Origin of the sequence: Planotetraspora phitsanulokensis (assembly GCF_016863295.1) — a bacterium.
Classification (GTDB): domain Bacteria; phylum Actinomycetota; class Actinomycetes; order Streptosporangiales; family Streptosporangiaceae; genus Planotetraspora; species Planotetraspora phitsanulokensis.
Map to the genome: position 1 here is coordinate 283,982 of NZ_BOOP01000001.1, position 230,686 is coordinate 514,667.

Sequence of the window (230,686 nt, forward strand, 5' to 3'; positions counted from 1 at the left end):
CTGACGTCACCTGTCGCGGTGACGTCGTGCCGGCCGGAGGTCCCGGCACGAGACCACGCCGTACGTGGCTCGCCGCACCTTGCGGATCAAGGGTAACGGGCCGGGCCGGTGTTCCGTACCCGCCGGGGTTCTGAGGCTCGGGCAATACCATGCTCGGCATGCGTGCTCTCGCACGGCCGAGGGCGGCACCCGTGCTGGCGGCCGTCCTGGTGGCGTTCGCCGTCGCCGGGCCGTCCTCCGCCGCTCCGCCCGACACCCTGCTGCCGGCGGCGCGTGCGATCGCGCGGGAGCATCCCGGCATGTGGACGCAGGCGGCCGTGGCCAGGGGCGAGCGGACCATCGTCATCGGCCGCTCCACGCGGCAGGTCGCGGAGATCGCCGCTGTCGCCGACCGGGCCGGCCGTACGGTGGCACGGGTCTGGGGGCCGGTCGACGCGGTCGTGCTGGTGCCCGGCACTGAGGCGCAGGCCGCGGAGCTGGCGGCGCCCGCGCACGTCGAGGGATTTGCGGCCTTCGCGGGAGTGGGGCGCGTCATCGTCGACCCGTCCGGCTTCGGGCGGCTCAGCGAGACCGGTCGGCAGGTGGTGCTCACCCATGAGCTGACCCACGTCGCCACCGGTGCCGCGCTCACGGGAGACATGCCTGCGTGGCTGGTTGAGGGGTTCGCCGACTACGTCGGGTACCTGGACGCCCCGCTGAGCGTGCGCGCCGTCGCGGCCGAGCTCGCCGAGGAGGTGCGCGCCGGGTCGCCGCCGCGTGAGCTGCCCGGGCGCGCGCGGTTCCAGGCCGGATCGGCACGGCTCGCGCAGGCGTACGAGGAGGCGTGGCTGGCGTGCCGGTACATCGCCGAGCGGTTCGGTGAGCACGCGCTCGTGAACTTGTATCGTGCCGCCCTGCGGTCCGGTGTAACGGCCGCGCTCGAGGACACGCTGGGCATGACGCTTCCCGCCCTGACCGAGGCGTGGCGGGGTTATGTGGTGCGCCAGCTCGGTCCTGCGGCCGCCTCGTGAGCGCGCGATCGCGGCACGACCGGTCCGGACACGGCGCGATCACGTGAGGGGTTCGCCCTGATGGGCGGGGGAGTTGCCGAAGGTGTGCATGATCACGCGAGATGAAGGGGCCGGTCAGAGGTGGTAATCCCGAATGTGCGCATGATCACGGGGAAGAGGGGGTGGTGATGGGGAGGACGCTGATCGTCACCAATGACTTCCCCCCGCGGGCCGGGGGGATCCAGGCGTTCGTCCATGGGCTCGCCTCGCGGCGGCCGGCGGACTCCGTGGTCGTCTACGCGCCCCGTTGGAGGGGATCGGACTCCTTCGACCGGGGGCAGCCGTACGAGGTGGTCAGGCACCCCGGGACCCTCATGCTTCCCACACGCGGCGTCGCGCGCAGGGCGGCCGAACTGGCCGGCGGCTGCGACACCGTGGTCTTCGGCGCCGCCGCCCCCTTGGGCGTGCTCGCGCCCGGCCTGCGCGCGGCCGGCGTGGGCCGGGTCGTGATGCTCACCCACGGGCACGAGGCGTCGTGGGCCCGGCTTCCCGTCGCCCGGGACGTGCTCCGCCGCATCGGCCGGGGCGCCGACGTGGTGACCTATCTCGGCGACTACACGCGGCGCAGGCTCGCGACGGTGATCCCGGAGTCCACGCTGGTGAGGCTGGCGCCCGGAGTGGACACGACGGCCTTCCACCCGGGCGGCGGCGGCGCCGGCGTCCGCAAGTCGCTGGGCCTGGGGGACCGGCCGGTGGTCGTGTGCGTCTCCCGGCTGGTGCCGCGCAAGGGCCAGGACATGCTGATCAGGGCCTGGCCGCGGGTGCTGCGCGCGGTCCCCGACGCCGTGCTGCTGCTCGTCGGCGGCGGCCCGTCCCGCAAGGCGCTCGAACGGTCGGCGGCCCGTGTCGCGAAGGGATCGGTCGTGTTCACCGGGTCGGTTCCGTGGGCGCGGCTCCCGGCCCACTATGACGCGGGCGACGTGTTCGCCATGCCGTGCCGCACCCGCCTGGCCGGGCTGGACATCGAAGGCCTCGGCATCGTCTACCTGGAGGCGTCGGCCACCGGGCTTCCCGTGGTCGCCGGCGCGTCGGGCGGCGCCCCCGACGCCGTACGGCACGGCGAGACCGGCCTGGTCGTCGACGGGACCTCGGAGGCGGAGATCGCCGAGGCGCTGACCGGGCTGCTGGCCGACCCGGACCGGGCCCGCGCGATGGGGGAGCGGGGCCGGGCCTGGGTCGAGGAGGAGTGGGGCTGGGACCGGGTCGCCGCCCGTTTCGCCGCCATCCTCACCCCGACCGAGACCTCGACCGAGACGTCGGCCGAGACGTCGGCCGAGACGGCGACCGCGACGGCGACGGCGACCGCGACGGGGACGAAGCCCGCCGCGGATCGCCGATGACGTAGCCGGTAACGGAGCCGGTGACGCCCTCGTGGACGGAGGGGGTCAGCCGTAGAGCTCGTCGATCTGCTTGGCGAAGTCGCGCATCACGAGCGCGCGCTTGACCTTCAGGGACGGCGTGAGGTGGCCGGTCTCCTCAGTCAGGTCGTTCTCCAGGATGACGAACTTCTTGATCTGCTCGGGCTTGGAGACCATGCGGTTGGCCACGTCGACGGCGCCCTGCACCTCGGCCAGCAGGGCGGGGTCGTCCGTCGAGTACCCGGTCCTGCCGTTGGCCTGCTTCCACTGCTCCATCGCCTCGGGATCGAGCGTGACGAGCGCGGCGATGAACGGCCGGTCGTCGCCGACCACCATGACCTGGCTGATCAGCCGGTGCGCGCGGATGGCGTCCTCGAGCGGGGCGGGCGCCACGTTCTTGCCGCCCGCGGTCACGAGGATCTCCTTCTTGCGGCCGGTGATCTTCAGATAGCCGTCCTCGTCGAGCTCGCCCACGTCGCCCGTGTGGAACCAGCCCTCGGCGTCGACGGCCTCCTTGGTGGCGCGCTCGTTGTTCCAGTAGCCGTCGAAGACGTGGCGCCCCTTGACCAGGATCTCGCGGTCGTCCGCGATCTTGATGCTCACGCCGGGGAACGGCTTGCCGACCGTCCCGATCTTGTTGGCGCCCGGGATGTTGACCGTCGAGGGCGCGCTCGTCTCGGTGAGGCCCCACCCCTCGAGCACCTCGATGCCGACGCCGCGGAAGAAGTGGCCGAGCCGCTCGCCGAGGGCCGAACCGCCGGAGACCGCCGTGTTCAGGGCGCCGCCGGTCGCCGCGCGCAGCTTGCCGTACACGAGCTTGTCGAACAGCGCGTGCTTGAGCCGGACGCCGAGCCCCGCGCCGCCCGAGCTCTCCGCGCGGCTCCAGTCGATCGCGGTGCGGACGGCGGCGTGGAAGATCTTGCCCTTGCCCTCGGACACCGCCTTCTGCTCGGCGGCGTTGTAGACCTTCTCGAACACGCGCGGCACGCCCAGCAGGAACGTGGGCTTGAACCCCTGCAGGTCGGGGGCGACGTTCTTCATGTTGGGGGTGTGCGCGAGGACCGTGCCCGTCTCGATCAGCACCACCTCGATGATCCGGGCGAAGCTGTGGGCGAGGGGCAGGAACAGCAGCGCCGCCCGGGCGTCCACGTCGAACATCGACTCGAGCGGACCGCGCGAGACGTTGCGCGCCGTGAAGAGCAGGTTGTCGTGGGTGAGCCGGCAGCCCTTCGGCATGCCCGTGGTGCCGGACGTGTAAATGATCGTGGCGAGGTCGCGGCCGCCCCTGCTCGCGCGGCGTTCGGCGAGGGTGTCGTCGGATACGCCGGACCCGAGGGTCTTCAGCTCGTCGAGCCCGCCGTCGTCGATCCGCCAGATCAGGGGGAAGTCCGGCAGGGCCTCCCGCACCGCCTCCTCGTGGGACGCCAGTTCGACGACGACGGCCTTGGCGCCGCTGTCGGACAGGATCCACTTCACCTGGTCGGGGGAGGAGGTCTCGTAGATCGGCACGCCCACGGCGCCGGCCGCCCAGATGGCGTAGTCGGTGACGGTCCACTCATAGCGGGTCCGGGACATCAGGCCCACCCGGTCGCCGGCCTCGACGCCGGCGGCGATCAGCCCCTTGGCGACGGCGGCGACGTCGGCGCGGAAGCCCGCGGCGGTGATGGGGGTCCAGGGGGCGTCCGCGGCGGTGCCGTCCTTGCGGCGGATCACGACGGTGTCCGGTTCGTCCACCGCGCGCTGGAACACCACGTCGGTGCAGTTGGCAGACGGGGGCACATCCACCAGCACGGGAACACTGAACTCGCGCACGGTCACTCCTCTGTCACGCTCCGCCGGTTCCGCGAGGCCGGAACGGCGGTCGCGGACGTCATCCCTGAGATCTCCCCGGACGTTACCGCGCAAAGTTACGGACCGGTAGATCCGTCATATAGGCGTTATCCCGGGTCAAGCGCACGCTATCAGTGTCGCTCGGACCGGGTGGGGACAAACGTCTGACCTGTGATCAAGCGCTTGGTTGGTCAGATCGGGGCGGTACTACGATGTCGACCATGCGGGTACATGTCGTCAGCGACGTCCACGGCCGGGTCGACGCCCTGGCCCGTGCGGGAGACGGCGCCGACGCGCTCGTCTGCCTGGGCGACCTGATCCTCTTCGTCGACTACCAGGATCACTCCCAGGGCATATTCGCCGACCTCTTCGGCCCGGAGAAGGCCACCGAGTTCATCGGCCTGCGCACGGCCGGCCGGTTCGACGACGCAAGGGCGATGTCGACGGCTCTGTGGTCCGAGCTCGGCGGCGACCCGCGCGGGCACATCGAGTCGGCGGTGCGTAAACAGTACGAGCAGATCTTCGCCGCCATGCCCGAGCCCGCGTACCTGACCTACGGCAACGTCGACCTGCCGCTTCTCTGGAAGGACTATCTGCGGGCGGGCCACCAGGTGCTCGACGGCACGAAGGTCGAGATCGGCGGGCTGACCTTCGGCTTCGTGGGCGGCGGCCTGCGCACCCGGTACCGCACGCCGTACGAGATCGACGACGAGGACTACGCGCGGAAGGTGGAGGCGGTCGGCCAGGTCGACGTCCTGTGCTGCCACATCCCGCCGGCCGTCCCGGAGTTGTTGTACGACGTCGTGGCCCGCCGCTTCGAGCGGGGCAGCGAGGCGACGCTGGAGGCGATCAAGGCCACCCAGCCCAGGTACGCCCTTTTCGGGCACGTGCACCAGCCCCTGGTCAGCAGGACGCGGATCGGCCGGACGGAGTGCGTGAACGTCGGCCATTTCCGCGGCCGCGGCACGCCTTTCGCCCTGGAATGGTGAAGTACGGTTAGCCCATGGCTGATCGCACCACCTCCAGTGTCACCATCCGCGCCGACCGACCGGCGATCATGGCCGTGATCGCGGACTTCCCCTCCTATCCCGAATGGGCAGGCCAGGTGAAGACCGCGGACGTCCTGGAGGTCGGGCAGGACGCCAAGCCCGCCAAGGTCCGGTTCGTCATCGACGCCGGCGTGATCAGCGACCAGTACGTCCTCGCCTACGACTGGGTCGACGACACGGTGGTCAGCTGGGAGATCGCCGAGGCGGGCCGGATGTTGTCCCGCCTGAGCGGCAGCTACCGCCTCGCCGACGGAGGCGACGGCACCGACGTGACGTACGAGCTCGCCGTGGAGCTCAAGGTCCCCATGATCGGCATGATCAAGCGCAAGGCGGAGAAGGTCCTCGTCGACACCGCGCTGAACGGGCTCAAGAAGCGCGTCGAGAGCCTATGAGGATCCTCCTCTTCACGGGGAAGGGGGGCGTCGGCAAGACCACCGTGGCCGCCGCCACCGCGACCCTCGCCGCGGCGCGCGGGCTGAAGACGCTGGTCGTGTCGACCGACACGGCCCACTCCCTGGCCGACGCCCTCGCCGTCCCCGCGTCGGAGGAGCCCGTCGAGGCCGCCCCCGGCCTCTTTCTCCAGCAGGTCGACACCCAGAAGTCGCTCGAACGGCACTGGGGCGAACTGCGGGACTACATCAGGAACCTGTTCGGTGAGCTGGGCCTCGACGAGATCACCTCCGAGGAGATCACCGTCCTCCCCGGGGCAGAGGAGATCATCGCCCTGCTCGAGCTGCGCGAGCAGGCCCGCACGGGCACCTGGGACGTCATCGTGGTCGACTGCGCGCCGACCGCGGAGACGTTGCGGCTGCTGGCCCTGCCCGAGGCGTTCGACTGGCACGTCAACCGCCTCCTCCCGGTCGGCCGGCGCGTGCTCAGGGCGGTCTCCCCGATGTTGCGGCACGTCGCGAAGGTGAGCGCCCCGCAGGGAGAGGTCATCTCGGCGGGGGAGCGGCTGCACCGCGCCCTGCTGGACATCCGCGAGCTGCTGACCGGCGGGGACGCCTCCGTCCGGCTGGTGCTCACGCCCGAGGCGGTCGTGGTCGCCGAGGCCCGCCGCACGCTGACGTCCCTCAGCCTGTACGGCTACCGCGTCGACGCCGTGATCGCCAACCGGGTCTTCCCCGCCGACGGCGCCGACGAGTGGCGCAGGGGCTGGGTCGAGGCGCAGGCCAGGCAGCTCACCGAGGTCCACGAGTCGTTCGCGCCGCTGTCCGTCAGGACCGTGCCGTACCTCGCCGCCGAACCGGTCGGCCCCGCCGCCCTCGCCGGCGTCGCGGAGGAGCTGTACGGCTCCGCCGACCCGTTCGCCCGGCCGCAGGCCGAGCCGCCGCTGCGCCTGACGGCCGACGAACTGGTGCTGGACCTGCCGCTCGCGGACAAGGCCGACGTCGACCTGGCCCGAAAGGGCGACGAGCTGATCGTCACGGCCGGTCCCTACCGGCGGGTGATCGCCCTGCCTTTGGCCCTCGCCCGGCGGGGTATCTCCTCCGCGACGCTCTCCGAGGGCCGCCTCCGGGTACGGTTCGAGGCAGGAGGGGCGAAATGACAGACGACAAGGACACCAGCGGAGCCGGCGCGAGTGGCGCGGGCCGGCGGCAGGACCCGCTCGGATCGGCCGCCGAAGAGGCGATGAAGCTGCTCGACGCGCTCCAGCAGCGAATGGGCCGCGAGTTCGGCAAGGGCGTCGTGAAGGGAAGCGCCAACGGGTTCGGGATCAACTTCGGCGGCGGCGACCGGCGGAACCGCGACCACGACGTGTGGGGCGAGGCGGTGTCGGAGCCGCACGGCGACGAGTACATCTGCCGCGCGTGCCCGGTGTGCCGGGTCATCGCCGCCCGCAAGGAGTCGGGCGGAGACGTCGCCGACCATCTGATCGCGGCGGGAGGAGAGCTGTTCGCCGCGGTGAGGCAGGCGTTCGACGCCCTGCAGCGGCCGTCGTCCGGGTCGCCGGGGTCGTCTTCGGGATCATCTGCGGGGTCGTCGGGCCCACGGCAGGGGGAACCCCGAGTGGAACACATCGATCTCGGCTGATTGGATCGGCTCGATCAGATTTGACCGGGCCTGGCTTCGGTCGGTTCCGGCGACGCGGTCTCCTGGCGAGGGCACTCCTCGTGCGGCCGTACGGTGTCTCGAAGACCTGTGCCGGTCCGTGCCGTGAGCCGGACGCCTGAGGGCGAGAGGAAGACACCATGGCGCTGACCATCGGCGTGGACGTAGGCGGCACCAAGATCGCATCTGGGGTCGTGGACGACGACGGGCGGATTCTCGAGCGGTGCCTCAGGCAGACTCCGGCGGACAACCCGGAGAAGGTGGCCGTGACGATCGCCGACGTGGTGTCGGAGCTGGCCGGACGGCATGAGGTCGAGGCCGTCGGCGTGGGCGCCGCCGGGTTCGTGGACGAGACGCGGTCGTTCGTCAGGTTCGCGCCGAACCTCGCCTGGCGCGAGGAGCCGCTGCAGGAGAAGGTCAGCGAGCTCGTCGGCCTGCCCGTGGTGGTCGAGAACGACGCCAACGCCATGGCGTGGGGCGAGTACCGCTTCGGCGCCGGCCGCGGCGAGACCCACGTGGTCTGCGTGACGGTCGGCACCGGCATCGGTGGCGGCGCCGTGTTCGGCGGCGAGCTCTACCGGGGGCGCTGGGGAATGGGCGCCGAGTGGGGTCACATGCAGGTGATCCCGGATGGCCGGCCCTGCGGCTGCGGCCACCGCGGTTGCTGGGAGAAGTACGCCAGCGGGAGTTCCCTGCTGATCGACGCCCGGGCGAGCGCCGAGGCCGACCCCTCGTCGGCCGTCCATCTGCTCGAGCTGGCCGGCTCCGTCGACGTCCTGCGGGGCGAGCACGTGACGGAGGCGGCGCGGAGGGGCGACCGGGCCGCCCTCGACGCGTTCGACTCCCTCGCGCAATGGCTGGCGCAGGGGCTGGCCGACCTGGCCGTGATCCTCGATCCCGGGCGGTACATCATCGGCGGGGGCGTCTCCGCCGCCGCGGACCTGTTCATGGACAAGGTTCGCGAGGCCTACGCGGAACGGCTGATCGGCCGGGGCCACCGTCCCCTCGCCGAGATCCGGGTGGCCGAGCTCGGCCCCTCGGCGGGCCTGGTCGGCGCGGCGGACCTGGCCCGGCAGCGCTGACGTGGACCTGGTCCCCTCGTGTCCGACGTGCTGACCGTCGTCTCCTACAACGTCCGGTCGCTGCGTGACGACCGCGACGCGCTGGTCCGCGTCATCCGGGCGGTGCGGCCCGACGTGTTGTGTCTGCAGGAGGTGCCACGCGGTCCCTCCTGGAGGCGTCGGCGGGAGGCGCTGGCCCACGACGCCGGGATGAGCGTCGCCGCGGGGGGCAGGGTCGGAGGGGTGTCCGTCCTCGCCGGCCCCGGCGTGCGGGTCGTCCGCGGGCAGGGGGACAGGCTGCGCTGGATCCCCGGCCTGGAGTGGCGGGCGCTGGCTCTCGCGGTCGTCGAGAAGGAGGGCGCCCGGTTCGCCGTCGGCTCGGCCCACCTCGACCTCGTCCCGCGGGCCAGGTTCCGGCACGCCGCGCAGATCGTCCAGATCCTGGACGACGCGGCGCGGACGTCGGGTGCGAGAGCCGTACTGGCCGTGGACGTGAACGAGCGGCCGGGAGAGCCGGTGTGGACGTACCTCGCGGAGCGTTTCACCGACGGCCACGCCCGGGCGCCGCGCGGGGAGGGCCGCACGTTCCCGGCGCGCGACCCCGCCATGCGCATCGACGCGATCTTCGTGGATCCCGCGCTGGCCGTCCTCGCCTGCGGCGGCGCGGAGGCCGCCCGTCAGGATCTGCGTGACGCGAGTGACCATCTGCCCGTGGTCGCCGACATCGCGCCTGCTTAGAGGGGTTCCGGGGTACTCCGAGCGGGTCGCGGACAGGCATCGCTTCGGGTGCGGAATCGTGACCTCTTGACCGATGCGCTCTCCGTTCCCCGTACGATCAATTCATGACCTGCCGCCCGGTACGGCGTGCGGTGCCGATGTGTGTGCTGTTCGTCGGACTTCTGGCCGGCTCCCTCCTGCGCGCCACATCGGTGGCCCACGCGCATGCAGACCCGGGCCGCCAGAAGGCGGACCGGAAGACGGCTCAGCAGGAGGTCGCCCAGGGCGCCTCGTCAGCCAGGTTGCAGCCCGACGGATCGTTGTCCGACGTGGCGGGATCGTCCGCGCACGACATCTGGGCCGTGGGCCAGCAGAGCGTCTGGGACATCTGGATGAACCGCGGTGTGATCACACACTGGAACGGCACCTCGTGGACCGAGGTGGGGATCCGGGGGGACACCACGGGAGCGGGCCACCTGCGCTCGGTGGCCGTGTCGTCCGCCAACGAGGTCTGGGCGGTCGGCGAAGGCCACGACGGCCTGCCGTACGTCGCGAAGGGGTCGCGTGACGGGTTCGACCGCGTCACCGTGCCGCAGTTCCGCACGGGAGACTGGCTGGGCGGCGTGGCGGCCTCGACCGGCAGGGTCGTCGCGGTGGGCAGCAGGGGCGACCGGGTGCTCATGGCCGCGTCCAGCGGCCCGGCCAAGGGCGGCACGTGGACGACGGCGCTGGGCCCCGAAGGCGTCCTGTACGGCGTGGCGGTCACCGGCAAGTCCGATGGATGGGCGGTGGGCGACACCGGCGATCAGCCGCTGATCATGCGGTTGTCCGGCACCGGGTGGAAGAGCGTGCACCTGCCCTCCATCGAGGGCGGCTACCTCCGCGACATCTACGTGGCGGACCGCAAGCACGCGATCGCCGTCGGCGGCGTCTACCGGAGCAGCGGCAAGATCGTCCCACTGGTCCTCCGATGGGACGGCAGGCGCTGGATCCGGAGCGACCCCCCGGCGAAACAGGCCGAGCTGTACGGCGTGACCGGCGACGGCGACGGCACCTACTGGGTGTCGGGATACGATGCGGGCCACGCGGCCGAGGGTTTCCTGCTCCGATACGACGGAACCAAGTGGACGACGGTACGCGGCAACGCGGCGTCGTCGGACCGGACGGTGCGGCTCCAGGCCGTCACCCACGTCGCGGGTCTCACCCTGGCGGTCGGTCACGCGCTCGGCGCAGACGACCACTACACCGATCTCGTCGAGCGGTTCGGACCCCCGGGCGGCCAGCGCGGGAACGCCGCCGAATGACCCACGCGCCCGCTGTCGCCGGGCGGGGCGTCGCCCTCGGATGACGGAGCCGTGCCCACGATGAGGGGTTCGCCTCAGGTGACGGCGCCGTGCTCAGGTCGAAGGGCCGGCATCGGGTGACGGCGCCGTGCTAACGGCGAAGTGCGTGTTTCAGATGACGGCGCCGTGCTAACGGCGAAGCGCGTGCTTCAGATGACGGCGCCGTCGTCCCAGCCGGAGTCGGGAGGCGGGCCGTCGCCCATGCGGACCACCAGCGTCACGAACCCGCCGATGAACGCGGCGACGGCGGTGAACACGATCCAGCCCTCCATGGGCCAGTCCAGCAGGGCGGCGAGTAAGAGGTAGGCCGGGCCACCGAACAGCGCCACCCAGGAAAGCCGGCTGAGGGCGTCACCGCGGGGAAGAGGCGGCGGGGGCGGGGGGACGTAGTGACCCTCGTCGTCGGCCTGCTCCGCGGAGCCGTCCGTCTCGTCGTCGGCCTCGTCGCGAGGTTCGTCTTCGCGCTCGGGCGCTTCGCCGTCCTCGTGGACGGTCTCGACGGCGACGTTCTCGCGGTCAGGCCATGGCTGATCGGCCGAGGCGTCCTCGGCCTTCTCATTGAATGAGGCGACGATCTGACGCCAGACCTCGTCCTCGTCACTTTGCGGCGTCACTTCGATCCCGGGTCACAAGTCCTTCGTCAAGGGTACAGAGGCGTGAGAGCGGATGAAGTCGAGGCTACCCTCGAAGATCGCGGTTGCGTCGTTGTCGAGGGTGGCGACGTGGTAGCTGTCCAGAAGTTCCCTGATTTCAAGGTTGTCCCCCATCCTGGCTCTGAGGAACGCCGTACTCGCGGGTTTGACCACATGGTCATCCTTGCTGTGGAAGACCAGGACCGGCTGAGTGATCTTGTCGAGGTCGGTCTGCACCAGCTTCCACAGGCGCGGCAGCGTGGCGGCCGCCCGCACGGGGGTCCTGGCGTAGCCGAGCTCGGTCACACCGTCCATCTTGATGTCCCCCGCGACGCCGGGGACCGACGGCAACACCCACTTCAGCGCCGGAGCGAGCCGCAGGATGGGCGTGTCGTTCACGACCGACGGGTTCACCGCCACCACGCCCTGGACGGCGGCGCCGTGGATCTCGGCGAGGCGAAGCGCCATGCACCCGCCGAGCGACAGGCCCATGACGAACGTCTCGGAGCAGCGGCCGCGCAGGTCCGCGAAGGCCTTGTCCAGCGCGGCGTACCAGTCCTCCCACCGGGTCCTGCTCATCTCCTCCCACGTGGTGCCGTGACCGGGCAGTCGGGGGAGCGAGACGGTGAGTCCGGCCTGAGCGAGATGCTCCGCCCATGGGCGCAACGCCTGAGGTGAACCGGTGAATCCGTGACACAGCAGGACGCCCACCGCCCCGCCGTCGTGGTGGTACGGCTCCGCGCCCGGCAGCACTGGCATGGACACCTCCGCGTGGCAGAGCCGAAAACCCCGGCTGTTTCGCCCGATAGTCGCATGTAAGTCGTCGTTAGTGCGAGGGGGTGAGCCATGCGAAGATGACTTCACGTCCGACCTTGGAGGTGCCTGAGTGTTCTACTGGGTGTTGAAGGCCGTCCTTTGGCCGATCCTCCACTTCGTGTTCCGCCCGTGGGCGGAGGGTGTGGACAACGTGCCCAAGGAGGGGCCGGTCATTCTTGCGGGCAACCACCTGTCGTTCGCCGACCATTTCTTCGGCGCGCTGCCGTTGCCTCGCAAGGTCATCTCCCTGGGGAAGGCCGAGTACTTCACCGGCCGGGGCATCAAGGGCATGTTCAGCCGGCTGTTCTTCTCCGGCGTCGGCACCGTCCCGATCGACCGGTCGGGCGGCAAGGCCAGCGAGGCCGCCCTGCGGACGGGCCTGCGCATCCTGAAGGACCAGCAGGTGCTCGGCATCTACCCCGAGGGCACCCGCTCGCCGGACGGCCGGCTGTACAAGGGCAAGACCGGCGTGGCGCGTCTCGCGCTGGAGTCCCGCGCACCCGTGATCCCCTGGGCGATGATCAACACGTTCGAGATGATGCCGCCGGGCCGTCCCCTGCCCAAGCTCGGCATCCGCCCCGGCGTGCGGTACGGCAAGCCCCTCGACTTCTCCCGTTACTACGGCATGGAGAACGACCGCCTCGTCCTCCGGGCGGTCACCGACGAGATCATGTACGCCCTCATGGAACTGGCCGAGCAGGAGTACGTCGACAAGTACGCCACGAGCGCCAAGGTCGAGATGTTGCGCGCGGCCCGGGAGAATTCCTAGCGGAAACCGTCGGGGTTGGGGAGTAGCGTGGCCACGTCGCCCCCCGTTACCCAGAACGGAAAGCCGCATGAGCGTTCGCGAGGAACAGGAAACGGTCTCCGGATACCTTCCCCATCGGCAGATCATGATCGTGCTCACGGGTGTGGCAGCCGGAATGCTGCTCGCCGCGCTCGACCAGAGCATCGTCGGCACGGCTCTGCCGCGCATCGTCTCCGAGCTCGGGGGGCTGGACAAGCTCTCCTGGGTCGTCACGGCCTACCTGCTCACCTCGACCGCCGCGACTCCGCTCTGGGGCAAGATCTCCGACCTGTACGGCAGGCGCGTCATCTTCCAGGCGGCCATCGGCATCTTCCTCGTCGGCTCGGCGCTCGCCGGGCTGAGCCAGAACATCGGCCAGCTCATCACGTTCCGGGCGATCCAGGGGCTGGGCGGCGGCGGGCTCATGGCCCTGGCGTTCAGCATCATCGGTGACGTCATCCCGCCCAGAGAGCGCGGCCGCTACCAGGGATACTTCGGCGCGGTGTTCGGCACGTCGAGCGTCGCGGGGCCGCTGCTCGGCGGCTTCTTCACCGACGGTCCCGGCTGGCGGTGGATCTTCTGGATCAACCTGCCGGTCGGCGTGATCTCGCTGATCGTGACCTCGGTCGCCCTGAAGATCCCGCTGGTGCGCCGCCCTCACAAGATCGACTACCTGGGCGCCCTGATGATCGTCGCGGGGGTCTCCTGCCTGCTGCTCTACCTCGACTGGGCGGGCAACGAGTTCGGCTGGACGGCGCCGGGGTCGCTCGCGCTCATCGCGGGCTTCGTGGCGCTCGCGGCGCTGTTCGTGCTCGTCGAGTTGCGGGCGGCCGAGCCGATCATCCCCATGCGCCTGTTCCGCAACGCGATCTACAGCGTGGGCAACGCCTACACCTTCCTCGCCGGCCTCGCGATGTTCGGCGGGCTGATCTTCCTGCCGGTCTACCTGCAGGCCGTCCAGGGCATGTCGCCCACCAGGTCCGGCCTGGCGCTGCTGCCGGCCGTTTTCGGCATCTTCTCCACGGCGATGACCTCGGGGCAGCTGATGTCGCGGACGGGCCGTTACAAGATCTTCCCGATCATCGGGGCGATCGTGCTCATCGTGGCGCTGGGGTTGTTGGCCACCATCCGCGTGGACTCGCCGTACTGGCAGGTCGCGATCTACGCGTATCTGTTCGGCGCGGGCCTCGGCTTCACCATGCAGACGATCGTGACCGCGGTCCAGAACGCGGTCGACCGGGCGGACATGGGCACCGCCACCAGTTCGACCACGTTCTTCCGCATGATGGGTGCGGCCATCGGCACCGCGATCATGGGTGCGGTCCTCACGAACCGGCTCACACACCACCTCGCCGCGGAGTTCGGCGGCCGGGCTCCCGCGGGAGGGATGGACGCCAACAACGTCCAGGCCATCCAGCAGCTGCCGCCTCCTATCAAGGAGCATGTGCTGGTGGCGTTCACGAGCGCGATCGACGACGTCTTCCTGGCCAGCATTCCGTTCGTGGTCTTCGCTTTGGTCGTCGGCTTCTTCCTCAAGGAGATTCCGCTGGCGAGCCGCGCGGACCAGCCCGCCGTGATGGGCGGCTGACGGAATCCTCGCCGGTCGCCGCGGCGGTTCTCGGCCGCGGGAGCCGGTCCCCGGCCGTCGCGGCCGTTCTCAGCTGGGGGAGTCCCGCCCGGCCGCCGCGGCGGTTCCTCAGCTGAGGTGTGACCTGATCTCGCTGATGTGCGCCGGGGTGGTCCGGCAGCAGCCGCCGATGTGCGTGGCACCCAGCGCGCGCCATTCGGCGGCGGCTTCGCCGTACTCGACGGGGTCGGTGAGACCCGTCCAGCGCTGCGCCGCGGCATCCCATGTCTCGCCGGAGTTGGGGTAGACGACCGTCGCCCCCTGCTCGATGAGGCTGGAGATGAACCGCGGGGCGGTGCAGTTCGCGCCGACGGCGATCACATTGGTGAGATCTTCGAACAGCGCGGCGGACTCCTTGAAGGGTGTTCCGTCGCTGATGTGCTCGCCGTCGCGGCAGGAGAAGCTCACCCACGCCTGTACCGAGGGCGTCTCGCGCAACAACGTCGCGAGGGCCCGGGCCTCGTCGAACGACGGAATCGTCTCGCAGGCCAGCACGTCGGCGCCCGACTCGGCGAGGATCTCGAACCGATCCCGATGCCACTCGAGCAGGCCGCCTTCGTCCAGGTCGTAGTCCCCGGTGTATTCGGCGCCGTTGGCCAGGTACGCGCCGTACGGTCCCACGCTGGCGGCGACCAGGCCATGGCCGACGGCGTCCCGGGCCTGTACGGCGAGCGTCACCGACAGCCTGATCAGGTCACGGGCCTGGCCGGTCGTCAGCCCTCGGCGGACGAACCCCGGGATGCTGGCCTGATAACTGGCGGTGGTCGCCACGTCGGCGCCCGCCAGGAAGTAGTCGAGATGTGCCCGGCGGATCACGCCGGGATCCTCCATCAGCAACTTCGCCGACCACAATGCGTCGCTCAGGTCGCAGCCGAGCGCTTCCAGATGGGTGGCAAGACCGCCGTCGAGAACCAGGGAACTCACTCAACAACACTATGCGTTCTTCGCACATGGGGCTTAAAGGGCTCATTGATCGTGTGCTGCGCCGTCGTTCGCGCGTCCCCGCCGGTGGACGTGATGATCGACCCGACACGGGAGGGGTGCGGGAGCCCAGGCGACCCGTTCCCACCCCGCCATCCGATGTCATCCGCCTACCTGACCCGAACTGATCCCTCTGTTCCTCCAGTGATCGGTCTCCCCGAGTCGACGTGACCCGGCTTGCCGGATCCCCAGTGATCCCCAGTGATCGCCGATGGTCCCCGGCGGGTCCCGGCTGACCGACGGGTGCCGGGCGCCGGTTAGCCCGGCGCCCGGTCGGGCAGCGGTCAGCCGCGCTTCCAGAAGGCTCCGCGGCGCGTTCCCCGCGAGTCGGGGCCCGGCGATCCAGAGGGCGTCCCTCCGGGCTCGGGCGAGCCCGGATCCCGCTCGGGCTCCGGCCGGCTCGGCTCGGGTGAGCCGAGCTCAGGGGCGGACGCCGAGCCGGTGCCCATCGTGATCGCGGTCAGGACGTCGACGGCCCGTCGCCAGAGTGCGTCGAGGCTCGCCGTCGCCCTCTCGGCGGTTTCGAGCTCGGCGGCCAGGGCGGCCAGCTCGGAGTGACCGCCGATCATCAGGTCGATCACCTTGAGGCGGCTGGCCAGGTCCGCGAGGTAGCGCCGTCTGTCCTGCTCCGGCAGGGCCTGTGCCGAGCGAAGCCGGACGAGCTCCTCTGACAGCAGCGGGCGCACCCCGTCGAGGTCGGTCTCCGGGGCTCTCCCGTGCGGAAGCGGCGGACGCGCGCCCACGGAGAAGCCACGTCCGCCTGATGCCGGGCCGACGGGCGGGACGGTTCCGCCAGGCGCACCGGCCATGCCCGGGCCGGTGTACGCGCCGGGAGCCGGCGGGACCGCGCCGCTCTCAGGGAGGTGAAGAGCCTCGTCGGCCGTCCACGCGATGGACTCGGTCCTGGAGAAGGAGGCCAGCTTCACCATCGGCGCACCGGTCGCCATCAACGGCGCGGCGACGGGCTCCTCCCAGCCGCTCGGCATCTCGACGGGCTGGATCACGCGGTGTTCCGGCCCGCCATCGGCGACCACACGCGTGTCCACGGCGACGAAGGCCGTGAACCTGCAGAGCACGCCGTATGTGAGCGACGCCTCGATGATCTGCTGCTCCAGCGAACGGTCGCCGGCCAGATACCGGTCCTCGAGGCGCCTCACATGGGCCCGGGCCCACAGCGGGCGCGCGGCGGAGTCGTGCGCGGTGTGGCCGTTCAGACTGGTCTCCCAGGGACTGCCGCCCGACGCGAGGCCGCGCACGGTCATGGCTCCGGATGGCGCCCCCCGATAGCGCCCGGAGACGGACAGCGGCACCCCGGGGTAGAGGCTGCCGACGTGGGTGACGGTCTCCGCGACGATGTCGAGGCCTTCCGGCTTCAACACGATGTCGGTCACGAGCGGCGAGCCGATCCTGCGGTGGATGTGCTCCATCGCCGCGTCGAGGCGATCCTCCGACTCGACCAGCTCGCACCGGCCGGACCCGAGCAGGGCCAGCCTGCCGAGGAATCCGGCGTTCACCGCCCGGTCGATGCCGACCGTGTGGACCCGGATGCCGCCGAGCCGCGCCGCGGTCCGTTCGATGATCTGGTCCTCGTTGCCCACCTGCCCGTCGGTGACGAGCACGAGCACACGGTCCCGGCCGCCTCCGGACCGAGCTTCGCCGTGGCCGGTCGGTCCCGCGCTCTGCCCGGCCGGGGACGGAGCACGATCGACCGTGCCGTCCTCGGCGAACTCGCCGGAGAGCAGCCGCAGCGCCTCCTCCATGGGGGCGAGGATCTCGGTGCCGCCGCGTGCGTCCAGCCTCGCGAGATGCTCCACCGCCCGGTACCGGTTGCGGTCGGTGGCCTCGACGAGCCCGTCCGGGAAGGGGCGCTCGACCACCGAGTCGAAGGACAGGACGGCGAATCTGTCGTGGGAGGTGAGCGTGTCGACGATCCGGGCGGCCGCACGCCGGGCGGCGACCATCTTCCATCCGCTCATGCTGCCCGACCGGTCGAGAAGGAGCACCACGTCGCGTGCCGTCGCCGTGGCCACGGTGTCCGGCGGCGGGATGACGGTGAGCGTGAAGGTCCCCTCCTCGCCGGGGTCGGCGGGGTGCTCGTCCGGCGCCAGGGCGAGTGACGCCGAGGCCTCGAACGGCAGCCGGAGGATGAAGTCGCGGTCGAGCCGCTCGCCGGGCCGGAGGCTGATCGTGTCTCCCTCCAGGGCGACCTCGTGGAGGCTGGAGCGGATCTCCCGCAGCTCGAGACCCGCCGCGTCGATGGTCGCCGCCAGCGACAGCCGTACGGGATCGGGGAAGCCGGGAAGGAGCACGGGAGGGGTGATCCGCGACGCGTCGGGCACGGCGTCGGTGTCCGGCACGACCCCGGCACCTGTCGGCGGACCTTCCAAGGGCGCACCGGGGATGTAACGGGGCGCAACCACGAGCGGGAATCGGAATTCGGCCGCGCCGTCCTCGTAGGGGAGCGGCTGGCTGAGGCTCAGCCGTACCTTGACGTGCTCTCCGGGCACGATGTTGCCCACCCGGATGGTGAACACGTCGGGACGGTCCTCCTCCGCGATGGCGGCGCGTCTGCCCTCCGCCATGGCGCGGTCGTAGTCCGCGCGCGCCTGGCCGCGCTCCTTGAGCACTCCCTCGATCACCCGGTCGTCGGCCTCCATCCGGAAGGAGGTGACGGCGGCTCTGGGCGGCAGCGGGAAGACGTACGTCGCCTCGAGCGACACGTCGAACGGGTTGCGGAAGCCCTGGACCACGTCGACCCCGGCCACGAGGCCGGTGATGTGCGCCGCGACGTCGAGGCTCTCGAGCGGCAGGTTGCCCCTTCCGGTCTCCAGCGTTCCCAGCCCGGCGTCCGGAGCAGGATGGCATTCCTCTGGCCTCAGCGGCGTGATGGGAACGGTCATGGCGTCATCCCTTCAGGGTGGTCGGACCGGTCCGTGAGCCCGAGCCGGGCCAGCATGGACAGAAGTGGTTCGGCGGCCTGGCGCAGCGCCAGAGCCTCGGCGGAGGTGACCGGCCGGCCCGCGGAGTCGAGCGTCACGGTCACGCCGGGGGCGAGCCGCAGGCCGTAGACGACGTCGGCGGGCGCCGATCCGGCCGAGGCCGGGTGGCCCGACGCGCGGCGGATCACGTCCGGCCCGGTCAGCAGTGGTTCGGCCGCGACGGTCGCGTCGCGGCCGGCTGTGAGGTCCTGCCGCGACGGCGCGAACGGCGCGGGAGGCGGCATGACGGGAGACCCGGAGACGGGTGCGGGCGGCGCCGTGGCCGCGGTCGCGGGAGCAGGCGGTGGAGTCCGGACGGCGAGCGGCGGGGTATCGGGTGGCTGCCGCGTCCAGAACCGCTCGCGTGTGGCCTCGACCGGATCGCCCCCGACCGTGCCCTCGGCTCCGGTGTGGTCCGTGAAACCGTCTCCCGCCGCGCCGGCGACCGGAAGGCCCGGAGCGGCCGGCAGGTCGGAGCTGCCGGGCAGGTCCGGGTAGTCCGGGGTCGGGAGGCGGGCCGCCCGCAGGAGCATGGCCTCGGTCGCGCCGGCCAGCTCCGCCTGGATGGCGGCGATGGACAGGCCGTCCGCTTGGCGGCGCTTGACGGCGACGAGCTGGAGCAGGTGACGCCGCCCGTACAGGGCGATCCTGCCCCGGCGGGCGAGGGGCGGGTCGAGCAGGCCGATCGTCGTGTACCACCGGATGAGGCGCTCGTTGGGCACCTCGCGGACCCGGCCGTTGACAGGGCCGGCCGAGTCGAGCAGGCTCGCCGCCCGCTCGGCCAACTCGCTGATGGTCCAGGGCTCTCGCATGTATTCAGAATGACACTGTCACGATGACACTGTCAACGTCGTTCACCGCTCCAACCGCCATGGTTAGCGCAAAGTTTGGCCTCCGGAAGGACGTGGCTTCCCGCCGCGTTCACCGCCTTCGGGTCCACTGGACCGTGGTCGTGGCCGCTTGACCTGCTGGAAGGCGCGATAGTGGACGAAGAGCCGGCGCGCCGCGCGCCGACACTCGGGACGGGGCCTCGCGCTTGCGGGCCTCACGCCCGCGGCCGCAGGCATCGGTTCACACCACGACGTCACATCACGGCGTCGCACAACGAGGGCGCGAGCACATCGGCGCATCGGCAGGCCGGACGCACAACGTCGCACCAGGACGTCACACCACGACGTCGGACCACGCGCCGTGCCGAGCCCTCCCACCGCGGACGGCGCGACCGCGCGGAACGGCCCGCAGGCGCGCACGTGGCACGGCGGAACCGCGGGCACGCGGATCACAGACGCATACGCAGTGGAAACGCGCAGATGGAGGAGGGATCACGGTGAGCCGTACGTTCGTCCGGTCCAGAGCGCTGGCCGTCCTGTCGGGTTCGCTCTGGCGTTCGGCGTGCACCGCGACGTCCCCCCGGGCGGCGCGCCCGGGAACGGGCGGCGCGGAGTCCGAGTCCGTTCCCGTCGAGACGCCGGCGCCGTACGGCGGCCTCCGGGCGCCGGACGGCAACGGCCTCGCGCTCGCCGAGGGTTTCACCAGCAGGGTCATCGGCCGATCCGGCCATCGCGTCGGCGGGGTGACGTGGCACGCCGCGCCGGACGGCGGCGCCTGTTTCCTCGACGGCGAAGGATGGATCTACGTCTCCAACTCGGCCGTGCCGCTGCTCGGCGGGGTCTCGGCCGTGCGGTTCGAGCCGGACGGGACGATCGGCGGCGCCTGCCGGATCCTGTCGGGAACCGATCTGAACGGCGCGGGCGCGGCGACGCCCTGGCAGACGTGGTTGTCGGGGGAGAAGACCTCACAGGGGCGGGTCTTCGAGTGCGACCCGTACGGCCAGCGCGCCGCGATGCCGCGCCTGGCCATGGGGCAGTTCAGGCATGACGGGCTCACCTGTGATCCCGACCGCGGAGTCGTCTATCTCACCGAGGACGAGCCCGACGGCTGTTTCTACCGCTTCCGTCCCGGCGACTGGGGGGATCTCACCACCGGCACGCTCGAGGTGATGGCCGGGTCGCCGGACTGCGAGGCGGTGACCTGGCAGCGGGTGCCCAACCCCGCGGCGATGTTCGAGCCCGTTCGCGAGCAGGTCGCCGGGGCGAGACGTTTCAACGGCGGTGAAGGCTGTCACTATTCAGAGGGTTTCTGCTACTTCACCACCAGAGGCGACGATCGCATGTGGGCCTACGACGCCACCGGCGACCGGATCACCGTCCTCTACGACGGGCGCGCGGAGTCGTACGGGACGGAGAGCCGGACCGGCGGCGCCCAGAGCGACGCCGAGCGCGACACGGTCGTGAGGTCGGGTGACGCCTACGTCGCCGAGGACGAGGGCATCACGGAGATCACGGTCATCAGCCCCGGGGGCATGGTCGAGCCCTTCGTCCGCGTGGTCGGTCACGAGAGGTCGCGGATCACGGGACTGGCCTTCTCGCCTGACGGGCACAGGCTCTACTTCTCGGCCCAGTGGGGTGGGACGGGCGCGGGGGCGGGTGGGATCACCTACGAGGTGGCAGGCCCCTTCCGCGGCTGACGGCGGCCGGCCCAAGGTGACCGCCTGCCGGCCCCGGTGAACGGTCCCGACGGCGGCACCTAGAGGGCGCGAGTCCAGATCTCGTCGACGACGGCCTGGCCGGACTCCTCGCCCTCGTGCCGCTCGGTGAGCTCGAATCCCGCGCCTGCGTAGATGCGGCGCGCACTCGTCAGGTTCTCCCTGGTCCAGAGCATGATCTCCCGGTATCCGGCGTGGCGGGCGAACGCCAGGCACTCCTCGACGAGCCGCCTGCCGATCCCCATCCCGCGCGCGGACGGTTCCACCAGCAGAAGTCGGAGCTGGGCCGTCTCGTCGTCCTTGCGCATGCAGAACACGCAGCCGGCGGGCTCGCCCTCCACCTCCGCGATCCAGCCTGACTCGCGCCGCGGGTCGTGGCCGTCCACGTAGTCGGCGAGGATCCGGGCCACGAGGGCCTCGAAGCCCGTGCCCCAGCTGTACTCCTGGCTGTAGAGGACGCCGTGCCGGTGCACCACCCAGCCGAGGTCTCCCGGCCGCAGCGGTCTGATGACGTACGGCCCCCGCGGGTCGTGCCGGTCGAGGAGGGCGCGGATCGCCGTCATGTGCGAGACCAGCTTGCGGCGCTCCTCCGGGGTCAGCGCGGCGAGCATGCTCCTCACCTCGGCGGACGAGCGGTCGTCGAGGAGGCCGTACGCCCTCGCGCCGGAGTCTGTGATCCGCACGATCTGGCGGCGGCCGTCCTCGGCCGACCGTTCCCGGGCGATCAGCCCGTCGGCCTCGAACCTCGTGAGGATCCTGCTGAGGTAGCCCGGGTCGAGATCGAGCAGGTTGCGAAGGACGGTGACCTCCGCCGCGTCCCGGGTGCCCAGCTCGAAGAGCACTCTGGCCTCGGTCAGGGAGTAGTCGGTGTCCAGGAGGCCCACCTGGAGGACCCCGATGACCTCCGTATAGAAGCGGTTGAACGCTCTGACCTCGGACACCATATCCATTGCCCACCTCAACGAACTAATTGACTCCGTCAAACATATCGGAACGCAAGTCGTACGTGAAGTACGCCGAGGAGTGGGAGACTGTGAATCCCGCAGGCCGCCGGGCCCGGCTGACCAATGGTGTTCACCTGGGCGTGCCCTGCGTTGTTGTGACCGGTTCCGTCGCGTAGCCTCACTGATGGTCTAGACCATTGTTGGCGGCTGGGGCAGAATGCGTTCCGGCGACGAGGTGACGTTCACACCAGTCTGGCCGCCTATCTCATATGCGCGTAACTCATGTGGAGGATCCCGTCATGCGTATCGGAGTGCTCACCGGAGGCGGCGACTGCCCCGGGCTCAACGCCGTGATCCGCGCCGTCGTCCGCAAGGGCGTGGGCGTTTACGGGCACGAGTTCGTCGGTTTCCGCGACGGCTGGCGCGGCCCCCTCGAGGGCGAGACCATGCCGCTGGACATCCAGGCCGTCCGGGGCATCCTCCCGCGCGGCGGCACCATCCTCGGCTCCTCCCGCACCAACCCGATCAAGATCGAGGGCGGCGTGGAGCGGATCAAGGAGAACCTGGTCACGCACGGCGTCGACGCGTTGATCGCCATCGGCGGCGAGGACACCCTGGGTGTGGCCAAGCAGCTCTACGACCGGGGCGTGAACGTCGTCGGCGTGCCCAAGACGATCGACAACGACCTCAACGCGACCGACTACACGTTCGGCTTCGACACCGCGGTCAACATTGCGATGGAGGCCATCGACCGGCTTCACACCACGGCGGAGTCCCACCACCGCGCGCTCATCTGCGAGGTCATGGGCCGCCACGCGGGCTGGATCGCGCTGCACGCAGGCATGGCCGCGGGAGCCAACGTCATCCTGATCCCGGAGAAGCCGTTCGACATCGACAAGGTCTGCTCCTACGTCGAGTCGCGCTTCAAGACCCGCTACGCGCCGATCATCGTCGTCGCCGAGGGCGCCCACCCGATCGAGGGCCAGATGGCCCTGCAGGCCGGCGAGCTCGACGCCTTCGGCCACGTACGGCTCGGCGGCATCGGCGAGCTGCTCGCCCAGGAGATCGAGAAGCGCACGGGCAAGGAGGCCCGCACGACCGTCCTCGGCCACATCCAGCGGGGCGGCACCCCGACGGCCTACGACCGCGTGCTGGCCACCCGGTTCGGCCTCGGCGCGATCGACGCCGTCCACGAGGGCGACTTCGGCAAGATGGTCGGCCTGAAGGGCACGGACATCGTCCGGGTCGGCCTCGGCGACGCCACGGCCGAGCTGAAGACCGTCCCCGCCTCCCGCTACGAGGAGGCCGAGGTCTTCTTCGGCTGATCGAGCGGATCCCTCTCCGTACGGGCCTGCCCGGACACGACGTCCGGGCGGGCCCGTCCCGTCGTACGGCACGGCTGCGACCCGGCCGCGACGGCGTTCAGGAGTCACCATTCTTCTCCCTTTCGACCTCATTGACCCTCTATTCGTCTTGTGGGCGAATCGGATATGTCTTGTGTCGCACGTGCGGGGCGCGTTCCGGGATATACCGCTGAGAGAAACGAAATCGGTGACGGCCGCCGTGCCGTACGAAATCGCCGTGCGCCGATGGTGGGGAGGGACATTTGGGGATCGAGGGACCGTTCTGGCGCGCTATCGCGGTCTTCAGGATCGCCTCCGTCGTGTACGCGGCCATCCTGCTGGCACGCGCCGGCGGTTACGGACATCCCGTCGCCGGATGGCTCGTCATCGTGGTCATGGCCACCTGGACCGCCTTCACGGCCGCGGCCTATCCCTCCGCCCGGGCGTCGTGGCCGCTGCTCCTCGCCGACCTGGCCGTGACCGCCGGGTGCCTGCTCTCGGCGCCGCTCGTGCAGGACCGGGCCGCCATCTCCGGCGGAGTGATGCCGATCACCGCGACGTGGGTCGCCGGTCCCGCACTGGCGTGGGGCGTCGCCCGGGGCCGCCGGGCCGGGGCGGCCTCCGCCGCGATCCTGTCGGCCGCCGACCTGTGGTTGCGCGGGTCACAGGGCATGAACTTCGCCTCCCTCCCGGTGAACGGCGCGGTGCTGCTCTTCCTCGCCGGGGTCGTCGTCGGCCATGTCGCCCAGCTCGCGAGGGAGGCGGAGGAGCTCATGCGGCGGGCCGTTCAGCTCGAGGCCGCCGGCCGGGAGCGCGAGCGGTTGGCCCGCGGGATCCACGACTCCGTGCTCCAGGTCCTCGCTCTCGTGCAGAGGAGGGGCGCCGAGATCGGCGGCGAAGCGGCGGAGCTCGGCAGGCTGGCCGGGGAACAGGAGTCCGCCCTGCGGGCTCTCGTCCAGGTCCCGGCGCCCACGGACGATCTCGCCGAAGACGGCCTCACAGGTCAGCGAGGACCCAGGCAGCGTGCTCTCCGGGTTCCCGGGAAGGGCGGGCCCGCCGACCGGGTCGACCTGCGCGACCTCCTCAGACCGTACGGCAGCGCGCGGGTGACGGTCTCCGCCCCCGCCACTCCGCTGTTCCTGTCGGCGGGGACGGCGCACGAGGTGGGCGCGGCCGTCGGCGCAGCGCTCGACAACGTCTCGAAGCACTGCGCGGAGGGCACCCGCGCGTGGGTGTTCGCGGAGCAGGACGGGGAGGCGGTGACGGTGTCCGTACGGGACGAGGGGCCCGGCATTCCCGACGGACGGCTGGAGCAGGCCGCGGCCGACGGCCGGATGGGCGTCGCCCGGTCGATCCGGGGCCGCATCGCGGACATCGGGGGAACGGTGGAGATCACCTCCTCGCACGCGGGCACCGAGATCGAGCTGTCGGTCCCCGCGGACGCCGGCCGTTGGTGGCGTGTATGAATGTCCGAGATCCTGGGGAGGCGGGGCCGGTCATGCGGGTCATGGTGGTGGACGATCATCCGATGTGGCGGGACGCCGTCGCCCGCGACCTGGGCGAGGCCGGCTACGAGGTGGTGGCCAGCACGGGGGAGGGGCGGCAGGCGCTCCGCGTCGCGGCGGCCGTACGGCCCGACGTGGTGGTGCTGGACCTTCAGCTGCCGGATCTGCCGGGAGTGGAGGTCGCCAGGGGGCTCGGCGCCTCCGACGATCCGCCCCGTGTCCTCGTCCTGTCGGCGAGTGCCGAGCCTGAGGACGTCCTCGAAGCCGTCAAGGCGGGCGCATCCGGATATCTCGTGAAATCGGCGAGCAAGGAGGACTTCCTGGACGCGGTGCGGCGTACCGCGGAGGGCGACGCCGTCTTCACGCCGGGGCTGGCCGGCCTGGTGCTGGGGGAGTACCGGCGGCTGGCCGCGCAACCCGCGGCACCGGAGGGTCCGGTTCTGACCGAGCGGGAGACCGAGGTGCTGCGGCTGGTGGCCAAGGGTCTGTCCTACAGGCAGATCGCGGCCAGGCTCGTGCTGTCCCACCGTACGGTCCAGAACCACGTGCAGAACACGCTCAGCAAGCTCCAGCTCCACAACCGGGTCGAGTTGGTGCGCTACGCCATCGAGAAGGGCCTGACGGAACGGGACTGACACCAGCGGGGGCGGACGAGCCCATGTCGTACGGCACTACAGTGGGGAAGTTCCCGCTGGGCCGGCGCGTTGTCGCCCGTGGCATGAAATGTCCGTCCGGAGGTTCCCACCTATGTCGATGACCACACTCGGAGAGCCCTGCGTCCTGCTCAAGTTAGGCGAAGTCGTCCTCAAGGGCAGGAACCGCGAGCTGTTCGAGATGCGGCTGCGGGCGAACATCAAGGCGGCGCTCAAGGACTTCCCGGTGGAGATCCGTCAGCGGCACGGCGTCATCGCGTTGTTCCTCCCCGCCGGAACGGGCGTCGAGGTGGCCGAGGCGGTCGCCAAGCGGGTGTCCGACGTGCCCGGCCTGGTCCTGATCCACCTCGCGTGGCGGGTCGCCAAGGACCCCGAGGTCGTCACCAAGGCGGCCATCGAGCTCGTCAAGGACAGCGACGAGGTGGCACGCAAGGCGCACTTCGCCGTGCGGTCGCGGCGGCGGGACAAGCGGTTCCCGCTGCGCTCCAACGAGCTGGACCGCCTCGTCGGCGGCGCGATCAACGACACCTACGGCCTGCCGGTGAGCCTGAAGAACCCCGAGCTGACCGTGCACATCGAGGTCGACAGGGACGAGGTGTTCCTGTTCACCGGCGGCATCGCCGGCCAGGGAGGCCTGCCGGTCGGCTCCAGCGGCCGTGGCCTGGTGCTCATGTCGGGCGGCATCGACTCCCCGGTCGCCGCGTACCGCATGATGCGCCGCGGGCTCCGGGTGGACTTCCTGCACTTCTCCGGCATTCCGTTCACGACGTCGGAGTCGATCTACAAGGCGTACGCGCTGGTCAGGAACCTCGACAAGTTCCAGGGCAAGTCCCGCCTGTGGGTCGTGCCGTTCGGCAAGGCCCAGCAGTCGATCAGGGCGTCGGGCCAGGACCGGCTCGCCATGATCGCCCAGCGGCGGCTGATGCTGAAGACGGCCGAGGAGGTGGCCCACCGGATCCACGCCGAGGCGCTCGTCACGGGCGACTCGCTCGGTCAGGTCTCCTCCCAGACGCTGACGAACATCACCGCGCAGGACAACGCCGTCGACCTGCCGATCCTCCGGCCCCTCATCGGGCTGGACAAGACCGAGATCATCGCGGAGGCGCGGCGGATCGGCACCCTGGAGATCTCCGAGCTTCCCGATGAGGACTGCTGCACGCTGCTGGCTCCCCGTTCCGCCGAGACCCGGGCCAAGATCGAGGACCTGAAGCTGATCGAGAAGCGCCTGGACGCCGAAGACCTGGCATCCCAGCTGGCCGACTCCATCCGCCCCTACCGCCTGGACGCCGACACCTGATTCGTTGTGATCACGCCACCTCGATTTGGTTGTGATCATGCACAGGTTCGGCGATGTGCGCAGGTCAATCCACGCATTACCGAGCCTGTGCATGATCACCCGAGAGAGGGGGGTGGATCAGGCGCCTTGGGCGAGGGTTCGGGACATGAGCTTGGGGAACTCCTGCATGATCATGGCGAGCTCGTCCAGGTCGCCGTTCACCAGAGCCTGCGGGCCGTCGCACAGGGCCTGCTCGGGATGCGGGTGGACGTCGATGATCACTCCGTCCGCCCCGACGGCGATGGCAGCCCGGGTGAGGGGCAGCACGAGGTCCCGGCGGCCGCCCGAGTGGGACGGGTCGATGATGACCGGAAGGTGCGACAACCGCTGCACCACCGGCACCGCCGAGATGTCCAGGGTGTTGCGGGTCGCCGTCTCGTAGGTCCTGATGCCCCGCTCGCACAGCACGATGTCGAGGTTGCCCCGCTGCGCGATGTACTCGGCCGCCATCAGCCATTCCTCGATCGTGGCGGTCATGCCCCGCTTGAGCATGACCGGCTTGCCCGCGGCGCCCACGGCCTGGAGCAGCGCGAAGTTCTGGGCGTTGCGGGTCCCCACCTGCAGCATGTCCGCGTAGGAGGCGACCAGCGCCACGTCGTGGGCGTCGACCACCTCGGTGACGATCGGCAGGCCGGTCTGCTCCCGGACGTCCGCGAGGATGCGCAGGCCCTTCTCGCCGAGCCCCTGGAAGGCGTACGGCGAGGTCCTCGGCTTGAACGCCCCGCCGCGCAGCAGGGTCGCGCCCGCCGCCTTCGCCATCTTGGCGGCCTCGAGGGTCTGTGCCGGGGTCTCGACCGCGCACGGGCCGGCGATGAGGGTGACGGTGTCCGGGCCGATCGGGACCCCGCGCACGGTCACGGTGGACCGTTCGGGATGGTTGTCCCTGCTGACCAGCTTGTACGGCGTGGAGACGCGCACCACGTCGGCCACGCCGGCCAGTCCCCGGAGGTTCAGCGCCGCGAACCGCTCCACGTCGCCGATCAGTCCGATGATCGTGCGGCTCACTCCGCGGCTGACGAAGGCCTCGCCCCCGGCGGAGGCGACGACGGCGACGACCGACTCGATGTCGTCCTGTGTGGCCCCGGGGGCCATGACGATGACCATGTGACGCTCCTTCTGACTCCGCGCCGCGGACTGACTCCGTGCGACGGAAACCCGGTGGGACTCGGTGGAACCCGTGATCTGTGGAACCCGTGAAAACGCAGAAGGCCCCGGATCCTTTCGGACCCGGGGCCTTCGTTCGCCTTGGCTGTCAGCGCAGCACGTGGAGGCGATCGGTCCTCACGGGTCCGTCGCCATACCAAAACGAGAAACTGCGCATGTCCCGCAATATATCCCATACATGGAAGCCCGCGTCCCCAGGCCATGGGGCCGTGGTGAGTGATCTACCCCTAGGTGACAGTATTGGTGCGTGCCGGAGATGTCTGAGGAGGAGAACCGCCTGCCCCCAGGGCAGCACATCGCACGAGGACGTCCCGTCATCCACTACGGCAGAGTGCCGACGTTCCGCCCGCTGACCTGGCGTTTCCAGGTGTTCGGGGCGACGGAGACCGGCCGGGTCCACGAGTTCACCTGGGACCAGTTCTCGGCTCTGCCCAGGACCTCGGTGATCGCCGACTTCCACTGTGTGACCAAGTTCTCGATCATGGGTTACGAGTGGGAGGGCGTTTCGGCCGCGGAGCTTCTGGCGCAGGTCCCTCCCGCGCCGGGCGTGCGTCACGTGATGATCTGGGCCGAGTACGGCTACAGCGCCAACGTCCGCATGGACGACTTCGCCCGGGAGACGACGCTGTTCGCCACCGACCTCGAGGGCAAGCAGCTGCCGCCGGAACGGGGGTTCCCTCTCCGGGCCGTGGTTCCCCACCTTTATGCATGGAAAAGCGTGAAATGGGCGCGCGGGATCGAGTACCTGACGGAGGACAGGCGCGGTTTCTGGGAGGAACGCGGCTATCACAACGTCGGCGACCCCTGGTCGGAGCAGCGCTACTCATATCAGGAGGAGCCGGGCGACGGCCCTCTCTGAGGCCCATGAGCCGTTACGGTGACCGGCGTGTCTGTTCTCGCCTGTCTGGGGCTGTGCGCCGTCACCGGAGCGCTCGGGTTCACCTTCGCGCGCGGGAGACCGGGCCGCGGTGAGCTCGCGGGGGAGCCGACCTATCTCGCCCTCCACATCGCCGGCCTGGCCGCGCCCTCACTCCGCGGCGGCCTGAACGGGAACTCCGCCCGCAAGGCCGTACGGCATCTGCGCACGTTGCTGGGGACCTCGGCCCTGGCCATCACCTCGGCCGAACGGGTGCTCGCCCGTGACGGGGACGGCGTGCCCGACGACGACCGGGTGCTCACGGAGGTACGGGTCGTCATGATGGGCGGCCGCCCGCACGTGGTCGCGGGGGAGCCGAGCGCCGTGCTCGTGCCGCTGACGGTCGAGGGACGGATGATCGGCACGCTGGCGGTCTACGACGCCGAGGTCAGCGCCGTCCTGGTGCGCACGGCGACGGAGGTCGGCCGCTGGGTCTCCGGGCAGCTGGAGCTGGCCGAGCTGGACACCTCGCGCAGGCGCATGCTGGAGGCCGAGATGCGTGCGCTGCGGGCGCAGATCTCGCCCCACTTCGTCTACAACTCGCTGACGACGATCGCCTCGTTCGTCCGCACCGATCCGGAGCGGGCCCGCGAACTGCTGCTGGACTTCGCCGACTTCACCCGCTACGCCCTGCGCCGGGTGCGCGACTTCACGACGCTGGCCGACGAGCTGAGCTGCGTGGACCGCTACCTCCTGCTGGAGCGCGCGAGGTTCGGTGACCGCATGCGTTTCACCGTCCAGGTGGCCCCGGAGGTGCTGCGGGTGCCGGTGCCGTTCCTCTGCCTGCAGCCTCTGGTCGAGAACGCCATCAAGCACGGCATGCCCGGAGAGGTCCGCGTGGTGATCAAGGACGCGGGCCCCGAGGCGCACATCCTGGTCGAGGACGACGGGATCGGGATGGATCCCGAGCACGTCAGAGCCGTCCTCGGAGAGGACGGGACGGCGGGGATCGGGCTGAGCAACGTCGACCTGCGCATGCGCCACATCTACGGCCACGATTACGGCCTGGTGGTTGACTCGGCTCCCGGCGAGGGGACGCGAATCCGGCTGAGAGTGCCCAAATGCCACTCCGCCCACAACGCGTCGTAGTCGCGATATCACGGATTGTCGACAGACGGCTTGCGCGGAGGGCGGGCCTCGGGGCACGGTGTGGCCATGCTGCGCGTTCTCGCTGTCGACGACGAGGTCCCCGCCCTGTCCGAGCTCGCCTATCTCCTGCGCCAGGATGCCCGCGTGGAGCACGTCGCCATGGCGTCCGACGGGGGCGCCGCGCTCCAGGACATGGTCCAGATGATCGCCGCCGGGGAACGCCTCGACGGGGTCTTCCTCGACGTGCGCATGCCGGGCCTCGACGGCCTGGACCTCGCGCGGCTGATCGGCGGCTTCCCCTCTCCGCCGCGTCTCATCTTCGTCAGCGCCCATGACTGCGCCGTCCAGGCCTTCGAGCTGGAGGCCGTCGACTACCTGCTGAAGCCGGTACGCCCCGAGCGGCTGGCGGAGGCCGTACGGCGTCTGTGGGCCGCCGTGGCCCCCTCCACGGGCGAGGAGGCCGCCGACGTCATCCCGGTCGAGCTGGGCGGCCGGACGAAGTTCCTGGCCCAGCAGGACGTGTCCCACGCCGAGGCGCACGGCGACTACGTCCGCCTCCACACGGCCGACTCCACCTACCTGGTCCGGATGTCGCTGGCGGCGCTCGAGCGGCGCTGGGGCGGTTCCGGCTTCATCCGGGCCCATCGCAGCACGCTGGTGAACGCCAGGCACGTCAGCGAGCTGCGCTTCGACGCCGGCCGTGTGGTCCTCCAGGTCGGCTCCAAGGTGCTCCCGGTGAGCAGGCGGCACACCCGGCAGGTCCGTGAACAGCTGGTCCGTCAGTTCAGGACCGGTCCCGTGCCCGCCGGCGACCTCCGCTGAACCCTGCGACGGCCTCCCAGGAGGCGTCGGGAGGCCGATGTGCAACAGGAGCGACCGTTCGTCGCATCCTGGACCCCGCTCATCGCGATTCGGCTCACCGCATGGCGCGAACTAGAGACCGCTCGTCCGAAGCCCCATCCGGCCGTGTGATTACGGCTCGTAGTCTTTCCCGCGTCGCAAGACACGCGGGGTAGTCATCAAAGTGAGCAGGTTGTCACCTTGGGGCTACCGGGCGGGCCCTACCGGGGGGGAGGGCCCGGCTCCGCGTAACGGGGGTCCGCGGTAGCGGTCCGGCCATACGGGGGCGCCGGATCGCAGCGGGGAACACGGCGTCCGGGGGCGCCGTGATCAAAGGGATGCGGCGTCCGGGGGGCGCCGCGATCACAGGGTGGCGGTCCTGGGGCGCCGTCACCGGAGGTGGCGGTCCGGGGGGACGCCATCGTGTGAAGGCGGTCGCCGGGGGTGCCGCCATCACGAAGGGGCGGTGGTCCGGGGGGACACCGCGAGGAGGAAGGGCGACGGGACGGCGTCTGGGGGACGCCGTCCCCATACGCGGGACGGCCGGACGACACGCGGGACCGTCAACGACACGCGGGACCATCAGACGACACGCGAGGCCGTCAGACGTACACACGAGGCCGTCAGACGTACACGCGAGATGGGCCGGACGACCTGCGGGACGGTCAGGCGCTCCGGAGCTTCTTGAGGAGCTCGATGTCCTCCCGGTGCTTTTCGCCCTTGCCCGGCGTCTCGATGCAGAGCGAGACCCCGGCGGCGACCGGATGACGCATGAGCTCGGCGAACGCCTGCGCGCCGATGTGCCCGGCCCCGATGTTCTCGTGCCGGTCCTTCTTCGAGCCGCACACGTCCTTGGAGTCGTTGGCGTGGATCAGCCGGAGACGGCCCGGGGCGACCTGGTGCAGCGCGTCGAGGGTGGCCGCCACCCCGTCGGGGGCGGCGAGGTCGTGACCGGCGGCGAACGCGTGGCAGGTGTCCAGGCAGATGCCGACCTTGGGGTGATGATCGAGGGCCTCCAGGTAGGGGCCGAGATCCTGCACCGTGGCGCAGAGCATCCGGCCCTGCCCGGCCATGGGCTCGAGCAGCAGGTCGGGCCCGTCCTCGTCCACCTCGTCGAGGAGGGGCAGCAGGTGCTCGCGCACCTGGCGCATGGCGTCCTCGCGCGACTGGCTGACGGCCGACCCGGTGTGGACGACCACGCCGCGAGCGCCGACCTGCGCCGCGCGGCGCAGCGTGTGGCGGGTCACCGCGACCGAGTTCTCGAGCGTCGCCGCAGTGGGCGAGCCGAAGTTGATCAGGTAGTTGGCGTGGACGAAGGTCTGCACGCTCGACGCGGCCAGCTTTTCGTCCTCGGCCGGGGTGCCCACGCTGAGCGCCCAGCCCCGCGGGTTGGTGACGAAGACCTGAATCATCTCCGCACCGATCTCGGCGGCGTATTTCAGCCCTCCGGTCGCCAGGCCCCCCGTGACGAACACGTGCCCGCCGATGAGATTCGTTGAAGTCATGATGCGTCCAGCGTAATGTCGGCCCCTTTGTGGCCGCTCCCTTTGTGTCAACGTACAAACCGGCGCGGGTGCGGGGGCCGCCACTTGGGAGTTCCCGCTGCTGGACCAGGCCCGCGCAGGGTTGTCTACTTGCTGCCATGCGTGAACTCAGCCGGCAGGAACTGCGCTCCTGCTGCGCGTCCGCCGCCTGGGTGTCGGCGGTCGCGCGGCGGGGGCCGTACCGGGACCTCGCCGGGCTCGTCGACGCGGGGGAGGCGGCGATCGCCGGCCTGACCTGGGCCGATGTCGAGGAGGCGCTCGCGGCGCACCCCCGGATCGGTGAACGCCCGGCCGGGGACGGCAGGGAGGCGGCCTGGTCGAGGAGCGAGCAGTCAGGGACCGCGGCGGCCGACCAGGCGGTTCTCGACGCCATCCGGGAGGGCAACGCCGCCTACGAGGAGCGGTTCGGGCACGTCTACCTGGTCTGCGCGACCGGCCGAAGTGCCGGGGACATGCTGGCCTTCCTGCGCGAACGGCTGGCGGGCGACGAGGAGTCCGAACGGAAGATCGTCCGTGAGGAGCTGAACGCGATCGTGAAGCTGAGGCTGGCGAAGCTGTGGGAGGGCCGATGAGCCTGTCCACCCACGTGCTCGACACCGCCACGGGACGGCCCGCCCCCGGCCTGTTCGTACGGCTCTCGCGCCGCGCGCCGCACGGGTTCGTGCCGGTCGCCGAGGGGCGGACCGACGGCGACGGCCGCATCCGCGAGTGGTCGCCCCTGGGCCGCGAGTGGATCGCCGACGGCGACCCCCGTCCCGGGACCTACCGGCTGGTGTTCGACACGGCCGCCTATCTCGGGCAGGACGCCTTCTTCCCCGAGGTCAGCATCGTCTTCACCATTCGCGACGCCGGGGAGCACCACCACGTTCCGCTGCTGCTCAGCCCGTTCGCGTACTCGACCTATCGGGGGAGCTAGCGTGATCATCTTGGGTCCCAACAGGTACGGCAAGGCCGAGACGAGGGTGGTGCGGGTCACCAGGCACGGCGACGCCCACCACATCAAGGACGTCAACGTCAGCACCTCGCTGTCGGGCGACATGGCCGAGGTGCATCTCAGCGGGGACAACTCGGCGGTGCTGGCCACCGACACGCAGAAGAACACGGTCCACGCGTTCGCCAAGAAGCACGGCGTCGGCGCGATCGAGGACTTCGCCCTGCTCCTGGCCCGCCATTTCGTGGACTCCCAGCCGACCGTGCACCACGCGCGGGTCGCGATCGAGGAGTACTCCTGGGAGCGCAACGGCGACTCCGGGCACTCCTTCGTCCGGTCGGGCAGGGAGACCCGCACCTGCGTGGCCCACTACGACGGCTCCCAGGCGTGGGTCGTCTCGGGGCTGACCGGCCTGGTCGTCCTCAACACCACGAACTCGGAGTTCTGGGGCTACATCAAGGACGAGTACACGACGCTGCCGGAGACCCGCGACCGGATCCTCGCCACCGCCGTCGACGCCGCCTGGCGGCACGCCGCCCCGGACGGCGACGCCTTCGACAAGTCGTACGAGAACGCCCGGCAGGCGCTGCTCGCGGCCTTCGGCGGAACCTACAGCCTCTCCCTGCAGCAGACGCTCTACGCCATGGGGTCCCGCGTGCTGAACGACTGCCCCGAGATCTGCGAGGTACGGCTCTCGCTGCCCAACAGGCACCACTTCCTCGTCGACCTGTCGCCGTTCGGCCTGGACAACGAGGACGAGGTCTACTTCGCCGCCGACCGGCCGTACGGGCTCATCGAGGGGGCGGTCCTGCGGGACGACGCCCCCGCCGCCGGACCGGCCTGGGAGTAGCGCCATGGACTTCCTGCGCCCTCTCACCTGGGAACAAGCCCTGGCGTACAAGGCCGAGCGGCCGGAGGCGACGCCGATTCAGGGCGGCACCGACGTCATGGTGGAGATCAACCTCGACAAGGGGCGGCCTGCCGCCCTCATCGACCTGAATCCCGTGGCCGAACTGACCCGATGGTCGACGGCGGGGCCGGAGATCCGCGTGGGATCCGGGGTGACCTACACCCGGCTGATCGCCGAACTGGGCCCGCTCCTGCCCGGGCTCGCCCAGGCGTCGCGGACGGTCGGGTCGCCGCAGATCCGCAACAGGGGCACCGTCGCGGGCAACCTCGGCGCCGCGTCACCGGCGGGGGACGCGCATCCGCCGCTCCTGGCGTCCGGCGCGATCGTGGAGGCGGAGTCGGTGCGCGGCACGCGGATGATCCCGATCACCGAGTTCTACACCGGCGTGAAACGCCACGCACTGGAGCCGGACGAGCTGATCCGCGCGGTGCGGATCCCCGCGGCGACCGGCCCGCAGTACTTCTCCAAGATCGGGACCAGGAACGCCATGGTGATCGCGGTCTGCTCCTTCGCCGTCGCCCTGCATCCCGGGGAGCGGCGGGTGGGGACGGGCATCGGGTCCGCGGCGCCCACCCCCCGGCGCGCCGCCGAGGCGGAGGAGTTCGTGGCCGCCGAGCTCGACTGGGAGGGGCGCTCGCCGCTGGACCCCGACGTCGCCAGGAGGTTCGGCGAACTCGTCGCCGGAGCGGCCGCGCCCATCGACGACGTGCGCGGGCGGGCGGACTACCGGCTGCATTCGCTCGCCGTGATGGCTCGCCGCACGCTGGGGTGGGCATGGAACGACTACACGGGGAGGGGGCCGGCATGAGGGTGAACATCAGTGTCAACGGCGAGTCGATGGCCGCCGACGACGTCTGGGAAGGCGAGAGCCTGCTCTACGTCCTCAGGGAGCGGCTCGGCCTGCCGGGGGCCAAGAACGCCTGCGAGCAGGGCGAGTGCGGTTCGTGCACGGTCTACCTGGACGGGACCCCGGTCTGCGCCTGCCTGGTCGCGGCCGGCCAGGCGGAGGGCCGGGACGTGATCACGGTGGAGGGACTGGCCGCGGGCGGCGAACTGGACGAGGTCCAGCGGTCGTTCGTGGAGACGGGAGCCGTACAGTGCGGATTCTGCACTCCCGGGCTGATCGTCCAGGCGCATTCGCTGATCGAGAGCACGCCCGGGGTCCCGGAGGACGCCGAAATCCGCGAGGCCCTGGCCGGCAACCTCTGCCGGTGCACGGGATACGAGAAGATCCTCGACGCCGTCCGTCTGGCCGCCACCCGCAAACACCAGCCGTGATCATGCGCGCTTTCGCTGCCGCCCACTCTGACCTGCGAGTTTCCTGTGCGTGATCATGCAACGCGACACGTCGTCATCGAGAATGCCCACATCGTCCCGATCGTCGGCGCGGAGATCCCCTCCGGCCACATCGTCGTCGAGGACGACCGGATCACCGCCGTCGGCCCGGGCGCGGCGCCGGCCGTACCCGACGGCGCGCAGCGCGTCGACGGATCCGGCTGCCTGGCGACCCCCGGGCTCGTCAACACCCATCACCACCTCTACCAGTGGGCCTCGCAGGGGGTCACACCCGACGGGACGCTGTTCGAGTGGCTGGTCGCCAGCTACCGGCTGTGGGGCCGGATGGACGCCGAGGTGGTGTCGGGGGCGGCGACAGCCGGGCTGGCCTGGCTGGCCAGGTCGGGTTGCACGACGTCGACCGACCACCACTACGTCTTCCCCAAAGGCCGCGGCGACCTGTTCGACGCCGAGATCGAGGCCGCCCGGCAGGTGGGCGTGCGGTTCCACCCGTGCCGCGGCTCGATGGACCGCGGTGAGTCCCGGGGCGGGCTGCCGCCGGACGACCTTGTCGAGGAGGCGGACGAGGTCCTCCAGGCCACCGAGGACGCCATCCGCAAATATCATGATCCGTCGTTCGGCTCGATGCTCCGCGTCGCCGTCGCGCCCTGCTCGCCGTTCTCGGTGACCGGAGACCTGATGCTCAGGTCCGCCGAGCTCGCCCGCTCGTACGGCGTGCGCCTGCACACCCACATCGCGGAGACCTCGGACGAGGACGACCACTGCCGCGAGCAGTTCGGCATGCTCCCGGTCGAGTACCTCGAGCAGCTCAACTGGCTCGGCCCCGACGTCTGGCTCGCCCACTGCGTCCATCTGACCGACGCCGACGTACGCCGCTTCGCCCTGACCGGCACGGGCACGGCCCACTGCCCGTCGTCCAACGGGCGTCTCGGCGCGGGCATCGCCAGGATCTCGGACCTGCTGCGCGAGGGCGCCCCCGTCGGCCTCGGCGTCGACGGTGCGGCCTCCAGCGAGATGACCCCGCTCGCGGGGGAGGTGCGGATGGCGATGCTCATGCAGCGCGCCCGGTACGGCCCGCGTGCCCTGACCGCCCGCCAGGCGCTCGAGCTGGCCACCTTGGGCGGGGCCAGATGCCTCGGACGCGACAAGGAGATCGGCTCTCTGGAGGTCGGCAAGCTGGCCGACATCGCGCTGTGGCGGCTCGGCGGCTACCACGCGGCGATCGACGACCCCGTCGTGGCGTTCGCGTACGGCCGGACCCCGCCCCTGGCCAGGCTCCTGGTGGGCGGCCGGACGGTGGTCGAGGACGGCGAGCTGCGCACGGTCTCCGACGCCGAGGCCGCGGAGGCGGGAGTCCGTGCCCACCGCCGGCTGCTGGCGGTCGCCGAATGAGCGCCGGCGAGCCGTACGACCTGGTCGTCCGGTCACGCCGGACGGTCACCCCCGAAGGCGAGCGCCCACTGGCCGTCGCCGTACGGGCGGGCAGGATCGAGGCCCTGCGCCCCCATGACGAGCCGCCGCCCGCGCGGGAGACCGTCGACCTCGGAGACCTCGCGTTGCTGCCCGGCCTGGTGGACACGCACGTCCACGTCAACGAGCCCGGGCGCACCCACTGGGAGGGGTTCGACTCGGCCACCCGGGCGGCCGCAGCCGGAGGCGTGACGACGATCATCGACATGCCGCTCAACTCGCTGCCGCCCACGGTCGACGTGGCCGCGCTGGAGGTCAAGCGGAAGGCCGCCCGGGGCCGGTGCCACGTCGACGTCGGCTTCTGGGGCGGCGCCGTGCCCGGCAACGTGGGGGACCTGCGGCCGCTGCACGAGGCCGGCGTCTTCGGCGTCAAGTGTTTCCTGTCGCCTTCGGGCGTCGATGAGTTCCCCGCGCTCGACCGCGACGGCCTGCGCGAGGCCCTCACCGAGCTCGCGACGTTCGACGGGCTGCTCATCGCGCACGCGGAGGACCCCGCCTCGCTCACCGAACCGACCGGCCCGACATATCAGGACTTCTTGCGCTCGCGAACTCCCGACGCCGAGCGGAGAGCCGTCGAGCAGGTGATCGAGCTCGCCGAGGAGACGGGAGCGCGTGCCCACATCGTGCACGTCTCGGCGGCCGCCTGCGTCGAACCGCTACGCCGGGCCCAGCGCGCCGGCGTCCGGATCACCGCGGAGACGTGCCCCCACTACCTCTGCCTGACCGCCGAGGAGGTCACCGGACCGGCGTTCAAGTGTTGCCCGCCCGTCAGGGAGGCCGCCAACCGCGACGCCCTCTGGCAGGCCCTCGCCGACGGCGTGCTGATGGGGATCGTCTCCGACCATTCGCCGTCGACGCCCGATCTCAAAGTGCCCGATTTCGCCGCGGCGTGGGGCGGGATCTCCTCGCTCCAGCTCGGCCTGCCCGTCGTGTGGACCGCCGCCCTCGCACGGGGGTACGGCCTGCCCGACGTCGTCAGATGGATGGCCCAGGGGCCGGCGGCGCTGGCCGGCCTGCCGTACAAGGGGGGGATCCGGCCCGGTACGGACGCCGACCTGGTGGCGTTCGACCCGGAGGCCGAGTTCACGGTCGACGTGGCGGCTCTGCACCACCGCAACCCGGTCTCGCCCTATCACGGCAGGACGCTGACGGGCGTGGTGCGGACCACGTGGTCACGCGGCCTGCCCGTCGACCACGTCACGCCGAACGGACGGTTCCTGACCCCAGGGGGATGAGATGACGGACTTCACCCGTTTGCCTGATCTTGCTCTCCGGACGTACGGCGGGGCCGTCGTCGCCGCCAACGACGAGTCGTTCGCGGAGCGGGAGGCGCTCATCAGGCCGGGCCCGCCGGCGTTCCAGCCGCACACGTTCGGCGCGAAGGGCCAGCTCTACGACGGCTGGGAGACCAGGCGGCGCAGGGAGCCGGGCCATGACTGGGCGATCGTGCGGCTCGGCCTTCCCGGTGTGATCAGGGGGATCGTGATCGACACCGCCTGGTTCAAGGGCAACTACCCGCCGCACGCGTCGGTCGAGGCGTGCGCCGCGGACGGCTGGCCGGCGCCGGGAGACCTCGCCGAGCGGACGGACTGGGTGGAGATCGTGCCGCCGGGCGCCCTCAAGGGCGACGCCGCCCACCAGTTCGAGGTCGCCGACCCGCGCCGCTTCACCCACGTGCGGTTGAACATCTTCCCCGACGGAGGCGTGGCCAGGCTGCGCGTGCACGGGGAGGTCGTGCCCGACCCCGTGTTCCTCACGGGGCTCACCGTCGACCTCGCGGCGCTGGAGAACGGGGGACTGGTGATCGCCTGCTCCGACGAGTTCTACTCCTCGCCCAACAACGTCATCGCGCCGGGACGGCCAAGGAACCAGGCCGAGGGATGGGAGACCGCCCGGCGCAGGGACGGCGGCAACGACTGGCTGATCGTGGCCCTCGCGGGCGCGGGCACCGTGGCGGTGGCCGAGCTCGACACGGCGAACCTCGTGTTCAACGCGCCGGGGTGGGCCTCGGTCAGCGGGATCGACGCGGGGCAGGCGGCGCTGGACGACCCGGGGGCGTGGTTCCCGCTGCTTCCCCGGACGCGGCTCCAGCCGGACACCCGGCATCGTTTCCGCCTCGACAGCGACCGGAGGATGACGCACGCCCGGCTCGACATCTACCCCGACGGCGGTCTCGGACGGCTGCGCCTGCTCGGCACGCTCGCCCCCTGACCAGGCCGCGGTCCGCCCGGGTGTTCCCACCCGGAAACCGGACCGCGGTACGGTCGCGTCAGTGCCAGATCATGATCTGGGTGCCGGCCGGTTGCTGGCCGAGAGGCTGCTCGCCCACCACGCGCTGGGTGCCGACGAGGTTGCGGGTCTTGACCTTGAAGCCCGCCGCCTTCAGTTCGTTCTGGGCGTCCTCCACGGACTTGAACCGGACGTCGGGCACCTGGACCAGGGCGGCCTGGTCGCCTTCGTTCTCCCACGGCCAGTGCCAGCCCTGGTCGGGGCCCCGCGAGACGGTCAGGCGGACGTTCGCTCCGGCCACGGTCTCCGAGCCGCCCGCCGGATCCTGGGCGATGACCGTTCCCGGCGGGGTGTCGTCGGTCGTCTCGTCGATCTGGACGTTGAAGCCCTTCTCGCGGAGGAACTGCTCGGCCTGGTCGCGCATCATCTGCGTGACGTCCGGCATGAGCAGGCCCGCGCTGATCACGAGGTTGACGCTCGAGTTCTTCCTGACGCGCCGGCCCACGTCGGGGCTCGTCTTGACAATGAGGCCGCGGGCCACGGTGTCGCTCGCGGCCTTGCTCACGCGTCCGACGCTCAGCCCGGCCTTGCCGATCGCCTCGCGGGCGTCCGCCTCGGACATGCCCTGGACCTTCGGCACCGTCACGGTCTCCGGACCGGCCGAGGGGATGAGCGTGATCAGCGCACCCTTGGCCACCTCGGTCCCGACCTCGGGGTCGGAGTCGAGGACCATGTCCTTGCCCACGTGCTCGTCGAAGCGCGCCTGGCCGATCTTGACGACGAAGCCCTGCTGCTCGGCCGTCTGCTTGGCGACCGTGATGTTCTGGTTGAGCAGGTCGGGCACCTTCGTGTAGCGCCCCCCCGAGAACCACCAGCCGGTCAGCGCGACGCCCGCGACCATCAGCAGGGCGAGTCCGGCGACGAACCAGGTCGACCGCCTCTTGATGACGCTGCGAGAGTGGCCCTCCTGCGGCGTGGTGAGCAGGTCGCCCCGCGGCTGGACCATCGTGCGGTTGACCGGCTTCGGGGTGTGGGCCCCGACGGCGAGCATCTGCCCCGTGCTGTACGGCTCGGCGGGGGAGGCCAGCGGGGTGACCGGGCCGGGAGCGGCGTGCTGGCCGTTCTTGGCGGGGGTCTTGGGCAGCGTGCGGTGCACCTCGACGGCTGCGACCAGCATCGCCGTGGCGTCAGAAGGGCGTTTGGCCGGGTCGCGGTCGGTGGCCGCCGCGAGCAGGGCGTCGAGCGAGGGCGAGATGTCGCCGACGACGGTGGAGGGGGCCGGGACGCTGTCGTGGACGTGCCGGTAGGCGACCGACATCGGAGTGTCGCCCTCGTACGGCTGCCGCCCGGTCAGCAGCTCGAACAGCATGATGCCGACGGAGTAGACGTCGCTGCGGGAGTCCGCGACCCCGGAGGTGACCTGCTCGGGCGACATGTAGCCGATCGTGCCGATCATCATGCCGGTCTTGGTCTGGTTGGTCGCCTCGACGGCGCGGGCGAGGCCGAAGTCCACGACCTTCACGCGGCCGTCGTCGGTGAGCAGGACGTTCTCCGGCTTGACGTCCCTGTGGATGAGCCCCGCCTGGTGGGCGGCGCCGAGCGCGGCCAGCACGGGGATGACGATCTCCAGCGCCTCGCGGGCGGGCAGGCGGCCCCGGCTGCGCAGGACGTCGCGCAGCGTGCGGCCGGGCACGTACTCCATCGAGAGATACACGTGCTTGCCGTCGGTGCCCTGGTCGAAGACCTGGACGATGTTGGGATGCGAGAGGCTGGCCACAGACCTGGCCTCTCCGATGAACCGCCGCACGAACTGCGGGTCCTCGGCGAGCGTGTGGTGCATCACCTTGACGGCGACCGTACGATCGAGCCGGACGTCCAGAGCCAGGTAGACGGAGGCCATGCCACCCCGGGCGATCCGGGACTCGACGCGGTAGCGCCCGTCGAGCACATGCCCGACGATCGGGTCCGTTAGCGTCGTGTCCACGCGCCCGAGTTTAAGGGTGATTTGCCACCCGCCGGGCTCGGGAATCCCAAACTGAGACCTTTTCCGCCGTCAATTCGACGCTAAGTGGAGGGGCACTCTCTGCGATAACCGGCATTTACCGCAGCCTTGACGTGGGGTTAGTGGCCGTACCCCCCGCCCGCCCGGCCGTGGCCGTCCGGGCGGGCGAGTCGCGGGCGGTCCGAGCGGGGGAGCTCGGCCGTCCGAGCGGGCGGGTTCAGGCCGTCAGGGGCGGGTGGCTCAGGCCGTCAGGGCGGGTGAGGAGGCCTCCGCGTATCGCCGCATCGGGATGCGTCCCGCGATCCGGGCCGCCCGGCCTGCCGTGACGGCGTGGCGCATCGCGGCGGCCATCAGTCCGGGCCGCTGCGCCCTGGTCACGGCGCTCGCGAGCAGCACGGCGTCGCAGCCGAGCTCCATCGCCAGCGCGGCGTCGCTCGCCGTGCCGATGCCCGCGTCGAGGATCACCGGGACGCCGGCGGACTCGACGATCAGCTCGATGTTGTGGGGGTTGCGGATGCCGAGCCCCGAGCCGATGGGGGCGCCGAGCGGCATCACCGCGGCGCACCCGGCCTGCTCGAGCCGCCGCGCCAGCGCCGGGTCGTCACCGATGTAGGGGAGCACGACGAACCCGTCTGCGACCAGCCGTTCCGCCGCGTCGAAGGTCTCGATGGGGTCGGGCAGCAGGGTCCGCTCGTCGGAGATGACCTCGAGCTTGACCCAGTTGGTCTCCAGCGCCTCCCTGGCCAGCCGCGCGGTGAGGACGGCCTCCCCGGCGGTGAAGCATCCCGCCGTGTTGGGCAGCACCTTGATGCCCTTACGGCGCAGCACGTCGAGGACCGACCCGCGCGACGCCGGGTCGAGCCGGCGCATCGCCACCGTGGTGATCTCGGTGCCCGACTCCTCCAGCGCCTGCTCGAGCACGTCGAGCGAGGGGGCGCCGCCGGTTCCCATGATCAGCCGGGAGGTGAACTTCTCCCCGCCGAGGGAGAGCACGTCTTCCATGCCCGCTTCCACTTCCACGCCGTCCACGTTCATCCTCCCTGAACCGCCGTGAGCACCTCGACCAGGTCGCTCTCCGACAGCCGGGTCGACTCCCACGCGCTCCTGCTCACCACCTCGCCGTTCACCGCCACCGCGACGCCGGACGTCATCGCGGTGAGGGTCCGCACGGCCTCGCCCACGGTCGCCTCGCCGGGCAGCTCGACGGCGCCGCCGTTGATAGTCACCTTCATCGGCCGAATCTCCCTGGATCGCACGACTGCACCGCCTCCGGGACCGGCTCCCCGGTGAGGAACGCCGCGACGGCGTCGGCGGTGATGGGGGCGAGCAGGACGCCCGCCCGGTGGTGCCCGGTCGCGGCCAGCAGGTCCGGCGGCCGCGCCCCCCGCCCCTGTTCCGGCGGTACGGCAGGCTCTCCCGGCCTGGGCGTCGCGGCCGGCGGGCGGCCCGCTTCCGGCGTCGCGGGCCCGTCCGGCTGAACTCCCATCAGCGGGCCGATGAGCGGCAGGTTGTCGGGGGTCCCCGGGCGGAAGCCGACGGTCGTCTCGGACAGTTCGAGCTCCGTGACGCCCGGCACCAGTTCACGGGCGTCTCGGAGCAGCTCGTAGACGCCGCCCGCGGTGACCCGCCCGTCGAAGCCCATCTCCTCCATCGTCGCGCCGACCGTGATCTCTCCGTCGCCTCGGGGGACGAGATAGGCCGGGGCGCCGTGGACCAGCCCTCGCACACAGCGGGTGAGGAAGCCCTCGGGGCCGCGCAGCCGCAGGATCTGGCCCTTGACCGGGCGGACCGGCAGCCCGGGAACGAACGACGGCGACCACGGGCCCGCCGCGACGACGACGCTCGTGGCGCCGACGACCTGCCCGGACGCCAGCCGTACACCGACGACTCGGCCGCCGTCGAAGGCGAGGCCGTCCGCCCGTTCCGCGACGACGGTGCCCCCCGCCTTGGCCAGCGCGGTCAGCAGCGCGGAGATCACCCGGCGCGGGTTGACCCAGGCGTCGTCCCTGGCGAGCAGCCCCCCTCGGACCGATGGCGAGAGCATCGGCTCCAGGGCGCGGCACTGCCGCCCGGTCAGGCGCTCGACCCGGAGGCCGAGAGACTCCTCGAACGACCCGAGGTCGTCCAGGTAGGCCATGTCGTCGGTGCCGTAGGCGACGTCGAGCGTGCCGTCGGTGCGGTAGTCGAGGTCCTCGCCGCTCTCGCCCTCGAGGTCGTCCCGGAACGCCGGCCACATGGCGAGGGACGCCAGGCCCAGGCGCAGCAGCGGCTGTTCGGTGTAGGTCACCTCGCTGACGGGCGCGAGCATCCCGGCGGAGGCGTGGGTCGCGCCGCTTCCCGGGCTCGGGTCGACGACCACGACGGACAACCCCCGCCGTGCCGTACGCCAGGCGACGGACAGGCCCGCCACGCCGCCGCCGATCACGGCGACGTCATGATCAGGGAAACCGCCGGGAGAGCCTTCCGACAGGGTGGAGCCGGGGTCGGCGGCGGTTCGTAGCAGATCGGGCACTGCGCTCCCTTCGCCGGCATTACCCGGATCAGGTTCATTGCGGTCGAGAGCCTCACGCTCTCCTCTCAGCCCGGCCTGCCGGGCTCCCGCGCGTCTTACGTCCCTAGCCTAGCCCTGATCGGGAGGGTTGCGCACAAGGCCGTCATTACGCATTGTGCGCAGTAGTTAGTCAATTCGTTATCGACTCTCCATTGGCGGGTGCCCGTGTCGGCAATCTATGGTCAGGTCGTGGATCACGTCGTGGTTGTGGGGGCCGGCCTGGCCGGCGTGCGAAGTGTCGAGGCGCTGCGTGCCCACGGGTTCGCCGGGCGGATCACGCTGATCGGCGAGGAACCGCATCGCCCCTACGACCGGCCGCCGCTGTCGAAGGCGGTGCTGCTCGGCCAGACCGACTCCACGGTCGTCGACTCCGACCTCGAGGCCCTCGACGTACGGCTGCGTCTGGGCGTCGCCGCCAAGGGCCTGCGCGACGGCGTGGTGGAGACCACCGAGGGCGAGCTCGACTACGACGGCCTCGTCATCGCCACGGGCGCCTCGCCCGTACGGCTGCGGGGCGAGGGGCCCCAGCATGTCCTGCGCACCATCGACGACGCGCTGGCCCTGCGCGCGCGCCTCGTCCCCGGCGCCAGGATCGTGGTGATCGGCGCGGGCTGGATCGGCGCCGAGGTCGCGACCGCCGCCGCCAAGGCCGGCTGCGAGGTCATCGTGATCGAGGCCGCCGAGGCGCCGCTGGCCGTCGCGCTCGGCGCGGCCGCCGGCGGTCACACCGTCCCCTGGTACGAGCGGGCGGGCGTCGACCTGCGGCTGGGCACGATGGTCGGCAGCGTGGACCTGGGCGGGGTCTCCCTGATGTCGGGCGGCCGGATCGACGCGGACGTGATCTTGACCTGCGTGGGCGTGCGTCCCGCCGTCGACTGGCTGAAGGGCTCCGCCGTGGCCGTCGAGGACGGCGTCGTCGTCGACGAGCACCTGCGGACGTCGCTCGCCAACGTGGTCGCCGTCGGTGACTGCGCCAACTGGTGGTCGCGCAGATTCGGACGCCGGATGCGGGTCGAGCACTGGGACACCGCTCTGGGCGCCCCCGACACCGCCGCGGCGACGCTGCTCGGCGAGGTCGCGGTCTACGACCCGGTTCCCTACTTCTGGTCGGAGCAGTTCGGCCACATGGTGCAGTTCGCCGGGCACAGGGGGACGGCGGAGCGGATGCTGCTGCGGGGGGACCCCCACGCGGACGAGAAGTGGGCGGTGTGCTGGCTCACCGCCGACGACCGGCTGGCGGCCATCCTCACCGTCGACCGGCCGCGTGACCTCGTCCAGGGGCGCCGCGTCGTGGAGGGGGGACAGCGGCTCGATGTCACCCGGCTGACCGATCCGACCGTGACTCTCCGCGACTGTATTATGGCGTGAACGAGGTGTTTCCTGGAAGGTCGGCTGTGGTAATGGTGGTTTCGTGACGCTTACTGTTGCGCAGATCGACGCGGAGACCGACCGGCTGGTGGGGGAGTGGCTCCCGCTTACCAGGGTCGCGGACAGGCTGGGACTGTCCATCGGGCGGGCCAAGCAACTCCTCAAGGACAAGAAGCTCGTCGGCGCCCGCAGAGGTGGCGGTGAACCGCACATCCCGGCCGTGTTCCTGACGGACGGGGATGTCCTGAAGGGGCTCCCCGGCACGCTGACCGTGTTGTCCGACGCGGGCTACAGCGATGTCGAGGCGATCCGGTGGCTGTTCACCCCGGACCCGTCGCTCCCCGGCTCGCCGATCGACGCGGTCCTCGCGGGACGGCACACCGAGGTCAAGCGGAGGGCGCAGGCACTGGGATTCTGATCCCGGCGGCCCGTGGCATTGTGGTCGGGTGACCGACACCCGGCGAGAGCGACTCGCGAATGCCAGGCTCTACCTCTGCACCGACGCCAGGAAGGACCGCGGCGACCTCGAGGACTTCCTCGACGCGGCCCTGGCGGGCGGAGTGGACATCGTCCAGTTGCGGGACAAGGGCCTGGAGGCGCGTGAGGAGCTCGAACTGCTCGACGTCTTCCGTGCGGCCTGCGACAGGCACGGAGTGCTCCTGGCGGTGAACGACCGGGCGGACATCGCCCACGCGGCCCGCCCGGACATCCTCCACCTGGGCCAGGACGACCTGCCGGTCGAACTCGCACGGGACATCCTCGGGCCCGACATCCTGATCGGCCGGTCCACGCACTCGGCTGAGGAGGCCGCGGCCGCGGCGGTGCAGCCTGGCGTCGACTACTTCTGCTGCGGCCCCATCTGGCCAACGCCGACCAAGCCGGGCCGCCCCGCGCCCGGTCCCGCCCTGCTCAAGCATGCCGCCGATCTCGGCGTCAGCCGGCCCTGGTTCGGCATCGGCGGGATCGGGCTGGACACCATCGACGAGGTCATTTCGTACGGCGTGCGCCGCGCCGTCGTGGTGCGGGCGATCACCGAGGCCGACGACCCCCGGGCGGCTGCGGCCGAACTGCGGGCCCGGCTCACCGCCGTTCCGCTCTGACCGGGCGGAGCCTCCGCGAAGCCCCGGGCATGATCGGCCGCCGAGCCGAGCCGGCGGGCCGGGCCGCCGGCGCCGGGTCGCGCGGCAGTGACGGTGGCTCGGCGGGCTCAGGTCCGCCGGGACGTGGCCGCCACCGCGAGGGCCGCGAGAGCCGTACGGGCGCTCTCGTCGATGGGGGCCTGGTCGAGCGCGTGGAGGGCGTCGTCGAGGAACCGCTTGATCATCTCCTCGCACGCCGACAGGGCGCCGGTGTCCAGGATCACCGAGCGGAGCCGCTCGACCCCGTCCGCGTCGAGCAGTGGATCCCCGAGCAGGGCGCGCACGGTCTCCGCCTGGGCGGGCGTGGCCACCGACAGGGCCCGCGCGATCAGGATGGTCCGCTTGCCCTCGCGCAGGTCGTCCCCCGCGGGCTTGCCCGTCTCCGTGGGGTCGCCGAAGACGCCGAGGATGTCGTCGCGGAGCTGGAACGCGATGCCGACCTGCTGGCCGTACTGGACGCAGAGCCTGTCGATCCACGGGTGTTGTGCCTGGGCGGCGAGCACGAGGCCCAGCCGGAGCGGCTGTTCGACGGAGTACTTGCCGCTCTTGTAGAGGGCGACGCGCAGCGCGCCGTCGAGCGTGCTCTCTCCCTGGGCCTGTTCCAGCAGGTCGAGGTACTGCCCGGACATGAGCTCGGTCAGCATCTGCTCGTGGACCGGCTGGGCCGCCGCGAGCGCCTCGGGTCCCATGCCGCTGTTGCGCCACATCTCCCCGGCCCAGATGAGGAGCAGGTTGCCGAGCAGGACGGCGGCGCCCTCCCCGAACTGCTCCGCGGATCCGTGCCAGCCCGCCTGCCTGTGCATCTGCTCGAACTTGCGGTGGACGGCCGGCATGCCGCGGCGCACGTCGCTGGAGTCCATCACGTCGTCGTGGATGAGCGCGCTCGCCTGCAGGAGCTCGAGTGAGGCGGCGGCGGCGTGCAGCGCGGGGTCGTCCCCGCCGCCGGCGGCACGCCAGCCCCAGTAACAGAAGGCCGGCCGCAGCCGCTTCCCGCTCGCGAGGAAGTCCTCCGCCGTGCTCAGCAGGACGGCCAGCTGCGGGTCGGCGAACAGGGGACGCTGCCTTTCGACGAACATGCGCAGAGAACGGTCCACCTCCGGGCGAATGAGGTCGAGCGGGGCGGCGGAAGCGGTCATGCTTCGAGGGTAACCGTGGTTGATCCAACGTCCTATCTGGAGATGCCCCTGGTGCCATTGTTGTGTGATGGTTATCGCACCGTCCGTGCCCGCCGGACGGGGCCTGGAGCTTCGGCCCGGGTTGACGCGACCTGTAACGTTGGGGCCATGGCTCTTGGTCTTCCGTCACGGCTTCCCGAACGAGTTCCGACGGTCCGCGAGCTGCTGGCCGCGGGTGAGCGGTCGTTTTCGTTCGAGTTCTTGCCACCGAAGACCGACGAGGGCGAGCGCCAGCTGTGGCGGGCGATCCGTGAGCTGGAGGCGCTGCGCCCCACGTTCGTCTCGGTGACCTACGGCGCCGGTGGTTCCACCCGTGATCGCACGGTGGACATCGTCGAGCGGCTCGCGCACGAGACGACGCTCACACCGGTCGCCCACTTCACGGCGGTCGACCACTCCATCCGCGAGCTGCGCCACCTGATCGGCAGGTTCGCCGACGCCGGAGTCCGCAACATCCTCGCCGTACGCGGGGACCCGCGCGGGGCGGACCCCCTGAGCGAGTGGATCAAGCACCCCGAGGGCGTCCAGTACGCCGAGGACCTGGTCCGGCTGATCCGCCAGGCGGGCGACTTCTGCGTCGGTGTGGCGGCCTTCCCCTACAAGCATCCGCGGTCGGCGACGATCGAGTCCGACACCGAGTACTTCGTCCAGAAGTGCCGGGCCGGCGCCGACTACGCGATCACGCAGATGTTCTTCAGAGCTGAGGACTACCTGCGCCTGCGCGACCGGGTCGCGGCCTCGGGTTGCGACACGCCGATCATCCCCGGCATCATGCCGGTCACCCAGATGAGCACCATCGCGCGGTCGGAGCAGCTGTCCGGCGCGCCGTTCCCGCCCGAGGTGGCCGCGCGCTTCGAGGCGGTCGCCGACGACCCCGTGGCCGTACGCCGCCTGGGCATCGAGCACGCAGCCGAGATGTGCCGGACCCTGCTCGACGAAGGGGCGCCGGGCATCCACTTCATCACCTTCAACCGGTCGAGCGCCACGCGCGAGGTGTTCGAGGCGCTGGCCCCGGCAGGCTCGGCCGTACACCGCTGACCGGCGGGTCTCACCCGACCGGCGGCGGCAGGGGCAGACGGGCGCCGGCGATGGCGTAATCCTCGTAGCCGCCGGGGAAGACGAACTCCGTCATGAGGTCGACGAAGCCGATGTCGCGGTAGAGGTGGCGGGCGGCCGTGGGCGCATCGTGGGTGGACAGCACGGCCGTGCGCTCGCTGCGGCCCTCGCAGAGCCCGTGGATCATCCGCCGGCCGATCCCCTTGCCCTGATGGTCGGGGTGGACGTGGACCTCCGCGATCTCCAGGGCGTCCCCGAACCACTGCTCGGCGACCGGGGCGCCCGCCCGGTCCCGCAGGGCGCGGCGGACGACGTCGTGCCACCACTGTCCCTCAGTGCCGTGAAAGCCGTAGGCGAACGCGACGATCTCCGGCGCCTCCGCGAGCATGCACACGAACTCGGGGTAGGTCGCGTGGTTGCGCATGATGGCGAGGCGGCCGGGGAGCTGATCCGGCGGGGGACGCATGGCCGCCGCGTAGATCGTCAGCACCGTGTCGAGTGCCGCGATGAACCGGTCGGGCCCGACGCGTCGCAGTTGGATCACTTTCCGGACCCTAGCAAAGACGGAGTGCCCGGCCGCCGGTGACAAGACGCCGGCGGAACTTCCGGGGTTCCCGGGAGCCGTCCGCGCCGATCCGCGGCCCGCGCCGTTTGCGGGGCCGTCCGTTGATGCCGGTTGCGGACGCCGTCCGCGTGCGGCTCACCCGACCTCGGCCGCCGTGCCTCCGGTGATCTTGAGGAGCTCGCCGTACGTCGTGGCGAAGACCGTGTGCGGGTGCCCGGCGGCGGCCCAGACGGTCTCGTGCTCGTCGAGCCAGGTGTCGACCAGCGTGCGGACCGGAGCGGGATGCCCGATCGGGGCGACGCCGCCGATCGGCTGGCCGGTGTGCTCCCTGACGAACTCCGGAGTGGCCCGCCGCACCTTCCGCGCCCCCACGAGGGCGGCGACCAGGTCGGTGTTCACGCGGTGGGCCCCGCTGGTGAGCACGAGTAGAGGGGCGTCGTCCGCGTTGAAGATCAGGCTGTTCGCGATCGCCCCGATCTCGCAGCCGAGCTGGGCGGCCGCCGTCGCGGCCGTGGGCGCGCTGTCCGCCAGGACCACGATCTCGCTCTCGATTCCGTGCGAGCGGAGCACGTCGGCGACATGGGCGGCGTTGGGATGCAACTTTTCTGGCACGCGGTCACTCTAAACACAGTGAGTGGGCATAAGCGATCCGTTGTCGTCACTTGATCCCGCGATGGGACGCGCCCACCATACCCAGAGGATCCCTTGATCCAATTTGGTCCGAACGAGAGGTTGGTCCCTATGAGGGGACGACGGAAGCTGGCCGCCGCCGCACTGGTCACGGTGGGGGCCGTGACGCTGATGGCGGGCGGTCTGTCCGGGGCCGCGCAGGCGCGGACGGACACGACGCGGATCACCGCCGTGCAGGCGGGGACGACCGCCTCGCAGCTGGGAACCGCGCTCCAGGGGAGCGCGCTGACGGCGGCACCGGCCTTCACGGCGCCGTCGAAGACGCTCAAGTACGGCGCCAAGGGCGCGGCCGTGAAGACGCTGCAGACGAGGTTGAAGCAGCTCGGCTATGTGCCGGGGAAGGTCGACGGCGTCTACGGCTCGGGCACCCGCGCCGCCGTCTGGGCCTTCCAGAAGGTCCAGGGCATCACGCCCACCAGCACGGTGGCGTCGAAGACGTGGAACGCGCTGGAGAAGCCGAAGGCGCCCAAGGTCCTGGTGCCCAAGGGCAAGCCGACCAGGGTCGAGATCAACCTCACCAAGCAGATCATGGTGTTGTACCGCAGCGGCAAGCCGAGGCTGATCTCACACATCTCATCCGGCAGCGGGATCCCGTACACCGAGTGGGTCGTGTGGAACGGGAAGCGGCAGAAGTTCTCCGGAAGCGCCAGGACGCCCACGGGCAACTACAAGACGACGTGGCGCGTGAAGGGCTGGCACACGTCCTACCTGGGGTCCCTGTACAACCCGATCTTCTTCAACGGCGGGATCGCGCTGCACGGCGCGCTGTCGGTTCCGCTGTACCCCGCGTCCCACGGTTGTGTGCGGCTCCCCATGCCCGTCGCGCAGGTCCTGCCCGGTCTGCTCGGCAAGGGCGTGCCCGTCCACGTCCGCGGCAAGTTCGTCCGCTGAGGCCGTCCCGGCTGCGCTAGGGCCGGCGGTCGCTGACAGGAGATCAGGGCTCCGCGTGAACATCACGCGGGGCCCTTCGCCGTCTGCGGGCGGGGTGCGATCGACGGACGGGAATCGAATACATGTTCGCTCTCATCCTTGACATGCACCGGTGTCGAATCTATGTTCGATGCAGTGGGCGTGAGACTCGCGGCTCGCGCCCACACCGTCGGACCCGTGCCTTCGTCGTCGGCGGAGACGAACGCGGCACGGCCCGCGGCGTGGGCCGGACGGGGAGAGGGGAAGCTCCTCGTCCGGCCGGCCTCGGGAGTGCCTGCGGAGTTCGGGAATTCCATGTCGTCGTCGGAGATTGCTGACCTCGGCGGGAATTGTCAGTGGGATCTGTAACTGTGATCTCACCGGCGATCACCGCCGGCTGCCACGACTCGAGGAGGCGGGCATGACTGGACAGATCGAAGAGCGGAGCGGGCCCAGGGTCTCGCAGACCGTCCTGACGCATCTCGGCGATGCCAGGACGTGTCTGGCGGAGGCGACCGTGGGGCGCACACCCGCCGACAGGTACGTCTCGGCCCACCTCGCGGCACTCCGGGCGGCCGCGGCCATCCTCGCGGCGCGGCCCCGGCCGATGGACGGCCGGAAGCGGCGCCTGCGCAGCGCCTGGGAGCTGCTGCCGGAGGCGGAGCCCAAGCTCGCGGACTGGGCGGCCTACTTCGCGGTCAGTGCGACCAAGCGGGCGGCGGCCGAGGCCGGCATGGTCCGGGTCGTGACGCCCCGGGACGCCGAGGAGCTCATCGCCGAGGCCGACAGGTTCGTCAGCGAAGTCGAGGCCATCCTCGGAGTCCCCGGCCAGTCGGCCCTGCCGATGGCGGGTTAGGGGCCACCGCACGGCCCCAACTCCCGGATCGCCCGCTTTCCGGGGCGCGGCTGCCTCAGGCGCGACGGGCTCAGGCGCGACGGGCTCAGACGGCGGGTCCGGGCGCGACAACTCACATGGCGGCGTCCGAGATGCCGCAGCTCAGAGATGACGGCTCAGCGGCGGGCCCGGACGTGACGGCGCAGGCTCCAGCTCAGACGGCGTCGCGTTCGAGTGGACAGCTCATGCAGCGCGGGCCGCCCCTTCCGCGGCCGAGTTCGCTGCCCCGGATCGTGATGACCTCGATTCCGTTCCTGCGCAGATAGTCGTTGGTCGTGGTGTTGCGCTCGTAGGCCATGACGACACCCGGTTCCAGCGCCAGCACATTGCACCCGTCGTCCCATTGCTCACGCTCGGCGGAGCGCACATCCTGCGCCGGGGTCAGGATCTTGATGTCGTCCAGGTCGAGCGCCTGTGCGATGGCCTGGTGCATCTCCTCCGGGGCATGGTCGGTGACCTTCAGCTCCTTCTCGTTGTCTCCCGGCTCGATCGTGTACGACGGGAGCATGCCGAGCCCGGCGTACTTGGTGAACACGCCCACGTCCACGTTGGTCATCACCGTGTCGAGATGCATGAAGGCCCTGGCCTTCGGCATGTCCAGCGCCACGATCCTGGTGGCCGAGCCGGCCGCGAACAGGCTCGTGGCCAGCATCTCGACCGCCTGAGGCTGCGTGCGCTCGCTCATCCCCACCAGCACGACGCCGCGGCCGAGCACCAGCACGTCGCCGCCCTCGATGGTCGCAGGAGCGGTCCGGGTGCCGTGGCACCAGACATGGAAGCCGCCCTGCTCCGGCCGGTCGTAGCCGGAGGCGAACGCGGGGTGCCACCGGTAGACGGCCTCGTAGTTCACCGTCTCCCGCCTGCGCGCCTTCTTGCGCATGGCGTTGATGGACACCCCGTCGTAGACCCAGCACGAGGTGTCGCGCGTGAACATGTGGTTGGGCAGCGGCGGCAGGACGAAGTCGTCGGCCTTCAGGGTGTGGAAGGCGATCGACTTCGGGTCGCAGCCGAGCTCCATGATCTCGCGCTTGGTGATCCCGCCGGTCAGGAAGGGCGCGAGCGTCGCCGCGTCGAGTGCCTCGAGCGAGTTCCTGATCGCGTCGGCGGCGAGGGGGCCGAACCAGCGCTCGTCGACGGTGCCGTCGAGGACGTGCTTCCTGGCCTCGGGGACGGCGACGGTCTCCTCGATGAGATCGCCGAGCAGGCGGACCTGGACGCCGCGCGCCGCGAGGGCCTCGCGCCACTCGCGGTGCTCCTCCAGCGCGCGCTCCACCCAGAGCACGTCGTCGAAGAGCAGATCGTCCTTGTTGGAGGGGGTCAGCCGCCGCAGCGCCAGTTCGGGGATGTGCACGAGGACCTGGCGGAGCCGCCCGACCTCAGAGCCGACATGAAAGGCCATATCCCGTCATATCTTCGTTTATCGGGTCAATCTCCGCAACGGAAGACGTCGTTGATCCGCCGGTCATCCGGGGGGCCTGATGCGTCGCCAGCGACGCCTCACCTGCGACTACGCCAAGCGCAGGATCGGCCGCCGTCCCGGGCCGAGACGGCCCGGACGATCGACTCAACGGCAGACTCGAGGTCCGTCTCTCCGGAGCACCCGTTGGTCCGCCTCCCCGGAGCAGAGGCGGACGTGCGCGGATCAGAAGGACTCGACGGCGCGGCGAGCCTCCGCGTCGAGCACGCCCCAGCTGATGAACTCCTCGGTCAGCTCGACCGGCGACTTGTCATAGATGACGGCGAGCGAGCGCAGGTCCTCCTGGCGGATCGACAGCACCTTGCCGTTGTAGTCACCGCGCTGGCTCTGGATGGTCGCGGCGTAACGGGCCAGCGGCCCGGCCTTCTCCTTCGGCAGCTGCGAGAGCCGCTCCAGGTCGATGACAAGCTTCGGCGCCGGCGCAAGCGGGCTGGGCGCTGCACCTCCAGGGAGCAACTCGGAAACCGGCACTCCGTAGAAGTCGGCGAGCTCGGCGAGCTTCTGCACCGTCACCGCACGGTCGCCACGCTCGTAGGAGCCGACGACGACGGCCTTCCACCGGCCACGTGACTTCTCCTCGACCCCGTGCAGGGACAGCCCCTGCTGGGTGCGGATGGCGCGGAGTCGTGCGCCCAGGGACTTGGCGTAGTCAGACGGCATTGGATGGCCCCCGGCTTTCTATGTCTGTTCTCACTTGATTCTGCTTCCTCGGCCCGAGCGTTCCGAACACCGGGGGGTTGCACCTGAGCCAGGCACCATCGGTGACCATTGCGTCGGGTTTTACCCAGGAAGGTCGCGAGTTGTGGTTACGGACAGTGACGGTAAAGCCGTCACTGTCAAAGGTCAAGCCGATTGGAAAAAAGAGCGCCAAACAGTGCTCTGGCCGAAATCCCCGACACGTGCCGCAGCCTGGGAGTTTCGGACCACTCCACCGTAGGCGACGAGGTGGTGGGTTCCGTACATCGTCCCTGGCGAGGGGGCGTCTGAAGCCGTCCTGGTACCCTGAACCCGCTGAACACCCTTTTAAGACCCGTCCAGTGAGGCGGGAAAGGTGGTGACTTTTCGATGTCCGACGTCCAAAACCAGGCGCACGCCGTGCTGGAGGGCCCCGACATCCATCGGGCTCTCACCCGCATCGCGCACGAGATCCTCGAGCGCACCAAGGGCGCGGAAAGCGTCGTCCTCCTGGGAATCCCCACACGCGGAGCGACGCTGGCGCGCCGGCTCGCCGAGCGGATCGCCCAGTTCGAAGGGCTCAAGGTCCCCGTCGGTTCCCTCGACATCACGATGTACCGCGACGACCTCCGCCTCCGGCCCGCGCGCCCGCTGGGCCGCACCGAGCTGCCGCCCGACGGGATCGACGGCATGACCGTCGTGCTCGTCGACGACGTCCTCTACTCCGGCCGGACGGTGCGCGCCGCGCTCGACGCGCTCAACGACGTGGGCCGCCCCCGGGCCGTCCAGCTCGCGACCCTCGTCGACCGCGGTCACCGCGAACTGCCCATCCGCGCCGACTACGTGGGCAAGAACCTGCCGACCTCCAAGGCGGAGAAGGTCAAGGTCTATCTGGAGGAGATCGACGGCCGCGACGCCGTCCTGCTCATCAAGGAGGAGGCCCGATGAGGCACCTGATCTCGGCGGGCGAGCTCTCCCGCGACGACGCGCTGCTGATCCTCGACACCGCGGAGGAGCTGGCGAGGGTCTCCGACCGGTCGATCAAGAAGCTGCCGACGCTGCGCGGCCGCACGGTGGTCAACCTCTTCTTCGAGGACTCCACCCGCACCCGGATCTCGTTCGAGGCGGCGGCCAAGCGCCTGTCCGCCGACGTGATCAACTTCTCGGCCAAGGGGTCGAGCGTGTCCAAGGGCGAGTCGCTCAAGGACACCGCGCTCACCCTCGAGGCCATGGGCGCCGACGCCGTCGTCATCAGGCACGGCGCGTCGGGCGCGCCCCACCGGCTCGCCACGTGGGTCCACGGCAGTGTGGTCAACGCCGGCGACGGCACCCACGAGCACCCGACCCAGGCGCTGCTCGACGCGTACAGCATGCGGCGCAGGCTGGGCCGGCTGGAGGGGCTCAAGGTCGCCGTGGTGGGCGACGTCCTGCACAGCAGGGTCGCCAGGTCCAACGTGCTGCTCCTGCACACGCTCGGCGCCGAGGTGACCCTCGTCGCGCCGCCCACGCTGCTGCCGGTGTCGGTCGAGACCTGGCCCTGCCAGGTGTCCTACGACCTCGACGCCGTGCTGCCCAAGGCGGACGTCGTGATGATGCTGCGCGTCCAGCTGGAGCGGATGAACGCCTCCTACTTCCCCTCCGCGAGGGAGTACAGCCGCCGCTACGGCCTCGACCGCGACCGGTTCGCGAAGCTGCACGACGACGCGATCGTCATGCACCCCGGCCCGATGAACCGGGGCATGGAGATCTCGGCCGAGGTGGCCGACTCGCCCCGGTCGACCATCGTGGAACAGGTCGGCAACGGCGTGACCGTCCGCATGGCCGTCCTCTATCTGCTGCTGGGCGGTTCGGAGCCCGCGATCGGGGGCGGCGCGTGAGCACCCCGAACACGCCGGGCGACATCGAGGGAGACCTGTGAACACCATCCTCATCAAGGGCGCCGCGATTCTCGGCGGCGACCCGGCCGACATCCTCATACGGGACGGCGTGATCGCGGAGATCGGCGACCTCGCCGGAGCGGCCGCCGAGCTCACCGTCGACGCCGCCGGCCTGGTCGCATTGCCGGGACTGGTCGACCTGCACACCCACCTGCGCGAGCCGGGCAGAGAGGACGCCGAGACCGTCGAGACCGGCACCCAGGCGGCAGCCCGGGGCGGCTACACCGCCGTCCACGCCATGGCCAACACCTCACCGGTCGCCGACACGGCCGGCGTGGTCGAACAGGTCTGGCGGCTCGGCCAGGAGTACGGCCACTGCGACGTCCAGCCGATCGGCGCGGTGACCTCGGGCCTGGAGGGCAGGCAACTCGCCGAGCTGGGGGCGATGGCCGACTCGGCCGCCCGCGTCCGCGTCTTCTCCGACGACGGCAAGTGCGTCTCCGACGCCGTGCTGATGCGCCGCGCGCTCGAATACGTGAAGGCGTTCGACGGGGTCGTGGCCCAGCACGCCCAGGAGCCCCGGCTGACGGAGGGCGCCCAGCTCAACGAGGGCGAGGTCTCCGGCAGGCTGGGCCTGAACGGCTGGCCGGCGGTCGCCGAGGAGGCGATCATCGCGCGCGACTGCCTCCTGGCCGCGCACGTCGGCTCCCGGCTGCACGTGTGCCACGTCTCGACCGCCGGGTCCGTGGAGATCCTCCGCTGGGCCAAGTCGAAGGGCTGGGACGTCACCGCCGAGGTCACCCCGCACCACCTCCTGCTCACCGACTCCTGCGCGGAGTCCTCACCGGTCGGGCCGTACAACCCGATCTACAAGGTGAACCCGCCGCTGCGGACGGAGGAGGACGTGCGGGCGCTGCGCGAGGCGCTGGCCGACGGCACGATTGACTGCGTCGCCACCGACCACGCCCCGCACCCGGTCGAGGACAAGGAGACCGAGTGGAGCGTGGCGGCCATGGGCATGATCGGCCTGGAGACCGCCCTGCAGGTCGTCCAGGAGGCCATGGTCGACACCGGCCTGCTCGACTGGGCGGGCGTCGCCGACCGCATGTCGGTGCGTCCGGCGCGGATCGGCCGCCTCGCCGGCCACGGCCTCCCCGTCCAGGCCGGTGCACCCGCCAACATCACCCTGTACGACCCCTCGCCGCGGGCCCTCGTCGACCCGTCGGCGATGGCCTCCCGCAGCCGCAACACGCCCTATGAGGGCATGACGCTGCCGGGCCGGGTCGTGGCCACGTTCCTGCGCGGCCGTCCGACCGTTCTCGAAGGGAAGCTCGTATGACCGCTCTGCTCGTGCTCGAGGACGGGCGCGTCTTCGAGGGGACGTCCTACGGAGCCGTGGGGGAGACGTTCGGGGAGATGGTCTTCAACACCGGCATGACCGGCTACCAGGAGACCCTGACCGACCCGTCGTACCACCGGCAGATCGTCGCGATGACGGCGCCGCACATCGGCAACACCGGCGTCAACGAGGACGACCCCGAGTCCGGAAGGGTGTGGGTCGCCGGATACGTCGTGCGTGAGCCGTCCCGCATCCCGTCGAACTGGCGGTCCACCCGGACGCTCGACGACTACCTGCGCGACCAGGGCGTCGTCGGCATCGCCATGCGGGGCACCCGCGCCCTCACCCGCCACCTGCGGGAACGCGGCGCGATGCGCGCGGGCGTCTTCTCAGGTGAGGCGGCCCTCGCGCCGGTCGCGGAACTGGTCGAGCGGGTACGGCTCTCGCCGAGCATGGAGGGGGCCGACCTGGCCACGCAGGTCAGCACCGAGGAGCCGTACGTCGTCGAGGCGCGTGGGCCCCGCCGGTTCCGGGTGGCGGCGGTCGACCTCGGCATCAAGGCCATGACGCCCCAGCGGATGGCCGAGCGCGGTTGTGAGGTGCACGTGCTTCCCGCGAACGCGACGGCGGCCGACATCCTCGCCCTCGAGCCCGACGGCGTCTTCTTCTCCAACGGGCCCGGCGACCCCGCGACGGCCGACCACGCGGTCGAGGCGCTGCGCGGCGTGCTCGAGGAGGGGGTGCCCTTCTTCGGCATCTGCTTCGGCAACCAGATCCTCGGCCGCGCGCTCGGCCTGGGCACCTACAAGCTGCGCTACGGCCACCGCGGGGTCAACCAGCCCGTGCAGGACCGGCGCACCGGCAAGGTCGAGATCTCCGCGCACAACCACGGCTTCGCCGTGCAGGCCCCGCTGGACGGCCCCTTCGCCACGCCGTACGGCCAGGCCGAGGTGAGCCACGTCAACCTGAACGACGGATGCGTCGAGGGGCTGCGGCTGCTCGACCGGCCGGCGTTCAGCGTCCAGTACCACCCCGAGGCCGCGGCCGGGCCGCACGACGCGGCGTATCTGTTCGACGAGTTCTGCGAGCTGATGGAGCGCAGGAGGGAGCGAGCGAGCGGCGCTCAAGGGGTCTTCGACCCTGCGAGTGAGCGACCGGGCGCGAGCGGGGACACAGCAAGCGAGATGGGGGCCCACAGTGCCTAAGCGCACGGACATCAGGTCGATCATGGTGATCGGCTCCGGGCCGATCGTCATCGGGCAGGCGTGCGAGTTCGACTACTCGGGCACGCAGGCGTGCCGCGTCCTGCGGGCCGAGGGCTTCCGGGTGATCCTGGTCAACAGCAACCCGGCCACGATCATGACGGACCCGGAGTTCGCCGACGCCACCTACGTCGAGCCGATCACGCCGGACATCATCGAGCAGATCATCGCCAAGGAGCGCCCCGACGCGCTGCTGCCCACCCTGGGCGGCCAGACCGCGCTGAACGCGGCGGTCGCGCTGCACGAGGCCGGCGTGCTGGACAAGTACGGCGTCGAGCTGATCGGCGCCAACTTCGACGCCATCCAGGCGGGGGAGAACCGCGAGCGGTTCAAGGAGATCGTCGCCAAGGTCGCCGCCGAGCGCGGCCTGAACGCCGAGTCCGCCCGCAGCGTCGTCTGCCACACCATGGACGAGTGCCTCCGCGGCGCGCAGGAGCTGGGCTACCCGGTCGTCGTGCGGCCCTCCTTCACCATGGGCGGCGTCGGCTCGGGATTCGCCCACGACGAGACCGACCTGCGCCGCATCGCCGGAGCCGGGCTGGACGCGTCCCCGACCACCGAGGTGCTCCTCGAGGAGTCCATCCTCGGCTGGAAGGAGTACGAGCTCGAGGTCATGCGCGACCGCCGCGACAACGTCGTGATCGTGTGCTCGATCGAGAACATCGACCCGATGGGCGTCCACACGGGCGACAGCGTGACCGTGGCGCCGGCCCTGACGCTCACCGACCGCGAGTATCAGAACATGCGCGACGTCGCGATCGCGGTCATCCGCGAGGTCGGCGTCGACACCGGCGGCTGCAACATCCAGTTCGCGGTCGACCCGGCCACCGGGCGCATGATCGTCATCGAGATGAACCCGCGGGTCTCGCGGTCCTCGGCCCTGGCGTCGAAGGCCACCGGCTTCCCGATCGCGAAGATCGCGGCGAAGCTGGCCATCGGCTACACCCTCGACGAGGTGCCCAACGACATCACCAAGGAGACCCCGGCGTCGTTCGAGCCCTCCCTGGACTACATCGTCGTCAAGGTGCCGCGGTTCGCGTTCGAGAAGTTCGCCGGCGCCGACCAGACCCTGACGACCCACATGAAGTCGGTCGGCGAGGTCATGGCCATCGGCCGTTCGTTCCCCGAGGCGCTCCAGAAGGCCCTGAGATCGATGGAGAAGAAGGACTCGTCCTTCTCCTGGGCGGGAGAGCCCGGCGATCTCTCCGGGCTGCTCAGCGCCTGCCGTACGCCGCATGACGGCCGGCTGCGCACGATGCAGCAGGCCATCCGTGCCGGGGCGACCCCCGAGCAGCTCTTCGAGGCGACGCGGATCGACCCCTGGTTCGTCGACCAGCTCTTCGCGATCGACGAGGTTGCCCGCTCGATCGGCGGCCTCGACGCGGAGACCCTCGCCACGGCCAAGCGGCACGGCTTCAGCGACGCGCAGATCGCCGAGATCCTCGGCTCCGACGAGGCCTCCGTCCGCGCCTCCCGGTACGAGCTCGGCCTGCGGCCCGTGTACAACACGGTGGACACCTGCGCCGCCGAGTTCGCGGCGCGCACGCCGTACCTCTACTCCACCTACGACGAGGAGACCGAGGTCCCGTACGGCGACCGCCCCAAGGTGATCATCCTCGGGAGCGGGCCCAACCGGATCGGGCAGGGCATCGAGTTCGACTACGCCTGCGTCCACGCCTCGTTCGAGCTGGCCAGGGCCGGCTACGAGACCGTCATGGTCAACTGCAACCCCGAGACGGTCTCGACCGACTACGACACCTCCGACCGGCTGTACTTCGAGCCGCTCACGCTGGAGGACGTGCTGGAGGTCGTGCACGCGGAGCAGGAGACGGGGCCGGTCGTCGGCGTCATCGTCCAGCTCGGCGGACAGACCCCCCTGGGCCTCGCCCAGGCGCTGAAGGACGCCGGAGTGCCGGTGGTCGGCACCTCGCCGGAGTCCATCCACCTGGCGGAGGAGCGTGGCGCGTTCGGGCAGGTGCTGGCCGAGGCCGGGCTGCCCGCGCCCAAGTTCGGGACCGCGAGGACCGTGGCCGAGGCGCAGGCCGTAGCGGCGGAGATCGGCTACCCCGTGCTCGTCCGGCCGTCGTACGTCCTGGGCGGCGCCGGCATGGCGATCGTCTACGACGACGACACCCTGCGGACCTACATGTCCAAGGCGGCGACCGACCACCCGGTCCTCATCGACAGGTTCCTCGACGACGCCATCGAGATCGACGTGGACGCCCTGTTCGACGGCGAGGAGCTCTACCTCGGCGGCGTCATGGAGCACATCGAGGAGGCCGGCATCCACTCCGGCGACTCGGCGTGCGCCCTGCCGCCGATCACGCTGGGCGGGTTCGACATCAAGCGGATCCGCACCGCGACCGAGGCCATCGCCCGGGGCGTCGGCGTCCGCGGGCTGCTCAACGTGCAGTACGCCATGGCCGCCGGGGTCCTCTACGTCCTGGAGGCCAACCCGCGGGCCAGCCGTACGGTGCCGTTCGTGTCCAAGGCCACGGCCGTGCCGCTGGCCAAGGCGGCGGCGCGGGTCATGCTGGGCGCGACGATCGCGGAGCTCCGGGAGGAGGGCATGCTGCCGGCCACCGGCGACGGCGGCACGCTGCCCCTCGACGCGCCGATCGCCGTCAAGGAGGCGGTGCTGCCGTTCAACCGCTTCCGCGGCGTGGACACCGTGCTGGGCCCGGAGATGCGCTCCACCGGCGAGGTGATGGGCATCGACGAGTTCTTCGGCACGGCGTTCGCCAAGTCGCAGACGGCGGCCTACGGGCCGCTGCCGACCAAGGGGCGGGCCTTCGTCTCGGTGGCGAACAAGGACAAACGGGCGGTCATCTTCCCGGTGAAGGCGCTCGCCGACCTCGGGTTCGAGATCTTGGCGACGGAGGGTACGGCAGAGGTGCTGCGCCGTAACGGCGTACGTGCCAAGATCGTGCGCAAGCAGAGCGACGGGACCGGTCCCGACGGTGAGCCGACGATCGTGCGGCGGATCCACGACGGCGAAGTGGATCTCATCGTCAACACGCCGTTCGGCAGCCCGGGCCAGTCCGGCCCGCGGCTCGACGGCTACGAGATCCGCACCGCCGCCGTGCTGCGCGGCATCGCCTGCATCACGACGGTGCAGGGGCTCGCCGCGGCCGTTCAGGGCATCCAGCACATCGTTAGGGGCGACGTGGGCGTACGGTCACTCCAGGAGCACGCGCGGAGGCTCAAAGAGTAGAGGGAGGGACAGCGGGTGGCGGCTAGTCCGGTGCAGGTGACGGGCACGGTGCTGACGACGCGCCGGGTGGACGCCTACCATGCGCTCACCGTCGTCGCTCCGGGCGTCGCCGACCGGACCCGCCCTGGTCATTTCGTCGGCGTCGCGGTGGGCGGCCCGAGTACGTCGATGCTGACTCGGCGGGCCTTCGCCATCCACGACGTCAAGCCGGACTACGGTGGCACGGTGGAGCTGGTGTTCACCGTGCGCGGCCCCGGCACGGCCTGGCTGGCCGACCTGCGCGCGCGGGACACCCTCGACCTGGTCGGGCCGCTCGGCCGGCCGTTCCCGCTTCCCCGCGACCCCTGCACCTGCGTCCTGGTGGGCGGCGAGTACGGCTCGGCCTCGCTGTTCGCCCTGGGCGACGCGTTGCAGCAGCGCGGCTGCCGGATCGACTTCGTACTGGGCGCGCCGAGCGCCGACCGGCTGTTCGGCGCGCTCAGGGCCCGCCGCATGGGGGAGACCACCACACTGACCACCGAGGACGGCTCGATCGGCATGCGTGGCAAGGTCACCGACGTGCTTCCGGGGGTGATCGCCGACACGAGGGCCGACGTGGTCTACGCCTGCGGCCCGATGGCGATGTTGCAGGGGGTGACGGCGGTCGCGGTCGAGTTCGACATCCCGGTCCAGGTGGCCGTCGAGGAGGCCATGGCCTGCGGCATCGGCGTGTGCATGACCTGCGTGCTGCCCGTGATCGGCGACGACGGGGTGACCCGCATGGTCAGGGCCTGCACCGACGGGCCGGTGTTCCGGGGGGAGCGCGTCCGGTTCGAGGACGTCGGCACCATCCCCTTCGACGCTCTGGGCGCGCCGGGGGGACGGCATGCCTGAGCACGGGTGGGGTGAGCGGCGATAGGGGCCGATCTCCGTAGCTACATCGCCCACGTCGAACTGCCCAACCCCGTGCTGACCGCCTCCGGATGCGGAGGAACGGGCCGAGAGCTGGCGCAGTTCTTCGACGTCACGCGGCTCGGCGCGTTCGTCACCCGCTCGATCACGATGGCGCCGCGGGCCGGTCGCCCCACGCCGCGCATGGCGGAGACGCCGTCGGGCCTGCTGAACGCCGTGGGCCTCCAGGGGCCCGGCGTCGAGGCCTTCCTGACGCAGGAGCTGCCGTGGCTCGCCGAGCGGGGCGCGCGCACCGTCGTGTCCATCGGCGGCGGCACCGTTGCCGAGTACACGGCTCTGGCGCGCCGGCTCGCCGACGCGCCGGGCGTCACGGCCGTCGAGGTCAACCTGTCGTGCCCGAACGTCGAGGACCGCGGCAGGGTGTTCGCCCGCGACGGGTCGTCGGCTGCCGAGGTGGTGGCCTCGGTCCGGGCGGCGACGCGGTATGACGTCCCGGTGATCGCCAAGCTCGCGCCCGACGTGGCCGACATCGTGGCCGTCGCGCGCTCGTGCGTCGACGGGGGCGCGGACGCCCTCGCCATGATCAACACACCGGTCGGCATGAGCGTCGACGTGGACACCATGCGGCCCTCGCTCGCCGCGGGCACCGGAGGCCTGTCGGGCCCCGCGATCCGGCCCCTCGCCGTCCGCTGCGTCTGGCAGGTCCACGCGGCGCTGCCCGGGGTGCCCATCATCGGCATGGGCGGCGTGACGAGCGGCAGGGACGCGCTGGAGTTCGTCCTGGCGGGGGCTTGCGCGGTCGCTGTGGGCTCCGCCCTGTTCCACGACCCGTACGCCTGCCCCCGCATCCAGAGAGAGCTTGAGGAGCTTCTCACGGAGCGCGGCTTCGACCGCCTCGCGGACGCCGTCGGACTTGCCCACCATCCCCCGGGGTCAGGTCCCCGGGGCAGAACCGATCTGGAAGAGAGTTCCCTGTGACGACGTCCGCTCCCATAGCCGTCGCGCTGGACGCGCCCGACCTGGAGACCGCCGCCCGCTGGGCGGGCCTGGTGACGCCACACGTGTCGACCGTGAAGGTGGGGCTCGAGCTCTACCTGCGCTACGGCCCCGACGTGATCGCCTCGGTGCGCGGGGCGAGCGGCGTCCAGGTCTTCCTCGATCTCAAGCTCCACGACATCCCGAACACCGTGGCGGGCGCCGCGCGCGCGGTCGGCAGGCTGAAGCCGGCCATCCTCACCGTCCACGCGTCCGGCGGCGCCGCGATGATCAAAGCCGCCGTCGAGGCGGCGCCGAACACCCAGATCGCGGCCGTGACACTTCTCACGTCGCTCTCCGAGGCCGATCTCGCCCGGATCGGCATCGAGGGCGCCCCGGTCGACGCGACGCGCCGGTTGGCGGCGATCGCGGTCGGCGCGGGCGCCCAGGCCCTCGTCTGCTCGCCGCGCGAGGTCGCCGCGGTGCGCGCGGAGGTGGGGCCGGGCATCACGCTCATCACCCCGGGTGTGCGGCCCGCCGGTGCCGACACTCAGGATCAGGCAAGAGTAGCGACTCCTGAGGAGGCCCTGAGCCGGGGGGCCGATCTTCTGGTCATCGGCCGGCCGATCACGGGTTCCGCGGACCCCGGAGCGGCCGCCGCGGGCATCGCCGCGGCGTTGCGGCGCGTCAGTCACTGACTCTCCGAGAACGCTGCGGCGGGTCCGCCGCTGAGGCTTCTGAGGCTCCTGTGGGCGTCGGGGCGCGCGGGTCGGTGAGTCTCCTCACGCCTCGCGAGACGTCGGCCATGGGCTCCGCGGCGCGTTTCCCGGCACCCCGTGCAGGGGACCCGACGGAGTCGACCGTCGCCCGATTTGTGTGATTTGAGGCACCGCAGCCGCGTCGCGGGAAGGCCCTCAGACGTAGGCCAGGCGGGCTTTCGCGGCGGTCTCGAGAGGGTCCGGAGAGGGCTGTTTCCGGGGCCGATCGCGGCTTCCGGAGGTCGCTCGGTTACAGGGCTGATGAGGCGGTTTTCATAGACAAAGCGTGATAATTACATTACCAAAAGTAGTAGAATCAAGTTTGTGGGCACGGAAACAGCCCTTGACGTTGCCGGATGGGGCATAGACCAGCTAGTTTCCCCTCCCGTCCGAGTACATCGACAGAAATTCGAGGTGACCCGGCGTGGCTCTTCCTCCCCTGACCCCCGAGCAGCGCGCCGCAGCTCTTGAGAAGGCTGCCAAGGCACGCAAGGAGCGTGCCGAGGTCAAGAACCGGCTCAAGCACGGCGGGGTTTCTCTGGCTGAGGTGCTGAAGGATGGGCAGACCGACGACGTCATCGGCAAGATGAAGGTCTCGGCTCTGCTGGAGTCGCTCCCTGGCGTCGGCAAGGTCCGCGCCAAGCAGCTCATGGAGCGCCTTGGTATCGCCGAATCCCGCCGTGTGCGGGGTCTCGGCGCCAACCAGCGCGCTTCCCTGGAGCGTGAGTTCGGCGGCGCCGAGAGCTGATCTCGGTTTTCGCACGAACGCGTATCACGGGGGTACGGAGTGACCGGCAGGTCTTGGTCCGCTGAGAATCGGGCCCACGAGGCAACCGCTTCCAGCGGATCCGAGACGAGTGGCGGTGACTCCATGCCCCAGAACCGACGCCTGACGGTCCTGTCCGGTCCGTCGGGCGTCGGAAAGTCCACGGTCGTCGCCGAGCTCCGGCGGTCGCACCCCGAGGTGTGGCTGTCGGTCTCGGTGACCACCCGTAAGCCCCGTCCCGGCGAGAAGCACGGAGTCGAGTACTACTTCGCCGACGACGAGGAGTTCGACCGGCTCATCGAGTCCGGGGAGCTCCTGGAGTGGGCCGAGTTCGCCGGCAACAGGTACGGGACGCCGCGCACCCCCGTCATGGAGAGGCTCGCGGCCGGAGTGCCGACGCTGCTCGAGATCGATCTCCAGGGCGCGCGCCAGGTCCGGTGCAGCATGCCGGAGGCCCAGCTCGTCTTCCTGGCCCCGCCCACGTGGGAGGAGCTGGAGCGGCGCCTGCGCGGTCGCGGCACCGAGCCGCCCGACGTGGTGGCCCGCCGGCTGGAGGCCGGTCTGGTCGAGATGGCGGCCGAGAAGGAATTCGACGTCACACTCGTCAACACATCCGTCAAGGATGTGTGCCACCGGCTGATAGCCTTGATGAGAAGTTCATCTAGCTAGAGGAATCAAACGTGGCAAGCAGCGCCGCATATGCCGAAGGCATCACCAACCCGTCGATCGACTCGCTGCTCGACATCGTCGACAGCAAGTACAGCCTGGTGATCATGGGCGCGAAGCGGGCGCGCCAGATCAACGCGTACTACTCGCAGCTCGGTGAGGGCCTGCTCGAGTATGTCGGGCCCCTCGTGGAGACCCACGCGCAGGAGAAGCCGCTTTCCATCGCGCTCCGCGAGGTCAGCGACGGTCTGCTCACCTCTGAGCCCATCGAGGGCTGAGTCCGCTCACGGCGCTCGTTCCGCTCGCGCGGCCCCGGGCGCCCCTGAGCAGGCGTGGTCCTGAGAGATCCGCATGAGCTCGATCGTTCTGGGCGTCAGCGCCGGCATCGCGGTCTACAAGTCCTGCGAGCTGCTGCGCCTGTTCACGGAGTCCGGCCATGACGTGCGCGTCGTGCCCACCCGTGACGCCCTGAGGTTCGTCGGCGAGCCCACCTGGGCCGCACTGTCCGGCAACCCGGTGACGACCGAGGTGTGGGAGTCGGTCCACGAGGTGCCGCACGTCCGCATCGGGCAGAGCGCCGACCTCGTGGTGGTCGCCCCCGCCACGGCGGACGTCCTGGCGAGGGCCGCCAACGGCCTGGCGAACGATCTGCTGACCAACACGCTTCTGACCGCGCGCTGCCCGGTGGTCTTCGCTCCCGCGATGCACACCGAGATGTGGGAGCACCCCGCCACCCGGGCCAACGTCGCCACCCTGCGTGAGCGCGGCGCGATCGTGATCGAGCCCGCCGTCGGCAGGCTCACCGGTGCCGACACCGGCCCCGGCCGCCTGCCCGACCCGGCGGAGATCTTCGAGGTCTGCCGTCGGGTGTTGTCCGGCCGCGGCCTCGACCTGGCCGGCCGGCACGTCGTCGTCTCCGCCGGAGGCACTCGCGAGGCCATCGACCCGGTCCGGTTCATCGGCAACCGCTCGTCCGGGCTCCAGGGCTACGCCCTCGCCCGTACGGCCGTCGCGCGCGGAGCCGAGGTCACGCTCGTGTCGGCCAACGTCGGGCTGCCGGACCCGGCGGGAGCCAAGGTGGTTCGGGTCGACTCCGCCCGTCGGCTCCGTGAGGCCGTCCTGTCGGCCGCGGGCCACGCGGACGCCGTCGTCATGGCCGCCGCGGTGGCCGACTTCCGGCCCGTACGGCAGAGCGACACCAAGATCAAGAAATCCTCGGGGGAACCCGAGCCCGTCCACCTGACGAAGAACCCGGACGTGCTGGCGGAACTCGGCGAGATCCGCAGGGCGGCCGCCTTCCCCCGGGTGCTCGTGGGGTTCGCCGCGGAGACGGACGACGTCCTCGCCAACGGGCGGGCCAAGCTGGAGCGCAAGGGCTGCGATTTGCTCGTGGTCAACCAGGTGGGGGAGAACCTTGCGTTCGGCACGCCCGACAACGCCGCCGTCGTCCTGTCCGCGGACGGCGGGTCCGTGGAGATTCCCAGGGGTCCCAAAGAGGATCTCGCGGACGTAGTCTGGGATCTGGTGGTGGCGCGCCTCTCCTGACAGACCCCTGGCAGGATCCGGCCCCTTCGGCGGCCGGTTCCATCCGCCGTCACGGGAGTCGTCCCGGCCTGCCGCGACCGGCCGTTACATGGTGGTGGCGCGAGGGAGCGATGGCCATGCCGGTGTCCGCCTCGATCAGGGAGCGCTGTCGGACCTACCTGCGCCCCGGCGACGAGATCCGCTATGTGTTCCCCGTCCTGTCACTCCCGCCGCCGCTCACGGCCTCGTTCCTGGTCGTCGTGACCGACCAGTCGGTGACGCTGCTCTCCACCACGATGTTCGGCCGCGACGAGCCGGCGGGCGTGTGGGCGACCTACCCGCGCCGCACCCGGCTGGGACCGGTCGTCTCGCGCGGCGTGCCCACGATCGAGTTCGGGGGAATGACGTTCGAGGTCGACGACGAGTACGCCGCGGTCGTCGCGGCGGCCGACGCCGAGGCCTTCACCCCCGGTGACCTGCCCAGGGATCCGCTGCCCGAGCTGTGAGGCCGTGGCCGGCACTCGGTGGGGCCCGCGCCGCGGCGCCCGGAATCTGGACGGTTTCGCGGCGCCGTGCCCCGTAAGGCTAGACTCGCCTCTGCATTGGAGCGGCTGCGGTGGTGCGTCTATCGCGGCCGATTCCGAACGTCAGCAGCCGCTGCATGAGGAGCCACTGAGTTGTCCCGTCGCCTGTTCACCTCCGAGTCGGTTACCGAGGGCCACCCGGACAAGATCGCCGACCAGATCAGTGACGCGATTCTCGACGCCATGCTCAAGGACGACCCCAAGAGCCGGGTCGCCGTCGAGACGCTGATCACCACTGGCCAGGTCCACGTCGCCGGCGAGGTGACGACGGAGACCTACATCGACATCCCCGCCCTGATCCGCGAGAAGATCCTCGAGATCGGCTACGACGCGTCCCACAAGGGCTTCGACGGCGCCTCCTGCGGCGTCTCGGTGTCCATCGGCGCGCAGTCGCCCGACATCGCCCAGGGCGTCGACGACGCCTACGAGCACCGCGAGGGCGAGGGTCTCGACGACTTCGACCGCCAGGGCGCGGGCGACCAGGGCCTGATGTTCGGGTACGCGTGCCGCGAGACGCCCGAGCTCATGCCGCTGCCGATCACGCTGGCCCACAAGATGGCCCGCCGCCTGTCCGAGGTCCGCAAGAACGGCACCGTGCCGTACCTGCGCCCGGACGGCAAGACCCAGGTCACGATCGAGTACGACGGCGACCGCCCCGTCCGCCTGGACACCGTGGTCGTCTCCACCCAGCACGCGCCGGAGATCGACCTGCGCGAGATGCTGACCCCGGACATCCGCGAGCACGTCGTGGAGCCGGTCCTGGCCGACCTGGACATCGAGACCGAGGGGTACCGCCTCCTGGTCAATCCGACCGGCCGTTTCGAGATCGGCGGCCCGATGGGCGACGCCGGCCTCACCGGACGCAAGATCATCATCGACACCTACGGCGGCATGGCCCGCCACGGCGGCGGCGCCTTCTCCGGCAAGGACCCGTCGAAGGTGGACCGCTCGGCCGCCTACGCCATGCGCTGGGTCGCCAAGAACGTCGTCGCGGCCGAGCTCGCCGACCGCTGCGAGGTGCAGGTGGCGTACGCCATCGGCAAGGCCAAGCCGGTGGGCCTGTTCATCGAGACCTTCGGCACCGAGAAGGTCCCGGTCGAGACGATCCAGGACGCCGTCCTCCAGGTGTTCGACCTGCGCCCGGCCGCGATCATCCGCGCGCTCGACCTGCTCCGCCCGATCTACGCGGAGACCGCCGCCTACGGCCACTTCGGCCGCGAGGGCGTCTCCTGGGAGTCGACCGACCGCGCGGAGGCCCTCCGCAAGGCCGCCGGCCTCTGATGACCGCTACGCGGCCCGCCGGCTGACGGCGGCCCGCACCCTGCCGGCGCCCTTGATGGCGCCGGCATCGACGACGCCGGAAACGGCGCCCGCTCCGCTGCGGGCGCCGTTTCCGCGTCTCGCCGCGAAGGACCGTTCCGCAGGGAACGTCTTTGAGCGTCCTGTGGAGGACCGTTCCGCGAGGCCGGCCCCGCGCCCCTCGCCGGCCTACGTGAGGACGTTGATCGCCCTGGCGATCACCAGGGCCACCACGACCAGCGATGTCGCCGACTGGACCAGCATCACCATCTTGGCCCAGCGCGACAGCGGCATCACATCCGTGGGGCTGAACGCGGTGGCGTTCGTGAACGCGAGGTAGAGGTAGTCGGTGAAGGTCGGCCGCCAGTCCGGCGGCGCCACCTCGCGCTCGCTCATCTGGGGGAAGAGGAAGTCGGGGTAGGGGCAGCGGGCCTTGGACCGGGCGACCGGGCCGCCCCGGTCGAGCTCCCAGTACCACAGCGCGAAGAGCAGGACGTTGATGATCCAGACACCCGCGCCCGTCGCGAGCAGCCGGGCGGCGTCGTGCTCGTGGCCGCCGACCAGCCGGGCGACCTCACGGACGATGATCCAGGCGTTGGCCGCGCTGATGACGCCGATCAAGGTGAGGCTGGCCGCCCGCAGGAAGCGGCTCTCCCGCGTGAAGTTCACCGGGTTGGCGATGATGAGGCCGACGAGCAGGGCCGACTCGAGTGCGGGCATGAGCCACAGCGGGCTGACGTCGAGCATCGTCCGGAGCACCACATGGATGGCGATCACGGCGATGACCGCGGCGGCGGCCGTCCAACGGCCCTCCGCCTCGGTCTCCCGAAGCCATACCGGCAGTCTGTTCTCGCTGTTCATGACACCGCCAGCCCGTAGCCGTGCGTCCCGCGTCGGCCTGGTCTGGTAGGACGTAGACGTGACCGAGCCGACCAGCGAACCCTATCCCCAGGAGGCGCTCCTTCCTGATCCCAGGAAGGCCTCCCGGCGTACCCGGGAGAAGGGGACGAAGCAGGCCGCGGAGGAGTCGCCGGTCGCGCGCATCGTGATCGACTCCCCGCTGCCTCATCTGGACCGGCCCTTCGACTACCTGGTGCCCGCGGAACTGGCCGCGGACGCCGTGCCGGGTTGCCGGGTGCGGGTGCGCTTCTCGGGCCAGCTGACCGACGGCTTCCTCCTCGAACGGCTGGAGCGAAGCGACCACAAGGGCAGGCTGTCGTTCCTCGACCGCGTGATCTCGCCCGAACCGGTCCTCACGGCCGAGATCGCGGGCCTGGCCAGGGCGGTGGCCGACCGCTACGCCGGGACGATGTCCGACGTCCTGCGCCTGGCCGTGCCGCCCCGCCACGCCAGGGTGGAAGCGGAGCCGCGCGCGGAGGTCCCGGCCGGGGAGGCGGGCACAGAGGGCGCTGACGGCCACGAGCAGGCCGGTGAGCGAGCCTGGGCGGCCTATCCGGCCGGGCACTCGTTCCTGACCGCTCTCGCGGCCGGACGGGCTCCGCGCGCCGTCTGGTCGGCGCTTCCGGGAACGGACGCCGAAGGTCCGGCGTGGCCGGCGGCCGTCGCCGCGGCGGTGCGCGTCACGCTGGCGAGCGGGCGCGGAGTGGTGGTGGTCGTGCCGGACGGCAAGGACGTCGCGGTGGCCGAGAGGGCGCTCACCGGCATTCCGCACGTCGCGATCACCGCGGACCTCGGCCCGGCCGAACGCTACCGCCGCTGGCTCAAGCCGCTGCGCGGAGAGGTCGGGACCGTCGTCGGCACCCGCGCCGCCGCGTTCGCCCCGGTCCCGAGCCTGGGGCTCGTCGTCATCTGGGACGACGGCGACGACGTCCACGCCGATCGGCTGGCGCCGTACCCGCACGCCCGCGAGGTGCTGGCGCTGCGTGCGCATCGCGCGGAGGCCGCCATGCTGATCGGCGGTTACGCGCGGACGGCCGAGGCCGCCCAGCTCGTCGCGACGGGATGGGCGGCGCCGCTCACGCCGCGGCGCGAGGAGGTCAGGGCGCGGGCGCCCAGGGTCCGCCCGGCGGGGGACGACGCCGAGTTGGCCCGCGACGAGGCGGCGCGCGCGGCCCGGCTGCCGAGCCTCGCGTGGCGGACCCTCAGGCAGGGGCTGGAGAGCGGCCCGGTGCTCGTCCAGGTTCCGCGGCGGGGCTACCTTCCCGCGCTCGCCTGCGCCCAGTGCCGTGCCATGGCCAGGTGCGGTGCGATCACCAGCGGCGCGCCGGACGGGCCGGTGTGCGGGGGGCCGCTCGCGCTCCGCGGCGGCCATGCCATGCCGTACTGCCGGTGGTGCGGGCGGGTGGCGGGTGACTGGCGCTGTTCCGCCTGCGGCGGCGTCCGGGTGCGCGCCGTCGTGGTCGGCGCCCGCCGGACCGCCGAGGAGCTCGGCCGGGCGTTCCCCTCGGTCACGGTCAGGACCTCGGGCCGCGACGGCGTCCTCGCCACGGTCGGCGCGGCTCCCGCGCTGGTCGTCGCCACGCCGGGGGCCGAGCCGATGCCCGCAGACGGGTACGCGGCCGCCGTGCTCCTGGACGGGTGGGCCCTGCTCGGCCGGCCCGACCTGCGCGCGGGGGAGGAGGCGCTGCGGCGGTGGATGAACGCCGCGGCGCTGACGCGACCGGGAGCCGAGGTGGTCGTGCTCGCCGATTCGACGGTGCCGGCCGTACAGGCGCTGCTGCGGTGGGATCCGGTCACCTTCTCCGAGCGGGAACTGGCCGACCGGACCGAGCTGGGGTTCCCGCCCGCGGTGCGGATGGCCACGCTGACCGGCCCCGCCGCGGCCGTCAGGGAGATGCTGGCCGACACCGAGCTGCCCGGCGGCGCGCAGATCCTGGGGCCGGTGCCGGTCGACGGCGGGCTGGAGCGGGCCATGATCAGGATTTCGCGCGATCGGGGATCGAAGCTGGCCAGAGCGCTCAAGGGAGCGGGCGGCGTTCGGTCCGCGCGCAAAGCGGCGGACGTGGTCCGTGTGAACATCGATCCACTGGACCTGATCTGACCGATTCGCGATGCTGTCAGTAACCCGTTAGCGTCTCCCTGTGTCGATCGAATGGGTGAACCTGGCCATCGAAGGCCTTCGCGCGTGGGGGCACGAGAAGGGCGTCGAGGTCGACGTCGACGAGGTGCGGTTGCTGTGCGACTACGCCAGCGACTACCTGGAGGTCAACGAACTCGGCGACTTCCGTGCGGGCACGTTCGAGGAGCTCCTGCTGGAGATCTATCCCCGTAAGGTCATCGCCCCGCCGGAGAGCGCGCCCGAGACCGTGGCGGCGGCGCGGACGCTGGTCGAGTTCCTGCTGGACACCGGTGAGATCGGCATCAAGTCGGCCGCCCGGATGCGCACCACGATCGACGCGATCGAGCCGGAGATGCCCCGCGCGCTGGCCGACACCACCAAGTTCGGCATGGCCAAGAGCATCTTCAGCGCGATAGGGGCGGACTCCCTCGACCTGGCGGACGGCGGCACGGACCCGGGGCGGGACGCGCTCGACGAGACCGCGGGAGAGGGGTTCGACCGTCCGGGCTACGCGCCGCTGCCGCCGGTGCGGCTGGCATCCCCGCAGGAGGTCGCGAGAGCTGTACGGGAGGTGCCGCTGCTCCACGACGCCCACCGCGTCGCGGCCTGGATGGCCGGCGAGGGGCGGACCGCGACCGTGCGCAGGACGCTGCGGGTCAAGGACGCGCGGCAGCTGACCGAGGCCGGCGTCGGCCGACCGGCCCTCGCCTGGCGGCTCGCGCTCGACCTGGGGCTGGCCCGGCTGGAGGGGACCGCCGTCGTCGCCCGGGAAGGGCTCGCGCCGCTCGCCTCGCTGCCCGACGACGACGTCCTCACCCTGTGGGCCGGGACGGTGGACTTCCTCGTCGAGGCCCCGACCGGCGTCACCGGCGTGGAGATCGTCGACGAGGAGATCTACTCCATCCACGACCTGCTCTACCGGCTGCAGGCGCCGGTTCCCATGGAGGCGATCCGCGACTACCTCGAGGAGGTCGCCGACGACCGTCCGATCGATCAGTTGGAGAGGGCCTTCCACGACCTCGCACACGCGGGAACGGTCCAGTACGACGGTGACGGCCTCACCCTGACCGCCCACGGCCTGTGGGGGCTTCGCGCGCGATACGAGGCGATGGGCGTGTCCGCGCCCATCGCGGCTGACCTGGCCGAGGGGGACGCGAGCGGCCTGATCGCCGGGCTGATCACCGACGGGCTCCCGACGGAGGTGGCCGAGCGGGACATCGTCGCGTGGTTGTCGAGGCGCACTCCTGAGGCGGCGGCGGCCGAGCTGCTCGGGGCGGTCGCGGGCGCGCCCGCCGAGGTCCGCGGCATCGCCGTCACGATCGTCGACAGGCTGGGGGAGGAGGCCGCAGGCGTGGTGCGAGCCCAGCTTGAGGACGCCGAGTTGCGGCCGCACGCGATCCACTGGTTGTCCGCCCGTGGGCTCGACGCCCCGGCGCTGACCCAGGACGAGGTGTTGTGGCTCAGCGTCGACATGCTCGCGCTCGCCCTCCCCGCGGCCGAGGCCGATCCTGAGGGCTTCGCGGAGAACATCGCGCTGTCAGGCCCTCCCGCCCATCTGATCGACGACATGTGGGAGGTGGACCACCCCGACGTCGTCGAGGTTCTCGAGCTTCTCGGCAACTCGCTTCCTGACAAGACGGCAGCGAAGGCTGCCCGAAAGGCGGCGTTCAAGGCACGTTCGCGGGGCATCCGGTAACGCGTGTGGAGTAAGTTGCTGGAATGGCCGACAGCGACGTGCTCACCTTTCCGCCGGTCGAGCTCGCCCCCGATGCGGAGCTGACCCACGCGGTGCAGGCGATCCCCCTGGTGCGGGATGCCGAACGCCTGGCCGCTTGGACGGGGGTCCGGGAGGTCACGGAAGAGGGTTTGCCGACCACCGAAGACGCGCGCGCCGCCGTCGCCGAGCTGGGTCTGGCCGCCAAGCGGCTCCACCTGCTGTGGGTCGTCGCGGTGAACGGCCGCCTCATCGAGATCACCCGCGCGGGAGCGCGTCCCGGCCCCGGTGTCGCCGACCCCATGGAGTTCTGGGACGGCGTGGTGATGGACGTGCTCGACCGCACGGACGAGGGCCTCACCGGGTCGAGCGTCGTCGACGAGCATCTCACCGAGATCCTGGCGACGATCTACTCGGTCCGTGACGGCATGCCGGTCGCGGCGCTGGCCACCGGCATCCTCCAGGCGCACGAGGTCGGCTGCGAGGCGCGCCAGACGGAGCTCAAGCGGCTGCGGATGACGTTGCCCGGGGAGCTGGCCGAGGCGATGCGGCTGCTGGAGTACTGCGGGCTGATCGAGGTGACCGGCGATCTCGTCAGGCTCACTCAGCCCGGCGTGTGGGCCGTGCGCCGCGACCTGCTCAGGGAGGGCCATGACGCGCCGTCGCTGCACGAGGTCGCCGGGTTCGCGGCGCTGACCGCCGCGGAGCTGGTCGACTCGATGTTGCAGGGCAAGGCGTCCGCGAGCGCCGCCACGCTCTGGCTGGAGCAGCGGATGCCGGAGGACGCCGCGCGCGAGCTGATCAAGATCGCGGCCTCGGGGAACGCCGCCCAGCGGGGCACGGCGGGGACCATCCTGGAGGAGCTGGGCCCGGAGGCGGAGCCCGCCGTCCGCGAGGCGCTCGGCGAGCCCATGATGTCGCGCTACGCCGCGGCCTGGCTCGGCGTGCGGGACCTCGACGCGCCGGCGCTGGGGGAGGGGGACGGCGCCTGGGTGGCCGTGGACACCCTCGCCGCCCTGCTCTACATCACCGCTCCGGTCGACTCGATGACGCAGTACGACATCCTCGGTGAGGACCTGCTGTCGCTGATGCCCGCGATGGGACGCAGCGGCCATCCCGACGCGCTCGCCGTCCTGGAGATGCTCAGCGCGCACCATCCCGACCCCGTGATCGCCAAGGTGGCGAGGAAGACGGCGATGAAGGCCCGTTCGCGCCCGTAAACTGTGGTGATCCCGCAGAACACGACGTGAATGGAGCCCACCGTTGGCCATCCAGCCGATCCGCCTGTTCGGCGACCCGGTGCTGCGCACTCCGGCGGAGCCGGTGGTCGACTTCGACAAGGAGCTGCGCAAGCTCGTCAAGGACCTCACCGACACGATGATGGACGCGCCCGGAGCAGGTCTCGCCGCGCCGCAGATCGGTGTGGGCCTGCGGGTGTTCACCTACTACGTCGACGAGCAGCTGGGGCACCTGATCAACCCCGACCTCGACCTGTCCGACGAGCTCGACGAGGAGGGCGAGGAGGGGTGCCTGTCGTTCCCCGGCCTGGCCTTCCCGACGCCGCGCGCCATCCGGGCCGTCGCCAAGGGCTTCGACATGCACGGTGAGCCGATCACCCTCGAGGGCACCGACCTCATGGCGCGGTGCTTCCAGCACGAGACCGACCACCTGGACGGCGTGCTGTTCATCGACCGGATGGATGCCAAGCAGCGCAAGCTGGCGATGAAGGCCGTGCGCGAGGCCGAGTGGAGCGGCCTGTCCGCGCCGGCCGTGAAGCTGTCTCCGCACGCCACCCACGGGAGGGCCCTGTAGTGCGCCTGGTCTTCGCCGGCACACCGGACACCGCGCTCGCCTCGCTCCGCGCCCTGCTGGACTCGCCCCGCCACGAGGTGGTGGCGGTCGTGACCCGTCCGGACGCGCAGTCGGGGCGGGGACGGCAACTCCACCCCAGCCCGGTGGCCCAGCTCGCCGAAGAGTCGGGCATCGAGGTGCTCAAGCCGGCGAAGGCCGGAGATCCGGCCTTCCTCGAACGCCTGCGTGAGATCGGCCCAGATTGTTGTCCTGTCGTCGCCTATGGAGCGCTGCTCCCGCAGACCGCACTGGACATCCCTACCCATGGGTGGATAAATCTTCATTTCTCGCTGCTGCCGGCGTGGCGGGGCGCGGCCCCGGTCCAGCACGCCGTCCTGCACGGCGACGAGATCACGGGGGCGTCGACGTTCCGGATCGTGAAGGAGCTCGACGCCGGGCCCGTCTTCGGCGTGGTGACCGAGGAGATCCGGCCGGACGACACCAGCGGCGACCTGCTCGCGCGGCTCGCGGAGTCGGGCGCCGGGCTGCTCGTGGCGACGCTCGACGGCGTCGAGGACGGCGTCCTCGATGCGCGGCCGCAGCCCGCCGACGGCGTGAGCGTCGCGCCCAAGATCGATGTGGAGGACGGACGGGTGGACTGGTCGGCTCCGGCCATGCGGGTGGACCGGCTCGTGCGCGCCTGCACACCCGCCCCCGGCGCGTGGACGGAGTTCCGGGGCCAGCGCGTCAAGCTCGGTCCCGTACGGCTCGCGCCCGAGGCGGACAAGCTCGAGCCCGGGGAGGTCGCCGCGACCAAGAAGGCCGTGCTCGTCGGAACGGGCAGCCACCCGGTCGAACTGGGCGAGGTGCAGCCCCAGGGCAAGCGCGTCATGACGTCGGCCGAGTGGGCGCGCGGGGTCCGCGTCACCGGCCAGGACCGGCTGGGCTGACGCCGATGAGCAGCCAGACGGGCGGCGGAGGGGCCGCCAGGGGCACCCAGGGGACGCAGGGCGCGTCGGGAGGCTCCCGAGGGCGTGGTGGAGGTTCTCAGGGGCGTGGAGGCGGCGCTTCCGGGGGCCGTCGCCGTCCCCCGCGCCCGACGAGGGACGAGGCGCGCAACGCCGCCTACGACCTCATGAGGGCCGTCGACGAACGTGACGCGTACGCCAACCTGCTCATGCCCTCACTGCTGCGGCAGCGGCGGCTGGGCGGGCGCGACGCCGCGCTCGCCACCGAGCTGGCCTATGGCACCCTGCGCGGCCTCGGCACCTACGACGAGATCATCGCGGCGTGCAGCGACCGTGCTCCCGAGCACGTGGACCCGCCGCTGCTCGACGCCATCCGGCTCGGCGTCCACCAGCTCCTCAAGACCCGGATCCCTCCGCACGCCGCCGTGAGCGCGACCATCGACCTCGTGCGGCTCCGGGTCGGGGCGGGGCCGTCGCGTTACGCCAACGCCGTGCTGCGGAAGGTCGCCGGACGGACGCTCGAGGAGTGGCTCGCGATCGTCGCCCCTCCGCTCGACGAGGACCCCGTCGGCCACCTCTCGGTCGCCCACAGCCATCCGCGCTGGATCGTCAGCGCGCTCCGCGACGCGCTGGGAGGCGACGTCGACGAGACGGCCGCCGTCCTGACGGCCGACAACGACCGGCCGCGTGTGGCCCTGGTGGCCCGTCCCGGGCGCTGTTCCGTCGAGGAGCTCGTCGAGGCGGGAGGCGAGCGGGCCAGGTACTCGCCGTACGGCGTCTACCTGCCCGAGGGCGACCCCGGTTCGCTGCGTGCTGTTGGAGAGGCGCGCGCGGCCGTACAGGATGAGGCGAGCCAGCTCGTGGCTCTCGCGCTCACGAGGGTGCCGCTCGACCACGACGGCCGTTGGCTCGACATGTGCGCGGGACCGGGCGGCAAGGCCGGGCTGCTGGACGCGCTCGCCGTACAGGGCGGGGGACACCTGCTGGCCGCGGACGCGCAGTATCACCGCGCCCGCCTGGTGTGGAGCACCACCAAGGACGCCGAGGTCGTGACCGCCGACGGGACCCGGCCCCCGTGGCGTGCCGGAGCCTTCGACAGGGTCATGCTCGACGCCCCCTGCACGGGGCTCGGCGCGCTGCGCAGGCGGCCGGAGGCCCGCTGGCGGCGAGACCCCCGGAGCATCCCCGAGCTGACGTCTCTGCAGCGCCGCCTGCTCGATTCCGCGCTCGAGGCGGTACGGCCCGGCGGCGTGGTCGCCTATGTCACCTGCTCGCCGCACCTCGCCGAGACGCGCGCGGTCGTGGACGGCGTCGCCGACCGGGTGGACATGCTGGACGCACGGGAGTTCCTGCCCGAGGTCCCGGACCTGGGAGACGGGCCGTACGCCCAGTTCTGGCCGCATCGGCACGGCACCGACGCAATGTTCGTCGCGCTGATGCGCCGCAGGTGAGGCGCTCCGGGATCACCCCGGAGCGCCGCCGGACGCCGATGGCACGCGGCCTGCTCTCGCGAGCCACGCCATGAGGGTCAGTGCGGCCGCGGTGAGCGCGACGGTGACCGGGAGCGTCCATTCCGTCCGGATCCAGCCGGTCTCCTCAGCCAGCCAGGGCACCAGCACGATCGCCGCCCTGCGCCCGGTGGGAGAGCGTAACGCGGCTGTCAGCGCGCATACCAGCAGGAGAAGGACAAGCCAGCCGCCGTACGGGGCGAACACTCCACCCAGCACCAGCGCCGCCAGGGACACGGCCGTCCAGGCGAGCAACCGCCGGGTGCCCAGCGGGCCGGGCCCTGGTGAAGGGGCGAGGGTGAGCATGGCGGCGACCAGGCAGATGGGGAATATCAGCGGTGAGGTCGCCAGAGGGCTGGTGGTCCCGGTGCCCGTGATCACGTAATACGCGGACAGGCCCAGGTCGGGGCTGATGATCAGCCAGACGTAGAGCGGCAGCCAGGCCCACGCGCAGATGGCGGCGGCCTTCCCTCGCCCGGCCGACGCCAGTACGGCGATCAGCCCATAGGGGGCGGCGAAGGCCAGCGTCTTCAGCAGGGTCTCGGGGGGCGAGAATCCCCGGAGAGTGTCCACGGCGAGGCCGGCGGCTCGGGTGAGCTCCATGACCATCAGGATGATCGGCCCGATCAGTGCCGCCAGGTTGAGCGCCGCGAGCCAGTGCTCGCGCGACTCGGGTCCCACCGCGCGGCGCAGCCGGATGGACAGTCCGCCGCTCACCAGGTCGAACGCGTCACGCGCGGCCGGGCGGGTCTGCCCGGCGGCGGACCCCGCGAGGAGGACGGAGATCATCTCCTCCTCGTGCAGGGCGCGGTGCTCCTTCGGATACCACCGCAGTAATCGGCGATAACGCTGCTCGAGTGTCTTCACGCGACGCCTCCGTCCATGGTCGTCGCGCGGAGGACGGGTGACCACACCCCGAGCGCGAGGCCGGGGCGGCGGCGTAGCCGCGCGGCGGCGGTCTCCACGTTTCGGCGCAGGTGCTCGGTCTCGACGGACAGGCGGTTCGCTCCCGCGGAGGTCAGCCGGTAGTAGCGCCGGGCGCGCCCGTCGACGACCTCCTCGCGGTCGGTCTCGATCAGGCCCTCACCCTGGAGGCGGTCGAGCGCCGCGTAGAGCGTGCCGGCGCGTAGCCGCACCCGATCGCCGGAGATCTCCAGGACGTCGGTGATGATGCCGTAACCGTGCTGGGGGCCGGCGGCCAGCGCCGTGAGGATCAGGAACGTGGGTTCCTGCATGGATCGATCCTTCATGTAGACGATATATACCGATGAGTTGAATCAGGCGCAAGGGCGCGCCAGGTGGAATCTGAGCGTCGCCCGGGCGAAATAGACTGCTGGCACTATGGCCGTACAGATCTCGCCCAGCATCCTGTCCGCCGATTTCGCCCGACTGGCCGACGAGGCCGCCCGGGTCGAAGGCGTCGCCGACTGGCTCCACGTGGACGTCATGGACTACCACTTCGTGCCCAACCTGACGTTGGGGCTGCCCGTCGTCGAGGCCCTGTTGAAGACGACCTCCACGCCGATCGACTGTCATCTGATGATCGACGACCCGGACCGGTGGGCGCCCGGTTACGCGGAGGCCGGTGCGGCGAGCGTCACCATCCACGCCGAGGCGGCCAAGGCGGCCGTGCGCACGCTCCGCGCGATCCGCGCGGCCGGTGCGCGCTCAGGACTCGCGATCAACCCCGCGACGCCGGTCGATCCCTACGAGGACCTGCTGCCCGAGATCGACATGCTCCTGGTCATGACCGTCGAGCCCGGATTCGGCGGGCAGAGTTTCCTGGACATCATGCTCCCCAAGATCGTCAAGGCTCGGGGGCTCATCGACAAGTTCGGCGGCGAGGTCTGGCTCCAGGTGGACGGCGGCGTGTCGGCCGAGACCATCGAGCGCTGCGCCGACGCCGGAGCCGACGTGTTCGTGGCCGGCAACGCCGTCTACGGCGCACAGGACCCGGCGCAGGCCGTACGGGATCTGCGGGCGCTGGTCGACAAGGGCTGAGCCCGGGCTCACGCGGACGCGTGCCGAACCGGTGCGAGGCGCCGGCGCGGCACGCTTTTCGTGTCGCGTGAACGGGGGTCAGGCGAGAGCCGGGTCGAGCACCACGTCGTCTCCGTGGACGGTGGGCGCCTCGGGGAAATGGCAGGCGGTGAGGTGCCCCTCGCGGTTGCCGTTCAGCTGGATCAGCGGCGGAACCTCCGTCGCGCACTTGTCCTGAGCCTTCCAGCACCGGGTGCGGAAGCGGCAGCCCGACGGCGGGTTGATCGGAGAGGGCACGTCGCCCGCCAGGCGGATGCGCTCGCGCTGCTCGGCGTTCACATCGGGCTCGGGAACGGCCGACAGGAGGGCGTGCGTGTACGGGTGCCTCGGCCGCTCGTAGATCGACTGGCGGTCGCCCACTTCCACGATCTTGCCGAGGTACATCACCGCGACGCGCTGTGAGAAGTGCCTGACGATCGCGAGGTCGTGCGCGATGAACAGGAACGCGATGCCGAGGTCGCGCTGCAGTTGCTGGAGCAGGTTGACGACCTGGGCCTGGATGGAGACGTCGAGCGCCGACACCGGCTCGTCCGCGATGATGAGCTTGGGATTGAGCGCCAGGGCGCGGGCGACGCCGATGCGCTGGCGCTGTCCACCCGAGAACTCGTGCGGGAACCGGTTGTAGTGCTCGGGGTTGAGGCCGACGATCTCCAGCAGTTCCTGCGCCCGCTTCTTCCTGCCGCCCTCGGGGTTGATGCCGTTGATCTCCATCGGGCTGCGGATGATCGTGCCCACGGTCTGCCGGGGGTTGAGCGAGCTGTACGGGTCCTGGAAGATCATCTGGATTTCCGGCCTGATCGGCGCGAGCTCGCGCCGCGAGCTGTGGCTGATGTCGCGGCCCTGGTAAAGAATCTTGCCGGCCGTCGGCTCGAGCAGGCGGGAGGCGAGGCGGCCGGTGGTGGACTTGCCGCAGCCCGACTCGCCGACGAGACCCACGGTCTCCCCGGTTCCCACCGTCAGGTCGACCCCGTCGACGGCGTGGACACTCCCGACCTGGTGCTTGATGATCATGCCGCCCCGGACGGGGAAGTGCTTCGTCAGCCCTTGCAGCTCCAGCAGCGTCTCGCTCATGCCTGTTCCTTGGTGTCGCCGGTGCGGATGTCCCTCTTCTGCTGGAGGGTGAGGTAGCAGGCGTCGCCATGCCCGCTCTCGGGAGAGATGTCCGGACGTTGGGTGAAGCACAGGTCCGATCCGACCAACTGCGAGAAGTCGCACCGGGGATGGAAGGCGCAACCCGCGGGAGGGGAGAGCAGGCTCGGCGGGGTGCCGCGGACGGGCACCAGCGGCACGTCCACCGACGACGTCAGCCGCGGCATGGAGGACAGGAGCCCCCAGGTGTACGGATGACGGGGCTTGCTGAGGACCTCGCGGACCGTGCCCTGCTCGGCGGCCCGCCCCGCGTACATCACCAGGACGTTGTCGGCGGTGCTGGCGACCACCCCGAGGTCGTGGGTGATCAGGATGATGGTCGTGCCGAACTGCTGCTGCAGATCCTTGAGCAGGTCGAGGATCTGTGCCTGGACGGTGACGTCGAGCGCGGTGGTGGGTTCGTCGGCGATCAGCAGGTCGGGGTCGCAGACGAGCGCCATGGCGATCATCGCGCGCTGGCGCATGCCGCCGGAGAACTCGTGGGGGTAGTGGTCCACGCGGGTGGCAGGCTGCGGGATGCCCACACGTTCGAGCATCTCGATCGCGCGCTCACGAGCCTCCTTCCGGTTCGCGCCCCTGTGCCTGCGGTACACCTCGCCGATCTGCCGCCCGATCGTGTGGAAGGGAGACAGCGACGTCAGCGGGTCCTGGAAGATCATCGCGACCCGGTTGCCCCGCAGCTTCTCCAGGGTGGAGCCCGAGGCCCCCACGAGCTCCTGATCCTCCAGCCAGATCTCGCCGTCGATCTCGGTGTGCGCCGGATCGTGCAGGCCCAGGACGGTGAGGTTGGTGACGGACTTGCCCGACCCGGACTCGCCCACGATGCCGAGAGTCGTGCCCTTCTCCACGTCGAAGGAGAGCCCGTCCACGGCGCGGACGACGCCGTCCTCGGTGCTGAACCGCACGCTGAGATCACGGACGGACAGGAACGGCCCAGGGCCGCGTGAGGTCCCCGGCTCGCTGCTCCACGACACGGTGGTCACTTACTGCTCCAGCTTCTGTACTGCTCGGTCTGCTCGGTGCGGGCGGGTACGGCGTGCATGCGGGAAGACCTCCGCCTCAGTTCAGCCGGACGCGGGGGTCGATGAACGCGTACAGCACGTCGACCACGATGTTCAGGAAGACGATGGCGGCCGCGCCGATCACGGTCACCCCCAGGAGCATCGGCAGGTCGGTGTTCTGCACGGCCTGTACGGCCAGCTCGCCGATGCCGTGGAGGGTGAAGGTCTGCTCGGTGATGATCGCGCCGCCCAGCAGCGTCGCGAGGTCGACGCCGAAGATCGTGATGATGGGGATCATCGCGCCCCGCCAGGCGAACCGGAAGAAGACCGACCGCCCGGACATCCCCTTGGCCCGCGCCGTACGGACGTAGTCCTCGGCGAGCTGCTCGAGCATCTGTGAGCGGGTCATGCGGGTGTAATTGGCGGTGAAGATGATCGACAACACCAGCCACGGGATCAGCAGATGCACGAACCAGGTGAGCGGGTCCTCGGTGAACTGGACGTACGAGGGGCGCGGGAGCAGCCCGAGGGTGTCCACAACGAAGAACACCACCAGCGGGCCGACGAAGTAGATCTGCAGCGAGGCGCCGATCACCGACGAGGAGCTGGCGATCTTGTCGAGCGGCTGCCCGACCTTCCACGCCGCGAGCATGCCGGTCAGGATCCCGAACGACAGGATGACGACGGAGGCGCCGATCGTGAGGGACAGGGTCACCGGGAACCGGTCCACGATGGCGTCGAACACCGGCTCCTGGGTGGCGAAGGAGTATCCGAGGCAGGGAGCCGGGCACGGCCCGAACTGCGTGAAGTCACGGCCCACGAAGATGGCGGACAGCCACAGCCAGTACTGCACGAACAGCGGCTTGTCCATCCCCAGGTTGTGCCGGACCAGCTCCAGGGTCGCCGGCGGGCAGATCTTGCCGCAGAAGGCCCGGGCGGGATCCCGTGGCAGGGCGTAGAAGAGGTAGAACGTGATCAGGCTGATGAGAATCAGGATCACGATGGCGCCGAGTACCCGGCGTACCAGAAAGCTGGTCATGATCTCGCACTCGTCGTGACGGTGAACGGGCCGGCGACCCCGCCGCCCCGCCTGCGGGGCGGGGCGACGGGGCCGGTCGCTGCTACTTGACCCAGATGTCGAGCGCGGACTGCTCGCCCTGGATCGGGTCGAACCTGACGCCGCCGAGGCCCGAGCCGTAGAGACCGAAGTAGGTCTGGTAGAACTCGGGGACGATCGCGGCCTGCTCCATGATCTTCCGGTCGATCGCGGCCCACGCCTTGCCCGCCTCGGTGGGGTCGGTGATCGTGTTGGCCTGGTCGATGGCGGTGTTGATCTCCGGAACGTTCAGGTGCGAGTAGTTCGACTGGTTGTCCCCGATGAGGCGCCCGTCGAACAGCGGCTGGATCGCGGTCGAGCCGGTCGGCCAGTCGGCCGCCCAGCCGCCCCAGTAGACGTCGTACTCGTTGTCCACCGGGCCGATGGCGTCGTAAAACGTCGCAGAGTTGAGCGGCTTGGCGACCACGTTGATGCCGGCCTTGCTCAGCGCGTCCTTGATGGCGATGGTCACCTTCTCCTGGACGGGCGTCTGGTTGTACGCGTAGACGATCGTCGGGTTCGGCGTGCTCGACTGCGCGAGCAGCTTCTTGGCCGCCTCGGGGTCGCCATCGGGCTTGGCCAGCTTGCCGTACAGGTCGGAGGCCTCGTAACCGAGGACGGTCGGGCTCATCACCGTGGTGGCGATCTTGCCGATGGCGGTCTCGCCGCCCTGGAGTTGCTGGAGCTGCTTCGAGGGCCATGCGGTGATGATCGCCTTGCGGACGTTGACGTCCGTGACCCGCTTGGTGTTGATGTTGTAGAAGGTGGTGAAGGGGGTCAGGCCCTGAAGGGACCGCTTCATCGCCTCGGGGTTGTTCAGGACCTCCTGGACGCGCTCGGGCGCGACCGGGTTGTGGAAGGTGAACGCCTGCTTGTCGGAGCCGGTGTCGGCCAGGAACCGCTCGGTCGACTGCTGCGACTGGAGACCGAACTCCATGTGGAACTTGTCCGGGTAGGCGTGCCGGATCGGGTCGGTGGTCTTGTCCCAGTTCGGGTTGCGCTCCAGGTCGAGAGACTTGCCGGTGACGTGGCTCACGATCTGGTACGGGCCGGAGGAGAACGGCTGCTTGTCGTACTTCTGCTTGGTGTCCTTGGCCTTCGGCACCGCGCCGTAGCCGGTCATGGCCACGGTGAAGTTGAAGTCCGGGTGGGGCGCGTTCAGGTGAAAGACCACCGTCTTGTCGTCAGGAGTCTCGATCGTGTCGAGCTCCTTGCCGTCGTACGGGCCCTTGTACTGGTCGCGGTAGGGCTTGGAGGCGTCGGGGACGAGCCAGGACTGCGCGTAGATCGGGCCCTCGGTGATGAAGTCGGCGAACAGGCGCTCGAAGCTGTACTTGATGTCGCCCGAGGTGATCGCCGAGCCGTCCTGCCACTTCACGCCGTCCTTGAGCGTGAACTTCCACGTCTTGCCGCCGTCGGTGGTGGTGCCCGTGTCCGTGGCCAGGTCGCCGACCAGCTTGATGCTGCCTGACGCGTCTTCCTTGTAGTTGGTGAGCTGCCGGGTGAACAGCGCCGACACCATGGCGTTGTAGTTCAGGTAGACGCGGCCCGGGTCGAGGTGACTGAAGTCGTCACGGTCGATCATGTTGGCCGTGCCGCCCGGCTTGGCGCCGGCGACCTCGGGCGCGGGCCCGGTGGAGTCCGCGGCGGTGCCGACGGTGATCGCACTGACCGCTTTGTTCTCCAGCGGGGGCTTCGACGCGGCCCCGGAGGGGGCGCCGCCGCCTCCGCCCTTGGCGCAGCCGGCCAGCGCCAGTGCGCCGACGGCGAGCACGGCCGTCGCTGTGGCGATTCGCCTGCGATGCGATCTCATGTGGTCCTTCCTAGGGGGGTCAGCGCTTCGTCTTTGGGTCGAAAGCGTCGCGGATCGAGTCTCCGAGCAGGTTGAAGGCGATCACGAAGATCAGCATCGACACGCCCGGGAACAGGAGGTAGGTCACGTCGGAGTGATAGACGGTGGAGCCCACCTGGAACATGCGGCCCCAGTCAGGAGTCGTCTGCGGCATCCCGACGCCGAGGAAGCCGAGGCCGGCCTCGGCGCCCACGTACAGGGGGAGCGCGAGCGTGGCCTGGATGATGATCGGGGTCCACAAGTTGGGCATGAGCTCTTTGAAGATGACCCGTGCCGGTGACGCGCCGGTCACCCGGGCCGCCTCGATGAACTCGCGCTCGCGCAGGGACAGCACCTGCGCCCGGAGCAGCCGGGCCGTCGTGGCCCACCCGAGCACGGTCAGCACGATGCAGATCGACACGAACCTGAGCCAGGTCGGCGACTCCTGGTCGGGCAACACCAGGGCGGCGTCGACAACCGGGACGAGCACGATCAGGAAGAGCTGCGACGGGAAGGCCAGCAGGGTGTCGATGACCCGCCCGATCGCGTAGTCGATCTTGCCGCCCACGTAGCCCGAGGTGATGCCCAGCGTGACCCCGATGACAGTGGACAACACCGTCACGATGAGCGCGATGGTGATCGACGTGCGGATGCCGTACACGAGCTGTGTCAGGACGTCGCGGCCGAGGCCCGGCTCGAGGCCGAACCAGAAGTCGCCGCTGATGCCGCCGTTCGGCAGGATCGGGTAGCCGTACTCGTTGAGCAGGCCGGGCTCGTTCAGCCCGTAGGTGGTGCTCGGATCCTTGCCGTACGCCCATGAGATCACCGGCGCCAGCAGCGCGATCAGTAGGAACGCGATCACGACGGCGGCCGAGATCATGCCGGTCCGGTCGCGGCGGAAGCGCCGCCACATCAACTGCCCGGGCGATCGCCCGACGATGGCGGCGGCGGAGGACCCGGCTGCTGCGGCCACCGTGTCGACGGCGTCAGCGCCCGTCTCCGCCGTGGTCGAGGAGGGGAACGTCATGTTGTGCGGTGCTCCCAGAAGCCGATAACGGTCGGCGATATCCGACTGGAAGGAACCCTGACAACTTATTTTCCGCGGGTCAATCGCTTCGCCGGAGCAGCACGGTTTTTCGTCTACTTCGTTGTTCAAAGTAAACCAGCTTGTGTCCCATTGCCGGTTGACCTGGTCAAACGATCGGTATGACACTTAACGTCAGCTGAACCCTAAATGTGTCATGGTTTCGTGACACAACGCGGACGCCGTGAGGATAGTCCGCACACCGGCCGGTGGTCGGTGTGGTGCCTGGGACTTAGGGGACGGCCGAAAGGGCCCAGACGGGCCGGTTGTGCCCGGTTTGACTGGATCCTGCACAATGGTGACCGTGCCACCCATGGCACACTGGTAAAGACAGAGCAAGCGTGCTCCGGGGTCGGTGTAATTCCGAACCGGCGGTGACATTCGCGACCTCCTCTGGAGGGCGACGGGTGAAGTCCGCGACCCGGCCGAAGCCATCGGCCGGTGGACCTGGTGAGACTCCAGGACCGACGGTGAAAGTCCGGATGGGAGGCAGCGCGCGAGCGGATGACGGTGCCCGGAGGGCGTCCGTCGTCCGCTGACGTGACGTGTTATCGCGTCCGTCCACCCCCGGGGCCCGCCGTGGCGACACAGGCGAGAGGACGACCCGGGTGAGTCCGCAGGACATCATTCACATGCGCCGCGCGATCGCGCTGGCCGCGCGCGGCCACGGTGGCACGAGCCCCAATCCCGTCGTCGGGTGCGTGGTCCTCGACGCCTCCGGACAGGTCGCGGGAGAAGGATTCCACGCCTACGCCGGCGGCCCCCACGCCGAGGTCGTGGCGCTGCGCGAGGCGGGCGACCGGGCCAGGGGCGGCACGGCGTACGTCACCCTCGAACCCTGCGACCACACCGGCAGGACCGGGCCGTGCACCGGCGCGCTGATGGACGCGGGCATCGCGCGGGTCGTGGTCGCCGTGACCGACCCCAACCCCCTGGCCGCGGGCGGCGTCGACCGGTTGCGCCGCAACGGGATCGAGGTCGTCACCGGTGTGCTGACCGAGGAGGCCGAGCGGGTCAACGTGGCCTGGCTCACGTTCATCCGCGAGCGCCGGCCGTACGTCACCTGGAAGTTCGCGGCGACGCTCGACGGGCGGTCCGCGGCCGAGGACGGCACCAGCAAGTGGATCACCTCCCCCGAGGCCAGGGCCGACGTGCACCTGCTGCGGGCCGGGAGCGACGCCGTCATGGCCGGGATCGGCACGGTCCTCGCCGACGACCCCCTGCTCACCGCCCGCGTGCCTGAGGGCCCGGCTCGCCGGCCGCTGCGGGTCGTCGTCGACTCCGGCGCCCGCACGCCCGCCTCGGCCCAGGTCCTGACGGGCGAGGAGCCGGCGCTGGTCGCCGTCGCGGACGACGCGGAGGTCCCCGCGCACCTCGGCCAGGCCGTACGGCTGCCGCGCGCCCCCGGCGGAATAGACCTCCACGCGCTCATGGCTGAGCTGCACGGGAGGCAGGTCATGAGTGCGCTGCTCGAAGGCGGACCGACCCTCGCCGGGTCCTTCCTCAGAGAAGGCCTGGTCGACAGGGTCGTCTGCTACGTCGCGCCCGCGTTGCTGGGATCGGGGGCGGCCGCCCTCGGACCGGCGGGCGTGACCACGATCGGCGAGATCCTCCGCCTCGAGTTCGAGGAAGTGACCCCCATCGGACCGGACCTCAGGCTCGTCCTGCGGCCGGCACCACCTAAGGAGAGCTGAATGTTCACCGGAATCGTCGAGGAGCTCGGCGAGGTCGTCGCGGTCGAGCCCCAGGCCGACGCGGCGCGCCTGTCGGTGCGCGGAAAGGTCGTCACGGGCGACGCCCGGCACGGAGACTCGATCGCCGTCAACGGCGTCTGCCTCACGGTCGTGGACGTCCAGGGGGACGCGTTCACCGCCGACGTCATGAAGGAGACCCTGGACCGCTCGTCCCTGGGCGCGCTGCGGCCCGGGTCGCCGGTCAACCTCGAGCGGGCCGTGCGCGCCGACCAGCGGCTGGGCGGCCACATCGTCCAGGGCCACGTCGACGGCACCGGTCAGGTGCTGTCGCGCGAACCCGCCGAGCACTGGGAGGTCGTCCGGATCTCCCTGCCCGCCGACCTGAACCGCTACGTGGTGGAGAAGGGGTCGATCACGGTCGACGGGGTGAGCCTGACCGTGGCCGCGGTGGACGCCGACTCCTTCGCCGTCAGCCTGATCCCCACCACGCTCGGGCTCACCACGCTCGGAGGCAAGCAGCCGGGCGAGCCGGTCAACCTCGAGGTGGACGTGATCGCCAAGTACGTCGAGAAGCTCACCCTGGGGACACGGCCATGAGCTGGACCGAGGCGGGATTCGACGTGGCGGGGCAGCACGTGCTCTGGACCGACCTGGTCGGCAACGTGGGCGCCCTGACGACGGTCTGGCTCGCGATCAGGAAGACGATCTGGACGTGGCCGGTGCAGTTCGCCTCGTCCGCCCTCCTGTTCGCCGCCTCCATCAGCGCGCACATCACAGGCAACGCGCTCAAGCAGGCGCTGTTCGGCGCGCTGGCCGTCTACGGATGGGTCCGCTGGTCGCGGGGCACGCGCGGCGGCGCCGCCCTGCCGATCAGGTCGGCCGCCGCATGGGAGCGGACGCTCGTGGTCGCGGTGATGGCGCTGGGCACGGTGGCGGTGGCGCTGCTGTTCACCTACCTCAACTCGCGCGGCCTGAACATCTCGTGGGCTCCGTGGCCGGACGCGTACATCTTCGTCGGCAGCGCCGTGGCGACCTGGGCACAGGGGCGGGCGCTGGTGGACTTCTGGGTGATCTGGGTGGCCGTCGACGTGATCGGCGTGCCGCTGGCGTTCTCGTCCGGCCTGGTGGTCTCGGGAGCGGTCTACGGCATCTTCCTTGTCATGGTGGCCTTCGGGTTCCGTGACTGGCTGCGCCAGTCGCGGCAGTTGAGAGCGGTGACGGTGTGACGGACATCAGGCTCGATCCGGTCGACCGGGCGATCGCCGACATCCGCGACGGCAGGCCCGTCGTGGTGGTGGACAACGAGAACCGCGAGAACGAGGGCGACATCATCTTCGCGGCGGCCAAGGCGACGCCCGAGGTGGTCGCCTTCATGATCAGGTATACGAGCGGCGTGATCTGCGTGGCCATGGAGGGCAAGGAGCTCGACCGGCTCGGGCTGCCCCTCATGGTCCACCAGAACAAGGAGCGCCTCCGGACGGCGTACACGATCAGCGTCGACGCCCGTGACGGCGTGACGACGGGGATCTCCGCCGCCGACCGCGCCAAGACGATCCGGACGCTGTGCGACTCCGCCACCGAGCCGAACGAGCTCGTCCGCCCCGGCCACATCTTCCCGCTGCGCTACCGCGAGGGCGGCGTGCTGGTCCGCCAGGGCCACACGGAGGCGGCTGTGGACCTCGCCAGGCTGGCCGGGCTGTCGCCCGCGGGCGCGCTCGCCGAGGTCGTCAACGACGACGGGACGATGGCGCGGCTGCCCCGCCTGCGGGAATTCGCCGACGAGCACGACCTGGCGCTCATCTCGATCGAGCAGCTGATGGAGTACCGCAAGCGGTCCGAACGGGTGGTCACGCGCGTCGCCGAGACGCGGATCCCCAACCGGTACGGCATCTGGCGCGCCTACGGCTACGCGAGCTCCCTCGACGGGGGCGAGCACCTGGCCCTCGTCTACGGCGACCTCGCCGACGGGGAGAACGTCCTGGTGCGGGCGCACTCCGAGTGCCTCACCGGCGACGTGCTCGGCTCGCTGCGGTGCGACTGCGGCGTCCAGCTCGACAACGCCATGCGCATGATCTCAGAGGAGGGCCGCGGCGTGGTCGTCTACCTGCGCGGCCACGAGGGGCGGGGGATCGGCCTGCTGGCCAAGCTCCGCGCCTACAACCTGCAGGACAACGGCAGCGACACGGTCGACGCCAACCTGGAGCTCGGCCTTCCCGTGGACTCCAGGGAGTTCTCCAACGCCGCCCAGATGCTCGCCGACCTCGGGGTGAAGTCGGTCAGGCTGCTGACCAACAATCCCGCCAAGGTGCGCGGCATGGACGGTTTCGGCATCAAGGTCCTCGGCCGTGAGCCCATGCCCGCGGCCATCAACCCGTACAACGAGAAGTACCTCACGGCCAAGCGGGAGCGCCTCGGCCATGACATCCCGCATGACATTTCGCACGACATCCCGGAAGGGGAGCATTGATGAGCGGGGACGGGCGCCCGGTGGCGCAGAGCGTGGACGCGGGCGGGCTGACCGTCGGCATCGTCGCGGCACGCTGGCACGAGAAGATCACCGACCAGCTGCTGGCGAGAGCCGTACAGGCGGCGCAGGACTGCGGCGCCGAGGTCGTCACGGTCCGCGTGGCCGGATCGCTGGAAATCCCGGTGGTCGCCCAGGCCCTGGCCAGGCGGTACGACGCGGTGGTCGCGCTGGGTGCGGTGATCAGGGGGGAGACCGCCCACTTCGACTACGTCTGCGACTCGGTGACGTCCGGCCTCACCCGGGTGTCCCTCGACGAGGCGACTCCGGTCGGCAACGGCGTCCTCACCTGCGAGACGCTGGACCAGGCGGTCGACAGGTCGGGCGTGCCGGGCAGCGCCGAGGACAAGGGCTACGAGGCCACCGTCGCCGCTCTGGAGACCGCCCTCCTCCTCCGCACCCTCCCCACCCCCTCCGCGTGATCATGCACGGATTCGCGGAGAGCTCGCTTGACCGGCCAGGACGCATTCCGTGATCATGCACAGGTTCGCATCGTGGCCATCTCAACTGGGAAGACCCAATTGGTGATCATGCAGAAGCCGGCGGGGGGCGTCCGCGAGGGCGCGGGCGCGCCCCGCGAGGCCGTCCCCGGCGGCGCGCCCCGCGCCGTCCCCGATCCCTCGGCGGGTCGTCATGGATGAGCGCAGACCGCCGTCACTGCCGGTGACGTGGCGCCCCCGCCAGACCCCGATCATCGCGTACGGCCTGGCGGTGGTCATGGTCGTGGGCTCGGTCGTCCTCGCGCTGATGCTGCCCGAGCAGTTCAGGCTGCCCGACAGGATCGGCCTGGTGGCGTTCGGCTGCCTCGTGGCGGGGCTGCTTCACCTGCTCGGGCGCGCCCGGGTCGTCGCCGACGAGCGGGGGATCACGGTGGTGAATCCGCTCAGGGTGCACCGCTACGAATGGCCGGAGGTCCTCGACGTCACGATGGCCGAAGGCGACCCCTGGCCCAAGCTCGATCTGGCGAACGGCCTCAGTTTGGGCGCGATGGGCATCCAGAGCACGGAGCGGGCGCGGTCCCGCAAGGCGGTGTCCGAGCTGAGCGCCCTCATCCACGACCGCGGCGAGGCGCCCGACCGGGTGTGACCCCGGCCGGGCGCCTTCGGCGCACGGTGAGGGCGTGGGCGAGGGATCGCAGGAGGGTTCAGGCGCTGCGCAGCGCCGGTGCGGCGGCCTCGAGCAGGCCCCGGCGGCGCAGTTCCGGCAGCACGCCCTCCCCGAACCAGTAGGCCTCCTCCAGGTGGGGGTAGCCGGACAGGACGAACTCCTCGATGCCGAGGGAGGCGTACTCCTCGATCAGGTCGGCGACCTCCTGGTGGCTGCCGACCAGGGCCGTCCCCGCCCCTCCCCGGACGAGGCCCACCCCCGCCCACAGGTTGGGGTGGATCTCCAGGTCCCGGGCCTTGCCGCCGTCGAAGTCAGAGTGCAGGGCGAGCATGCGCTTTTGCCCCACCGAGTCGCTGCGGCCGAGGATGGCCTTCGCCGAGGCGATGTCCGCCGGGTCGATCCGGTCGAGCAGCCGCTGGGCCTCCTCCCACGCCTCGCCCGAGGTGTCCCGGGTGATCACGTGCAGGCGGATGCCGAAGCGCAGTGTACGGCCCTGGGCCGCGGCGAGCTCCCTGATCCAGTCGAGCTTGGCCGCGACCTGCGACGGCGGCTCGCCCCACGTCAGGTAGACGTTCACATGCCTGGCCGCGACCGGCCCCGCGGCGGCCGACGAGCCGCCGAAATAGAGTTCGGGAACGGGTGAGGGCGACTCGGCGACCTGTGCGCCCTCGACGTCGTAGTAGGCGCCCTTGAAGTCGAACGGCCCCTCCCACGCCCCCCTGACGATCGAGAGGAACTCGTCGGTCCTCGCGTACCGCTCGTCCTTGGACAGGTGGTCGCCGAACCTCTTCTGCTCGACGGTCTCCCCGCCGGTGACGATGTTGAGCAGGAGCCGCCCGCCGGATATCCGCTGGTAGGTCGCGGCCATCTGCGCCGCGAGGGTCGGGGACAACGCGCCGGGCCGGAAGGCGACGAGGAACTTCAGCCGCTTGGTCACCTGAGTGAGCGCGGCCGTCACGAGCCACGCGTCCTCGCAGAACGTGCCGGTCGGGGTGAGCACGGCCTCGAAGCCGAGTTGTTCGGCCGAGCGGGCGATCTGGCCCAGGTAGTCGACCGACGGCGGGCGGTACACCTCGGCCGCCGAATGCCCATGCGCCCGGTGCAGGCCGTGCCCGCCGCCGACGATCGCCCTGCTGTCGCCCGTGGTGGGCAGGAACCAATGAAATTTCACTGCTGGCCCTTCGCTACGACGTCGTTGAACCGGTCATCGACGAAATCCGAGAACTTGAGGCCGCCGGGGATCAGTCCCTCGGCGCCGAACGCGTCGGCCATCTGCTGCTCCGACGTGACGACCGAGTCGTCGATCACGATCGGCGTGGCCAGGGTGTTGGCCACGGCCGCGTTCGCGACCTCCACGGGAAGGCCGGTCTCCTGCGCCCACACCGCCGCCCACTCGGGCTGGTGGCCGACGGCCCAGGTCCTGGCCTTGGCGAGGCGGGTGAGGAAGTCGCGGATCGCCGCGTCCTTCCCCTTGTCGTCGAGGGCGCCCGGCGCCGCGACCTGGAAGTTGAGCCCGTTGACGTAGCCGTTGCCGTCGACCAGGAGCCTGGCCTTGTTCTGCAGTTCGGCCTGGGAGGTGAAGGGCTCCCAGATCGCCCAGGCGTCGACGGTCCCGGAGGTGAACGCCGCGAGCGCGTCCGCGGGCTGCAGGTACTGCGGCTGGATGTCCGTGAACGACAGCCCGGCCTTCTTCAGCACGGAGAGCAGGTGGTAGTGCGCCGAGCTGCCCTTGGCGACCGCGACCTTCTTGCCCTTGAGCTGCGCGGGCGCGGTGATCGGCGAGCCCTGTGGCACCAGGATCGTGGCGCCGGCGAGGTTCTGCCGGTAGGCCGCGACCACCTTGATCTTCGAACCGGCCGCCGCGGCGAAGACGGGCGGGGTGTTCCCGACGCCGCCGACGTCGACCGCGCCCGCGTTGATCGCCTCCAGCATCGGCGGGCCCGACGTGAACTGCGACCAGGTGATCTTGTACGACGTCCCGTCGAGCAGACCGGCCGCCTTGAGCAGGGCCTGGGAGCCGGCCTTCTGGTCGCCGACCCGCAGGGTGACGCCCGAGCCGCCCGCGCCATCGCTCGACGCGGAGCCGCCGGCCGGGTCGGTGGAGGCGCAGGCCGTGCCGGACAGCGCGATGAGTAACAGGGCCGCGAGCAGTTTCCTGGTCATGTGGTTCCTTCGGGGGACACGCCGAGGGCGGCGAGGAGGGTCGTGCGGAGCGAGACGAGGTCCGGATGGTCGCGGTGGCGGGGCCGTGGCGCCGGGACGGCCGACTCGTGCGCGATGCATCCCCGGTCGAGGACGAGCACGCGGTCGGCGAGCAGCAGCGCCTCGTCGACGTCGTGGGTGACCAGCAGTACGGCCGGCCGGTGGACGGACCACAGATGAAGGACCAGTTGGTGGATGGTGATCCGGGTCAGCGCGTCCAGGGCGCTGAACGGCTCGTCGAGCAGCAGCAGGTCGGGGTCGCGGACCAGGGCGCGCGCCAGGCTGGCCCGCTGCGCCTCGCCGCCGGAGAGCGTGAGCGGCCAGGCGCCCGCCCGCTCGGTCAGGCCGACCTCCGCCAGGGCCGCGTCGGCCCTGTCCTTCGCGTCGGGTACGGCGAGGCCGAGCGTGACGTTGGCGTGGACGCGTTTCCAGGGGACGAGCCGCGGTTCCTGGAAGGCCACCGCCACGGAGCCGGTGACGCTCAGGCCGCCTTCGGCCTCGTCGTCGAGCCCGGCGAGCGCGCGGAGCAGGGTCGACTTGCCGGAGCCGCTGCGGCCGAGCAGTGCGATGAACTCGCCGCGCGTGATCTCCAGATCGAGCCGATCGAGGACCGTGCGCTCGCCGAACCTTCGAGTGAGGCCCTCGACGGCGGCCACGGCGGGCGCGGCGGTGCCGGTCAGCGGGCCAGGAACTCGCGTCGCCACGTGAGGGCCCTCCTTTCGAGCAGGCGGACGAGCGCGTCGGTGAGCAGCCCGAGCGCGCTGTAGACGAGCAGGCCCACGACGATCACGTCGGTACGGAGGAACTCCCGCGCGTCGTTGATCATGTAGCCGAGGCCGGCGTTGGCGTTGACCTGCTCGGCGACGATGAGCGCCAGCCACGCCACGCCGAGGCTCTGCCGGAGGCCGACGAGCGTCTGGGGGAGCGCTCCGGGAAGCACGATGTGGCGGATGAGCTGAGTCCTGCCGAGCCCGACCGTGCGCGCGACCTCGGCCAGCTTCCCGTCGACCCCGCGGATGCCCGCGAAGGTGTTCAGGTAGAGGGGGAAGGACACCGCGAGGGCCACGAGCAGCACCTTCGGCGCCTCGCCGATGCCGAACCACAGGATGAAGAGCGGGATGAGCCCGAAGAACGGCAGCGCCCGGAGCATCTGCATGATCGGGTCGATCGCGTTCTCGCCCCTGCGGCTCAGTCCGGCGGCCAGGGCGAGGCCGACGCCCGCGATCGCCCCGGCCGCGAAGCCGATCAGGACGCGCTGGAGCGATACGGCGATCGCCGTGGGCAACGTCCCCGCCTGGACCAGGTCGACCGCGGTCGCGGCGATCGTGGACGGCGCGGCGAGCAGTCGGACGGGCAGCAGGCCGGTCGTGCTCGCGACCTGCCAGGCGAGCACGAGGACCAGGGGGCTGATCCAGCGCTGCCAGGCTCTTCCCGGCAGCCGCCGGCGCCGGATCCGCGGGCCGGGGTGGGGCTCGGTCCGTGCCGGGGTGTCCAGTTCAAGAACGGACATGGAGGTACCTCGCAGGGATGGCGTGCGATGTCCTCTTCAGGATTGCCTTTATTTCCTACCAAGTCAATTGGTAATTTCCCCGGGCCGTGCGGTGCCGGGCCAGGCCGTACAGTGCCGGGGGAACGTCAGGCCGAAGGCGGCCCGGCTGAGGAGGTCATGTGAGTGTGCTGATCGATCGGCCCAACTGGCCCGGCCCGCGCGGGCTGCTCTGGTCACACCTGGTCAGCGACGTCTCCCACGAGGAGCTGCACGCGTTCGCCAGATTGCTGGACGTGCCGGAGCGGGCGTTCGACCGTGATCACTACGACGTGCCCGAGACGGTCTACGATCGCGCCGTCGAGCTCGGTGCTGAGCCGGTGCCGAGCGGCGAGCTCGTCCGGCGCCTGCGGGCCGCCGGCCTGCGCCGGCCCAAACACCGCCCCGCCGCACCCGCCCCCGAGCCCGTCCGCCCGGCGTGACCGCCCTGAGCATCTAGCCGCCGGGCGTGTCACCCACCCGCCGGCCGAGTACATCTAGCCGCCGAGCGCGGCCAGCTCGCGGGTCATGTTGTCCCGGGCCCGGCGATCCCACAGATCGCGCGCGAGGGCCGTGCCGTACAGGTCGCCGGACAGCAGCCGCCGCAGGACGGCGGACCTGCCCACGCGGAACAGCTCGTCGGGCACGTGGCGGTACTCGGCTCGTACGGCTCGCGCGTAGGCGTCGTAATCCTCCGGGGTGCCGCCGAGGACGGCCAGGTCGGCGTCGCACAACACGGCAGCGTCCGTGTCGCCGGCCTCATAGGAGTGATCGGCCGTCACCCGCACCAGGCGGGCGACCTCGCACACTCGCTCCGGCGTCACGCCACACGTGGGCAGGCGCGACTGCGCGAGCTGGGCGCTGCGTTCCTCGTCCCATCCCGGGCGGCCGTCGTACACGGCGTCGTGGAACCAGGCGGCGAGCCGTACCGCGCCGGGGTCCCCGGCCAGGCCGGCGAGCGGCTCGATCGCGGCGAGCACGGCCCGCAGGTGCGTGGTGGTGTGGTAGCGCCGGTGCGGCTCGGCCCACCGCGCCTCCAGCTCGGCGGCCAGCGAGCTCGCCGCGGGGGATTCGGGAAGCCCGAGAGGATTCGTCACGTCCACGACGGTAGAACCTCCCCTGTGTGATCATGACAACCATCACGCGATCGACGGCGGGCGTTTGGCGGATTCGGCCAGAGCGTGCCCGCGGCCCCGGCGCGTAGCCTGAGAGGATGCTGGAGCGCATGACGAAGGCATCCGAGATCGACTCCCCCTCCACGGTCGCGGAGTTGCTCGACGGGCACGACTACCTCGCGGACGAGGGTCTCGCGACGGCGGTCTTCCTGGCGCTGAGGATGGGCCGCCCGCTCTTCCTCGAAGGCGAGGCGGGGGTGGGCAAGACCGAGCTGGCCAAGACCCTGTCCGCGGTGCTCGGTGCCCCGTTGATCAGGTTGCAGTGCTACGAGGGCCTCGACGCCGCGCAGGCGCTGTACGACTGGGACTTCGCCCGTCAGCTGCTGCACCTGAAGGCCGCCGAGGCCACGGGCGTGACCGACGTCAGAGCGCTCGAGGGAGAGATCTACGACAGGCGGTTCCTGATCGCCCGCCCCCTGCTCCAGGCCCTCGAAACCCAGCCCAGTGTGCTGCTGGTCGACGAGATCGACCGCGCGGACGACGAGTTCGAGGCGTTCCTGCTGGAGGTGCTGTCGGACTTCACGATCTCGATCCCCGAGCTGGGCACGGTGCGAGCGGCCACGCCTCCCGTCGTGGTGGTCACCTCGAACCGGACGCGTGAGGTCCACGACGCCCTCAAGCGGCGCTGCCTCTACCACTGGCTGGAACACCCCGGCTTCGAGCGTGAGGTGGCCATCCTGCTCAGGCGCCTCCCCGAGTGCACGGAACGCCTGGCCACTGAGGTCGCGCGGACCGCCGGCCTGCTGAGGTCCGCCGACCTCGTCAAGCCGCCGGGGATCGCCGAGACGCTCGACTGGACCGAGGCCCTGCTCACACTCGGGGCGACCCACTTCGACCCCGGCCTGGCGGCCGCCACCCTGGGGGCCGTCCTGAAGCACCGTGAGGATCAGGAACTCGTGCGGCGCGACGGCATCCTCCTCGCGGGGACGGCCTCAGGCGCGGGCCCGTCCGCCGGGGGCTCGGCCGCGGGTGAGGGCCGCCGTCATGTCTGAGGCCCCGTCCGCGGGCGCCCGGGACCTGGTCGCCACGATGACCGGGTTCGCCCGCACGCTCAGAGCCGCCGGCGTCGGGGCCGACCACCAGCGGATCCAGGGTTTCCTCACGGCGCTCGGCCATCTCGACGTCGCCGCCGAGCGCGACGTCTACTGGGCCGGCCGGCTGACGCTGTGCGCCGGGCTGGACGACCTCGCACGGTACGACCGGTGCTTCGCCGCCTACTTCGCGGGGGAGCGGCCGCGGCCCGGCCGTCCCAGGACGACGGTGACCGTCACCCGCCTCACCGCCGAGCCGTACGGCTCCCGCGACCGGGGGGAGGCGGGCGAGCAGAGCGCGGTGCCGGCCACCGCCAGTGAGATCGAGGTGCTGCGGCACCGGGACGTCGCGCGGATGACCGCGGCCGAACGGGAGCAGGTCAACCGGATGCTGGCGCTGCTGCGCGGAGCGCGGGAGCGGCGCGGCTCGCGGCGGTTCACGCCCGCGCACAACGGCGTGCTCGACAGCCACCGCACGGTCAGGGAGGCCATCAGACGCGGAGGTGAGCCCGCTCGCCTGCACCTGCGGACCCACCGCGACCGGCCGCGCCGGGTCGTGATGCTCGTCGACGTCAGCGGCTCGATGGCGCCGTACGCCGACACTCTGCTGCGATTCGCGCACGCCCTCGTCCGGGCCGAGCCCCGGGCGACCGAGGTGTTCAGCGCCGGGACCCGCCTCACCCGGATCACCACGGAGCTGCGCCAGCGGGATCCCGACGCCGCCATGCTCGCGGTGTCCGCGGCCATCCCCGACTGGAGCGGCGGGACCCGCCTCGGCGAGGAGATCAAGGCGTTGCTCCGGCTCGCCGACCCCCGGGGCGCGACGGTCGTGATCGCGTCCGACGGATGGGAACGCGGCTCGGCCGAGCTCCTGGGCGCGCAGATGGCCCGGCTGTCGCGGCTGGCCCACCGGGTGGTGTGGGTGAACCCGCACAAGGGGGACCCGGCATACCGCCCGCTCACCGCGGGAATCATGGCTGCGTTGCCGTACGTCACCGACTTCGTGGCCGGCCACAGCCTGGCCGCGTTCGAGGATCTGGCCGGCCTGCTGGCTGCGGGGACCCGCGGACCGGCCCGCACGGGGAGGCGTAGTCATGCGTGACGTCCTGTCGCAGATCGTGCGCTGGTGGGAGGCGGGAGAACGGTTCGGGCTGGCCACGGTCGTCGGCACCTTCCGCAGCGCGCCCCGCCCTCCGGGGGCCTCCATGGCCGTCCTCGGCACCGAGGCCGTCGGCAGCGTGTCGGGGGGCTGCGTCGAGGGCGCCGTCTACGAACTGGCCAACGAGGTCGTCGGGACCGGGACGCCGGTGCTCCAGCGGTACGGCGTGAGCGACGACGACGCCTTCGCCGTCGGCCTGACCTGCGGCGGGATCATCGACGTGTTCGTCGAGGACGTCTCACGGGAGACCTATCCCGAGCTGGGGGAGATCGCCGCCTCGATCGAGCGGCGCCGCCCGGTCGCCGTCGCCACGATCCTCTCCGGGCCCGGCCCGGTGGGGGCGCGCCGGGTCGTCTGGCCGGACGGACCCGCGGGCCCGGGGTCGTCCTCCGGGTCGCTGGGCTCGCCCCGGCTCGACGCGGCCGTGGACGACGACGTACGGGGCATGCTGGCCCAGGGGATCACCGGCATCCGGCGTTACGGAGCGCAGGGGGAGAGACGGCTGGACGACCTTCAGGTCTTCGTCCAGTCCTTCGCACCCGCGCCGCGCATGCTGGTGTTCGGGGCCATCGACTTCGCGGCGGCCGTCGCGAAGATCGGCAAGTTCCTCGGCTACCACGTCGTCGTCTGCGACGCGCGCCCGGTGTTCGCCACCACCAAGCGCTTCCCCGACGCCGACGAGGTCGTCGTCAAGTGGCCGCACGACTATCTGTCGACGGTGCAGGTCGACGAGCGGACGGTCATCTGCGTCCTCACCCACGACCCCAAGTTCGACGTCCCCCTGCTGGAGGTCGCCCTGCGCACCCCGGCGGCGTACGTGGGCGCGATGGGGTCGCGGCGCACGCATGAGGACCGGATCGCCCGGTTGAGGGAGGTCGGATTGAAGGACGAGGACCTCGCCCGGCTGAGGTCCCCGATCGGCCTCGACCTCGGCGCCCGCACCCCGGAGGAGACCGCGGTGTCGATCGCCGCCGAGCTGATCCAGCTCCGGTGGGGCGGCACCGGGAGGTCGCTCACCGACACCAGCGGCCGCATCCACGGCGACTCCCTCACATGACTCCGGGCGGGCGGGTCGCGGGCATCCTGCTCGCCGCCGGCGCGGGGAGCCGCTTCGGGGCGCCCAAGGCCCTGGTCGAGTTCGGGGGAGAACGGCTCGTCGACCGTGGTGTGCGGCTGCTCCGTGACGGCGGTTGCGATCCCGTCATCGTCGTCCTGGGCGCGGCCGCGGCCGACGTCGCCGGGGCGACCGCGGTGTACAACCCCGATTGGGCCGGGGGGATGGGGTCCTCGCTGTGTGCGGGGCTGGAGGCGGCCCCCGCCTCCGCGGAGGCCGTCGTGATCGCCCTGGTCGACCAGCCGCTGATCACCGCGGAAGCCGTCCGGCGGCTCGCCGCGGCGTTCGAGGCCGGCGCGTCCGTCGCCGTGTCGACGTATGGCGGTGCGCCCAGGAATCCCGTCCTCATCGCGCGGGCCCACTTCGCCGAGGTCGCCCGGATGGCAGCAGGCGACGTCGGGGCACGCCCGTTCCTCCGGGCGCATCCCGATCTCGTCACCCCGGTGCCGTGCGACGACGTGGGCGACCCCGCCGACATCGACGTGCCCGCCGACCTGAGGTCGCTGGACGGCCGATGATCCCGCCCGGCCGGGTGCAGTAACCTCTCCATGCCGCATGAAACGGAACAACATTCGGTATTCGGGCCGGGAAGGACGTCGGGATGCGCATCGGGATGGCACTCAACTACGCCGGGGGCTTCAAGGAGACCGTGGCCGAGCTCGGCGACTACGAGAAGGCCGGGCTCGACATCGTGTTCGTCGCCGAGGCCTACAGCTTCGACGCGGTCAGCCAGATGGGCTACATCGCCGCCCGCACCGAGCGCCTCCAGATCGCCTCGGGCATCCTGCCGATCTACTCGCGCACGCCCACGCTGCTCGCCATGACCGCGGCGGGCCTCGACTACGTCTCCGACGGCAGGTTCACGCTGGGGCTCGGGGCCAGCGGGCCGCAGGTCATCGAGGGTTTCCACGGCGTCCCCTACACGGCTCCGCTGGGCCGTACCCGCGAGATCATCGAGATCTGCCGCAAGGTGTGGAAGCGGGAGAAGCTGGAGCACGCGGGCCGGCACTACACGATGCCCCTCCAGGGCGGAACCGGGCTCGGCAAGCCGCTCAAGCTGATCAACCACCCGGTCAGGGAGCGGATCCCGATCGTGGTCGCGGCCATCGGCCCGCAGAACGTCGAGCTCACCGCGGAGCTGGCGGAGGGCTGGGAGCCGATCTTCTTCATGCCGGAGAAGGCGGGCGAGGTCTGGGGCCCCTCGCTGGCCGCCGGACGGGCCCGCAGAGACCCCGAGCTCGGCGAGCTGGACGTCATCGCCCAGGCCGTGCTGGCCATCGGCGACGACGTCGCGGACATTCTGGAGCTCGGCCGCCCGATGGCCGCCCTCTACATCGGAGGCATGGGCGCCAAGGGCAAGAACTTCTACAACGACCTCGCCCGCCGGTACGGCTACGAGAAGGAGGCCGAGCGGATCCAGGACCTCTACCTCGAGGGCAGGAAGGACGAGGCGGCGGCCCTGGTGCCGCAGGAGCTGCTGGAGAAGATGTCGCTGGTCGGGTCGGAGGGCCATGTCCGGGAGCGGCTCGCGGCCATGCGCGAGGCCGGGGTGACGACGCTCAACGTGACCCCCTTCGGGCGTACGCACGAGGAGCGGCTGAGGCTCATCGAGAAGATCAAGACGCTCGCCTCCTGACCCCGGCGCGCCCGGGCCGGTGGACTGAGGTCGTCCGCCGGCCGGAGCCGGGCAGGCCTGGAACGCCGGGAACGCCGTCCCGAGCGTGCCTCCGGGACGGCGGGGTCAGGCGGTCTGAAACCCGGAGGTCAGTCGGCGGCGGGAGCCAGGCAGGCCCGGAACGCCGTCTCGAGCCGCGCCTGCAGGACGGCGGGGTCGGCGTCGTGGAGCCCGTCGGGGCCCAGCAGCCGGCGCAGCGACCCCGCGCCGAGGATGATCACCGTCGCGAGCAGCGCCCGTTCCCGCGCCTGCGGTCCGGGCAGCCGTGCGCTGATCGCGTCGACCAGGCCGGTCTCCACCCGTGCCGTGAGGACGGCCCGGATCTCCGGGCTCGTCCCGGCCCGGTCGAGCATCCGCACGAGTGGTTCCGAGGCGCCCGTCCGCAGCCGGTGGGCGACGTGTTCCGCCAGCCGGGCGGGCAGCCGCGCGAGGTCCCCCTCGATCGCGGCCGTCACCGTGGACGCCGTTATCAGGACCGTCGCGAAGAGATTCGCCTTCGATCCGAAGTACCGGTTGACCAGGGCGACGTTGGCGCCGGCCGCCGACGCGATCATCCGTACGGTCACCTGGTCGTAGCCGTGCTCCGCGAACAGCTCCCCGGCGGCGGCCAGGATCCGTTCGCCGGTCGCCTCGCGGTCTCGTGTCACGAGCGGCACACTAGCGTGACACCAGAGTAAACAAGCGTATACTTGAAAAGGAAAATAAAGCATAATCCGGACGAATTAGCGTCTCGGTGGAACCAGTGAGCGAGGGGAATCCGTGACGCGGGAGACCGTCCGGGAGGACGCAGGGCGCATCTACACGCACCGTGAGATCTTGAAGATCCTCTCCGGGCTGCTGCTCGCCCTGCTCACCTCGATGATCTCGACCTCCGTGGTCGGCACGGCCCTGCCGACGATCGTGGGGGACCTCGGCGGCCAGGACCAACTGTCGTGGGTCGCGAGCGCGACGCTCCTGACGCTGACCGTCTCCACCCCGCTGTGGGGCAAGCTCTCCGACATCTTCGGCCGCAAGCTGATGTTCCAGGTCGCGCTCGGCCTGTTCGTGGCGGCCTCGATGGTCGCCGGCCTGTCGCAGGACATCGGCATGCTCATCGCCGCGAGAGCCGTACAGGGGCTGGGGACCGGGGGCCTGTCCGCGCTGGTCCAGGTCATCCTGGGCGACGTGGTCCAGCCCCGGGAGCGCGGCCGCTACTCGGGTTACGTGGGCGCGGTTTTTGGCGTGTCCACCGTCGCGGGGCCCCTGCTCGGCGGCTTCCTGGTCGACGCCGACGGGCTCGGCTGGCGCTGGTGCTTCTACGTGTGCGTGCCCCTCGCGGTCGTGGCGTTCGCCGTCATCCAGAGGGTGCTGAAGCTGGAGCACGTGAAGCGGGACGCCCGCATCGATTGGTGGGGCGCCGCCACCCTGACCGGCGCGGCCACCTCGCTCATGCTCCTGCTGTCGCTCGGCGGGCACGAGTTCGACTGGAACTCGTCGTGGACCTACGGCCTGGCCGCGCTCGCGGCCGTGTTCTGCGGCCTCGCCGTCGTGGCCGAGCGCAGGGCCGCGGAGCCGATCCTCCCGCCGCGCCTGTTCCGCGACCGCACGTTCGTCCTGGCCGGCACGGCTTCCCTGTTCGTCGGTCTCGCCCTGTACGGCGTGCTGATCTATCTGCCGCAGTTCCTTCAGATCGTCAAGGGGCTCATGCCGGCCCGGTCGGGGCTCATGACCCTGCCCCTGGTGCTCGGCCTCTTCGTGGCCTCGATCGTCTCCGGGCGCGTCGTCACCCGGACCGGCAGATGGAAGCTCTTCCCCCTCGTCGGCATGCTGCTCGTGGCCGCGGGCCTCGGCCTGCTCTCCCGGCTGCGGCCGGACTCGTCCTTCATGGTGATCGGCGTGGACATCACGGTCCTCGGCGTCGGGCTCGGCATGAGCATGCAGATGCTGATCCTCGCGGTGCAGAACTCGGCCGAGCGGCGGGATCTGGCGGTGAGCACCTCGGGTGTGTCCTTCTTCCGCAGCCTCGGCGGCGCGGTGGGCGTGGCGGCCTTCGGCGCCATCCTCACCAACGGGGTCAAGTCGGAGATCTCCGCGAAGCTCGGGACCCCGTCCGCTCCGGCCGCGAGCCTCGACCTGGGCACGCCGGAGGCGATCCGCGACCTTCCCCCGGCGGTGCACGACGTCGTGATCGGCGCCTTCGCGTCGGCGATGCACACGGTGTTCCTCGTCGGCGTGCCCGTGGCCGTCCTCGGCTTCTTCGCGGTGATCTTCCTGCGCGAGGTCCCGCTCCGCTCGGCCGTCCGGTCTCCGGCGGACGCCCAGGGCCACGACGGCCACCACCGGCACGCCCAGCGTCCCCGGCACGCCAGGAGCTCCTGACCGCACCCCCGGGGCCGGGGCGCGGCGGCGGGCGGATCAGGGGCCGCGGCGGGCGTAGAGTCCATTCGTGCCTCATGCCTCCCGCCGCGCCCGCCTGGCCGCGGAACTCCCCGAACACGGCGCCACGGCGATCCTCGTCACCTGGCCCGTCAACGTCCGCTACCTGACCGGCCTGTCGAGCTCGAACGCCGCCGTACTCGTGGACTCCTCGGGGGAGGCGGTGCTCGCCACCGACTCCCGCTACATCGAGACCGCCCGGCGCCGGTGCCCCGACGTCGAGCTGATCGTGAGCCGCGACGTGGCCGGGGTCCTGGCCGCGCGGGCGGGCGGATCCCCGGGCGGGCTGCTCGTGGAGGCCGACCACATGCCGGTGTCACTGTTCACGGCGCTCGGCGGCGCCGAGCGCGTGACGCCGGTCAGCGGCCTTGTCGAGTCCGTCCGCCGGGTCAAGGACGAGGGGGAGATCGAGTCGTTGCGCCGCGCCTGCGCGATCACCGACGAGGCGTTCTCCCTGGTCATCGGACGCATCAGGCCCGGCGTGACCGAGCGGGAGATCGCCCGCTGGCTGGAGTTCCGCATGATGGAGCTCGGGGCGGAGAAGCCGGCCTTCGACTCGATCGTCGCCTCCGGTCCCAACGGGTCCATCCCGCACCACTCGCCGTCGGACCGTCAGATCGAGACCGGCGACCTCGTCACCATGGACTTCGGCGCGCTCTTCGAGGGCTACCACGCGGACATGACCCGCACGGTCGCCGTCGGCGAGCCCGCCGGGTGGCAGCGGGACCTCTACGAGCTCGTACGGCAGGCCCAGCGGGCCGGACGCCACGCCCTACGGCCGGGGGCGGCCGCGCGGGAGGTGGACGCCGCGGCGCGCGACCTGATCACCGAAGCAGGTCACGGCGAACATTTCGAGCACGGACTCGGTCACGGAGTCGGGCTGGAGATCCACGAGCTACCGTTCCTCGGCCCGGACAAGACCGGTAGACTAGAGGATCGAGTTCCGATCACCGTCGAGCCCGGGGTCTATCTGCCGGGCAGGGGCGGGGTGCGCATCGAGGACACGCTGGTGACGCGTGACGACGGGCCGGAGCTCCTCACACTGACGACCAAGGAGCTGCTCGTCCTGTAGGGCAGCCGCACGCGGGAGAGACCACACGTGGCCACGACGAACGACCTGAAGAACGGTCTTGTGCTCAAGCTCGACGGCGGTGAGCTCTGGACCGTCGTAGAGTTCCAGCACGTCAAGCCGGGCAAGGGCGGCGCGTTCGTCCGCACCAAGCTCAAGAACATCACGTCCGGCAAGGTCGTGGACAAGACCTTCAACGCCGGCGTCAAGGTCGACGTCGCCAACGTCGACAAGCGGGAGATGCAGTACTCCTACCTCGACGGCGACGACTACGTCTTCATGGACACCGAGACCTACGACATGCTCCACGTCTCCCGCCCCGCCGTCGGCGACGCCGCGAACTACCTGCTCGAGAACATGCTCGCCACCGTCGCGATCAACGAGGGCAACGTCCTCTACATCGACCTGCCCGCGGCCGTCGAGCTCACGATCGCGGAGACCGAGCCCGGCCTTCAGGGCGACCGGTCCACCGGCGGCACCAAGCCCGCCAAGCTGGAGACCGGCGCGGAGATCAAGGTCCCGCTCTTCATCACCACCGGCGAAAAGGTCAAGGTCGACACTCGCAGCGGCGAGTACCTCGGTCGGGCCTGAGGTGTCGGCTCGGGGCAAGGCCCGACGGCGGGCGCTGGACATCCTGTTCGAGGCCGAGGCCCGGAGCGAGAACCCGCTCAGCGTGCTCGCCGAGCGGGTCGAACGATCGGATCCCCCGGTCAACGAGTACACCTCCGCCCTGGTCGAAGGCGTGACCAGGCACCAGGGCCGGATCGACGAGCTGATCTCCACCTACTCCGAGGGCTGGACGCTCGAGCGCATGCCGGCGGTCGACCGGAACATCCTGCGCGGGGGCACCTTCGAGATGCTCTCGTCGGAGGAGGTGCCCGAAGGCGTGGTCATCAGCGAATGGGTGCACCTGGCGGCCGAGTTGTCGACCGACGAGTCGCCGCAGTTCGTCAACGGCCTGCTCGCCCGGTTCAAGCAGCTCAAGCCGTCGCTGTCCCTCTGAGGGCCGCGGCGCGCCGTGGCGGGCCGTCGGCACGGCCCGGTACGGTGCACGCGACAATGCGAGTAACAAGGGCACTGCTGGAGTAGGGAGGGCCGGGCGTGCGTGACGCACCACGGCAGACGGTCGCGTGGAAGGCGCTCCGCGCGGTCCTGGCGGACCGGGTGGCGGCGACCGGGCGCGAGTCGCTCGACATCGTGGACGCCGGAGGCGGCACGGGCGGCTTCGCCGTGCCGCTCGCGAAGCTCGGTCACGCCGTCACGGTGGTGGACCCGACCCTCGACTCGCTGGCCGCTCTGGAGCGCCGCGCCGCCGAGACCGGCGTGGGCGTCAAGGGCCTGCAGGGAGACGCGGCCGACCTCGGAGAGATGCTGAAGCCGGACAGCGCCGACCTGGTGCTGTGCCACAGCGTCCTCGAGTACGTCGAGGACCCGGCGGGCGCGCTCCGCGCGGTCAGGGGCATCCTCCGCACGGGCGGCGTGGTGAGCGTGCTCGCGGCCAACCCGTTCGCCACGGCGATCCACCGCTCGCTGGCCGGCCACTTCGACGAGGCGCGCCAGGTGCTCGCCGATCCGTGCGGCCGCTGGGGCGACCGCGACCCGACTCCCCGGAGGTTCTCCCGCGACGCCCTGTCGGACCTGCTCACGCAGGCCGGGTTCACCATGGGCGAGGTGCACGGCGTGCGGATCTTCGCCGACCTCGTGCCGGGGATGCTGGCCGAGAACGACCAGGAGGCGCTGATCGCGCTGGAGCAGGCGGCGGCGACCCACCCCGTGTTGCGCGACATCGCCACCCAGCTCCACGCCATCGCCTACCGCTGAGGCCGCCGCGGGGAAGCGGTCTGGCCCGGCATGTGGAGCCGATTTGAGCGGTCCGGCTCGGCTTGTGCCCGGGGTGCGCGGTGGCCCGGCACACCGAGTTGGTGCGAGCGCCCGGCATGGCTCGGGCGAACCCGAGTTATCGCAACCATGTTCGGGTAGGGTGGCGGTGTGTCCCGGAACCAGCTGCTGCCTCGGGAGCCTTCGCCCCGCGGCCCCGCCGACGACAGCGGCTGCCCGATCCTCCATGTGGACATGGACGCCTTCTTCGCCAGCGTGGAGCTGCTCGACCGTCCTGAGCTGAAGGGCACCCCGGTCATCGTCGGCTCGCCGGGCGCTCGTGGAGTGGTCCTCAGCGCAACTTACGAGGCCAGGCGGTTCGGCGTGCACTCGGCGATGCCGATGACGCGGGCCCGCCGCATCTGCCCGCAGGCGACGATCATCCCGCCCAGCCACGGGAAGTACTCCGAGGTCTCCAAGGGGGTCATGGAGATCTTCCGGGCGATCACCCCCGAGGTGGAGCCGATCTCCTCCGACGAGGCGTTCCTCGACGTCAGCGGAGCCCGTCGCAGGCTCGGCACATCCTCGGTGATCGCCGAGATGATCCGCGGGCAGGTGGCGGAGCGCTACGGCATCACCTGCTCGGTCGGCGTCGCCGGCAGCAAGTTCGTGGCCAAGCTCGCCTCCCGCCAGTGCAAGCCCGACGGCCTGCTGGTCGTCCCGGCGTCGGCGGTGGTGGAGTTCCTCCACCCGCTTCCCGTCGCCGCCCTGTGGGGCGTGGGGGAGCGCACGGAGCAGGCCCTGGTACGGCTCGGCATCAGGACGGTGGGGGATCTGGCCCAGGTGCCGGTTTCCACGCTCCAGCGCGAGTTCGGGGCCGCCGGGGCCCATCTGTCGGCTCTCGCCTGGGGACGCGACGATCGTCCGGTGGTGCCCCACTCGCCCGACAAGAGCATCGGCAACGAGGAGACGTTCCCCCAGGACGTGGACGACCCCGAGGTGATCAAGCGGGAGTTGCTCCGGCTGTCCGAGCGGGTCGCGTCCCGCCTCAGGGCGGCCGGCCACGTCGGCCGCACGGTCAGCGTGAAGCTGCGCCGCTCCGACTTCACCACCATCACCCGGTCGCGCACGCTCCGTGAGCCGACGGATGTCGCGAAGGAGATTTACGCCACATCTTGTGAGCTCTACGAGGCGGCGGGCCTCGATCGCGTGCGTCTGAGGCTGGTCGGAGTCCGGATGGAGAACCTCCGGCCGGCGGCCACGGCGACCCGTCAGCTCGGTCTCGGGGAGAGGGAGACGGGCTGGCGCGAGGCCGAACAGGCGATGGACAAGGCGATTCGGAGATTCGGCCCAGAAGCGGTCCGCCCGGCCTCGCTAGTTCAGCGCCCGTTTGGTCCAATGGATCTATGACGTCACCTCCGGTTTGGACCGCGTTGGACGTTTTCTTTCGCCTACGTCTACAGCCTCGTATTCTGGGGATAACCGACCGCGAGGTTCGGACACCCCGTGTCGTTCGTTGCCGTCTTCCCCTAACTGGGGCCGTCCTTGGGAGGCGCCGTGCCGCTGTCTGAGCACGAGCAGCGCTTGCTCGACCAGATCGAGCAGGCCCTCTATGCCGAGGACCCGAAGTGGGCCAATACCGTCCGGATCAGTGACCCGCGCAGCCATTACAAGCGGCGCCTGGTGAAGGCCTCCGTCGGCTTCGCACTGGGTGTCGTGCTGCTGATGGTGGGCGCAGTGGCGAACCAGATCCCGCTCGGCGTGGCCGGGTTCGTGGTCATGCTCGCCACCTGCCTGTGGGGTCTGTCCGCCTGGAAGCGCATGAGCGGGTTCGGAGGCGAGGGCGCGGCCACGGCACAGAACCGTGGTCGCCGCCCGCAGCGTCAGGGCTTCATGGAGCGTATGGAGGAACGCTGGCGTCGTCGTCACGACGAACGCTGAGCGTTCCTCCCGCATCTCCGGCGCGCCCCCGCATGGGGGCCACGGGCCCCGGCCGGTGTCCAGTCCGGGACCCGGCCAGGCGCCCCGGAGCCGGCTCCGGGACCCGGTGAGGTCATCCCCGGCTAGCGCCGGGACCCGGTGAGGCTCCGCCCCGAATTCGGCTCATCCTCACGGTCGTCTCGCAACGTCACCGCGCGGTTCCCCACCGTGTCGTCGGCCCCGCCCCTCGATCTCCCCGCCACGAGCCGGATGTTCTCCAGCCGGTCGAAACCGTCCAGAGCCTTCTCGCCGAGCGCGCGCAGGCGCAGCAGAGTCGACAGCGGCGCCAGGGTGGCGCCCAGACGCCGCTTCCTCGACGTGGCGGCGGCGAGCGCCCGCCTCACCCGCTTGAGATCCGCGGCGACGGGACCCGGCCCTTTGAGCGAGCGGGCGTATCTGCGGCGCTCCTCGGCCGAGGTGATCGCGGTGATCGAGTCGGTGGTGCTGGGGTCCGTCCCGAGGGCCTGCGCCACCCGCCGTCCGAGGGCCCTCGGGCTCTCACCCGGCTTCCGGGCCAACCCGAAGTCGGTCAGCGTGTCGCCCAGTTCGGCCCATGCCGCCTCCACCGCCGGGGCGACCTGCGCCGGCACGTCCGCGGCGACGGCCCGCCGCCTCTTCCTCGGGGGAGTATCCCCGGACACGATCAGGTCGGCGTCGGACCCGGCTGCTTCGGGATCGGGCACGTCGGGATCGGGTACGGCGAAGGCGACCTTGTCCAGGATCCTGCTCCGCCGGTACCGGGACGACAGTCGTACCACGGCGGGGATCAGCAGGATCAGCAGCGCCGCCGCCACCCCGAGGGCGATCTTCACCCACAGGGGCGTGCCCGGATCGGCAGCGATCGGCAGGTTACCGAGGTCGCGTTCGATCTCCCGGGGGTTGCGCGGAGCGGGAGCCGAGTCGCCGGTGGTGTCGTCCGCACCCGCCGACGCGCCCGGCGAGGCACCGGGGGACGGGCTCGCCGTGGGAGTCACCGGAAGGGTGTACTGCGGCACCTGCGCCGTCCCCTGTCCGGCGGCGCCCCCGGGAGTCGGCTCGAAGCGCAGCCACCCGACTCCCGCGAAGTAGAGTTCCGGCCACGCGTGGGCGTCGTGGGTGCGCACCGTCCACGCGTCGCCGATCTTCGTGCCTCCGGTGAAGCCGATCGACACCTTGGCCGGGATGCCGAGCATCCGCGCCATGACCGCCATCGCGCTCGCGAACTGCTCGCAGTATCCCGAGCGGTCGGCCAGGATGAACCGCGACAGGGCGTCGCCGCCCGAGCCGCTCGCCTTCAGGCTGTAGGTGAACGCGCCGCTCCTGGTGAACCACTCCTGGAGCTTCACGGCCTGCTGATAGCGGGTCGCCGCGCCGGCCGTGACCCGCTGCGCCAGGCCGGCCACCCGGGGATCGAGCCCGGGAGGCAGGTCGAGGTAGCGCCGGCCGCCCGAGTCCGGCTCGGGCGCCGTCAGGTCCAACTGCTCGGCCGTGGGCTGCGGCTCGCCCGTGACGACGCGGTAGTCCAGCCCGGCCGCCTCGTCGTCGGTGGAGAAGACCATGAGGGAGTTGCGGTCGGCCCGCCAGTCTCCGTCGGCGTCGACCTGCGTGGCGGGGTAGGGCAGCGGCAGGAACCTCAGTGTGCGGATGTCGTCGCTGATCGAGATCTGCGTCTCGGCCCGTTTCACCGCGAGCGTCGGGTCGAGGCCCGGAGCGGGAGGCAGCGGACCTTCCGACACCCGGTCCTCCGGGCGCCCTCGGAGCGGGTTGATCGTCCACTTCGTCCCGTCGAAGACGTCGAGAGAGTAGATCCGCAGATAACGGGGCTGATCATCGCTGCTGGTGTACGTCAGGACGGTGTCGTTGGCCTCCTGCCGCAGCTCGCCTCCGAGTTCGGCGATCGCGTCGGGGATGCCGATGTTGCCGCCGCCGGGACCGAGGCCGTTGCCGACGCCGAAGCCGAACAGGGGAGCGGGCGCCAGGTTGGGCAGCAGGGCCGGCAGCAGGATGGCCAGCGCGATCGCCGTCACGCCGATCCGCCTGCCCGACAGCGCCAGCCGCCCGGTGTCGGGCGCGGCGTTCGCGCTCACGGTCCTCGTCCGTCGCACGAACACGGCCCTGCCCCACTTGCCGAGCCGTTCCCGTCCGTCCGCCACCAGCAGGCCGACGTACCCGAAGGCCCCGATCACGAAGGCCGGCCAGCTGATCGGGTCGGTCAGCACCGCCGCCGGCACGGTGAACAGCGCCAGCAGCGGAAGCCCCGCGAGCGCGGCCCGGCGCAGCCGTACGGTGAACAGATCGACGAGGACGGCCATCACCCCGACGCCGCCGGCCGTCAGCAGGGTGATCCCCTCGTTCGCCGGCACGGGCGCGGCGAAGCGCTGGATGTCGTCGAACCCGCTGCCGAACAACTCGCCGACCAGCAGCACCGAGTCCTTCGTGGGGATGAACCCGATCCAGGCCTCGCCGCCCGCGAACACGGCCGTGAGGTAGACGCCGAGCACGACGATCATGGCGGGCGGCGCGGCCCACGGTGGTGCGGAAAAGCGGGAGGCCACCATGCCGACGGCCGTGACGACGACGATCGCCCCCAGGCTCGCCCAGAACCAGGAGCCGCCCTCGAACAGCGGGTAGAGCGTGAGCGAGACCGCGGCCGTGGCCAGGCCCGCGGCGACCGGGAGTTTCATGCGGCACTCCTCTTGTATGCCGCCTCCGGCCAGACGGCCGCGAGCGACGTGCCGGCGGGGAGGGTGAGCACCCGCCACCCCGCTCCGGAGAGCACGGCGCGAGAGGACTCCGCCGCCTCGTCGGGGAACTCGTCCCACGTGGAGACATCGAGCATGACCGCGACACCGGTCACGCCCGGATGCCTGAGACGCGCGAGCGAGCGCGCCTCCTCCGCGTCGATCGAGCCGAGGACCGCGACGATCAGCCCGTCGCCCGCCCCCTGGCGCAGCGCCGTGACCCCGTGCTCGAGAGAACGCGTGGAGCTCTGCCGTACGACGGAGAGGGTGTCGATCAGCGACCAGGAGCCCCCCGTTTCGGCGAGATGCTGCGCGCCCTGGTCGGTGACCAGGCGCAGGCCCAGACCTTCACGGGACAGGTGCACCCCGATCGAGGCGGCCGCGGAGACCGCGACCTCGAAGGACGAGGACGGGCCCGTTCCGCGGTGGGCGTGCCTGCGCGTGTCGAGCAGGAGCGCGCCCCTGCTCTGCCACTGCTGCTCCTCGCGCCGGACCATCAGCTCGCCGTGCCGCGCGGTGGACCGCCAGTGCACGCGCCGAAGATCGTCGCCCTGCCGGTACTCGCGGGGGGCGACGTCGTCGTCGCCCGCCGCGGCCACCGACCGCGTACGGCTGTCGCCCCCGCCGGTCCACTCGCCCGACAGGCGAACGGCCGGCAGGGAGACCACCTGGGGGGTCACCACCAGCGTGTCGGTGACCGTGAACGACCTGGCCAGCTCCACCAGCCCGAAGGGGTCTGTGATCCGTACGGACAGGGGACCGATGGGGAAGCGCCCCCGTAGATCGGAGCGCACCCGGTAGTCGATCTCCCGTACGCCGCGGGACTCCATCCTGTCCAGGACGAACCGCTGGCGGGCACCCAGCGTGTACTGCAGGTTGTCCTCGACCAGCAGCAGACCCGTCGGCAGGCGTGTGACGTTCTCCAGCCGCAGGGTCACGACGCTGTCGTTGCCCACCTCCACGCGTGACGGGCTGAGCCGCCTCGTGCTGCGCAGCCGGTACCGGGTGCGCGACACGACCATCGAGGCGAGCAGCGGCATGGTGATGATCAGGACGGCGACCCGCAGCAGGTCGCTCTCGCCCAGTAGAAAGGCGCACAGCAGTGCCGCGACACCCGACGCGAGGAACGAGCGCCCCCGCGAGGTCAGAGCCTTCAACCCCGTCATCGGGCCTCCGTTACTTGACGTCCGGCACCGGGACCCGGCGGACCAGTTCGTCGATCACCTGCTCGGGACGGCGCTGCTGGCCCAGGGCCTCCATGCTCGGAAGCACGCGGTGCGCGAGGACGGGCACCGCCAGGTCCTGCAGGTCGTCGGGGATCACGTAGTCGCGGCCCGAGAGCGCGGCGTGCGCCCGGGCGCTGCGCACCAGGTGGAGAGTGGCGCGGGGGGAGGCGCCGAGCAGCAGGTCGGGGGACTGCCGGGTCGCCGCGACGACGTCGATGGCGTATTTCTTGACCGGCTGCGACACGTACACGGCGCGGATCGCCTCGATCAGCGCGCGCACCTCGGCCGTCGTGGCGACGGGCTCGAGCTTGTCGAGGGGCTGGGAGGCCCCGTGGACGTCGAGCATCTCCAGTTCGGCGGCCGGCTCGGGGTACCCCATCGCGATCTTCGCGGTGAAGCGGTCGCGCTGCGCCTCCGGCAACGCGTAGGTGCCCTCCATCTCGATCGGGTTCTGCGTCGCGATGACCATGAAGGGCGATTCGAGGCGGTAGGTCTCCCCGTCGACGGTGACCTGGCGCTCCTCCATGCACTCGAGGAGGGCGGACTGCGTCTTGGGCGAGGCCCGGTTGATCTCGTCGCCGACCACGATGTTGGCGAAGACGGGTCCGGGCTTGAACTCGAACTCGCCGGTCTGCTGGTTGAAGGCGCTCACCCCGGTGATGTCGCTCGGTAACAGGTCGGGGGTGAACTGCACCCGCCTGACGGGGCAGTCGATGGAGCGCGCCAGCGCCTTGGCCAGCATGGTCTTTCCGACGCCTGGCACGTCCTCGATCAGGAGGTGGCCTTCGGCGAGGAGAACGGTGACGGTGAGGCGGATGACGTCGCTCTTGCCTTCGATCACGGATTCGATCGCGTTGCGGATCCGGTTCGCCGTGTCGACCAGAGTCTCGAGCCGGGTTTCCGCGTCGGTGACGTCGGGGGTTGCTGCCACCAGGCCTCCATGAAAGGTGCGTCCCTGAGAATGGGCGTTAAAGGTTGCTATTCCATTCTGTGTACTGACCTTATGACCGCTGGGGTTCCCGGTCGACTTTGTCCAGAAATCCGGAAGAACCGGCGACCCGTCGCGGGTACGCGTTCTCCTACTTGGCCGACTTTCGTGCGAATCCCGGGACAATGACCCGCTCCACTTTCCTCCACCGAACTCACTCGGACGCGGGAAATCGACGTCCGGGCGCCGTTTCCCCGGTGTTGGACACGCCCATGACGGGGTGCGGGGCGTCCAGGGTGCCCCACTTCGCACCACCCTTTCTGAACTGCGGAAACGCGGCGTGAATCCCATGCCGACACGGTCTGAATCTGTTGACGGTGGGGAGAAGTGGAGTATGGTGGTGCGCAGTGGAGGGCAGGGGCTACAGCGCTGAGCGCTCCGCAAGGCACGGGAGGTGGGTCCGGTGTTCCTCGGCACCCATCAACCGCGCCTCGACGACAAAGGACGGCTGTTCCTGCCGGCGAAGTATCGTGAGGAGCTGGCGGAGGGTCTTGTGATCACCAAAGGCCAGGAGCGCTGCCTCTACGTCTTCCCCGTAGAGGAGTTCCAGCGCATCACCGAGGCCCTGCGCACCGCGCCGGTGACCGCCAAGGCGGTCCGCGACTACAGCCGCGTCTTCTTCGCCAGTGCCTCCGACGAGACTCCTGACAAGCAGGGGCGCATCACCATCCCGCCGAGCCTGCGGCAGTACGCGGGCCTGGAACGCGACTGCGTGGTGATCGGAGCCAACACCAGGCTGGAGATCTGGGACGCCCAGGCATGGGACACCTACCTGGCCGCCCAGGAGCAGGCCTTCTCCGATCTGTCCGAGGAGGTGTTGCCAGGGATCCTGTGACTTCTGCGTAAGACCCGTCGGTGACGTTCGGCGAGGTCTCCACCCGCTCCCCGCGGCATCTGATGCACCTTCCCCGGTGTCAGGCGCCTCGGCAGGCGATGCGGATGGGGACCTGGCCGGACGGGTCGGTCCCGCGAGGGGGGACCGGCATTGGGTGGGGACCCTGAGGGTGGTACACCGGCGGCAGCCGCATATCCGCGAGCATCGAAGCGGCCAAGTTGGGGGTGGAAGTGTTGTCGGCAGAACTCGGGCACTCGGGTGGTCACGTTCCGGTCATGCTCGATCGCGTGCTGGAGTTGCTGGCTCCGGCGCTCACCGGGCCCGACCCGGTCGTCGTCGACGCCAACCTCGGCCTCGGCGGCCACGCCGAGGCGCTGCTCGCCGCGCATCCCGCCCTCCACCTCATCGGCATCGACCGCGACCCGACCGCCATCGAGCGGTCCACCGAGCGGCTCGCGCCGTACGCCGGGCGCGTGACCATCGTGCGCGCCGTCTCGGACGAGCTGACGGCCGTGCTGGCGCACGCCGGGCGGCCCCGGGTCCAGGGCGCGCTCTTCGACCTCGGCGTCTCCTCTCCCCAGCTCGACGAGGCGGAGCGTGGCTTCGCCTACTCCTACGACGCGCCGCTGGACATGCGGATGGACCCCGAGCAGGAGCTGACCGCCGAGCACGTCGTCAACACCTACTCCGTGGCCGAGCTCACCCGCATCCTGCGCGACTACGGCGAGGAGCGGTTCGCGTCGCGCGTCGCGAGCTTCATCGCCAAGGAGCGTGCCGGCAACCCGATCGACACCACCAAACGACTTGCCGATCTCGTCCGCACGGCGATCCCCGCCGCGACGAGACGGACCGGGGGCAATCCCGCCAAGAGAACGTTCCAGGCACTGCGCATCGAGGTGAACGGAGAGCTGACGGCGCTGGAGGAGGCCCTTCCCGCCGCGCTCGACGCCCTGACGCTGGGCGGGCGGGCCGTGGTGCTCGCCTATCACTCTTTGGAGGACCGGCTCACCAAGCAGGTCTTCGCGGCGCGAACCAAGGAGACCGGCCCTCCGGGGCTGCCGGTCCCGCTGGAGGCACACCAGCCACGGTTCCGCCTTCTGACGAGGGGAGCCGAGCTCCCGGACGACGACGAGGTGGCCCGCAACCCGCGGGCGGCCTCGGCCCGTTTGCGGGCGGCAGAGAGGATCCGCCAGGGATGAGCACGACTGAGCAGGAGAGCAGGACGGCGGCACGGCGGGTTCCCGCCCCGCCGAGGCGGACCGGCCGGCCGGTCGGCGGCGGCGTGCCGGCCGCCGAGGCCCCCGGGCGGCGCACGCCGACCGAGGCGCCCGGACGGCCGCGCACGCAGGCCGAGGCTCCGGCCCCGGCGAGCGCGCGGCGCGGCCAGGTCACGGCGCCGGCGCCGGAGAGCCCGCGGCGCGGTAAGCCCACGCGCCCCGCTCCGGCACGCGTGCCTGACGCAGCCCCCGCGTCCGGTGCCAGGACTCTCACCCCCGATGCGCCCGTGCGGGTCACTCCGTCCGGCACGCAGACGCCGGAGGCCCAGACGGCCGTGCGCGTACGGCCGGCACGCTCCGCGTTCCGGCGCCCGCCGAAGGCGCCGTTCGTGTTGCTCGTCGTCGGCCTGATGTGCGGCGGCCTGGTGACCCTGCTGCTGCTGAACGTCGTGCTCTCCCAGGACTCGTTCAAGCTGACCGATCTGCGGTCCAGCACGGACCAGCTCCACGAGCAGGCCGCGACCCTGGAGGGCGAGCTGCGCGTCTGGGACCAGCCGGGCGCGATCGAGGAGGCCGCCAAGCCGCTCGGCGTCGAGAAGGACACCTCGGCTCCGCGATTCGTCAAGACGGGTCCGTCCGTCGGGGCGGCCGACGCCGCCGCGCCACGTGAAGAGGGCATGGTCAAGTGAAGGACGGCGGCCGGAGCCCGGGCCCCGGCCGCGGCGGTCCAAACGGGCGCGGTGGCCCCGGTCCGGGCGGTGCGGGTCCGGGAGGACGCGGCGGCCAGGGGCCAGGCGGCGGCAGGAAGTCGCCGGGCTCCCCGGCGCGGCCCTCTGACGGGCCGTCCGGCCGTCCCCGTCCCGACCTTCCCGGACGCCCGGGCCGCTCGCCGCGGCCAGGCCCATCGGACGAGCCCGCGGAGGAACGCGGGCCACGGAGGGGCGGCAGGCCCCTCGGAGGCGACGACCAGGTCCCGTCGCCGCGGCCGGGCCGGCCCTCGTCCGGGCAGCCCGCCAAGCCGTCCAAGCCGGCCGGCTCGGGCAAGGGCACGACCGGAGCCGACACCGCCGCGAACGGCAGGTCCACCAACGGCCGGTCGGCGGGGAAGCCCGCCGCCGGCAGGTCTGCGGGAAACGGCAAGGCGACCACCGGCAAATCGGGGAACGGCACGTCGGCCAACGGCCGGTCCACAGGCAACGGCAAGTCGACCGGTACCGGGCGTCCCCCGGGGAACGGCAAGGCGAGCACCGGCAAATCGGGGAACGGCACGCCGGCCAACGGCAAGCCCGCCTCGCCCGGGCAGTCAGGCGATGCCGGGCAGCAGGGGCGGTCCGCCCGGTCGACCCAGGCAGGGGGCTCCGGGCAGCAGGGTCAGCCGGGCGGCTCGGATCAGCCGCGTGCCGGCCGGCAGGGAGCGCAGCAGGGGCAGGCGGGCCGCGCGGGCCAGGCGCCCACGCGCGGCGCGCAGGCCGGCCGTCCCGGCCAGGCGCCCCGGCCCGGTCAGACCGGGCCCGGCCGTACCGGTCAGAGCACCCAGCCGGGTAGGGCGGCTTTCGCCGGACCGGCCACCTCGCTCCACGCCCAGGGGCCGGGTGACGGCCGTCCTCCGCGCCCGCCACGCCCTCCGGCGCCGCCGCCACGCCCGCCGGCCGTCCTGCGGCTGGGCAACCCCCGCCGCAGGCTGAACGCCGCGCTCGTCGTCATGGCGTTCGTGTTGTCGCTGTTCGCCGGCCGGCTCATCCAGCTCCAGGGGCTGGACTCGAAGGTCCTGCAGGCCAAGGCGGCGCAGCAGCGCGTCCAGCCGGAGACGTTGCCGGCGCGGCGCGGTTCGATCACGGACGTCTCCGGCAAGGCGCTTGCTGTCACGGACGACGCCCGGGAGATCTACGTCGACCCGGCGGACGTCACGCCTTCGGCCCGCGACGAGATCGCGACCACGCTGGCCCTGGAGCTCAACCTCAAGAAAGAGGACATAGCGGCCAAGCTGGCCAAGACCACGCAGCGGTACATCGTGGTCGCGCGCGGCGTCGAACCGGCACGCGCCACCAAGATCATGAGCTACCAGTTCAAGGGTGTGGGCGCCAAGGACACCTACCGCCGCAGTTACCCGGGGGACACCCTGGCGGGCGGTCTGATCGGGTTCGTCGGGTTCGACGGGCACGGCCTGTCCGGGATCGAGCAGACCTACGACAAGGTCCTCGCCGGGCAGGACGGCAAGCAGAGCGTCGAGATCGGCGGCGACGGCCAGCGCATCCCGATGACGCGGACCAGCCGCCAGGCGCCCGTGCCGGGCAGGAACGTCCGGCTGACGATCGACAGGGACATCCAGTACGCCGCGCAGGAGGCGATCGCCAGGCAGGTCAGCGCCAGCAAGGCGCGCAGCGGCAGCGTCATCGTCATGGACATCAAGACCGGGCAGATCGTGGCGATGGCCAACGCGCCCGAGGTCGACCTGAACGACTGGCAGTCCGTGCCCGAGGCCGACTGGGGCAACCGGGCCGTGTCCGAGGTGTTCGAGCCCGGCAGCACCAACAAGGTGATCACGGCGGCGGGCGCCATCGAGTCGGGCGCGGTCACCCCCGAGACCGTCTTCCGCGTTCCCGACCACATCACCTGCGCGGACCGGGAGATCAGCGACGCGCACGCGCACGCGCCCGAGCCGTTGACGTTCACCGGCATCATCGCCGAGTCCAGCAACGTCGGCACGATCATGGCCGCGCGTCAGATCACCGACCAGCGGCTCTACAACATGTTCCGCGCCTTCGGGTTCGGCGCCAAGACCGGCGCGGGGGTCCCGGGGGAGGAGGAGGGCCTCCTGCCCAACTACCAGAACTGGTCGGGAAGCCAGCGCTGCACCATCGCGTACGGCCAGGGCATCTCGGTCACCGCCCTCCAGATGGCGAGCGTCTACCAGACGATCGCGAACGGCGGAGTCCGGATCACCCCGTCGATCGTCGCCGGGACCACCGACGAGCGCGGGCGCTTCGTGCCCGCGCCCACGCCGGCGCGGACGAGGGTCGTCAGCCAGACCACGGCGGAGGGGATCGCGGGCATGCTGGAGGCCGCCGTCGGCCACGACGGCACCGGCACGGAGGCGTCGATCGACGGCTACCGGGTCGCCGGCAAGACCGGCACCGCCATGCGGTATGACGAGAAGTGCAAGGGATACTGCGGCTACACTGCGACTTTCGTCGGGTTCACACCGGCTGATGCCCCCCGGCTCGTGGCGCTCGCCGTCATCCAGGATCCCAAGAACGGTCATTACGGCGGTGAGGTGGCCGCCCCCGTATTCAAGGACGTCATGACCTTCGCGTTGAAGAGCAGGAAGATACCCCCTACCGGGACGAAGGCGCCGCATGTCGTCCTTCGCGCCGGTGGGTGACGAGGGACGGTACGCTCTCGCCGTGCGTCCCCCGTCCTCTATGCGCCCTGTGGCCGCTCCGGCCCGCCCGCTCTCCGGGCTGGCCACTCTGCTCGGCGCGTCCTCTCCCGGAACAAGGCCGGCTCGCGGAGCCGTCACCGGCCTGACCATCGACTCGCGCCGCGTCCAGCGCGGCGACCTGTACGTGGCGCTGCCCGGCAAGACCGCGCACGGCGCCGCCTTCGCCGCCGACGCCCTCGCGGCGGGAGCCGTGGCCGTCCTCACCGACGAGGCCGGGCGCGAGAGCGCCGCCGCCACGGGCCTGCCCGTCCTGGTCGTGCCCGACCCCCGGGCGCTGCTCGGGCAGGTCGCCGCATGGGTGTACGGCCGGCCGGCCGCCGGCATGACGATCATCGGAGTCACCGGGACGAGCGGCAAGTCGACCTCGACGTTCCTGCTCGAAGCCGGACTGCGCGCGGCGGGCCACCGCACCGGGCTCGTCGGAGGTGTGGAGATCCGCGCGGGAGACGTGTGCTTCGTCCCGCAGCTGACCACTCCGGAGGCGAGCGATCTGCAGGGCCTGTTCGCGCTGATGCGGGAGCAGGAGGTGACCGCCGCCGCGATGGAGGTCTCCAGCCATGCCCTCGCGCTCGGCAGGGTCGACGGCGTCTTCTACGATGTCGCGATATTCACGAACCTGTCGCAGGACCATCTCGACTTCCACCGCGACCTCGACGACTACTTCGCGACCAAGGCCCGGCTGTTCACGCCCGAGTTCGCCCGGATCGGCGTGGTCAACATCGACGACGCCCACGGCCGCGAACTGGTCGGCACGGCCGGGATCCCGATGATCACCTTCTCCGCCTGCGGCGCGCCGGAGGCCGAGTGGCGGGCGGAGAACGTGCGCCTGGGCTCCGACGGGAGCACCTTCCGCGTCGTCGGCCCCGGCGGGATCGAGGCCGACGCGTCGGTGTCCCTGCCCGGGCCCTTCAACGTGGCCAACACCCTCGGCGTGCTCGTGGGGCTCGTGGAGGCGGGCATCCCCCTGCAGACCGCGGTGGCGGGTGTAAGCGCGTTCACCGGAGTCCCGGGCCGGATGGAGCGGGTGCCGGGAACGGACGGCTACCAGGTGATCGTGGACTACGCCCACAAGCCGGGCGCGGTCGAATCGGTCCTGACCTCGCTGCGTTCGGTCCTGGACGACGGTCCCGGCGGCCGGCTGACGATCGTCCTCGGCTGCGGCGGCGACCGCGACAAGGGTAAACGGCCGATGATGGGCGAGGCGGCGGCGCGGCTGGCCGACGTCGCGATCCTCACCAGCGACAACCCCCGGACCGAGGATCCGCTCGAGATCCTCGCGGCGATGCTCGACGGCGTGCGCGAACTCCCGCAGGCGGAACGCGGCCACGTGATCGTGGAGCCGGACCGCGCGGCCGCGATCGACCTCGCGATCTCCCGCGCGCAGCCCGGGGACGTGGTCGTCGTCGCCGGCAAGGGACACGAGCAGGGGCAGTACATCGGAGACCAGGTCATCCCGTTCGACGACCGCGAGGTCGCGGCGCAGGCCGTGCTGAGGAAGCAGGGCGGTCAGCCCGGCGGAGGAGCGGTCCGTGAGTGATCGCGGGCACGGCGGGAGACCCGGCCGCACCGGGACGGCCTTCCGGCACCTGGTCTCACGATCTCGGGCCGACTTCTAAGATTGCTGAACTCGACTGATCACGCGAAAGAGAGCAGGAAAGACGCATGATCCCGTTGCCACTGGCCAGGATCGCCGAGATCACCTCGGGCGCCCTGACCGGCATGGCCGACCCCCGGGCCGTGGTGCTCGGTCCCGTCGTGATCGACTCTCGCGCCGTAGAGCCGGGGTCGTTGTTCGTGGCGATCAAGGGTGAGCGTGTGGACGGGCACGACTTCGCCCGGCAGGCACACGAGGCGGGGGCGGCGGCCGTCCTGGCCTCCCGGCCCGCCGAGGCGCCCGCCGTGATCGTGGGCGACGTGCTGACTGCGCTGGCCGACCTGGCCAGGGCCGTGATCTCCGACATGCCCGAAGTGACCGTGACCGGCGTGACCGGGTCGGCGGGGAAGACGACGACGAAGGACCTGATGGCCCGGCTCGCCGCGCGCGTCGGCGTCACCGTCGCCCCCGTCGGCTCCTACAACAACGAGATCGGCCACCCGCTGACCGTGCTGAAGGCGGACCGGAGCACTCGATTCCTGGTGCTCGAGCTCAGCGCGAGGAACGTCGGCCACATCGCCCACCTGGCGAGCGTCGCCCCGCCCCGCATCGGGGTGGTGCTCAACGTCGGCACCGCCCACCTGGGCGTGTTCGGCGGCAAGGACGCGATCGCGCAGGCGAAGGGCGAGCTCGTCGAGGCCCTGCCCGCGGACGGCGTCGCCGTGCTCAACGCCGACGACCCCCTGGTCCGCGCGATGGCCGGCCGTACCGACGCCAGGGTCACCTACTTCGGGCGCTCGCCGGACGCGCACGTCCGGGCGGAGGACGAGGTGATCGACGAGCGTGGCCGCGCGTCGTTCACGCTGCGGACGCCGACCGGCGCGGCCCCGGTGCGCCTGCGCCTGTACGGCGCGCACGCGGTGGAGAACGCGCTGGCCGCCGCGGCGGCGGCCTACGAACTCGGGCTTCCCGTGGCCACGATCGCGGAGGAGCTCTCGCTGGCCGAGCCGCGAAGCCGATGGCGCATGGAGGTCACCGACCGGGCGGACGGCGTCACCGTGATCAACGACGCGTACAACGCCAACCCCGACTCGATGCGGGCGGCCTTCGCGAGCCTCGCGACGATCGCGGGGGAGCGGCGGCGGTTCGCCGTGATCGCGTCCCTGCGCGAGCTCGGCGAGGACAGCGCCGCGTTGAACGAGGAGCTCGGACGGCTCGCCGCGGGCTCCGGGCTGGAGACTCTGATCGTCGTGGGGGAGGACGCCGGGCCGGTGCTCGCGGGCGCCCCCGGCGCGTTGCACGTCCCCGACGTGCAGACCGCCACGGCGGAACTGACCGCACGGCTGGCGCCCGGCGATGTGGTGCTGGTGAAAGGGCCGCGCGCGGCCGGGCTCGAACGGGTCGCCGAGGCGATCCTCGGAGGTGACGCCCGATGAGGAACATCCTCATCGCGGCTGCGATTTCGCTGCTGCTGTCGATGGCCGGAACCCCCCTGGCCATCCGGCTGTTCGCCAGACGGGGGTATGGGCAGAACATCCGCGAGGAGGGTCCCTCCGGGCACTACGACAAGCGGGGCACGCCCACCATGGGCGGCACCGTCATCGTCATCGCGTCGCTGATCGGCTATTTCACGGCCCATCTGTCGACGGCGTTGTCCGGCCGCGTCGAGCCGCCCACGGCCTCGGCGCTGCTGGTGCTGTTCCTGATGACCGGGCTCGGCCTGGTCGGCTTCCTCGACGACTTCATCAAGATCTACAAACAGCGCAGCCTCGGTCTGCGAAGCGGCGCCAAGGCGGCCGGCCAGCTCATCGTCGGCGCGATCTTCGCGGTGCTCGTCGTCCGGTTCCCCAACGGGTACGACATCACCCCGGCCGAGACGAAGCTGTCGTTCCTGCGTGACTTCGGCCCGTCCATCGGCCTGCTGGGCTTCACGATCTGGGTGCTGTTCTTCATCGTGGGCTTCTCCAACGCGGTGAACCTCACCGACGGCCTCGACGGCCTGGCCTCCGGCGCGACCTGTCTCGTCCTCGCGGCGTACGTGCTGATCGGCAACTGGCAGCTGCGCAACAGCTGCACGCTGTTGCTCGGCCCCAACTGCTACTCGGTGCGGGATCCGCTCGACCTGGCCGTTGTCGCGGCGGCGGTCCTCGGTGCCTGCTTCGGCTTCCTGTGGTGGAACGCCCCCCCGGCCAAGATCTTCATGGGTGACACCGGCTCCCTGGCGCTGGGCGGCGTGATCGCCGGCCTCGCCTTCACCACCCGCACGCAGTTACTGCTCGTCATCCTGGGCGGCCTGTTCGCGATCATCACCATGTCGGTGATCATCCAGGTGGGCTTCTTCAAGATGACCAGGAGACGTGTCTTCAGGATGGCTCCGCTCCAGCACCACTTCGAGTTGTCGGGCTGGGCGGAGACGACGATCGTGGTCCGTTTCTGGCTGATCGCCGCACTCTGCGTCGCCGCCGGGCTCGGCCTGTTCTACCTCGAATGGATGCCCAAACAGTGAGTGTCGTCGTCGCCGGGCTGGGGGTGTCCGGCACGGCCGCCGCCCGCGGCCTCGCCGGAAGCGGTGAGCGGGTCATCGTCCTGGAGTCGATCGACGGCGAGCGGCAGCGGGCCGCGGCCGCCGAGCTGGCTGCCTCCGGGATCGAGGTGCGCTTCGGCGAGCCCGTCCTGCCCGAGGGGACGTCGCTGGTCATCACCTCGCCGGGATGGCGTCCCGACCATCCGCTGCTGGTCGCCGCGGCCGAGGCCGGGATCGCCGTCATCGGCGAGGTCGAGCTCGCCTGGCACCTGCGCGCGTCGGACGGCTCCGCCGCCCCCTGGCTCACGCTCACCGGCACCAACGGCAAGACGACCGCGGTCCGGATGCTCACCTCGATCCTCTCCGAGGCCGGTCACCGGGCCCTCGCGGCCGGCAACGTCGGCCTGCCGATCGTGGACGCGGTCCGCGGGCCGTACGACGTGCTCGCCGTCGAGCTGTCCAGCTTCCAGCTGCACTGGTCGTCCAGCCTCGAGCCGATGGCCGCGGCCGTCCTCAACGTGGCGCCCGACCACATCGACTGGCACGGCTCGCTGGAGGAGTACGCCGCGGCCAAGGCCCGGATCTTCGAGAACGCCGGGATCGTGATCTACAACGCCGACGACGAGTGGTCGGCCCGGCTGGCCGAGCCGTACGAGCAGGGTCCGCGCCGGGTGAGTTTCACGCTGGGCGTGCCGAGGCCGGGACAGCTCGGCGTCGTCGAGGACCTCCTGGTCGACCGGGCGTTCGTGGCCGACCCCGTCAACGAGGGGGAGGAGCTCGCCTCCCTCGCCGACGTCCGCCCGTTCGCGCCGCACAACGTGGCCAACGCGCTCGCCGCGGCCGCGCTGGCCCGTGCGTACGGCGTGCCCGCCGAGGCGGTGCGGCGCGGCCTGGCCGCCTTCGTCCCCGATCCCCATCGGATCGCGCACGTGGCGAGGGTCGGCGACGTCGACTACGTGGACGACTCCAAGGCCACCAACCCGCACGCCGCGGCCGCGTCCCTTGCGGCCTACCCGTCGATCGTCTGGATCGCGGGCGGCCAGCTCAAGGGCGCGGACGTCGACGACCTCGTACGGCGGGCCGCCCCGCGCCTGAAGGGCGCGGTCCTCCTGGGCGCCGACAGGGAGCGAATCCGCGAGGCATTGGCGCGACACGCCGTGGATGTCCCAGTGGTGGAGGTGCCCGGGCAAGACACTGGGGTCATGGACCGTGTCGTCACCGAAGCCGCCCGGCTGGCCTCCCCCGGAGACACCGTGCTGCTCGCCCCCGCCGGGGCGTCGCTGGACATGTTCGCGAGCTACGGAGCGCGTGGGGAGGCCTTCGCGCGAGCCGTTCGCCGTCTGGCGGAAGGGTGACGGCGCAGCAGGCGGAGGAGGCTCCCGGCTGGTCCCGCACACATCTCGCGGGGATCAGGGAGCTGCTGAGCCGCCCGCTGACGTCCTACTACCTGGTGCTCGGCTGCAGCGCCCTGCTGCTGGCCCTGGGCCTGATGATGGTCTTGTCCGCGTCGAGCATCGAGGCGCTGCAGAAGACCGGCAACCCGTTCTACTGGTTCATCAAGCAGTCGATGTCGGTCGCGATCGGCATCCCGCTGATGTGGATCTGCTCCCGGATGCCGCAGCGGTTCTTCCGGCTGGCCGGATATCCGCTCATGGGCATCTCGATCATCGGCCTGCTGATGGTGATCTTCATCGGCGAGGAGCTGCTCGGCGCCCAGCGCTGGATCGCGATCGGGCCCTTCTCGATCCAGCCCTCCGAGCCGGCCAAGCTCGGCCTCGCGCTGTGGGGGGCCGACCTGCTCGCGCGCAAGGCGCGCGCCGGCCGGATCGAGTGGCGGCACCTGCTGATCCCGCTGATGCCCGGCACGGCGATCATCGCGATCCTGGTCATGCTGGGCCGCGACCTCGGCACCACCATCGTGCTCATGCTGATCTTCCTGGCCCTGCTGTGGGTGGTCGGCGCGCCGGTGCGGCTGTTCGGCGGCGTGCTGGCGCTGCTCGTGCTCGCCACCGTCATCATGATCATGGTGGAGCCGTACCGGATGGAGCGCCTGACGGGCTTCCTGGACGTGTGGGAGCACGCACAGGGCTCGGGTTTCCAGGCGGCGCAGGGGCAGATCGCGATGGGGTCGGGAGGCTGGTTCGGGCTCGGCCTCGGCAGCAGCCGGCAGAAGTGGGACTGGGTGCCTCACGCGGAAAGCGACTTCATCTTCTCGATTCTGGGCGAGGAGCTCGGCCTCATGGGCACGCTCGTCGTCGTCGCGCTCTTCGGTCTGCTCGGGTACGCCGGACTGCGGATCGCCTCGCGGACGACCGACCCGTTCATCCGGCTGTCGGCCGCGGCCTCGGTGGCGTGGATCGCAGGTCAGGCGATCGTGAACATCGGAGCGGTCATCGGGGTCTTCCCGATCACGGGTATCCCCCTACCACTGGTGTCGTACGGAGGATCGGCCCTGTTGCCGACGCTGGCGGCACTCGGCATGTTGTTGTCGTTCGCCAAACGGGAGCCCGGCGCCGCCGAGGCCCTGGCCGTCCGTGGACCCGGACCCTTCGCCAGGGCTCTAAGCTGGCTTGGCCTGGGTGGCCGCCCGAGGCGTTGACTGGGAACGAGGAGTGACATGAGGGTGGTCCTCGCCGGCGGCGGAACGGCCGGCCATATCGAGCCGGCACTCGCCCTGGCCGACGCGCTTCGCCAGCAGGACCCGGCGATCGGGATCACCTGCCTCGGCACGGAAAGGGGCCTGGAGACGAGGCTCGTCCCCGCCCGCGGCTACGAGCTCGAACTCGTGCCGGCCGTACCCCTGCCCAGGTCACTCACACCGAAGCTGCTCGCCGTCCCCGGCCGCCTGGCGGGCGCGATCAACACCGCCGCCGGGATCCTCGACCGGGTCAGGGCGGACGTGCTCGTCGGATTCGGCGGTTATGTCGCGACGCCGGCGTATCTGGCCGCGCGCCGCCGGGGCATCCCGATCGTGGTGCACGAGGCCAACCCGCGCCCCGGCCTGGCCAACCGGCTGGGCGCCAGAATGACCGACAACGTCTTCACCGGCCACCCGGACGCGTCGCTGCCCAGTGCGGAGTACATCGGCATCCCGCTCCGGCGCGACATCTCGGCGATGGACCGGCTGTCCCTGGGGGACAAGGCGAGGTCCTACTTCGGGCTCGAGTCCGACCGTCCGACGCTGCTGGTGTTCGGCGGCTCCCAGGGCGCGCGCTCGCTCAACCAGGCGGCCCTGGAGTCAGCGCCGTACCTGCGCCGGGCCGGCATCCAGGTGCTGCACGTGATCGGCCCGAAGAACACCGTCGAGGTGGAACCGCCCCCGGGGGATCCGCAGTACGTGATCCTGCCCTACGTCGACCGGATGGACTACGCCTACGCTGCGGCCGACCTCGCGCTGTGCCGCAGCGGCGCCATGACCTGCGCGGAGCTCACCGCCGTCGGTCTGCCGGCGGCCTACATCCCGCTGCCGCACGGCAACGGCGAGCAGCGGCTGAACGCCGAGCCGATCGTCCGGGGCGGCGGCGGCATCATGATCGATGACGCGGAGCTGTCGGCCCGCTGGATCGTCGAGACCGTGCTTCCCATCCTGAACGACCCGGAGCGCGTCATGACCATGTCCGAGGCGGCGTCCCGGATGGGACGCAAGGACGCCGACGTGGCGCTCGCCCGCAAGGTGCTGGAGATCGCTTCCCGATGATCGTGTACATGAGTGAGACCCCGGCCGGCCGGGGAGAGGTGAGCGGGCGATGAGCCTCGTCAAGCTGGTCGAGCCCATCCCCGCGGCCGACCTCGGCCGCGTGCACTTCATCGGCATCGGCGGCGCCGGCATGTCGGGCATCGCCCGGATCCTGCTGAAGCGCGGGGTGCCGGTGTCGGGCAGCGACGCCCGCACCTCCGAGATGCTGAACGAGTTGCGCGAGCTCGGTGCCACCGTCCACGTCGGGCACGCGGCCTCCCACATCAGGGAGGTCGACACGGTCGTGGTGTCCACCGCGATCCGCGACTCCAACCCCGAACTGGGGGAGGCGCTGCGGCAGAACCTCCGGGTCATCCCGCGGGCCGCCGCCCTCGCCGCGGTCATGGCCGGCCGCAACGGCATCGCCGTCGCCGGCACGCACGGCAAGACCACCACGACCTCGATGCTGACGGTGGCGCTGCAGAAGTGCGGCGCCGACCCGTCGTACTGCGTGGGCGGCCAGTTGGTCACCACCGGTCTCGGCGCTGACGAGGGTGCGGGCGACGCCTTCGTGGCCGAGGCCGACGAGAGCGACGGGTCCTTCCTCATGCTCGCGCCGCGCATCGCGGTCGTGACGAACGTCGAGGCCGACCATCTCGACAACTACGGGGATCCGCAGGCGGTTTACGACAGCTTCGCCCGCTTCGTCGAGCGGGTCGGCTCGGTCCTGGTCCTGTGCGCCGACGACCCGGGCTCGGCGGACCTCGCGCCCATCGCGCGGGCGCGCGGCCTCAGGGTCGTCACGTACGGCGAGGCCGAGGGCGCCGACTACCGGACGGCCGACGTCGTGCCGCGCGGCCTGGGTCTGGATTTCACCGTCGCCGGGCACGGCAGAGTGCGGCTGGCCGTCCCGGGTCGGCACAACGCGCTGAACGCGACCGCGGTCGTCGCCGTGGCGCTGGAGCTCGGCCTGCCGTTCGATGAGATCCGGGAGGGCCTTGCGGCCTTCACCGGAGCCAAGCGGAGGTTCGAGGCCAAGGGCGAGGCCCGCGGCGTCACGGTGTTCGACAGCTACGCCCACCACCCGACGGAGCTGGCGGCCGATCTGCGCGCCGCGCGTGACGTGGTGCGGGGCGACGGCCGGGTGATCGCGGTGTTCCAGCCGCATCTCTACTCGCGCACCAGGTTCTTCGCGACCGAGTTCGGCGAGGCGCTGGGCCTGGCCGACGAGGCCGTCGTCCTGGACGTGTACGGCGCACGCGAGGATCCGGAGCCAGGAGTGTCCGGCGCCCTGGTCGCGGGCAAGGTGCCGCTGCCGTCCGAGCGGGTCGCCTACGAGCCGGATCGCGAGGCCGTGCCCGCTCTGGTGGCGGACCGGGCGCGTCCCGGCGACATAGTCCTGACGATGGGCGCGGGCGACGTGACCGAGCTCGGCCCCCGCATCGTCGCGGAGCTGGCCGCGCGGTGAGGCTCGCCACCCGGCGCACGGTCCTGGCCACCCTGCTCACCGGCGGGGTGGTGGGCGCGGCCACCTGGGTGGTGTTCTTCTCGCCCGTGCTCGGGGTGCGGTCGATCGAGGTCACCGGGGACGTCACCGTGCCCGCGGAACAGCTCAGGCAGGCCGCGGGCGTGAAGCTCGGCACACCGCTCGCCACCGTCGACCTCGGGCTGGTCGAGCAGCGCGTACGCGCGGTCCGCGAGGTGGAGTCGGCCAGGGTCGACCGGGCCTGGCCGGGCACGTTGCGGGTGGCCGTGGTCGAGCGCACGGCCGTCGCGGTCGCGATCCTCGGCCCGGGCAGGCAGGCGGTGCTCGACCGCTTCGGCGTGGTCCTCAAGGAGGTGGCCGTGGCTCCTCCCCGGCTGCCCGTGCTGAAGGTCCAGCGTCTCGCGATGGACGACCCCTCGACCCGTTCGGCCCTCACCGTGCTGAGCGTGCTTCCCGAGGACGTGCTGCGGCGGGTCAGCCAGGTGCGCGCGCCGTCGCCGAAGTCGGTCACGCTCAGGCTGATCGACGGCCGGACCGTCGTCTGGGGCGACGCCGGACGCGCCGCGGAGAAGGGACGCCTGCTGACGTCCCTGATGACGAAGCCCGCGAACAGCTACGACATCAGTTCGCCCGAAGTGGTGACCGTGAGGTGAGAAATCTCATCCGCGGTTCGACGGCCCCGTGGCCGAAAAGGACAGTGCGCGACACGCCGGACGGCTGTGCGGCGCGGTTAGTTGACCCTGGGGGAGGGGCAACCCTACTGTCCGTATCACTCTCAGGTTGACATAACTCTAAATCTCAACTTGAGGGTGAGAGTTAGAGAGAGCGCGGGCGCCGCCCGCACGAAACGTAAACGAGCGGAAAGGCCCCTCGTCGTGGCAGCACCGCAGAACTACCTCGCGGTCATCAAGGTCGTCGGCATCGGCGGCGGCGGAGTGAACGCCGTAAACCGGATGATCGAGGAGGGACTCAAGGGCGTCGAGTTCATCGCCATCAATACCGACGCCCAGGCGCTGCTGATGAGTGACGCCGACGTCAAGCTCGACGTCGGGCGTGAGCTCACCCGGGGTCTCGGCGCGGGGGCGAACCCGGAGGTCGGCCGCAAGGCCGCCGAGGACCACCGCGAGGAGATCGAGGAGGTCCTCAAGGGCGCCGACATGGTCTTCGTCACCGCGGGTGAGGGCGGCGGCACCGGCACCGGCGGCGCGCCGGTCGTGGCCGGCATCGCCCGCTCGCTGGGCGCCCTGACCATCGGTGTGGTCACCCGGCCGTTCAGCTTCGAGGGCAAGCGCCGGGCGATGCAGGCCGAGGCCGGCATCGAGACCCTCCGTGAGGATGTCGACACGCTGATCGTCATCCCGAACGACCGGCTTCTGTCGATCTCCGACCGGCAGGTCAGCGTGCTCGACGCCTTCAAGGCCGCCGACCAGGTGCTCCTGTCCGGTGTCCAGGGCATCACCGACCTGATCACCACCCCCGGACTGATCAACCTGGACTTCGCCGATGTGAAGTCGGTCATGTCCGGCGCGGGCTCGGCGCTCATGGGCATCGGCCACGCCAGGGGTGACGACCGCTCGGTCGCGGCGGCCGAGATGGCGGTCTCCAGCCCGCTGCTCGAGGCCAGCATCGACGGCGCCCACGGCGTGCTCCTGTCGATCGCCGGCGGCTCCGACCTCGGTCTCTTCGAGATCAACGAGGCGGCCCAGCTGGTGTCGAACGCGGCGGCGACCGACGCCAACATCATCTTCGGCACGGTCATCGACGACGCGCTCGGCGACGAGGTCCGGGTGACCGTCATCGCCGCCGGCTTCGACGAGCCGGCCGCGACCACGCCGGCGGCCGCGCCGCTGTCGCGGCCCCAGCAGAGTAGGCCCGCGGCTCCCGCGCCATCGTCGCGGCCCGCGCCGGCTCCCGCGCCCGCCAAGCCTGAGCTCCGCTCCGAGCCGCCCGTCTCGCGGCCGGTGACCGGCACGGGCTCCACTCCGGCTCCCGCCCCGGCGCCGGCTCCGCCCGCGCCGGCTTCCGCTCCCGCCCAGTCCGCGAGCGCGCCGGCCGCCCCCGCGACCCCGCCTCCGACTGCGGCTGAAGGCGCGGCGCAGTTCGGCCGGGACGTGACGGCCGAGGGCTCCCGTTCCGAGCAGGGGCAGGGGAGCGGCTCGGGACCTCTGTCGATCCCGCGGCCCACGCCGGAGCCGCCCACTCCCATCACCTCGCGCGTCACGCAGCCGGCCCCGCGCCGTCCCGTGGTGTTCGAGGAGCAGGAGGAGGAGCTCGACGTGCCGGACTTCCTGAAGTGAGCACCGCACCACGTGGATGACGCACGACGCGACGAGATCGCGGCGGGCCTGGCCGAGGTCGAACAGCGGGTCGAACAGGCCTGCCGTGAGGCCGGGCGGGCCCGTTCGGACATCACGATCATCGCGGTGACCAAGACCTACCCCGCCTCGGACGTGCGGGTGCTCGCCGGGCTCGGAGTGGCCGACATCGGCGAGAACCGGGACCAGGAGGCGGCGGGCAAGGCCGCCGAATGCAGTGATCTCGGTCTCACCTGGCACTTCATCGGCCAGTTACAGACCAACAAGGTCCGCTCGGTCGTCTCCTACGCGGACGTCGTCCACTCGGTCGACCGTTTCCGGCTGGTGGACGCCCTGAGCAGGGAGGCCGTACGGCAGGAACGCCAGGTCGGCTGCCTCATCCAGGTGGGGCTCGGCGGCCCGGAAGGCGGCGGGCGGGGCGGGGTCGATCCGGCCGAGGTCCTGCCTCTGGCAGAGGCCCTGAACAGGGCCGACGGCCTCACGCTGCGGGGCGTCATGGCGGTCGCGCCGCTCGGAGAGGACCCGGGAGAAGCCTTTGCCCGGCTTTACTCGGTGGCTCAGGCCGTACAGAAGGAACACCCGGCGGCAGACGTCATTTCCGCGGGAATGAGCGGAGATATGGCCCAAGCGATAGCGAACGGCGCGACACACCTGCGTGTCGGTACGGCGTTGCTCGGTCGTCGGAAGCCCTTCGTCAGGTAATGTCCCCCAAGTGGACCTTGGTGTCCGCGACAGGCAAGAGGTCGATCAGCGGTGAGCTCCACGGGGGGTACGCCTACCGCCCTGGCCTTCCCATAGGGACCTTGAAGGCGCACCAGTAACGCGGAGGACGACGAGCGATGGCCGGCGCGATGCGCAAGATGGCGGTCTACCTCGGTCTCGTGGAGGACGACCACTACGACGACAGGTACGGGACCGAGTACGGCGGCGACGAGGAATACGGCGAGGAGTACGACCTGCAGCGGCGTGGGTTCGCCGCAGGACCCGCGGGAACGCACCAGGCGCCCCACGAGCGTGACGAGGACGGCGAGACCGTCGTCCCGGCCACCCGGCCTCCGACGGCGGTGCTCGAGCGTCGTACGACCGATCTGGCGCGGATCACGACCCTCCACCCCCGCACGTACAACGAGGCGCGCACCATCGGCGAGCACTTCCGTGAGGGCACGCCGGTCATCATGAACCTGACCGAGATGGTCGACAGCGACGCCAAGCGCCTTGTCGATTTCGCGGCAGGTCTCGTCTTTGGCCTACACGGCAGCATCGAACGTGTTACCAACAAGGTGTTCCTGTTGTCCCCCGCCAACGTTGAGGTGACCGCCGAAGACAAGGCCCGAATCGCGGAACGCGGCTTCTTCAACCAGAGCTAGAGTTCCATCATGAACAGTGACCGGCTGAGCGGTGCCCACTGGGACCGGATGCGGCGGAACCAGAGGGAGGCGGTGCTGGACCGTGGGGATCATTAGCGAGATCTTGTCCATCGCCCTCACTCTCTATCTGGTTCTGCTGATCGGCAGAATGATCTTTGAGACGGTGCAGGCTTTCGCCCGCTCCTGGCGGCCTTCCGGGGTCGTCCTGGTGCTGGCGGAGGCGATCTACACGGTGACAGACCCTCCTCTCAAATTCCTCCGCCGTTTCATTCCGCCCCTCAGGTTGGGTACGGTGGCCTTTGACCTGAGCTTCACTGTGCTGTTCATTGTGGTTTTGGTCTTGATCCAAGTCGTGAACGCGCTTCGTTGATCGGGTACCGTCCCCGCGGACAAGACTCCGAGCGCGCCAAGGAGACCCAAAATGCCGTTGACGCCCGCTGATGTGCGGAACAAGCAGTTCAGTACAACCCGGCTACGGCCGGGGTACGACGAGGAGGAGGTAGACGCTTTCCTCGATGAGGTGGAGGCCGAGCTCGACCGCCTCATTCAGGAGAACGAGGAGCTCCGTGCGAAGCTGGCCGAGTGCCTGAGGGGCAAGGTCCCCGGTGGCATGGGCGGCGGCATGGGCATGGGCGGTCCCATGCAGATGGCGGCCCCCATCGCGGAGCCCAAGCCGGAGATGATGATCCCTCAGCCTGAGCCGATCAAGCCCCCGGAGCCCGCCCGCCCCGAGCCCGTCCCCGTCGGCATGGGCCTGCCGCCCGCCGAAGACAACATGGACACCGCGGCCCGTGTCCTCGCTCTCGCGCAGCAGACCGCCGACCAGGCCATCGCCGACGCCCGCCGTGAGGCGGACGAGACGGTGACCCGCGCCCGCCGCGAGGCCGACGACATCCTCGGCAAGGCACGCCGCCAGGCCGAGCAGATCATCGGCGACGCCCGCGCCCGCGCCGAGACGCTCGAGCGCGACGCGCAGGAGCGGCACCGCCAGGCCATGGGCTCGCTGGTGCAGACCCGCGACGAGCTCGAGCGCAAGGTCGAGGAGCTGCGCAGCTTCGAACGCGAGTACCGCAGCCGTCTGAAGCTCTACCTGGAGAACCAGCTCGCGGAGCTCAACGTCGCGGCAGAGAACAGCGGCGGCTTCCCCATGGTGGGTGGAGCACCGGCGATGGCGCACGCCGTCGCTCCTGTTCCTCAGCCGATGCAGGCGGCCCCCAACCCGTTCGGTCAGGAGCCCCCCCAGCACACGGGTGCGTTCCCCGGGCCTGACGGGCAGCACACCGACCGCAGGTAGGCCGCGGGGTCAACCCCCCTCGCCATCCGCGACCCGCAAGCTCGGAGAACCCCCTGTGATCCTGTTCAGCGCCGCTTTGGCGTTCGCCATCGCCGCCCTCCTCATCCTCATCGCGGGGTGGGCGCTGGCGAAGGTGTACCTGGTGATGTGGTCGATGGTGATCGCGGTTCTGGCCGCCGTCTGCCTGCTCGTCGGTGCACTGCTGAAGCGTCATCTGCTGTTCCCCGCCGGTGGGCGCGCCGCTGACGGACCGGATCTCACCCCCCAGGGTTCCTCCTCTACCCCCGAGCTCGCTCATGCCGGAGCCCCCGCACTCAGTGGGGCGCCGGGACACCCGGTGGCCGTGCCGATGCCGCCGGGAGCACAGCATGGGGCGTTGCCACCGGCGCCCTTCCCGCCCCGTCGAGCCGAAACGGCCGCCCCCCTCAGGCGTTCCCCGGCTCAGACAGGTCGTCCGCTCCATCCCGAGGACATCGTGCTGGTCGTCCCGGGGCGCAAGCGTTTCCACCTGGCGACCTGCCGCCAGCTCATGGGGCGCGAGATCGAGGAGCTGACCTACGAAGAAGCCCGCGAGGAGGGCTTCAGTCCCTGCACCACCTGCCTGCCCGAGCTGTCCGCCCGCGCCGCGGACGAGTCTGCGCAGCCCAGGCCGAGCCGTCGGACGGGCTCGCGTGGAGAGGCGGGATCCACCCGCACGGCGGGCGCGACGGGTGACAGGGACCGGACAGACCCCAAGACCGGCGAGGACCGCGTGTCGGCCGACGAAACGGTCGCCGTCAACCGCTCGGTTTCCGCCAAGGACGCCGCCTCGGCCATGGACGCCGCGACGGCCGGCTCCGCCGCCGGAACGGACGCCACGAAGCGGAGGAGCGGCTTCGAGCAGCCCCGGGCGGAACAGGCCCGGACGGAACAGGCGCGGCCGGACAAGGACCGGCAGGGGCAGTCCCCGTCGGAGAAGACCCGGCCGGAGCAGCCGCGACCGGAGCAGTCCATAGCGGAGTCCGCCACATCGGGCACGGGCGCATCCGGGACGGGCGGAGCCGATACGGCGCAGCTCGACTGGTTCCAGCGCAACATGTTGCCCCCCACACAGACCACCCCGTCCACCCCGCCGTCCTCGAAGCCCGCGTCGCCCGCGCAGTCCGACTCGCGGCCTGCGCCTTCGGAGGAGAAGACGGCGCCTTCGGGGGAGAAGACGGCGAGTTCGCCCGCGGCGGCTGAGCCGGGCAAGATGGACTGGTTCGGCGCGGCGAAGACCAAGCCTGCCGCGGCCCGGCCTGAATCCTCCCCGTCCGCTTCCGGCCGCGCGGAGAACGCCACGACGGCAGAGCCGGAGCGCGACGCGACCAAGGCCGCCGAGACCGGCAGCCCGCGGGCGAGGACCGCCGAGCCCGAAAGCCCGAAGAAGACGGCCGCGCCACAAGCGAGCGCGAAGGCAGAGAGCCCGGAGCCCAAGAGCGCCGAATCCAAGAGCGCCGAATCCAAGAGCGCCGAGCCCAAGGCGGCCGACGCGAAGAAGGACGAACCCGAGAGCGCGGGCCCGAAGAGCGCGGAGCGCGAGACCTCCCGGTCCCAGAGCGGTACGGCCACGGCCGCCGACTCCACGAGTGGCGGGAAATCCCGATCGGACTCGGCCGGCGACGACGTGAGCGGGACCACGGGCACTGAGCAGGAGACGGCGGCGGAGATCACCCAGCCCGGGCGCGCCGGGTTCCGGCCCATCCCCGCGTCTGACGGCACCGCCCCCGGATCGGCTTCCAAGGCTTCGGCTTCCTCAGGAACCTCCGGCACGGCGGCCTCCTCCGCGAGGCCTGCCCCCGCTGCCGGGTCGCCCAAGACGTCCGGGTCCTCCGCCGGAGCGGGCTCCGCGTCCGATTCCGTACGGCCCGCGGCGGACGGCTCCGGCCGCGCGTCCGGTGCCGAGAACGGCGCTGAAGCCTCCGCGAAGGCCGGAGCCGGGAAACCGGCCGAGGACGCGGCCGCCGCACCGGCCAAGGACACCGGCAAGGAAACCGTTAAGGAAACCGGCAGGGACGGCGGCAAGGACGCGGCCGAGGCCGCGGGCGAGAAGGAGCCTCGCGGGGCGGAGGCACGCGACTCCCGTTCAGCGGAGCCGGACGAGGACGACGGCGAGAGCACCAACACTTTCGCGGCCATCCGCACGGACGCCCCGCGACGCATTCCGTCGGCGTCGGTGAAGGTGATGGTCGGCACTCGTCGTTACCACGGCTCGCAGTGCCCCCTCATCAAGGGCATCGACGACGACAGCATCGAGGTCATGAGCAGGGAGGACGCCGAGAAGGCGGGCCTCACGCGCTGCTCGGTCTGCCAGGCCCGATAGTTCGGCCGCACCGCGGGAACGCGGTGCGGCACGCGAAGGGAAACGGAGCCCTTCGGCGCCGGCCCGAGAGAAGATCGGTTCGATGGCGGCGCTTGGGCCGCTCAGGCATCCCCGGCCGACGCCCACGACGACGTCCGGGCGGGCCGTCAGCCTGGGCGCACTCAACGTCCTCACCCGCCCGCAACCGGCGCCTGGCGGTCGGCGAGATCGGCGGGGCACCCGTGGAACGGCCTGGATTCCCCTGGGCGGTGCGACGGGCGCACCGCCCAGGGGTTCGACCATCAGGCGTGGATCAGCTGAGGATCACGCCTTGCGGAGCTGGAAGACCAGGCCGAGATCGGCGTCCTCGTGCCGGGGCAGATCCTCGGAGGAGCCGCCCTCGGTGAGGGTCGTCGCGAGGACCTCCTCCGCGACGGTCCGGCCGCCTTCGCGCAGCGCCGCCGCCAGATCGCCGTCGGCCGACCACCACAGGTCGATCCGGTCGGTGATCGACAGCCCGGTCGCCTTGCGCGCCTCCTGGACGAGGCGGATGACCTCGCGGACCAGGCCCGCCCGGCGCAGGTCGTCGGTGATCGCGAGGTCCAGCGCGACGGTCTCACCCGTTCCCGTGTCGACCGCGCCGGTCTCCACGGCCCAGCCCGTCTTCGGCTGCTCCGTGATGATCACGTCGTCCGGCCCGAGCTCGACCGTTCCCAGCTCTCCCGCCTCGACGGCGGCGGCCGCCCCCGAGCGGACGGCCTGAGCCAGCGCGGCCGGGTCGGCGGAGGCGACGGCCGCGGCGACCAGCTTGGTCTGCGACCCGAAACGTTTGCCGAGGGCACGGAAGTTCGGCTTCACGGTGAAGGTCACCAGATCGGCCGAGAACCCGGACATGTCCTCCAGGCTCTGCACGTTCAGCTCGTCGGCGATCAGCTCGCGCAGCTCGCCGGGGAGCGACGGCCATCCGGGAGCGCCGATCAGCGCCCGGCCGAGCGGCTGGCGGGTCCTGACCGACGACGACACGCGGGCCGAGCGGCCCAGCTCGACGAGGCGCCGGACGAGCGCCATCCGCTCGGACAACACCGGGTCGACCAGCGAGGAGTCCACCTCGGGCCAGGTGGTGAGGTGGACCGACGGCGGGGCGTCGGGGCCCCGGAGCACATCCCACAGATAGTCGGTGAGGAAGGGGACCAGCGGCGCCATCAGCCGGCTCACAGTCTCCAGGCACTCGTAGAGCGTGGCGAACGCCGACTCCTCGCCCGACCAGAACCGGCGGCGCGAGCGGCGGACGTACCAGTTCGACAGGTCGTCGAGGAAGTCCGTCAGGCGGCGCCCGGCCCGGGCGGTGTCGAACTCGTCGAGTGAGGCGGTGACCTCGGCGACCGTACGGTGCAGCTCGGACAGGGCCCACCGGTCGATCAGCGGGCGCTCACCGGCCGGCGGGGCCGAGGCGAGCCGGTCCGGCGTCCACGACTCGGCGTTGGCGTAGAGCGTGAAGAACGACGCGGTGTTCCAGTAGGTGAGCAGGACCTTCCGGACGATCTCCTCCAGCGCGGCGTGGCTGATCCGGCGGGGCGCCCACGGCGAACCCGAGGTGGCCATGTACCAGCGGAGGGAGTCGGCTCCGTGCTCGTCCATCAGCGGCATCGGCTGCAGGACGTTGCCCAGGTGCTTGCTCATCTTGCGCCCGTCCTCGGCGAGGATCAGGCCGAGGCACAACACGTTCTCGTACGACGAGCGGTCGAAGACCAGGGTCCCGACCGTCATCATCGAGTAGAACCACCCGCGGGTCTGGTCGATGGCCTCGCAGATGAACTGGCCCGGGTAGGACGCCTCGAAGACGTCCTGGTTGACGTGCGGAGCGCCCCACTGGGCGAACGGCATGGCGCCCGAGTCGTACCAGACGTCGATGACGTCGGGCACCCGGCGCGCCTCGGCCTGGCAGGAGGGGCACGGGAAGGTCACGTCGTCGACGTACGGCCGGTGCGGGTCGAGCCCCGACAGCTCGCGTCCCGCGAGCTCGCCGAGCTCCTTGAGCGAGCCGACGGCGGTGACGTGGGAGTCGTCCTCGGAGCAGACCCATAGCGGCAGCGGCGTGCCCCAGTAACGCGAGCGGGACAGCGCCCAGTCGACGTTGTTGCGGAGCCACTCGCCGTAGCGGCCGTTCTTGATCGTCTCGGGGAACCAGTTGGTCCCCTCGTTCTCGGCGAGCAGGCGCTCCTTGATCTCGGTCGTCCGGATGTACCACGACGGGAGCGCGTAGTAGAGGAGCGGCGTGTGGCAGCGCCAGCAGTGCGGGTAGCTGTGCTCGAAGTGGTCGCCCCAGAACAGCAGACCGCGGCTGCGCAGGGCCTCGGTGAGGTGCTCGTCGGCGTCCTTGAAGAACATGCCGCCGACGAACGGCACGTCGGGCAGGAACCGGCCGTCCGGGCCGATGGGGTTGACGACCGGCATGCCGTACCGCTTGCAGACGGTCATGTCGTCGGCGCCGAACGCGGGGGCCTGGTGGACCAGGCCGGTGCCGTCCTCGACGGTCACGTAGTCGCCCAGCACGACGTAGTGCGCCCCGGGGATCTCTACGAAGTCGAAGGGACGGGAGTAGGGGGTGTGCTCCAGCTCGGTTCCCGTGAACGTGGCGAGCACCTCGACGTCCTCGCCGAGCACCTTGGTCATCAGCGGCTCGGCGATGACCAGCACCTCGTCGCCGCGCCGGGCGGCGACGTAGGTCACGTCCGGGTGCACGGCCACCGCCGTGTTGGACACCAGGGTCCACGGGGTCGTGGTCCAGATCAGCAGCGAGGCGCCGAGGTCGGCCAGAGGGCCGGAGGTGACGGGCATCCGCACGTAGACCGACGGGCTGGAGACGGTCTCGTAGCCGCCCGGCTGACCCAGCTCGTGGTCGGACAGGCCGGTGCCGCAGCGCGGGCAGTAGGGCGTGATCCGGAAGTCGCGGAACAGCAGACCCTTGTCCCAGATGGTCTTGAGCGACCACCAGACGGCCTCGACGTACTGCGGGTCCATCGTGCGGTAGGCCTGGGACATGTCGACCCAGTAGCCCATCCGCTCGGTCATCTCCTCGAAGGCGTCGACGTGCCGGAGCACCGACTCGCGGCAGCGGTCGTTGAACGCCGCGATGCCGTACTGCTCGATCTGGGGCTTGCCGGAGAGGCCGAGCTCCTTCTCGACGGCGACCTCCACGGGCAGGCCGTGGCAGTCCCAGCCGGCCTTGCGGGGGACGTGGTAGCCGCGCATGGACTTGTACCGGGGGAAGACGTCCTTGAACACGCGGGCCTCGACGTGGTGGACGCCCGGCATGCCGTTCGCCGTGGGCGGGCCCTCGTAGAAGATCCAGGAGGGGCCGTTCGCGTTCTGCTCCAGGGACCGCTCGAAGATCTTCCCGTCCCGCCAGCGTTCGAGGACCTCGTGCTCGAGGGCGGGCAGGTCGACCTGCCCGGGAAGGGAGCGGAAGTATTTGGCGGACATCGTCGGGCGGAACCTCCACGCATCGCTGGGATCGGCGTGAAGGGACGAAGCCGGAACGGCTCCGCGGTACCACCCTTCTTGACGCCCGCTGGGGGACGCCCTCTTCTTTCGTTTCCGCTGCCGGTTCTACTCGGCCAGGGAGGCCTTTCTTCCGGCGGCTCCGGGGTGATCTTCTCTCCGCGGCCCGCCCCGGGCTCACACCGTCCCCGGGTCGCTCATGCGGGTGGATGCGGAGGTACTCGTCCCCATCGACGCCTTTGCAGACTTAGACGATAACGCAGACGGGGCGCAAGGGCTTCCCCATATTCGGCCCGGCGGGACCCCGGCGGCTTCCGGCGGAACAATACGGAGGGGTGGCGATGTTGTCACGGTGAGTGCCCCCACGGTCGACGGAGGGGCGACGGAGGCGGCCCGATGGGCCGTCGCCTCCGTTTTCCGCCGCACTGCGGGGCGCTTACGTCTTGTCTCGGGTTGTCGCGACCCGCGGCGAAACGGTCGACATCCAGGGGGGACGAGGAGGAACAGGCCGAAGGTGCCGCCCGCCTCCGGGCGGGGTAAAACCGTCGGCGAGTCGTTTGCCGGGCCGATATCCGCGACCTATGCTGCCCGGACGCTCATCTGTTGATCATCGTTCCTGACTATTGGGAGGCCTCATGGCCACGCGCGCGGCCAGAACCGCTACCAGCGAAGACGCCTGGTCCGGCGACGAGCTCGCCGAGGTCCGCACCCGGCTGCAGCATGAGATCGAGGAGCTCGGCGCCGACATCGCGCGCGCCGAGGCGGATCTCGCGCAGGGGGACGCCAGCGAGGGCGCGGGGGACGATCCCGCCGACGCCGGGGCCAAGACCTATGAGCGTGAGCGTGAGATCGCCCTTACCCTGAATGCGCGCGACCTGCTCGCGCAGAACGAGCGGGCGATCGCCCGCGTCGACGCAGGGACTTATGGAGAGTGCGAATCGTGCCACAAGCCGATCGGGAAGGAACGTCTGCGAGCGTTCCCGAGGGCGACACTGTGCGTAGCGTGCAAGACGCGGGAGGAGCGCCGCTGAGCGACGGAGCCGGCACACGGCCCGTTCGCGCACGGAGGGTCGCCCTCCTGGTCGTGGTCGCGGCGGTCGTGTACGCGCTCGATGTGGTGAGCAAGCTGCTCGTGGTCCGGTTCCTCGAGCACAAGCCCCCCACGACCGTCATCCCCGGCGTGCTGGTCCTGAACGTGATCCGCAATCCCGGTGCCGCGTTCAGCATCGGCACCGGGATGACGATCATCTTCACCGTGATCGCCGCCGGAGTGGTCATCGCCATCCTGCGGACGGCCCGGCAGCTCAGGAGCCTCCCCTGGGCGATTACGCTGGGTCTCCTGCTGGGCGGCGCGGTGGGCAACCTGACGGACCGGATCTTCCGGTCGCCCGCCCCGCTGCAGGGGCACGTGGTGGACTTCCTCCAGGCGTTCCCCGTGACGGGGTTCCCCGTGTTCAATCTCGCCGACTCCGCCATCGTCTGCGGCGGAATCCTCGCGGTTTTCCTGGCGTGGCGCGGCTACCAGATCGACGGGTCGCGGCAGACGGGGGAGACCACCGATGGGTGACCAGCGCAGCCTGCCGGTCCCGGACGGGCTGGAGGGCGAGCGGCTCGACGCCGCCCTGGCCCGGCTGTTCGGCTTCTCCCGCTCCCGCGCCGCCGAGTTGATCGCGTCGGGTGAGGTGCTGGTGGACGGCACCGTCCCGGCGAAGTCCGACCGGGTGCACGCCGGTGCCTGGCTGGACGTGACGATCCCGCCGCCCCCGGCCGCGCCGATGCCGGTGGCGGAACCGGTGCCGGGCATGGCGATCATCTATGAGGACGACGACATCGTCGTGGTGAACAAGCCGATCGGCGTGGCCGCCCATCCGACCGTCGGCTGGACCGGCCCGACCGTGCTGGGCGGCCTGCTGGGCACCGGCCACCGCGTCTCCACCAGCGGCGCGTCGGAGCGCCAGGGCATCGTCCACCGGCTCGACGCCAACACCACGGGCGCGATGGTGGTGGCCAAGAGCGAGGCGGCGTACACCCACCTCAAGCGGGCCTTCAAGGAGCGGACGGTCGACAAGCGCTACCACGCGCTGGTGCAGGGCCACATGGACCCGCTCCGGGGGACCGTGGACGCGCCGATCGACCGGCATCCGTCCGGCGACGGCCGCTTCGCCGTCGTCGCGGGCGGCAAGGACTCGATCACCCACTACGACACCGTCGAGGCCTTCCGGTCGGCGTCGCTGCTCGACATCAAGCTGGAGACCGGCAGGACCCACCAGATCCGGGTCCACATGTCCGCGCTCCGGCACCCCTGCGTCGGAGATCTCATGTACGGCGCGGACCCCACGCTGGCCGCCCGCCTGGGCCTGTCACGGCAGTGGCTGCACGCCGTCTCGCTGGCCTTCGAGCATCCGGCCACGGGGGAGTGGGTCGCGTTCACCAGCGACTACCCGGAGGACCTGGCGCGGGCGCTGCGCATCGTCAGCGACGAGAGCTAGACGAGAGCCAGGCGGCGGGAGCCGGGAGACGAGAATCGGGCCAGAGCGGGGCGACCAGAACGGCGACCAGAACAGGGCGAGAGCGGGGCGTCGGGAGCCGGGTGACGCGGGCTAGCGTTTCTGCCCCCCGCCGCCGTTGCGCCAGCTCCAGTAGGAGTCGCCGTAGCCGTTGCCGTAGCCGCCATCCCGGCCCGGGCCTCCACCGTCGCCGCGAACCGGCCCGTCGTTCCGGGGCCTCGGCTGCGCCTTAGGCGTGGAAGCGGAGGGGGCTCGGGTGGCCGCTGGAGTGCGGCTCGCCCGCGGAGCGGGCTCGCCGGACCGGGTTCCGGCGTTCGTCATCGACTGCGCCGCCTCCTGCTTGTCGTCCGGCTGAGGCGGTGCCGTACGAGTGGTGAAGACGGTCACGGTGGGCGTGGCGACGGGTGTGGACCCGGTGCCGGGATCCCGCGCGGTCACATAGGCGACGCCGCCCGCCGCCGCCCCCGCGACGGCGATCATGGAAGCGGCGACCACGGCGAACGCCCAGGGCACGCGCCGGGAACGAGGGCGGGGAGGCCGCGGCGGCCGTGCGGGCTGAGTCGCCTGCCGTACCGGGGTCTTCCGGTGGGAGCGCGCGACGGCGCCGGTGCGCGGCCTCGGGGCGGGTGGGCCGCCGGGATCGGCGGCGGGCGGTTCGGCCACGGCGCGCAGCAGCGGCGCGGCCTGTCCGGCCGTCATCCGCTGGGCGGGGTCCTTGGTCAGCAGCCCGGTGATGATCGGGGCGAGCGGGCCCGCCTGCGGCATGGGCCCAGGGTCCTCGTAGGTGATCGCCGCCAATGTCGCGAGCGCGTGACCGCGCTGGAATGGGGAGCGGCCCTCGACGGCCAGGAACAGCGTCACGCCGAGCGACCACAGATCCGACGCGCGGCGGGCCGTGGCTCCGCTCGCGCGCTCCGGGGCCATGAAGGCGGGGGTGCCGATGAGTATGCCGGTGCGCGTCACGGGGGAGTCGTCCTCGATCGCCGCGATTCCGAAGTCGGTCAGCACCGCGCGGCCGTCGTGGGCGATCAGCACGTTCTCGGGCTTGACGTCCCGGTGGAGCACGCCCGCCGCGTGGGCGGCGCTGAGGGCGGCCAGCACCTCGCCGCCGATCTCCGCCACGCGCCGAGGAGGAAGCGGGCCCTCGTCGCGGATGATGGAGCCGAGCGTGCGCGAGGGGATGAGCTCCAGGACGATCCAGAGGCGGTCGTCCTCCTCGAAGACGTCGTAGACGGTGGCCACGCCCGGATGGCTGAGCCGTCCCGCGGCCCGCGCCTCCCGGAAGGTACGGGTGGTGAACGCCTCCCGGTCCGGGCCGGACATTCCCACCGAGGCCGTGAGCTCCTTGACGGCGACCTCGCGGCGCAGCACGTCGTCGAGTGCGCGCCAGACGGTCCCCATGCCGCCACGTCCGAGAGGCTCGATCAGCCGGTAGCGCCCGGCGACCACTCGATCGGAGGTATGCGCATCAGCCATGGCCCGTGGCGCTGCCCTTCTCGAACGCGCACTTGCCGCCGAACCATGCGGTTGCTCCCGCGATCAGACGCGTCTTCTTCTACTCATTCGACATGAATGTGGTCAAGAATACCCGAAAATAGGACATGGTGGTCGTCCATGTGCGATCGGTCGTCTGCCAGTAGAGGGCGACGAACCTGCCGTCGGGCAGGCGGAATGCCCGGTCGAGGACCCGCACCCTGCCGTACGACGGGGTGTAGGTGAACTCCCACTCGGCGGCCGGCGTTCCGCGCTGCCGTACGGGCGCGAGCCGGATGCGCTGGTAGCCGGGGAGAAGACCCTTCTTGCGCGAGGCGGCCTCGACGGCGGTGAGCGCCGGGACGGGGTCGGCCGCCGTCCATTTCGTGAAGTCGACCAGCAGATAGCCGGACCTGATGGAGTCGTGGAAGCTCACGCGCGTCGCCTGCCGGTCGAAGGCGGTCCAGCCCTTGGGCAGGGCGACGGAGAAACCCAGCGGGTCCTCGTGCGTGGTCCAGCCCTTGGGCAGGGCGGCGCCGGGCCGGACGGCGGACGGGGAGGGGGACGGCGTCGTGGGCGCGGCCGCGGACGCCACGGGACTCGAGGCCGAGCCGGTGGCGGCGTCGCCGCCGAGTTGCCGGTAGCCGTACCAGCCGCCGGCCGCCAGTACGACGCAGAGCAGTCCGGCCACCGCCACGCGCGCCGGCCTGACCGGACGCGACGCCGGCCTGATCGAACGCGGCGCGAGCCGCTCGGGCGGCAGAACCGATGTCGCGTCAGGCGCGGCGCCGTCCCCGGTGGACGGGCCGGATCGAGTCCTGGCGATGTTTCCGGTGGACGGGCCGGATCGGGTCCTGGCGATGTTCCCGGGGGACGGGATGGACCAGGCGCCGGCGCCGTCCGCCCCGGCCGACACGGCCTTGAGGAGCCCTTCCGCGGTCTCGGCCGTCATCCGCTGGGCGGGTTCCTTGGCCAGCAGGCCCTCGATGACCGGGGTAAGGGGGCCGGCATGCCGGGGCGGGTCGAGTTCCGTGTGGATGACGGCCGCCATCGTCGCGATCACCGAGTCGCGCTCGAACGGCGCCCTGCCTTCGACCGCCGTGTACATCGTCGCGCCCAGCGACCACAGATCGGACTCAGGCGTGGCGGACCGCCCGTTGAGCCGTTCCGGCGGCAGGAACGCCGGGGTACCAGTCACCATGCCCGTGGTGGTGAGCCCGGCCTCGTCCGGCATGGTGGCGATTCCGAAGTCGGTGAGCACCGCCTTGCCGTCCGGCTGGAGCAGGACGTTCTCGGGCTTGACGTCCCGGTGGAGGATCCCGGCGGCGTGGGCCGCACGGAGCGCGCCGAGCACCTGGAGACCGATGGCCGCGACGCGCCGGGGCGGCAGCGGGCCGTCCTCGCGCAGAAGCGAGCCGAGTGACCGCGCCTGGACGAACTGCATGACGATCCAGGGCCTGCCGTCCTCCTCGATCACGTCGTGAACGACGACCACGCTGGAGTGGGTCAGGCGGCCGGCCGCCCGCGCCTCGCGGACGGTCCGCTGGTTGAACTCCTCGCGCTCCTCGTCGGTCGCCGCGCGGTGGAGCACCTCCTTGACCGCCACCGTGCGGTCGAGCACCTCGTCGTGGGCGCGCCAGACGATCCCCATTCCGCCTCGGCCGACGGCTTCGAGCAGGCGATACCTGCCCGCGATGCGACGCCCCTCGTTCACCTGACCCCTTCCGGAAACTCCTGAATCGTCCCACAGGATCTGCGGACGGACCGGAAAGGGCGCTTGCTGCTGCCCGGAAACCGCACATCTCATGCTGTCACTTTGTTAAGTAGTGACACTCTTGCCCGATTTATTACCTCCGAATACGATCAATCTCGGCTCTCCCCGGCACCACAGCGGTGTCATTTTTCCCGAGGACGGCGGGTTCGCGCCTGAGGATGCGCCGTCCCCCGCCCCTCCAGGAGGCATCCGTGCGGCCGAGTACGGCGTCGTACAGAAGATTTCCTTTCGGTAAGGCCACCACTGTCGCAGTCATCGCGCTGACGGCGTTCACACTGCCGTTCATCCCGCCTGCAAGCGCGAATTCACCCGGGCCGAAATGCAGCCCGGATCCGAACGCCCACCTGGCGTCCGTGCCGAGCCCCGAGTCGTTCTTCGGGTTCCCCCTGGGCAAGGGTCAGTCCCGGGTGGTCACGACCACCGAGATCAGGGCCTACGTCGACGCGGTGGGACGTGCCTCCGACCGCGTGGTCACCGGCACGATGGCGCACAGCTTCACCGGCCAGGCGCTGCCCTACGCCATCGTGTCCAACAAGGACCACATGGGCCGCAAGGAACTGGCGGAGATCGCCGAGCAGGTCAAGTCGCTGCGCGACCCGCGGTCGCTGCGGCCCGACAAGGCGGCCAGGATCGCCAAGGACACCCCCGCGATCGCCTGGGTGGCCGGGAACGTTCACGGTGGCGAGACGAGCGGCGCCGACGCCGCGCTCAAGACGCTGTACGAACTGTCGAGCGGCCTGTCCTGCGACGTGGCCGAGCGCAACGAGAACCTCGTCACGGTCATCGTGCCGACCCAGAACCCCGACGGACGCGACGCCAATCGCAGGCAGAACGACCGCGGCTTCGACCTCAACCGGGACTGGTTCGCCCGGACGCAGCCGGAGACCGACGGCAAGATCGCGATGCTGCGCGACTACCCGCCGCAGGTCTTCGTCGACGCCCACGAGATGGGCGGGCGGCAGTACTTCTTCCCGCCGAACGCCGACCCGATCCACCACGAGATCGCCGACCAGCCGGTCGACTGGATCAACCGCATCGGAGCGGCCAACGCCGCGGGCTTCGGGTACAACGGGGCGTGCGGCGGCGCGGTCACCACGGAGTGCTACTTCAACTACGCGACCTACGACCTGTTCTACATGGGCTACGGCGACACCGTGCCGGCCACGGGCTTCGGCGCCGCTGGCATGACCTTCGAGAAGGGCAGTTCGTCGGCCGTCGAGGACCGGGTCCAGCAGCAGTTCAACACCCAGTGGGCCACCACCGGCTGGGCCGCGGACAACAAGCGGGAGATCCTCGGCGGGTACTACGACATCTGGCAGACCGCGCTCAAGGAAGGCGCCGAGGGCACGCTCGAGCCCAACGAGGTCGTGCAGCCCACGAACACCGTCCAGTTCCCGGTTCCGGACGTCAAGGTCAAGTCGTACTTCCTGCTGCCGGGCCGTCAGCTCGGTGACGTGCGCAAGCTCGTGGAGCGGCTCCGCGGCATGGACGTCGAGGTCTACAAGGTCGAGCGCTCGCTGAAGGTGCCGAACGCGCGCGTGTTCGGAGGCCGGTCCGCCAAGAACCTCACGGTTCCCGAGGGCGCGTACTGGATCCCGATGAACCAGCCGCAGAAGCACTGGATCCAGGCGCTGCTCGCCGAGGACCCGTACGTCCCCTTCCCGTACTTCTACGACGTCTCCTCGTGGAGCAACCCGCTGCTGATGGGGATCGACACCGTCTACACCGGTGACACGCTGTCCCCGAAGGTCGAGCGGGTCGAGCGGGTCAAGCGCGTCGAGGGCGGCACGGACGGCAAGGCGCACAAGAACGGCTCCTACACCTACCCGATGGACTCGGCCGCCGCGTCCGAGCTCACCTTCCGGCTGCTCGGCGCGAAGGTCCCGGTCTCGCGTGACCTCGAGACCGGACAGGTCAGCCTGCCCGCCGGCGCGATCGGCGAGGACGACCTGGACGACCTGGCCCGCCCGCTCGGCGTGACCGTCCACGGGAGCAGCCGGCCCGCCTCCGGCACCCCGCTGAGCCTGCCCGACACCGGGCTGTTCGCCGGCACCGGCATCTCCACGACCTCCGGCTCGTACGGCGAGGCGCGGTACGTGCTCGGCGACCACTGGGGCCTGCCCCTCACCCAGGTGACCGCGGCGGACATCAACGGCAACACCGCCGCCTTCACCTCGCGGACCGCCCTGGTGGTCCCGGACGGCAGCAGCTCGTCCGGCGGCCTGACCGCCGAGGGCCTGGCCAACCTCAAGGCCTGGGTGGCCGCGGGCGGCACCTACGTCGGGCTGCGCAACGAGGGCACCCGGCTCGCCCGGTCCGCGGGCCTCACCTCCACCACGGAGAAGGCCAAGCCGACCGGCTACCAGGTGATCGGCTCGCACTTCCGGGTCGACGTGGCGACCGACGCGCCGGTGGCGCTCGGCCGTCCCGCCGAGGACTTCCAGTTCAACAACAGCGACCCGATCCTGAACCCCAGCCAGACCGGCACGAACGTCCTCACCTACCCGGCGGACGACACGTTCTGGTCCAACGGCTACACGGTCGGAGCCGACGCGCTCAAGGGCACGGTCTCGCTCGTGGACGAGCCGACCGGAGCCGGACATGCCGTGCTGTTCGCATACAATCCGCTTTTCCGTGCCTACAACGAGAACGGCATCCACCTCGTGGCCAACGCGCTGCTCGAGCCCAAGGCTCCGGCGGCGGCAGTGGCGGCGCAGCGGACCGCGGCTCCGCAGGCCGGGGCCGAGGCCCTGCGGTCGGCGGCCGCGAAGGCTCCCGAGCCGGCCGATCTCGGCGGGGAGTGGCGGCCGATCAGCATCGAGGTCGCCGGCTCCGACCTGGCCAGGACCGAGGCCGTCGTCAGGCGGTACACGGACACCGCGCTGACCGCGGAGGCGGGCGGCTCGGCCTACATCACCATCCCGAACCCGGAGGGACTCGCGGCCGACGAGCACCCGTTCCTCCGCGACCTGGTCAGCGCTCTGCGGACCGAGCAGATCCCGCTCCGCTCCGTCGTCGGCTGACACGACCGGCCGGCACGACCCGCTGACCACGCCGGCTCGACAGGGCCGGCCTGAAAGATCCATCTCTCGAGAACACACGCACGACGGGTCCGGCCGGGGGCATCCCCGGCCGGACCCGCTGGAAGGAACCGCATGACATCGCGACGACTCGGCGCCGCGGCCACCTCGGCCGCTCTGCTCGGCCTGCTGATCGCCCAGGGGGCGCAGCCGGCCTTCGCCTCGTCCGGAAGCCACGACGAGCACGGAAACCAGGGGAACCACGGGGGGCCGCAATACTCGGCGGGCTCCTCCGGCGCCGGGGACCCCTACTTCCCCGACGCGGGCAACGGCGGCTACGACGTGAAGCACTACGACATCGCCTTCACCTACGACCCCGCCACCCGGACCATGGACGCGACGACGAAGATCACCGCGGTCGCGACCCAGGGCCTCAACCGGTTCGACCTCGACTTCCGTGGCCCGGAGATCACGTCTCTGACCGTGAACGGCCACCGGTCGGCGTTCGAGCGCAGCGGGCAGGAACTCGTCGTGACCCCCCGCCACGACCTGGGCAAGGGGCGCCGCTTCACGGTGGTCGTGAAGTACAAGGGCACGCCTCCGGTCGTCACCGACCCCGACGGCTCCATCGAGGGCTGGGTTCCCACCGACGACGGCGCGTTCGTGCCGGGCGAGCCGCAGGGCTCTCCCGCCTGGTTCCCGGGCAACGACCACCCGACGGACAAGGCCACGTTCACCTTCCACGCGACCGTCCCCGAGGGCGTCACCGCGGTCGGCAACGGCCGGTTGGTGTCCCAGAAGACGAAGAAGGGCCAGACGACGTTCGTGTGGGACTCGCGTGAGCCCATGGCGACGTACCTGTCCACGGTGACCATCGGGAACTTCACCGTCACCAAGTCGAAGACGCCCGGCGGCCTGCCGATCTACACGGCGGTGGACCCGCGGCTGGTCACCCAGTCGGCCGCCGCCGTCGCCCAGATCCCGGACATCGTCGACTACTTCTCCTCGATCTTCGGTCCGTATCCCTTCGACACGGCGGGCGCGATCATCGACCGGGCCCCCGACGTCGGCTACGCCCTGGAGAGCCAGACCAAGCCGATCTTCTCGAGTGCTCCGGGCGTCGGCACGATGGCGCACGAACTCGCCCACCAGTGGTTCGGCGACAGCGTGTCGCTCAGCCGCTGGTCCGACATCTGGCTCAACGAGGGCTTCGCGACGTACTCCCAGTGGATGTACACCGAGCACACCGGCGGCGCCACCGTGGACCAGACGTTCAACAGCACGAGCAACTACGGGCGTGCCGCGACGTCGTCGTTCTGGCAGACCGTCACGACCGACCCCGGTCCCGAGGACATGTTCGGCAACGTGCCCTACAACCGCGGCGCGATGACGCTGCACGCGCTCCGCGGCAAGATCGGCGACGCCGCCTTCTTCACGCTCGTCAAGAACTGGGCCGCCGCCAACCGGTACGGCAACACCAGCACCGCCGAGTTCATCAGCAGCGCGGAGAAGGTCTCCGGCATGGACCTGACGAACTTCTTCGACGTGTGGCTGTTCCAGAAGGGCAAGCCCACCACCTGGTAGGCCGTCGCAGGACCTCCGCGCGACCCCCGTCCCGGCCCCGGGGCGGGGGTCCCGTCGTCTGCGGTGACGTCCTGTTTCGCCCGGTGAGATAGGGTTCGTGACCAGCAAGGACGCCGGTGTCTCACCGTACCGGTGAGCGCGGCGACGACCGTCGGCCCGTGCTGGAGCCTCCATGAGTGCCCTCGAGATCGAACTGCTGCCCGCCGCCGCGGGCGGGGACATGCCGCTCGCCGAGCGGATCACGACCCTCGTCAACGAGGTGTACGCCGTCGCCGAACGGGGACTGTGGGCCGACGGCGCGCTCCGGACGACGGCGGATGAGGTCGGGGAGCTGATCGGCGCCGGTGAGATCGCCGTGGCCCGTCTGGACGGGGAGATCGTGGGCTGCGTCCGCGTCCGGCGCCTCGACGGCGGCGTCGGCGAGTTCGGAATGCTCGCCGCCGCCCCCGCGCACCGCGGCACGGGCGTCGGCAGGGAACTGGTCCGCTTCGCGGAGCGGACGAGCAGGGCGCGCGGGCTCGCCACCATGCAACTGGAACTGCTGGTCCCGCGCGAGTGGGCCCATCCGTCGAAGGAGTTCCTCGCCGCCTGGTACGCCCGGAGCGGGTACCGGCGCGTGGGCGTCGGGACCATCGAGGAGGCCTACCCGGGACTCGCGCCTTCGCTCGCGACCCCGTGTGACTACCTCGTCTACCACAAGGACCTGACGGCCTGACGGCCGTCAGGATCAGGTGGCCGGCCGGAACGTGGCCGTGAACGTCGTGAAGTAGTGCAGGGTCTTCTGCCACCGGCTGTCGGGGGCCTGCCAGAAGATCGCGTATCCGTGGCGCTTGTCGGTGACGAAGCCGCGGTTGATCGCGTGGGTCCTCCCGCCGCTCCGCCAGGTGAACTCCAGGTCGGCGGCCTCCTTGAAGTAGTCCACCGACTTGAGGCTCACGCGCTGGTAGCCGGGGAAGCGTGAGGGATACGACCTCTCCTGGGCCTTCCAGTCCTTCACCGCGTCGGACTTGGGCGTGCTGGTCATGCCGATCTGCAGAACGGCGCCGGGCTCGGGGCCGCGGAACCAGATGTTGGAGCCGTCGCGGCGGTCGACCTTCCAGCCGTCGGGCAGGCCGATCGAGAAGCCCGTCTTGTCCTTGTAGCGGTGCCAGCCGTCCGGGACGCCCGCGGCCTTCGAGGCCGCAGGCGAGGGCGAGGCAGGCGGCTTGGTGGACGAGGACGGCTTGTCGGAGGGTGCCGCCGCCGGCGTTCCGCCGGCGCCCTCCGCGGGTGACGCCTTCTCGCCGGCCGGCCCGCCTGAGGCGCGCTCTCCCTCCTGCAGCCCGAGGTATCCGCCGATGGCGGCGATGATCAGCAGCACAGGGATCGCGACCAGGGCCCATTTGACCGGGGGAAGAGCGCGCCACCGCTCCGCGAGGCCGCCGGGCGCGGACGCCTGCCACGCCGTCCCCTGCTGGGTGGGGGCGGGCACGGGCTCGCCCCACCCCGGCCGGCCGCCCCAGTCGGCGGCGGCCGGCTCCGTCCACTGCCTCGGCGCCTGGTTCAGGCGGCTCTCAGCGGTCTCCTGCGGCGGCACGGCCCCGTGGGGGAGGTCGTTCGCCGGAGCGGGCTCGTGGGTCTGCAGAGGGAACGAGGGGAGCCCCGGAGAGGCGCCGCGAGAGGGGGAGGTCGCGGGCGGCGCGGGATGTGAGGAGGGCGAGCCCTCCGGATCGCGTGGGGGCGCGGGATCAGCCGAGGGCGCGGGACGGGCCTGGGATGCGGGGCGGGCCTGGTTCGCGGGGCGCGGTGCCGGCCCGGCCGGGGCCGGGGCCCGGCTTCCGGTCTCCGGCGCCCCGCGTGGAACGGCCCGAGTCGGCGGCATCTCCCCGGCCTCGGGTTCCGGGGTGTCCTCCGGCTCCGCGCGGGAGTCCTCGGACACGGGCGAGCCGGGATCCGTCGCGCTGTCCGGGTCCGTCTGCTCCGGCGACGCGGGCCCGGCCGCGTCCCCGTTCGCGTCCGGGGCGGGTCCGGAGGATTCGCCCGCCATGGGGCCGCCGGCGGGGTCCGGCCGGTCCGACGACGCCTCAGGCGCCGGGGCCTGCTCCGCGGACGGCCGGCGCGCCGGTGGCGCGGCGCGCCCGCCAGGAGGGACGACCTCGGGCAGGGTGGGAGGCGGCGTGACGGGAGCGGGGCGCGACGCCTCCTTGAGCAGCCGGGCGATCTCGTCGTAGCCGGGCCGGTCCTCGGGTTCCCTGGCGAGCAGCCGGATCAGCACCGGCCCCAGCCGCCCGGCGCGGATCGCGGGTGCGGGGTCGTCGGTGAGGACGGCGTGCATGGTCGCCATGGCCATGCCCCGGTCGTGGGGCGGCTTGCCCTCGACGGCGGTGTAGAGCGTCGCCCCGAGCGACCACAGGTCGGACTCGCGCTGCGCGGGGCCGCCACGAAGGCGCTCCGGGGGGATGAACGCGGGGGTGCCCACGATCCCCGTGCGCGTCATGGTGGAGTCGGCCTCGAGGCGCGCGATGCCGAAGTCGGTCAGCACGACCCGCCCGTCCTCGGTGAGCAGCACGTTCTCCGGCTTGACGTCACGATGGAGCACGCCCTGGGCGTGGGCGGCCCGCAGCGCGTCCAGGATCTGCAGCCCGATCTCGGCCGTCCGCTCGGGGGACAGCGGCCCGTCCTCCCGGATCGTCTGGCCGAGGGACCGGGAGATCACGAGCTGCATGATGATCCAGGGGCGGCCGTCCTCCTCGATCACGTCGTGGACGACGACCACGTTCGGGTGGGTCAGTCGCCCCGCGGCCCGCGCCTCGCGCATGGTCCGGCGGTTGAGATCGCTGAGCTCGTCGCCCATCGCGCTGTCGTAGCGGACCTCCTTGACCGCGACGGCGCGATCGAGCAGCTGGTCATGGGCCCGCCAGACGACTCCCATGCCCCCGCGGCCGATCGGCTCCTCGAGGTGATACCGGCCTCCGACGAGCCGGCCTTCCGCTTGCGGCATCTGATCTCCTCCCGAACCCCAAATCGTCCCACGGATGGCAAATGGTTCGACCAGACCACGCGGTGTCATCTATCCGTATTTCGAAATATGAGACAGATCATTTCAATCTCGCGAAGCGTGGCTGGTAGGGTCGCAGGCATGGTCAGGTATCACGTGTTTACGCAGCCGGCTCCGGGAGGGCCGGTCGCGCGTTCGTGAACTAGCGATCACCTGGAGCCGGCTGAAGGCAGAGACGCCATGTCTCTGCCTTTTTCGTTGTCGACGAGCCGGCGCGGACGGCCGGCCCACCAAGGAGCGGACATGTCGCAGGCGACACAACTCGGCCGCCGTGCCGTACGGATCGGGACGTTGACCATCGGGGACGGCACGCCCGTCGCCGTGATCGGCGGTGACGACGCCAGATGGGTGAGCCTGCGCGGCCACCACGGCCGGAGCACCGCGGAGGAGATCATCGGGACGGCCAGAGCCGGGTGTCCGGGACCGCTGCTCGTCGAGCCGTTCTCGGCCGCGGACCTGGGCGCGGTGGCCGCTCAGGCCGACGGGGTCGTGGTCGGCGCCGCGTGGATGCAGGACTTCCGCCTGGTCCAGGCGGTGGCCCGGATCGGGCTGCCGGTGGTGGTGCAGCGCGGCCCGGCGGCCACGCTGGAGGAGTGGCTGGCCATCGCGGACTACTGCGCGGCCGAGGGCAACGACCAGGTGGTGCTCTGCGAGAGCGGGAGCCGTACCCACCTGGGCGGCACCACGCTCGACCTGGGGCTGATGCGGGAGGCGGCGGAGCGTTCCGGCCGGCCCGTGCTCGCCGACCTGGGAGACGACCCCGCGCTCGCTTCCGCGGCCGTCGCCGCCGGCGCCGACGGGCTGCTGCTCGCGTCCGACGCGTCCCCGGAGACGGCCGAGGAGGCGCACGAGGCCGCCACCGTCGTCGGCGCGGTGGTGCGGCAGGAGGCCCCCGGCACCGTCGTCGCCGCCCGGGCCGCGATCGACCGGGTGGACGCGGCGCTGGCGACCCTCCTGGAGCGCCGGATCGCCCTGGCGGGGACCGTGCAGCGGCTCAAGCCCGTGGGCGGCTTCCGGGGACGCGACATGGACCGCGAGCGCAGGCTCGTCGCCGCGATGGCGCGGCGGGCGCCGAGCCTGGGTGAGACCCGGCTCGCTCCGGTGATGAACGCGGTGATCGAGGCGGGCCTGCGTGTCGCGGAAGAGCGGCTTCATGCCGCTGACCTGGCGCCTTCCGACTGCGGATAGGATCTGAATCACCTGAGTCCCACGGGTTCGCGATCACGCGTAGGCTCTGATCCGCAGGGCGCACGGCGTGCCGAGCGACCCGGAGAGCGCGGCTGGAGTGGGGGTCTCATGGGTGATTCGTTTGTACATCTGCACGTCCACACCGAGTACTCGATGCTCGACGGGGCGGCCCGGCTGAAGCAGATGTTCAAACACGTGAGCGATCAGGGCATGCCCGCGATCGCGATCACCGACCACGGCAACATGCACGGGGCCTATGACTTCTACAAGCAGGCCACCGGCGCCGGGGTGAAGCCGATCCTCGGCATCGAGGCGTACGTCGCGCCCGACTCGAGGTTCCAGAAGAAGCCGGTCGTGTGGGGTGAGCCCCACCAGAAGAGCGACGACGTCTCCGCGGGCGGCTACTACACCCACATGACGATCTGGGCCAAGAACCGGGTCGGCCTGGGCAACCTCATGCGGGTCAGCTCCCGGGCGTACACCGAGGGGTTCGTCCGCAAGTGGGCCCGGATGGACCACGATCTCCTGGCGGAGCACTCCGAGGGCCTGATGGCCACCACCGGCTGCCCCTCCGGCGAGGTGCAGACGCGGCTTCGCCTGGGCCAGTACGACGAGGCCGTCAAGGCCGCCGCGAAGTTCCAGGATCTGTTCGGGAAGGACAACTACTTCCTGGAGATCATGGACCACGGGCTCGACATCGAGCGGAGGGTCAGGGACGGCCTGATCCGGATCAGCCGCGAGCTGAACATCCCCCCGCTGGTCACCAACGACTCCCACTACACCTACGAGCCGGACGCGGCCAGCCACGACGCCCTCCTGTGCATCCAGACCGGCAAGCAACTGTCCGATCCGGACCGGTTCAGGTTCGACGGCAGCGGCTACTACATCAAGTCGGCCGACGAGATGCGCGCCGTCGACTCCTCCGACATCTGGCAGGAGGGCTGCCGCAACACCCTGATGGTCGCCGAGAAGGTCGACCCCTCGGACATGTTCGGTTACAAGAACCTGATGCCGAGCTTCCCGATGCCCGAAGGGCAGACCGAGGAGGAGTTCTTCCGCGAGACGGTGTGGGCGGGCATGCGGCGTCGCTACCCGGACGGCTTCGACGACGAGCGCCGGGAGCGCGCCGAGTACGAGATGGGCATCATCCTCCAGATGGGGTTCCCGTCCTACTTCCTCGTGGTCGCGGACTTCATCATGTGGGCCAAGGAGAACGGCATCCGGGTGGGGCCGGGACGTGGCTCCGCGGCCGGCTCGCTGGTCGCCTACGCGATGGGCATCACCGACCTCGACCCGATCCCGCACGCCCTGCTGTTCGAGCGGTTCCTCAACCCCGAGCGCGTGTCCATGCCCGACGTCGACATCGACTTCGACGAGCGCAGGCGCGCCGACGTGATCAGGTACGTCACGGAGAAGTGGGGCGCCGACAAGGTCGCCATGATCGCGACCTTCGGCACGATTAAGGCGAAGGCCGCCATCAAGGACGCCGCCCGCGTCCTGGGACACCCGTACGCGCTGGGCGACAAGGTGTCCAAGGCGTTCCCGCCCGCCGTGATGGGCAAGGACATCCCGCTGTCGGGGATCTTCGACAAGGACCACCCCCGCTACAACGAGGCCGGCGAACTGCGCCGGCTGTACGACGAGGACGTCGACGTCAAGGCGACGATGGACCTCGCCAAGGGCCTGGAGGGCCTGATCCGGCAGACCGGCGTGCACGCCGCCGGCGTCATCATGTCGGCCGAGTCGCTCGTCGACAACGTCCCGATCATGCGCCGGGACTCCGACGGCGCGATCATCACGCAGTTCGACTATCCGACCTGCGAGACGCTCGGCCTGCTGAAGATGGACTTCCTCGGCCTGCGCAACCTCACGATCATCGACGACTGCCTCAAGATGATCGAGCTCAACGGCAACGAGCCGATCGACCTGCTCAAGCTGCCCCTCGACGACCGCATCACCTACGAGTTGCTCGGCCGCGGCGACACGCTGGGCATCTTCCAGCTCGACGGCGGCGGCATGCGCTCCCTGCTGCGCATCATGCGCCCCGACAACTTCGAGGACATCTCGGCCGCCCTCGCGCTCTACCGGCCGGGTCCCATGGGCGCCAACTCGCACACGAACTACGCGCTGCGCAAGAACGCCCAGCAGGAGATCACCCCCATCCACAAGCAGCTCGAGGAGCCCCTCAAGGAGATCCTCGACACGACCTACGGCCTGATCGTGTATCAGGAGCAGGTCATGGCCATCGCGCAGAAGGTCGCGGGCTACTCTCTGGGCGGCGCCGACCTGCTCCGCCGCGCGATGGGCAAGAAGAAGAAGTCCGAGCTGGACAAGCAGTTCGAGTTCTTCGAGAAGGGCATGCAGGACAACGGCTTCTCGGCCGAGGCGATCAAGTCGCTGTGGGACATCCTGCTGCCGTTCTCCGACTACGCCTTCAACAAGGCCCACACCGCCGGGTACGGCCTGGTCTCCTACTGGACCGCCTACCTCAAGGCCAACTTCCCGGCCGAGTACATGGCCGCGCTGCTCACGTCCGTCAAGGACGACAAGGACAAGTCGGCGCTGTACCTCAACGAGTGCCGCCGCATGGGCATCAAGGTCCTCCCGCCGGACGTCAACGACTCCGACTTCGACTTCACCCCGCGGGGCACCGACGTCCGCTTCGGCCTGTCGGCCATCCGCAACGTCGGCGGCAACGTGGTCGACGGGATCATCGGCGCCCGCAAGGAGAAGGGCCGGTTCACCGACTTCAAGGACTTCCTGCGCAAGGTCCCCGCGATCGTCTGCAACAAGCGCGTCATCGAGTCCCTGATCAAGTCGGGCGCGTTCGACTCGTTCGAGCACGTCCGCAAGGGCCTGCTGATGGTCCACGAGCAGGCCGTCGACGCGATCATCGACATCAAGAAGAACGAGGCGATCGGGCAGGACTCGCTGTTCGGCGCGGTCGACGGGGCCGAGGACCAGACCTTCGACGTGCAGATCCCGCCGGGGGAGTGGGACAAGACCACCCTGCTGCAGTTCGAGCGGGAGATGCTCGGGTTGTACGTCTCGGACCACCCGCTGCTCGGTGTCGAGCACATCCTCGCGTCCGGCGCCGACTGCTCGGTGGCCGCGCTGCAGTCCGAGGACCGTCCCGACGGCCAGATCGTCACCGTCGGAGGCCTGCTTTCCGGCCTGCAGCGGAAGGTCACCAAGAAGGGCGACACCTGGGTCCTCACCATGCTGGAGGACCTGGAGGGCGCCATCGAGGTGATGATCTTCCCTTCGTCCTACCAGCTGTGCGCGACGATCCTCGCCGAGGACGCGATCGTCTTCGTCAAGGGCCGGATCGACAAGCGGGAGGACGTCGCGAAGATCATCGCGATGGAGGTGACCGCGCCGGATCTCACGGCCGAGACCGGCGGCCCGCTCGTCGTCAGCCTGCCCGTGGCCCGCTGCACCCCGCCCGTCGTCGGCCGCCTCAAGGAGGTCCTGACCACCCATCCGGGGACGACGGAGGTGCATCTTCAGGTGCACAACGGGCCGCGGACCACGGTCATGCGCCTCGACGACCGGCTGCGGGTCACCCCCTCGCCGGCCCTCATGGGTGATCTCAAGCAACTGCTCGGCCCGGCCTGCCTCGGAGCCTGATCTCCGGGCTCGATCTTCGGGCTTGAGGTTCCAGCGGCTGGAGGGTGCAGGCTGATCGTGTGAGCGAGGAGACACGGCTCTACACGATCGGGCAACTCGCTCGCCGTACGGAGCTTTCCGTACGGACGATCCGTTTCTGGTCCGACATCGGCCTGATCCCTCCGGCCGGCCGGTCCGCCGGCGGGTACCGCCTCTACGACGCCGAGGCGGTGACCCGCGCCGACCTCGTCAGGACCCTGCGCGATCTCGGCATAGGGCTGGAGTCCGTCCGGGAGATCCTCCTGCGGCAGGCCTCCGTGGCGGAGGTGGCGCAGGCCCATGTCAGGGCGCTGGACGCGGAGATCCGCACCCTGCGGCTGCGCCGGGCCGTGCTGCGCACGGTCGTCGAGCGCGGCGGCACGACCGAGGAGACGTTGCTGATGCACAAACTGGCCCTGCTGTCCGTGCGCGAACGCCGGCAGATCATCGATGACTTCGTCGACCGGGTGACCGCCGGCGTCGACCTCGACGCCGACGCCGCGGTCATCGCGCAATGGATGCGCGAACTGCCCGACGACCCGGCCCCCGAGCAGGTGGACGCCTGGATCGAGCTCGCCGAGCTCGTCGGCGACGAGGACTTCCAGCTCACGATCAGGCGGCTGGTGGTCGGGGGAGCGGAGGGACGGCCCGAGTCCGCGTACGACGTGCGGGCGTCGGTCGTCCGGTTCGCGGGACGTGCGCTGGCGGAGGGGGTGGAGCCAAGCTCGCCGGAGGGCAAGGCCGTCCTCGACCGCATCGTGGCTCCCGATCTGCCGGCTCCCTCACGCGCCGAGCTCCGTCAGTGGCTGGAACCGCTGGCGGACGCCCGGGTGGAGCGGTACTGGCAGTTGCTGGACGCCGTGAACGGCCGGGAGCCGTCCCCGCCGGCCGTACCCGCTGTGGAGTGGGTGGTCGCCGCGCTGCGAGTGCACGGCTGAAGCCGGCCCTCGTGCCTGATCACGGCAGGCGGCCGCGCAGGTCAGTGGGCCTGATCGCGAACATGTGCATGATCACGCCCAGAGTGGGCGCCGCCGGGGTTCCTGCTCGTGTTTTCTCGTGGTGGTCTGGGCGCGTCTCCACGCTGGCCTCTGTTCGTGCCCCCCTGTGGGGCTCGGTTCGTGCCCTGGGGGTGAGCCTGGGGGGCTCTGTGGGCGGGCCTGTGCCTTTCCTCGTGTGAGGCGCCGGGCCGGCCTGCGCGAGGACCGGTGTGCGGGGCGCGGCGGCGGTCGTGCCGGACGTCGGGGCGCCCTGCGTGGGGGGCGCCATGCCATCGGTCCGGCCATCCGCCCGGCCAGTCGCCGTGGCGGCCGCGCGGCCCTGCCCCGGCGCCGCCGTCGCGGCCCATGGGCCCGTCGCCCGTGGCCGGGTCAGTGCCTTCCCAGGCGTCCCCTCTGTCGCGTCCGCGGTCCCCATCCCTGCCCCGGTCTCCGTCCCGGCCTCTGCGCCGGTCATCCTGCTCCTGGGCCTCCCTCAGGCCCGGGGTGAAGCCTCCGCCGAACCGCGCCATGTCCGGAGGGACGAATCCGGACGGCTCGATGTGCCGCAGGGCGGCGGACATGGAGTCGACCCAGATCGGCCCGGGCAGGGAGGCGCCCTGCACGGCGCCGTAGGACTGGCCGCCGATCTCGACGCCAGTGAGCGGGTAGCGGTAGGAGCCGCGGATGTCGCCGACGCTCACGGCCGCGGCGAGGTTGGGCGTGTACCCGGCGAACCAGGCCGAGGTGTAGCCGTTGTTCGTGCCGGTCTTGCCCGCCGCCGGCCGTCCGATCGACTGGCCGCGCATCGTCCCCTGGGTGAAGACGCCCGAGAGCACGTGGTTCACGGCGTCGGCGACCTCGGGGTCGAGCGCCTGCGTGCAGCTCGGCGGAATCTGCGTCCGGCTACCGTCCCGCTCCACGATGTCGGTGATCGCCATCGGCTGGCAGTAGCGCCCCCGCGCGGGGAACGTCGCGAAGGCGGCGGCCACCGTGGTGGGGTCCATCTCGTTGACCCCCAGCGTGAACGTGGGGACCTCCTGCAGCGGCTTGCCGTCGGCCCGGGTGATGCCGAGGGCCTTGGCCGTCTTCACGACGTTGCACAGCCCGACAGCCTGCTCGAGCTTCATGTAGAAGATGTTGACCGACTTCCAGGTGCCCAGTTCCAGGCTGTACGGCCCGCCGCTGCCCTCTCCGCTCGCGTTGAAGATCGTGGCCGACGGGTCGTTCACCGGCTTGCCCGAGCAGTCGCGAAATCCACTCGAGGGCACGAAGGAACCCGGAGTCTGGAAGCCCTCACCGAACCGCCAGCCCTGCGACAAGGCCGTGGCCAGCGTGAACGCCTTGAAGGTCGACCCGGCCTGGAAACCGTTGCCGCCGCCGTGCGCCCGGTCGGCCGGCAGGTTGTAGGTGGTGCTCGGGCCGGAGTTGCGGTTGCGCGGGTTGCGGCCGTACTTCTTGCTGGCGACCATCGCCCTGATCAGCCCGGTGCCGGGCTCCACCATGGTCTCGGCGGCGACCTGGGAGTCCTCCGGGCTGACCCGTTCGGCGATCGCCTGCTGCGCGGCCTTCTGGGCGACCGGGTCGATCGAGGTCCACAGGGTGAGCCCGCCCCGCTGGAGGCGGCGCTCACGGTCGGCACGCGTGTAGCCGAACGCCGGGTTGTTGAGCACCTCGTGCTCCACGTAGACGCAGAAGAACGGGTAGGCGCTGCCGCCGCAGCCTCCGGGCTCTCCGCGCATGCGCAGCCCGAGCGGGGTCGCCGCCGTCGACCTGTCCGTCTCCGGAGTGATCATCTTCAGGTCGGCCATCCGGTCCAGCACGAGGTTGCGCCGCTCCAGCAGCCGCGCCTGCTCCTGGTCGCCGAGCGAGGGATCGGTGTCGGACGGCGTGCGCACGGCGCCCGCGAGGGTGGCGGCCTGGGCGAGCGTCAGATCCGCCGCGTCGGTGTCGAAGAACCGCTCCGCCGCCGCCTGCACGCCGAAGGCCCCCGCGCCGAAGTAGGCGATGTTGAGGTAGCGCTCCAGGATCTCCTTCTTGGAGTACTTCTTCTCCATCGCCAGCGCGTACCGCAGCTCGGTGATCTTGCGCTGGATGTTCTTGACGCGGGCGAGCGTGCGCTCGTGCTCCGACTCGGCCTGGGTGAGCATGATGTTCTTCACGAGCTGCTGGGTCAGCGACGAGCCGCCCTGCTTGATCCCGCCGGCCTGCGTATTGGTGATGAGTGCCCGGAGGGTGCCCTTGATGTCGAGCCCCCCGTGCTCGTAGAAGCGGGAGTCCTCGATGGCCACGATCGCCTGCTGCATGGCGGGGGCGACGTGGTCGAGCGCCACCGACTGGCGGTTCTGGTAGTAGAACTGCGCGATCTGCGTGCCGTTGCGGTCGAGGAGCCGGGTCATCTCCGGGAGCGGCTCCTCGCGCGGGGGCGCGGGCAGGTCGGTGAAGGTGGACGCGACGCCCTTCGTGGCGACTCCGGCCCCGCCGACGAACGGCAGGGCCATTCCCGCGACCAGGACGCCTCCCAGCGCACCGGACAGACCCAGCGCGACGGCGGCGCTGCGGAGGCGAGAGGTCACGGCTTATCAGTGCGACGCGGCGGAGTGTCGCAAACTCCGTCCGCGAAAAACTTTACGATCCCCTGCTGATCTTCAACCCGAGTGAGGTGAACTGCTCGAACGGCCGGTGGTAACCCCGTTCGATGTGGTTGACCCCCCGCAGCGTGGAGGTGCCCTCGGCCACCGCGGCCGCGAGCACGGCCGAGAACCCCGCCCGGATGTCGGGCAGCATCACGTCGGCGCCGCGCAGCTCGGACACGCCGCGGACCACGGCGGAGTGCTTGGCGTTGGTGTCGTGGTAGCGGCAGGCGGGGCCGCCCAGGCACTGCGCGAAGACCTCGATCTCGCAGCCCATCTTCTGCAGGGCGGGCACGTAGACCAGGCGGTTCTCGAAGACCGTCTCGTGCAGCACCGACATGCCCTCGGCCTGCGTGAACAGCACCATCAGCGGCGTCTGCCAGTCGGTCATGAAGCCGGGATGCGTGTCGGTCTGCACCGCGGCGGCACGCAGGCCGTCCGGCGCCGAGGCTGTCAGCCAGTCGTCGTTGATCTCGAACCGGGCGCCCATCCGAGCCAGGGTGGTGATGGCGGTCACCAGGCGGTCCTGCGGGCAGCCGTGCACCCGCACCTCGCCCCTCGTGACGAGCCCCGCCACCAGGTAGGAGAACGCCTCGATGCGGTCGCCGGCGAGCCACGTGGACGCGCCGTGCAGGCGCTCGACGCCCTCGATGACGATGCGCCGGTCGGGGCTGAGCTCGATCATCGCGCCCATCCGCTGGAGGAACAGCGCGAGCTCGACCACCTCCGGCTCCATGGCGGCGCCCTTGATGACCGTCTTGCCCTCGGCGAGCACGGCGGTCATCAGGATCGTCTCGGTCGCGCCGACGCTCGGGTAGGGCAGCGTGATCCTGCTTCCGCGCAGGCGGTTCGCCTTGGCCGTGATCCCGGTCTCGCCGACCTCGATCTCGGCGCCCATCGACCGCAGCGCCTCCACGTGGAAGTTGACCGGGCGCCGCCCGATGGGGTCGCCGCCGACCAGGGGGACGAACGCCTCACCCGCCAGGTGCAGCAGCGGGCCGAGCATCAGGATCGGGATGCGGTTGAGCCCGGTGTACTCCTCCGGGACGCGGGGCCTGATCTCGTCGCTCCGCTCGATGGTGATCTCCCCGGGGGTGATCTCCACGTGGATGCCGAGCGCCTCCAGCATGGCCGCGGTCAGACCGACCTCGCCGACCTCGGGGGCGTTGTGCAGTGTGCTCGGGCCGTCTCCCAACATGGCCGCGACCATGTGCTTGGACACGGCGTTCTTGGACCCGCGCACCTCGACGTCACCCCGGAGGGGACCCGAGGGGTCGATCCGCCACACCTCTTCGCGGCCATTGCCTTGCACGCTCACACCTACTCCTCGCCGGTGGCTGGTGAAGCACAAGGGTATCGGGGCTTTCTCCGATCACCATGTAGGTACCATCTGGACGGTGCGGCATTTGAAGGGCAATCTGACAACATTGGTCACGACCGTCCTCGTCCTGGTCCTGCTCGGGGTGGCGGCCGGATTCGTGTGGTCGGCGGTCGCGCCGCCCACCCAGTACGTCCTGACCGACATCGGGCCGCAGCCGGCGGATCTCGAAGGTCAGTCGCTCATCGCCGCGGACGGCTGGTTCGCCGTCATCGGCGCGGTGTGCGGCCTCGTCTGCGGCGTCGTGGCCTACCTTCTGTCGCGTGCCCGGCCCGTTCCCGCCGTCTTGGGCATCGCCGGCGGCGGGCTGCTGGCCTCCTACGTCGCGTCACTGGTCGGGAGTTCGGCGAAGGGAACGATCCAGGCCTCCGCGGCGGGCGGGCTGACCACGTCCACGTCGCTCGGCCTCACCGCGCACGGCGTGCTGTTCGCCTGGCCGGTCGTGGCCACGGGGGTCTTCTGGATCCTCGAGTTCGTGCTGACCTACCGGCTGCGCGGAGACGCCTGAGCCCCGGGGAGCTCCGGCATCCTTCGCCAGGTGCCCGTCGCCCGTTCGAACGCGTGGCCCAGTCGCAGGACGTCGACGTCGGCCCACGGCCTTCCGACGATCTGCACGCCGACGGGCAGCCCTCCGGAGGTGAACCCGCAGGGCACCGACATGGCCGGCGCGTGGAGCACGCTGATCCAGTAGCAGGACCGCATCCACGCCAGGTAGTCGGGCATCGGCGTGCCGTCGATCTCCAGGACGTAGGGGTCCTCGACGGGGAACGGCGGCACCTGGCTGACCGGCGCGATCAGGAAGTCGTACTCGCCGAAGAAGGCGTTCATCCGGTGGAACAGGCCGGTGCGCAGCCGCTCGGCCCGGGCGAGGTCGGCTCCCGTGACCGTGCGGCCCTGTTCCACGTTCCACGTGACGTTGGGTCCCGCCTCCGGCAGGTCGCCGAGCGCGAGGGCGTAGTACCACGAGCGGTAGATCCGGAAGGCGTCCTCGGCGTCGGACAGGTCGAGGGCGACCTCCTCCACCGTGGCGCCGAGGCCCGTCAGCACGCCCACGGCCTGCGCGGTCACCCGTGCGGTCTCCGGGTCGACCGGCAGCCCGCCGAGGTCGGGGCTGAACGCGATCCGCGCGCCCGTGAAGTCACGCTCCAGGGAGCCCGCGAAGACCGAGCCGTCCTCCCTGATCGCGTACGGCGAGGCCGGGTCGAAGCCCGCGATGCCGCTCATGAACAGCGCCAGGTCGGCCACCGTGCGCGCCATGGGGCCCGGCACCGAGAGCGTGTACCAGGCCGCGCTCGCCGACGCCGAAGGAACGCGCCCGGGGGTCGGCCGCAGCCCCGTGACGTTGCAGAAGGACGCGGGGTTGCGCAGGGATCCGCCCATGTCCGAGCCGTCCGCCAGGGGCACCATGCGGCCGGCCAGCGCGGCCGCTGCGCCGCCGCTGCTGCCGCCCGCGCTCCTGGACAGGTCGTAGGGGTTGCGGGTCGCCCCGAACACCTCGTTGACCGTGTGCGACCCCGTGCCGAACTCGGGGGTGTTGGTCTTGCCGATCATGATGCCGCCCGCGTCCCTGACCCGGCGCACCAGCAGGTCGTCCTGGTCGGGCACGTGGCCGGCGAAGACGCGTGAGCCGTACGTCGTCCTGACCCCGGCCGTGTCGACCAGGTCCTTGTGCGCGACGGGGAGCCCGTGCAGCGGGCCGCGCCAGTGGCCGCGCGCCAGGTCGGCGTCGGCCTGCGCGGCCTGGTCGAGCGCCCGATCGGCCACCAGTGTGACGATGGCGTTGAGCCGGTCGCCGACCTCGTCGATCCGTCGCAGATGCGCCTCGATGAGCTCCACGGCGCTCACCCGCCGCTCGCGCAGCAGCGCCGACATCTCCGTCGCGGTCAGCTCGACCAGTTCGGTCACGTTCGTCCCCGTTCCGTGTGTCCTTCGCTACGAGTCTCGGGTGGGGGAGCGGCCGTCGGCGATGGCAACAGTCGACAGGCTCAGGCCTTCGCGATGGGGGCGGTGACCGCCTGCGTGAGCCGTACGAGATTGGCCGGGGCCGTCTCGATCTGCAGTCCGCGGCGGCCCGCGGAGAAGTAGACGGTCTCGAAGCCGAGCGCCGACTCGTCGACCACCGTGGGCAGCCTCTTGCGCTGCCCGAGCGGGCTGATGCCGCCGACGACGTAGCCGGTGACCCGCTCCACCTTGACCGCGTCCGCCATGGCCGCCCGCTTGCCCTTGAGCGCCGCGGCGAAGGCCTTCAGGTCCAGTTTGCCCGCCACCGGGACCACCGCGACGGCGAGGCCCGCCTCGGTCTCCGCGACCAGCGTCTTGAAGATCCGCTCGTACGGCACGCCGAGCGCGTCGGCCGCCTCCTCGCCGTACGCCTGGGCGTTCGGGTCGTGGTCGTAGGGGTGGAGGGTGAACTCCGCCTTCGCCTGCGTCAGCGCGACGGTCGCCGGAGTTCCCTGGCCGCCCTTGCCCTTGGTCTTGCTCACGCCGGACAGACTAGCGATCCGCACGGCCCCGACCTTCTCCTTACCGCGCATTTCACATGACTTGACTCAAGTCGGCAGAGAACAGATCATCATCCTTGATCCGGTCATCGCCGTGCCCGTAGGCGGACGGGCCCCGTTCCTGCCGGACGCCGTCATCGAACGAAGGACCATGCACATGACCAGGCACGACATGGGGGTGACGCGTACGTGGACCCGGCTGCTCGCCGTGTTCGCCGTCGCGCTGGGGCTCGCCGCCGTCCCCGCCCACGACCCCGCGCGGGCGGCCGCCGCCCCGCAGTTCAAGGTGCTCGCCTTCTACAGCGGCACCTGGGACGCGGCCCACATCGACTTCACCAAAGAGGCGAACCAGTGGTTCCCTCAGGCCGCCGCGCAGAACGACTTCTCCTACACCGCGACCACCGACTGGAGCCGGCTGAACGCCGCCACCCTCGCGCAGTACCAGGTCGTCATGTTCCTGGACGACCTTCCGCAGACCGCCGCGCAGCGGTCGGCGTTCGAGCAGTACATGCGGGGCGGCGGGGCCTGGATGGGGTTCCACGTGTCGGCGTTCAACACCAACCCGCAGAGCTGGTCGTGGTACCACAACGAGTTCCTGGGAACCGGGGCGTTCAGGTCCAACACGTGGGGCCCGACCGCGGTCACCGTCCGCAACGAGGGCGGCGCCGGGCATCCGACCACGGCGCGCCTGCCCGGCACGTTCACCTCGTCGGTGAGCGAGTGGTACAGCTGGAACAACGACCTGAGGAACAACCCCAACATCAAGATCCTCGGGTCGATCGACCAGTCGAGCTTCCCGGTCGGGACGGACCCCAACCAGACCTGGTACAGCGGCTACTACCCGATCATGTGGACGAACAAGAACTACAAGATGGTGTACGCGAACTTCGGGCACAACGCCATGAACTACTCGACCAACACCCGGTTGTCGTCCACGTTCGCCAGTGACACCCAGAACCGGTTCGTCGTCGACAGCCTGCTGTGGCTGGGCGGGGGGAGCACTCCACCTCCGCCGTCGGACACGATCTCCCCGACGGCGTGGTACGGCCTCGTCGGCCGCGCCAGTGGCAAGTGCGTCGACGCGCGGGCGGCCGCCACGGCCAACGGCACCGCCGTCCAGCAGTACACCTGCAACGGCACACTCGCCCAGCAGTTCCAGGTCCAGCCGACCAGTGGCGGGTTCGCGCGGCTGAACAACCGCAACAACCCCGCCCAGGTGATCGACGTGACCGGCGTGTCGACGGCCGACGGCGCCCCCCTCCAGCTCTGGGCGTACGGCGGGGGCGGCAACCAGCAGTGGCAGGCCGTCTCGGAAGGTGGCGGCTACTACCACTTCGTCAACCGCCTCAGCGGCAAGTGCCTGGACGTGCCCGGCGCCTCGGCGTCCGACTCCGTCCAGCTCCAGCAGTACACGTGCAACGGCACGGCCGCGCAGTCGTTCCAGCTGTCCCAGAAGGGGTAGCCGTACGCACACGGTGATCGCCGGGCGGCCGGGCCGTACGCGCCCGTCCGCCCCGGCTCACCGGGAGGGTCACTGAGCATGTGGCATCGACAAACCGGCATAGATCATAAAAATGGGAGAAATCTCTTTTTGCGAAACACGGCGTCCCGCATAGTGGGCAGAACGGGATCTGTCGCTGGTCATCCGTAGACTAAGACGGTGATTTCCCGTATCGACCTGCGCGGGTCGCTGCCCGGCGACCTGCGTGACGTGCTGCCCCGCGCCGAGCTCGACGTCGAGGCCGCCCTGGAGAAGGTGCGGCCCATCTGCGAGGACGTGCGCCATCGTGGCGCACAGGCCGTCCGGGAGCTCACGGCGAGGTTCGACGGGGTCGACCTGGCCTCGACCCGGGTCCCCCCGGAGAAGATCGCCGAGGCCCTCGACGTGCTCGACCCCGCTGTGCGCGCCGCCCTGGAGGAGTCGATCAGGCGGGCCCGCCTCGTCCATCGCGACCAGCGGCGCACCGACACCACGACCCAGGTCGTGCCGGGCGGCACGGTGACCGAGCGCTGGGTGCCCGTCGGCCGCGTGGGGCTGTACGTGCCGGGCGGGCGCGCCGTCTATCCGTCCAGCGTGGTCATGAACGTCGTGCCGGCCCAGGAGGCCGGGGTCCGGTCGCTGGCGGTGACCTCGCCGGCGCAGAAGGAGTTCGGCGGGCTGCCGCATCCGACGATCCTGGCGGCCTGCGCGCTGCTCGGGGTCGAGGAGGTCCACGCCGTGGGCGGCGCCCAGGCCGTGGCGATGTTCGCCTACGGCACCGAGGAGTGCCCGCGGGCCGACATGGTCACCGGGCCGGGCAACATCTGGGTCGCGGCGGCCAAGCGGCTGCTCAAGGGGCGGATCGGGATCGACTCCGAGGCCGGCCCGACGGAGATCGCGATCCTCGCCGACGAGACCGCCGACCCCGTGCACGTCGCGGCCGACCTGATCAGCCAGGCCGAGCACGACGTGATCGCCGCCGCGGTGCTGGTCACGACGAGCCCTGAGCTCGCCGACGCGGTCGAGAAGGAACTGCCGGGCCAGGTCGCCGCGACCCGCCATTCGGAGCGGATCACCGAGGCCCTGTCGGGCCGCCAGTCCGGCATCGTGCTCGTCTCGGACGTCGAGGCCGGCCTCGCGGTCGTGGACGCCTACGCGGCCGAGCACCTGGAGATCCAGACGGCGGACGCGCGCGAGGTGGCCGCCCGGGTCCGCAACGCCGGGGCGATCTTCGTCGGCCCGTACGCGCCGGTCTCGCTCGGCGACTACATGGCCGGGTCCAACCACGTGCTGCCGACCGGCGGGTGCGCCTGCCACTCCTCCGGGCTCTCCGTGCAGACGTTCCTGCGGGGCATCCACGTCGTGGACTACACCCGCGAGGCCCTCGCCGAGGCGGCTCCGTACGTCAGCGCGCTGGCCGACGCCGAGGACCTGCCCGCCCACGGCGCCGCCGTCCGTGCCCGCTTCGACTGGGAAGTGCCCTCATGACGCTCGACGACCTGCCGATCCGCGACGATCTACGGGGCAGGCAGCCCTACGGAGCGCCACAGCTCGACGTGCCCGTCCAGCTCAACACCAACGAGAACCCGTACCCGCCCTCGGCCGCGCTGATCGACGATCTCGCGCGGGCCGTGCGGCACGGTGCGGCCACGCTGAACCGCTACCCCGACAGGGACGCGGTCGACCTGCGCAAGGACCTCGCCGACTACCTCGGCCACGGCCTCACCGCCCGCCAGCTCTGGGCGGCCAACGGGTCGAACGAGATCATCCAGCAGATCCTCCAGGCGTTCGGCGGCCCGGGGCGCTCGGCCATCGGGTTCGAGCCGTCCTACTCCATGCACCCGATCATCGCGGGGAGCACCAGCACCCGCTGGATCGAGGGCGCGCGTGACGAGGACTTCTCGATCGACGTCGCCGCCGCCGTCCAGGCCGTCGAGACCCACCGCCCGGACGTCGTCTTCCTGACCTCGCCGAACAACCCGACCGGCACGGCACTGCCCCTCGACGTGATCGAGCGGATCGTCGCCGCGGCCCCGGGCGTGGTCGTGGTCGACGAGGCGTACGCCGAGTTCGCGCGGACCGGCACGCCGTCCGCCCTCAGCCTGCTGCCGGCCAATCCGCGCCTGATCGTCACGCGGACCATGTCCAAGGCGTTCGCCATGGCGGGCGCGCGGCTGGGGTATCTGGCCGCCGATCCGGCCGTCGTCGACGCCATGCTCCTGGTCCGCCTGCCGTACCATCTGTCGACCCTGACCCAGGCGGCGGCCCGGGTGGCGCTGGCGCACCGCGAGGAACTGCTCGCGACCGTCGGCACGCTGCGGGCCGAACGGGACGCGACCGTCGAGTGGCTACGGCATCGTGACCTGTCGGTCGCTGACTCGGATGCCAACTTCGTGCTATTCGGTAGGTTTCCAGACCGGCGCGCCGTATGGGAGGGGCTGCTTGAGCAGGGCGTTCTGATCAGGGAGACCGGTCCGGCGGGCTGGCTCCGGGTGTCGATCGGAACGAAGGACGAGATGGCGGCCTTCAGGGCCGCCCTGGAAGGGATCCTCGGATGAGTGACGAACGCCGCGGCCGGGTCGAGCGCAGCACCAAGGAGACGTCGGTGCTGGTCGAGGTCGACCTGGACGGCACCGGTGTCGTCGACGTCGCGACCGGTGTCGGGTTCTACGACCACATGCTCGCCCAGCTGGGCAAGCACGGTCTGTTCGACCTGACCGTGAAGACCGAGGGCGACCTGCACATCGACTCCCACCACACGATCGAGGACACCTCGATCGCGCTGGGCGCGGCGTTCCGCGAGGCCCTCGGCGACAAGTCGGGCATCCGCCGCTTCGGCAGCGCGTCGTGCCCCCTCGACGAGGCGCTGGCCCAGGTCACGGTCGACCTGTCCGGACGGCCGTACCTCGTGCACACCGAGCCTGAGGGCATGGCCCCCATGATCGGCCCGGACTACGACACGAGCATGACGCGGCACATCCTGGAGTCGTTCGTCGCCCAGGCGGCGGTCTGCCTCCACGTGCACGTGCCGTACGGGCGAAACGCCCACCACATCGTCGAGGCACAGTTCAAGGCCCTGGCCCGCGCCCTGCGCGAGGCCTCGGAGCGGGATCCGCGCGCGACCGGCGTGCCCAGCACGAAGGGCGTCCTCTGATGACGCTCGCGTCAGGTGGCATGATCTTCATTGGGCTCTTCCTCCTCGGAGGGGTCTACTCCGCCATACGGCAGAAGCTCAAGGTGCTCGCGGCGCTGACCGGAATCGGAGCCGCGCTGGCGATCACGGCAGGGGTGATGTGGTGGCAGTAGACAGACGTGTCGTGATCCTCGACTACGGATCGGGCAACCTCCGCTCGGCGGAGCGCGCGCTGGCCCGGGTGGGCGCCGACGTGACGGTGACCGCCGACTGGGACGCCGCGCTCGAGGCCGACGGGCTGGTCGTCCCCGGCGTCGGGGCCTTCTCCGCCTGCATGGAGGGACTCAAGAGCGTCCGCGGCGACCAGATCGTGGGACGCCGCCTCGCGGGCGGGCGCCCGGTGCTCGGCATTTGCGTCGGGATGCAGATCCTGTTCGAGAAGGGCGTCGAGCACGGCGTCCACACCGAGGGCTGCGGCGAGTGGCCCGGCACCGTCGAGCGCCTCGACGCGCCCGTGCTCCCGCACATGGGGTGGAACACGGTCAACGTGCCGTCCGGCAGCGTGCTGTTCGACGGGATCGAGGCGGGCACCCGCTTCTACTTCGTCCACTCCTACGGCGTGCGCGACTGGCGGCTCACGGCCGGCCCCGGTTTCAACCAGCCGCTGGTCACCTGGGCCGAGCACGGCGTGCCGTTCGTCGCGGCCGTGGAGAACGGGCCCTTGTCGGCCACCCAGTTCCACCCCGAGAAGTCCGGCGACGCCGGAGCGGCGCTGCTGGCCAACTGGCTGCGCACGTTGTGAGCGGGCCGAGCCGGCGGCCGGGACGGGAGACACGATGAGCAAGGAGCGGGCCAGGCGGAGGGCGGAGCGCGAAGCCGAGCGCGAACGCCTCGCCGCCGCTCGCGCCGTGCGCGAGGCCAGAGCGGCCAGGCGGCGCGAGCTGCGCGGCCGCGTCACCGCGGTGTTGCCGCGGCCGGTCCGCGTGGCCAGGCAGCAGGGCCGGCTCGCGCGGCGGCGCCGCACCGAGAACGGCGTTCTCGTGCTGTTGTGGTTCATCGTCCAGGTGATCGCCTGGATCCTGCTCGACGGCTGGATGGCCCGGCTCGGCGTCCTGATCTTCTCCATTCTGCTGATGCCCGTGCTCGTCACCATCGTCTTCGACCGGAGGTCGTGACCCATGTCGCTCGTATTGCTCCCTGCCGTGGACGTCGCGGACGGCCAGGCGGTCCGCCTGGTGCAGGGTGAGGCCGGGACGGAGACCTCGTACGGCGATCCGCTCGCCGCGGCGCTGGCCTGGCAGGAGGCCGGTGCGGAGTGGATCCATCTGGTCGACCTGGACGCGGCGTTCGGCCGGGGTGACAACCGTGCGTTGCTCGCCTCCGTGGTCGGTGCCCTGGACGTGCAGGTCGAGTTGTCAGGGGGCATCCGGGACGACGCCTCGCTCGAGGCGGCCCTGTCCACCGGTTGCCGCCGCGTCAACATCGGCACGGCCGCGCTGGAGGACCCCGCCTGGTGCGCCAAGATCATCGCCGAGCACGGCGACAAGATCGCGGTTGGGCTCGACGTCCGGGGGACCACCCTCGCCGCGCGCGGCTGGACCCAGGAGGGCGGCGACCTGTGGGAGGTCCTCGACCGGCTGGAGTCCGAGGGCTGCCCCCGCTACGTCGTCACCGACGTGACCAAGGACGGCACCCTGCGCGGCCCCAACCTCGACCTGCTCCGCGACGTCTGCGCCAGGACCGACCGGCCGGTGATCGCCAGCGGCGGCGTGTCCTCGCTCGACGACCTGCGCGCCCTGTCCACCCTCGTCCCCGAGGGCGTCGAAGGCGCAATCGTCGGCAAGGCCCTGTACGCCCAGGCGTTCACGCTGGAAGAGGCACTCGCGGCGGTGAGCGGCCGATGAGCGAGCACGTCACCTTCACCCGGATCTCGTCCGGCGGTCCCTGGGAGGACCGGTACGGCTACGCGCGCGCGGTCGTCGCGGGCCCGCACATCTTCGTTTCCGGATGCACCGCCACCGTCGGCGGGGAGATCCAGCACGTCGGCGACGCCTACAACCAGACGCTGACGGCGATCTCCATCGCCCTCGACGCGGTGGAGAAGGCGGGCGTGTCCGTCTCCGAGGTCGTCCGCACGCGCCTTTACGTCGTGAACGCCGACGACTTCGAGGCCGTCGGGCGGGCGCACGGCAAGGTGTTCGGCACCGTACGGCCCGCCTGCACAAGCGTCCAGATCGCGGGGCTCGTGGACCCGCGCATGCTGGTGGAGGTCGAGGTAGAGGCCTATCGGGGGGAGAGGTCGCCATGACCGTCGCGGTGCGGGTCATCCCCTGCCTGGACGTGGACGCCGGGCGGGTCGTCAAGGGCGTCAACTTCGAGAACCTGCGTGACGCGGGCGACCCGGTCGAGCTCGCGAGCCGCTACGACGCCGAGGGCGCCGACGAGCTGACGTTCCTCGACATCACCGCGTCGTCGGGCGAGCGGGAGACCATGCTCGACGTGGTCCGCCGTACGGCCGAGCAGGTCTTCATCCCGCTGACCGTCGGCGGGGGGATCCGGGCGGTCGACGACGTGGACCGGCTGCTGCGGGCGGGCGCCGACAAGGTGGGCATCAACACCGCGGCCATCGCGCGGCCCGAACTGCTCACCGAGGCGTCGCGGCGGTTCGGCTCCCAGTGCATCGTGTTGTCCGTCGACGCCCGCCGGGTCGTCGACGGGCCGCCCACGCCCTCCGGCTTCGAGGTGACCACCCACGGCGGACGCCGCGGCACCGGTCTCGACGCCGTGGAGTGGGCCGCGCGGGGCCAGGAGCTCGGCGTGGGGGAGATCCTGCTCAACTCGATGGACGGCGACGGCACCAAGGCGGGCTACGACCTGGAGATGCTCAGGGCCGTGCGCGCGGCGGTGACGGTCCCGGTGATCGCCTCGGGCGGCGCGGGACGGCTGGAGGACTTCCCGCCGGCCGTCGAGGCGGGGGCGGACGCCGTGCTCGCCGCCTCGGTGTTCCACTTCGGCCAGCTCAAGATCCACGAGGTGAAGGAGACGCTGCGGGCCGCGGGTCATCCCGTCCGCTGAGCGCCCGGCGGAAAAGGCGGAAATGCTCTTTACCGCTGGGGGAGTTTGAATTCCGCGCGGCGGCGATCCGGCCCGTGCGGCGATTCCCGGAAATTCGCCGAATATGCGAGAACACGGCCTCCAGATTCACTGGAGGCCGTATCCGTATTCATGTGACGCTTTTTCCGCGGCGCTTGGTTTCACTCACCGCGTGCCGTGCGGGTGCGTCACTCGCCCTGTTCCTCGCTCTGCTCCGACCAGCGGTGCCGGGGCTCCGCGATCGGCGTTTCGGACTCGTCCCGCATGGACTGCTCCTGCATGGGCGTGCCGGTGAGGGACTCCTCCCGCATGGACTCCTCTCGCGAGGTCTCCTCGGGAATGTTGCCCGCCTGCTGCTCGGACTCCTCGGATTCCGTGGACTCTTCGTCCACCGGGTCGTGGGTCCGCATCCGGTCCTGCGGCATGCCGGAGACCGAACTGGACGAGGACTCGGACGCGGTTCCGATGTTGGCGCCGATGTTGGTTCGGATGTCGGTGCCGGACGCCGTGTCGGCGACCGACGAGCTTCCGGGGTCGTGCGTGGCGGCCTCGGCCGTCTGCGCGGCCCCGAAGGCGATGGCGGGAAGGAGTGCCAGACCCAGAAGAGCTGGGAGACGCTTTCCGTTCATGTTTTCTCCTATCCGATCAGGGCCGTTGGAACGGCGATCGGGGATTTGCCCTTCCATCGTCGGCCCGGGCATCGAATCCCGTCTAGGCGAATCAACCGGAAATAGAGTGAACCGAACGGTATTGCATTCCACGCGCTGACGATTCGTTGTCCTTTCCCCCTGATTAGGAGGTGGCGATTTGCGCGGCCGTCGACTCTCTGACGACCAGCGTCGGCTGGAACATGATCTGCTGGTGGGTGTGGCCCTCGGGGTTGTCGCACTCGTCGAGCAGCAACTGGGTGGCGATGCGGCCGAGCCGGTACGTCGGCTGGGTGATCGAACTGAGCGACACGGCTGAGGCGGCGGCGAAGTCGATGTCGTCGTAGCCGATCAGCATCACGTCGCCGGGCACGCGCACCCCGGCCTGGAGCAGCCCGCGCAGCAGGCCCAGAGCCAGCAGGTCGTTGGCGCAGAACACGGCGTCCGGCAGCGCTCCCGACGACAGCAGGGTCTCGGCCGCCTCCTGCCCGCACGCGGCGTTCATGCTGGTCACCGTCAGCTCGGCGAGCGCGATCGCCGGGTCCAGTCTCGCCTGCAGCACGGCCTGCCGCGCGCCTTCCAGGCGCTCCTGGCACTGCCGGATGGACGAGGGGCCGCTCACGTAGACGACGCGGCGGGCTCCCCGCTCGAGCAGGTGGGCGACCGCGAGCCGGCCGCCGGCCACGTCGTTGACGGCCACCGAGCACTGGTCGGGCCGGTGGGCCGGGTGGTCGACCAGGACGAGGTTGATGCCGCGCTCCCGGATGCGGTCGAGCGGGACCGGGTCCTCGCCGGACGGAGTGATCAGCACCCCGCGCACCCGCTGCTCGGACAGGACGAGCAGGTTCCGCTCCTCCTTCGCGGGGTTCCCCGCCGAGTTGCCGAGGATCACCGCGTAGCCGAGCTCGCTCGCCATGTCCTCGACCCCGGTGACGACATCGGTGAAGAAGGGGTTGCCGATGTCGATGACGGACAGCCCGATGGTCCTGCTGTGCCCGGCCCGGAGCGACGACGCGGAGCCGTGCCTGACGAATCCCAGCTCGCGTACGGACCGCTGGACCCGCTCGCGGGTCGCGGCGGCGACCTTCTCCGGGCGGTTGAGCACGTTGGAGACGGTGCCGGGGGAGACGCCGGCGTGCGCCGCGACCTCCTTGATGCCGATCGGGTTCATCGAGCCGATTAAAACGGAGCCACGGGGCCCCGCGCCAGCCCGGAGCGCCCCTTTCTACGAGGCTCGCGCCGGCCTGGGGCGCCCCTTTCCACGAGGCTCGCGCCGGCCTGGAGCGCCCCAGCCCGGACCGCCCCTTTCCTCGAGGCTCGCGCCGGCCTGGGGCGCCCCTTTCCACGAGGCTCGCGCCGGCCTGGAGCGCCCATTTCCACGAGGGAGGGCTCGTCCCGCCCACGCCCTTCCCCGGCCGGCGCGCGGGGACGGCGCGGGCTCAGAACGCGCGCAAATGCTGGAAGGTCTCGAACGCGACGTCCCGGTCGGCGAAGTCCGCGGCCTCCGACCGTTTGACGGCCAGGTAGGCGGCGCTCCGCAACGGCCCCAGGGCGTCCATGAGGAGCCGGTCGGCCTCCAGCGCGTCCAGCGCCTCCGCGAGGGTGGCGGGGAGTCGCTCGCAGCCCAGCCGGGCACGCGCCTTCTCGGTCAGCGTGTGGGGATCCACCATGACGGGCTTGCCGGGGTCGAGCTCCCGCCGGATGCCGTCCAGTCCCGCGTGGAGGACGGCGCCGAGCGACAGGTAGGGGTTGGCCGACGAATCCGAGGGCTTGATCTCGAGGTTCGTCGAGGCCTCGACGTTCCCGCTCATGGGCGAGCAGATCCGGACCGCCGCCTCGCGGTTGTCCGGGCCGTAGCAGGCGTACGCGCCGGCCCAGCTGCGGGGCTGGAGGCGCCGGTAGCTGTTGACGCTGGGGCTGGTCAGCGCCACGAGGCCGGGCAGGTGGGCGAGGACGCCCCCGATGAAGCGGCGGCCCAGCGCGGACAGGTCGCCCTTGCCGTCGGCGAACAGGTTGTGCTCCAGATCGGCGTCCCACAGGGAGACGTGCAGGTGGGCGCCGTTGCCCGGCTGGTCGGCGATCGGCTTGGGCGCGAGCGAGGCCCACATCGCCATCCGGAAGGCCACACCCCGGACGGTCTCCCGGTAGATCACGTGGTTGTCGGCGGCCTTGAGCGCGGTCGTGGGCCTGATGGACAGCTCGTGCTGGCCGGCGCCCAGTTCGGGGTAGTAGTGCTCGATCGGCAGCCCCTGAGCCTCCAGGGCCCGTACGAGCGCCATGGTGTAGTCGTGGGCGAGGTCGAAACCGGCCGCGGCGTAGCACAGGCTGTCGTCGATGGGCACGAGCCGGTCGGGGCCGCCGGTCGGATCGGGGAGTCTGCGGCCGAGCGTGAACTCGGGTTCGAACGCCGCGACGGGGGTGAGGCCCTCGGCGCCGAGCAGGGCCACGGCGTCCTTGAGGAACGTCCGCGGGCAGGCGGCCCACGGGCTCCCGTCGAGCTCCTGGAGATCGGAGAGCATCGCGGCGGCGCCGGACGCGTAGGGGAGCGGGACGAAGGTCGCCGGATCGGGGACGATGCGGACCTCGCCCACGGGACCCATGCCCTCGACCGGCTGGAGCCGGTCGAGCATGGACATGGCCATCATCGCCACCGTGTGGCCGATGCCCGTGCCGAGCCGTTCGGAGAGGCGGGAGCGCCCGGCGGCCTTGCCGCGGATCACTCCGCCGTGGTCGGCATAGAGGAATCGGACCAGTTCGATGCCGTCGACCTCGACGCGTTCGAGGACTCTGCGGGCGACGGGATCGAGTTGTCGAGCGTCGGCGGCACTGTGGCGGTCTCCCATCCTGCCTGCGTAACACGCGAGGGCCGCCGGTGGAAGGGCCGCCACGCCACCGCGCCGCCTTTTCGGCGCGGTGACGAGGGTGGAGACGGGACCAGGTGTGCGGAATCCCCTTCGGCACACCCGGCCGGGATCACATCACTGCAGGACCGTCGTGAAGAAGGTGGCGAGACGGGTGGCGCCGGTGTTCACCATGTCGAAGGCGCCGTTCACGGCGCCGGCGGCCGCGCGCGGCTGGTTGTAGAGGTAGAAGACCACGAACGCGATGGCCGCGTACGTAAGAACCTTCTTGACCTGCATTGGGGGGCCTCCTGCAGTCAGTTTCCCGGCTGTTTGTACCCGGCGACACGGAAGATCATAACTAGCCGGGAGGCCACGAGCCCCTACCATCCCATCCGCTGAGAACGCGGAAGGGCTCAGCTGAGATCGCGGCCGGGCTCAGCCGCTCACAAGCGTCGTGAAGAACGACGACAGCCGCTCGGCCCCGGTGGAGACCCCGTCGAACAGGCCCTTCACCGCCGCGGCGGCGGCCGTGGGCTGCGTGAACAGATAGAAGATGACGAATGCGACCACCACGTAGGTGATTATCTTCTTGGCGTTCATCGGGGCTCCAACCATGAGGCGCTGCCCTCATGCTGCCGCATCATGCCAAGGTTATGCGTGATTTCCGTCTAGATCGATTTACCGTGTCACATGCCCAGACGGGTCTCGCGCAGCCGCCGCACCGCGTCGGCGTCGCCCTCGAAGGTCACCCGGGCGTGTTCCCCCCGCCCGAAGGCGAACAGGATCAGCTCGCCGGTGTCCCCGGTGACGACCGCCTCGGGCGTGGCCTTCTTGGCCACGACCTCGCCGCCTGCGGTGCGCCGGAACACGACGCCCACCGGCGACTTGCGCATGAAGAGCCGGGCGCCGCTCTTGAGCTGCTGCCACAGGGCCTCCTCCGACTCCGGAGGCAGCTCGCGGGGCTCCCAGCCGGGCTGGGCCCGCCTGACGTCCTCGTGGTGGACGAACAGCTCGACGGAGTTGACGAGCCTGTCCAGCCCGGGAACCCGGTACGGGGACCAGATCGGCGGGCCCTGCCGTACGAACTGGACGAGCTGGGCGTACGGCCGGCCGTTCTTGAGATGGTTCTGGACGGAGCCGGTGTAGCCGGACAGGAAGCTCAGCGCGATGCCCCCGGCGGCGTCGGGGCGGCGCTCGCGGAGCACGAGATGCGCGGCGAGGTCGGCCGTCGTCCAGCCCTCGCAGAGCGTCGGAGCATCGGGGCCGAGTTCGTCCAGAGTCGTGGAGATGGCCGCACGTTCGTCCCGTACAAAACTCACGGGGGGCAGCCTAGTCCCGACCGCCCTCTGTGATCACCAGGCAGGCCAAGGAATAATTCAGTTGATCGTGATGATAAGGAATATCTAGGACTAAAGGCTTGGTGTGGCGTCGGTCGGGAGGCCGATCCGCGCGCGCGCCGGGGTAGGTAACGTCCGATTCGCTGGCGCTCGGACCGGGCGGCCAGATGGTCCCCGATCGAGAGGAAACCCGGCGTGCCGTCGAATGACTCCCCCGCGCGCCCGAACAGATCCGTCATGGCCCGTGGGCTGCGGGTCATCGGCACGGCGATCAGGGCGGAGCCGCGCATCTTCACCGGCGCGGTGCTCGCTAGCGCGGTCTACGGCATCATGACCGTCGGATCCTCGTGGGCGCTCGGCCGGGCGACGGACGACGTCGTCCTTCCCGCCTTCCGCGATGGCCGGTTCCACACCGGCGCGCTGGTCGGCGCGGCCCTGCTGATCGTCGGCGTCGCGGTGCTGAAGGCCGCCGGTGTCATGGGCAGGCGGATCCTCGCCGGAGTGATGCAGTACCGGATGCAGGCCCGCTCCCGGCGCGCGGTGACCCGGCAGTATCTGCGACTGCCGCTCGCCTGGCACCACCGGCATCCGACGGGTCAGCTGCTGTCCAACGCCAACTCCGACGTCGAGGCCGCCTGGGCGCCGCTCGCGCCGCTCCCGATGGCCGTGGGCGTCATCGTGATGCTCGTGACGGCGGCAGGGGCGATCCTGCTCATCGACCCCGTCCTCGCCGTCGTCGGCTTCCTGATATTTCCGGCTATCGCCGTACTGAACCTGATCTACCAGCGCAAGCTGTCCCCCCTCGCGATGCGCGCGCAGCAGCTCAGGGCCGAGGTGAGCGAGGTCGCGCACGAGAGCTTCGACGGCGCGCTCGTCGTGAAGACGCTCGGCCGGGAGGACGCGGAGGCCCGCAGGTTCCAGGCGCGCGCCGACCAGTTGCGCGACGCCAACGTCGCCGTCGGCCGGGTGCGCGGGCTGTTCGACCCGCTGCTCGAGGCGCTGCCGACGATCGGCGTGCTGGCCGTGCTGCTGGTGGGCGCGATGCGGCTCGAGGCGGGCGACGTCGTCGCCGGCGACCTCATCCAGGTCGCCTACCTCTTCACGCTCCTCGCGTTCCCCGTCCGCGCGCTCGGCTGGGTGCTCGCCGAGCTTCCCCGCAGCGTCGTCGGCTGGACCCGGGTGCAGGACGTCCTCGACGCCACCGGGTCCATGGAGTACGGCACGGCCGGCCTGGCCGGCGACAGCCCCGCGGGCGTCCGGGCCGACGGGGTGACCTACGGCTACCTTCCCGACGCCAGCGTGCTCACCGACGTGAACTTCGCGGTGGAGCCGGGCCGCACCGTCGCCGTCGTCGGGCCGACGGGCTCGGGCAAGTCCACGCTCACCCTGCTGCTCGGACGGCTGATCGACCCCGACGACGGCGCCGTGCGGATCGACGGGACCGACGTGCGCGAGGTCGCGCGGGGCGGCGTCAGCGACGCGGTGGCCCTGGTGCTCCAGCAGACGTTCCTGTTCGACGACACCGTCCGCGGCAACATCACGCTGGGCTGGGACATCCCGGACGAGACCGTGTGGGCGGCCCTGCGCCTGGCGCAGGCCGACGGGTTCGTCAGCGCCCTGCCGTCCGGGCTGGACACGCGCGTCGGCGAGCGGGGCACCTCCTTGTCGGGCGGGCAGCGGCAGCGGATCGCGCTCGCGAGGGCGGTCGTCCGCAAACCCCGGCTGCTCATCCTCGACGACGCCACCTCCAGCGTGGACCCCCAGGTGGAGAAGCGCATCCTGCACGGCCTGCGCGAGGGCGCGGCCGGCTCCACGGTGATCGTCGTGGCCTACCGGATGGCGACGATCGCCCTGGCGGACGAGGTCGTCTACCTGGAGCACGGCAGGGTCACCGACCAGGGCCCGCACGAACTGCTGCTGGCGCGCTGCGAGGGCTACCGGGCCCTGGTGACCGCCTACGAGCGCGAGGAGGCCGAACGGGCCGCGCTCGACACCGACGAGGAGATCGTGGCATGACCGCCGTGACAGAGGAGACGACCACCACCGGCGAAAGGCCCGGCGGCCTCCAGGCCGCCGAGCGGACGGCGTTCGAGACGATCCGGCACGGCCTGCGGCTGTCGCCCGAATTCCGCGTCGGACTCGCGGGCACGGTGTGCCTCGCCGTGCTGGCGACCCTCGGCAAGGTCATCGTCCCCATCGCCGTGCAGCAGGTGATCGACCGCGGGCTCGGCGGAGGCGTGCCCGACGTCCCGTTCATCCGCAACGCGACCGCTCTGTGCGCTGTGGCCGTCCTGCTGACGGCCCTGTGCGGCTACCTCATGAACGTCAGGCTCTACAGGTCGACCGAGTCGGGCCTGGCCACCCTGCGGGGCAAGGGCTTCCGCCACGTCCACGACCTGTCGGTGCTCACCCAGAACACCGAGCGGCGCGGCGCTCTGGTCTCGCGGGTGACGAGCGACGTCGACCAGATCAGCACGTTCATGCAGTGGGGTGGGCTGCTCGTCATCGTCTCGCTCGGGCAGCTGATCGTCGCGACCGTGCTCATGGCGGTCTACTCCTGGCAGCTCACCCTGCTGGTCTGGGTGTGCTTCCTGCCGCTGGTGATCGCCCTGCCACGGTTCCAGCGGCTGGTCGCCCGGGCGTACATCCGCGTCCGCGAGCGGACCGGAGACGTCCTCGCCGGGGTCAGCGAGTCGGTCGTCGGCAGCGCCGTCATCCGGGCCTACGGCTCGGAGGACCGCACGTCCGCTCGGATCGGCGCCGCGGTGGACGAGCAGCGCAAGGCGCAGACCCGGGCCCAGCAGATCATCGGGTTCACGTTCCCGATCACCGAGCTGGTCGCCGCCGTCGCCGTCGCGGGAGTCGTGGTGGCCGGTGTGGCGCTGGGCGTGTCCGGATCGATCACGCCGGGCAGGCTCATCGCGTTCCTCTTCCTGATCACCCTGTTCATCAGCCCGCTGCAGACCGCGACCGAGGTGCTGAACGAGGCGCAGAACGCCATCGCCGGGTGGCGGCGCATCCTCGGCGTCCTCGACACGCCCGCCGACGTCGCCGACCCGGAGAACGGCGCGACGCTGCCGCGGGGGCCGATCTCCGTGGAGTTCGAGAACGTCGGCTTCGCCTACCCCGGCGGCGCCCCCGTGCTCCACGACGTGGCCGTGGAGATCGGGCCGCGTACCCGCCTCGCCATCGTGGGCGAGACCGGTTCGGGCAAGACCACGTTCGCCAAGCTGCTCACCCGGCTCATGGACCCGACCTCGGGCCGCGTCCTCGTCGACGGCGTCGACCTGCGGAACGTGCGGTTCTCCTCGCTGCGCGAACGGATCGTGATGGTCCCCCAGGACGGCTTCCTGTTCGACTCCTCCCTCGCCGACAACATCCGCTTCGGGCGTCCGTCCGCGACCCTCGACGACGTACGGCTGGCCGTGACCGAGCTCGGCCTGTCCGACTGGGTCGAGGGCCTGCCCGCGGGCCTGGACACCCAGGTGGGCCAGCGCGGCGAGTCGCTGTCGGCGGGGGAGCGGCAGCTCGTGGCGCTCGCCCGGGCCTACCTGGCGGATCCCGATCTGCTGCTGCTCGACGAGGCGACCTCGGCGGTCGACCCCGCCACGGAGGTGCGGCTCGCGCGCGCCCTCGACGGCGTGACCCGGGGCCGCACCGCTGTCTCCATCGCCCACCGGCTGTCGACGGCGCAGGCAGCCGACGAGGTCCTCGTGTTCGAGCACGGGCGCATCGTCCAGCGGGGGCCCCACGCCGTCCTGGTCGAGGAGCCCGGCGTCTACGCGGACCTGTACGCCTCCTGGACGTCGGCCACGCACTCCTCCTGATCAGCGGGTGGTGGCCTCGCCGGACAGCCGCTGGGCCAGCCAGATCGGGACGATCGAGACGACGATGAGGGCGGCGGCGACCACGTTGACCACGGGGGCCTGGTTCGGGCGGAAGAGGTTCTCGAAGATCCAGATGGGCAGGGTCCTGACCCCCGCCCCCGAGGTGAACGTGGTCACGATGATCTCGTCGAACGAGAGCGCGAAGGCCAGCAGGCCGCCCGCGAGCAGCGCCGACCGCATCATCGGGAACGTGACGAGGCGGAACGTGGTGAACGTGTCGGCGCCCAGGTCGGCCGACGCCTCCTCGAGCCCGAGCCCCATGCGGCGCAGGCGGGCCAGCACGTTGTTGTAGACCGTGACCACGCAGAAGGTGGCGTGCCCGACGATCACCGTCAGCATGCCGAGGGGGACGCCGAGGACCGTGTGGAAGGTGTTGCTCAGCGCGATGCCCGTCACGATCCCCGGAAGCGCGATCGGCAGCACGATCAGCAGCGAGACGGTGTTCTTGCCGAAGAACCGGTACCGCTGCACGGCGAAGGCGGCCATGGTGCCGAGGACCAGGGCGATCACGGTGGCGCCGAGCCCCGCCTGGACCGAGGTCCACAGGGCGTCGCGGACCCCGCTGGAGTTCCACGCCGACCGCCACCACTGGAACGTCAGCCCCGGGGGCGGCCACCCGAAGGTGCGGTCGGCGTTGAAGGAGTTGAGGATCACCACGGCCAGCGGCACGTAGATGACGCCGAGGCCGGCGACCAGCGCGACCCTGAGCAGCAGGCGGGCCGGACGGGAAAGGTTCACAGATTCTCCAGGGCGCCGGTACGGCGGACGGCCGCGAGGTAGACCAGCATGATCACGACCGGCACCGTCGCGACGGCTGCGGCGAACGGGAGGTTGTTGGCCGCGCCGATGTTGTCGTAGACGACGTTGCCGATGAGCTGGGACTTGCCGCCGACGATCTTCACGGTGATGTAGTCGCCCAGCGACAGCGAGAACGTGAAGATCGAGCCCGCGACGACGGCCGGGAAGGTCAGCGGCCACACCACGGTCCGGAACGTCCGCCAGCCGCGGGCCCCGAGGTCGCCGGACGCGTCCAGCAGGGCGTTGGGCAGCCGCTCGAGGCCGGCGTAGATCGGCAGGATCATGTACGGCAGCCAGAGGTAGGAGAGGGTCGCGATCGTCGCGGTCAGGCCGTACCCCCAGCCGAGGATGCCGTCGGACGACAACAGCACCCGCCAGGCGTACGCCTTGAGCAGGTAGGAGGCCCACAGCGGGGTGAGGACGAGGATCACGAGCCACCGCTGCGCCCGCGGCGAGGCGAGCTTGGCCATCGCGAACGCCATGGGAAAGGCGATCACCAGGTCGATGACCGTCACCGCGGCGGCGACCCCCACCGAGCGCAGGGCGACCGTCCGGTAGACGTCGCCGGAGACGAGGTCGTGGAAGTTGGCCCAGGTGAAGACCTTGACCAGGTCGCCGGTGAAGGTGTCGGTCGACCAGAACGCGGTCACGAACAGGGCGGCGAGGGAGCCCAGGTAGGCCAGCCCCAGCCAGGCGAGGGGAGCCGACAGCAGCAGCGACAGCCGTACCCGGGCGTGTCTGTGCAGGAAGGCCGCCACCCCCCGCCGCAGCCCCGTGGCCTGCGCGTCCCCCATAGCGGCACCAGCCGTCATGCGTCCCTACTTTCCATGTCTTCTTGCCGTGATCACGCACACATTCGTGTGCGGCCCCTCTGACCTGCCCCACCCTCTGGCGTGATCATGCACTCGATGACCGCGTGCATGATCACGCTCGAGGTTGAGACTGGTCAACGGGCCTGCGCCCGAACCTGTGCATGATCACGGCCAAGAGGGGGGTCAGCCCTTGATCTCGGTCCAGGCTCGGGTCCACTCCGAATAGTCGGTGCACTTGACGTCCGTACGGCCGTCCAGGCACTGGGCGATCGGCGTGGTCCAGTAGTGGACCTTGGAGAAGTAGGCCTCGTCCTGAGCGTGGTAGGTGTCGCAGAACGTCTTGTCGGACGTCTCGTCACACGCCTTGGCGTTGGACGGGGCCTCGCCGAACCACTCCGCCACCTGGGCGTTGGCCTTGGGGGAGATGATCCAGTCCATCCACTTGTACGCGCAGTTGGGGTGCTGGGCCTTGGCCGCGACCATCCAGGTGTCCGACCAGCCGGTCGAGCCCTCCTTGGGCAGCGTCACCTGGACCGGGGCCTTCTCGGCCTCGGTCAGGTTGGCGATGACCTGCCAGGTCGTCCCCACGACGGTGTCGCCGCTCTTGAAGCTCTGGACCGCCTTGGTGTAGTCGGACCAGTACTCGCCGACGTTCGCCTTCTGCTGCTTGAGCAGGTCGACCGCCGCCTGCAGCTGCTTGTCGTCCAGCGCGTACGGGTCCTTGATGCCGAGCTCAGGTTTGGCCGACATGAGGTACAGCGCCGCGTCGGCGATGTAGATCGGCGAGTCGTACGCCGTCACGTGCCCCTTGTACGGCGAGGCGGGGTCGAACACGACGCCCCACGAGTCCGGCGGCGTCGTGACCTTGTCCGTCCGCCACATCAGGAGGTTCGCGCCGCGGCCGTGCGGCACGCCGTAGGCCACCCCGTTGACGGAGTTCCACGGCTTGAGCTTGAGGCCCTCGAACACGTCCTTGTAGTTGGGGATGAGGTCGGTGTTCACCGGGGCGACCGTGCCCGAGGCGATCAGCCGCAGCGAGGCGTCGCCCGAGGCGGACACGGCGTCGTACTCGCCGGTCTTCATCAGGTTGAACATCTCGTCCGAGGTGCCGGCGGTCTTGGTGTTGACCTTGCAGCCGGTGGCCTCCTCGAAGGGATGCACCCAGTCGACCTTCGGGTCGTTGGAGCCGTCCTCGGCGTAACCCGCCCAGGCCACCAGGTTGACCTGGCCCTCTCCCTGCCCGAGGGACTTCAGCGCCTCGATCTTGGGCGGGGTGAAGCCGGTGCTTCCCGGCGCGGGGGCCGAGCCCGTCGTCGACGAGCCGCCGCCGCACCCCGCCACGGCGGCGAGCGCCAGCGCGGCGGTGGCGATCAGACTGTGCCGGCCGATGCGCCGGTGGGGGGATCTCATGGGTTCTCCTTGTTCGATGACGGTTCATGACGCGCCGCGCGGTGTCGGGACGCCGCGCGGCGGGGTCATGGGTGTGCCGCTTCCCGGGGCGCGGCCTCGCTCACGTCCGGGCTGTCCGCGATCGCGAACTCGTGCCGGCGGTGCCACACGAGACTGACCCTGGTGCCCCGCAGGCCCATGACGTCCATGGACGAGACCTGCAGGTTCTGCTGCAGGGCGATCAGGCGCCCGCCGGCGTCGAGGTCGACGACGAAGCGGGTCGCGGGCCCGGCGTAGACCACCTCGGACACCGTTCCCGCGGCGCTGTGCTCGTCCGGCCCGGCGCTCTCGCCGTCGCCGCCGACCACCCGCAGCTTCTCCGGGCGGACGCTGTAGGTCCCCTCCTTGCCGAGGACGGCCCGTGCCGCCTCGCCGGAGATCAGGTTCGAGGTGCCGACGAATCCGGCCACAAACGCGCTCGCCGGCCGCTCGTAGATCTCGGCGGGGGTGCCGATCTGCTCGATCCTGCCCTGGTTGAACACCGCGACCCGGTCGCTCATCGTGAGCGCCTCCTCCTGGTCGTGGGTGACGAACAGGAACGTGATGCCGACCTCGCGCTGGATCGCCTTCAGCTCGATCTGCATCTCCTCGCGCAACTTGAGGTCGAGCGCGCCGAGAGGCTCGTCGAGCAGGAGCACGCGGGGGCGGTTGACGAGGGCGCGGGCGAGCGCCACGCGCTGACGCTGGCCGCCCGACAGCTGGGCCGGTCGCCGTTTCTCGAAGCCTTCGAGGCGCACCGTGCGCAGGGCCTCCAGGGCGCGCTCCCGGCGCGGCGCCCGGGCCACCTTCTTCACCCGCAGGCCGTACTCCACGTTCTCCAGCACGCTCATGTGCGGGAACAGGGCGTAGTCCTGGAACACGGTGTTCACGTCGCGCTCGAACGGCGCGAGCCGGGTGACGTCGCGGCCGGCCAGTTCGACCGTCCCGGCCGTCGGTGACTCGAATCCGGCGATCATCCGCAGCACGGTCGTCTTGCCCGAACCGGACGGCCCGAGCATCGCGAAGAACTCCCCGTCGGCGACGTCGAGATCCACGCCGGCGACCGCCTCGACGCTGCCGAAGGTCTTGCGCAGGCCGCGGAGGCCGACTGCTTGGTCTGGCATGGCCGAAAACATATGGGGTTAAATGTTTCCCGTAAAGGCCCGGACCGGATTCACCGTGTTAACTTCTGGCGCAGCGGAACGCCGGCCCGGGGATGGCGTGGCCGACAGGGGGTTGATCGGCTCCCTCTCAGCTGGGACGGCGAAGGCGGTGGGGACGGCATGGTGGTGAACGCCGCCCGGCTCGCCGTCTTCTCGCCGGTGGACAGCACCGCCCGGGTCGAGGCCGTGGTCCGCCGTCTCGCGGACGCGATAGCCGTCGGCCTGCTCGCCGACGGGGAGCAGCTTCCCAGCGAGGCCGAGCTGGCCGCGAGCCTCGGCGTCTCGACGGTCACCCTCCGGGAGGCCCTCATGGCCCTGCGCCAGCAGGGGATGGTCGAGACCCGGCGCGGCCGCGGCGGCGGCAGCTTCGTGCGGGCTCCCGCCGAGATCGACGTGGCCACGCGGCTGCGCCTGATCGCTGTCGACGAGTTGCGCGATCTGGGGGACCACTACACGGCCATCGCGGGAGCGGCGGCGCGGCTGGCCGCCCAGCGATCTCTGCCCTCCGACGTCGCGCCGCTGTGGCGCTCCCTCGACGAGATGGCCGCCGTCGCCGCGCGGGTGGCGCCTGGCATGATCGCCCAGCTCCGGAGGCTCGACGGCCGGTTCCACATCGAGGTGGCGGCCGCCTCGCAGTCCGCACGACTCACTCAGGAGGAGATCCGGTTACAGGCCGACATCGGACCTCTGCTCTGGCTTTCTCACGAGGCGCTCGGCGGGCACGATGAGATGGCCGCCCAGCACCACGCCATCGCCCGCGCCATCGAGAGCGGCGACGGCGACCAGGCCAGAGCCCTCGCCGAGCGGCACGTGCTCGACGCGATCGACCATCTCATCGAGCTTCGGCTGGGGCTCGAGGAGTAAGAAATGATCACAGATGTGGGCGCCGGGCCCCACAGCCAGGCCGTCACGGAGGCGCTCACCCGCGTGGCCGACGCCGTAGAGGGCGTGTTCGGCACTCTGCGCGAGGTGCGCGACGCGTCGGCCCGGTGCGTACGGCGCCGCGGCCGCCCGCCGGTCGCCGCCGACCTCGCCGGGCTCCGGCCGTTGTTGTGGGCGCGGCTGACCGGCAACGGCGTCGCCGCGCTCATCGCGGGCATCGGGTTCATCGCCGCGCCCGGCCTGCTCGCCGACGCCCACTGGTACCTCGAGTGGTGGCAGGAGCACCCCGCGGGCGCCCCGGTCCAGTTGCTGCGCGACCTCGACCCCTCGAGCAGCGCCTTCTACGACTACACGCACTGGGACTGGTACACCGGCCCGCTCTCCGGCGCCGAGCGCACCATCTGCGGGCCGTACGTCGACTATCTGTGCACGGACGAGTACAGCCTCACGCTCTCGGTGCCGGTCGTCCTCGACGGCGCGTTCGTCGGCGTCGCGGCGGCCGACGTGTTCGTCCGCCGATTCGACGGCGCGGTGCTCCCCGCGCTGCGAGAGATCCCCGCCCCGGCGTTCCTCGTCAACGCGAGCGGCCGGGTGGTCTCGTCCAACACCGTGCGGTGGATCGCCGGGTCGCTCTACCGCGGCGGCGAAGGCTTCGCCGTACGGCCGGTGCGGGATCTCCCGCTGTCCCTGGTCACGGCCGGGGTGTGAACCGTTTTCCGGAAAGATCTCCTGCTACGGAATACTCACGATCACGGCAATAAGCGATTAGTTCCTGATCAATTAAGTTATGTGTCCTTATATGCGACTTTGGCCGTCGTGGGGGCACTTAATGAGTCCAGGTGACTGGTTCCAAGCGGTGTCGGCCGTCGTGGTCGTGGTCGCACTCGTTCTGAACGTGATGCAATTACGCGCGCTCGGCCGGCAGAACATGTCACTGGCGACGTCGTTGCACCAGACGCTCGTCCAGGCGAACACCAGCTCCCGCGCCATGTTCTTCTGGCGCGATCCCGGCCTGCTGGCGTGGCACCTGTCCCATCGGGGCTACGGGTCCTCGACGCGCAGGAAGAACCAGAAGAGGCTCTACATCATCGTTGAGATCGAGCTCCACGAGTTCAACTATCTGAATTACAGAGCGGGGCTCCTGCCGGAGCACGTCTGGGCCGCGTGGAAAAAGGTGCTGGAGGCGGACTTCGCCGTTCCCGAGTTCAGGGAAATGTGGTCGGCCGCGCGCCCGTTCTTCGCTCCGCCGTTCGTCGCCTACGTGGACACGCTCCTTTCCGGGCCGCTTCGATCCGAACGGGGCGTGGCACCGGACACACATTTCTTTTCACGGGTGTTCCACCGGGCCCGGTGACCGGACAAGGCGGCGGAAATGCCGGACCGGGGCACGGGCCGCGCTCTGGTGATGCGCTGGTCGGCGAAGGACAGCGAGCACCTCCTCACGCCCCTGGCCTGACGGCCCCCGAAGCCCGGTGCGGCAGAATTGGGCACATGGCACTCGATCCGAAGATCGCCGGACGGCTGAAGCGCGCCGCTGACGGGCTCGTGCCCGCGATCGTGCAGCAGCACGACACCGGCGAGGTGCTGATGCTCGCCTGGATGGACGACGAGGCGCTGCACCGCACCCTCACCACGGGCCGGGCGACCTACTGGTCCCGCAGCCGCGGGGAGTACTGGGTCAAGGGCGACACCTCGGGTCACGTGCAGTGGGTCAGGCACGCCGCGCTCGACTGCGACGGCGACACGATCCTGCTCAAGGTGGACCAGGTGGGGGCCGCCTGCCACACCGGCGACCGCACCTGCTTCGATGCGGACGTGCTCGAGGTAAGCGAAAACGCATGACCACTCGGAACGTGACGCCCGTGCCCGGCCAGGCTCGTACGGCACGGCGGTCGCTCGCGGTCTGGCTGATCACGTGCGCGGTGGGCGCCGGGCTCGTGCTGGTGGCCGCCGGGCGCACGTGGGCCACGGTGACCCTGCAGTCGCAGACCGGCGCGCCCGGCCCGGCCGAGGTGGCAGTCACGGGCGGCGAGATCGCCGCCTCTCTCACCCCGGCCACTCTCGCGGCGCTGGCGGCCGCGGTCGCCGTGCTCGCCACCCGCGGCCTGGCGAGGCGGGCGATCGCCGTGGTGATCGCCCTGTGCGGCCTCGCGGTCGCGGCGGCGAGCTGGACGGGGACGGGATCGGAGGCCATCGCCGCCGCGGCGCGCGAGCACGCGACGTCGGCGATGATGTCCAGCGGCGCACCCGTCTCGGAGTCACCGGTGTGGGCGTGGCCCGTGCTCTCCATCGCCGGCGGTCTCGTTCTGCTGGCCGCCGGAGTGGCGGCGGTCGTCTGGGGCGCGAGGTGGCCCGGCATGTCGGGCCGGTACGACCGGGCCGGCGGCGACAGCCGTACCGGATCGGCCGGCGAGGGACGGCGAGGCGCACGTCCCAGGAAGGTCACGGGCGAGAGGGCGATGTGGGAGGCCCTCGACGAGGGCGCCGACCCGACCCTGGAACCGCGGCAGTCCCACGACGACGCCTAGCGCTGTTTCCGGCTCATATCACAACTTGTCTGCAACCCTTCAGGTTTCCTCCTGATCAGGCGTCGCCGTCGCTATGCTTCCGGCCGCAACGAGTGATCTCAGGGGAGCACAAATGAGCTACGGAAATCAGCCGGGTGACACGGGGGGCCACGGGACGCCGCCGCCCGGCGGAGGGTACGGCCCCCCCGGCGGGAACTACCCTCCCGGCGGGTACCCCCCTCCGGGCGGATACGGCGCGCCTCCGACGCCGCCGAACAACCATCTGGTCATGGCGATCGTCACCACGATCCTCTGCTGCCTGCCGCTGGGCGTCGTGTCGATCGTCTTCGCCAGCCAGGTCAACTCCAAGTGGGCCATGGGCGACTACCAGGGGGCCGTCGCGTCCTCGGAGTCGGCCAAGAAGTGGTGGATCGCGGCGATGATCTCGGGCCTCGTCGTGGCCGTGCTCTACATCATCCTGGTCGTGGTGGTCGGGATCAGCATCGGCACCTCCTCGTACAACTCGTCATACTGACGGCATGACGGAGATCGTCCCCGCGCGGCGGGGGGTGGACCGGCTTCGGTCCGTGCTCCCGCCGCTCGGAGTGGCGGCGCTCACGGGTGCGGCGTTCGCGTACGTGAGCGCCGTCGACCCGAATCAGCCCGGTCACTATCCGACGTGCCCGTTCCTGTTCCTCACCGGGTTCTACTGCCCCGGGTGCGGCGCCCTCCGGGCGATGCACGCACTGGGACACGCCGACCTGGTGTCCGCTCTCGGATTCAATCCGTTCGCCGTCGCCACCCTCCCCTTTCTTGTCTTCTGGTGGGGGCGATGGGCGTTACGATCATGGCAGGGACGGCCTGTGCGGACGAGCCTTGCGCACCCCGCGTACATCTGGGCGCTGTTCGTCGCCGTGATTCTTTTCGGGGTGCTCCGTAATACACCTTTTGGTCAATTCCTCGCGCCCTGACGAGACCCAGTGGCGGAGCGGCGCGAGCCGGGCCGATAGCATCGCAAGGCAAGACAGGGAGCGCAGCCGACCGGAGGGACCCTTACGCGTGAGCGAGCGGACTGGTATTTCGCGCGGGATCCGAGCCGAGGGCGAGGAGGACGCGTGAGTGTTCTCGAGGACATCATCCTGGGTGTGCGAGAAGACCTCGAGGAGCGGCAGCGGGCCGTGCCCATCGAGGAGCTCAAGGAGCGGGCGGCGCGCGCGCCGGGGCCCCGGGACGCGTACCCCGCGCTCAGAGGCGACCGGGTATCGGTGATCGCGGAGGTCAAGCGGTCGAGCCCCTCCAAGGGCGCGCTGGCCGCCATCGCCGACCCCGCGGCCCTCGCCGCCGACTACGAGGCGGGCGGAGCCCACGTCATCAGCGTGCTGACCGAGCGGCGCAGGTTCGGCGGCACCCTCGACGACCTCGCCGCCGTCCGCGCGGCGGTGGACATCCCCATCCTGCGCAAGGACTTCATCGTCACCTCCTACCAGTTGTGGGAGGCCCGGGCCTACGGCGCGGACCTCGCCCTGCTGATCGTCGCCGCCCTCGAGCAGAACGCCCTGGTGTCGCTCATCGAGCGGGCGGAGTCGATCGGGCTGACGCCGCTGGTCGAGGTGCACACCGAGGAAGAGCTCGACCGGGCGGCCGAGGCGGGAGCCAAGATCATCGGGGTGAACGCGCGGGACCTCAAGACCCTCGAGGTCGACCGCGAGGTCTTCGCCCGGCTGGCGCCCAAGGTGCCCGACGGCGTCATCAAGATCGCCGAGTCGGGCGTGCGCGGCCCGCACGACCTGCTCGCCTACGCCCGGGCGGGCGCCGACGCGGTGCTGGTCGGGGAGAGCCTCGTGACGGGGCGCGACCCCCGGGCCGCCGTCAATGACCTGGTGACGGCCGGAGCGCATCCGGCCTCGCGACTGGACACGGGATCCGAGAGGTAGTCGTGACGGACAGCGTTCATCGAGGAGAGCACCTGACGGGGGCGGAAGGGGTCCTGATCACCCCCGCCGACCTGGTCGGCGGCGGTGTCAGGGGCGACGATCCCGACCTCCGCGGCAAGTTCGGCGTCTTCGGCGGGCGCTACGTGCCCGAGGCGCTGATCCCCGCGCTCGACGAGGTGGCCGCGGAGTACGAGAAGGCCAAGACCGACCTCGGCTTCATCCGTGAGTTCGACCACCTGCTGCGGACCTACGCGGGCAGGCCGACGACGCTCACCGAGGTGCCCCGCTTCGCGGAGCAGGCCGGCGGCGCGCGGATCCTGCTCAAGCGCGAGGACCTCACGCACACCGGCGCCCACAAGATCAACAATGTGCTGGGCCAGGCGCTGCTCACCAAGCGGCTCGGCAAGACCCGCGTGATCGCGGAGACGGGCGCGGGCCAGCACGGCGTCGCCACCGCCACCGCGGCCGCGCTGCTGGGGCTCGAGTGCGTCATCTACATGGGCGCGGTCGACTGTGAGCGCCAGGCGCTGAACGTGGCGCGGATGAAGCTGCTCGGCGCCACCGTGGTTCCGGTCACCAACGGCAGCCAGACCCTCAAGGACGCCATCAACGAGGCCTTCCGCGACTGGGTCACCAACGTCGACCACACCCACTACCTGTTCGGCACGGTCGCGGGGCCGCACCCGTTCCCCGAGATCGTCCGCGACTTCGCCCGCATCATCGGGGTCGAGGCCCGCCGTCAGGTCCTCGAGCTCACCGGCAGGCTACCCGACGCGGTCGCGGCGGCCGTGGGCGGCGGGTCGAACGCGATCGGCATCTTCCACGCCTTCCTCGACGACGAGAGCGTCCAGCTGCACGGCTACGAGGCCGGCGGGCGCGGCGCCGAAACCGGCGAGCACGCGCTGACGCTGACCATGGGAAGCATCGGCGTGCTGCACGGCTCCCGCACCTACGTCCTGCAGGACGAGGAGGGCCAGACGATCGAGTCGCACTCGATCTCGGCGGGCCTCGACTACCCGGGCGTCGGTCCCGAGCACGCCTGGCTCAAGGACTCCGGCCGCGCCGTCTACCACGGCGTCACCGACGCCGAGGCGATGGAGGCCTTCTCCCTCCTCGCCCGGACCGAGGGCATCATCCCGGCGATCGAGTCCTCGCACGCCCTGGCGGGAACGCTCAAGCTCGGCCGTGAGCTCGGACCGGACGCCGTCATCCTGGTGAACCTGTCCGGCCGGGGCGACAAGGACATGGGCACCGCGATGAAGTACTTCAACCTCTGACATTTCGTAAAAGGCAACCGATGACGACACTCCAGACGGTCTTCGAGAAGGCCCGAGCCGAGAACAGGTCCGCGCTCGTCGGATACCTGCCCGCCGGCTTTCCCAGCAAGGACGGGGCCGTGGCCGCCGCGACGGCCATGGTCGAGGCCGGCTGTGACGTGATCGAGATCGGCCTGCCGTACTCCGACCCGCTCATGGACGGGCCCACCATCCAGGACGCGGTCCACCGGTCCCTGATGAACGGCACCCGCATCGGCGACGTGATGCGCACCGTCGAAGGGGTGGCCAAGTCCGGCGCGGCCACGCTCGTCATGACGTACTGGAACCCCGTCGACCGCTACGGGGCCGAGCGCTTCGCGCGCGACCTGGCCTCGGCGGGCGGGACGGGGACCATCACCCCCGACCTCACCCCCGAGGAGTCCGAGCCGTGGCTCGCGGCGAGCAAGGAGGCGGGGATCGACACCGTCTTCCTCGTCGCGCCCAGCTCGCCGGACGAGCGGATCAGCCGGGTCGTCTCCTGCTGCACGGGATTCGTCTACGCGGCCTCGCTGATGGGCGTGACCGGTGCGCGGGAGTCCGTGGGCTCGGCCGCCGAGGGGCTGGTGAAGCGGACCAGGTCCCACACCTCGCTCCCGGTCTGCGTGGGCCTCGGCGTCGGCAACGGCCGCCAGGCGGCGGAGGTGGCGGCCTACGCGGACGGTGTCATCGTCGGCTCGGCCTTCATCCGGCGCCTCCTCGACGCGCCGGACGAGAAGTCGGGGCTCGCCGCGGTCCGCGAGCTCGCCGACGAGCTCGCACGGGGTGTCCGGCACTGAGGTGCATAAGGGGTCATGTCCGGCCCCTGTGACGGGTAAGGCCGGTAAAACCCCTGCTTACCGTGCTCTTATCCGTCACATGTTGTGCTGGTCCCGATATTGTTCACCCGGGGTTGCCGAGCGGGACGAGGAGACGATGGTTCAGTTGGCATCCGGCAGGCCGGTGTCGCATCCGTTACAGTCCGTGGTCAAGGCACTGTCCTGGGTGACGACCCTCGCGAGGCTCGTGCTCGGAATCTCGCTCTTCGTGGCGGGCGCGATCAAGATCGGCGCGCCCGCGGTGTCCGTCCAGGCGGTCAAGGCGTACCAGCTGTTGCCGGACGCCATGGCCACGGTGGTGGGGCACGGGCTGCCGATCGCGGAGATCATCGTCGGGATCCTGCTTGTTCTCGGCCTGCTCACCAGGCCCTCGGCCATCGTGGGCGGTGTGCTGATGGTGGCCTTCATCATCGGCATTTCTTCGGCCTGGGCGCGTGGCCTGCGGATAGACTGCGGCTGCTTCGGCGGCGGCGGCACGGTGGGCGCGGACCAGGACCCCGGATACATCTGGGAGCTTCTGCGCGACGCCGGCTATCTCATCTGCGCCGCATGGATCATCTACAGGCCCCCCGGCCGGTTCGCGATGGACTCGGCGCTCGGTCTGTCCGGGTCACGCGACCCCGGCACGGCGGACGACGACGACGACGACGGCAGCGACATGGATTGACGAGGTCGCGGGCCCGCCGCGATCTCTTCGAGGCCGGTGCGTGATGGCCGGCGGAGCAGCCACGGGGGGGCTTGCGTGAGCAAGAGGGCAAGGGAGGCCTCGGCCAAAGCGCGGGTCGCGGCGCAGCGTGAGGCGGTCCGCAGGCAGGAGCAGCGCAAGCGGACGACCATGCTGACCACGATCGGCGTGATCGTCCTGATCGCCGGCGCGGTCACCTGGTGGTCGGTGCGGCAGAGCGCGTCGGAGCAGGTCACGGGCCCGCTCGCGCCGATCGCGATGCAGCCCGACGGTTCGGTCGTCATGGCGCGGCCGGGCGTCACCTCGCCCGTGGTCGACGTCTACGAGGACTACCAGTGCCCGGCCTGCAAACAGCTGGAGCTGACCAGCGGGTCGACGCTGAAGAACCTGGCCGCCGAGGGCAAGGCCAAGGTCGTCTACCACCTGCTCACGATCTTCAAGCAGGAGCCCACGATGTCGAACTCGCTGCGGGCCTCCTCGGCGGCCCGCTGCGTGACCGACGGCGCCCAATGGCTGGCCTTCCACGACAGGCTGTATCAGGAGCAGCCGGGCGAGACCACGGCCGGGTTCGCCATCGACGACCTGGTCCGGTGGGGCCGTGACGCCGGTGTCACGGCCCCGGACTTCGAGAGCTGCGTGCGGGGCCAGAAGAACGTCCCCGCGCATCAGCAGTACTCGACCCAGGTGATCGCCACGCAGAAGCTCGCAGGGACGCCGACCGTCATGCTGGACGGCCAGAGCCTGGGCACCACCGCGTTCGTGCCGAGCGCTCTGCGGGAGGCCGTTCTCGATGCGGCCAAGTGAGCTTCGGTGCCTGTACTCCCGGGTGTGCACCGAGGGCGGGCGGACTTACGGTAACGTCACGTGACATGCCACCCCTCGCCTCGATTCCCAGCCCGTCACAGGGCGTCTGGGATCTCGGCCCGATCCCGATCCGGGCCTACGCGTTGTGCATCGTGCTCGGCGTCATCGTCGCCGTCTGGATCGGCGAGCGCCGCTGGCGCGCCCGCGGCGGCGCGGCTGGGACCATCACCGATCTCGCCGTGTGGGCCGTGCCGTTCGGCCTGGTCGGCGGGCGTCTCTATCACGTCATCACCGACTGGCAGCTGTACTTCGGGTCCGGCGCGCCCAACCGGCCGATAGACACGCTCTTCATCTGGAAGGGCGGGCTCGGCATCTGGGGCGCGATCGCGCTCGGCGCCCTCGGCGTCTGGATCGGCTGCCGCCGGCGCGGGATCTCCTTCACCGCGGTGGCCGACACGCTGGCTCCCGCGGTCGCGGTCGCCCAGGCCATCGGCCGGTGGGGCAACTACTTCAACCAGGAGCTGTTCGGCAGCCCGACCACCCTGCCGTGGGGTCTGGAGATCGACCCGGGCAGGCCGGGCGCGATCACCGGCGTGGAGACCTACCACCCGACGTTCCTCTACGAGTCGTTGTGGGACCTCGCCCTCGCCGGCGTGCTGATCCTGCTGGCCAGGCGCTTCACCCTGCGGCACGGCAGGCTGCTCGCGCTGTACGTGGCGGGATACACCCTGGGCCGGTTCTGGATCGAGGGCCTGCGGGTCGACCCCGCGCACCACATCCTCGGGCTCAGGCTCAACCAGTGGACGTCGGTGGTCATCTTCCTCCTGGCCGTGGCGTACTTCTGGTACGCCAGGAACAGAACGAGCGAGGAGACCGTCGTCGCTCCCGGTGAGCCCGTGGACGGCGACCAGCCCGCGGCGGCCGGGAGCACGGATGCCTCCGACGCCGCCGACGAGGACGGCTCCGCCGCGGAGCGGGGAGACGGGTCCGAATTAGCGGCCGGGCAGGCGAAGGCCGCCTTCACGAGCGAAGCGGTCGCAGAGACGGCGGGCGAGGCGGAGACCGGCTCCCCGGCGGACGGCGATGCCGACACTGGTGCCGGTGCCGACGCTGACGCCGCCGCGGCCGAGGAGGACGGGGTCGACCCGGCGCACCTGCGGGATCAGGCGGACGAGTCCGACACCGCGCCCCCCGCGGCGGTTCCCGGCTCCGGCCCGGCGGACGAGGACGGCAAGGACGGTCAGGACGGTCAGGACCGCGAGGGCGGTCAGGACGGCGAGGACGAGGCACGGGCAGGCGAGGCGCAGGCCGTACCTGACCAGGAGGCCGGCCAGAGATGACCGAAGGCGGCTCCGGGGCGCGGGCCGAGATCCATCACCAGCATCGGGACGTCACCGGTGGGTGGCTCAGGCCGACCGTGTTCGGCGCGATGGACGGATTGGTCTCCAACTTCGCCCTGATCGCCGGTGTCGCGGGAGGGACCGCCGACACGAAGATCATCTCCTTGGCGGGCGTCGCCGGCCTCGCGGCCGGCGCGTTCTCCATGGCGGGCGGTGAGTACGTGTCGGTCGCGAGCCAGCGGGAACTGGCCCAGGCCGAGATCGACATCGAGCGCCGCGAGCTGGAGCGGCATCCTCAGTCGGAGGAGGACGAGCTGGCGCAGCTGTACGTGCAGCGTGGCGTGGAGCCGGAGACCGCTAGGGAGGTCGCCAGGCAGATCTCCCGCAATCCGGAGCAGGCGCTCGCGGTCCACGCGCGGGCGGAGATCGGCGTCGACCCGGGAGACCTGCCCTCGCCGGTCCTCGCGGCGGTCTCGTCGTTCGTCTCGTTCGGCGTGGGGGCACTCATCCCGCTCGTGCCGTACCTCGTGGGGCTGTCGGTCCTGTGGATTCCGGCGGCCGCCTCGATGGCCGCCCTGTTCGGCGCGGGCGCGCTGGTCTCGAGGGTGACCGCGCGGAGCTGGTGGTTCAGCGGCCTGCGCCAGCTGCTCGTCGGCGGGCTCGCGGCGAGCCTGACGTGGGGGCTCGGCACGCTCATCGGAGCCGGCGGTCCATGACCAGGCCCACGACCAAGAGAAGGCGCCGGACGTCCGGGTCCCGGGACAGAGACAGAGACAGGGACAAGTGGGCCGACTCGGCGCCGCCGGCCGAGTCGGGGATGACCGACCGTCAGCGGCGGATCCTGGTCTGGTCCGGGTCGATCGCCGCCGCCCTCGCGACCACGCTGGGCCTGGTCCTGCTGGCCAACTCGATCACCGGGGGCGCGCCCGCGCCGGACGAGCAGGGGTCCGATCCCTTCGGGAAGGCCCGGCCCGACCTCTACCAGGCATGGCCGTCCCCCAAGCAGTTCGAGCCGATCGCCGACAGGAAGGCCGACGCGGCGCCGCTCACGGCCAAGGAGGTCTTCGGCGCCAAGACGCTCACGTCGGGCCGGATCGCCCTGAAGAAGGTCGGCAGCCAGTTGGACGGCAACTGCGGCGACACCGTGTGGGGCGGCCTGGCGGGAGCACTGGCGGACGCGGGCTGCGAGCAGGCCGTCCGCGGGCTCTACGCGACCGCCGACGGCTCGTACGTCGCCCAGTACACGATGTTCAACCTCGCCGACGTGAAAGCCGCCAACGCGCTCGTCGACGACCTCAAGGCCCTCCACCACGACGGCTGGGTGTTGCCGCTGGAGTCGGAGAAGGCGGGATTCCAGGGATACACGGAGGCCAGCGGCCAGGCGATGGGGCACTTCGTCGGTCTCGCCTGGATCGGCCGCGCGGACGGAGCGGAGCCGGGAGGCAAGGACGACTTCGTCACGCTCGGGCTGGCCGTCCGGGAGTCGGAGAAGGCGCTCTACCGCCGCGTGGTCGCGGTCGCCGGGCTGCCCGCCGCGCCCGCCGGAGGGGACGAGACGGACGACACGGCCCAGCCGTCGGAGCCGCCGCCCAGCGAGCCCGGGTCCGAGGGCGGGGCCTCAGAAGCCCCTCCACCGGCCGCCTGAGAGGTCGGCGGGGGCCCAGGTCGTGTCGGACGCATCAGGCCCTCCTGTGCGCGGCCAGCAGGGCGCCTCGCCGCGTCGCCGCCGTCGGCCGGAGGCTTCCGCTCCGGCCTCCTCCTCCGCCCGTGACGCGTCCGTCTGGATCCGCGCTCGCGACGGGGAGTGCGCGTCAGACCCTCCCTAGGGGAGCGTCCTCGACACCGCGGCGGCGAGCCCGGCGAGGCGGTGAAGGGGCAGTTCCAGGGCGGTGAGGTCGCGCGCCCACGGCGCGGCCTCCTCGACCGCCGCCCTGGCCTCCTTCCTGGTCAGCCCGGCCGTCTCGGTCAGGGCCTCACGCCAGGTGTTGGCCACCTTGCCGTGTGCGCTGTTGAGGACCCGCCGGACGATCCGCGCCGCGGCCCCGTCCGGGGGCGGCAGCCGTACGGCGTCGAGGACGGCCCCAGCGTCGGCAGGCCGGCACGTGACGTCGTAAACGGGCCGGACCGCCTCGGTCAGCGCTGACAGGTCATCCGGCCGGGCCGCGAGCAGGACGCGCACGTGCCCGGCCCGGGTCGCGAGCAGCAGCCGGGGGAGGGCCGTCTCCAGCCCGGCCGGCACGGCCACCGCCACGCGTTCGGGTGTGGCGGCGTACGGCTTGGCGAGCAGGGTGGACAGCCGCGTCCGGGGCACCTTCGGCAGCAGGTCGCGCGGCCACTCCCCGGCGAGCAGCGCGGGGGCGAACTCCGCCACGGCGTCCTCGCCGGCCGGTGCTCCCTCCGGAGAGGCGGCCTCGACGGACTGGGGGCCCTGGGTGTAGATCGCGGTCGCGAGCCTGTCCACGCGGGCCGCGACCGCGGGCCACGTCTTGGTCGTCGGCCGCAGGATGTAGAGATCGGCGGCGCTGCCGATGGCCTCCGCCCCGTCGTATCTGTTGAAGTCCGGAAATATCGCCTCATTGAGGAGATTGAGGTCGGACAGGGTGTTCTGGACCTTCAGGGCGAGCATGGGGGTGCGCTCGGACGCGCCGTAGGCCAGCAGGATGCGGCCGTGGTCGCGATCCCGCAGCCCCTCGGCCGCGCGGGCCACGAACAGGCCGATCCCCTCGGGCGTGTAGGGCGGATCGGTGATCGCCAGGTCGGCCTGCCCGCGCGCGGACGGGGCGAGGCCCAGGCGCAGGTCGGCCCAGCGGGTCCTGACGCCGAGCCCCTGGGCGTCGATGTAGCCGAGGATCCGCTCGTCGATGTCGACGACCGTCACCTCCACCTCCGGATGGAGCATCCGTACGGCGAGGGAGGTCAGGTCGTGGTCGCCCACGCAGAGCAGCCTGGCTCCCGGCAGCCAGAACCGGGTCCCGAGCAGCAGGGCCCGGCGCAGGACCGTGTCGGCGGTGGCCGAGACATGATCGAGGGTGTGCCTGCCCCGGGGAGCCTTGGCGATCAGCTCCGCCAGCCGCTCGTGGGTCTCGGCGTGCGCGCCGGCCAGGGCGGCGACCGGATCGGCTAGATCCGAAATATCGGAGCCGAGGGCGCCGTTATAGCGTGAGGCCCGATCGACCGGCAGCCGGAAGCGGTCGCCGCTGCGCTCAACGGGGAGCTCACGCAGCAGTGACTCGATGGAACGCCGTGACGTGGCGGTCTCCCGGACGAGATCGGCCAGGGTCCACCAGTCTCCGCCGCTGAGAAGGGTGAGGGCTCTGCGCAGACGGCGACTGTCCACGCCTGCCGAGGTCAGGAGTTGATCGATCGCCTCATGAGCCGTCATGCGGCAACTGTATCCATCGCGTCGACCAATGAAGATTCGCGAAGAGGACCCCCGGGGACTATTCCGGCAGGGTGCGGTAATCTCTACGTACCATAACCGCAGCAGGGCCAACGTCGTCCCTCTGGTTCGAACAGATGACGACGGGAGTGACTAGATGCCTGCTGCCCGCCTTGGCTCACCCAGAGGCTTTCCGGAGCCCCAGGGCCTGTACGACCCCTCGAACGAGCACGACGCCTGCGGCGTGGCCATGGTGGCCGACGTCGCCGGCAGGCGCAGCTATGACATCGTCTCCAAGGCGCTGACGGCGCTCCGAAACCTCGATCACCGAGGCGCGAGCGGCAGCGAGCCCGACACCGGTGACGGGGCGGGCATCCTCACGCAGATCCCCGACGCGTTCTTCCGTGAGGTCGCGGGCTTCCCGCTGCCGCCGGAGGGCGCGTACGCCGTGGGCACCGCCTTCCTGCCCCTCGACGAGGAGGCCAGGAACATCACGATCGGCCTCATCGAGGAGATCGCCGCCGAAGAGGGCGTCACCGTCCTCGGCTGGCGAGACCTGCCCGTCGACCGGGCGCTCCCGGGGGCCAGCGCCCGCGCGGTCATGCCGTACTTCAAGCAACTCTTCGTCGGCTCGCCCGGCGGCGAGACCGGCGTCGACCTCGACCGGCTCGTCTTCGCCTTCCGCAAGCGCGCCGAGCACGAGGCGGACGTCTACTTCGCCTCGCTGTCCAGCCGGACGATCGTCTACAAGGGGATGCTGACCTCCCTGCAGGTCGAGCCGTTCTTCCCCGACCTGGCGGACGAGCGTTACGTCTCGGCCATCGCGCTGGTCCACTCGCGTTTCTCCACCAACACGTTCCCCTCGTGGCCGCTGGCCCACCCGTACCGGTTCATCGCGCACAACGGTGAGATCAACACCGTCAAGGGCAACCGGAACTGGATGCGGGCCCGCGAGGCCATGCTGGCCACCGGTCTGATCCCCGGAGACCTGGAGCGCCTGTTCCCGATCTGCGACCCGGACGGCTCCGACACCGCCTCCTTCGACGAGACGCTGGAGCTGCTCCACCTGGGTGGCCGGTCGCTGCCCCACGCCGTGCTGATGATGATCCCCGAGGCGTGGGAGAACCACACCGAGATGGACCCGGCGCGGCGGGCGTTCTACGAGTTCCACTCGACGCTGATGGAGGCGTGGGACGGCCCCGCGTCGATCACCTTCTCCGACGGCACGCTCGTCGGGGCGGTGCTCGACCGCAACGGCCTTCGCCCCGGGCGCTTCTGGGTCACCGACGACGGCCTGGTCGTCCTCGCGTCCGAGGCGGGAGTGCTCGCGGACATCGCCCCGGAGCGGGTCGTCCGCAAGGGCCGCCTCCAGCCGGGCCGGATGTTCCTGATCGACACCGCCCGCGGCAAGATCATCGAGGATGACGAGATCAAGGCCGAGCTCGCGGCGGCGGAGCCGTACGAGGAGTGGCTCCACGCGGGCCTGGTGCGGTTCGAGGAGCTGCCCGAGCGCGAGCACGAGCACCCCACGCACGAGGCGCTGGTGCGGCGGCAGCAGACCTTCGGGTACACCGAGGAGGAGCTGCGGATCATCCTGGCGCCGATGGCCAGGATGGCCGCCGAGCCGATCGGCTCCATGGGCACCGACACGCCGGTGGCCGTGCTGAGCGACCGGCCGCGGCTGCTGTTCGACTACTTCAGCCAGCTGTTCGCCCAGGTCACCAACCCGCCGCTGGACGCCATCCGCGAGGAGCTCGTCACCTCGCTGCAGTCGACGATCGGCCCTGAGGGCAACCTGCTCGACCCCGGACCCGCCTCGTGCCGGCGTCTCGTGCTGCCCTACCCGGTGATCGACAACGACGAGCTTGCCAAGATCGTCCATATCAACGACGAGGGCGGGCTGCCCGGCTTCCAGCCGCACGTCGTCTCCGGCCTGTTCGACGTGGCCGGCGGCGGCGAGGCCCTGACGCGGAGGCTGGAGGAGATCCGCCAGGAGGTCTCCGCGGCGATCCGCGACGGCGCCCGGGTCATCGTGCTGTCCGACCGCGGCTCCTCCCGCGAGAAGGCGCCGATCCCGTCGCTGCTGCTCACCGGCGCGGTTCACCACCACCTCATCCGGGAGAAGACCCGCACCCGGGCCGCCCTCGTGCTCGAGACCGGCGAAGCCCGCGAGTGCCACCACATGGCCCTGCTCATCGGGTACGGCGCCAGCGCGATCAACCCGTACCTCGCGCTGGAGACGGCCGAGGACCTGATCGCCACCGGCGTGCTCGACCTCGAGCCGCGCAAGGCCGTCCGCAACCTGATCAAGGCGTACGGCAAGGGCGTGCTGAAGGTCATGTCCAAGATGGGCGTGTCCACGGTCGCCTCCTACACCGGCGCCCAGATCTTCGAGGCGCTCGGCCTGGGGGCCGAGGTCATCGACCAGTGCTTCACCGGGACCACCTCCCGGCTCGGCGGCGTCGGCTTCGACGTGCTCGCCAGTGAGGCGCTGGAGCGGCACGCCCGGGCCTACCCGCGCGCGGAGAACGCGCACCGGCGCCTGGAGGTCGGCGGCGAGTACCAGTGGCGGCGCGAGGGCGAGCCGCACCTGTTCAACCCGACGACGGTCTTCAAGCTGCAGCACTCCACCCGGACCCGGCGCTACGAGCTCTTCAAGGAGTACACCTCGCTCGTCGACGGGCAGGCCGAGCAGCTCATGACCCTGCGGGGGCTGTTCAAGCTGCGCCCGGGCACGCCCGTGCCGATCGAGGAGGTCGAGCCGGTCGAGTCGATCGTCAAGCGGTTCTCGACCGGCGCCATGTCCTACGGCTCCATCTCGATGGAGGCGCACGAGACCCTGGCCATCGCGATGAACCGGCTCGGCGCCAAGTCGAACACCGGTGAGGGCGGCGAGGACCCCGAGCGGCTGCACGACCCCGTGCGCCGGTCGGCGATCAAGCAGGTGGCCTCCGGGCGCTTCGGTGTGACCAGCGAATACCTGGTCAACGCCGACGACCTGCAGATCAAGATGGCCCAGGGCGCCAAGCCCGGTGAGGGCGGCCAGCTGCCCGGCCACAAGGTCTACCCGTGGATCGCCAGGACCCGGCACTCGACGCCCGGCGTCGGCCTCATCTCGCCGCCGCCGCACCACGACATCTACTCGATCGAGGACCTGGCCCAGCTCATCCACGACCTCAAGAACTCCAACCCGCGGGCCCGCGTCCACGTGAAGCTGGTCGCCGAGGTCGGGGTCGGGACCGTGGCCGCCGGTGTCAGCAAGGCCCACGCCGACGTCGTGCTGATCTCCGGCCACGACGGCGGCACCGGCGCCTCGCCGCTGACCTCGCTCAAGCATGCCGGCGCGCCCTGGGAGCTCGGCCTGGCCGAGACCCAGCAGACGCTGCTGCTCAACGGCCTGCGCGACCGCATCGTCGTCCAGGCCGACGGCCAGCTCAAGACCGGCAGGGACGTCGTCATCGCCGCCCTGCTCGGGGCGGAGGAGTTCGGCTTCGCCACGGCGCCGCTGGTCGTCTCCGGCTGCGTCATGATGCGCGTCTGCCACCTGGACACCTGCCCGGTGGGCGTCGCCACGCAGAACCCCGAGCTGCGCAAGCGCTTCACCGGCAAGCCCGAGTTCGTGGTCAACTTCTTCGAGTTCATCGCGCAGGAGGTCCGCGAGTACCTCGCGGAGCTGGGCTTCCGCTCGATCGAGGAGGCCGTGGGCCACGCCGAGATGCTCGACACCGCGCAGGCGGTCGAGCACTGGAAGGCCGCGGGGCTCGACCTGTCGCCGATCCTCTACCAGCCGGAGCTGCCCGCGGGCACCCCGCTGCACCGGGTCGTCGCGCAGGACCACGGGCTCGACAAGGCCCTGGACAACACCCTCATCCAGCTCGCCGAGGGCGCGCTGGAGCTGGGCGACCGGGTGACGCTCGACCTGCCCATCCGCAACGTCAACCGTACGGTCGGGACCATGCTCGGCCACGAGGTGACCAGGCGGTACGGCGGCGCGGGCCTGCCGGACGACACCATCGACGTGTCGTTCACCGGCTCGGCCGGCAACTCGTTCGGCGCGTTCGTGCCGCGCGGGGTCACGCTGCGGCTGATCGGCGACGCCAACGACTACCTCGGCAAGGGACTGTCGGGCGGGCGCATCGTCGTCCGTCCGCACCCGGACGCGCCGTTCGCGGCCGAGACGCAGGTCATCTCCGGCAACGTGGGCCTGTACGGCGCGACGTCCGGTGAGGTGTTCGTCCGGGGCGTCGTCGGCGAGCGGTTCTGCGTGCGGAACTCGGGCGCCACCGCGGTCGTCGAGGGAGTCGGCGACCACGGCTGCGAGTACATGACCGGCGGCAAGGCGGTCGTCCTCGGCACCACCGGGCGCAACTTCGCGGCCGGGATGTCGGGAGGCGTCGCCTACGTGCTCGACCTCAGGCCGGAGCGCGTCAACCGGGAGATGGTCGAGGTCGAATCGCTGGAGGACGCCGACGCCGAGTTCCTGAGAGAGATCGTCGAAAGGCATTTCGCCGAGACCGGATCCACGGTCGCCAAGGCCCTGCTGGCCGACTGGGACGCCGCTCTCGGCAGGTTCGGCAAGGTCATGCCGACGGACTACAAGCGGGTCCTGCGGGCGCGGGCCGCCGCCGAGGCCGAAGGCCGGGACATCGACGAGGCCGTCATGGCCGCCGCGCACGGATAAGGGGCACACCAGATGGCCGACCCGAAGGGTTTCTTGAGGCACGGGCGCGAGCTGCCGGCGCGCCGTCCCGTCGACGTGCGCATCCGCGACTGGCGTGAGGTCTACGAGGACTTCTCCCGTCCGGCGCTCGCCAAGCAGGCGGCGCGCTGCATGGACTGCGGCATCCCGTTCTGCCACAACGGCTGCCCGCTGGGGAACCTGATCCCCGAGTGGAACGACCTCGTCTTCCGCGACGACTGGCGTGAGGCGATCGAGCGGCTCCACGCCACCAACAACTTCCCCGAGTTCACCGGCAGGCTGTGCCCGGCTCCGTGTGAGTCGGCGTGCGTCCTCGGCATCAACTCCGACCCCGTCGCGATCAAGCGGGTCGAGGTGGAGATCATCGACCGGGCCTTCGCCGAGGGCTGGGTCACTCCCCAGCCTCCGCTGGAGCGGACGGGACGGCGGGTCGCGGTCGTCGGCTCTGGCCCGGCCGGGTTGGCCGCGGCGCAGCAGCTCACCCGCGCGGGGCACGACGTGACCGTCTTCGAGCGGGCCGACCGGATCGGCGGCCTGCTCCGCTACGGCATTCCCGAGTTCAAGATGGAGAAGCGGCACATCGACCGCCGCATCGAGCAGATGGAGGCGGAGGGCACCCGGTTCCGCACGTCGGTCGACGTCGGCGTGGACGTCACCGTGGCCGAGTTGCGGGCGGAGTTCGACGCCATTGTGCTGGCGGGCGGCGCCACCGCGTGGCGCGACCTGCCGATGCCCGGCCGTGAGCTGGGCGGCGTCCTCCAGGCCATGGAGTACCTCCCGCAGGCCAACCGGGTGCAGCAGGGCGACATCGCGGAGTCTCCGCACTCGGCGGAGGGCAAGCACGTCGTCGTGATCGGCGGCGGCGACACCGGAGCCGACTGCATCGGAACGGCGATCCGGCAGGGGGCCGCGTCGGTCACCCAGCTGGAGATCATGCCGAGGCCGCCGGAGGACCGGCCGGGCACGCAGCCGTGGCCGACCTACCCGATGTTGTTCAAGATGGAGAGCGCACACGAGGAACTCGAGGCAGGGGCGGGGGACCGGGTCTACGCGGTGTCCACGCAGGAGTTCCTCGGCGACGCCGAGGGCAACCTCAGGGCGCTGCGCGTCGTCGACGTCGAGGGACCGGGCGCCGGGTTCAGGCCGATCCCGGGCACCGAGCGGGAGATCCCCGCAGGCCTGGTCACCCTCGCCATGGGATTCGTCGGGCCGGAGAAGGGCGCGCTGCTCACCGGGCTGGCGGAGCTCGCCGGGGATCCGGACTCGTTCTTCGACGCCCGGGGCAACGTCGCCCGGGGCAAGTCGTACGAGACGGCAGTGGACGGGGTGTTCGCCGCGGGCGACATGGGCCGCGGACAGTCACTGATCGTGTGGGCGATCGCCGAGGGCCGTTCCGCGGCCGCGGCGGTGGACCGGTACCTCAGCGGGCGGACGGCCCTTCCGGTCGCCATCGCGCCGACGGCCCGTCCGCTCGTCTGACGCCAGGGCGACCCCGTGCGTGATCGTGGGGGCGATCACGTACGGGGAACCCCGCCGGCTCGCCGTGTCTCCGATGGTCAGGGTGAGTCTTTGCATGATCACGGCCGGACCTTTCGACGAAGAGGGGTAGGGTCCCGGAGCCTGTGCCAGGTCACGGTGACGAGGGCGATGGCCGTACAAAACGGGAAGTAATCCCTGCAGGGTGGTGGAATCGCGCGCTGAACGGCGTAGTGTCGCCGCCTGCCGAGGGGAACCCGGAGGGGGAGGATCGTTGAAATCACGGGGGCGTGTCGCGAGGGCACTCGTTTCGATCGCGCTGGTGGGTGTCGCGAGCGCGGCCACGGCCGGTGTCTCGATGCCGGAGGTCAAGTCGACCCCGTCGGCCACGGGCCGCGACTACCTGGTCTTCTACGCCGACGGCGCTCGTGACACGACAGCACGCGCGGTCACCGCCGCGGGGGGCGTGGTCCGGTCGCGGGACGACAGGCTCGGCTACCTCGTCGTGCGCGCGGCGGCTCCCGAACCGCTGGGGGAGATCTCCTCCGTCGTCGGCGTCACGCCCGACCTCCCCATCGGCTCCGTCGCCAACGCGCCCCTGGCCGGACCCCCGCCGAGGATGTCTGGTGGAGCGAACGCTGTGGCCGGCGAACCGCTGTCCGACCGCCAATGGGACATGAGAATGATCGGCGCCACCCCCACCGGGTCGTACGCCACGGCGCGGGCCAGCCATCAGGTGCTGGTGGGCGTCATCGACACGGGGATCGACGGCCGCCACCCCGACATCGCGCCCAACTTCAACCGGCAGCTGAGCCGCAACTTCGTCACCGACCAGCCGAACGACGTCAACGGCAAGAAGTTCGACGGCGCCTGCGAGGTGGCGGGCTGCAAGGACCCCGCCGACGTCGACGACGACGGGCACGGCACACACGTGGCCAGCACCATCGGCTCGCCGATCAACGGAATCGGCATCGCCGGGGTCGCGCCCGACGTTTCGCTGGTCAACCTGCGCGCCGGCACCGACTCCGGATACTTCTTCCTCAAGCCGACCATGGACGCCCTGGCCTACGCGGCGGACGTGGGCGTCGACGTGGTCAACATGAGCTTCTACGTCGATCCGTGGACGTTCAACTGCACGGCCAACCCCCAGGACTCGCGGGCCGACCAGCTGGCCCAGCGGGGCATCCTCGCCGGCATGCGCAGGGCCGCCGCCTACGCGCACCAGCGCGGCGTCACCATGATCACCGCCATCGGCAACAGCGGCTCCGACCTCGGCAAGCCGAGCAAGGACGCGGCCAGCCCCGACTATCCGCTCGGCGCCGAGAAGGAGCGCACGGTCGACAACACCTGCCTCAACGTGCCGACCGAGCTTCCCGGAGTCATCGCGGTCTCGTCGGTGGGCCCGAGCGGCCTGAAGGCGGCCTACTCCGACTACGGGATCGAGCAGACCGACATCGCGGCGCCCGGCGGCGACGTCTTCGACAGCGGGACCTCCGTGATCGGGGAGCGCAGGGAGATCCTCGCCGCGGCCCCGGAGGCCATGCTGCGGGCCGGGCACCAGATCGACGCCGCCGGCAATCCCGCCGACGCCTCCGTCGTGCGCGACTGCCAGGGGGGCTCGTGCTCCTACTACCAGTACCTCGAGGGGACCTCGATGGCCGCCCCGCACGTGACGGGCATCGCGGCGCTCATCATCAGCAGGTTCGGCGTGCCCGGCAAGGGCGGGTTGGCCATGGACCCGAACCAGGTGGAGAAGCTCCTGTACGCGTCGGCGACCCCGACGTCCTGCCCGACGCCGCGGGCCTTCAAGTACGGCACGGCCACGCAGACGTGTGACGGGACCAAGGAGAGGAACGGCTTCTTCGGCCACGGCATAGCCAACGCCGCCCGAGCCGCCACCGTCACCCCCTGACCTCGCCGCCCGCCCCCGGGGGTGTGATCGTGCCCAGGGGGGTGCCGAATCTGAGCATGATCACGGGGGAAGGGTGAGTAGGAGTACGGATGTCGTGAGGGAGGGGGCGATCTACCTTCGGGGGCGGAGGGCAGATCATGATTTATCGCGTCATCTCGGAAGTCACCATGGTGGTCCACTTCCTGGTCATCGCCTACATCGGCCTGGGCGGCTTCCTGGCCTGGCGCAGGCCGCGCCTGATCTGGCCGCACCTGCTGGCCTGTGCCTGGGGCCTCGTCCAGCTCACGGGCCTGGTCGAATGCCCCCTGACGGCTCTGGAGAACTGGGCGCGGGCCCACGCCGGAGAGCGCGGACTGCTCCCCGGCGGCTTCATCGACACCTACATCGAGGGCGTGGTGTACCCGGAGGCCTACATCACCCTCGTCCGGCTGGTCGTGGTGGCCGTGGTCCTGGCCTCGTGGGCAGGATTCCTCCTGGGGCGAAGGCGTCGTGCCCGCGCCGCCGGCGTCTGATCAGCCGCTCGGAATGCCGCAGGCGTCCTCGGCGTACGACAACATCGTCGCCTTCGTCTGGTCGGACGGGGTGGCGATCAGCCAGTAGGTCTGCCCCGCGCCCACGGAGCCCCAGACGGGGAACAGGTAGGCCTTCTTCGCCTCCGCGAACGCGTGCGCGTCGCAGCGCGCGGGCGTGACCTCCACCGGGATCTCCAGGCTCCGCACCCCCGGTTCGAGTACCACGACCGGATGGCGCCGACCCGACACGGGCCTGACGTTGAAGTGCGTGGTCCCGCCGAGGTCGTCGACGGTGACCGGTTCGTCGCCGTTCTTCCTCGTGACCAGAACGACCCCGGTCAGCACCTTCCCGGTGTGCGTCCAGGAATCGCCGAAAGTCACGTCGGCGGACTCCCGGAGGATGAAGGCCCCGCACTCGGCGTTCACCAGCCCGGTCAGCGTCGGGTCGGGATGCGGCACCACGAAGGTGACCTTCTCGAGCGGGCCGCCGCCCACCTGGATGTGGGCGATCACGGTCGCCGGCTTGACCGGGGGGATCCGCGCGGGGTCGCACCGGGCTTGGCCGTACGGGATGCGCAGGTCCGTGCGCGGCGTCTTGCCGAGCGTGGTGTCCACGCGCTCCGGCGCAAGTGTGGCGAACGACGCGGTGACGAGTTGAACGTCCTGGAAACGCACCTTCGTGGTGCCGTCGTTGCGGACTGACACCTCGAGCGCGTGGTCCGCGTCGTCACTGCGCCACTGGTTGAGCGACACGGAAACTCCGGCCGGAGGCTTGTCCGATTCGGTAGTCTGAGCTGAGCATGCGGCCGCCACGACGAGCGCCGCGACGGCACCCGATGTCCGGATACGTCCCATGCATGGTCACGTTAGGGCACGCGGGTGATCACGTGAAGTCTCTGAACATTTGGCGACAGGTACGTGGGTCGTAACGAGCAAGTGGTCTGTACCAATTAGGGTGGGGTTTGTGAGTCGTCGAGCAAAGATCGTCTGCACGCTTGGGCCCGCCACCTCCTCTCCGGAGCGTTTGCGCGAGCTCATCGCCGCAGGTATGAACGTGGCCCGTTTCAACCTCTCCCACGGCAGCCATGAGCTGCACAAGGAGGTGTTGGACCGGGTCAGGGCCGCCGCCGACGAGCTGGGGCAGGCCGTAGGCGTACTCGCCGACCTGCAGGGTCCCAAGATCCGCGTCGGCCGCTTCGCCTCCGGTCCCGTACGGCTCGGCTTCGGCGACGTGTTCACCGTCACCACCGAGGACGTCCCCGGGGACAGGGACATCGTCTCCACCACCTACTCGGGGCTCCCCGGCGACGTGAACCCGGGTGACACGATCCTCGTGGACGACGGCCGCCTCAACCTCGAGGTGACCGCGGTGGAGGGCCCGCGCGTCGTCACGCGCGTCGTCATCGGCGGGATGATCTCCGACAACAAGGGGCTCAACCTCCCGGGCGTCGCCGTCAGCGCCCCCACCCTCACCACGAAGGACGAGGCGGACCTGCGCTGGGCGCTCCGCACGGGCTTCGACATGATCGCCCTGTCGTTCGTGCGGACGGCTGAGGACGCCCAGGTGGTCCGCGACATCATGGACGAGGAGGGCGTGCACCTGCCGCTCCTCGCCAAGATCGAGAAGCCGCAGGCGGTCGAGCGGCTCGAGGAGATCGTCGACGCGTTCGACGGCATCATGGTCGCCCGCGGCGACCTCGGTGTCGAGCTTCCGCTGGAGCAGGTCCCGATCGTCCAGCGCCGCCTCATCGAGCTGTGCCGCGAGAAGGCGCACCCGGTCATCGTGGCGACCCAGATGCTCGACTCGATGATGAGCGCGCCGCGCCCGACCCGCGCCGAGGCCTCCGACGTCGCCTACGCCGTGATGGACGGCGCCGACGCGGTCATGCTCTCCGGCGAGACCTCGGTCGGCACCTACCCGATCGAGTCGGTCGCCACCATGGCCCGCATCGCCACCGCGGCCGAGGGCACCACGCTGCACGCCACCCACCACCTCGACCGCCTGCCCGAGACCACCGGCGGCGCCATCGCGCGCGCCGCGGCCGAGGTCGGCGCGATCGTGGGCGCCAAGGCGCTGGTCGCCTTCACGATGTCCGGCGAGACCGCCCGCCGCCTGGCGCGCTACCGCTCGCCGATCCCGCTGCTGGCGTTCACCTCCAACCCGCAGGTCCGCGGCCAGCTCGCGTTGACGTGGGGCGTCGAGACCTTCGAGGTCCCGTTCGTGCACCACACCGACGACATGGTCCGCCAGGTCGAGGCGTCGCTGCTGGCCCTCGGCCACTGCGAGAAGGGCGACAAGATCGTCATCGTCGCCGGCTCCCCGCCTGGGAACCCCGGTTCGACCAACGCGCTGCGGGTGCACACGATCGGCTCGGCTGTCTCTCACAGCCGCTGACCCCCTCCGCCCGGAAACGGCCACCGCTTCGGCGGTGGCCGTTTCGCGTGTGACCCCGGGGACTCCGGCGGTCGTTAGGGCGGTTGCGGCCGGCCCACCTCACGCCCAGCGTCTCCGGCGGCCGTCCGGGTGACCGGAGCCGGCCGTCCCGCGCGCGCGTGTGATCCCCGGTGGCCCGGGAAAACCGGTTGATCGCGGCATTCGCCTGATGAACCATGGCAGGTGCGAGTCGCCCGGTCCCGTTCCCCATGCGCCGGTGAGGAGTGCTGCGCCCGACGATGCCTTCAGACGATGACGATCCAGGTGGGGCTCAGGGCGCCCGGCGGCTCTCGTGGCGCTCGCTGTGGCGGCTGAAGTCCTACCTCCGGCCGTACAACCGCGTGCTGATCGTGTCGTGGGTGGCCGCCTTCCTCGGCATCGCGGCGGGCACCGCCGTCCCGCTCGTGGGCAAACAGATCATCGACGGGCCCGTCGGCCACGGCGACCTCGGGGGCCTCCTGCCGCTCGGCCTGCTCGCCCTCGTGCTCGGGATCGCGGAGGCGGTCCTCATCTTCATCCGGAGATGGTCGCAGGCCGGGCCGGTCCTCGGCCTGGAGACGGCGATCCGCGACGACCTCTACCGCCGGTTGCAGAGCCTGCCGATGAGCTTCCACGGTGAATGGCAGTCGGGCCAGTTGTTGTCGAGGGCGACTACCGACCTGTCGACGATCCGCAGGTTCCTCGGGTTCGGCGCGCTGTTCCTCGTCATGAACGTGCTCCAGCTCATCGCCGTCACCGTCGTCCTGTTCCACATGTACTGGCCGCTCGGCCTGCTCGTCGCGGTCTCAGCCGTGCCGATCGTCGTCCTGTCGCTGCGGTTCGAGAAGCGGTACATCGGCATCTCCCGCCGGGTCCAGGACCTGCAGGGCGACCTGGCCACCCTGGTGGAAGAGGCGGCGGTGGGCATCCGGACGATCAAGGCGTTCGGCCGCAGCCGGCACCTCTACGAGGGGTTCGACGAGACCGCCCGCGGGATCCACCGGACCTCCCTCGCCAAGGTACGGCTGGCCTCGCGGTTCTTCACCTTCCTCGAGGTGGTCCCGAACGTCACCCTGGCAATGGTCGTGCTGGTCGGCGCGCTCGCTGTCGCGCGCGACGCGCTCACGCTCGGCACCCTGGTGGCGTTCACGACCCTCGTGCTGCAACTCGTCTGGCCGGTCGCCTCTCTCGGCTACATCCTCGCGATGGGGCAGGAGGCCATGACCTCGGCCGACCGCGTCACCGAGGTGCTGGACACCGTCCCGGAGATCGTCGGCGGCACCGAGGTCGTCGAGCGCCCGCGCGGGCACCTCCGGTTCGAGGGCGTGGAGTTCCGCCATCCCGGCGCCGCGCGCCCGGTGCTGCGCGACGTCTGGCTGGACGTGCGGCCGGGGGAGACCGTCGCCGTCGTCGGCGCGACGGGCGCGGGGAAGACCACCCTCACCGCGCTCGTCCCGCGGCTGATCGACGTGACGGCCGGCCGCGTCACCGTCGACGGGTACGACGTCCGCGACCTGACCCTGCCCTCGCTGCGGTCGGTGGTCGCGACGGCGTTCGAGGAGCCGACGCTGTTCTCGATGAGCGTGCGGGAGAACGTCATGCTGGGGCACGGAGACGCCGGCGAGAACGAGATCCGGGAGGCGCTGGAGATCGCCCAGGCCACCTTCGTGTACGACCTGCCATGGGGACTGGACACCCGGATCGGCGAGCAGGGGATGTCGCTGTCCGGCGGTCAGCGGCAGCGGCTCGCCCTCGCGCGCGCGGTCCTCGGAAAGCCGCGGATCCTCGTCCTGGACGACACGTTGTCGGCGCTCGACGTCGAGACCGAGGCGCTGGTGGAGGAGGCGCTGCGCCGGGTGCTCGCCGACGCGACCGGACTGGTCGTCGCCCACCGCGCATCGACCGTCCTGCTCGCCGACCGGGTGGCCCTGCTGCGCGACGGCACGATCCAGCACGTCGGCCGGCATGCCGACCTGCTCGCCACGGTCCCCGAGTACCGAGCGCTGCTCGCCCAGGACGCCGACCTCGACCCCGAGCAGGCGCTGCGATGACGGCCGACGCCTGGCGCGGGGTCGCGGCCGAGGACAAGGACCACATCCCCGAGACCGTCTCCCTTCTGCTGCGGACCCGCTCCCGCCGGCTGCTCGGCGATCTGCTGCGCCCGCACCGGCGGGCCATCGCGCTGCTGACCGCCGTCATCGTCGTGTCCAACGCAGCCGGGCTCGCCCTGCCGTACCTGGTGAAGACCGGCATCGACAGCGGGATCCCGCCGATGGCCGACGGGCGGGGCTCGGGCACGTTGCTGACGATCGTGGCGGCGATCGTGGGGGCCGCGCTGGTCCAGGCCGTCACCCGGCAGGCGTTCCTCCAGCTCGCCGGGCGGATCGGGCAGGACATCCTGCTCGAGCTGCGCCGCCGGGTCTTCACGCACTTCCAGAAGTTGTCGTTGTCGTTCCACGAGGGGTACACGTCCGGCCGGGTGATCTCACGGCTCACCTCCGACGTCGAGGCCATCGCCGAGCTGCTGGACTCCGGTTTCGACGGCCTGGTCACGGCGGTGCTCACGCTGTTCGGCACGGCCGCCATGCTGCTCGTGCTCGACGTCCACCTCGGCCTCGTCGCGCTGCTGCCGCTGCCCGTGCTGCTGCTGTTCACGCGCTGGTTCCGCCGGGAGTCGAGCGCCGCCTACCGCCGGACCCGCGAGACCGTCGCCCTGGTCATCGTGCACTTCGTGGAGTCGATGACGGGGGTCCGCGCCGTGCAGGCCTTCCGTAGGGAGCCGCGCAACCAGGAGATCTTCGAGAGGCTCAACGCCGACTACCGCCAGGCGAACACGCGCGGGGCGCGCCTCGTGGCGGTCTTCATGCCCGGCATCAAGCTCATCGGCAACGTCACCGTCGCCCTCGTCCTGCTGTACGGCGGATGGCTCGCGTTGCACGGCACGGTCACGGTGGGGGTGCTGGCGGCGTTCCTGCTCTACCTCCGCCAGTTCTACGAGCCGATGCAGGAGATCAGCCAGTTCTACAACGCGCTCCAGTCGGCCGGGGCCGCCCTCGAGAAGCTGTCCGGGGTGCTGGAGGAGCAGCCGGGCGTGGCGGAGCCGCGGCGGCCGCGGGAGCTGGCGCGGGCGAGCGGCGCGCTGCGCTTCGACGCCGTCGAGTTCGCCTACGGCGAGGGCCCGCGGGTCCTGCCCAGGATGGACCTGGAGATCCCCGCCGGCCAGACCGTCGCGGTGGTGGGGACGACCGGCGCGGGCAAGACGACGCTGGCCAAGCTCATCTCGCGCTTCTACGACCCCGTGTCCGGCCGGGTCATGCTCGACGGCGTGGACCTGCGCGACCTGGACGAGGTCACGCTGCGCCGGTTCGTGGTCATGGTGACCCAGGAGAACTTCCTGTTCACCGGCACGATCGCGGACAACATCGGGTTCGGCCGCCCCGGCGCGCCCATGGAGGCGATCGTCGAGGCCGCCGAGGCGATCGGCGCCCACGAGTTCATCGCGGCCCTCCCCGACGGCTACCACACCCAGGTCGGCAAGCGGGGCGGCCGCATATCGGCCGGGCAGCGCCAGCTCGTCGCGTTCGCCCGTGCGTTCCTCGCCGACCCCGCCGTGCTGATCCTCGACGAGGCGACCTCGAGCCTCGACGTGCCGAGCGAGCGGATGGTCCAGCGCGCGCTGCGGACCATCCTCGCCGACAGGACCGCGCTGATCATCGCCCACCGCCTGTCCACGGTGGAGATCGCCGACCGGGTGCTCGTCATCGAGGGCGGGCGCATCGTCGAGGACGGCTCGCCGGACCGGCTCATCGAGAGGTCCGGCCGCTTCGCCCGGCTGCATCAGGCCTGGGTCGACAGCCTCGCCTGACACGCCTCCCGCCTGACCTGCCTCCCGCCTGACCTGCCTCCCGCCTGACCTGCGTCGCCGGACGCGCTCTGACGGGCCCTGCTCCTGGCACACCAGCGCCGCCGATGCCCCCGGGCACGCCTGTACGGCTCGCGCCTTCCGGGCGCGAGCCGTACGGGCACGGGGTCCGCGGGATCCCGCAATCAGCCGACCGGGACCGGGTAGTCCTTGGCGAGGTCGGAGACCGCGGCCTCCTTGAAGACGACCGAGCCGCCGACCGCCGCCTTGTCGGGCTTGAGGATGTAGGACGCCCGGGACGCCGGCTTGTCGAAGAAGGTGAAGTCCATCGGGGTGCCGAAGCCGCCCTCGAAGGCCGCCTGCGAGCGGTGCGCGGTCAGGATGCCCTCGTGGCTGAGGTCCTTGGCGGCGCAGGCCTTCTTGACCGCCTCGTCCACGATCATCGCGGCGCTCCATCCGGTGGGGACCGCGTTGTCGAGGACCTGCCCGGGATACTTCGCCTGATAGTCGGCGACCAGCTTCTGCATCGCGGGCATGGGCGCGCTGACCGGGGCTCCGGCCGTCATGACGTAGAAGTCCTTGAGCAGGGCCGGGGCCGCCGGGGTGTCGAGCAACTGCGGCGCGTAGGCGGAGTTGCTGCCGACGAACGGCACGTCCATGCCGCCCGCGAGCGCGACCCCGACGAGCGAGGCGGCCTGCCGCGGCCCGACCGAGACGAGCACCGCCTTCACCTTCGCCGCCTTGAACGCGGCGACCTGCGCGCTCATGTCCTGGTCGGTGGCCTTGATCTTCTGCTCCACGACCTCCAGGCCGAGCTTGTCCGCGGCGTACTTCGAGCCGTTGAGCGCGCTCTCGCCGTAGTCGCCCTCGAAATACAGGTGCCCGATCTTGTCCCCGGCCTTGATGCCCTTCTCCTTCGTCAGGAAGTCCACCCCGTTGATCATGTCGATGTCGTACGTCGTGCCGGTCACCTGGATCGCCCGGCTGCCCAGCAGGGACGTCGCCCACGCCATCGGGATGGTCAGCAGCTTGTCGGTGTCGATGCGCTGCTTGAGCGCCGTGACCATCGGCGAGCCGATGAACTGCGGGATCGCCGCCGACTTCGGCCCGATCTCCGTGTAGGCGGCGACCGCCTTCTGCGTGTCGTAGCCGTGGTCGCGGACGACCACCTCGTACTTGCGGCCGCATGCCCCGCCCGCGGCGTTGGCCTGCTCGAAGTAGAGCTGCTGCGCCTGGGTGAGGCTCTTTCCGAGAGAGGCGTACGGCCCGGTCAGGTCCGTGACCACGCCGACGGTGATGGTCGTGGCGGTCACGCCTGGGCCGGTCTTCACGCCGTCGCCGCCGGTGGCGGGCGCGCCGCCCACCGCCTTGTCGCTGGCGCAGGAGGCCGCAGCCAGGGCGAGGACGGCTAGCGTCGCGATGCGGGCGCGGGTGCCGAATTCAGCCATCTGAGCTCCTTGATTCGAGGGATGACGCGGCGGAGCCGCGTGGCGAGCCCGAGCAGACCGCCGGGCAGGAACAGCACCAGCGTCACGACGGCTGCGCCGTAGAGGATGCGCGCGGCCTCCGCGGGGGAGACCCCGCCGGAACCGGGCTCGGCCACCAGCGGCAGGGCGTCGCTGTAGCGCGTCAGCAGCTGGGGGAGGAGGGAGACGAACACCGCGCCGATCACGGCTCCCGCGACCGATCCGAGGCCCCCGATCACGATCATGGCGAGATAGTCGAGCGACAGCAGGAAGCCGAAGTAGTCCGGCACCGCCCGCTGGAAGACCAGGGCGACGAGCACGCCGGCCAGCCCGCCGTACATGGACGACAGGACGAACACGCCCGCGCGGTAGCGCGCGACGGGGACGCCCATCACTCCCGCGGCGATCTCGTGGTCCCTGATGGTGTTCATGGCCAGGCCGGGACGGCCGCGCAGCACGCCGCGGGCGAACGCCGCCGCGCCGGCGAGCACCACCAGGCCGAGGAACCACAGCCGCTCCAGCGCCCCGAAGGGCACGTTGAGCAGGACGAGGCCGGGGGAGTCCGCGAACACGAAGCCGAACAGCTCCATCGGCGGCACCGCCCTGCCGTTGTAGCCGCCTGTCAGCGGCTCGGCGTTGAAGAGCACATGCTGGCCACCGAAGATCAGTGCGAGGGTGGCGATGCCCAGATAGGCGCCCTTCAGACGCCCGGCGATCGGGCTGAACGCCCCGCCGGCGGCCCCCGCGAGGAGCACCGCGACGACGGCCGCCAGAGGCGTCGGCAGCCCCACGTCCGTCGACAGGTACACGTAGGCGTACGCGCCGACGGCGAGGAAGAACGCGTGGCCGAGCGACAGCTGCCCGGTCGCGCCGGTCAGCAGGTTGATGCCGATCGCGCCGACCGCCGCGGACATCGCGAACAGTCCCGTCTGGAGCCAGAAGCCCTCCAGGTAGAAGGGCGCGACGACCGCCGCCACCACGACCGCCCCCCAGACCGCTCCGAGGGTGATCCACCTCGATCTCCTAGACACGGGCCAGCTCCTTGGTGCCGAAGATCCCGGCGGGCCGGAACAGCAGGATCGCGATCATCACCAGGAACGGGGCGGCGTCGCCGATGCCCCGCCCGAGGAAGGCCAGTTGACTCTGGTATCCGCTCATCAGCGCCTCGGTCACCCCGACGATCAGGCCGCCGGCCAGCGCCCCGGTCGTGGAGTCCAGCCCGCCGAGGATCGCCGCGGGGAACGCCTTCATCGCGGCGGCCGTCGTGCTGCGGTCCAGACCCGGAGTGGGGAAGACGCACAGGAACAGCGCGGCGATCGCGGCGAGCGCGCCCGCCACGGCCCAGGCGCTGAGGGAGACCCGGCCGAGCCGTACGCCCATCAGGGCGGCGGTCTCGGCGTCCTCAGCGGTGGCCCGCATGGCCACGCCCCATCCTGTGAACTTGAACGCCAGGAGGAAGGCCGTGATCAGCGCGGCGGCGACCCCCAGGGCGACCACGCGGGTCTCGGCGATCATGATGGGGCCCAGGTGCAGGACCTGGTCGCGCCACGGGTCTCCCAGGGCGAGGACGTCGGTTCCGATCTCCCGGGTGAGCTCGGTCGTGAGCAGGATGTCCACGCCGATCGTCACGATCGCGAGGACGCCGTGCGAACCGACCCGCGCCCGCCTGATGATCAGGAACTCGATCAGCGCGCCGACCAGCGCGGCGCCCGCGACCCCGGCCGCCAGGGCGAGCCAGAAGCCGAGCGCCGGATGCAGTTTCGCGACCAGGAAGCCACCCGCGAGCAGCAGCGAGGCGTGCGTGAAGTTCACCACCTCGGTCGCCTTGAAGATGACGACGAACCCGAGCGCGATCAGCGCGTACACGGCTCCGACGGAGATCCCGTTGACGAGGAGTTCCAGGAAGGTGGTCATGAGGCGCTCTCCTCGATGTCGCCGAGGTAGGCGCGGATCACCTCGGGATCGCGTTGGATCTCGTCGGGCACGCCGTCCGCGATGCGCCTGCCGAAGTCGAGGACGGTCACCGAGTCCGCGATCCGCATGACCATCCCCATGTCGTGCTCGACCAGCAGGATCGAGATGCCGAGGCTCTCCCGGACGGAGACGATCAGCTCGGCCATCTCCCGGCGTTCCTCGCCGTTCATGCCGGCGACCGGTTCGTCGAGGAGCAGCAGCCGCGGCTCCATGCACAGCGCCCGGGCGAGCTCGACGCGTTTCTGCGTCCCGTACGGCAGCAGCCCCACCGGGGTGGGCAGTACCCCGGCGACGCCGACGAACTCGGCGATCTCCTCCACCCGTGCGCCGTGCCGCGCGGCCTCGCGCCGCGCCGACGGCAGCCGCAGCCCGGCCGAGACGAAGCCGCTCCTGGTCAGCCGGTGACGTCCGAGCATGAGGTTGTCCCGCACGGTGAGCCGGGGGGACAACGCGATGTTCTGGAATGTGCGCGCGACTCCGAGCGCCGCGACCTGGTGCGGCCGCGACGCCGTCAGCTCCGCGTCACCGAACCGGACGCTTCCCGACGTCGCCCGGTACACGCCGGACAGCACGTTGAAGCACGTCGACTTGCCCGCGCCGTTCGGCCCGATGAGCGCGTGCGTGCTGCCCGGCCTGACCGTGAAGCTCACGGAGTCGAGCGCGACCAGGCCGGCGAACCTGACGGTGACGTCGCTGACCACCAGCTCCGGGATCATGCCGTCCACCTCGGCAACGTCCGGACCGGGCGCGGCGTGGCCTCGGGCGGGGCGTCCGCTCCGATACCAACCGGTCGGTCTGTCTCGGGCGTGCCGACACCCAGATACCGGCGGCGCACCTCGTCGCTGGCGGCCAGCTCCGCCGCCGGCCCCGACAGGGCCACCTCGCCCACCTCCAGCACGTACGCGTGGGACGCCAGCCCCAGCGCCATCGCCGCGTTCTGCTCCACCAGCAGCACGGAGGTGCCCTGCTCGTTGATCTCCCTGATCGTCGCCGCGATGCGGGCCGCCATCATCGGAGCCAGCCCGAGAGTGGGCTCGTCCAGCAGCAACATCGACGGGTTCGCCATCAGGGCGCGTGCGATCGACAACATCTGCTGCTCGCCGCCCGACAGCAGGCCCGCCCTCTGATGCGGGCGTTCGGCGAGGATCGGGAACAGCGAGTGGACCCGGTCACGCGCCTCGGCGACCTTCGTGCGATCGCGGACGCCCAGTGCCCCGGCCCGCAGATTCTCGGCCACCGTCATCCGGGCGAAGACCCGGCGGCCCTCCGGCACCTGGACGACGCCGCGTGCGACCGCGGCCGCCGGCGACCCGTTCAGCCGGGAGCCGCCGAAGGACACCGTGCCGGAGGTCACCCCGCCCCGGTGGAACCTGAGCGTGCCCGACACGGCACGAAGGAGCGTCGTCTTGCCCGCGCCGTTCGCGCCGAGGACCGCGACCACCGCGCCGCGGGGTACCGTGACGCGGACTCCTCTCAACGCGCGCACGGGGCCGTAGTGCACCGCCAGATCCGTGATCTCCAGGCCTGCCTCACCAGCCATCAACCCCTCCTGTGACTCCGATGAAGGCACAGACAACCCATCGCGTCGAGCCGCGTCCAGATCTGCCCGGCAAGTCGGGTCCTGAGCCCATGCCTTTGACACAGCACTTGTGCGACAGCACAATCCACGGTCACGAAACGGGAACCGAATCTTGTTCCGGATGCGAAGAGCTGGCACATTCGGAACCATGAGGTCCAGGACGGAATCCGAGATCCGGGAACTGCTGAGGACCTCCGCCGCCGCCCTGCTGGAACGGATTCCCGAGCTCACCGACGAGCTGGTGAAGCGCGGCAGGGAGGACGACGAGGCCTACCGGATCAACATCCCCATCGAGGACCACTGGAAGAGCACGTACGAGGGACTGCGCGTCGGCATCACCGCCATCCTCCAGCCGAGGCACGAACGACGCGACGTCGCGTACGCGCAGACGGTGGGCCGCAGGAGGGCCGAGCACGGGCTGCCGCTCGACTCGCTCATGCGCAGCTACCGGCTGGCCGCCCAGGTCACGTGGAACGGCTTCATCGACATCGTGGGCGACCAGAACCCGGAGAAGCTGCCCGCGCTGCTCCGCAGCGCCACCCACGTGTGGCACGCCATCGACCGGCAGGCCGTGGCGGCCGCCGACGCCTACCGCCAGCGGGAGAACGAGCTGCTCGGGCGCGGCAACGAGCGGGTGCACGCGATGCTGGACGCCCTGCTCGAAGGCCGGGCGGACGCGGCCGTCGGACAGGTCGCGGCGGCCGCCCTGGAGCTCCCGGAGTACGGCCGCTATGCGGTCGTCACAACGCGGCTGCCCGAACGGTCCCACCGTCCCGAGATCATCGGCGGCCTGCTGTTCCTGTGGCGCATGCGCACCGACTACGAGATGGCCGTGGTCTTCATGGGGGACAGGTCGCTGGACGACCTCGTCGAGGCCATCAGGCCCATCGTGTGCGGTATCGCGGGGATCAGCCCCGTCGTCGAGGGACTCGCGGAGCTCGGCAACGCCCGGCGGATGGCCGAGCTCGCCATGCGGACCTGCTCAGGCGCCCGGCCGGAGATCGCCAGGCTCGACCGGCGGCTGCCCGCCGCGCTGGTGGTCTGCCAGCCCGAGCTGGCCAGGCAGCTGGCGAGCGGCGTGCTCGGGCCGGTGCTGTCCTCGCCCGAGCGCGCGGTGCTGCTGGCGACGTTGGAGGCCTGGCTGCGGTGTGAGGGCTCGGCGGTCCGGGTGGCGAGCGAGCTGTACTGCCATCGCAACACCGTCTTCAACCGGGTGCGCAGGATCGAGCAGATGACCGGCCGTTCGCCGTCGCGCCCGCGAGACGCGGTGGAGTTGTCCCTCGCCCTCGACGCCGTACGGCTGCTGCCGGACGCCTGACGCGCTGGAGCGCGGTCGGCCGGTGAATGAAAGTGCCCCGGGTGGGACTCGAACCCACACTGTACGGGTTTTGAATCCGCTCCCTCATGCCAATTGGGGTACCGGGGCTTCAATCCGGACATTTGCTGACGTGTCCGAACCCGTCGTCATAGAGCTTAGCGGAGAGATGATCGGCCGCGTGGCCCCTGGCGTGGTCCTAATGTAGCGGACATCGGTAACCTCTTGTGCGTGAGTACGCAGCGGCGAGTGGTGATCGCGGAAGACGAGGCACTGATCCGTCTCGACCTCAAGGAGATGCTCGAAGAGGACGGCTACGCCGTCGTCGGAGAGGCGGGCGACGGGGAGAGCGCGGTGAAGCTGGCCGTCGAGTTGCGGCCCGACCTCGTGATCCTCGACGTGAAGATGCCCGTCCTCGACGGGATCTCGGCCGCCGAGAGGATCGTCTCGGAGCGGATCGCGCCCTGCCTCATCCTGACCGCGTTCTCGCAGCGTGACCTGGTCGAGCGTGCCCGGGACGCGGGGGCCATGGCCTACCTGGTCAAGCCGTTCACCAAGGGCGACCTCGTTCCGGCGATCGAGATGGCGGTCAGCCGCCACGAGGAGATCTCGGCGCTGGAGAAGGAGGTCTCCACCCTCTCCGAGCGGCTGGAGACCCGCAAGCTGGTGGAGCGGGCGAAGGGCCTGCTCATGACCCGGCACGGATGGACCGAGCCGCAGGCGTTCCGATGGATCCAGAAGGCCTCCATGGACCGCCGGCTGAGCATGCGCCAGGTGGCCCAGGCGGTGGTCGACGACGGCGCCGGAGAGTCCGATTCGACCGCGTGACGCCTTTGCCGTGAGTTGATTTCAGAGCTCAATGGGATTCGAGTGCCACTTGAGGCGCATGTGACGAAATGCGCGGAGAGAGTGCACACCAGGCTCCTGGTCAGAAAGGTTCCCCTCCAAAGTTGAGGAGTTATTACGACTCCGCAACCAAGTGTGGACAGTTCTGACGCATGCCTGGTCGGAGGTCCCTTGCGGTATGTACGTTTCCACCATTCGATCGGGACCGGTCGGCGTTGCTGCCGTATCCCGGCCTGGATGAAGGAGATGCTTCATGATCCGCATTGCCCCCCTTGGGCGCGTGCTGGCCGTCGCCGCGGCCGCCAGCCTCGCCCTGACGGCCTGTGGCGGTGGCGAGGAGACCGCCGCGCCGACGTCTTCGGCGCCCGCCTCCTCGGCGCCTGCTGCTGCCAAGGGAGACGGCGTTCTCACCGTTGGCACGCTGCTGCCGCAGACCGGTTCGCTCGCCTTCCTCGGTCCGCCGGAGTTCGCGGGTGTCAAGCTGGCGGTTCAGGAGATCAACGCCGCCGGCGGCGTCCTCGGCAAGCCGGCCGTCGAGATCGACACCGACTCGGGTGACACTTCGACCAACATCGCCTCTCAGTCGGTTGACAAGCTGCTCCAGCAGAAGGCCGACGTCGTGGTCGGTGCGGCGTCGTCCTCGGTGTCGCTGTCGGTCATCGACAAGATCACCGGTGCCGGTGTGGTGCAGTTCTCGCCCGCCAACACCTCTGACCAGTTCACGACGTACAACGACAAGGGTCTGTACTTCCGTACTGCTCCGCCGGACGTGCTCCAGGGCCGCGTGCTCGGCGACCTCATCCTCGCCGACGGCAGCGACAGCGTGGGCATCCTCGCCCTCCAGGACGCGTACGGCACCGGCCTCGCGGACAACGTCCAGAAGGCGGTCGAGGGCGGCGGCGGCCAGGTCGTCTCGAAGGTCATCTACGACCCGAAGGCGGCCGACTACTCCGCGGACGTCGCGAAGATCAAGGAAGCCAACCCCAAGGCCATCGCGCTGATCGGCTTCGACGAGACGAAGAAGATCGTGCCTGAGCTCGTCAAGCAGGGCCTGACCGCCGACAAGGTGAAGTGGTACTTCGTCGACGGCAACCTGTCGAACTACGGCACCGGCAAGGACGGCTTCCCCAAGGGCACGTTGGACGGCGCGAAGGGCACCCAGCCCGGCGCCGAGGTCTCCGACGACTTCAAGGCGAAGCTCATGACGGCCGACCCGAGCCTGAAGGACTTCAACTACGGTCCCGAGTCCTACGACGCCACGATCCTGACCGCTCTCGCGGCGACCGCGGCCAAGAGCGACGCGGGCGCCGACATCGCGGCGAAGCTCACCGAGGTCTCCAGCGGCGGCGAGAAGTGCACGGACTTCAAGTCCTGCGCGGACCTGCTCGCGGCCGGCAAGGACATCGACTACGACGGTGTCTCGGGCCCGATCGAGTTCAACGCCGCGGGTGACCCGGCAGAGGCCACCATCGGCATCTACCAGTACGGCGCGGACAACACCAACAAGAACATCGCCTTCAACACCGGCAAGATCGACGGCTGACGCCGCCGACGGCACGGCTGTAGGCCAGCGAGGGGCCCGGTCCGCGAGGACCGGGCCCTTTCGCGTGTCACGGCGTCCCCGCCCGCCTCGGCCCGGCCCTGGCGCCTCGTACGGCAGGCGGGGTCAGGGCCTGGGGCAGGTCGAGGTGATGGCGTGGGAGGCCTGGCGATACTCGCGGAGCAGCGCGGGCCTCTGGGCGGGGTCGGTGGCGGCCGCGGACAGCGGCGTGCCGACCTCCTCGATCGTCGCGGCGGGTCCGGCCAGGGACGCGGGGAGATGCGGGCCGTACATCGCGAGCGTGCCGCGCACGTAGCCGAAGCGGCCGCGCACGTCGCCGTCGTAACGCTGGGCGTCCTCCTGACCGGCGGGGAGCAGGGACAGCTCGAGGTAGCCGATCGCGGAGACCACCCGGGTGCATGCGTCGTCGCCGGGCTTGGCGCCGGTCACGTAGACGGCCTCATCCGTGGAGGTCCCACCCGTGCCGGCCGGGGACGCGGACTCCGCCGAACTGTCGTGGGGGGTGCTCTGGCAGGCGGTCAGGGCGATCGTGAGCGCCGTGACGGCCAGCGCCGACCCCAGAGTGAATCGGGTCATGACGCCCATTGTGCTCGCCGCGTTTCACGGTCTCGCGGGCAAAAGGTCACAAGGTGGTAGCCGGCTGGCCGTGCCGTACCCGGACAACGCGAAGGGCCCCGGGCGGCGAACCGCCCGGGGCCCTTCGTGACACCTAGGCGCGCGCCAGCGTGCCGAGGTAGAGCTGGATGACCTTGGGGTCGTTGATGAGCTCGCGACCGCTGGCCATGTAGGCGTTGCGGCCCTGGTCGAGGACGTAACCCCGGTGGCAGATCTGCAGGCAGCGGCGTGCGTTCTGCTCCACCATGATGATCGTCACGCCGGCCTTGTTGATCTGCTGGGCCTGGATGAAGACCAGGTCCTGCAGCTTGGGCGACAGGCCGGCCGACGGCTCGTCGAGCAGCAGGACCGACGGCTCGGTCATGAGCGCGCGGCCCATGGCGACCATCTGGCGCTCGCCGCCGGACAGTGAGCCGGCCCGCTGCTTGCGCCGCTCCTTGAGCGCGGGGAAGATCTCGCAGACGAACTCGAAGCGTTCCTTGAACTTGCCGGGCACCTGGAAGGCGCCCATCTCCAGGTTCTCCTCGATGGTGAGGCTGGGGAACACGTTGTTGGTCTGCGGGACGTATCCCACGCCCCTGGCGACGAGCGAGTGGGCCTTGAGGTTGGTGATGTCCTCGCCGTTCAGCGTGACCGTGCCCGTGCGCACGTTCACCAGCCCGAACAGCGACTTGAGCAGCGTCGACTTCCCGGCTCCGTTGGGGCCGATGATGCCGATGAGCTCGCCCTTCTTCACGTACAGGTCGGCCCCGTTGAGGATGTTCACGCCGGGGATGTAGCCCGCGTACAGCTCGTCGGCGCGCAACACGGCGTCCTCCGCCCCGGCGAGGTGGTCGGAGCGGTCGGTGACGGCCGAGGAGCCGGCGACCTGCGCGGCGTCCTCGGTCTCCGGGGCGTCCTGCTCCGCGGCCCTCGCGGCCGGTACGGCTACCGCCTCGTCGCCGGCCTCGGCGCGCTCGGCGTTCGGCTCTGGCTCGGTCATGCCTTCTCCTCGATCTCGGCCTCGAGCTCGGCCTCGGCCTCCTGCAGCTGCTCCTCGGCCTCCTCGGCCGACATCGGCGCGTCGTGGTGGGCGCCGAGGTAGGCGTCGATGACCCGGCTGTCGGACATGATCGTGTCCGGCGGGCCCTCGGCGATGACCGCGCCCTGTGCCATGACGATGACCCAGTCGCTGATGTCGCGGACCATGTCCATGTCGTGCTCGACGAAGAGCACGGTCATGCCCTCCTCGCGCAGGTCCTTGACGTGGCCGAGCAGGGACTGGGTCAGCGCCGGGTTCACGCCGGCCATGGGCTCGTCGAGCATGACGAGCTCGGGGCCGACCATGAGGGCCCGGGCCATCTCCAGGAGCTTGCGCTGGCCGCCCGACAGGGAGCCGGCGAAGTCGTCCCGCTTGGCCGCGAGCTTGAACCGCTCGAGGAGCTCCTCGGCGCGCTCGGTGATCTCGTCTTCCTGGCCCCGCCAGCTGCCGGGGATCAGGGCGCGGAAGAAGTTCTCCCCGCGCTGGTTCTGCGCCCCGAGCCGCATGTTCTCCATGACGGTCAGCTTGGACAGGGCCTTGGTGAGCTGGAAGGTGCGCACCATGCCGCTGCGGGCCACCCGGTGGGCGGGTACGCCCTTCAGCTGCTTGCCGTTGAAGGACCAGGAGCCCTCGTCCGCGGTGTCGAACCCGGTGAGCTGGTTGAAGAACGTGGTCTTCCCCGCTCCGTTCGGCCCGATGAGCGCGGTGATCGAGCCACGCTGGATCTCGACGTGGTCGACGTCCACCGCGGTCAGGCCGCCGAACCTCCGTACGACCTTCTCGACGACGAGGATGGGGTCGGGCTTGGGGACGCCCGGCTCGGTTTCGATTCCCTCGAAGGCCGCGAGAGCGGCGGCCTTCTTGCTGGTCACGGTGGTGTCAGCGTGCATCGAGCGCCATCTCCCTCTTGTCGCCGAAGATGCCCTGGGGCCGGAAGATGAGCAGGAGCATCAGGCCGAGGCCGACCAGGATGAAGCGCACCGAACCGACCTGGGTGACGGTGACCGCCGTGCCGAAGACTCCGGCGCCGACGGCCTCGCTCAGCGTGTTGCCGACGAAGACCAGCAGCACCCAGAAGATCGCCGCGCCGACCACGGGGCTGAAGACCCGTGCCGCGCCGCCGAGGATCACGATCGTGTACGCGTAGAACGTGAACTCGGTGCCGAACAGGTCGGGCTGGATGGACGCCTGACCCAGGCCGAAGATGAAGCCGCCGAGGCAGCCGATGACGCCGCCGAGGACGAGCGCCTGCATCTTGTAGGAGAAGACGTTCTTGCCGAGGCTGCGCACGGCGTCCTCGTCTTCCCTGATGGCCTTCAGCACGCGGCCCCACGGGCTCTTCATCAGCAGGTAGACGAGCGCGCAGGACAGCGCGATCAGGACCCAGCCGACCGTCAGGACCCAGGTGGTCCGCTCGTTGAACGAGATCGGGCCGATGCCGTACGTCCCGGGGGCGAAGGGGTTCATGGCGTAGAAGTCGCCGGAGAAGTTCTGCCGCCCGTCGGAGCCGCCGAAGACGTCCTTGAACGCCACCGACCGGAAGACGAGCCGGACGATCTCCGCCGCCGCGATGGTCACGATGGCGAGGTAGTCGGCCCGCAGCCGGAGGGTGGGGATGCCCAGGAGGAAGGCGAGGACCACCGTGGCCGCGAGACCAACGGCGATGCCGAGCCAGAACGACAGGCCGAACGTCGAGACGATGACGGCCAGGCCGTACGCGGCGACGCCGAGGAAGGCCGCCTGGCCGAAGTTGAGCAGTCCGGCGTAGCCGAACTGGATGTTGACGCCGATCGCGGCGAGCGCGTAGACGACGGTCTCCAGGCCGATCGAGGCCTTGACCGTGGTCACGAAGATGGTGTTCCAGTCCACGTGTGGTCTCCGATCAGCCGATGCGCTCGCGGCGGCCGAGGATGCCCTGCGGCCTGAAGAGCATGACGAGGATGAGCACCAGCAGCGCGCCGACGGTCTTCAGCTCCGTCGGCACCACGAGGGTGGACAGCTGGATGAACAGGCCGACGACGAGCGAGCCGACGAGTGCGCCGAACGCGGTGCCGAGGCCGCCGAGGGTGACGCCCGCGAAGACGAGCAGCAGGATCTGGAAGCCCATCTGGAAGTTGATGTTCTGGGCGAGGCCCAGCATGACGCCCGCGAGTGCGGCGACGGCGCCGCCGACGGTCCAGATGATCCGGATGACGCGCTCGACGTTGATGCCGGAGGACGCGGCGAGCGCGGGGTTGTCGGCGACCGCGCGGGCCGCCTTGCCGGTGCGGGTCTTGAGCAGGGCCAGGCCGACGATCACCAGGACGGCGAGCTCGATGGCCATCGCGATGAAGTTCTTGGGCGCAGCCGAGATCGGTCCGACCTGGACGCCCGGCTGGGCGTTGTAGTCGGCGAAGGGCCTGCTCTCCCCGCCGAAGAAGAACAGGAAGACGTAGCGCAGGAACAGGGCGAGGCCGATCGAGATGATCATCATCGCGACGAGGCTGCTGCCGCGTTTGCGCAGCTGTCCCCAGAAGAAGCGATCCTGCAGATAGCCGAGGCCGCCGCCGATCGCGACCGCGATCACCGCGGCCAGGATGAGCGGGACGCCGAGGGTGGCGTTGAACAGGTAGGCCGCCATGGCGCCCAGGGTGAGCAACTCACCGTGCGCGAAGTTCGTCAGGCCGGTGGTGCCGAAGACGAGGGACAGGCCCATCGCCGCGAGCGCGATGATGAGGCCGAGGTTGAAGCCCTCGAAGGTCAGCTGGGCGACACGGTCCCAGAACGAGGAGGACGTTTCGCCAGAGGTGTTCCCGCTGCCCTGCTGTCCGGCGGGTGCGAGGGCGAACAGCACGTTGCGCTGGTTCCCCTCGTACACCTGGACGTCGAGCGTGCCCTTGTCCTTGAACTTGAGCGCGACCCCCGAGGGAAGCGTCGTCTGGTCGAGGGTGACCTTGAACTTACCGGCCTTCGGGACGGGGACCTCCCACGTGCCGTCGGCCCCTGTGGTGACCGCGGCGACAGGGCTGCCGTCCTCGGCCACCACGCTGATCTTGACGCCGTTCACCGGCTGGCCTTGGTTTTGGAGTGTGCCCTTCAGCGCCTCCCCTTCCGCCCATGCGGGGGAGGCGAGGAGAAGAACGAGTCCGCCCAGGAAGGCCGTGAACGCGATCACGGCTCTGCGCAATGGTGCTCCCTCTATTTGGGTCATGGCGGGGGGGTCGCCCCTCCATTCCGAACACGCAACAATCGCCTCGGGTCGACGACGTTGTGGCGGAGCATAAGCCCGAGTCGCCCGGTTCGGGGTTGTTCGTCACCAATCGGTGACCATGGTGTGTCACTCGCGTGAGAATGGCTTCCCAGGTCAGAACCGATTTGCCAGAGAGATCCTCTATTGAACGGCTGCGGAAAAAACAGTGAGCCCGTGGCTGACCTTTGGGACCGTGCAGAGCTTCCCCGGCTCTGCACGTTGTCTACTCGGTCTTCCACGGGCTCAGGGGCCACAACGGTAGCGACCGGAGAGGGCCGCGTGCAAAGAGAGTCGTAAGCTCATCCGTTTTGCGGCGATATGTCAGTGTGCCGTCGGCGTGTCGCCGACCCGTGCGGATTTCAGGCGTCGCGAAGCATGCAGGTGAGGCGCGAGGTGCAGATCCGCCGGCCCTGCTCGTCGGTGATCTCGATCTCGTACGTCGCGAGGGTGCGCCCGCCGTGCGTCCGGGTGGCGACCCCGGTCACGTGCCCGGAGGTGGCCGAGCGGTGATGCGTGGCGTTGATCTCGATGCCCACCGCGATCCTGCCCTCGCCGGCGTGCAGGGCGGCTCCCGTGGACCCCAGCGTCTCGGCGAGCACGACCGAGGCGCCGCCGTGCAGCAGGCCGTACGGCTGGGTGTTGCCCGCGACGGGCATGCGGCCGACGACCCGCTCCGGGCTCGCCTCGAGGATCTCGATGCCCATGCGCGCCGGCAGGTGGCTTTTGCCGGCCTCGTTCACGGCTGCGAGGAACTCGTCGGGGTTGGTCAAGGTCAAAGGGATCCCTCCTGTGGGAAGAGCCCGGGATTCATGTCGTAGACGGAGACTAGGCTGCGGTTGTGCCGAAGAGTGAAGCGACCCCCAGCCGTCCCCGCCTGCTGCTGCTGGACGGCCATTCTCTTGCCTACCGTGCGTTCTACGCCCTCAAGGACGCCAATCTCATGACGACCGACGGGCAGCACACGGAGGCGGTCTACGGCTTCACCTCGATGCTGGCCAACATTCTCCGCGACGAGCAGCCGAGTCACATCGTCGTCTGTTTCGACCGCAGTGAGCCCACCTTCCGGCACGAGGCGTTCGAGGGCTACAAGGCGAACAGGAGCGAGACCCCGGAGGACTTCCGCGGGCAGGTCCAGCTGATCTTCGAGCTGCTCGACACGCTGCGGATCCCACGGCTGTGGCAGGCCGGTTTCGAGGCCGACGACCTGATCGCCACCCTCGCCACCCAGGCGGCCGGCCAGGGGATGGACGTCCTGATCGTCACCGGCGACCGCGACGCGCTCCAGCTCGTCAGCGACGACGTCACAGTGCTGATGACGCGCCGCGGCATCAGCGACATGACCCGGTTCACCCCGGCCGCCGTCATCGAGAAGTACGGCCTCACGCCGGCGCAGTATCCCGACTTCGCCGCGCTGCGCGGCGACCCGAGCGACAACCTGCCGAGCATCCCCAGCGTTGGCGAGAAGACCGCCACCAAGTGGATCTCGGAGTACGGCTCGCTGGACGAGCTGGTCAGGCGGGCCGACGAGGTCAAGGGCAAGGTCGGCGACAAGCTGCGTGAGCACCTCGGCCAGGTCATCCACAACCGGATGCTGACCGAGCTGAGGCGCGACGTGGAGATCGGCGTCGAGGCGGGCGACCTCCAGATGGGCCAGTGGGACCGCGAGGAGATCAACAAGCTGCTCGACTCGCTGCAGATTCGCGGGGAGCTGCGTGAGCGGCTCTTCAAGACCCTCGGCACGTCCGAGCCCGAGGTGGAGGAGGGCTTCGAGCTCGAGGTCACCGTGCTCGAGCCCGGCCAGGTCGCCGGATGGCTCGGCGCGCTCGCCGAGGGCAGGGCCGGCCTCGCCTTCGAAGGCGCGTACGGCAGCGGCACCGGGCGGCTGGAGGGCATCGCCATCGCCGCCGAGTCGGGCGCGGCCTACGTCGACCCCACGAGGCTGACCCCGGAGGACGAGGCGGCGCTCGGCGCCTGGCTGGCCGACGAGTCGAAGCCCAAGGCCGTGCACGACGCGAAGGGGCCGCTGCTGGCCCTGTGGGAGCTCGGGTTCGACCTGCGGGGGCTCACGTGCGACACCGCCCTCGCCGCCTACCTCGCGATGCCGGGGCAGCGCTCGTTCCCGCTCGACGACCTCGTCCTGCGCTACCTGCACAGGGAGCTGCGGGCCGAGTCCGCGCCCAACGGCCAGGGCTCCCTGTTCGAGGACGCCGACGCCGGCGCGGCCAAGGACCTGGCGCTGCGGGCCCAGGGCGTCCGCGACCTGGCCGAGTCGCTGGAGGACCACCTGTCCAAGCGCGGCGGCACGCGCCTGGTCACCGAGGTCGAGCTGCCGCTCGTCCGCGTCCTCGCCGAGGTGGAGCGGGCCGGCATCGCGGCCGACCGGCAGTACTTCGCCGCGCTGGAGGCCGAGTTCGGCGCCGCGGTGAAGCAGGCCGTCGAGGCGGCCCACGACGCGGTGGGGGAGCAGTTCAACCTCGGCTCGCCCAAGCAGCTCCAGGAGATCCTGTTCGTACGGCTCGGCCTGCCCAAGACCAAGCGGATCAAGACCGGTTACACGACCGACGCCGACGCGCTGGCCTGGCTCGCCGGGCAGACCGAGCACGAGCTGCCGACGATCCTGCTGAGGCACCGCGACCAGACCAAGCTGCGGACCACGGTCGAGGGCCTGATCAAGGAGATCGCCGACGACGGGCGGATCCACACCACGTTCAACCAGATCGTCGCCGCGACGGGGCGCCTGTCCAGCGAGAAGCCCAACCTGCAGAACATCCCCATCCGCACCGCCGAGGGCCGGCGCATCCGCAAGGGCTTCGTCGTGGGGGAGGGGTACGAGACGCTGCTGACGGCCGACTACAGCCAGATCGAGCTGCGGATCATGGCTCACCTGTCGGAGGACGCGTCGCTGATCGCCGCGTTCGAGTCGGGCCACGACTTCCACCAGGCGACCGCCGCCCGGGTCTTCGACATCCCGCCGGAGCAGGTGGACGGCGAGCTGCGGGCGCGGATCAAGGCGATGAACTACGGCCTGGCGTACGGCCTGTCCGACTTCGGGTTGTCGGGGCAGCTCAACATCCCCGTCGCCGAGGCGAGGGCGCTCAAGGACGAGTACTTCGAGGAGTTCGGCGGCGTCCGCGACTACCTCGAGGCGATCGTCGCCCAGGCGCGCACGGACGGCTACACCGAGACGATCCTCGGCCGCCGCCGCTACCTGCCCGACCTGACCAGCGACAACAGGCAGCGCAGGGAGATGGCCGAGCGGATGGCGCTCAACGCCCCCATCCAGGGCTCGGCCGCCGACATCATCAAGGTCGCGATGCTCAACGTGCAGCGGGCGATCGAGGGCATGCGTTCGCGGATGCT

Annotated in this window: 206 protein-coding genes, 1 tRNA gene and 2 riboswitches (1 of these 209 only partly in view); of the genes, 140 read left to right on the forward strand and 67 right to left on the reverse strand. The window is 70.9% G+C overall.

The genetic code is table 11. The annotated features are described in order from the left end of the window. The first annotated feature begins 158 nt into the window (after positions 1–158). Both Pph01_RS01345 and Pph01_RS01350 read left to right on the forward strand, forming a co-directional pair. The gene (locus Pph01_RS01345) at positions 159–1,010 is read left to right on the forward strand and encodes a gluzincin family metallopeptidase (protein ID WP_204071021.1); all 852 of its coding nucleotides are present in this window, start codon (positions 159–161) and stop codon (positions 1,008–1,010) included. A gap of 167 nt (positions 1,011–1,177) precedes the next feature. Then, positions 1,178–2,389, forward strand: coding sequence for a glycosyltransferase family 4 protein (locus tag Pph01_RS01350; protein WP_204071022.1), 1,212 nt, complete (start codon positions 1,178–1,180; stop codon positions 2,387–2,389). A 45-nt stretch (positions 2,390–2,434) separates the two neighbouring features. On the opposite strand, the gene Pph01_RS01355 is transcribed toward Pph01_RS01350, so the two are convergent. Further along, positions 2,435–4,219, reverse strand: a complete 1,785-nt coding sequence (locus tag Pph01_RS01355; RefSeq protein WP_204071023.1) for an AMP-dependent synthetase/ligase — start codon at positions 4,217–4,219, stop codon at positions 2,435–2,437. Positions 4,220–4,458: 239 nt separating this feature from the next. Between Pph01_RS01355 and Pph01_RS01360 the strand changes: the two genes are divergently transcribed. The 7 genes from Pph01_RS01360 to Pph01_RS01390 all read left to right on the forward strand — a co-directional run bounded on the left by Pph01_RS01360 (position 4,459) and on the right by Pph01_RS01390 (position 10,420). Next, on the forward strand, positions 4,459–5,226 hold the full coding sequence (locus Pph01_RS01360; protein ID WP_204071024.1) for a metallophosphoesterase family protein: 768 nt from the start codon (positions 4,459–4,461) through the stop codon (positions 5,224–5,226). Positions 5,227–5,240: 14 nt separating this feature from the next. Further along, positions 5,241–5,678 (forward strand): SRPBCC family protein, encoded by a 438-nt coding sequence (locus Pph01_RS01365; protein WP_204071025.1) that lies wholly within the window; start codon positions 5,241–5,243, stop codon positions 5,676–5,678. Next, entirely contained in the window at positions 5,675–6,835 is a 1,161-nt protein-coding gene (locus Pph01_RS01370; RefSeq protein WP_204071026.1) for an ArsA family ATPase, read from the forward strand. The genes Pph01_RS01365 and Pph01_RS01370 overlap by 4 nt, the downstream gene beginning before the upstream one ends. Beyond that, entirely contained in the window at positions 6,832–7,320 is a 489-nt protein-coding gene (locus Pph01_RS01375) for a hypothetical protein (protein WP_204071027.1), read from the forward strand. Before Pph01_RS01370 ends, Pph01_RS01375 begins: the two co-directional genes overlap by 4 nt. 158 nt (positions 7,321–7,478) lie before the next feature. Beyond that, entirely contained in the window at positions 7,479–8,420 is a 942-nt protein-coding gene (locus tag Pph01_RS01380; protein ID WP_204071028.1) for an ROK family glucokinase, read from the forward strand. A gap of 18 nt (positions 8,421–8,438) precedes the next feature. Then, positions 8,439–9,137 (forward strand): endonuclease/exonuclease/phosphatase family protein, encoded by a 699-nt coding sequence (locus Pph01_RS01385; RefSeq protein ID WP_204071029.1) that lies wholly within the window; start codon positions 8,439–8,441, stop codon positions 9,135–9,137. Positions 9,138–9,241: 104 nt separating this feature from the next. Further along, entirely contained in the window at positions 9,242–10,420 is a 1,179-nt protein-coding gene (locus tag Pph01_RS01390) for a beta propeller repeat protein (RefSeq protein WP_204071030.1), read from the forward strand. Positions 10,421–10,608: 188 nt separating this feature from the next. Here Pph01_RS01390 and Pph01_RS01395 read toward each other — a convergent pair whose 3' ends face one another. Both Pph01_RS01395 and Pph01_RS01400 read right to left on the reverse strand, forming a co-directional pair. Next, on the reverse strand, positions 10,609–11,073 hold the full coding sequence (locus tag Pph01_RS01395; protein WP_204071031.1) for a hypothetical protein: 465 nt from the start codon (positions 11,071–11,073) through the stop codon (positions 10,609–10,611). Positions 11,074–11,085: 12 nt separating this feature from the next. Further along, positions 11,086–11,850, reverse strand: coding sequence for an alpha/beta hydrolase (locus Pph01_RS01400; protein ID WP_204071032.1), 765 nt, complete (start codon positions 11,848–11,850; stop codon positions 11,086–11,088). 127 nt (positions 11,851–11,977) lie between these two features. Here Pph01_RS01400 and Pph01_RS01405 point away from each other — a divergent pair, with 127 nt between their 5' ends. Further along, entirely contained in the window at positions 11,978–12,676 is a 699-nt protein-coding gene (locus tag Pph01_RS01405) for a lysophospholipid acyltransferase family protein (protein ID WP_204071033.1), read from the forward strand. A gap of 67 nt (positions 12,677–12,743) precedes the next feature. After that, complete coding sequence (locus tag Pph01_RS01410; protein ID WP_204071034.1) at positions 12,744–14,282, forward strand: MDR family MFS transporter; 1,539 nt, start codon at positions 12,744–12,746, stop codon at positions 14,280–14,282. A gap of 108 nt (positions 14,283–14,390) precedes the next feature. Here Pph01_RS01410 and mmuM read toward each other — a convergent pair whose 3' ends face one another. The 3 genes from mmuM to Pph01_RS43210 form a co-directional block, all read right to left on the reverse strand. Next, complete coding sequence (mmuM, locus tag Pph01_RS01415) at positions 14,391–15,245, reverse strand: homocysteine S-methyltransferase (protein ID WP_204071035.1); 855 nt, start codon at positions 15,243–15,245, stop codon at positions 14,391–14,393. Positions 15,246–15,586: 341 nt separating this feature from the next. Beyond that, positions 15,587–18,202 (reverse strand): VIT domain-containing protein, encoded by a 2,616-nt coding sequence (locus tag Pph01_RS01420; protein ID WP_204071036.1) that lies wholly within the window; start codon positions 18,200–18,202, stop codon positions 15,587–15,589. Beyond that, a complete protein-coding gene (locus Pph01_RS43210) occupies positions 18,199–19,092 on the reverse strand; it encodes a MerR family transcriptional regulator (RefSeq protein WP_275412780.1) in 894 nt (297 codons plus the stop codon). The genes Pph01_RS01420 and Pph01_RS43210 overlap by 4 nt, the downstream gene beginning before the upstream one ends. Positions 19,093–19,607: 515 nt before the next feature. On the opposite strand from Pph01_RS43210, the gene Pph01_RS01430 reads away from it, so the two are divergent. Further along, complete coding sequence (locus Pph01_RS01430) at positions 19,608–20,807, forward strand: alkaline phosphatase PhoX (protein ID WP_239116340.1); 1,200 nt, start codon at positions 19,608–19,610, stop codon at positions 20,805–20,807. Between the two features lie 59 nt (positions 20,808–20,866). Here the strand turns inward: Pph01_RS01430 and Pph01_RS01435 are convergent, their stop codons facing one another. Further along, positions 20,867–21,775 carry a bifunctional helix-turn-helix transcriptional regulator/GNAT family N-acetyltransferase gene (locus tag Pph01_RS01435; RefSeq protein ID WP_204071037.1) on the reverse strand — a complete coding sequence of 303 codons (909 nt, stop codon included), beginning with the start codon at positions 21,773–21,775 and terminating at the stop codon, positions 20,867–20,869. Positions 21,776–22,068: 293 nt separating this feature from the next. Here Pph01_RS01435 and Pph01_RS01440 point away from each other — a divergent pair, with 293 nt between their 5' ends. The 4 genes from Pph01_RS01440 to thiI all read left to right on the forward strand — a co-directional run bounded on the left by Pph01_RS01440 (position 22,069) and on the right by thiI (position 26,567). Then, positions 22,069–23,094: a 6-phosphofructokinase gene (locus Pph01_RS01440; protein ID WP_204071038.1), complete on the forward strand. Its 1,026-nt coding sequence runs from the start codon at positions 22,069–22,071 to the stop codon at positions 23,092–23,094. A gap of 281 nt (positions 23,095–23,375) precedes the next feature. After that, a complete protein-coding gene (gene macS, locus Pph01_RS01445; protein ID WP_239116341.1) occupies positions 23,376–24,578 on the forward strand; it encodes a MacS family sensor histidine kinase in 1,203 nt (400 codons plus the stop codon). After that, positions 24,575–25,252 carry a response regulator gene (locus tag Pph01_RS01450; protein ID WP_204071039.1) on the forward strand — a complete coding sequence of 226 codons (678 nt, stop codon included), beginning with the start codon at positions 24,575–24,577 and terminating at the stop codon, positions 25,250–25,252. Before macS ends, Pph01_RS01450 begins: the two co-directional genes overlap by 4 nt. Before the next feature lie 112 nt (positions 25,253–25,364). Next, positions 25,365–26,567, forward strand: coding sequence for a tRNA uracil 4-sulfurtransferase ThiI (gene thiI / locus Pph01_RS01455; protein ID WP_204071040.1), 1,203 nt, complete (start codon positions 25,365–25,367; stop codon positions 26,565–26,567). 117 nt (positions 26,568–26,684) lie between these two features. On the opposite strand, the gene aroF is transcribed toward thiI, so the two are convergent. Beyond that, positions 26,685–27,710: a 3-deoxy-7-phosphoheptulonate synthase gene (aroF, locus tag Pph01_RS01460; RefSeq protein ID WP_204071041.1), complete on the reverse strand. Its 1,026-nt coding sequence runs from the start codon at positions 27,708–27,710 to the stop codon at positions 26,685–26,687. A 316-nt stretch (positions 27,711–28,026) separates the two neighbouring features. Between aroF and Pph01_RS01465 the strand changes: the two genes are divergently transcribed. The 3 genes from Pph01_RS01465 (at position 28,027) to Pph01_RS01475 (ending at position 30,597) form a co-directional block, all read left to right on the forward strand. Continuing rightward, entirely contained in the window at positions 28,027–28,629 is a 603-nt protein-coding gene (locus tag Pph01_RS01465; RefSeq protein ID WP_204071285.1) for a sulfite oxidase-like oxidoreductase, read from the forward strand. Between the two features lie 27 nt (positions 28,630–28,656). Next, on the forward strand, positions 28,657–29,775 hold the full coding sequence (locus Pph01_RS01470; RefSeq protein ID WP_204071042.1) for a sensor histidine kinase: 1,119 nt from the start codon (positions 28,657–28,659) through the stop codon (positions 29,773–29,775). A gap of 66 nt (positions 29,776–29,841) precedes the next feature. Continuing rightward, positions 29,842–30,597, forward strand: coding sequence for a LytR/AlgR family response regulator transcription factor (locus Pph01_RS01475; RefSeq protein WP_204071043.1), 756 nt, complete (start codon positions 29,842–29,844; stop codon positions 30,595–30,597). Between the two features lie 683 nt (positions 30,598–31,280). On the opposite strand, the gene Pph01_RS01480 is transcribed toward Pph01_RS01475, so the two are convergent. Then, entirely contained in the window at positions 31,281–32,120 is an 840-nt protein-coding gene (locus Pph01_RS01480) for a deoxyribonuclease IV (protein ID WP_204071044.1), read from the reverse strand. A gap of 137 nt (positions 32,121–32,257) precedes the next feature. Here Pph01_RS01480 and uraD point away from each other — a divergent pair, with 137 nt between their 5' ends. The 8 genes from uraD to alc are packed head-to-tail and all read left to right on the forward strand — an operon-like array spanning position 32,258 to position 38,977. Next, positions 32,258–32,731 (forward strand): 2-oxo-4-hydroxy-4-carboxy-5-ureidoimidazoline decarboxylase, encoded by a 474-nt coding sequence (uraD, locus tag Pph01_RS01485; RefSeq protein WP_204071045.1) that lies wholly within the window; start codon positions 32,258–32,260, stop codon positions 32,729–32,731. Next, positions 32,728–33,075: a hydroxyisourate hydrolase gene (gene uraH, locus Pph01_RS01490; RefSeq protein ID WP_204071046.1), complete on the forward strand. Its 348-nt coding sequence runs from the start codon at positions 32,728–32,730 to the stop codon at positions 33,073–33,075. The genes uraD and uraH overlap by 4 nt, the downstream gene beginning before the upstream one ends. A 1-nt stretch (position 33,076) precedes the next feature. Continuing rightward, the gene (pucL, locus tag Pph01_RS01495) at positions 33,077–33,940 is read left to right on the forward strand and encodes a factor-independent urate hydroxylase (protein WP_204071047.1); all 864 of its coding nucleotides are present in this window, start codon (positions 33,077–33,079) and stop codon (positions 33,938–33,940) included. 4 nt (positions 33,941–33,944) lie between these two features. Continuing rightward, positions 33,945–34,808, forward strand: a complete 864-nt coding sequence (locus Pph01_RS01500; RefSeq protein WP_204071048.1) for an FAD binding domain-containing protein — start codon at positions 33,945–33,947, stop codon at positions 34,806–34,808. Next, positions 34,805–35,278 (forward strand): (2Fe-2S)-binding protein, encoded by a 474-nt coding sequence (locus tag Pph01_RS01505; RefSeq protein ID WP_204071049.1) that lies wholly within the window; start codon positions 34,805–34,807, stop codon positions 35,276–35,278. Before Pph01_RS01500 ends, Pph01_RS01505 begins: the two co-directional genes overlap by 4 nt. Positions 35,279–35,323: 45 nt before the next feature. Further along, positions 35,324–36,688, forward strand: coding sequence for an 8-oxoguanine deaminase (locus Pph01_RS01510; protein ID WP_204071050.1), 1,365 nt, complete (start codon positions 35,324–35,326; stop codon positions 36,686–36,688). Next, positions 36,685–38,001 carry an allantoinase AllB gene (gene allB, locus Pph01_RS01515; RefSeq protein ID WP_204071051.1) on the forward strand — a complete coding sequence of 439 codons (1,317 nt, stop codon included), beginning with the start codon at positions 36,685–36,687 and terminating at the stop codon, positions 37,999–38,001. The genes Pph01_RS01510 and allB overlap by 4 nt, the downstream gene beginning before the upstream one ends. A 1-nt stretch (position 38,002) precedes the next feature. Then, on the forward strand, positions 38,003–38,977 hold the full coding sequence (gene alc / locus Pph01_RS01520; protein ID WP_204071052.1) for an allantoicase: 975 nt from the start codon (positions 38,003–38,005) through the stop codon (positions 38,975–38,977). A gap of 58 nt (positions 38,978–39,035) precedes the next feature. On the opposite strand, the gene pknB is transcribed toward alc, so the two are convergent. The 4 genes from pknB to thiO form a co-directional block, all read right to left on the reverse strand. Then, positions 39,036–40,979: a Stk1 family PASTA domain-containing Ser/Thr kinase gene (gene pknB, locus Pph01_RS01525; protein WP_204071053.1), complete on the reverse strand. Its 1,944-nt coding sequence runs from the start codon at positions 40,977–40,979 to the stop codon at positions 39,036–39,038. A 258-nt stretch (positions 40,980–41,237) separates the two neighbouring features. Next, positions 41,238–42,032, reverse strand: a complete 795-nt coding sequence (locus Pph01_RS01530) for a thiazole synthase (RefSeq protein ID WP_373315610.1) — start codon at positions 42,030–42,032, stop codon at positions 41,238–41,240. After that, positions 42,029–42,229, reverse strand: coding sequence for a sulfur carrier protein ThiS (gene thiS / locus Pph01_RS01535; RefSeq protein ID WP_204071054.1), 201 nt, complete (start codon positions 42,227–42,229; stop codon positions 42,029–42,031). Before thiS ends, Pph01_RS01530 begins: the two co-directional genes overlap by 4 nt. After that, entirely contained in the window at positions 42,226–43,509 is a 1,284-nt protein-coding gene (thiO, locus tag Pph01_RS01540; RefSeq protein WP_204071055.1) for a glycine oxidase ThiO, read from the reverse strand. The genes thiS and thiO overlap by 4 nt, the downstream gene beginning before the upstream one ends. Beyond that, positions 43,498–43,609, reverse strand: a riboswitch (TPP riboswitch). (Overlaps the previous gene by 12 nt.) Before the next feature lie 128 nt (positions 43,610–43,737). Here thiO and Pph01_RS01545 point away from each other — a divergent pair. The 3 genes from Pph01_RS01545 to thiE are packed head-to-tail and all read left to right on the forward strand — an operon-like array spanning position 43,738 to position 46,016. Next, positions 43,738–44,916, forward strand: a complete 1,179-nt coding sequence (locus Pph01_RS01545; protein ID WP_204071056.1) for an NAD(P)/FAD-dependent oxidoreductase — start codon at positions 43,738–43,740, stop codon at positions 44,914–44,916. 43 nt (positions 44,917–44,959) lie between these two features. After that, positions 44,960–45,334 (forward strand): Rv2175c family DNA-binding protein, encoded by a 375-nt coding sequence (locus tag Pph01_RS01550; RefSeq protein ID WP_204071057.1) that lies wholly within the window; start codon positions 44,960–44,962, stop codon positions 45,332–45,334. A gap of 28 nt (positions 45,335–45,362) precedes the next feature. Continuing rightward, positions 45,363–46,016: a thiamine phosphate synthase gene (gene thiE, locus Pph01_RS01555; RefSeq protein WP_204071323.1), complete on the forward strand. Its 654-nt coding sequence runs from the start codon at positions 45,363–45,365 to the stop codon at positions 46,014–46,016. Positions 46,017–46,123: 107 nt separating this feature from the next. On the opposite strand, the gene Pph01_RS01560 is transcribed toward thiE, so the two are convergent. Then, entirely contained in the window at positions 46,124–47,191 is a 1,068-nt protein-coding gene (locus Pph01_RS01560) for a polyprenyl synthetase family protein (protein WP_204071058.1), read from the reverse strand. 147 nt (positions 47,192–47,338) lie between these two features. Between Pph01_RS01560 and metF the strand changes: the two genes are divergently transcribed. Beyond that, positions 47,339–48,268, forward strand: a complete 930-nt coding sequence (metF, locus tag Pph01_RS01565) for a methylenetetrahydrofolate reductase [NAD(P)H] (RefSeq protein ID WP_204071059.1) — start codon at positions 47,339–47,341, stop codon at positions 48,266–48,268. Between the two features lie 10 nt (positions 48,269–48,278). Here the strand turns inward: metF and Pph01_RS01570 are convergent, their stop codons facing one another. Together Pph01_RS01570 and Pph01_RS01575 are read right to left on the reverse strand one after the other, a co-directional pair. Further along, positions 48,279–48,830, reverse strand: a complete 552-nt coding sequence (locus tag Pph01_RS01570; protein ID WP_239116342.1) for a GNAT family N-acetyltransferase — start codon at positions 48,828–48,830, stop codon at positions 48,279–48,281. A 156-nt stretch (positions 48,831–48,986) separates the two neighbouring features. After that, a complete protein-coding gene (locus Pph01_RS01575; protein WP_239116343.1) occupies positions 48,987–49,463 on the reverse strand; it encodes a YbaK/EbsC family protein in 477 nt (158 codons plus the stop codon). Between the two features lie 129 nt (positions 49,464–49,592). Between Pph01_RS01575 and Pph01_RS01580 the strand changes: the two genes are divergently transcribed. Together Pph01_RS01580 and Pph01_RS01585 are read left to right on the forward strand one after the other, a co-directional pair. After that, positions 49,593–50,432, forward strand: a complete 840-nt coding sequence (locus tag Pph01_RS01580; RefSeq protein ID WP_204071060.1) for a L,D-transpeptidase family protein — start codon at positions 49,593–49,595, stop codon at positions 50,430–50,432. Positions 50,433–50,871: 439 nt separating this feature from the next. Further along, entirely contained in the window at positions 50,872–51,306 is a 435-nt protein-coding gene (locus tag Pph01_RS01585; protein WP_204071061.1) for an SAV_6107 family HEPN domain-containing protein, read from the forward strand. 193 nt (positions 51,307–51,499) lie between these two features. Here Pph01_RS01585 and Pph01_RS01590 read toward each other — a convergent pair whose 3' ends face one another. Both Pph01_RS01590 and bldD read right to left on the reverse strand, forming a co-directional pair. Continuing rightward, positions 51,500–52,744, reverse strand: coding sequence for an arginine deiminase (locus Pph01_RS01590; RefSeq protein ID WP_204071062.1), 1,245 nt, complete (start codon positions 52,742–52,744; stop codon positions 51,500–51,502). A 243-nt stretch (positions 52,745–52,987) separates the two neighbouring features. Beyond that, a complete protein-coding gene (gene bldD / locus Pph01_RS01595) occupies positions 52,988–53,482 on the reverse strand; it encodes a transcriptional regulator BldD (RefSeq protein WP_203880615.1) in 495 nt (164 codons plus the stop codon). Between the two features lie 405 nt (positions 53,483–53,887). Between bldD and pyrR the strand changes: the two genes are divergently transcribed. The 14 genes from pyrR to metK all read left to right on the forward strand — a co-directional run bounded on the left by pyrR (position 53,888) and on the right by metK (position 68,634). Beyond that, positions 53,888–54,445 (forward strand): bifunctional pyr operon transcriptional regulator/uracil phosphoribosyltransferase PyrR, encoded by a 558-nt coding sequence (gene pyrR, locus Pph01_RS01600; RefSeq protein ID WP_204071063.1) that lies wholly within the window; start codon positions 53,888–53,890, stop codon positions 54,443–54,445. Further along, complete coding sequence (locus Pph01_RS01605) at positions 54,442–55,374, forward strand: aspartate carbamoyltransferase catalytic subunit (RefSeq protein ID WP_204071064.1); 933 nt, start codon at positions 54,442–54,444, stop codon at positions 55,372–55,374. The genes pyrR and Pph01_RS01605 overlap by 4 nt, the downstream gene beginning before the upstream one ends. Before the next feature lie 37 nt (positions 55,375–55,411). Beyond that, positions 55,412–56,713 (forward strand): dihydroorotase, encoded by a 1,302-nt coding sequence (locus tag Pph01_RS01610; RefSeq protein WP_204071065.1) that lies wholly within the window; start codon positions 55,412–55,414, stop codon positions 56,711–56,713. Further along, a complete protein-coding gene (gene carA, locus Pph01_RS01615) occupies positions 56,710–57,918 on the forward strand; it encodes a glutamine-hydrolyzing carbamoyl-phosphate synthase small subunit (protein ID WP_204071066.1) in 1,209 nt (402 codons plus the stop codon). The genes Pph01_RS01610 and carA overlap by 4 nt, the downstream gene beginning before the upstream one ends. Then, complete coding sequence (gene carB, locus Pph01_RS01620; RefSeq protein ID WP_204071067.1) at positions 57,911–61,189, forward strand: carbamoyl-phosphate synthase large subunit; 3,279 nt, start codon at positions 57,911–57,913, stop codon at positions 61,187–61,189. The genes carA and carB overlap by 8 nt, the downstream gene beginning before the upstream one ends. A gap of 15 nt (positions 61,190–61,204) precedes the next feature. Next, positions 61,205–62,062, forward strand: coding sequence for a dihydroorotate dehydrogenase electron transfer subunit (locus Pph01_RS01625; RefSeq protein ID WP_239116344.1), 858 nt, complete (start codon positions 61,205–61,207; stop codon positions 62,060–62,062). 21 nt (positions 62,063–62,083) lie between these two features. Beyond that, positions 62,084–63,058 (forward strand): dihydroorotate dehydrogenase, encoded by a 975-nt coding sequence (locus Pph01_RS01630; RefSeq protein ID WP_204071290.1) that lies wholly within the window; start codon positions 62,084–62,086, stop codon positions 63,056–63,058. Then, positions 63,055–63,753, forward strand: a complete 699-nt coding sequence (gene pyrF, locus Pph01_RS01635; protein WP_204071068.1) for an orotidine-5'-phosphate decarboxylase — start codon at positions 63,055–63,057, stop codon at positions 63,751–63,753. Before Pph01_RS01630 ends, pyrF begins: the two co-directional genes overlap by 4 nt. Before the next feature lie 484 nt (positions 63,754–64,237). Beyond that, the gene (mihF, locus tag Pph01_RS01640; RefSeq protein WP_203880608.1) at positions 64,238–64,561 is read left to right on the forward strand and encodes an integration host factor, actinobacterial type; all 324 of its coding nucleotides are present in this window, start codon (positions 64,238–64,240) and stop codon (positions 64,559–64,561) included. A gap of 123 nt (positions 64,562–64,684) precedes the next feature. Then, the gene (gene gmk, locus Pph01_RS01645; protein ID WP_204071069.1) at positions 64,685–65,248 is read left to right on the forward strand and encodes a guanylate kinase; all 564 of its coding nucleotides are present in this window, start codon (positions 64,685–64,687) and stop codon (positions 65,246–65,248) included. An 11-nt stretch (positions 65,249–65,259) separates the two neighbouring features. Next, positions 65,260–65,523, forward strand: coding sequence for a DNA-directed RNA polymerase subunit omega (gene rpoZ / locus Pph01_RS01650; RefSeq protein ID WP_203880606.1), 264 nt, complete (start codon positions 65,260–65,262; stop codon positions 65,521–65,523). 73 nt (positions 65,524–65,596) lie between these two features. Then, positions 65,597–66,790, forward strand: coding sequence for a bifunctional phosphopantothenoylcysteine decarboxylase/phosphopantothenate--cysteine ligase CoaBC (coaBC, locus tag Pph01_RS01655; protein ID WP_204071070.1), 1,194 nt, complete (start codon positions 65,597–65,599; stop codon positions 66,788–66,790). A gap of 110 nt (positions 66,791–66,900) precedes the next feature. Then, the gene (locus Pph01_RS01660; protein ID WP_239116345.1) at positions 66,901–67,275 is read left to right on the forward strand and encodes a hypothetical protein; all 375 of its coding nucleotides are present in this window, start codon (positions 66,901–66,903) and stop codon (positions 67,273–67,275) included. 171 nt (positions 67,276–67,446) lie between these two features. Continuing rightward, positions 67,447–68,634 carry a methionine adenosyltransferase gene (metK, locus tag Pph01_RS01665; RefSeq protein ID WP_203880603.1) on the forward strand — a complete coding sequence of 396 codons (1,188 nt, stop codon included), beginning with the start codon at positions 67,447–67,449 and terminating at the stop codon, positions 68,632–68,634. 207 nt (positions 68,635–68,841) lie between these two features. On the opposite strand, the gene Pph01_RS01670 is transcribed toward metK, so the two are convergent. Beyond that, the gene (locus tag Pph01_RS01670; RefSeq protein ID WP_204071071.1) at positions 68,842–69,513 is read right to left on the reverse strand and encodes a DUF1345 domain-containing protein; all 672 of its coding nucleotides are present in this window, start codon (positions 69,511–69,513) and stop codon (positions 68,842–68,844) included. Between the two features lie 58 nt (positions 69,514–69,571). Here Pph01_RS01670 and Pph01_RS01675 point away from each other — a divergent pair, with 58 nt between their 5' ends. From Pph01_RS01675 to Pph01_RS01700, 6 genes are read left to right on the forward strand one after another with little or no spacing between them, the layout of a single operon-like run. Continuing rightward, complete coding sequence (locus tag Pph01_RS01675) at positions 69,572–71,653, forward strand: primosomal protein N' (RefSeq protein WP_204071072.1); 2,082 nt, start codon at positions 69,572–69,574, stop codon at positions 71,651–71,653. Between the two features lie 40 nt (positions 71,654–71,693). Further along, positions 71,694–73,367, forward strand: a complete 1,674-nt coding sequence (locus Pph01_RS01680) for a hypothetical protein (RefSeq protein WP_239116346.1) — start codon at positions 71,694–71,696, stop codon at positions 73,365–73,367. Positions 73,368–73,390: 23 nt separating this feature from the next. After that, entirely contained in the window at positions 73,391–74,605 is a 1,215-nt protein-coding gene (locus Pph01_RS01685; RefSeq protein ID WP_204071073.1) for a hypothetical protein, read from the forward strand. 43 nt (positions 74,606–74,648) lie between these two features. Continuing rightward, the gene (gene def / locus Pph01_RS01690; RefSeq protein ID WP_204071074.1) at positions 74,649–75,197 is read left to right on the forward strand and encodes a peptide deformylase; all 549 of its coding nucleotides are present in this window, start codon (positions 74,649–74,651) and stop codon (positions 75,195–75,197) included. Then, positions 75,197–76,126: a methionyl-tRNA formyltransferase gene (gene fmt / locus Pph01_RS01695; protein WP_204071075.1), complete on the forward strand. Its 930-nt coding sequence runs from the start codon at positions 75,197–75,199 to the stop codon at positions 76,124–76,126. Before def ends, fmt begins: the two co-directional genes overlap by 1 nt. Positions 76,127–76,131: 5 nt before the next feature. Further along, positions 76,132–77,595 (forward strand): RsmB/NOP family class I SAM-dependent RNA methyltransferase, encoded by a 1,464-nt coding sequence (locus Pph01_RS01700; protein WP_204071076.1) that lies wholly within the window; start codon positions 76,132–76,134, stop codon positions 77,593–77,595. A 12-nt stretch (positions 77,596–77,607) separates the two neighbouring features. Here the strand turns inward: Pph01_RS01700 and Pph01_RS01705 are convergent, their stop codons facing one another. Both Pph01_RS01705 and Pph01_RS01710 read right to left on the reverse strand, forming a co-directional pair. Further along, positions 77,608–78,519, reverse strand: a complete 912-nt coding sequence (locus Pph01_RS01705; protein WP_204071077.1) for a hypothetical protein — start codon at positions 78,517–78,519, stop codon at positions 77,608–77,610. Beyond that, positions 78,516–78,887 (reverse strand): PadR family transcriptional regulator, encoded by a 372-nt coding sequence (locus Pph01_RS01710; protein WP_204071078.1) that lies wholly within the window; start codon positions 78,885–78,887, stop codon positions 78,516–78,518. Before Pph01_RS01710 ends, Pph01_RS01705 begins: the two co-directional genes overlap by 4 nt. A 106-nt stretch (positions 78,888–78,993) precedes the next feature. Between Pph01_RS01710 and rpe the strand changes: the two genes are divergently transcribed. Continuing rightward, the gene (gene rpe / locus Pph01_RS01715; RefSeq protein WP_204071079.1) at positions 78,994–79,653 is read left to right on the forward strand and encodes a ribulose-phosphate 3-epimerase; all 660 of its coding nucleotides are present in this window, start codon (positions 78,994–78,996) and stop codon (positions 79,651–79,653) included. Between the two features lie 78 nt (positions 79,654–79,731). Here the strand turns inward: rpe and Pph01_RS01720 are convergent, their stop codons facing one another. From Pph01_RS01720 to Pph01_RS01740, 5 genes are all read right to left on the reverse strand, one after another. After that, positions 79,732–80,763: an ABC transporter ATP-binding protein gene (locus Pph01_RS01720; protein ID WP_204071080.1), complete on the reverse strand. Its 1,032-nt coding sequence runs from the start codon at positions 80,761–80,763 to the stop codon at positions 79,732–79,734. Further along, complete coding sequence (locus Pph01_RS01725; protein ID WP_275412781.1) at positions 80,760–81,824, reverse strand: ABC transporter ATP-binding protein; 1,065 nt, start codon at positions 81,822–81,824, stop codon at positions 80,760–80,762. Before Pph01_RS01725 ends, Pph01_RS01720 begins: the two co-directional genes overlap by 4 nt. 76 nt (positions 81,825–81,900) lie before the next feature. Further along, positions 81,901–82,881 carry an ABC transporter permease gene (locus Pph01_RS01730; RefSeq protein ID WP_204071081.1) on the reverse strand — a complete coding sequence of 327 codons (981 nt, stop codon included), beginning with the start codon at positions 82,879–82,881 and terminating at the stop codon, positions 81,901–81,903. Between the two features lie 82 nt (positions 82,882–82,963). Then, positions 82,964–84,751 (reverse strand): ABC transporter substrate-binding protein, encoded by a 1,788-nt coding sequence (locus Pph01_RS01735; protein ID WP_204071082.1) that lies wholly within the window; start codon positions 84,749–84,751, stop codon positions 82,964–82,966. A 19-nt stretch (positions 84,752–84,770) separates the two neighbouring features. Further along, on the reverse strand, positions 84,771–85,796 hold the full coding sequence (locus Pph01_RS01740) for an ABC transporter permease (RefSeq protein WP_204071083.1): 1,026 nt from the start codon (positions 85,794–85,796) through the stop codon (positions 84,771–84,773). A 394-nt stretch (positions 85,797–86,190) separates the two neighbouring features. Continuing rightward, a riboswitch (FMN riboswitch) is annotated at positions 86,191–86,353 on the forward strand. Positions 86,354–86,461: 108 nt separating this feature from the next. Between Pph01_RS01740 and ribD the strand changes: the two genes are divergently transcribed. The 7 genes from ribD to Pph01_RS01775 all read left to right on the forward strand — a co-directional run bounded on the left by ribD (position 86,462) and on the right by Pph01_RS01775 (position 91,157). Further along, positions 86,462–87,547, forward strand: a complete 1,086-nt coding sequence (gene ribD / locus Pph01_RS01745) for a bifunctional diaminohydroxyphosphoribosylaminopyrimidine deaminase/5-amino-6-(5-phosphoribosylamino)uracil reductase RibD (protein ID WP_239116347.1) — start codon at positions 86,462–86,464, stop codon at positions 87,545–87,547. Then, positions 87,548–88,144, forward strand: coding sequence for a riboflavin synthase (locus Pph01_RS01750; protein WP_204071084.1), 597 nt, complete (start codon positions 87,548–87,550; stop codon positions 88,142–88,144). Beyond that, positions 88,141–88,773 carry a nicotinamide mononucleotide transporter family protein gene (locus Pph01_RS01755; RefSeq protein WP_204071085.1) on the forward strand — a complete coding sequence of 211 codons (633 nt, stop codon included), beginning with the start codon at positions 88,141–88,143 and terminating at the stop codon, positions 88,771–88,773. Before Pph01_RS01750 ends, Pph01_RS01755 begins: the two co-directional genes overlap by 4 nt. Next, entirely contained in the window at positions 88,770–90,014 is a 1,245-nt protein-coding gene (locus Pph01_RS01760; RefSeq protein WP_239116348.1) for a bifunctional 3,4-dihydroxy-2-butanone-4-phosphate synthase/GTP cyclohydrolase II, read from the forward strand. Before Pph01_RS01755 ends, Pph01_RS01760 begins: the two co-directional genes overlap by 4 nt. Further along, the gene (ribH, locus tag Pph01_RS01765; protein WP_204071086.1) at positions 90,014–90,493 is read left to right on the forward strand and encodes a 6,7-dimethyl-8-ribityllumazine synthase; all 480 of its coding nucleotides are present in this window, start codon (positions 90,014–90,016) and stop codon (positions 90,491–90,493) included. Before Pph01_RS01760 ends, ribH begins: the two co-directional genes overlap by 1 nt. Positions 90,494–90,565: 72 nt before the next feature. Next, a complete protein-coding gene (locus Pph01_RS01770; protein ID WP_204071087.1) occupies positions 90,566–90,712 on the forward strand; it encodes a hypothetical protein in 147 nt (48 codons plus the stop codon). Beyond that, positions 90,705–91,157 carry a PH domain-containing protein gene (locus Pph01_RS01775; RefSeq protein ID WP_204071088.1) on the forward strand — a complete coding sequence of 151 codons (453 nt, stop codon included), beginning with the start codon at positions 90,705–90,707 and terminating at the stop codon, positions 91,155–91,157. Before Pph01_RS01770 ends, Pph01_RS01775 begins: the two co-directional genes overlap by 8 nt. A 58-nt stretch (positions 91,158–91,215) precedes the next feature. Here Pph01_RS01775 and Pph01_RS01780 read toward each other — a convergent pair whose 3' ends face one another. From Pph01_RS01780 to Pph01_RS01795, 4 genes are read right to left on the reverse strand one after another with little or no spacing between them, the layout of a single operon-like run. Next, a complete protein-coding gene (locus tag Pph01_RS01780) occupies positions 91,216–92,349 on the reverse strand; it encodes an LLM class flavin-dependent oxidoreductase (protein ID WP_204071089.1) in 1,134 nt (377 codons plus the stop codon). Beyond that, positions 92,346–93,341: an ABC transporter substrate-binding protein gene (locus Pph01_RS01785; RefSeq protein ID WP_204071090.1), complete on the reverse strand. Its 996-nt coding sequence runs from the start codon at positions 93,339–93,341 to the stop codon at positions 92,346–92,348. Before Pph01_RS01785 ends, Pph01_RS01780 begins: the two co-directional genes overlap by 4 nt. Continuing rightward, positions 93,338–94,084 (reverse strand): ABC transporter ATP-binding protein, encoded by a 747-nt coding sequence (locus Pph01_RS01790; RefSeq protein ID WP_204071091.1) that lies wholly within the window; start codon positions 94,082–94,084, stop codon positions 93,338–93,340. The genes Pph01_RS01785 and Pph01_RS01790 overlap by 4 nt, the downstream gene beginning before the upstream one ends. Continuing rightward, positions 94,057–94,890, reverse strand: a complete 834-nt coding sequence (locus tag Pph01_RS01795; RefSeq protein WP_204071092.1) for an ABC transporter permease — start codon at positions 94,888–94,890, stop codon at positions 94,057–94,059. The genes Pph01_RS01790 and Pph01_RS01795 overlap by 28 nt, the downstream gene beginning before the upstream one ends. Positions 94,891–95,048: 158 nt before the next feature. Between Pph01_RS01795 and Pph01_RS01800 the strand changes: the two genes are divergently transcribed. Continuing rightward, the gene (locus Pph01_RS01800; RefSeq protein WP_204071093.1) at positions 95,049–95,348 is read left to right on the forward strand and encodes a DUF4031 domain-containing protein; all 300 of its coding nucleotides are present in this window, start codon (positions 95,049–95,051) and stop codon (positions 95,346–95,348) included. A gap of 54 nt (positions 95,349–95,402) precedes the next feature. Here Pph01_RS01800 and Pph01_RS01805 read toward each other — a convergent pair whose 3' ends face one another. Further along, positions 95,403–96,002: an HD domain-containing protein gene (locus Pph01_RS01805; RefSeq protein ID WP_239116349.1), complete on the reverse strand. Its 600-nt coding sequence runs from the start codon at positions 96,000–96,002 to the stop codon at positions 95,403–95,405. Positions 96,003–96,130: 128 nt separating this feature from the next. Here Pph01_RS01805 and Pph01_RS01810 point away from each other — a divergent pair, with 128 nt between their 5' ends. From Pph01_RS01810 to Pph01_RS01830, 5 genes are all read left to right on the forward strand, one after another. Further along, a complete protein-coding gene (locus tag Pph01_RS01810; RefSeq protein WP_204071095.1) occupies positions 96,131–97,072 on the forward strand; it encodes an AAA family ATPase in 942 nt (313 codons plus the stop codon). Continuing rightward, positions 97,065–98,213, forward strand: coding sequence for a vWA domain-containing protein (locus Pph01_RS01815; protein ID WP_204071096.1), 1,149 nt, complete (start codon positions 97,065–97,067; stop codon positions 98,211–98,213). Before Pph01_RS01810 ends, Pph01_RS01815 begins: the two co-directional genes overlap by 8 nt. Beyond that, positions 98,206–99,327, forward strand: coding sequence for an XdhC family protein (locus Pph01_RS01820; RefSeq protein WP_204071097.1), 1,122 nt, complete (start codon positions 98,206–98,208; stop codon positions 99,325–99,327). Before Pph01_RS01815 ends, Pph01_RS01820 begins: the two co-directional genes overlap by 8 nt. Then, the gene (locus Pph01_RS01825) at positions 99,324–99,902 is read left to right on the forward strand and encodes a nucleotidyltransferase family protein (RefSeq protein WP_204071098.1); all 579 of its coding nucleotides are present in this window, start codon (positions 99,324–99,326) and stop codon (positions 99,900–99,902) included. The genes Pph01_RS01820 and Pph01_RS01825 overlap by 4 nt, the downstream gene beginning before the upstream one ends. Positions 99,903–99,985: 83 nt before the next feature. Continuing rightward, positions 99,986–101,020 (forward strand): LLM class F420-dependent oxidoreductase, encoded by a 1,035-nt coding sequence (locus tag Pph01_RS01830; protein WP_204071099.1) that lies wholly within the window; start codon positions 99,986–99,988, stop codon positions 101,018–101,020. Between the two features lie 128 nt (positions 101,021–101,148). Here the strand turns inward: Pph01_RS01830 and Pph01_RS01835 are convergent, their stop codons facing one another. Then, a complete protein-coding gene (locus Pph01_RS01835) occupies positions 101,149–101,706 on the reverse strand; it encodes a TetR/AcrR family transcriptional regulator (RefSeq protein WP_239116350.1) in 558 nt (185 codons plus the stop codon). A 112-nt stretch (positions 101,707–101,818) separates the two neighbouring features. Here Pph01_RS01835 and Pph01_RS01840 point away from each other — a divergent pair, with 112 nt between their 5' ends. The 7 genes from Pph01_RS01840 to Pph01_RS01870 all read left to right on the forward strand — a co-directional run bounded on the left by Pph01_RS01840 (position 101,819) and on the right by Pph01_RS01870 (position 108,302). After that, positions 101,819–103,417 (forward strand): MDR family MFS transporter, encoded by a 1,599-nt coding sequence (locus Pph01_RS01840; protein ID WP_204071101.1) that lies wholly within the window; start codon positions 101,819–101,821, stop codon positions 103,415–103,417. A gap of 67 nt (positions 103,418–103,484) precedes the next feature. Then, complete coding sequence (locus Pph01_RS01845; RefSeq protein WP_204071102.1) at positions 103,485–104,546, forward strand: M24 family metallopeptidase; 1,062 nt, start codon at positions 103,485–103,487, stop codon at positions 104,544–104,546. Between the two features lie 27 nt (positions 104,547–104,573). Then, on the forward strand, positions 104,574–105,134 hold the full coding sequence (gene efp / locus Pph01_RS01850) for an elongation factor P (RefSeq protein ID WP_204071103.1): 561 nt from the start codon (positions 104,574–104,576) through the stop codon (positions 105,132–105,134). Between the two features lies 1 nt (position 105,135). Then, entirely contained in the window at positions 105,136–105,546 is a 411-nt protein-coding gene (nusB, locus tag Pph01_RS01855) for a transcription antitermination factor NusB (protein ID WP_203950829.1), read from the forward strand. A 98-nt stretch (positions 105,547–105,644) separates the two neighbouring features. Next, positions 105,645–106,364: a methyltransferase domain-containing protein gene (locus tag Pph01_RS01860; RefSeq protein ID WP_204071104.1), complete on the forward strand. Its 720-nt coding sequence runs from the start codon at positions 105,645–105,647 to the stop codon at positions 106,362–106,364. A gap of 168 nt (positions 106,365–106,532) precedes the next feature. Further along, complete coding sequence (locus tag Pph01_RS01865; RefSeq protein ID WP_204071105.1) at positions 106,533–107,771, forward strand: DNA polymerase IV; 1,239 nt, start codon at positions 106,533–106,535, stop codon at positions 107,769–107,771. 147 nt (positions 107,772–107,918) lie between these two features. Beyond that, a complete protein-coding gene (locus Pph01_RS01870; RefSeq protein ID WP_204071106.1) occupies positions 107,919–108,302 on the forward strand; it encodes an SCO2097 family morphological protein in 384 nt (127 codons plus the stop codon). Positions 108,303–108,424: 122 nt separating this feature from the next. Here the strand turns inward: Pph01_RS01870 and Pph01_RS01875 are convergent, their stop codons facing one another. The 3 genes from Pph01_RS01875 to Pph01_RS01885 are packed head-to-tail and all read right to left on the reverse strand — an operon-like array spanning position 108,425 to position 113,218. After that, complete coding sequence (locus Pph01_RS01875) at positions 108,425–111,004, reverse strand: transglutaminase TgpA family protein (protein ID WP_204071107.1); 2,580 nt, start codon at positions 111,002–111,004, stop codon at positions 108,425–108,427. Next, on the reverse strand, positions 111,001–112,227 hold the full coding sequence (locus Pph01_RS01880; RefSeq protein WP_204071108.1) for a DUF58 domain-containing protein: 1,227 nt from the start codon (positions 112,225–112,227) through the stop codon (positions 111,001–111,003). Before Pph01_RS01880 ends, Pph01_RS01875 begins: the two co-directional genes overlap by 4 nt. Positions 112,228–112,237: 10 nt before the next feature. Beyond that, the gene (locus Pph01_RS01885) at positions 112,238–113,218 is read right to left on the reverse strand and encodes an AAA family ATPase (RefSeq protein WP_204071109.1); all 981 of its coding nucleotides are present in this window, start codon (positions 113,216–113,218) and stop codon (positions 112,238–112,240) included. A gap of 460 nt (positions 113,219–113,678) precedes the next feature. Between Pph01_RS01885 and mraZ the strand changes: the two genes are divergently transcribed. The 18 genes from mraZ to Pph01_RS01975 all read left to right on the forward strand — a co-directional run bounded on the left by mraZ (position 113,679) and on the right by Pph01_RS01975 (position 135,366). After that, positions 113,679–114,110: a division/cell wall cluster transcriptional repressor MraZ gene (gene mraZ, locus Pph01_RS01890; RefSeq protein ID WP_203880566.1), complete on the forward strand. Its 432-nt coding sequence runs from the start codon at positions 113,679–113,681 to the stop codon at positions 114,108–114,110. Between the two features lie 275 nt (positions 114,111–114,385). Further along, entirely contained in the window at positions 114,386–115,309 is a 924-nt protein-coding gene (gene rsmH, locus Pph01_RS01895; protein ID WP_204071110.1) for a 16S rRNA (cytosine(1402)-N(4))-methyltransferase RsmH, read from the forward strand. Beyond that, a complete protein-coding gene (gene ftsL / locus Pph01_RS01900; RefSeq protein ID WP_204071111.1) occupies positions 115,306–116,016 on the forward strand; it encodes a cell division protein FtsL in 711 nt (236 codons plus the stop codon). Before rsmH ends, ftsL begins: the two co-directional genes overlap by 4 nt. A 1,013-nt stretch (positions 116,017–117,029) precedes the next feature. Continuing rightward, entirely contained in the window at positions 117,030–118,709 is a 1,680-nt protein-coding gene (locus Pph01_RS43865; RefSeq protein WP_204071296.1) for a peptidoglycan D,D-transpeptidase FtsI family protein, read from the forward strand. Between the two features lie 40 nt (positions 118,710–118,749). Then, positions 118,750–120,306 (forward strand): UDP-N-acetylmuramoyl-L-alanyl-D-glutamate--2,6-diaminopimelate ligase, encoded by a 1,557-nt coding sequence (locus Pph01_RS01910; protein ID WP_204071297.1) that lies wholly within the window; start codon positions 118,750–118,752, stop codon positions 120,304–120,306. Between the two features lie 125 nt (positions 120,307–120,431). Next, entirely contained in the window at positions 120,432–121,799 is a 1,368-nt protein-coding gene (locus Pph01_RS01915) for a UDP-N-acetylmuramoyl-tripeptide--D-alanyl-D-alanine ligase (RefSeq protein WP_204071112.1), read from the forward strand. Then, the gene (gene mraY, locus Pph01_RS01920; RefSeq protein WP_203880562.1) at positions 121,796–122,869 is read left to right on the forward strand and encodes a phospho-N-acetylmuramoyl-pentapeptide-transferase; all 1,074 of its coding nucleotides are present in this window, start codon (positions 121,796–121,798) and stop codon (positions 122,867–122,869) included. The genes Pph01_RS01915 and mraY overlap by 4 nt, the downstream gene beginning before the upstream one ends. After that, positions 122,851–124,242 (forward strand): UDP-N-acetylmuramoyl-L-alanine--D-glutamate ligase, encoded by a 1,392-nt coding sequence (gene murD, locus Pph01_RS01925; protein ID WP_204071113.1) that lies wholly within the window; start codon positions 122,851–122,853, stop codon positions 124,240–124,242. The genes mraY and murD overlap by 19 nt, the downstream gene beginning before the upstream one ends. Beyond that, on the forward strand, positions 124,239–125,486 hold the full coding sequence (ftsW, locus tag Pph01_RS01930) for a putative lipid II flippase FtsW (protein WP_204071114.1): 1,248 nt from the start codon (positions 124,239–124,241) through the stop codon (positions 125,484–125,486). Before murD ends, ftsW begins: the two co-directional genes overlap by 4 nt. 18 nt (positions 125,487–125,504) lie before the next feature. After that, a complete protein-coding gene (gene murG, locus Pph01_RS01935) occupies positions 125,505–126,584 on the forward strand; it encodes an undecaprenyldiphospho-muramoylpentapeptide beta-N-acetylglucosaminyltransferase (RefSeq protein ID WP_204071115.1) in 1,080 nt (359 codons plus the stop codon). Between the two features lie 49 nt (positions 126,585–126,633). Beyond that, positions 126,634–128,031, forward strand: a complete 1,398-nt coding sequence (murC, locus tag Pph01_RS01940) for a UDP-N-acetylmuramate--L-alanine ligase (protein WP_204071116.1) — start codon at positions 126,634–126,636, stop codon at positions 128,029–128,031. After that, positions 128,028–128,702: a cell division protein FtsQ/DivIB gene (locus Pph01_RS01945; RefSeq protein WP_239116352.1), complete on the forward strand. Its 675-nt coding sequence runs from the start codon at positions 128,028–128,030 to the stop codon at positions 128,700–128,702. Before murC ends, Pph01_RS01945 begins: the two co-directional genes overlap by 4 nt. 222 nt (positions 128,703–128,924) lie before the next feature. After that, the gene (gene ftsZ, locus Pph01_RS01950) at positions 128,925–130,346 is read left to right on the forward strand and encodes a cell division protein FtsZ (RefSeq protein WP_204071117.1); all 1,422 of its coding nucleotides are present in this window, start codon (positions 128,925–128,927) and stop codon (positions 130,344–130,346) included. Positions 130,347–130,358: 12 nt separating this feature from the next. Further along, positions 130,359–131,066 (forward strand): YggS family pyridoxal phosphate-dependent enzyme, encoded by a 708-nt coding sequence (locus Pph01_RS01955; RefSeq protein WP_204071118.1) that lies wholly within the window; start codon positions 130,359–130,361, stop codon positions 131,064–131,066. 137 nt (positions 131,067–131,203) lie between these two features. After that, positions 131,204–131,731, forward strand: a complete 528-nt coding sequence (locus tag Pph01_RS01960; RefSeq protein WP_204071119.1) for a cell division protein SepF — start codon at positions 131,204–131,206, stop codon at positions 131,729–131,731. A gap of 82 nt (positions 131,732–131,813) precedes the next feature. Continuing rightward, the gene (locus Pph01_RS01965; RefSeq protein ID WP_204071120.1) at positions 131,814–132,101 is read left to right on the forward strand and encodes a YggT family protein; all 288 of its coding nucleotides are present in this window, start codon (positions 131,814–131,816) and stop codon (positions 132,099–132,101) included. A 51-nt stretch (positions 132,102–132,152) separates the two neighbouring features. Next, complete coding sequence (locus Pph01_RS01970) at positions 132,153–133,025, forward strand: DivIVA domain-containing protein (RefSeq protein ID WP_204071121.1); 873 nt, start codon at positions 132,153–132,155, stop codon at positions 133,023–133,025. 55 nt (positions 133,026–133,080) lie between these two features. Then, complete coding sequence (locus tag Pph01_RS01975) at positions 133,081–135,366, forward strand: hypothetical protein (RefSeq protein ID WP_204071122.1); 2,286 nt, start codon at positions 133,081–133,083, stop codon at positions 135,364–135,366. A 303-nt stretch (positions 135,367–135,669) separates the two neighbouring features. Here Pph01_RS01975 and ileS read toward each other — a convergent pair whose 3' ends face one another. Next, entirely contained in the window at positions 135,670–138,828 is a 3,159-nt protein-coding gene (ileS, locus tag Pph01_RS01980) for an isoleucine--tRNA ligase (protein ID WP_204071123.1), read from the reverse strand. Between the two features lie 653 nt (positions 138,829–139,481). On the opposite strand from ileS, the gene Pph01_RS01985 reads away from it, so the two are divergent. The 3 genes from Pph01_RS01985 to Pph01_RS01995 are packed head-to-tail and all read left to right on the forward strand — an operon-like array spanning position 139,482 to position 141,335. Beyond that, a complete protein-coding gene (locus tag Pph01_RS01985; protein ID WP_204071124.1) occupies positions 139,482–139,877 on the forward strand; it encodes a TraR/DksA family transcriptional regulator in 396 nt (131 codons plus the stop codon). Then, positions 139,850–140,413 carry a signal peptidase II gene (gene lspA, locus Pph01_RS01990; protein WP_204071125.1) on the forward strand — a complete coding sequence of 188 codons (564 nt, stop codon included), beginning with the start codon at positions 139,850–139,852 and terminating at the stop codon, positions 140,411–140,413. Before Pph01_RS01985 ends, lspA begins: the two co-directional genes overlap by 28 nt. Beyond that, entirely contained in the window at positions 140,406–141,335 is a 930-nt protein-coding gene (locus tag Pph01_RS01995; RefSeq protein WP_204071126.1) for an RluA family pseudouridine synthase, read from the forward strand. Before lspA ends, Pph01_RS01995 begins: the two co-directional genes overlap by 8 nt. Positions 141,336–141,446: 111 nt before the next feature. Here the strand turns inward: Pph01_RS01995 and Pph01_RS02000 are convergent, their stop codons facing one another. Both Pph01_RS02000 and Pph01_RS43220 read right to left on the reverse strand, forming a co-directional pair. Next, positions 141,447–142,829, reverse strand: a complete 1,383-nt coding sequence (locus Pph01_RS02000) for a serine/threonine-protein kinase (protein ID WP_204071127.1) — start codon at positions 142,827–142,829, stop codon at positions 141,447–141,449. A gap of 79 nt (positions 142,830–142,908) precedes the next feature. Next, positions 142,909–144,540, reverse strand: coding sequence for a serine/threonine-protein kinase (locus tag Pph01_RS43220; protein WP_204071128.1), 1,632 nt, complete (start codon positions 144,538–144,540; stop codon positions 142,909–142,911). 413 nt (positions 144,541–144,953) lie between these two features. Between Pph01_RS43220 and Pph01_RS02010 the strand changes: the two genes are divergently transcribed. From Pph01_RS02010 to Pph01_RS02020, 3 genes are all read left to right on the forward strand, one after another. Next, on the forward strand, positions 144,954–147,623 hold the full coding sequence (locus tag Pph01_RS02010; protein ID WP_204071129.1) for a M14 family zinc carboxypeptidase: 2,670 nt from the start codon (positions 144,954–144,956) through the stop codon (positions 147,621–147,623). A 132-nt stretch (positions 147,624–147,755) separates the two neighbouring features. Continuing rightward, positions 147,756–149,204, forward strand: a complete 1,449-nt coding sequence (locus tag Pph01_RS02015) for a M1 family metallopeptidase (RefSeq protein ID WP_204071130.1) — start codon at positions 147,756–147,758, stop codon at positions 149,202–149,204. Positions 149,205–149,376: 172 nt separating this feature from the next. Continuing rightward, a complete protein-coding gene (locus Pph01_RS02020) occupies positions 149,377–149,919 on the forward strand; it encodes a GNAT family N-acetyltransferase (protein ID WP_204071131.1) in 543 nt (180 codons plus the stop codon). A 12-nt stretch (positions 149,920–149,931) separates the two neighbouring features. On the opposite strand, the gene Pph01_RS02025 is transcribed toward Pph01_RS02020, so the two are convergent. Beyond that, positions 149,932–152,184, reverse strand: coding sequence for a serine/threonine-protein kinase (locus Pph01_RS02025; protein WP_204071132.1), 2,253 nt, complete (start codon positions 152,182–152,184; stop codon positions 149,932–149,934). A 300-nt stretch (positions 152,185–152,484) separates the two neighbouring features. Between Pph01_RS02025 and Pph01_RS43545 the strand changes: the two genes are divergently transcribed. From Pph01_RS43545 to Pph01_RS02040, 3 genes are all read left to right on the forward strand, one after another. Then, positions 152,485–153,429, forward strand: a complete 945-nt coding sequence (locus Pph01_RS43545; RefSeq protein WP_204071133.1) for a chorismate mutase — start codon at positions 152,485–152,487, stop codon at positions 153,427–153,429. 108 nt (positions 153,430–153,537) lie between these two features. After that, entirely contained in the window at positions 153,538–157,059 is a 3,522-nt protein-coding gene (gene dnaE, locus Pph01_RS02035) for a DNA polymerase III subunit alpha (RefSeq protein ID WP_204071134.1), read from the forward strand. 59 nt (positions 157,060–157,118) lie between these two features. Continuing rightward, positions 157,119–158,015: a helix-turn-helix domain-containing protein gene (locus tag Pph01_RS02040; protein WP_204071135.1), complete on the forward strand. Its 897-nt coding sequence runs from the start codon at positions 157,119–157,121 to the stop codon at positions 158,013–158,015. 41 nt (positions 158,016–158,056) lie between these two features. Here Pph01_RS02040 and Pph01_RS02045 read toward each other — a convergent pair whose 3' ends face one another. Together Pph01_RS02045 and murA are read right to left on the reverse strand one after the other, a co-directional pair. Continuing rightward, a complete protein-coding gene (locus Pph01_RS02045; RefSeq protein WP_239116353.1) occupies positions 158,057–160,627 on the reverse strand; it encodes a transglycosylase domain-containing protein in 2,571 nt (856 codons plus the stop codon). Positions 160,628–160,679: 52 nt separating this feature from the next. Next, positions 160,680–162,002 carry a UDP-N-acetylglucosamine 1-carboxyvinyltransferase gene (murA, locus tag Pph01_RS02050; RefSeq protein WP_239116354.1) on the reverse strand — a complete coding sequence of 441 codons (1,323 nt, stop codon included), beginning with the start codon at positions 162,000–162,002 and terminating at the stop codon, positions 160,680–160,682. 79 nt (positions 162,003–162,081) lie between these two features. Between murA and Pph01_RS02055 the strand changes: the two genes are divergently transcribed. Next, positions 162,082–162,570, forward strand: coding sequence for a hypothetical protein (locus Pph01_RS02055; RefSeq protein WP_204071136.1), 489 nt, complete (start codon positions 162,082–162,084; stop codon positions 162,568–162,570). On the opposite strand, the gene Pph01_RS02060 is transcribed toward Pph01_RS02055, so the two are convergent. Both Pph01_RS02060 and ybaK read right to left on the reverse strand, forming a co-directional pair. Further along, positions 162,546–163,967, reverse strand: coding sequence for an amidase (locus Pph01_RS02060; RefSeq protein WP_239116355.1), 1,422 nt, complete (start codon positions 163,965–163,967; stop codon positions 162,546–162,548). The genes Pph01_RS02055 and Pph01_RS02060 overlap by 25 nt on opposite strands. Positions 163,968–164,047: 80 nt before the next feature. Then, positions 164,048–164,545 carry a Cys-tRNA(Pro) deacylase gene (gene ybaK, locus Pph01_RS02065; protein WP_239116356.1) on the reverse strand — a complete coding sequence of 166 codons (498 nt, stop codon included), beginning with the start codon at positions 164,543–164,545 and terminating at the stop codon, positions 164,048–164,050. A gap of 175 nt (positions 164,546–164,720) precedes the next feature. Between ybaK and Pph01_RS02070 the strand changes: the two genes are divergently transcribed. The 10 genes from Pph01_RS02070 to hisF all read left to right on the forward strand — a co-directional run bounded on the left by Pph01_RS02070 (position 164,721) and on the right by hisF (position 172,251). Further along, entirely contained in the window at positions 164,721–166,025 is a 1,305-nt protein-coding gene (locus tag Pph01_RS02070; protein ID WP_204071138.1) for an RICIN domain-containing protein, read from the forward strand. 198 nt (positions 166,026–166,223) lie between these two features. Then, positions 166,224–167,531 carry a histidinol dehydrogenase gene (gene hisD, locus Pph01_RS02075; protein ID WP_204071139.1) on the forward strand — a complete coding sequence of 436 codons (1,308 nt, stop codon included), beginning with the start codon at positions 166,224–166,226 and terminating at the stop codon, positions 167,529–167,531. After that, positions 167,528–168,601, forward strand: a complete 1,074-nt coding sequence (locus tag Pph01_RS02080; protein ID WP_204071140.1) for a histidinol-phosphate transaminase — start codon at positions 167,528–167,530, stop codon at positions 168,599–168,601. Before hisD ends, Pph01_RS02080 begins: the two co-directional genes overlap by 4 nt. Continuing rightward, the gene (gene hisB, locus Pph01_RS02085) at positions 168,598–169,197 is read left to right on the forward strand and encodes an imidazoleglycerol-phosphate dehydratase HisB (protein WP_204071141.1); all 600 of its coding nucleotides are present in this window, start codon (positions 168,598–168,600) and stop codon (positions 169,195–169,197) included. The genes Pph01_RS02080 and hisB overlap by 4 nt, the downstream gene beginning before the upstream one ends. A 20-nt stretch (positions 169,198–169,217) precedes the next feature. Next, positions 169,218–169,349 carry a CG2302 family histidine operon protein gene (locus tag Pph01_RS43225; protein ID WP_275412784.1) on the forward strand — a complete coding sequence of 44 codons (132 nt, stop codon included), beginning with the start codon at positions 169,218–169,220 and terminating at the stop codon, positions 169,347–169,349. Beyond that, positions 169,340–169,978, forward strand: a complete 639-nt coding sequence (gene hisH / locus Pph01_RS02090; RefSeq protein ID WP_204071142.1) for an imidazole glycerol phosphate synthase subunit HisH — start codon at positions 169,340–169,342, stop codon at positions 169,976–169,978. The genes Pph01_RS43225 and hisH overlap by 10 nt, the downstream gene beginning before the upstream one ends. 34 nt (positions 169,979–170,012) lie before the next feature. Further along, entirely contained in the window at positions 170,013–170,351 is a 339-nt protein-coding gene (locus Pph01_RS02095; RefSeq protein WP_204071143.1) for a hypothetical protein, read from the forward strand. A 3-nt stretch (positions 170,352–170,354) separates the two neighbouring features. Further along, positions 170,355–171,080: a bifunctional 1-(5-phosphoribosyl)-5-((5-phosphoribosylamino)methylideneamino)imidazole-4-carboxamide isomerase/phosphoribosylanthranilate isomerase PriA gene (gene priA, locus Pph01_RS02100; protein WP_204071144.1), complete on the forward strand. Its 726-nt coding sequence runs from the start codon at positions 170,355–170,357 to the stop codon at positions 171,078–171,080. After that, on the forward strand, positions 171,077–171,484 hold the full coding sequence (locus tag Pph01_RS02105) for a RidA family protein (RefSeq protein WP_204071145.1): 408 nt from the start codon (positions 171,077–171,079) through the stop codon (positions 171,482–171,484). The genes priA and Pph01_RS02105 overlap by 4 nt, the downstream gene beginning before the upstream one ends. Then, positions 171,481–172,251: an imidazole glycerol phosphate synthase subunit HisF gene (gene hisF, locus Pph01_RS02110; protein ID WP_204071146.1), complete on the forward strand. Its 771-nt coding sequence runs from the start codon at positions 171,481–171,483 to the stop codon at positions 172,249–172,251. Before Pph01_RS02105 ends, hisF begins: the two co-directional genes overlap by 4 nt. Before the next feature lie 206 nt (positions 172,252–172,457). On the opposite strand, the gene Pph01_RS02115 is transcribed toward hisF, so the two are convergent. The 6 genes from Pph01_RS02115 to Pph01_RS02140 all read right to left on the reverse strand — a co-directional run bounded on the left by Pph01_RS02115 (position 172,458) and on the right by Pph01_RS02140 (position 177,078). Then, on the reverse strand, positions 172,458–172,898 hold the full coding sequence (locus Pph01_RS02115) for a hypothetical protein (protein WP_204071147.1): 441 nt from the start codon (positions 172,896–172,898) through the stop codon (positions 172,458–172,460). Positions 172,899–173,061: 163 nt separating this feature from the next. Continuing rightward, positions 173,062–174,087, reverse strand: coding sequence for a LacI family DNA-binding transcriptional regulator (locus Pph01_RS02120; protein ID WP_204071148.1), 1,026 nt, complete (start codon positions 174,085–174,087; stop codon positions 173,062–173,064). 268 nt (positions 174,088–174,355) lie between these two features. Beyond that, on the reverse strand, positions 174,356–175,759 hold the full coding sequence (locus Pph01_RS02125) for a glutamine synthetase family protein (RefSeq protein ID WP_204071149.1): 1,404 nt from the start codon (positions 175,757–175,759) through the stop codon (positions 174,356–174,358). A 135-nt stretch (positions 175,760–175,894) separates the two neighbouring features. After that, the gene (locus tag Pph01_RS02130) at positions 175,895–176,056 is read right to left on the reverse strand and encodes a hypothetical protein (protein WP_203880524.1); all 162 of its coding nucleotides are present in this window, start codon (positions 176,054–176,056) and stop codon (positions 175,895–175,897) included. Positions 176,057–176,194: 138 nt separating this feature from the next. Further along, a complete protein-coding gene (locus tag Pph01_RS02135; protein WP_204071150.1) occupies positions 176,195–176,359 on the reverse strand; it encodes a hypothetical protein in 165 nt (54 codons plus the stop codon). Positions 176,360–176,445: 86 nt separating this feature from the next. Continuing rightward, the gene (locus Pph01_RS02140) at positions 176,446–177,078 is read right to left on the reverse strand and encodes a TIGR03085 family metal-binding protein (protein WP_204071151.1); all 633 of its coding nucleotides are present in this window, start codon (positions 177,076–177,078) and stop codon (positions 176,446–176,448) included. 255 nt (positions 177,079–177,333) lie between these two features. Between Pph01_RS02140 and Pph01_RS02145 the strand changes: the two genes are divergently transcribed. Both Pph01_RS02145 and Pph01_RS02150 read left to right on the forward strand, forming a co-directional pair. Continuing rightward, the gene (locus tag Pph01_RS02145) at positions 177,334–179,112 is read left to right on the forward strand and encodes an ABC transporter ATP-binding protein (RefSeq protein ID WP_204071152.1); all 1,779 of its coding nucleotides are present in this window, start codon (positions 177,334–177,336) and stop codon (positions 179,110–179,112) included. Then, positions 179,109–180,923, forward strand: a complete 1,815-nt coding sequence (locus Pph01_RS02150) for an ABC transporter ATP-binding protein (protein ID WP_204071153.1) — start codon at positions 179,109–179,111, stop codon at positions 180,921–180,923. The genes Pph01_RS02145 and Pph01_RS02150 overlap by 4 nt, the downstream gene beginning before the upstream one ends. On the opposite strand, the gene Pph01_RS02155 is transcribed toward Pph01_RS02150, so the two are convergent. The 4 genes from Pph01_RS02155 to Pph01_RS02170 form a co-directional block, all read right to left on the reverse strand. Continuing rightward, complete coding sequence (locus Pph01_RS02155; RefSeq protein ID WP_204071154.1) at positions 180,924–181,721, reverse strand: ABC transporter permease; 798 nt, start codon at positions 181,719–181,721, stop codon at positions 180,924–180,926. Next, positions 181,718–182,593, reverse strand: a complete 876-nt coding sequence (locus Pph01_RS02160) for an ABC transporter permease (protein WP_239116357.1) — start codon at positions 182,591–182,593, stop codon at positions 181,718–181,720. Before Pph01_RS02160 ends, Pph01_RS02155 begins: the two co-directional genes overlap by 4 nt. A 183-nt stretch (positions 182,594–182,776) precedes the next feature. Next, positions 182,777–184,003 (reverse strand): ABC transporter substrate-binding protein, encoded by a 1,227-nt coding sequence (locus Pph01_RS02165; RefSeq protein WP_204071155.1) that lies wholly within the window; start codon positions 184,001–184,003, stop codon positions 182,777–182,779. 65 nt (positions 184,004–184,068) lie between these two features. Beyond that, positions 184,069–185,145 (reverse strand): ABC transporter ATP-binding protein, encoded by a 1,077-nt coding sequence (locus Pph01_RS02170; RefSeq protein ID WP_239116358.1) that lies wholly within the window; start codon positions 185,143–185,145, stop codon positions 184,069–184,071. Between the two features lie 159 nt (positions 185,146–185,304). Between Pph01_RS02170 and Pph01_RS02175 the strand changes: the two genes are divergently transcribed. From Pph01_RS02175 to Pph01_RS02245, 15 genes are all read left to right on the forward strand, one after another. Then, entirely contained in the window at positions 185,305–186,048 is a 744-nt protein-coding gene (locus tag Pph01_RS02175; RefSeq protein WP_204071157.1) for a FadR/GntR family transcriptional regulator, read from the forward strand. Between the two features lie 3 nt (positions 186,049–186,051). Beyond that, positions 186,052–186,774, forward strand: a complete 723-nt coding sequence (locus Pph01_RS02180) for a cache domain-containing protein (RefSeq protein WP_204071158.1) — start codon at positions 186,052–186,054, stop codon at positions 186,772–186,774. Positions 186,775–186,895: 121 nt separating this feature from the next. After that, positions 186,896–187,420 carry a hypothetical protein gene (locus tag Pph01_RS02185; protein ID WP_204071159.1) on the forward strand — a complete coding sequence of 175 codons (525 nt, stop codon included), beginning with the start codon at positions 186,896–186,898 and terminating at the stop codon, positions 187,418–187,420. Positions 187,421–187,557: 137 nt separating this feature from the next. After that, the gene (hisI, locus tag Pph01_RS02190) at positions 187,558–187,908 is read left to right on the forward strand and encodes a phosphoribosyl-AMP cyclohydrolase (protein ID WP_203880514.1); all 351 of its coding nucleotides are present in this window, start codon (positions 187,558–187,560) and stop codon (positions 187,906–187,908) included. After that, on the forward strand, positions 187,905–188,594 hold the full coding sequence (locus Pph01_RS02195; RefSeq protein ID WP_204071160.1) for a TIGR02234 family membrane protein: 690 nt from the start codon (positions 187,905–187,907) through the stop codon (positions 188,592–188,594). The genes hisI and Pph01_RS02195 overlap by 4 nt, the downstream gene beginning before the upstream one ends. Positions 188,595–188,706: 112 nt before the next feature. After that, on the forward strand, positions 188,707–189,108 hold the full coding sequence (locus tag Pph01_RS02200) for a CD225/dispanin family protein (protein ID WP_204071161.1): 402 nt from the start codon (positions 188,707–188,709) through the stop codon (positions 189,106–189,108). A 4-nt stretch (positions 189,109–189,112) separates the two neighbouring features. After that, positions 189,113–189,544, forward strand: coding sequence for a DUF2752 domain-containing protein (locus tag Pph01_RS02205; protein ID WP_204071162.1), 432 nt, complete (start codon positions 189,113–189,115; stop codon positions 189,542–189,544). Between the two features lie 144 nt (positions 189,545–189,688). Next, positions 189,689–190,507 carry an indole-3-glycerol phosphate synthase TrpC gene (trpC, locus tag Pph01_RS02210; protein ID WP_204071163.1) on the forward strand — a complete coding sequence of 273 codons (819 nt, stop codon included), beginning with the start codon at positions 189,689–189,691 and terminating at the stop codon, positions 190,505–190,507. A gap of 71 nt (positions 190,508–190,578) precedes the next feature. Further along, positions 190,579–191,784 (forward strand): tryptophan synthase subunit beta, encoded by a 1,206-nt coding sequence (gene trpB, locus Pph01_RS02215; protein WP_239116384.1) that lies wholly within the window; start codon positions 190,579–190,581, stop codon positions 191,782–191,784. A gap of 20 nt (positions 191,785–191,804) precedes the next feature. After that, positions 191,805–192,599, forward strand: coding sequence for a tryptophan synthase subunit alpha (trpA, locus tag Pph01_RS02220; protein WP_204071164.1), 795 nt, complete (start codon positions 191,805–191,807; stop codon positions 192,597–192,599). A gap of 184 nt (positions 192,600–192,783) precedes the next feature. Next, complete coding sequence (locus Pph01_RS02225; protein WP_239116359.1) at positions 192,784–193,305, forward strand: MauE/DoxX family redox-associated membrane protein; 522 nt, start codon at positions 192,784–192,786, stop codon at positions 193,303–193,305. Between the two features lie 75 nt (positions 193,306–193,380). After that, positions 193,381–194,127: a DsbA family protein gene (locus tag Pph01_RS02230; protein WP_204071165.1), complete on the forward strand. Its 747-nt coding sequence runs from the start codon at positions 193,381–193,383 to the stop codon at positions 194,125–194,127. A 65-nt stretch (positions 194,128–194,192) separates the two neighbouring features. Beyond that, positions 194,193–195,467, forward strand: a complete 1,275-nt coding sequence (gene lgt, locus Pph01_RS02235) for a prolipoprotein diacylglyceryl transferase (RefSeq protein WP_204071166.1) — start codon at positions 194,193–194,195, stop codon at positions 195,465–195,467. Beyond that, positions 195,464–196,183: a VIT1/CCC1 transporter family protein gene (locus Pph01_RS02240; RefSeq protein WP_204071167.1), complete on the forward strand. Its 720-nt coding sequence runs from the start codon at positions 195,464–195,466 to the stop codon at positions 196,181–196,183. The genes lgt and Pph01_RS02240 overlap by 4 nt, the downstream gene beginning before the upstream one ends. Continuing rightward, the gene (locus Pph01_RS02245; RefSeq protein ID WP_204071168.1) at positions 196,180–197,112 is read left to right on the forward strand and encodes a hypothetical protein; all 933 of its coding nucleotides are present in this window, start codon (positions 196,180–196,182) and stop codon (positions 197,110–197,112) included. Before Pph01_RS02240 ends, Pph01_RS02245 begins: the two co-directional genes overlap by 4 nt. 177 nt (positions 197,113–197,289) lie before the next feature. Here the strand turns inward: Pph01_RS02245 and Pph01_RS02250 are convergent, their stop codons facing one another. After that, on the reverse strand, positions 197,290–198,849 hold the full coding sequence (locus Pph01_RS02250; RefSeq protein WP_204071169.1) for a bis-aminopropyl spermidine synthase family protein: 1,560 nt from the start codon (positions 198,847–198,849) through the stop codon (positions 197,290–197,292). A 154-nt stretch (positions 198,850–199,003) separates the two neighbouring features. Between Pph01_RS02250 and gltB the strand changes: the two genes are divergently transcribed. The 4 genes from gltB (at position 199,004) to Pph01_RS02270 (ending at position 207,445) form a co-directional block, all read left to right on the forward strand. Then, positions 199,004–203,527, forward strand: a complete 4,524-nt coding sequence (gene gltB, locus Pph01_RS02255; RefSeq protein ID WP_204071170.1) for a glutamate synthase large subunit — start codon at positions 199,004–199,006, stop codon at positions 203,525–203,527. A gap of 12 nt (positions 203,528–203,539) precedes the next feature. Then, complete coding sequence (locus tag Pph01_RS02260; protein ID WP_204071171.1) at positions 203,540–205,024, forward strand: glutamate synthase subunit beta; 1,485 nt, start codon at positions 203,540–203,542, stop codon at positions 205,022–205,024. 319 nt (positions 205,025–205,343) lie between these two features. After that, positions 205,344–206,933 (forward strand): S8 family serine peptidase, encoded by a 1,590-nt coding sequence (locus Pph01_RS02265; RefSeq protein WP_239116360.1) that lies wholly within the window; start codon positions 205,344–205,346, stop codon positions 206,931–206,933. Positions 206,934–207,070: 137 nt separating this feature from the next. Continuing rightward, entirely contained in the window at positions 207,071–207,445 is a 375-nt protein-coding gene (locus tag Pph01_RS02270; protein ID WP_204071172.1) for a DUF2784 domain-containing protein, read from the forward strand. Here the strand turns inward: Pph01_RS02270 and Pph01_RS02275 are convergent, their stop codons facing one another. Then, the gene (locus Pph01_RS02275; protein WP_204071173.1) at positions 207,446–208,198 is read right to left on the reverse strand and encodes a hypothetical protein; all 753 of its coding nucleotides are present in this window, start codon (positions 208,196–208,198) and stop codon (positions 207,446–207,448) included. A gap of 211 nt (positions 208,199–208,409) precedes the next feature. Here Pph01_RS02275 and pyk point away from each other — a divergent pair, with 211 nt between their 5' ends. From pyk to Pph01_RS02290, 3 genes are all read left to right on the forward strand, one after another. Continuing rightward, positions 208,410–209,840 (forward strand): pyruvate kinase, encoded by a 1,431-nt coding sequence (pyk, locus tag Pph01_RS02280; RefSeq protein WP_204071174.1) that lies wholly within the window; start codon positions 208,410–208,412, stop codon positions 209,838–209,840. Positions 209,841–210,118: 278 nt separating this feature from the next. After that, on the forward strand, positions 210,119–211,909 hold the full coding sequence (locus Pph01_RS02285) for an ABC transporter ATP-binding protein (RefSeq protein WP_204071175.1): 1,791 nt from the start codon (positions 210,119–210,121) through the stop codon (positions 211,907–211,909). Next, a complete protein-coding gene (locus tag Pph01_RS02290) occupies positions 211,906–213,723 on the forward strand; it encodes an ABC transporter ATP-binding protein (protein WP_204071176.1) in 1,818 nt (605 codons plus the stop codon). Before Pph01_RS02285 ends, Pph01_RS02290 begins: the two co-directional genes overlap by 4 nt. Before the next feature lie 182 nt (positions 213,724–213,905). Here the strand turns inward: Pph01_RS02290 and Pph01_RS02295 are convergent, their stop codons facing one another. From Pph01_RS02295 to Pph01_RS02315, 5 genes are read right to left on the reverse strand one after another with little or no spacing between them, the layout of a single operon-like run. Next, complete coding sequence (locus Pph01_RS02295; RefSeq protein WP_204071177.1) at positions 213,906–215,168, reverse strand: ABC transporter substrate-binding protein; 1,263 nt, start codon at positions 215,166–215,168, stop codon at positions 213,906–213,908. Further along, positions 215,129–216,196 (reverse strand): branched-chain amino acid ABC transporter permease, encoded by a 1,068-nt coding sequence (locus Pph01_RS02300; protein WP_204071305.1) that lies wholly within the window; start codon positions 216,194–216,196, stop codon positions 215,129–215,131. Before Pph01_RS02300 ends, Pph01_RS02295 begins: the two co-directional genes overlap by 40 nt. Positions 216,197–216,209: 13 nt before the next feature. After that, positions 216,210–217,100: a branched-chain amino acid ABC transporter permease gene (locus Pph01_RS02305; protein ID WP_204071178.1), complete on the reverse strand. Its 891-nt coding sequence runs from the start codon at positions 217,098–217,100 to the stop codon at positions 216,210–216,212. Further along, positions 217,097–217,876 carry an ABC transporter ATP-binding protein gene (locus Pph01_RS02310; RefSeq protein ID WP_204071179.1) on the reverse strand — a complete coding sequence of 260 codons (780 nt, stop codon included), beginning with the start codon at positions 217,874–217,876 and terminating at the stop codon, positions 217,097–217,099. The genes Pph01_RS02305 and Pph01_RS02310 overlap by 4 nt, the downstream gene beginning before the upstream one ends. After that, positions 217,873–218,700 carry an ABC transporter ATP-binding protein gene (locus Pph01_RS02315; protein ID WP_204071180.1) on the reverse strand — a complete coding sequence of 276 codons (828 nt, stop codon included), beginning with the start codon at positions 218,698–218,700 and terminating at the stop codon, positions 217,873–217,875. Before Pph01_RS02315 ends, Pph01_RS02310 begins: the two co-directional genes overlap by 4 nt. A gap of 187 nt (positions 218,701–218,887) precedes the next feature. Between Pph01_RS02315 and Pph01_RS02320 the strand changes: the two genes are divergently transcribed. Continuing rightward, positions 218,888–220,057 carry a PucR family transcriptional regulator gene (locus Pph01_RS02320; protein ID WP_204071181.1) on the forward strand — a complete coding sequence of 390 codons (1,170 nt, stop codon included), beginning with the start codon at positions 218,888–218,890 and terminating at the stop codon, positions 220,055–220,057. Between the two features lie 33 nt (positions 220,058–220,090). Here the strand turns inward: Pph01_RS02320 and Pph01_RS02325 are convergent. After that, positions 220,091–220,165 (reverse strand) — tRNA-Leu (locus tag Pph01_RS02325). Positions 220,166–220,285: 120 nt separating this feature from the next. Here Pph01_RS02325 and Pph01_RS02330 point away from each other — a divergent pair. Beyond that, the gene (locus tag Pph01_RS02330; protein WP_275412785.1) at positions 220,286–220,882 is read left to right on the forward strand and encodes an ANTAR domain-containing response regulator; all 597 of its coding nucleotides are present in this window, start codon (positions 220,286–220,288) and stop codon (positions 220,880–220,882) included. Positions 220,883–221,153: 271 nt separating this feature from the next. Next, positions 221,154–222,443 carry an ABC transporter substrate-binding protein gene (locus Pph01_RS02335; protein ID WP_204071182.1) on the forward strand — a complete coding sequence of 430 codons (1,290 nt, stop codon included), beginning with the start codon at positions 221,154–221,156 and terminating at the stop codon, positions 222,441–222,443. A gap of 123 nt (positions 222,444–222,566) precedes the next feature. Here Pph01_RS02335 and Pph01_RS02340 read toward each other — a convergent pair whose 3' ends face one another. The 6 genes from Pph01_RS02340 to Pph01_RS02365 form a co-directional block, all read right to left on the reverse strand. Continuing rightward, the gene (locus Pph01_RS02340; protein WP_204071183.1) at positions 222,567–223,037 is read right to left on the reverse strand and encodes a hypothetical protein; all 471 of its coding nucleotides are present in this window, start codon (positions 223,035–223,037) and stop codon (positions 222,567–222,569) included. A 133-nt stretch (positions 223,038–223,170) separates the two neighbouring features. Continuing rightward, complete coding sequence (locus Pph01_RS02345; protein WP_204071184.1) at positions 223,171–224,058, reverse strand: ABC transporter ATP-binding protein; 888 nt, start codon at positions 224,056–224,058, stop codon at positions 223,171–223,173. Beyond that, a complete protein-coding gene (locus Pph01_RS02350) occupies positions 224,055–224,987 on the reverse strand; it encodes an ABC transporter ATP-binding protein (RefSeq protein WP_204071185.1) in 933 nt (310 codons plus the stop codon). Before Pph01_RS02350 ends, Pph01_RS02345 begins: the two co-directional genes overlap by 4 nt. Next, positions 224,977–225,966 (reverse strand): branched-chain amino acid ABC transporter permease, encoded by a 990-nt coding sequence (locus Pph01_RS02355; RefSeq protein ID WP_204071186.1) that lies wholly within the window; start codon positions 225,964–225,966, stop codon positions 224,977–224,979. Before Pph01_RS02355 ends, Pph01_RS02350 begins: the two co-directional genes overlap by 11 nt. A gap of 13 nt (positions 225,967–225,979) precedes the next feature. Further along, positions 225,980–227,263 carry a branched-chain amino acid ABC transporter permease gene (locus Pph01_RS02360; protein WP_239116361.1) on the reverse strand — a complete coding sequence of 428 codons (1,284 nt, stop codon included), beginning with the start codon at positions 227,261–227,263 and terminating at the stop codon, positions 225,980–225,982. A gap of 422 nt (positions 227,264–227,685) precedes the next feature. Further along, positions 227,686–228,030 carry a PaaI family thioesterase gene (locus tag Pph01_RS02365; protein WP_204071308.1) on the reverse strand — a complete coding sequence of 115 codons (345 nt, stop codon included), beginning with the start codon at positions 228,028–228,030 and terminating at the stop codon, positions 227,686–227,688. A 134-nt stretch (positions 228,031–228,164) separates the two neighbouring features. Here Pph01_RS02365 and polA point away from each other — a divergent pair, with 134 nt between their 5' ends. Next, positions 228,165–230,686: the 5' portion of a DNA polymerase I gene (gene polA / locus Pph01_RS02370; protein WP_204071187.1), read on the forward strand. It continues 160 nt past the right edge of the window; 2,522 of the gene's 2,682 nt are visible here — the first part of the coding sequence; it begins with the start codon at positions 228,165–228,167; the stop codon falls past the right edge of the window.

What these genes read in the sequence shown, in the direction of transcription:
- priA (WP_204071144.1), top strand. Translation starts at nt 170,355, where the DNA reads ATGTCGCTCGTATTGCTCCCTGCCGTGGACGTCGCGGACGGCCAGGCG.
- ileS (WP_204071123.1), bottom strand. Translation starts at nt 138,828, where the DNA reads ATGTCCGCCAAATACTTCCGCTCCCTTCCCGGGCAGGTCGACCTGCCC.
- Pph01_RS01530 (WP_373315610.1), bottom strand. Translation starts at nt 42,032, where the DNA reads ATGAACGTGGACGGCGTGGAAGTGGAAGCGGGCATGGAAGACGTGCTC.
- Pph01_RS02335 (WP_204071182.1), top strand. Translation starts at nt 221,154, where the DNA reads ATGATCCGCATTGCCCCCCTTGGGCGCGTGCTGGCCGTCGCCGCGGCC.
- Pph01_RS01480 (WP_204071044.1), bottom strand. Translation starts at nt 32,120, where the DNA reads ATGACTTCAACGAATCTCATCGGCGGGCACGTGTTCGTCACGGGGGGC.
- hisB (WP_204071141.1), top strand. Translation starts at nt 168,598, where the DNA reads ATGAGTGACGAACGCCGCGGCCGGGTCGAGCGCAGCACCAAGGAGACG.
- rsmH (WP_204071110.1), top strand. Translation starts at nt 114,386, where the DNA reads ATGCTCGATCGCGTGCTGGAGTTGCTGGCTCCGGCGCTCACCGGGCCC.
- Pph01_RS43225 (WP_275412784.1), top strand. Translation starts at nt 169,218, where the DNA reads ATGATCTTCATTGGGCTCTTCCTCCTCGGAGGGGTCTACTCCGCCATA.
- Pph01_RS01730 (WP_204071081.1), bottom strand. Translation starts at nt 82,881, where the DNA reads ATGACCAGCTTTCTGGTACGCCGGGTACTCGGCGCCATCGTGATCCTG.
- Pph01_RS02170 (WP_239116358.1), bottom strand. Translation starts at nt 185,145, where the DNA reads ATGCCAGACCAAGCAGTCGGCCTCCGCGGCCTGCGCAAGACCTTCGGC.
- Pph01_RS02130 (WP_203880524.1), bottom strand. Translation starts at nt 176,056, where the DNA reads ATGCAGGTCAAGAAGGTTCTTACGTACGCGGCCATCGCGTTCGTGGTC.
- ribH (WP_204071086.1), top strand. Translation starts at nt 90,014, where the DNA reads ATGAGCGGGGACGGGCGCCCGGTGGCGCAGAGCGTGGACGCGGGCGGG.
- Pph01_RS01500 (WP_204071048.1), top strand. Translation starts at nt 33,945, where the DNA reads ATGGACTTCCTGCGCCCTCTCACCTGGGAACAAGCCCTGGCGTACAAG.
- Pph01_RS01915 (WP_204071112.1), top strand. Translation starts at nt 120,432, where the DNA reads ATGATCCCGTTGCCACTGGCCAGGATCGCCGAGATCACCTCGGGCGCC.
- Pph01_RS02240 (WP_204071167.1), top strand. Translation starts at nt 195,464, where the DNA reads ATGACCGAAGGCGGCTCCGGGGCGCGGGCCGAGATCCATCACCAGCAT.
- Pph01_RS01825 (WP_204071098.1), top strand. Translation starts at nt 99,324, where the DNA reads ATGACTCCGGGCGGGCGGGTCGCGGGCATCCTGCTCGCCGCCGGCGCG.
- Pph01_RS01375 (WP_204071027.1), top strand. Translation starts at nt 6,832, where the DNA reads ATGACAGACGACAAGGACACCAGCGGAGCCGGCGCGAGTGGCGCGGGC.
- Pph01_RS02125 (WP_204071149.1), bottom strand. Translation starts at nt 175,759, where the DNA reads ATGGGAGACCGCCACAGTGCCGCCGACGCTCGACAACTCGATCCCGTC.
- ftsL (WP_204071111.1), top strand. Translation starts at nt 115,306, where the DNA reads ATGAGCACGACTGAGCAGGAGAGCAGGACGGCGGCACGGCGGGTTCCC.
- Pph01_RS02145 (WP_204071152.1), top strand. Translation starts at nt 177,334, where the DNA reads ATGGCCCGTGGGCTGCGGGTCATCGGCACGGCGATCAGGGCGGAGCCG.
- Pph01_RS02345 (WP_204071184.1), bottom strand. Translation starts at nt 224,058, where the DNA reads ATGACCGAGCCAGAGCCGAACGCCGAGCGCGCCGAGGCCGGCGACGAG.
- Pph01_RS43545 (WP_204071133.1), top strand. Translation starts at nt 152,485, where the DNA reads ATGTCGCAGGCGACACAACTCGGCCGCCGTGCCGTACGGATCGGGACG.
- Pph01_RS01560 (WP_204071058.1), bottom strand. Translation starts at nt 47,191, where the DNA reads ATGACCGCTTCCGCCGCCCCGCTCGACCTCATTCGCCCGGAGGTGGAC.
- Pph01_RS02195 (WP_204071160.1), top strand. Translation starts at nt 187,905, where the DNA reads ATGACCACTCGGAACGTGACGCCCGTGCCCGGCCAGGCTCGTACGGCA.
- Pph01_RS01820 (WP_204071097.1), top strand. Translation starts at nt 98,206, where the DNA reads ATGCGTGACGTCCTGTCGCAGATCGTGCGCTGGTGGGAGGCGGGAGAA.
- hisF (WP_204071146.1), top strand. Translation starts at nt 171,481, where the DNA reads ATGACCGTCGCGGTGCGGGTCATCCCCTGCCTGGACGTGGACGCCGGG.
- Pph01_RS01660 (WP_239116345.1), top strand. Translation starts at nt 66,901, where the DNA reads ATGGCCATGCCGGTGTCCGCCTCGATCAGGGAGCGCTGTCGGACCTAC.
- Pph01_RS02205 (WP_204071162.1), top strand. Translation starts at nt 189,113, where the DNA reads ATGACGGAGATCGTCCCCGCGCGGCGGGGGGTGGACCGGCTTCGGTCC.
- Pph01_RS43865 (WP_204071296.1), top strand. Translation starts at nt 117,030, where the DNA reads ATGGCGTTCGTGTTGTCGCTGTTCGCCGGCCGGCTCATCCAGCTCCAG.
- Pph01_RS01580 (WP_204071060.1), top strand. Translation starts at nt 49,593, where the DNA reads ATGAGGGGACGACGGAAGCTGGCCGCCGCCGCACTGGTCACGGTGGGG.
- Pph01_RS01815 (WP_204071096.1), top strand. Translation starts at nt 97,065, where the DNA reads ATGTCTGAGGCCCCGTCCGCGGGCGCCCGGGACCTGGTCGCCACGATG.
- Pph01_RS01685 (WP_204071073.1), top strand. Translation starts at nt 73,391, where the DNA reads ATGGCCGACAGCGACGTGCTCACCTTTCCGCCGGTCGAGCTCGCCCCC.
- Pph01_RS01360 (WP_204071024.1), top strand. Translation starts at nt 4,459, where the DNA reads ATGCGGGTACATGTCGTCAGCGACGTCCACGGCCGGGTCGACGCCCTG.
- Pph01_RS02250 (WP_204071169.1), bottom strand. Translation starts at nt 198,849, where the DNA reads ATGACGGCTCATGAGGCGATCGATCAACTCCTGACCTCGGCAGGCGTG.
- Pph01_RS01370 (WP_204071026.1), top strand. Translation starts at nt 5,675, where the DNA reads ATGAGGATCCTCCTCTTCACGGGGAAGGGGGGCGTCGGCAAGACCACC.
- Pph01_RS02340 (WP_204071183.1), bottom strand. Translation starts at nt 223,037, where the DNA reads ATGACCCGATTCACTCTGGGGTCGGCGCTGGCCGTCACGGCGCTCACG.
- Pph01_RS01875 (WP_204071107.1), bottom strand. Translation starts at nt 111,004, where the DNA reads ATGAAACTCCCGGTCGCCGCGGGCCTGGCCACGGCCGCGGTCTCGCTC.
- Pph01_RS02150 (WP_204071153.1), top strand. Translation starts at nt 179,109, where the DNA reads ATGACCGCCGTGACAGAGGAGACGACCACCACCGGCGAAAGGCCCGGC.
- Pph01_RS01880 (WP_204071108.1), bottom strand. Translation starts at nt 112,227, where the DNA reads ATGACGGGGTTGAAGGCTCTGACCTCGCGGGGGCGCTCGTTCCTCGCG.
- bldD (WP_203880615.1), bottom strand. Translation starts at nt 53,482, where the DNA reads ATGCCGTCTGACTACGCCAAGTCCCTGGGCGCACGACTCCGCGCCATC.
- Pph01_RS01465 (WP_204071285.1), top strand. Translation starts at nt 28,027, where the DNA reads ATGTCTGAGGAGGAGAACCGCCTGCCCCCAGGGCAGCACATCGCACGA.
- dnaE (WP_204071134.1), top strand. Translation starts at nt 153,538, where the DNA reads ATGGGTGATTCGTTTGTACATCTGCACGTCCACACCGAGTACTCGATG.
- coaBC (WP_204071070.1), top strand. Translation starts at nt 65,597, where the DNA reads ATGAGCTCGATCGTTCTGGGCGTCAGCGCCGGCATCGCGGTCTACAAG.
- Pph01_RS01605 (WP_204071064.1), top strand. Translation starts at nt 54,442, where the DNA reads ATGAGGCACCTGATCTCGGCGGGCGAGCTCTCCCGCGACGACGCGCTG.
- Pph01_RS01985 (WP_204071124.1), top strand. Translation starts at nt 139,482, where the DNA reads ATGGCCACGCGCGCGGCCAGAACCGCTACCAGCGAAGACGCCTGGTCC.
- Pph01_RS02290 (WP_204071176.1), top strand. Translation starts at nt 211,906, where the DNA reads ATGACGGCCGACGCCTGGCGCGGGGTCGCGGCCGAGGACAAGGACCAC.
- Pph01_RS01755 (WP_204071085.1), top strand. Translation starts at nt 88,141, where the DNA reads ATGAGCTGGACCGAGGCGGGATTCGACGTGGCGGGGCAGCACGTGCTC.
- Pph01_RS02315 (WP_204071180.1), bottom strand. Translation starts at nt 218,700, where the DNA reads ATGGCTGGTGAGGCAGGCCTGGAGATCACGGATCTGGCGGTGCACTAC.
- Pph01_RS02350 (WP_204071185.1), bottom strand. Translation starts at nt 224,987, where the DNA reads ATGCACGCTGACACCACCGTGACCAGCAAGAAGGCCGCCGCTCTCGCG.
- aroF (WP_204071041.1), bottom strand. Translation starts at nt 27,710, where the DNA reads ATGGTCATCGTCATGGCCCCCGGGGCCACACAGGACGACATCGAGTCG.
- carA (WP_204071066.1), top strand. Translation starts at nt 56,710, where the DNA reads ATGACCGCTCTGCTCGTGCTCGAGGACGGGCGCGTCTTCGAGGGGACG.
- lgt (WP_204071166.1), top strand. Translation starts at nt 194,193, where the DNA reads ATGCCACCCCTCGCCTCGATTCCCAGCCCGTCACAGGGCGTCTGGGAT.
- Pph01_RS02295 (WP_204071177.1), bottom strand. Translation starts at nt 215,168, where the DNA reads ATGGCTGAATTCGGCACCCGCGCCCGCATCGCGACGCTAGCCGTCCTC.
- Pph01_RS02105 (WP_204071145.1), top strand. Translation starts at nt 171,077, where the DNA reads ATGAGCGAGCACGTCACCTTCACCCGGATCTCGTCCGGCGGTCCCTGG.
- Pph01_RS02270 (WP_204071172.1), top strand. Translation starts at nt 207,071, where the DNA reads ATGATTTATCGCGTCATCTCGGAAGTCACCATGGTGGTCCACTTCCTG.
- Pph01_RS01380 (WP_204071028.1), top strand. Translation starts at nt 7,479, where the DNA reads ATGGCGCTGACCATCGGCGTGGACGTAGGCGGCACCAAGATCGCATCT.
- Pph01_RS02120 (WP_204071148.1), bottom strand. Translation starts at nt 174,087, where the DNA reads ATGAACCCGATCGGCATCAAGGAGGTCGCGGCGCACGCCGGCGTCTCC.
- uraD (WP_204071045.1), top strand. Translation starts at nt 32,258, where the DNA reads ATGCGTGAACTCAGCCGGCAGGAACTGCGCTCCTGCTGCGCGTCCGCC.
- Pph01_RS02285 (WP_204071175.1), top strand. Translation starts at nt 210,119, where the DNA reads ATGCCTTCAGACGATGACGATCCAGGTGGGGCTCAGGGCGCCCGGCGG.
- Pph01_RS01670 (WP_204071071.1), bottom strand. Translation starts at nt 69,513, where the DNA reads ATGAACAGCGAGAACAGACTGCCGGTATGGCTTCGGGAGACCGAGGCG.
- Pph01_RS02310 (WP_204071179.1), bottom strand. Translation starts at nt 217,876, where the DNA reads ATGATCCCGGAGCTGGTGGTCAGCGACGTCACCGTCAGGTTCGCCGGC.
- Pph01_RS01720 (WP_204071080.1), bottom strand. Translation starts at nt 80,763, where the DNA reads ATGAGCGAGACGCTGCTGGAGCTGCAAGGGCTGACGAAGCACTTCCCC.
- rpe (WP_204071079.1), top strand. Translation starts at nt 78,994, where the DNA reads ATGGCCGTACAGATCTCGCCCAGCATCCTGTCCGCCGATTTCGCCCGA.
- Pph01_RS01740 (WP_204071083.1), bottom strand. Translation starts at nt 85,796, where the DNA reads ATGACGTTCCCCTCCTCGACCACGGCGGAGACGGGCGCTGACGCCGTC.
- Pph01_RS02320 (WP_204071181.1), top strand. Translation starts at nt 218,888, where the DNA reads ATGAGGTCCAGGACGGAATCCGAGATCCGGGAACTGCTGAGGACCTCC.
- Pph01_RS01995 (WP_204071126.1), top strand. Translation starts at nt 140,406, where the DNA reads ATGGGTGACCAGCGCAGCCTGCCGGTCCCGGACGGGCTGGAGGGCGAG.
- Pph01_RS02160 (WP_239116357.1), bottom strand. Translation starts at nt 182,593, where the DNA reads ATGACGGCTGGTGCCGCTATGGGGGACGCGCAGGCCACGGGGCTGCGG.
- Pph01_RS01585 (WP_204071061.1), top strand. Translation starts at nt 50,872, where the DNA reads ATGACTGGACAGATCGAAGAGCGGAGCGGGCCCAGGGTCTCGCAGACC.
- Pph01_RS01435 (WP_204071037.1), bottom strand. Translation starts at nt 21,775, where the DNA reads ATGGATATGGTGTCCGAGGTCAGAGCGTTCAACCGCTTCTATACGGAG.
- murC (WP_204071116.1), top strand. Translation starts at nt 126,634, where the DNA reads ATGAGCCTCGTCAAGCTGGTCGAGCCCATCCCCGCGGCCGACCTCGGC.
- Pph01_RS02200 (WP_204071161.1), top strand. Translation starts at nt 188,707, where the DNA reads ATGAGCTACGGAAATCAGCCGGGTGACACGGGGGGCCACGGGACGCCG.
- murG (WP_204071115.1), top strand. Translation starts at nt 125,505, where the DNA reads ATGAGGGTGGTCCTCGCCGGCGGCGGAACGGCCGGCCATATCGAGCCG.
- Pph01_RS02015 (WP_204071130.1), top strand. Translation starts at nt 147,756, where the DNA reads ATGACATCGCGACGACTCGGCGCCGCGGCCACCTCGGCCGCTCTGCTC.
- hisI (WP_203880514.1), top strand. Translation starts at nt 187,558, where the DNA reads ATGGCACTCGATCCGAAGATCGCCGGACGGCTGAAGCGCGCCGCTGAC.
- allB (WP_204071051.1), top strand. Translation starts at nt 36,685, where the DNA reads ATGAGCGCCGGCGAGCCGTACGACCTGGTCGTCCGGTCACGCCGGACG.
- Pph01_RS01710 (WP_204071078.1), bottom strand. Translation starts at nt 78,887, where the DNA reads ATGCAGGAACCCACGTTCCTGATCCTCACGGCGCTGGCCGCCGGCCCC.
- pyrR (WP_204071063.1), top strand. Translation starts at nt 53,888, where the DNA reads ATGTCCGACGTCCAAAACCAGGCGCACGCCGTGCTGGAGGGCCCCGAC.
- alc (WP_204071052.1), top strand. Translation starts at nt 38,003, where the DNA reads ATGACGGACTTCACCCGTTTGCCTGATCTTGCTCTCCGGACGTACGGC.
- Pph01_RS01365 (WP_204071025.1), top strand. Translation starts at nt 5,241, where the DNA reads ATGGCTGATCGCACCACCTCCAGTGTCACCATCCGCGCCGACCGACCG.
- Pph01_RS02000 (WP_204071127.1), bottom strand. Translation starts at nt 142,829, where the DNA reads ATGGCTGATGCGCATACCTCCGATCGAGTGGTCGCCGGGCGCTACCGG.
- Pph01_RS01735 (WP_204071082.1), bottom strand. Translation starts at nt 84,751, where the DNA reads ATGAGATCGCATCGCAGGCGAATCGCCACAGCGACGGCCGTGCTCGCC.
- Pph01_RS02025 (WP_204071132.1), bottom strand. Translation starts at nt 152,184, where the DNA reads ATGCCGCAAGCGGAAGGCCGGCTCGTCGGAGGCCGGTATCACCTCGAG.
- Pph01_RS02305 (WP_204071178.1), bottom strand. Translation starts at nt 217,100, where the DNA reads ATGACCACCTTCCTGGAACTCCTCGTCAACGGGATCTCCGTCGGAGCC.
- Pph01_RS01350 (WP_204071022.1), top strand. Translation starts at nt 1,178, where the DNA reads ATGGGGAGGACGCTGATCGTCACCAATGACTTCCCCCCGCGGGCCGGG.
- Pph01_RS01750 (WP_204071084.1), top strand. Translation starts at nt 87,548, where the DNA reads ATGTTCACCGGAATCGTCGAGGAGCTCGGCGAGGTCGTCGCGGTCGAG.
- Pph01_RS01830 (WP_204071099.1), top strand. Translation starts at nt 99,986, where the DNA reads ATGCGCATCGGGATGGCACTCAACTACGCCGGGGGCTTCAAGGAGACC.
- Pph01_RS02260 (WP_204071171.1), top strand. Translation starts at nt 203,540, where the DNA reads ATGGCCGACCCGAAGGGTTTCTTGAGGCACGGGCGCGAGCTGCCGGCG.
- Pph01_RS01420 (WP_204071036.1), bottom strand. Translation starts at nt 18,202, where the DNA reads ATGACCGTTCCCATCACGCCGCTGAGGCCAGAGGAATGCCATCCTGCT.
- Pph01_RS02080 (WP_204071140.1), top strand. Translation starts at nt 167,528, where the DNA reads ATGACGCTCGACGACCTGCCGATCCGCGACGATCTACGGGGCAGGCAG.
- Pph01_RS01785 (WP_204071090.1), bottom strand. Translation starts at nt 93,341, where the DNA reads ATGACCAGGAAACTGCTCGCGGCCCTGTTACTCATCGCGCTGTCCGGC.
- Pph01_RS01590 (WP_204071062.1), bottom strand. Translation starts at nt 52,744, where the DNA reads ATGGCCTTTCATGTCGGCTCTGAGGTCGGGCGGCTCCGCCAGGTCCTC.
- Pph01_RS01410 (WP_204071034.1), top strand. Translation starts at nt 12,744, where the DNA reads ATGAGCGTTCGCGAGGAACAGGAAACGGTCTCCGGATACCTTCCCCAT.
- Pph01_RS01810 (WP_204071095.1), top strand. Translation starts at nt 96,131, where the DNA reads ATGACGAAGGCATCCGAGATCGACTCCCCCTCCACGGTCGCGGAGTTG.
- Pph01_RS02245 (WP_204071168.1), top strand. Translation starts at nt 196,180, where the DNA reads ATGACCAGGCCCACGACCAAGAGAAGGCGCCGGACGTCCGGGTCCCGG.
- thiI (WP_204071040.1), top strand. Translation starts at nt 25,365, where the DNA reads ATGTCGATGACCACACTCGGAGAGCCCTGCGTCCTGCTCAAGTTAGGC.
- trpA (WP_204071164.1), top strand. Translation starts at nt 191,805, where the DNA reads ATGACGACACTCCAGACGGTCTTCGAGAAGGCCCGAGCCGAGAACAGG.
- Pph01_RS01345 (WP_204071021.1), top strand. Translation starts at nt 159, where the DNA reads ATGCGTGCTCTCGCACGGCCGAGGGCGGCACCCGTGCTGGCGGCCGTC.
- metF (WP_204071059.1), top strand. Translation starts at nt 47,339, where the DNA reads ATGGCTCTTGGTCTTCCGTCACGGCTTCCCGAACGAGTTCCGACGGTC.
- Pph01_RS01440 (WP_204071038.1), top strand. Translation starts at nt 22,069, where the DNA reads ATGCGTATCGGAGTGCTCACCGGAGGCGGCGACTGCCCCGGGCTCAAC.
- Pph01_RS01910 (WP_204071297.1), top strand. Translation starts at nt 118,750, where the DNA reads ATGCGCCCTGTGGCCGCTCCGGCCCGCCCGCTCTCCGGGCTGGCCACT.
- Pph01_RS02365 (WP_204071308.1), bottom strand. Translation starts at nt 228,030, where the DNA reads ATGGGCATCGAGATCCTCGAGGCGAGCCCGGAGCGGGTCGTCGGCCGC.
- Pph01_RS02185 (WP_204071159.1), top strand. Translation starts at nt 186,896, where the DNA reads ATGAGTCCAGGTGACTGGTTCCAAGCGGTGTCGGCCGTCGTGGTCGTG.
- Pph01_RS02070 (WP_204071138.1), top strand. Translation starts at nt 164,721, where the DNA reads ATGACCAGGCACGACATGGGGGTGACGCGTACGTGGACCCGGCTGCTC.
- Pph01_RS01960 (WP_204071119.1), top strand. Translation starts at nt 131,204, where the DNA reads ATGGCCGGCGCGATGCGCAAGATGGCGGTCTACCTCGGTCTCGTGGAG.
- Pph01_RS02115 (WP_204071147.1), bottom strand. Translation starts at nt 172,898, where the DNA reads ATGAACGGAAAGCGTCTCCCAGCTCTTCTGGGTCTGGCACTCCTTCCC.
- Pph01_RS01795 (WP_204071092.1), bottom strand. Translation starts at nt 94,890, where the DNA reads ATGTCCGTTCTTGAACTGGACACCCCGGCACGGACCGAGCCCCACCCC.
- Pph01_RS02135 (WP_204071150.1), bottom strand. Translation starts at nt 176,359, where the DNA reads ATGAACGCCAAGAAGATAATCACCTACGTGGTGGTCGCATTCGTCATC.
- murD (WP_204071113.1), top strand. Translation starts at nt 122,851, where the DNA reads ATGGATGCCCAAACAGTGAGTGTCGTCGTCGCCGGGCTGGGGGTGTCC.
- Pph01_RS02180 (WP_204071158.1), top strand. Translation starts at nt 186,052, where the DNA reads ATGATCACAGATGTGGGCGCCGGGCCCCACAGCCAGGCCGTCACGGAG.
- Pph01_RS02165 (WP_204071155.1), bottom strand. Translation starts at nt 184,003, where the DNA reads ATGAGATCCCCCCACCGGCGCATCGGCCGGCACAGTCTGATCGCCACC.
- Pph01_RS01505 (WP_204071049.1), top strand. Translation starts at nt 34,805, where the DNA reads ATGAGGGTGAACATCAGTGTCAACGGCGAGTCGATGGCCGCCGACGAC.
- Pph01_RS01700 (WP_204071076.1), top strand. Translation starts at nt 76,132, where the DNA reads ATGAGCAGCCAGACGGGCGGCGGAGGGGCCGCCAGGGGCACCCAGGGG.
- uraH (WP_204071046.1), top strand. Translation starts at nt 32,728, where the DNA reads ATGAGCCTGTCCACCCACGTGCTCGACACCGCCACGGGACGGCCCGCC.
- Pph01_RS01475 (WP_204071043.1), top strand. Translation starts at nt 29,842, where the DNA reads ATGCTGCGCGTTCTCGCTGTCGACGACGAGGTCCCCGCCCTGTCCGAG.
- Pph01_RS01775 (WP_204071088.1), top strand. Translation starts at nt 90,705, where the DNA reads ATGGATGAGCGCAGACCGCCGTCACTGCCGGTGACGTGGCGCCCCCGC.
- mraY (WP_203880562.1), top strand. Translation starts at nt 121,796, where the DNA reads ATGAGGAACATCCTCATCGCGGCTGCGATTTCGCTGCTGCTGTCGATG.
- Pph01_RS01390 (WP_204071030.1), top strand. Translation starts at nt 9,242, where the DNA reads ATGACCTGCCGCCCGGTACGGCGTGCGGTGCCGATGTGTGTGCTGTTC.
- gmk (WP_204071069.1), top strand. Translation starts at nt 64,685, where the DNA reads ATGCCCCAGAACCGACGCCTGACGGTCCTGTCCGGTCCGTCGGGCGTC.
- Pph01_RS01450 (WP_204071039.1), top strand. Translation starts at nt 24,575, where the DNA reads ATGAATGTCCGAGATCCTGGGGAGGCGGGGCCGGTCATGCGGGTCATG.
- Pph01_RS02020 (WP_204071131.1), top strand. Translation starts at nt 149,377, where the DNA reads ATGAGTGCCCTCGAGATCGAACTGCTGCCCGCCGCCGCGGGCGGGGAC.
- Pph01_RS01970 (WP_204071121.1), top strand. Translation starts at nt 132,153, where the DNA reads ATGCCGTTGACGCCCGCTGATGTGCGGAACAAGCAGTTCAGTACAACC.
- Pph01_RS01400 (WP_204071032.1), bottom strand. Translation starts at nt 11,850, where the DNA reads ATGCCAGTGCTGCCGGGCGCGGAGCCGTACCACCACGACGGCGGGGCG.
- thiS (WP_204071054.1), bottom strand. Translation starts at nt 42,229, where the DNA reads ATGAAGGTGACTATCAACGGCGGCGCCGTCGAGCTGCCCGGCGAGGCG.
- Pph01_RS02175 (WP_204071157.1), top strand. Translation starts at nt 185,305, where the DNA reads ATGGTGGTGAACGCCGCCCGGCTCGCCGTCTTCTCGCCGGTGGACAGC.
- gltB (WP_204071170.1), top strand. Translation starts at nt 199,004, where the DNA reads ATGCCTGCTGCCCGCCTTGGCTCACCCAGAGGCTTTCCGGAGCCCCAG.
- Pph01_RS02095 (WP_204071143.1), top strand. Translation starts at nt 170,013, where the DNA reads ATGAGCAAGGAGCGGGCCAGGCGGAGGGCGGAGCGCGAAGCCGAGCGC.
- Pph01_RS43210 (WP_275412780.1), bottom strand. Translation starts at nt 19,092, where the DNA reads ATGCGAGAGCCCTGGACCATCAGCGAGTTGGCCGAGCGGGCGGCGAGC.